The sequence below is a fragment of the Uliginosibacterium sp. 31-12 genome, assembly GCF_030548425.1.
GTDB classification, from domain to species: domain Bacteria; phylum Pseudomonadota; class Gammaproteobacteria; order Burkholderiales; family Rhodocyclaceae; genus Uliginosibacterium; species Uliginosibacterium aquaticum.
In genome coordinates, this window is the sequence record NZ_JAUOOA010000001.1 from 678,858 (window position 1) to 901,878 (window position 223,021).

219 protein-coding genes, 2 pseudogenes and 1 riboswitch (2 of these 222 only partly in view) are annotated in these 223,021 nt (G+C 60.9%); of the genes and pseudogenes, 98 read left to right on the plus strand and 123 right to left on the minus strand.

Features of this window, described 5'->3' with window-relative positions; genetic code table 11:
* The 14 genes from Q3Y64_RS03160 to Q3Y64_RS03230 all read left to right on the plus strand — a co-directional run.
* On the plus strand, window positions 1-880 hold the 3' portion of the coding sequence (locus tag Q3Y64_RS03160; protein ID WP_303560085.1) for a DUF2806 domain-containing protein. The gene continues 101 nt to the left of window position 1, outside the view; only the last 880 of its 981 coding nucleotides appear in the window; its start codon lies off the left edge, out of view; the stop codon is at window positions 878-880.
* 544 nt (window positions 881-1,424) lie between these two features.
* Window positions 1,425-3,557, plus strand: coding sequence for a TonB-dependent siderophore receptor (locus tag Q3Y64_RS03165; RefSeq protein WP_303560086.1), 2,133 nt, complete (start codon window positions 1,425-1,427; stop codon window positions 3,555-3,557).
* Between the two features lies 1 nt (window position 3,558).
* On the plus strand, window positions 3,559-5,976 hold the full coding sequence (locus Q3Y64_RS03170; RefSeq protein ID WP_303560087.1) for a sulfite reductase flavoprotein subunit alpha: 2,418 nt from the start codon (window positions 3,559-3,561) through the stop codon (window positions 5,974-5,976).
* Between the two features lie 136 nt (window positions 5,977-6,112).
* Window positions 6,113-6,370: riboswitch (cobalamin riboswitch) on the plus strand.
* 186 nt (window positions 6,371-6,556) lie between these two features.
* Window positions 6,557-7,222 carry an energy-coupling factor ABC transporter permease gene (locus Q3Y64_RS03175; protein ID WP_303560088.1) on the plus strand — a complete coding sequence of 222 codons (666 nt, stop codon included), beginning with the start codon at window positions 6,557-6,559 and terminating at the stop codon, window positions 7,220-7,222.
* Between the two features lie 2 nt (window positions 7,223-7,224).
* The gene (gene cobM, locus Q3Y64_RS03180; RefSeq protein WP_303560089.1) at window positions 7,225-8,034 is read left to right on the plus strand and encodes a precorrin-4 C(11)-methyltransferase; all 810 of its coding nucleotides are present in this window, start codon (window positions 7,225-7,227) and stop codon (window positions 8,032-8,034) included.
* A complete protein-coding gene (locus Q3Y64_RS03185; RefSeq protein ID WP_303560090.1) occupies window positions 8,031-8,939 on the plus strand; it encodes a sirohydrochlorin chelatase in 909 nt (302 codons plus the stop codon). The genes cobM and Q3Y64_RS03185 overlap by 4 nt, the downstream gene beginning before the upstream one ends.
* Window positions 8,936-9,613: a precorrin-8X methylmutase gene (locus Q3Y64_RS03190; RefSeq protein WP_303560091.1), complete on the plus strand. Its 678-nt coding sequence runs from the start codon at window positions 8,936-8,938 to the stop codon at window positions 9,611-9,613. The genes Q3Y64_RS03185 and Q3Y64_RS03190 overlap by 4 nt, the downstream gene beginning before the upstream one ends.
* Window positions 9,610-10,836 (plus strand): cobalt-precorrin-5B (C(1))-methyltransferase, encoded by a 1,227-nt coding sequence (locus Q3Y64_RS03195; RefSeq protein WP_303560092.1) that lies wholly within the window; start codon window positions 9,610-9,612, stop codon window positions 10,834-10,836. Before Q3Y64_RS03190 ends, Q3Y64_RS03195 begins: the two co-directional genes overlap by 4 nt.
* A gap of 4 nt (window positions 10,837-10,840) precedes the next feature.
* A complete protein-coding gene (gene cbiE / locus Q3Y64_RS03200) occupies window positions 10,841-12,184 on the plus strand; it encodes a precorrin-6y C5,15-methyltransferase (decarboxylating) subunit CbiE (protein WP_303560093.1) in 1,344 nt (447 codons plus the stop codon).
* Window positions 12,174-12,986 carry a precorrin-2 C(20)-methyltransferase gene (gene cobI, locus Q3Y64_RS03205; protein ID WP_303560094.1) on the plus strand — a complete coding sequence of 271 codons (813 nt, stop codon included), beginning with the start codon at window positions 12,174-12,176 and terminating at the stop codon, window positions 12,984-12,986. The genes cbiE and cobI overlap by 11 nt, the downstream gene beginning before the upstream one ends.
* A complete protein-coding gene (locus tag Q3Y64_RS03210; RefSeq protein WP_303560095.1) occupies window positions 12,983-13,744 on the plus strand; it encodes a cobalamin biosynthesis central domain-containing protein in 762 nt (253 codons plus the stop codon). Before cobI ends, Q3Y64_RS03210 begins: the two co-directional genes overlap by 4 nt.
* Window positions 13,741-14,835 carry a 5,6-dimethylbenzimidazole synthase gene (bluB, locus tag Q3Y64_RS03220; RefSeq protein ID WP_368506638.1) on the plus strand — a complete coding sequence of 365 codons (1,095 nt, stop codon included), beginning with the start codon at window positions 13,741-13,743 and terminating at the stop codon, window positions 14,833-14,835. The genes Q3Y64_RS03210 and bluB overlap by 4 nt, the downstream gene beginning before the upstream one ends.
* A 2-nt stretch (window positions 14,836-14,837) precedes the next feature.
* The gene (gene cobJ / locus Q3Y64_RS03225; protein WP_303560096.1) at window positions 14,838-15,842 is read left to right on the plus strand and encodes a precorrin-3B C(17)-methyltransferase; all 1,005 of its coding nucleotides are present in this window, start codon (window positions 14,838-14,840) and stop codon (window positions 15,840-15,842) included.
* On the plus strand, window positions 15,839-16,225 hold the full coding sequence (locus Q3Y64_RS03230; RefSeq protein ID WP_303560097.1) for a ferredoxin: 387 nt from the start codon (window positions 15,839-15,841) through the stop codon (window positions 16,223-16,225). Before cobJ ends, Q3Y64_RS03230 begins: the two co-directional genes overlap by 4 nt.
* A 69-nt stretch (window positions 16,226-16,294) precedes the next feature.
* Here the strand turns inward: Q3Y64_RS03230 and Q3Y64_RS03235 are convergent, their stop codons facing one another.
* From Q3Y64_RS03235 to Q3Y64_RS03255, 5 genes are all read right to left on the minus strand, one after another.
* On the minus strand, window positions 16,295-17,440 hold the full coding sequence (locus tag Q3Y64_RS03235) for an MBL fold metallo-hydrolase (protein WP_303560098.1): 1,146 nt from the start codon (window positions 17,438-17,440) through the stop codon (window positions 16,295-16,297).
* A gap of 64 nt (window positions 17,441-17,504) precedes the next feature.
* On the minus strand, window positions 17,505-18,173 hold the full coding sequence (locus Q3Y64_RS03240; RefSeq protein WP_303560099.1) for an oxidoreductase: 669 nt from the start codon (window positions 18,171-18,173) through the stop codon (window positions 17,505-17,507).
* A 22-nt stretch (window positions 18,174-18,195) separates the two neighbouring features.
* Window positions 18,196-19,587, minus strand: a complete 1,392-nt coding sequence (locus tag Q3Y64_RS03245) for an MFS transporter (protein ID WP_303560100.1) — start codon at window positions 19,585-19,587, stop codon at window positions 18,196-18,198.
* Window positions 19,584-19,994 carry a cupin domain-containing protein gene (locus Q3Y64_RS03250; RefSeq protein ID WP_303560101.1) on the minus strand — a complete coding sequence of 137 codons (411 nt, stop codon included), beginning with the start codon at window positions 19,992-19,994 and terminating at the stop codon, window positions 19,584-19,586. Before Q3Y64_RS03250 ends, Q3Y64_RS03245 begins: the two co-directional genes overlap by 4 nt.
* 77 nt (window positions 19,995-20,071) lie before the next feature.
* Window positions 20,072-21,220, minus strand: a complete 1,149-nt coding sequence (locus Q3Y64_RS03255) for an iron-containing alcohol dehydrogenase (protein ID WP_303560102.1) — start codon at window positions 21,218-21,220, stop codon at window positions 20,072-20,074.
* A 129-nt stretch (window positions 21,221-21,349) separates the two neighbouring features.
* On the opposite strand from Q3Y64_RS03255, the gene Q3Y64_RS03260 reads away from it, so the two are divergent.
* Both Q3Y64_RS03260 and Q3Y64_RS03265 read left to right on the plus strand, forming a co-directional pair.
* A complete protein-coding gene (locus Q3Y64_RS03260) occupies window positions 21,350-22,309 on the plus strand; it encodes a LysR family transcriptional regulator (protein ID WP_303560103.1) in 960 nt (319 codons plus the stop codon).
* A gap of 444 nt (window positions 22,310-22,753) precedes the next feature.
* A complete protein-coding gene (locus Q3Y64_RS03265) occupies window positions 22,754-24,958 on the plus strand; it encodes an OsmC domain/YcaO domain-containing protein (RefSeq protein WP_303560104.1) in 2,205 nt (734 codons plus the stop codon).
* 347 nt (window positions 24,959-25,305) lie between these two features.
* Here Q3Y64_RS03265 and Q3Y64_RS03270 read toward each other — a convergent pair whose 3' ends face one another.
* From Q3Y64_RS03270 to Q3Y64_RS03280, 3 genes are all read right to left on the minus strand, one after another.
* Entirely contained in the window at window positions 25,306-26,250 is a 945-nt protein-coding gene (locus Q3Y64_RS03270; RefSeq protein WP_303560105.1) for a LysR family transcriptional regulator, read from the minus strand.
* Between the two features lie 103 nt (window positions 26,251-26,353).
* Complete coding sequence (locus Q3Y64_RS03275; RefSeq protein WP_101943564.1) at window positions 26,354-26,764, minus strand: DoxX family protein; 411 nt, start codon at window positions 26,762-26,764, stop codon at window positions 26,354-26,356.
* A 40-nt stretch (window positions 26,765-26,804) separates the two neighbouring features.
* Entirely contained in the window at window positions 26,805-27,506 is a 702-nt protein-coding gene (locus Q3Y64_RS03280; RefSeq protein WP_303560106.1) for a pirin family protein, read from the minus strand.
* Window positions 27,507-27,679: 173 nt separating this feature from the next.
* Here Q3Y64_RS03280 and Q3Y64_RS03285 point away from each other — a divergent pair, with 173 nt between their 5' ends.
* The gene (locus Q3Y64_RS03285) at window positions 27,680-28,588 is read left to right on the plus strand and encodes a pirin family protein (RefSeq protein WP_303560107.1); all 909 of its coding nucleotides are present in this window, start codon (window positions 27,680-27,682) and stop codon (window positions 28,586-28,588) included.
* A gap of 412 nt (window positions 28,589-29,000) precedes the next feature.
* Here the strand turns inward: Q3Y64_RS03285 and Q3Y64_RS03290 are convergent, their stop codons facing one another.
* From Q3Y64_RS03290 to Q3Y64_RS03315, 6 genes are all read right to left on the minus strand, one after another.
* Window positions 29,001-30,002: an NADP-dependent oxidoreductase gene (locus Q3Y64_RS03290; protein WP_303560108.1), complete on the minus strand. Its 1,002-nt coding sequence runs from the start codon at window positions 30,000-30,002 to the stop codon at window positions 29,001-29,003.
* Window positions 30,003-30,163: 161 nt separating this feature from the next.
* Window positions 30,164-31,150, minus strand: a complete 987-nt coding sequence (locus tag Q3Y64_RS03295; protein WP_303560109.1) for an MDR family oxidoreductase — start codon at window positions 31,148-31,150, stop codon at window positions 30,164-30,166.
* 72 nt (window positions 31,151-31,222) lie between these two features.
* Window positions 31,223-32,035 carry an oxidoreductase gene (locus Q3Y64_RS03300; RefSeq protein WP_303560110.1) on the minus strand — a complete coding sequence of 271 codons (813 nt, stop codon included), beginning with the start codon at window positions 32,033-32,035 and terminating at the stop codon, window positions 31,223-31,225.
* A 41-nt stretch (window positions 32,036-32,076) separates the two neighbouring features.
* Window positions 32,077-33,153, minus strand: a complete 1,077-nt coding sequence (locus Q3Y64_RS03305; protein WP_303560111.1) for an alkene reductase — start codon at window positions 33,151-33,153, stop codon at window positions 32,077-32,079.
* Window positions 33,154-33,218: 65 nt separating this feature from the next.
* Window positions 33,219-34,019 carry an SDR family oxidoreductase gene (locus Q3Y64_RS03310; protein WP_303560112.1) on the minus strand — a complete coding sequence of 267 codons (801 nt, stop codon included), beginning with the start codon at window positions 34,017-34,019 and terminating at the stop codon, window positions 33,219-33,221.
* Window positions 34,020-34,226: 207 nt separating this feature from the next.
* Entirely contained in the window at window positions 34,227-35,015 is a 789-nt protein-coding gene (locus tag Q3Y64_RS03315) for an SDR family oxidoreductase (RefSeq protein ID WP_303560113.1), read from the minus strand.
* 166 nt (window positions 35,016-35,181) lie between these two features.
* On the opposite strand from Q3Y64_RS03315, the gene Q3Y64_RS03320 reads away from it, so the two are divergent.
* Both Q3Y64_RS03320 and Q3Y64_RS03325 read left to right on the plus strand, forming a co-directional pair.
* Window positions 35,182-35,787 carry a TetR/AcrR family transcriptional regulator gene (locus tag Q3Y64_RS03320; RefSeq protein WP_303560114.1) on the plus strand — a complete coding sequence of 202 codons (606 nt, stop codon included), beginning with the start codon at window positions 35,182-35,184 and terminating at the stop codon, window positions 35,785-35,787.
* A 58-nt stretch (window positions 35,788-35,845) separates the two neighbouring features.
* Entirely contained in the window at window positions 35,846-36,853 is a 1,008-nt protein-coding gene (locus tag Q3Y64_RS03325) for an aldo/keto reductase (protein ID WP_303560115.1), read from the plus strand.
* A gap of 86 nt (window positions 36,854-36,939) precedes the next feature.
* Here the strand turns inward: Q3Y64_RS03325 and Q3Y64_RS03330 are convergent, their stop codons facing one another.
* The 18 genes from Q3Y64_RS03330 to Q3Y64_RS03415 all read right to left on the minus strand — a co-directional run bounded on the left by Q3Y64_RS03330 (window position 36,940) and on the right by Q3Y64_RS03415 (window position 48,692).
* Complete coding sequence (locus tag Q3Y64_RS03330; protein ID WP_303560116.1) at window positions 36,940-37,290, minus strand: hypothetical protein; 351 nt, start codon at window positions 37,288-37,290, stop codon at window positions 36,940-36,942.
* 17 nt (window positions 37,291-37,307) lie between these two features.
* A complete protein-coding gene (locus Q3Y64_RS03335; RefSeq protein WP_101943587.1) occupies window positions 37,308-37,682 on the minus strand; it encodes a hypothetical protein in 375 nt (124 codons plus the stop codon).
* Window positions 37,683-37,844: 162 nt separating this feature from the next.
* Window positions 37,845-38,087: a hypothetical protein gene (locus tag Q3Y64_RS03340; RefSeq protein WP_101943589.1), complete on the minus strand. Its 243-nt coding sequence runs from the start codon at window positions 38,085-38,087 to the stop codon at window positions 37,845-37,847.
* A gap of 132 nt (window positions 38,088-38,219) precedes the next feature.
* The gene (locus Q3Y64_RS03345) at window positions 38,220-38,516 is read right to left on the minus strand and encodes a 2Fe-2S iron-sulfur cluster-binding protein (protein ID WP_101943590.1); all 297 of its coding nucleotides are present in this window, start codon (window positions 38,514-38,516) and stop codon (window positions 38,220-38,222) included.
* An 18-nt stretch (window positions 38,517-38,534) separates the two neighbouring features.
* Window positions 38,535-39,371 (minus strand): SIR2 family protein, encoded by an 837-nt coding sequence (locus Q3Y64_RS03350; protein ID WP_101943592.1) that lies wholly within the window; start codon window positions 39,369-39,371, stop codon window positions 38,535-38,537.
* Between the two features lie 33 nt (window positions 39,372-39,404).
* Window positions 39,405-40,553 (minus strand): DegT/DnrJ/EryC1/StrS aminotransferase family protein, encoded by a 1,149-nt coding sequence (locus Q3Y64_RS03355; protein ID WP_303560117.1) that lies wholly within the window; start codon window positions 40,551-40,553, stop codon window positions 39,405-39,407.
* Window positions 40,554-40,570: 17 nt separating this feature from the next.
* A complete protein-coding gene (locus tag Q3Y64_RS03360; protein ID WP_216821767.1) occupies window positions 40,571-40,837 on the minus strand; it encodes a hypothetical protein in 267 nt (88 codons plus the stop codon).
* Window positions 40,834-41,049, minus strand: coding sequence for a putative nitrogen fixation protein NifT (gene nifT, locus Q3Y64_RS03365; RefSeq protein WP_101943597.1), 216 nt, complete (start codon window positions 41,047-41,049; stop codon window positions 40,834-40,836). The genes Q3Y64_RS03360 and nifT overlap by 4 nt, the downstream gene beginning before the upstream one ends.
* Window positions 41,050-41,075: 26 nt before the next feature.
* The gene (locus tag Q3Y64_RS03370) at window positions 41,076-42,215 is read right to left on the minus strand and encodes a cysteine desulfurase family protein (protein WP_303560118.1); all 1,140 of its coding nucleotides are present in this window, start codon (window positions 42,213-42,215) and stop codon (window positions 41,076-41,078) included.
* Entirely contained in the window at window positions 42,212-42,571 is a 360-nt protein-coding gene (locus tag Q3Y64_RS03375; RefSeq protein WP_101943600.1) for a hypothetical protein, read from the minus strand. The genes Q3Y64_RS03370 and Q3Y64_RS03375 overlap by 4 nt, the downstream gene beginning before the upstream one ends.
* Window positions 42,572-42,587: 16 nt before the next feature.
* Window positions 42,588-42,845: a nitrogen fixation protein NifZ gene (locus tag Q3Y64_RS03380; RefSeq protein ID WP_101943602.1), complete on the minus strand. Its 258-nt coding sequence runs from the start codon at window positions 42,843-42,845 to the stop codon at window positions 42,588-42,590.
* Complete coding sequence (locus tag Q3Y64_RS03385; protein ID WP_101943604.1) at window positions 42,829-43,236, minus strand: nitrogen fixation protein NifZ; 408 nt, start codon at window positions 43,234-43,236, stop codon at window positions 42,829-42,831. The genes Q3Y64_RS03380 and Q3Y64_RS03385 overlap by 17 nt, the downstream gene beginning before the upstream one ends.
* On the minus strand, window positions 43,229-44,020 hold the full coding sequence (locus Q3Y64_RS03390) for a 4Fe4S-binding leucine-rich repeat protein (RefSeq protein WP_216821768.1): 792 nt from the start codon (window positions 44,018-44,020) through the stop codon (window positions 43,229-43,231). Before Q3Y64_RS03390 ends, Q3Y64_RS03385 begins: the two co-directional genes overlap by 8 nt.
* The gene (locus Q3Y64_RS03395) at window positions 44,017-44,589 is read right to left on the minus strand and encodes a hypothetical protein (RefSeq protein ID WP_101943605.1); all 573 of its coding nucleotides are present in this window, start codon (window positions 44,587-44,589) and stop codon (window positions 44,017-44,019) included. Before Q3Y64_RS03395 ends, Q3Y64_RS03390 begins: the two co-directional genes overlap by 4 nt.
* 17 nt (window positions 44,590-44,606) lie before the next feature.
* Window positions 44,607-45,014: an iron-sulfur cluster assembly accessory protein gene (locus Q3Y64_RS03400; protein WP_101943606.1), complete on the minus strand. Its 408-nt coding sequence runs from the start codon at window positions 45,012-45,014 to the stop codon at window positions 44,607-44,609.
* Window positions 45,015-45,021: 7 nt separating this feature from the next.
* Window positions 45,022-45,225: a 4Fe-4S binding protein gene (locus tag Q3Y64_RS03405; protein ID WP_101943608.1), complete on the minus strand. Its 204-nt coding sequence runs from the start codon at window positions 45,223-45,225 to the stop codon at window positions 45,022-45,024.
* 51 nt (window positions 45,226-45,276) lie between these two features.
* Window positions 45,277-46,902, minus strand: coding sequence for a nitrogenase cofactor biosynthesis protein NifB (nifB, locus tag Q3Y64_RS03410; protein ID WP_303560119.1), 1,626 nt, complete (start codon window positions 46,900-46,902; stop codon window positions 45,277-45,279).
* Between the two features lie 206 nt (window positions 46,903-47,108).
* Complete coding sequence (locus Q3Y64_RS03415) at window positions 47,109-48,692, minus strand: FAD-dependent oxidoreductase (protein WP_303560120.1); 1,584 nt, start codon at window positions 48,690-48,692, stop codon at window positions 47,109-47,111.
* A 288-nt stretch (window positions 48,693-48,980) separates the two neighbouring features.
* Between Q3Y64_RS03415 and Q3Y64_RS03420 the strand changes: the two genes are divergently transcribed.
* From Q3Y64_RS03420 to Q3Y64_RS03445, 6 genes are all read left to right on the plus strand, one after another.
* Entirely contained in the window at window positions 48,981-49,415 is a 435-nt protein-coding gene (locus tag Q3Y64_RS03420) for an Ohr family peroxiredoxin (RefSeq protein ID WP_101943611.1), read from the plus strand.
* 1 nt (window position 49,416) lies between these two features.
* Window positions 49,417-51,996 (plus strand): SagB family peptide dehydrogenase, encoded by a 2,580-nt coding sequence (locus tag Q3Y64_RS03425; RefSeq protein WP_303560121.1) that lies wholly within the window; start codon window positions 49,417-49,419, stop codon window positions 51,994-51,996.
* A 26-nt stretch (window positions 51,997-52,022) separates the two neighbouring features.
* On the plus strand, window positions 52,023-52,469 hold the full coding sequence (locus tag Q3Y64_RS03430; RefSeq protein WP_303560122.1) for a hypothetical protein: 447 nt from the start codon (window positions 52,023-52,025) through the stop codon (window positions 52,467-52,469).
* Between the two features lie 18 nt (window positions 52,470-52,487).
* A complete protein-coding gene (locus Q3Y64_RS03435; protein WP_303560123.1) occupies window positions 52,488-53,054 on the plus strand; it encodes a flavodoxin in 567 nt (188 codons plus the stop codon).
* 629 nt (window positions 53,055-53,683) lie between these two features.
* On the plus strand, window positions 53,684-55,261 hold the full coding sequence (locus Q3Y64_RS03440; protein ID WP_303560124.1) for a DUF262 domain-containing protein: 1,578 nt from the start codon (window positions 53,684-53,686) through the stop codon (window positions 55,259-55,261).
* A gap of 7 nt (window positions 55,262-55,268) precedes the next feature.
* Complete coding sequence (locus tag Q3Y64_RS03445; RefSeq protein WP_303560125.1) at window positions 55,269-56,108, plus strand: PIN-like domain-containing protein; 840 nt, start codon at window positions 55,269-55,271, stop codon at window positions 56,106-56,108.
* Between the two features lie 308 nt (window positions 56,109-56,416).
* Here Q3Y64_RS03445 and Q3Y64_RS03450 read toward each other — a convergent pair whose 3' ends face one another.
* The 4 genes from Q3Y64_RS03450 to nifA form a co-directional block, all read right to left on the minus strand.
* A complete protein-coding gene (locus tag Q3Y64_RS03450) occupies window positions 56,417-56,923 on the minus strand; it encodes a hypothetical protein (protein ID WP_303560126.1) in 507 nt (168 codons plus the stop codon).
* A 70-nt stretch (window positions 56,924-56,993) separates the two neighbouring features.
* Window positions 56,994-57,587 carry a DUF938 domain-containing protein gene (locus tag Q3Y64_RS03455; RefSeq protein WP_303560127.1) on the minus strand — a complete coding sequence of 198 codons (594 nt, stop codon included), beginning with the start codon at window positions 57,585-57,587 and terminating at the stop codon, window positions 56,994-56,996.
* Window positions 57,529-58,155 carry a GNAT family N-acetyltransferase gene (locus Q3Y64_RS03460; RefSeq protein ID WP_303560128.1) on the minus strand — a complete coding sequence of 209 codons (627 nt, stop codon included), beginning with the start codon at window positions 58,153-58,155 and terminating at the stop codon, window positions 57,529-57,531. The genes Q3Y64_RS03455 and Q3Y64_RS03460 overlap by 59 nt, the downstream gene beginning before the upstream one ends.
* Window positions 58,156-58,200: 45 nt before the next feature.
* On the minus strand, window positions 58,201-59,844 hold the full coding sequence (gene nifA / locus Q3Y64_RS03465) for a nif-specific transcriptional activator NifA (protein WP_170021382.1): 1,644 nt from the start codon (window positions 59,842-59,844) through the stop codon (window positions 58,201-58,203).
* A 438-nt stretch (window positions 59,845-60,282) separates the two neighbouring features.
* Here nifA and Q3Y64_RS03470 point away from each other — a divergent pair, with 438 nt between their 5' ends.
* Entirely contained in the window at window positions 60,283-60,714 is a 432-nt protein-coding gene (locus Q3Y64_RS03470) for a SoxR reducing system RseC family protein (RefSeq protein WP_158239256.1), read from the plus strand.
* A 182-nt stretch (window positions 60,715-60,896) separates the two neighbouring features.
* Here Q3Y64_RS03470 and fdx (Q3Y64_RS03475) read toward each other — a convergent pair whose 3' ends face one another.
* The 6 genes from fdx (Q3Y64_RS03475) to Q3Y64_RS03500 form a co-directional block, all read right to left on the minus strand.
* The gene (gene fdx / locus Q3Y64_RS03475) at window positions 60,897-61,229 is read right to left on the minus strand and encodes an ISC system 2Fe-2S type ferredoxin (RefSeq protein WP_303560129.1); all 333 of its coding nucleotides are present in this window, start codon (window positions 61,227-61,229) and stop codon (window positions 60,897-60,899) included.
* Window positions 61,226-63,103 carry a Fe-S protein assembly chaperone HscA gene (gene hscA, locus Q3Y64_RS03480; RefSeq protein ID WP_303560130.1) on the minus strand — a complete coding sequence of 626 codons (1,878 nt, stop codon included), beginning with the start codon at window positions 63,101-63,103 and terminating at the stop codon, window positions 61,226-61,228. Before hscA (Q3Y64_RS03480) ends, fdx (Q3Y64_RS03475) begins: the two co-directional genes overlap by 4 nt.
* 86 nt (window positions 63,104-63,189) lie before the next feature.
* Window positions 63,190-63,510 carry an iron-sulfur cluster assembly protein IscA gene (iscA, locus tag Q3Y64_RS03485; protein ID WP_101943635.1) on the minus strand — a complete coding sequence of 107 codons (321 nt, stop codon included), beginning with the start codon at window positions 63,508-63,510 and terminating at the stop codon, window positions 63,190-63,192.
* A 111-nt stretch (window positions 63,511-63,621) separates the two neighbouring features.
* Window positions 63,622-63,972 carry an iron-sulfur cluster insertion protein ErpA gene (gene erpA / locus Q3Y64_RS03490; RefSeq protein WP_101943637.1) on the minus strand — a complete coding sequence of 117 codons (351 nt, stop codon included), beginning with the start codon at window positions 63,970-63,972 and terminating at the stop codon, window positions 63,622-63,624.
* An 11-nt stretch (window positions 63,973-63,983) separates the two neighbouring features.
* Entirely contained in the window at window positions 63,984-64,424 is a 441-nt protein-coding gene (gene iscU, locus Q3Y64_RS03495) for a Fe-S cluster assembly scaffold IscU (protein ID WP_101943638.1), read from the minus strand.
* Between the two features lie 71 nt (window positions 64,425-64,495).
* The gene (locus Q3Y64_RS03500; RefSeq protein WP_170021976.1) at window positions 64,496-65,704 is read right to left on the minus strand and encodes an IscS subfamily cysteine desulfurase; all 1,209 of its coding nucleotides are present in this window, start codon (window positions 65,702-65,704) and stop codon (window positions 64,496-64,498) included.
* A gap of 344 nt (window positions 65,705-66,048) precedes the next feature.
* Between Q3Y64_RS03500 and rsxA the strand changes: the two genes are divergently transcribed.
* Genes rsxA through Q3Y64_RS03540 form a run of 8 tightly spaced genes read left to right on the plus strand, consistent with a single transcriptional unit; the run spans window position 66,049 to window position 71,800 of the window.
* A complete protein-coding gene (gene rsxA, locus Q3Y64_RS03505) occupies window positions 66,049-66,636 on the plus strand; it encodes an electron transport complex subunit RsxA (RefSeq protein ID WP_101943641.1) in 588 nt (195 codons plus the stop codon).
* 10 nt (window positions 66,637-66,646) lie between these two features.
* On the plus strand, window positions 66,647-67,171 hold the full coding sequence (locus tag Q3Y64_RS03510) for an RnfABCDGE type electron transport complex subunit B (protein ID WP_101943643.1): 525 nt from the start codon (window positions 66,647-66,649) through the stop codon (window positions 67,169-67,171).
* Window positions 67,172-67,182: 11 nt separating this feature from the next.
* Window positions 67,183-68,703: an electron transport complex subunit RsxC gene (rsxC, locus tag Q3Y64_RS03515; RefSeq protein ID WP_303560131.1), complete on the plus strand. Its 1,521-nt coding sequence runs from the start codon at window positions 67,183-67,185 to the stop codon at window positions 68,701-68,703.
* Window positions 68,700-69,767, plus strand: a complete 1,068-nt coding sequence (locus Q3Y64_RS03520) for an RnfABCDGE type electron transport complex subunit D (protein ID WP_303560132.1) — start codon at window positions 68,700-68,702, stop codon at window positions 69,765-69,767. Before rsxC ends, Q3Y64_RS03520 begins: the two co-directional genes overlap by 4 nt.
* Window positions 69,764-70,420 (plus strand): electron transport complex subunit RsxG, encoded by a 657-nt coding sequence (gene rsxG, locus Q3Y64_RS03525; RefSeq protein ID WP_303560133.1) that lies wholly within the window; start codon window positions 69,764-69,766, stop codon window positions 70,418-70,420. The genes Q3Y64_RS03520 and rsxG overlap by 4 nt, the downstream gene beginning before the upstream one ends.
* Window positions 70,413-71,114 carry an electron transport complex subunit E gene (locus Q3Y64_RS03530; protein ID WP_303560134.1) on the plus strand — a complete coding sequence of 234 codons (702 nt, stop codon included), beginning with the start codon at window positions 70,413-70,415 and terminating at the stop codon, window positions 71,112-71,114. The genes rsxG and Q3Y64_RS03530 overlap by 8 nt, the downstream gene beginning before the upstream one ends.
* 11 nt (window positions 71,115-71,125) lie before the next feature.
* Window positions 71,126-71,407 (plus strand): RnfH family protein, encoded by a 282-nt coding sequence (locus Q3Y64_RS03535; protein ID WP_101943652.1) that lies wholly within the window; start codon window positions 71,126-71,128, stop codon window positions 71,405-71,407.
* 24 nt (window positions 71,408-71,431) lie between these two features.
* The gene (locus tag Q3Y64_RS03540) at window positions 71,432-71,800 is read left to right on the plus strand and encodes a Rieske 2Fe-2S domain-containing protein (protein ID WP_303560135.1); all 369 of its coding nucleotides are present in this window, start codon (window positions 71,432-71,434) and stop codon (window positions 71,798-71,800) included.
* Between the two features lie 261 nt (window positions 71,801-72,061).
* Here Q3Y64_RS03540 and Q3Y64_RS03545 read toward each other — a convergent pair whose 3' ends face one another.
* From Q3Y64_RS03545 to Q3Y64_RS03555, 3 genes are read right to left on the minus strand one after another with little or no spacing between them, the layout of a single operon-like run.
* Window positions 72,062-72,610: a flavodoxin gene (locus Q3Y64_RS03545; protein ID WP_101943654.1), complete on the minus strand. Its 549-nt coding sequence runs from the start codon at window positions 72,608-72,610 to the stop codon at window positions 72,062-72,064.
* 45 nt (window positions 72,611-72,655) lie between these two features.
* Window positions 72,656-74,443: an ATP-binding protein gene (locus tag Q3Y64_RS03550; RefSeq protein ID WP_303560136.1), complete on the minus strand. Its 1,788-nt coding sequence runs from the start codon at window positions 74,441-74,443 to the stop codon at window positions 72,656-72,658.
* A gap of 8 nt (window positions 74,444-74,451) precedes the next feature.
* Complete coding sequence (locus Q3Y64_RS03555) at window positions 74,452-74,877, minus strand: response regulator (protein ID WP_303560137.1); 426 nt, start codon at window positions 74,875-74,877, stop codon at window positions 74,452-74,454.
* A gap of 277 nt (window positions 74,878-75,154) precedes the next feature.
* Between Q3Y64_RS03555 and Q3Y64_RS03560 the strand changes: the two genes are divergently transcribed.
* From Q3Y64_RS03560 to fdxB, 7 genes are all read left to right on the plus strand, one after another.
* Window positions 75,155-75,472 carry a hypothetical protein gene (locus tag Q3Y64_RS03560; protein ID WP_101943657.1) on the plus strand — a complete coding sequence of 106 codons (318 nt, stop codon included), beginning with the start codon at window positions 75,155-75,157 and terminating at the stop codon, window positions 75,470-75,472.
* A gap of 253 nt (window positions 75,473-75,725) precedes the next feature.
* Window positions 75,726-77,126, plus strand: coding sequence for a nitrogenase iron-molybdenum cofactor biosynthesis protein NifE (gene nifE / locus Q3Y64_RS03565; protein ID WP_303560138.1), 1,401 nt, complete (start codon window positions 75,726-75,728; stop codon window positions 77,124-77,126).
* Between the two features lie 225 nt (window positions 77,127-77,351).
* Complete coding sequence (gene nifN, locus Q3Y64_RS03570) at window positions 77,352-78,812, plus strand: nitrogenase iron-molybdenum cofactor biosynthesis protein NifN (RefSeq protein WP_303560139.1); 1,461 nt, start codon at window positions 77,352-77,354, stop codon at window positions 78,810-78,812.
* On the plus strand, window positions 78,809-79,210 hold the full coding sequence (nifX, locus tag Q3Y64_RS03575) for a nitrogen fixation protein NifX (RefSeq protein ID WP_303560140.1): 402 nt from the start codon (window positions 78,809-78,811) through the stop codon (window positions 79,208-79,210). The genes nifN and nifX overlap by 4 nt, the downstream gene beginning before the upstream one ends.
* A 2-nt stretch (window positions 79,211-79,212) precedes the next feature.
* Window positions 79,213-79,689, plus strand: a complete 477-nt coding sequence (locus tag Q3Y64_RS03580) for a NifX-associated nitrogen fixation protein (RefSeq protein ID WP_303560141.1) — start codon at window positions 79,213-79,215, stop codon at window positions 79,687-79,689.
* A gap of 44 nt (window positions 79,690-79,733) precedes the next feature.
* A complete protein-coding gene (locus Q3Y64_RS03585; RefSeq protein ID WP_101943667.1) occupies window positions 79,734-79,931 on the plus strand; it encodes a CCE_0567 family metalloprotein in 198 nt (65 codons plus the stop codon).
* A gap of 57 nt (window positions 79,932-79,988) precedes the next feature.
* Entirely contained in the window at window positions 79,989-80,297 is a 309-nt protein-coding gene (fdxB, locus tag Q3Y64_RS03590) for a ferredoxin III, nif-specific (RefSeq protein ID WP_101943718.1), read from the plus strand.
* 36 nt (window positions 80,298-80,333) lie between these two features.
* Here fdxB and Q3Y64_RS03595 read toward each other — a convergent pair whose 3' ends face one another.
* The 8 genes from Q3Y64_RS03595 to nifV form a co-directional block, all read right to left on the minus strand.
* On the minus strand, window positions 80,334-80,966 hold the full coding sequence (locus tag Q3Y64_RS03595; RefSeq protein ID WP_303560142.1) for a glutathione S-transferase: 633 nt from the start codon (window positions 80,964-80,966) through the stop codon (window positions 80,334-80,336).
* A 286-nt stretch (window positions 80,967-81,252) separates the two neighbouring features.
* Entirely contained in the window at window positions 81,253-81,495 is a 243-nt protein-coding gene (locus Q3Y64_RS03600) for a zinc ribbon domain-containing protein (RefSeq protein WP_101943671.1), read from the minus strand.
* An 11-nt stretch (window positions 81,496-81,506) separates the two neighbouring features.
* Window positions 81,507-82,004 (minus strand): hypothetical protein, encoded by a 498-nt coding sequence (locus Q3Y64_RS03605; RefSeq protein ID WP_101943673.1) that lies wholly within the window; start codon window positions 82,002-82,004, stop codon window positions 81,507-81,509.
* Window positions 82,001-82,324, minus strand: a complete 324-nt coding sequence (locus tag Q3Y64_RS03610; protein ID WP_101943675.1) for a ferredoxin — start codon at window positions 82,322-82,324, stop codon at window positions 82,001-82,003. The genes Q3Y64_RS03605 and Q3Y64_RS03610 overlap by 4 nt, the downstream gene beginning before the upstream one ends.
* Window positions 82,325-82,343: 19 nt before the next feature.
* Window positions 82,344-82,799: a hypothetical protein gene (locus tag Q3Y64_RS03615; protein WP_303560143.1), complete on the minus strand. Its 456-nt coding sequence runs from the start codon at window positions 82,797-82,799 to the stop codon at window positions 82,344-82,346.
* A gap of 6 nt (window positions 82,800-82,805) precedes the next feature.
* Window positions 82,806-83,141, minus strand: a complete 336-nt coding sequence (nifW, locus tag Q3Y64_RS03620) for a nitrogenase stabilizing/protective protein NifW (protein ID WP_101943678.1) — start codon at window positions 83,139-83,141, stop codon at window positions 82,806-82,808.
* Entirely contained in the window at window positions 83,134-83,949 is an 816-nt protein-coding gene (gene cysE, locus Q3Y64_RS03625; protein WP_303560144.1) for a serine O-acetyltransferase, read from the minus strand. The genes nifW and cysE (Q3Y64_RS03625) overlap by 8 nt, the downstream gene beginning before the upstream one ends.
* Complete coding sequence (nifV, locus tag Q3Y64_RS03630; protein ID WP_101943681.1) at window positions 83,946-85,085, minus strand: homocitrate synthase; 1,140 nt, start codon at window positions 85,083-85,085, stop codon at window positions 83,946-83,948. The genes cysE (Q3Y64_RS03625) and nifV overlap by 4 nt, the downstream gene beginning before the upstream one ends.
* 328 nt (window positions 85,086-85,413) lie before the next feature.
* Here nifV and Q3Y64_RS03635 point away from each other — a divergent pair, with 328 nt between their 5' ends.
* Window positions 85,414-85,950: a nitrogen fixation protein NifQ gene (locus Q3Y64_RS03635; RefSeq protein WP_303560145.1), complete on the plus strand. Its 537-nt coding sequence runs from the start codon at window positions 85,414-85,416 to the stop codon at window positions 85,948-85,950.
* Window positions 85,951-86,214: 264 nt separating this feature from the next.
* Here Q3Y64_RS03635 and Q3Y64_RS03640 read toward each other — a convergent pair whose 3' ends face one another.
* Window positions 86,215-86,916, minus strand: a complete 702-nt coding sequence (locus Q3Y64_RS03640; protein ID WP_303560146.1) for a 5'-methylthioadenosine/adenosylhomocysteine nucleosidase — start codon at window positions 86,914-86,916, stop codon at window positions 86,215-86,217.
* A 231-nt stretch (window positions 86,917-87,147) separates the two neighbouring features.
* Here Q3Y64_RS03640 and Q3Y64_RS03645 point away from each other — a divergent pair, with 231 nt between their 5' ends.
* Complete coding sequence (locus Q3Y64_RS03645) at window positions 87,148-87,906, plus strand: SDR family oxidoreductase (protein ID WP_303560147.1); 759 nt, start codon at window positions 87,148-87,150, stop codon at window positions 87,904-87,906.
* Window positions 87,907-88,085: 179 nt separating this feature from the next.
* On the opposite strand, the gene Q3Y64_RS03650 is transcribed toward Q3Y64_RS03645, so the two are convergent.
* Window positions 88,086-88,970, minus strand: a complete 885-nt coding sequence (locus Q3Y64_RS03650) for a LysR family transcriptional regulator (protein ID WP_101944527.1) — start codon at window positions 88,968-88,970, stop codon at window positions 88,086-88,088.
* A 125-nt stretch (window positions 88,971-89,095) separates the two neighbouring features.
* On the opposite strand from Q3Y64_RS03650, the gene Q3Y64_RS03655 reads away from it, so the two are divergent.
* The 15 genes from Q3Y64_RS03655 (at window position 89,096) to Q3Y64_RS03725 (ending at window position 101,828) form a co-directional block, all read left to right on the plus strand.
* Entirely contained in the window at window positions 89,096-89,521 is a 426-nt protein-coding gene (locus Q3Y64_RS03655; RefSeq protein ID WP_101944528.1) for an organic hydroperoxide resistance protein, read from the plus strand.
* 49 nt (window positions 89,522-89,570) lie between these two features.
* Window positions 89,571-90,989 carry a coniferyl aldehyde dehydrogenase gene (locus Q3Y64_RS03660; RefSeq protein WP_303560148.1) on the plus strand — a complete coding sequence of 473 codons (1,419 nt, stop codon included), beginning with the start codon at window positions 89,571-89,573 and terminating at the stop codon, window positions 90,987-90,989.
* Window positions 90,990-91,014: 25 nt separating this feature from the next.
* On the plus strand, window positions 91,015-91,692 hold the full coding sequence (locus Q3Y64_RS03665) for a type 1 glutamine amidotransferase domain-containing protein (protein WP_101944530.1): 678 nt from the start codon (window positions 91,015-91,017) through the stop codon (window positions 91,690-91,692).
* 71 nt (window positions 91,693-91,763) lie between these two features.
* Window positions 91,764-92,261, plus strand: coding sequence for a bacterioferritin (locus Q3Y64_RS03670; RefSeq protein ID WP_303560149.1), 498 nt, complete (start codon window positions 91,764-91,766; stop codon window positions 92,259-92,261).
* 44 nt (window positions 92,262-92,305) lie between these two features.
* Window positions 92,306-92,635 (plus strand): DUF1330 domain-containing protein, encoded by a 330-nt coding sequence (locus Q3Y64_RS03675; RefSeq protein ID WP_303560150.1) that lies wholly within the window; start codon window positions 92,306-92,308, stop codon window positions 92,633-92,635.
* On the plus strand, window positions 92,632-93,255 hold the full coding sequence (locus Q3Y64_RS03680) for a glutathione S-transferase family protein (RefSeq protein ID WP_303560151.1): 624 nt from the start codon (window positions 92,632-92,634) through the stop codon (window positions 93,253-93,255). Before Q3Y64_RS03675 ends, Q3Y64_RS03680 begins: the two co-directional genes overlap by 4 nt.
* Before the next feature lie 45 nt (window positions 93,256-93,300).
* Window positions 93,301-94,809 carry an MFS transporter gene (locus tag Q3Y64_RS03685; protein ID WP_303560152.1) on the plus strand — a complete coding sequence of 503 codons (1,509 nt, stop codon included), beginning with the start codon at window positions 93,301-93,303 and terminating at the stop codon, window positions 94,807-94,809.
* 40 nt (window positions 94,810-94,849) lie between these two features.
* A complete protein-coding gene (locus Q3Y64_RS03690; RefSeq protein ID WP_216821805.1) occupies window positions 94,850-95,254 on the plus strand; it encodes a hypothetical protein in 405 nt (134 codons plus the stop codon).
* Between the two features lie 199 nt (window positions 95,255-95,453).
* Window positions 95,454-96,428, plus strand: coding sequence for an AraC family transcriptional regulator (locus tag Q3Y64_RS03695; RefSeq protein ID WP_303560153.1), 975 nt, complete (start codon window positions 95,454-95,456; stop codon window positions 96,426-96,428).
* A 129-nt stretch (window positions 96,429-96,557) separates the two neighbouring features.
* Window positions 96,558-96,950 carry a nuclear transport factor 2 family protein gene (locus Q3Y64_RS03700; RefSeq protein WP_101944537.1) on the plus strand — a complete coding sequence of 131 codons (393 nt, stop codon included), beginning with the start codon at window positions 96,558-96,560 and terminating at the stop codon, window positions 96,948-96,950.
* A 129-nt stretch (window positions 96,951-97,079) separates the two neighbouring features.
* Complete coding sequence (locus Q3Y64_RS03705) at window positions 97,080-97,538, plus strand: (2Fe-2S)-binding protein (protein ID WP_303560154.1); 459 nt, start codon at window positions 97,080-97,082, stop codon at window positions 97,536-97,538.
* A gap of 13 nt (window positions 97,539-97,551) precedes the next feature.
* Entirely contained in the window at window positions 97,552-99,756 is a 2,205-nt protein-coding gene (locus tag Q3Y64_RS03710; protein ID WP_303560155.1) for a xanthine dehydrogenase family protein molybdopterin-binding subunit, read from the plus strand.
* A complete protein-coding gene (locus Q3Y64_RS03715) occupies window positions 99,756-100,763 on the plus strand; it encodes an XdhC family protein (RefSeq protein ID WP_303560156.1) in 1,008 nt (335 codons plus the stop codon). The genes Q3Y64_RS03710 and Q3Y64_RS03715 overlap by 1 nt, the downstream gene beginning before the upstream one ends.
* A gap of 4 nt (window positions 100,764-100,767) precedes the next feature.
* Entirely contained in the window at window positions 100,768-101,361 is a 594-nt protein-coding gene (locus Q3Y64_RS03720) for an NTP transferase domain-containing protein (protein WP_101944474.1), read from the plus strand.
* The gene (locus Q3Y64_RS03725) at window positions 101,358-101,828 is read left to right on the plus strand and encodes a cyclophilin-like fold protein (RefSeq protein WP_303560157.1); all 471 of its coding nucleotides are present in this window, start codon (window positions 101,358-101,360) and stop codon (window positions 101,826-101,828) included. The genes Q3Y64_RS03720 and Q3Y64_RS03725 overlap by 4 nt, the downstream gene beginning before the upstream one ends.
* A gap of 111 nt (window positions 101,829-101,939) precedes the next feature.
* Here Q3Y64_RS03725 and Q3Y64_RS03730 read toward each other — a convergent pair whose 3' ends face one another.
* From Q3Y64_RS03730 to Q3Y64_RS03745, 4 genes are all read right to left on the minus strand, one after another.
* Entirely contained in the window at window positions 101,940-103,562 is a 1,623-nt protein-coding gene (locus tag Q3Y64_RS03730) for a methyl-accepting chemotaxis protein (protein WP_303560158.1), read from the minus strand.
* Window positions 103,563-103,622: 60 nt separating this feature from the next.
* Window positions 103,623-104,711, minus strand: coding sequence for a beta-propeller fold lactonase family protein (locus Q3Y64_RS03735; RefSeq protein ID WP_101944476.1), 1,089 nt, complete (start codon window positions 104,709-104,711; stop codon window positions 103,623-103,625).
* Window positions 104,712-104,890: 179 nt separating this feature from the next.
* Window positions 104,891-105,364, minus strand: coding sequence for a hypothetical protein (locus Q3Y64_RS03740; RefSeq protein ID WP_303560159.1), 474 nt, complete (start codon window positions 105,362-105,364; stop codon window positions 104,891-104,893).
* 104 nt (window positions 105,365-105,468) lie between these two features.
* Entirely contained in the window at window positions 105,469-106,377 is a 909-nt protein-coding gene (locus Q3Y64_RS03745; protein ID WP_158239296.1) for a LysR family transcriptional regulator, read from the minus strand.
* Between the two features lie 102 nt (window positions 106,378-106,479).
* Here Q3Y64_RS03745 and Q3Y64_RS03750 point away from each other — a divergent pair, with 102 nt between their 5' ends.
* The 4 genes and pseudogenes from Q3Y64_RS03750 to Q3Y64_RS03765 form a co-directional block, all read left to right on the plus strand.
* Window positions 106,480-106,920: a DoxX family protein gene (locus Q3Y64_RS03750; RefSeq protein WP_303560160.1), complete on the plus strand. Its 441-nt coding sequence runs from the start codon at window positions 106,480-106,482 to the stop codon at window positions 106,918-106,920.
* A gap of 38 nt (window positions 106,921-106,958) precedes the next feature.
* Window positions 106,959-107,849, plus strand: coding sequence for a class III extradiol ring-cleavage dioxygenase (locus Q3Y64_RS03755; RefSeq protein WP_303560161.1), 891 nt, complete (start codon window positions 106,959-106,961; stop codon window positions 107,847-107,849).
* Between the two features lie 40 nt (window positions 107,850-107,889).
* The gene (locus Q3Y64_RS03760; RefSeq protein ID WP_303560162.1) at window positions 107,890-108,168 is read left to right on the plus strand and encodes a 4Fe-4S binding protein; all 279 of its coding nucleotides are present in this window, start codon (window positions 107,890-107,892) and stop codon (window positions 108,166-108,168) included.
* Between the two features lie 450 nt (window positions 108,169-108,618).
* Window positions 108,619-108,825 (plus strand): annotated as a pseudogene (locus Q3Y64_RS03765) (VF530 family DNA-binding protein); the annotation flags it as partial.
* Between the two features lie 490 nt (window positions 108,826-109,315).
* Here Q3Y64_RS03765 and Q3Y64_RS03770 read toward each other — a convergent pair.
* Together Q3Y64_RS03770 and Q3Y64_RS03775 are read right to left on the minus strand one after the other, a co-directional pair.
* On the minus strand, window positions 109,316-111,316 hold the full coding sequence (locus tag Q3Y64_RS03770) for an ATP-binding protein (protein WP_303560163.1): 2,001 nt from the start codon (window positions 111,314-111,316) through the stop codon (window positions 109,316-109,318).
* Between the two features lie 241 nt (window positions 111,317-111,557).
* A complete protein-coding gene (locus Q3Y64_RS03775) occupies window positions 111,558-112,958 on the minus strand; it encodes a DUF2130 domain-containing protein (RefSeq protein WP_303560164.1) in 1,401 nt (466 codons plus the stop codon).
* Window positions 112,959-113,130: 172 nt separating this feature from the next.
* Here Q3Y64_RS03775 and Q3Y64_RS03780 point away from each other — a divergent pair, with 172 nt between their 5' ends.
* Together Q3Y64_RS03780 and Q3Y64_RS03785 are read left to right on the plus strand one after the other, a co-directional pair.
* Complete coding sequence (locus Q3Y64_RS03780) at window positions 113,131-113,292, plus strand: hypothetical protein (RefSeq protein ID WP_303560165.1); 162 nt, start codon at window positions 113,131-113,133, stop codon at window positions 113,290-113,292.
* Window positions 113,293-113,587: 295 nt separating this feature from the next.
* Window positions 113,588-114,553 carry an alpha/beta hydrolase gene (locus Q3Y64_RS03785; protein WP_303560166.1) on the plus strand — a complete coding sequence of 322 codons (966 nt, stop codon included), beginning with the start codon at window positions 113,588-113,590 and terminating at the stop codon, window positions 114,551-114,553.
* Window positions 114,554-114,746: 193 nt separating this feature from the next.
* Here the strand turns inward: Q3Y64_RS03785 and Q3Y64_RS03790 are convergent, their stop codons facing one another.
* From Q3Y64_RS03790 to Q3Y64_RS03815, 6 genes are all read right to left on the minus strand, one after another.
* Window positions 114,747-116,465, minus strand: a complete 1,719-nt coding sequence (locus Q3Y64_RS03790; RefSeq protein WP_303560167.1) for an ABC transporter ATP-binding protein/permease — start codon at window positions 116,463-116,465, stop codon at window positions 114,747-114,749.
* Complete coding sequence (locus Q3Y64_RS03795; protein WP_303560168.1) at window positions 116,462-119,284, minus strand: M16 family metallopeptidase; 2,823 nt, start codon at window positions 119,282-119,284, stop codon at window positions 116,462-116,464. Before Q3Y64_RS03795 ends, Q3Y64_RS03790 begins: the two co-directional genes overlap by 4 nt.
* A gap of 56 nt (window positions 119,285-119,340) precedes the next feature.
* The gene (locus Q3Y64_RS03800) at window positions 119,341-122,196 is read right to left on the minus strand and encodes a TonB-dependent siderophore receptor (RefSeq protein WP_303560169.1); all 2,856 of its coding nucleotides are present in this window, start codon (window positions 122,194-122,196) and stop codon (window positions 119,341-119,343) included.
* Between the two features lie 205 nt (window positions 122,197-122,401).
* A complete protein-coding gene (locus Q3Y64_RS03805; RefSeq protein WP_303560170.1) occupies window positions 122,402-123,385 on the minus strand; it encodes a FecR domain-containing protein in 984 nt (327 codons plus the stop codon).
* On the minus strand, window positions 123,367-123,858 hold the full coding sequence (locus Q3Y64_RS03810) for a sigma-70 family RNA polymerase sigma factor (RefSeq protein ID WP_303560171.1): 492 nt from the start codon (window positions 123,856-123,858) through the stop codon (window positions 123,367-123,369). Before Q3Y64_RS03810 ends, Q3Y64_RS03805 begins: the two co-directional genes overlap by 19 nt.
* Window positions 123,859-124,047: 189 nt before the next feature.
* Complete coding sequence (locus tag Q3Y64_RS03815; RefSeq protein WP_101944491.1) at window positions 124,048-125,055, minus strand: LysR family transcriptional regulator; 1,008 nt, start codon at window positions 125,053-125,055, stop codon at window positions 124,048-124,050.
* A 134-nt stretch (window positions 125,056-125,189) separates the two neighbouring features.
* On the opposite strand from Q3Y64_RS03815, the gene Q3Y64_RS03820 reads away from it, so the two are divergent.
* From Q3Y64_RS03820 to Q3Y64_RS03835, 4 genes are read left to right on the plus strand one after another with little or no spacing between them, the layout of a single operon-like run.
* A complete protein-coding gene (locus Q3Y64_RS03820; protein ID WP_303560172.1) occupies window positions 125,190-126,065 on the plus strand; it encodes an alpha/beta hydrolase in 876 nt (291 codons plus the stop codon).
* 39 nt (window positions 126,066-126,104) lie between these two features.
* Window positions 126,105-127,265 (plus strand): efflux RND transporter periplasmic adaptor subunit, encoded by a 1,161-nt coding sequence (locus Q3Y64_RS03825; protein ID WP_303560173.1) that lies wholly within the window; start codon window positions 126,105-126,107, stop codon window positions 127,263-127,265.
* 12 nt (window positions 127,266-127,277) lie between these two features.
* Window positions 127,278-130,478 carry an efflux RND transporter permease subunit gene (locus Q3Y64_RS03830; protein ID WP_303560174.1) on the plus strand — a complete coding sequence of 1,067 codons (3,201 nt, stop codon included), beginning with the start codon at window positions 127,278-127,280 and terminating at the stop codon, window positions 130,476-130,478.
* Between the two features lie 18 nt (window positions 130,479-130,496).
* On the plus strand, window positions 130,497-132,005 hold the full coding sequence (locus Q3Y64_RS03835; protein WP_101944511.1) for an efflux transporter outer membrane subunit: 1,509 nt from the start codon (window positions 130,497-130,499) through the stop codon (window positions 132,003-132,005).
* A gap of 175 nt (window positions 132,006-132,180) precedes the next feature.
* Here the strand turns inward: Q3Y64_RS03835 and ribA are convergent, their stop codons facing one another.
* The 9 genes from ribA to trxC all read right to left on the minus strand — a co-directional run bounded on the left by ribA (window position 132,181) and on the right by trxC (window position 140,782).
* Window positions 132,181-132,825, minus strand: coding sequence for a GTP cyclohydrolase II (ribA, locus tag Q3Y64_RS03840; protein ID WP_303560175.1), 645 nt, complete (start codon window positions 132,823-132,825; stop codon window positions 132,181-132,183).
* Between the two features lie 395 nt (window positions 132,826-133,220).
* A complete protein-coding gene (locus tag Q3Y64_RS03845) occupies window positions 133,221-134,504 on the minus strand; it encodes a hypothetical protein (protein ID WP_303560176.1) in 1,284 nt (427 codons plus the stop codon).
* Entirely contained in the window at window positions 134,501-135,244 is a 744-nt protein-coding gene (locus Q3Y64_RS03850) for an outer membrane lipoprotein-sorting protein (RefSeq protein WP_303560177.1), read from the minus strand. Before Q3Y64_RS03850 ends, Q3Y64_RS03845 begins: the two co-directional genes overlap by 4 nt.
* 97 nt (window positions 135,245-135,341) lie before the next feature.
* Window positions 135,342-136,586 (minus strand): FtsX-like permease family protein, encoded by a 1,245-nt coding sequence (locus Q3Y64_RS03855; protein WP_303560178.1) that lies wholly within the window; start codon window positions 136,584-136,586, stop codon window positions 135,342-135,344.
* Window positions 136,583-137,272: an ABC transporter ATP-binding protein gene (locus Q3Y64_RS03860; RefSeq protein WP_303560179.1), complete on the minus strand. Its 690-nt coding sequence runs from the start codon at window positions 137,270-137,272 to the stop codon at window positions 136,583-136,585. Before Q3Y64_RS03860 ends, Q3Y64_RS03855 begins: the two co-directional genes overlap by 4 nt.
* A gap of 100 nt (window positions 137,273-137,372) precedes the next feature.
* Window positions 137,373-138,077 (minus strand): hypothetical protein, encoded by a 705-nt coding sequence (locus Q3Y64_RS03865; protein WP_303560180.1) that lies wholly within the window; start codon window positions 138,075-138,077, stop codon window positions 137,373-137,375.
* 137 nt (window positions 138,078-138,214) lie between these two features.
* Entirely contained in the window at window positions 138,215-139,882 is a 1,668-nt protein-coding gene (locus tag Q3Y64_RS03870) for an FAD-dependent oxidoreductase (protein ID WP_303560181.1), read from the minus strand.
* Between the two features lie 38 nt (window positions 139,883-139,920).
* Window positions 139,921-140,349 (minus strand): DUF2141 domain-containing protein, encoded by a 429-nt coding sequence (locus Q3Y64_RS03875; protein WP_101944502.1) that lies wholly within the window; start codon window positions 140,347-140,349, stop codon window positions 139,921-139,923.
* 7 nt (window positions 140,350-140,356) lie between these two features.
* Window positions 140,357-140,782, minus strand: coding sequence for a thioredoxin TrxC (gene trxC, locus Q3Y64_RS03880; RefSeq protein WP_303560182.1), 426 nt, complete (start codon window positions 140,780-140,782; stop codon window positions 140,357-140,359).
* Window positions 140,783-141,418: 636 nt separating this feature from the next.
* On the opposite strand from trxC, the gene Q3Y64_RS03885 reads away from it, so the two are divergent.
* Window positions 141,419-142,426: a sulfate ABC transporter substrate-binding protein gene (locus tag Q3Y64_RS03885; protein ID WP_303560183.1), complete on the plus strand. Its 1,008-nt coding sequence runs from the start codon at window positions 141,419-141,421 to the stop codon at window positions 142,424-142,426.
* Window positions 142,427-142,496: 70 nt separating this feature from the next.
* Window positions 142,497-143,159, plus strand: a complete 663-nt coding sequence (locus Q3Y64_RS03890; RefSeq protein ID WP_303560184.1) for an alpha/beta hydrolase — start codon at window positions 142,497-142,499, stop codon at window positions 143,157-143,159.
* Here the strand turns inward: Q3Y64_RS03890 and Q3Y64_RS03895 are convergent.
* Window positions 143,132-143,479, minus strand: a complete 348-nt coding sequence (locus tag Q3Y64_RS03895) for a hypothetical protein (protein ID WP_303560185.1) — start codon at window positions 143,477-143,479, stop codon at window positions 143,132-143,134. The two genes, Q3Y64_RS03890 and Q3Y64_RS03895, sit on opposite strands and share 28 nt — an antisense overlap.
* Window positions 143,480-143,689: 210 nt before the next feature.
* On the opposite strand from Q3Y64_RS03895, the gene Q3Y64_RS03900 reads away from it, so the two are divergent.
* A complete protein-coding gene (locus tag Q3Y64_RS03900; protein WP_368506639.1) occupies window positions 143,690-144,841 on the plus strand; it encodes a methionine aminotransferase in 1,152 nt (383 codons plus the stop codon).
* Window positions 144,842-144,893: 52 nt separating this feature from the next.
* On the opposite strand, the gene Q3Y64_RS03905 is transcribed toward Q3Y64_RS03900, so the two are convergent.
* Entirely contained in the window at window positions 144,894-145,199 is a 306-nt protein-coding gene (locus tag Q3Y64_RS03905; RefSeq protein ID WP_101943721.1) for a DUF2325 domain-containing protein, read from the minus strand.
* A gap of 157 nt (window positions 145,200-145,356) precedes the next feature.
* Here Q3Y64_RS03905 and Q3Y64_RS03910 point away from each other — a divergent pair.
* The 7 genes and pseudogenes from Q3Y64_RS03910 to kdpE all read left to right on the plus strand — a co-directional run.
* Window positions 145,357-145,592, plus strand: a pseudogene (locus Q3Y64_RS03910) (transposase); the annotation flags it as partial.
* A gap of 376 nt (window positions 145,593-145,968) precedes the next feature.
* On the plus strand, window positions 145,969-146,061 hold the full coding sequence (gene kdpF, locus Q3Y64_RS03915; protein ID WP_101943722.1) for a K(+)-transporting ATPase subunit F: 93 nt from the start codon (window positions 145,969-145,971) through the stop codon (window positions 146,059-146,061).
* The gene (gene kdpA, locus Q3Y64_RS03920; protein WP_303560186.1) at window positions 146,058-147,842 is read left to right on the plus strand and encodes a potassium-transporting ATPase subunit KdpA; all 1,785 of its coding nucleotides are present in this window, start codon (window positions 146,058-146,060) and stop codon (window positions 147,840-147,842) included. Before kdpF ends, kdpA begins: the two co-directional genes overlap by 4 nt.
* Window positions 147,843-147,855: 13 nt before the next feature.
* Window positions 147,856-149,943: a potassium-transporting ATPase subunit KdpB gene (gene kdpB / locus Q3Y64_RS03925; protein WP_303560187.1), complete on the plus strand. Its 2,088-nt coding sequence runs from the start codon at window positions 147,856-147,858 to the stop codon at window positions 149,941-149,943.
* Window positions 149,943-150,554, plus strand: a complete 612-nt coding sequence (gene kdpC, locus Q3Y64_RS03930; protein ID WP_303560188.1) for a potassium-transporting ATPase subunit KdpC — start codon at window positions 149,943-149,945, stop codon at window positions 150,552-150,554. Before kdpB ends, kdpC begins: the two co-directional genes overlap by 1 nt.
* Window positions 150,551-153,223 (plus strand): sensor histidine kinase KdpD, encoded by a 2,673-nt coding sequence (locus Q3Y64_RS03935; RefSeq protein ID WP_303560189.1) that lies wholly within the window; start codon window positions 150,551-150,553, stop codon window positions 153,221-153,223. The genes kdpC and Q3Y64_RS03935 overlap by 4 nt, the downstream gene beginning before the upstream one ends.
* On the plus strand, window positions 153,220-153,903 hold the full coding sequence (kdpE, locus tag Q3Y64_RS03940) for a two-component system response regulator KdpE (RefSeq protein WP_101943730.1): 684 nt from the start codon (window positions 153,220-153,222) through the stop codon (window positions 153,901-153,903). Before Q3Y64_RS03935 ends, kdpE begins: the two co-directional genes overlap by 4 nt.
* A 284-nt stretch (window positions 153,904-154,187) precedes the next feature.
* Here kdpE and Q3Y64_RS03945 read toward each other — a convergent pair whose 3' ends face one another.
* The 7 genes from Q3Y64_RS03945 to Q3Y64_RS03975 form a co-directional block, all read right to left on the minus strand.
* The gene (locus Q3Y64_RS03945) at window positions 154,188-154,580 is read right to left on the minus strand and encodes a transcriptional regulator (RefSeq protein WP_101943732.1); all 393 of its coding nucleotides are present in this window, start codon (window positions 154,578-154,580) and stop codon (window positions 154,188-154,190) included.
* 23 nt (window positions 154,581-154,603) lie between these two features.
* Window positions 154,604-155,209 (minus strand): glutathione S-transferase family protein, encoded by a 606-nt coding sequence (locus tag Q3Y64_RS03950; protein ID WP_303560190.1) that lies wholly within the window; start codon window positions 155,207-155,209, stop codon window positions 154,604-154,606.
* A complete protein-coding gene (locus Q3Y64_RS03955) occupies window positions 155,206-155,481 on the minus strand; it encodes a DUF6156 family protein (protein WP_303560191.1) in 276 nt (91 codons plus the stop codon). Before Q3Y64_RS03955 ends, Q3Y64_RS03950 begins: the two co-directional genes overlap by 4 nt.
* Window positions 155,478-155,897, minus strand: coding sequence for an ArsC/Spx/MgsR family protein (locus tag Q3Y64_RS03960; RefSeq protein ID WP_303560192.1), 420 nt, complete (start codon window positions 155,895-155,897; stop codon window positions 155,478-155,480). The genes Q3Y64_RS03955 and Q3Y64_RS03960 overlap by 4 nt, the downstream gene beginning before the upstream one ends.
* A complete protein-coding gene (gene draG, locus Q3Y64_RS03965; protein ID WP_303560193.1) occupies window positions 155,897-156,832 on the minus strand; it encodes an ADP-ribosyl-[dinitrogen reductase] hydrolase in 936 nt (311 codons plus the stop codon). The genes Q3Y64_RS03960 and draG overlap by 1 nt, the downstream gene beginning before the upstream one ends.
* Before the next feature lie 146 nt (window positions 156,833-156,978).
* A complete protein-coding gene (locus tag Q3Y64_RS03970) occupies window positions 156,979-157,575 on the minus strand; it encodes a hypothetical protein (protein WP_101943740.1) in 597 nt (198 codons plus the stop codon).
* The gene (locus Q3Y64_RS03975; RefSeq protein WP_303560194.1) at window positions 157,559-158,011 is read right to left on the minus strand and encodes a group II truncated hemoglobin; all 453 of its coding nucleotides are present in this window, start codon (window positions 158,009-158,011) and stop codon (window positions 157,559-157,561) included. Before Q3Y64_RS03975 ends, Q3Y64_RS03970 begins: the two co-directional genes overlap by 17 nt.
* Window positions 158,012-158,459: 448 nt before the next feature.
* Between Q3Y64_RS03975 and nifH the strand changes: the two genes are divergently transcribed.
* The 3 genes from nifH to nifK all read left to right on the plus strand — a co-directional run bounded on the left by nifH (window position 158,460) and on the right by nifK (window position 162,567).
* Window positions 158,460-159,341: a nitrogenase iron protein gene (nifH, locus tag Q3Y64_RS03980; protein WP_101943745.1), complete on the plus strand. Its 882-nt coding sequence runs from the start codon at window positions 158,460-158,462 to the stop codon at window positions 159,339-159,341.
* 110 nt (window positions 159,342-159,451) lie between these two features.
* Window positions 159,452-160,909: a nitrogenase molybdenum-iron protein alpha chain gene (gene nifD, locus Q3Y64_RS03985; protein ID WP_101943747.1), complete on the plus strand. Its 1,458-nt coding sequence runs from the start codon at window positions 159,452-159,454 to the stop codon at window positions 160,907-160,909.
* A 101-nt stretch (window positions 160,910-161,010) separates the two neighbouring features.
* A complete protein-coding gene (nifK, locus tag Q3Y64_RS03990) occupies window positions 161,011-162,567 on the plus strand; it encodes a nitrogenase molybdenum-iron protein subunit beta (protein WP_170023139.1) in 1,557 nt (518 codons plus the stop codon).
* Window positions 162,568-162,714: 147 nt separating this feature from the next.
* Here the strand turns inward: nifK and Q3Y64_RS03995 are convergent, their stop codons facing one another.
* Window positions 162,715-164,583, minus strand: a complete 1,869-nt coding sequence (locus Q3Y64_RS03995) for a hypothetical protein (protein ID WP_303560195.1) — start codon at window positions 164,581-164,583, stop codon at window positions 162,715-162,717.
* Here Q3Y64_RS03995 and Q3Y64_RS04000 point away from each other — a divergent pair.
* Window positions 164,576-164,821 (plus strand): hypothetical protein, encoded by a 246-nt coding sequence (locus Q3Y64_RS04000; RefSeq protein ID WP_303560196.1) that lies wholly within the window; start codon window positions 164,576-164,578, stop codon window positions 164,819-164,821. The two genes, Q3Y64_RS03995 and Q3Y64_RS04000, sit on opposite strands and share 8 nt — an antisense overlap.
* A gap of 75 nt (window positions 164,822-164,896) precedes the next feature.
* On the opposite strand, the gene Q3Y64_RS04005 is transcribed toward Q3Y64_RS04000, so the two are convergent.
* From Q3Y64_RS04005 to smc, 4 genes are all read right to left on the minus strand, one after another.
* Window positions 164,897-165,667: a DUF6250 domain-containing protein gene (locus tag Q3Y64_RS04005; protein ID WP_303560197.1), complete on the minus strand. Its 771-nt coding sequence runs from the start codon at window positions 165,665-165,667 to the stop codon at window positions 164,897-164,899.
* A gap of 502 nt (window positions 165,668-166,169) precedes the next feature.
* Window positions 166,170-168,542, minus strand: coding sequence for an NAD-dependent DNA ligase LigA (gene ligA, locus Q3Y64_RS04010; RefSeq protein ID WP_303560198.1), 2,373 nt, complete (start codon window positions 168,540-168,542; stop codon window positions 166,170-166,172).
* Between the two features lie 9 nt (window positions 168,543-168,551).
* Window positions 168,552-169,676: a cell division protein ZipA C-terminal FtsZ-binding domain-containing protein gene (locus tag Q3Y64_RS04015; RefSeq protein ID WP_101943754.1), complete on the minus strand. Its 1,125-nt coding sequence runs from the start codon at window positions 169,674-169,676 to the stop codon at window positions 168,552-168,554.
* A 45-nt stretch (window positions 169,677-169,721) separates the two neighbouring features.
* Window positions 169,722-173,243 (minus strand): chromosome segregation protein SMC, encoded by a 3,522-nt coding sequence (gene smc / locus Q3Y64_RS04020; protein ID WP_303560199.1) that lies wholly within the window; start codon window positions 173,241-173,243, stop codon window positions 169,722-169,724.
* Between the two features lie 133 nt (window positions 173,244-173,376).
* Between smc and dapC the strand changes: the two genes are divergently transcribed.
* The 4 genes from dapC to prmB all read left to right on the plus strand — a co-directional run bounded on the left by dapC (window position 173,377) and on the right by prmB (window position 177,682).
* Window positions 173,377-174,561, plus strand: a complete 1,185-nt coding sequence (dapC, locus tag Q3Y64_RS04025) for a succinyldiaminopimelate transaminase (RefSeq protein ID WP_303560200.1) — start codon at window positions 173,377-173,379, stop codon at window positions 174,559-174,561.
* Between the two features lie 38 nt (window positions 174,562-174,599).
* A complete protein-coding gene (dapD, locus tag Q3Y64_RS04030) occupies window positions 174,600-175,427 on the plus strand; it encodes a 2,3,4,5-tetrahydropyridine-2,6-dicarboxylate N-succinyltransferase (RefSeq protein ID WP_303560201.1) in 828 nt (275 codons plus the stop codon).
* A 57-nt stretch (window positions 175,428-175,484) separates the two neighbouring features.
* Window positions 175,485-176,663, plus strand: a complete 1,179-nt coding sequence (locus Q3Y64_RS04035; protein WP_101943761.1) for a PilT/PilU family type 4a pilus ATPase — start codon at window positions 175,485-175,487, stop codon at window positions 176,661-176,663.
* A 62-nt stretch (window positions 176,664-176,725) separates the two neighbouring features.
* Window positions 176,726-177,682 (plus strand): 50S ribosomal protein L3 N(5)-glutamine methyltransferase, encoded by a 957-nt coding sequence (gene prmB / locus Q3Y64_RS04040; RefSeq protein ID WP_101943763.1) that lies wholly within the window; start codon window positions 176,726-176,728, stop codon window positions 177,680-177,682.
* A 58-nt stretch (window positions 177,683-177,740) separates the two neighbouring features.
* On the opposite strand, the gene Q3Y64_RS04045 is transcribed toward prmB, so the two are convergent.
* Entirely contained in the window at window positions 177,741-178,055 is a 315-nt protein-coding gene (locus tag Q3Y64_RS04045; protein ID WP_303560378.1) for a hypothetical protein, read from the minus strand.
* On the opposite strand from Q3Y64_RS04045, the gene Q3Y64_RS04050 reads away from it, so the two are divergent.
* A complete protein-coding gene (locus Q3Y64_RS04050; RefSeq protein WP_254048280.1) occupies window positions 177,960-178,349 on the plus strand; it encodes a response regulator in 390 nt (129 codons plus the stop codon). The two genes, Q3Y64_RS04045 and Q3Y64_RS04050, sit on opposite strands and share 96 nt — an antisense overlap.
* A gap of 38 nt (window positions 178,350-178,387) precedes the next feature.
* On the opposite strand, the gene Q3Y64_RS04055 is transcribed toward Q3Y64_RS04050, so the two are convergent.
* The 5 genes from Q3Y64_RS04055 to Q3Y64_RS04075 form a co-directional block, all read right to left on the minus strand.
* Entirely contained in the window at window positions 178,388-180,319 is a 1,932-nt protein-coding gene (locus Q3Y64_RS04055) for a C13 family peptidase (RefSeq protein ID WP_303560202.1), read from the minus strand.
* Between the two features lie 64 nt (window positions 180,320-180,383).
* Window positions 180,384-184,676, minus strand: coding sequence for an ATP-dependent RNA helicase HrpA (hrpA, locus tag Q3Y64_RS04060; protein WP_303560203.1), 4,293 nt, complete (start codon window positions 184,674-184,676; stop codon window positions 180,384-180,386).
* A gap of 235 nt (window positions 184,677-184,911) precedes the next feature.
* Window positions 184,912-185,172: a translation initiation factor IF-1 gene (gene infA, locus Q3Y64_RS04065; protein ID WP_101943769.1), complete on the minus strand. Its 261-nt coding sequence runs from the start codon at window positions 185,170-185,172 to the stop codon at window positions 184,912-184,914.
* A 101-nt stretch (window positions 185,173-185,273) separates the two neighbouring features.
* Window positions 185,274-185,477: a cold-shock protein gene (locus Q3Y64_RS04070; RefSeq protein WP_101943770.1), complete on the minus strand. Its 204-nt coding sequence runs from the start codon at window positions 185,475-185,477 to the stop codon at window positions 185,274-185,276.
* Window positions 185,478-185,756: 279 nt separating this feature from the next.
* Window positions 185,757-186,653, minus strand: coding sequence for a LysR family transcriptional regulator ArgP (locus tag Q3Y64_RS04075; protein ID WP_303560204.1), 897 nt, complete (start codon window positions 186,651-186,653; stop codon window positions 185,757-185,759).
* Window positions 186,654-186,762: 109 nt separating this feature from the next.
* On the opposite strand from Q3Y64_RS04075, the gene Q3Y64_RS04080 reads away from it, so the two are divergent.
* Window positions 186,763-187,362: a LysE/ArgO family amino acid transporter gene (locus Q3Y64_RS04080; protein WP_303560205.1), complete on the plus strand. Its 600-nt coding sequence runs from the start codon at window positions 186,763-186,765 to the stop codon at window positions 187,360-187,362.
* A gap of 342 nt (window positions 187,363-187,704) precedes the next feature.
* Entirely contained in the window at window positions 187,705-188,547 is an 843-nt protein-coding gene (locus Q3Y64_RS04085; protein ID WP_303560206.1) for an SAM-dependent methyltransferase, read from the plus strand.
* Window positions 188,548-188,551: 4 nt separating this feature from the next.
* Here the strand turns inward: Q3Y64_RS04085 and cysE (Q3Y64_RS04090) are convergent, their stop codons facing one another.
* Both cysE (Q3Y64_RS04090) and Q3Y64_RS04095 read right to left on the minus strand, forming a co-directional pair.
* Window positions 188,552-189,289, minus strand: a complete 738-nt coding sequence (gene cysE, locus Q3Y64_RS04090) for a serine O-acetyltransferase (protein WP_101943777.1) — start codon at window positions 189,287-189,289, stop codon at window positions 188,552-188,554.
* A gap of 46 nt (window positions 189,290-189,335) precedes the next feature.
* Window positions 189,336-190,082 carry an RNA methyltransferase gene (locus Q3Y64_RS04095; RefSeq protein ID WP_303560207.1) on the minus strand — a complete coding sequence of 249 codons (747 nt, stop codon included), beginning with the start codon at window positions 190,080-190,082 and terminating at the stop codon, window positions 189,336-189,338.
* Between the two features lie 69 nt (window positions 190,083-190,151).
* Here Q3Y64_RS04095 and Q3Y64_RS04100 point away from each other — a divergent pair, with 69 nt between their 5' ends.
* Window positions 190,152-190,952 carry an inositol monophosphatase family protein gene (locus Q3Y64_RS04100; RefSeq protein ID WP_170023122.1) on the plus strand — a complete coding sequence of 267 codons (801 nt, stop codon included), beginning with the start codon at window positions 190,152-190,154 and terminating at the stop codon, window positions 190,950-190,952.
* A 44-nt stretch (window positions 190,953-190,996) separates the two neighbouring features.
* On the opposite strand, the gene Q3Y64_RS04105 is transcribed toward Q3Y64_RS04100, so the two are convergent.
* From Q3Y64_RS04105 to Q3Y64_RS04145, 9 genes are all read right to left on the minus strand, one after another.
* A complete protein-coding gene (locus Q3Y64_RS04105) occupies window positions 190,997-191,767 on the minus strand; it encodes a TatD family hydrolase (RefSeq protein WP_303560208.1) in 771 nt (256 codons plus the stop codon).
* Between the two features lie 63 nt (window positions 191,768-191,830).
* Complete coding sequence (locus tag Q3Y64_RS04110; RefSeq protein ID WP_101943784.1) at window positions 191,831-192,193, minus strand: PilZ domain-containing protein; 363 nt, start codon at window positions 192,191-192,193, stop codon at window positions 191,831-191,833.
* Between the two features lie 118 nt (window positions 192,194-192,311).
* Window positions 192,312-194,741, minus strand: coding sequence for an endopeptidase La (gene lon / locus Q3Y64_RS04115; protein ID WP_303560209.1), 2,430 nt, complete (start codon window positions 194,739-194,741; stop codon window positions 192,312-192,314).
* 81 nt (window positions 194,742-194,822) lie between these two features.
* Entirely contained in the window at window positions 194,823-196,091 is a 1,269-nt protein-coding gene (clpX, locus tag Q3Y64_RS04120) for an ATP-dependent Clp protease ATP-binding subunit ClpX (protein WP_101943788.1), read from the minus strand.
* A gap of 33 nt (window positions 196,092-196,124) precedes the next feature.
* Entirely contained in the window at window positions 196,125-196,709 is a 585-nt protein-coding gene (clpP, locus tag Q3Y64_RS04125) for an ATP-dependent Clp endopeptidase proteolytic subunit ClpP (protein ID WP_303560376.1), read from the minus strand.
* A 120-nt stretch (window positions 196,710-196,829) separates the two neighbouring features.
* Complete coding sequence (gene tig / locus Q3Y64_RS04130) at window positions 196,830-198,140, minus strand: trigger factor (RefSeq protein ID WP_303560210.1); 1,311 nt, start codon at window positions 198,138-198,140, stop codon at window positions 196,830-196,832.
* A gap of 219 nt (window positions 198,141-198,359) precedes the next feature.
* A complete protein-coding gene (locus Q3Y64_RS04135) occupies window positions 198,360-198,662 on the minus strand; it encodes an HU family DNA-binding protein (protein ID WP_101943790.1) in 303 nt (100 codons plus the stop codon).
* Between the two features lie 151 nt (window positions 198,663-198,813).
* A complete protein-coding gene (locus Q3Y64_RS04140) occupies window positions 198,814-199,782 on the minus strand; it encodes a TIGR01212 family radical SAM protein (protein ID WP_303560211.1) in 969 nt (322 codons plus the stop codon).
* Between the two features lie 3 nt (window positions 199,783-199,785).
* A complete protein-coding gene (locus Q3Y64_RS04145) occupies window positions 199,786-201,759 on the minus strand; it encodes a DNA topoisomerase IV subunit B (protein WP_101943794.1) in 1,974 nt (657 codons plus the stop codon).
* Window positions 201,760-201,889: 130 nt separating this feature from the next.
* Between Q3Y64_RS04145 and Q3Y64_RS04150 the strand changes: the two genes are divergently transcribed.
* A complete protein-coding gene (locus Q3Y64_RS04150) occupies window positions 201,890-202,996 on the plus strand; it encodes an HD-GYP domain-containing protein (protein ID WP_101943796.1) in 1,107 nt (368 codons plus the stop codon).
* Here Q3Y64_RS04150 and dnaQ read toward each other — a convergent pair whose 3' ends face one another.
* The 5 genes from dnaQ to Q3Y64_RS04175 form a co-directional block, all read right to left on the minus strand.
* Window positions 202,997-203,710 carry a DNA polymerase III subunit epsilon gene (gene dnaQ, locus Q3Y64_RS04155; protein ID WP_303560212.1) on the minus strand — a complete coding sequence of 238 codons (714 nt, stop codon included), beginning with the start codon at window positions 203,708-203,710 and terminating at the stop codon, window positions 202,997-202,999.
* Window positions 203,707-204,480, minus strand: a complete 774-nt coding sequence (gene tpiA, locus Q3Y64_RS04160) for a triose-phosphate isomerase (RefSeq protein ID WP_101943799.1) — start codon at window positions 204,478-204,480, stop codon at window positions 203,707-203,709. Before tpiA ends, dnaQ begins: the two co-directional genes overlap by 4 nt.
* Before the next feature lie 75 nt (window positions 204,481-204,555).
* Window positions 204,556-205,917 carry a DNA repair protein RadA gene (gene radA / locus Q3Y64_RS04165; RefSeq protein WP_303560213.1) on the minus strand — a complete coding sequence of 454 codons (1,362 nt, stop codon included), beginning with the start codon at window positions 205,915-205,917 and terminating at the stop codon, window positions 204,556-204,558.
* Window positions 205,917-206,984, minus strand: a complete 1,068-nt coding sequence (alr, locus tag Q3Y64_RS04170; protein WP_303560214.1) for an alanine racemase — start codon at window positions 206,982-206,984, stop codon at window positions 205,917-205,919. Before alr ends, radA begins: the two co-directional genes overlap by 1 nt.
* The gene (locus tag Q3Y64_RS04175) at window positions 206,981-207,937 is read right to left on the minus strand and encodes a LysR family transcriptional regulator (protein WP_101943804.1); all 957 of its coding nucleotides are present in this window, start codon (window positions 207,935-207,937) and stop codon (window positions 206,981-206,983) included. Before Q3Y64_RS04175 ends, alr begins: the two co-directional genes overlap by 4 nt.
* Before the next feature lie 172 nt (window positions 207,938-208,109).
* On the opposite strand from Q3Y64_RS04175, the gene lplT reads away from it, so the two are divergent.
* Entirely contained in the window at window positions 208,110-209,372 is a 1,263-nt protein-coding gene (lplT, locus tag Q3Y64_RS04180) for a lysophospholipid transporter LplT (protein ID WP_101943806.1), read from the plus strand.
* A gap of 6 nt (window positions 209,373-209,378) precedes the next feature.
* Here the strand turns inward: lplT and Q3Y64_RS04185 are convergent, their stop codons facing one another.
* From Q3Y64_RS04185 to Q3Y64_RS04200, 4 genes are read right to left on the minus strand one after another with little or no spacing between them, the layout of a single operon-like run.
* On the minus strand, window positions 209,379-210,164 hold the full coding sequence (locus Q3Y64_RS04185; RefSeq protein WP_303560215.1) for a uracil-DNA glycosylase family protein: 786 nt from the start codon (window positions 210,162-210,164) through the stop codon (window positions 209,379-209,381).
* Window positions 210,161-210,619 carry a ribosomal protein S18-alanine N-acetyltransferase gene (gene rimI, locus Q3Y64_RS04190; protein WP_170023109.1) on the minus strand — a complete coding sequence of 153 codons (459 nt, stop codon included), beginning with the start codon at window positions 210,617-210,619 and terminating at the stop codon, window positions 210,161-210,163. The genes Q3Y64_RS04185 and rimI overlap by 4 nt, the downstream gene beginning before the upstream one ends.
* Window positions 210,616-211,293: a tRNA (adenosine(37)-N6)-threonylcarbamoyltransferase complex dimerization subunit type 1 TsaB gene (gene tsaB, locus Q3Y64_RS04195; protein ID WP_303560216.1), complete on the minus strand. Its 678-nt coding sequence runs from the start codon at window positions 211,291-211,293 to the stop codon at window positions 210,616-210,618. The genes rimI and tsaB overlap by 4 nt, the downstream gene beginning before the upstream one ends.
* 36 nt (window positions 211,294-211,329) lie before the next feature.
* The gene (locus tag Q3Y64_RS04200; RefSeq protein WP_143707446.1) at window positions 211,330-211,635 is read right to left on the minus strand and encodes a hypothetical protein; all 306 of its coding nucleotides are present in this window, start codon (window positions 211,633-211,635) and stop codon (window positions 211,330-211,332) included.
* Between the two features lie 265 nt (window positions 211,636-211,900).
* Between Q3Y64_RS04200 and ompR the strand changes: the two genes are divergently transcribed.
* From ompR to fabI, 6 genes are all read left to right on the plus strand, one after another.
* Complete coding sequence (gene ompR, locus Q3Y64_RS04205) at window positions 211,901-212,635, plus strand: two-component system response regulator OmpR (RefSeq protein WP_303560217.1); 735 nt, start codon at window positions 211,901-211,903, stop codon at window positions 212,633-212,635.
* On the plus strand, window positions 212,635-213,954 hold the full coding sequence (locus Q3Y64_RS04210; protein WP_303560218.1) for an ATP-binding protein: 1,320 nt from the start codon (window positions 212,635-212,637) through the stop codon (window positions 213,952-213,954). The genes ompR and Q3Y64_RS04210 overlap by 1 nt, the downstream gene beginning before the upstream one ends.
* Before the next feature lie 56 nt (window positions 213,955-214,010).
* Window positions 214,011-214,649, plus strand: a complete 639-nt coding sequence (locus Q3Y64_RS04215) for a septation protein A (RefSeq protein WP_303560219.1) — start codon at window positions 214,011-214,013, stop codon at window positions 214,647-214,649.
* 5 nt (window positions 214,650-214,654) lie between these two features.
* Entirely contained in the window at window positions 214,655-214,927 is a 273-nt protein-coding gene (locus tag Q3Y64_RS04220) for a BolA family transcriptional regulator (protein ID WP_303560220.1), read from the plus strand.
* Window positions 214,928-214,969: 42 nt separating this feature from the next.
* Window positions 214,970-215,752 (plus strand): peptidyl-prolyl cis-trans isomerase, encoded by a 783-nt coding sequence (locus tag Q3Y64_RS04225; protein ID WP_101943820.1) that lies wholly within the window; start codon window positions 214,970-214,972, stop codon window positions 215,750-215,752.
* A gap of 150 nt (window positions 215,753-215,902) precedes the next feature.
* Window positions 215,903-216,694, plus strand: coding sequence for an enoyl-ACP reductase FabI (gene fabI / locus Q3Y64_RS04230; RefSeq protein WP_101943822.1), 792 nt, complete (start codon window positions 215,903-215,905; stop codon window positions 216,692-216,694).
* Between the two features lie 9 nt (window positions 216,695-216,703).
* Here fabI and Q3Y64_RS04235 read toward each other — a convergent pair whose 3' ends face one another.
* From Q3Y64_RS04235 to hscB, 7 genes are all read right to left on the minus strand, one after another.
* Complete coding sequence (locus Q3Y64_RS04235) at window positions 216,704-217,138, minus strand: hypothetical protein (RefSeq protein ID WP_101943824.1); 435 nt, start codon at window positions 217,136-217,138, stop codon at window positions 216,704-216,706.
* 9 nt (window positions 217,139-217,147) lie between these two features.
* Window positions 217,148-218,362, minus strand: coding sequence for a flagellar hook-associated protein FlgL (gene flgL, locus Q3Y64_RS04240; RefSeq protein ID WP_101943826.1), 1,215 nt, complete (start codon window positions 218,360-218,362; stop codon window positions 217,148-217,150).
* A 5-nt stretch (window positions 218,363-218,367) separates the two neighbouring features.
* A complete protein-coding gene (gene flgK, locus Q3Y64_RS04245; protein WP_303560221.1) occupies window positions 218,368-220,305 on the minus strand; it encodes a flagellar hook-associated protein FlgK in 1,938 nt (645 codons plus the stop codon).
* Between the two features lie 200 nt (window positions 220,306-220,505).
* Window positions 220,506-220,700 (minus strand): Fe-S cluster assembly protein IscX, encoded by a 195-nt coding sequence (gene iscX, locus Q3Y64_RS04250; RefSeq protein WP_101943829.1) that lies wholly within the window; start codon window positions 220,698-220,700, stop codon window positions 220,506-220,508.
* Window positions 220,697-221,041: an ISC system 2Fe-2S type ferredoxin gene (gene fdx, locus Q3Y64_RS04255; protein ID WP_170023098.1), complete on the minus strand. Its 345-nt coding sequence runs from the start codon at window positions 221,039-221,041 to the stop codon at window positions 220,697-220,699. The genes iscX and fdx (Q3Y64_RS04255) overlap by 4 nt, the downstream gene beginning before the upstream one ends.
* 12 nt (window positions 221,042-221,053) lie before the next feature.
* Window positions 221,054-222,922: a Fe-S protein assembly chaperone HscA gene (hscA, locus tag Q3Y64_RS04260; RefSeq protein WP_303560222.1), complete on the minus strand. Its 1,869-nt coding sequence runs from the start codon at window positions 222,920-222,922 to the stop codon at window positions 221,054-221,056.
* Window positions 222,922-223,021, minus strand: the 3' end of a protein-coding gene (hscB, locus tag Q3Y64_RS04265) for a Fe-S protein assembly co-chaperone HscB (RefSeq protein ID WP_101943835.1). Its footprint extends 413 nt past the window's final position; the window shows 100 of its 513 coding nt (coding positions 414-513); its start codon lies off the right edge, out of view — the gene reads right to left on this strand; its stop codon occupies window positions 222,922-222,924. Before hscB ends, hscA (Q3Y64_RS04260) begins: the two co-directional genes overlap by 1 nt.

Below are 223,021 nucleotides of genomic sequence, written 5' to 3' on the forward strand. Positions count from 1 at the left end.
CATTGGCGTGCGGAGAGAAGCGGATGCTGAGGCCTATAAGATTCGTGCGTTAGCCGCTGCCAAAGCCGATGCCCTCAAAATCACCTCAGAGGGAAAGGCTGCTGCCGAGAATGCGTACAAACTCGAAAAGCTCACTGATGAGGAAATCTCACTGCACGAGCGCGCTCGATTGCGTCTCATCGCAAAGGAAATCGAGGGGCAAAAGAACATTGAAGCAATCGTCGATGCAGCATTTACAGCATTGCCCTCCAGCGTGTCGGATCAGGATGTTTCGGATGACTGGCGCCGGAAGTTTTTTCAAGAGGCAGAAAACATCTGCGATGAGGATTTACAGATTTTCTGGGCAAAGCTTCTTGCCGGAGAGGTGGCTTCACCCGGTTCGTTTAGTCTGCGCACTCTAGATGTGCTGAAGCAACTATCGCAGGACGAAGCGGCTTCGTTTGTAAAACTCTGCAGATTGGCGATGTCGGATGGCACCATACCGCTGTGTGGTCGCGGCCTGGATACCGCCTACAAAGCGTGGGGTGTGTCTTATGAAGATATTCTGAGCCTTCGTGATGCAGGGCTCTTGCTCCACGAGGCTAACTTGCACAATACGTTTTACCCGCTTGACGGTGTCGCTCCAACAGCTTCGCAGCGAGGCCGTTTTGGATATAACGGGTACATCCTTGAGATCGAAAAACCGTATCTTGGGGAAATGAAATGGGAAATATTAGGATTTACTCGAGCGGGTCGCGAGCTTCAAAATCTTGTTCCGGTAGATCCTGACGAGACATTTTTAAGGGCATTTGCTGCCCATCTGAGAGTGTTGGGTGTGACATTGAGCCGAGTATTGGCCATTAACGCAGAAGGTAACGACACCCTCAGCCCACCGTACTAGTCCTGTTTTTGACTAATTTTTCTGTGGTAGTTCTGTGGTACATTGTTTAGTACACACAGCCTGAAGCCCAGTATTCATGAGGGTTTTGGAGGGGTTCGATAGTTCGATCATGCCCTTCCTGGGCACCACTAGGTTTTCAAGTCTTGCGGTGGGTTATTCATTACCTGCCGATGTGCTGGGGACTTTTCGGAAACCGAATAGGTTCAGCATCTTTCTCAGAAAACAAATCCCAAGCTTCTGATTTGTTGCTGTTTCTTATTTTCCTGTTTGCTCTGTCTGGCGTGAGTTGATGGTGCCGTCAAAACCGGAGCCTGTCTGCCCACTTTGAAGGGCGAGTCTCGCGCGCACATGTTCACGCGAACTGCGTGTGATTGTTCCTAGGGTGCAGTGCGACTTAGTTGTGGCCTCCTTTGCCGGTGTGCTCTTCTACGACGAAAGTTATAGTTCTTGACTTGAGTGCAGATGCGTATCATTCTCATTATTCGCATGCCGCGAACGATGCGGTGTCCGTGCCGTCCTCCACTCCAGCAGGAAACCTCTTTTCATGAACAGCCTGTCTGTCCTGCCCGCATGCCGAAAACAGCATGCGGCCGTACTCCTTGCACTCTTCTCCCTGGCAGCGCGCGCCGTTGAACCTACCGCCAGCGCCTCAGCTCCGATCAGCGAACTGGGCGTGATCACCGTCACTGGCCAGAGTGCCCGTGGTCTGCGTGCCGATACGGTGGAGGCAGGCAGCTTCCGCGGTTCGGATGTGATGGATGTGCCTTCCACGGTAAATGTGGTGACACGCGAAGCACTTGATCAGCAGGCTGCCAGCGGCCTGTATGACGCCGTGCGCAACACCGCCGGCGTGACGCGCCAGCAAAATGGCGGAGAAACTTGGGATCAGCTGGTTATCCGTGGCATCGCGGTGGAGAACCGCACCAATTACCGGCTGAACGGTTCATTGCCGATCATGAACTTCGGGCAGGCCATGCTTGAGGACAAGGAGCGTGTTGAGGTTCTCAAGGGCGCGTCCGCGCTCTACTACGGCTTTGCTGCGCCGGCGGGCATCGTGAATTATGTGACCAAGCGGCCGACCGCAAAGCCCCTGACTAGCGTATCGATGAACCTTGATCAGTATGGCACCGCGATACTGGCCACGGATATGAGTCGTCGCTATGGCGAGAATGACCAGTATGGGCTGCGGCTGAATGCGGGTGGTGGCGCAGTGGGCAGCTATCTCGACGGAGTGGATTCCGGCAATCGCCGATTTGCCGCGGCCGCCTTCGACTGGAAGGTGTCGAACCGCCTGCGCTTGAAAACGGACCTCGAATACGATCACCGCAAGACCACCGAGCAGGTCGGCGTTACGCTGCCGACAGCAGTCAATGGCGTGATTACGCTGCCGCATCCGGTTGACCCGAAGAAGAGCGTCGGTCCGAGCGACTCGAAGTTCGAGACGGATGCAGTGAACGCCTTGCTCCGAGCCGATTACGCGCTGGACGACAACTGGACGCTGACCTTCGAAGGTGGCCATGCGCAGACCTCGCGCGATCGCAATCTGGCTACCTTCCGTTTCACTAGCGCGGCCACGGTGGCGACTGGCGCTGGCCGCATCCAGGGCACGAGCCAGCATTCGCTGGTGAAGTCCGATCTAGTGAAGAGCGAGCTTTTCGGCACGGTTGACGCGTTTGGCCGGCGTCACGAGTTGACCTTTGGGCTCTCGCAGACGGACAAGTCGCAAGACGCGATTTACAGCACCACCTACACCGTGGCTTCACAGAATCTTTACAGTCCGGTTTCGATCGGTTCTGTCGTGTGGGCTGCCACGCCAACCAGCCCGACCACGGCCGAGCTCAATACCACCGATACCGGCTTCTACGCGATGGACCGCATTGCGCTGTCTGATCACTGGCAAATCATCGGTGGTTTGCGGCATTCGCTGTATCGAAGCGACCAGGCCGACAACCACTATGACGTCAGCAAAACTACGCCGATGCTTGCCGCGGTGTATCGTCCGCTCACTTCGCTCTCGCTCTACGCCTCTTATGCGCGAGGGTTGGAGGAGGGTGACACAGCCCCGACCGGAGCGCTCAACGTGGGTGAGCGGATGGCGCCTGGCGTGAGCAAGCAGTACGAACTGGGCTCGCGCTGGCAGGTGCTGGGGGATACGTTGCTTTCTGCGGCAATCTTCCAGATCGACCGGCCCGGTGCCTACACCGGCACCGATGGCTACTACGTGGCCGATGGCGAGCAACGCTATCGCGGCCTCGAACTCTCGACTCAGGGCAAGATCACACGGGATCTGGGCTGGCTCACCTCGGCACAATGGCTGGATCCGCGTTTCCGCAAGAGCGCGGCGGCCTACGTTGGCAAGCTGCCCGAAAATGCTGCCCGCCGGACGGCGAGCGCCTTCCTGACGCTGGATGTGGCCTGGGTGCCGGGCCTTACACTCAATGGGGGCAGCTACTACACAGGGCGTCGTCCCGTTGATGATCTGAACCAGGCATGGTTACCGTCGGTGACGCTCTACGCTGCTGGCGCGCGTTATGCGACTCACATCTTCTCTAGGGCAGTAAGCTGGCAGCTCAACATCGAGAATCTGACTGACAAAGAATACTGGGCTGGTGCCGGTACCCGACTTGCGGCCGGGGCGCCGCGCACGGTCAAGCTCGGCGTGAAGATCGATCTCTGAGATGAGCAGGTCTGCCGGCGGGGTGAGCGCAATCCTGCGCTGGAGCTTCTTCCAGCTGCATTGGCTGATCGGCATCACCGCCGGCAGCCTCCTGATGCTGATCGGGCTTTCCGGGGCGATGATGTCGTTCGAGGAGGAGATCCTCGATATGCTGAATCCGGGTCTGCGCAGCGTGCCGGTGCAATCGGTGCCCATGCTCGCACCGCCGCTGCTTCTGGCTGTAGTGGTGCCGCTGCCCAGCGGCGAGCGAATCGCCACCGCTATTTTTTCTGCCGAAGCGGGGCGCAGCGTGCAACTGCTGCTGCAGACGCCTCCTGGGGCGAGCAAGCTGCTGCCGCTCTATGTCCATCCCTATACCGGCCAACTGCTTGGCGAAGCGCGTGGCCAGGCTTTCTTTGAATGGATCGAGCGCCTGCACCGCTTTTTTCTGCTGCCACGTGAGCCGGGGCGAGTCGTCGCCGGCATTTTGTCGAGTAGCTTGTTGCTGCTGATCGCGTCGGGCCTTTACCTGCGCTGGCCCCGCAGGCCTCTGGACTTGCGCACCTGGCTTGGCTTCAACCCACGCCTGAAGGGTAGGCCCTTCCTTTGGAGCCTACATGCGGTGCTGGCAACCTGGGCTCTGCCGGCCTGGTTGCTGCTTACAGCTACCGGAATCTACTGGTCCTTCGATAGCGTGCGCAGCTCTGTCGACAGCTGGGCCGGTATTGAACGCGCCCCCCGCGTGAAGAAGGAGATGCCGCCAAAGGCCGATCTTAATGGAGCCGTGCCGGACATTTCGCTCGCCTGGCAGCGCTTTTCCGACAAGGTGCCGGCCTGGCGCGAGTTGCGCGTACGGCCGCCGGAAACCGCGTCGGCTGCGCTCGAAATCCTGTGGCTGCTGCCGGATGCCGCGCATCAGCGCGAGCGCAACCGTATGCTCATTGCGCTCGATGGCAAGCTGAAGAAGGACGAGCGCTTTGCCGACCAGAGCACGGGCAAGCGTGTACTGGCGATGATTCATCCGCTGCATATGGGGCGCGACTTCGGTCTCGCCGTGCAACTCTTTATGATGCTTTCGGGATTGGCACTGCCGGTGCTGGGGGTGACTGGCTGGCTGCTCTATCTTTCGCGGCGGCGTGGCGCGCGCGAGGCTGAGCGTCAGCGCAAGGCGCTTTTGCCGGTCGTAGGCGTAGCGGCGGAAGAGTCCATCCTGGTGGCCTGGGCGAGTCAGACCGGCCGCGCCGAGTCGCTCGCGCTGCGCACTGCCGCCGCGCTGCAGGCCGCTGGCCGCGCTGTGGTGCTGAGGCCACTTGCCAGTCTTCAGCCGGCAGAGCTGGCGGGCTTTCCGCAGGCGCTGTTCGTGGTCAGTACCTTCGGCGAAGGTGAGGCGCCTGATACGGCTCGCGGCTTTGCTCGAGCATTGGGTTTGGCCGATCTGGAACTCGAACGTTTGCGTTTTGCAGTGCTCGCACTGGGAAACCGGCAGTACCGTCAGTTCTGCGGTTTCGGCCACAGCTTGCAGGCCGCCTTGCTGCGTTTCGGGGCTCAAGCCTGGCAGCCGCTTACGCCTGCCTGTGAAACCGAGCCGGCGGCTGTCGAGCACTGGTTTGCAGGGCTGAAGCGCTTTGGTGTGAGGGATGACAGCCTGAGCGCTTCAGCCCAAGCCGCGCCTGCCTGGGAGCCGTGGCGCCTTGCGCAGCGCACGCTGCTCAACCCTGGCAGCAGTGGCTCGCCACTGTTCGAACTCACGCTGCTGCCAGCCAAAGGGGAGCTGCCACACTGGACTCCCGGCGCACTGGTAGAGATCCTTCCCTGTCCCCATTCATGTTCCGTTGAGCCGGATCTACCGGCGCCACGTCGCTACTCGATTGCCTCGATCCCGGAAGATGGGTGTCTTCAGTTAATCGTACGCCAGCATCATCATGCCCTGGGCATCGGGCTGGCTTCGGGTTTCCTGACCCTGAATTGCCCGCTCGATGGCGAACTGGCGCTGCGGCTGCGGGCAAATCCGAGCTTCACTCTCGCTGAGGACGATAGCCCCAGCATTTTCATCGGCAATGGCTCCGGTATTGCCGGCCTGCGTGGCTTGCTGCGCGAACGTGTGCGACGCGGCATCGGGCGAAACTGGCTGGTCTTCGGGGAGCGCCATCGTGCCACCGATAGCGTGTGCGAAACCGAGTTCGGAGTCTGGGTGCAGGCGGGCTTGCTGGAGGTGGATCGTGTCTTCTCGCGCGAGCCGGGCGGCTGCCATGTGCAGGACTTTCTGCGTGGCGAGTCCGCACGCCTCATGCGCTGGCTGGGTGAAGGCGCAGTGATTCATGTCTGCGGTAGTTTGCAGGGCATGGCGGGGGGCGTGGATGCCATGCTTGAAGCCTTGCTAGGGCGTGAAGGGCTGGACTTGCTGATCGCTCAAAAGCGCTACCGGCGCGACGTGTACTGAGCACACCAACGCCCCGAGCGACATTCGCTTGCATAAATTGTCTCCAGGCGTGGAAACATGCTTTTCTGAGGCGATCGCCAGGGTCGAGAGATCCTCTACAACATCGGGCGCTTTCAGAAAGCAGCGCTTTGTCGTTACACTTATCGCAGCTTCAGGTTCCTGCTCTGCGTCATGCACGTGCAGGTGAAATGGGAAGCCGGTGCGTGCAGCCTTCGGGTTGCGACAATTCCGGCGCTGCCCCCGCAACGGTAAGCGAGTCAAGAATGAACCGGTCAGCACGCTGCTGCTGATCTGGCCACTGTATCCAGTCGGGTATGGGAAGGCGGTTCATTCCGGTGTGCCTTGAGGCCACCACTCGCAAGCCCGGAGACCTGCCTGATGCATTGACGCAGGCCGTTGCGGTGGGCGATGGGGTGCATGTCATGAGGGGCCTCATTGCGTCCCTGCCTGTGCCCATCCGGTGTCCCTCACCACGGGCTGCAGCTCATGATGTTCATCCCTTCTTTCTCTCCTGGCCGTTCCGGCCTGCGTCGTTTCATCCACTACGCAGCGCCCGGTGGGGGCGCAAAGGAGAGTCGCAATGCATATCGAACCGGGCCAACTGGCCGCTTCCACAATTCTCGGCGCCAATGTCGTCGCCAGCGCGCTACTGGTCAGCCAGTTGCCGGGCCTGCTGCTGCGCCCGGCGCTGTGGCTGCGCACCCTGCTGGCAGCAGGTTTTTTCTCGCTGTTCATGCAGATGTATCACCTGCCGGTGGGACCGTCTGAACTGCATTTTGTTGGCGCCATGCCGATCTACCTGTTGTTCGGTTTCCTGCCAACGCTATTCGGCTTCGCCCTGGGGCTGCTGGCGCAGGGGCTGATATTCGAACCGCAGGATCTGCTGCATCTGGGCGTCAATGCGCTCTCACTGATGCTGCCGCTGCTGGCAGTGCACTTCAGCGTAGGCCGCCGCCTGGCCGAGGCAGCCCGTAATGGCGAGATCGCGTCCCTGCTCAAGCTGGATGGTTTCTATTACTCAGGCGTCACCTTGATGGTGGGTTTCTGGCTCAGCCAGGGATTGGTGGCGACGCCACTCGTGGAGTGGGCTCACTTCGCTGCGAGCTATGTGACGCTGGTGCTCTTGGAACCGGTCTTTACCTGGGGCATCGTCAGCCTGCTGACGCGAGCTTCCGGGCAGACTGCCACGCCGGCCTGGGCGCGTCTGTGCCTGGATGAGAAGCTGGTTCAGCGCAGCGCGGCCTGACGATGTCTGTTGTCGCAAAGACGCCTGCCGGCCAGTCCGGCACGGTCTGGTTCGTCGGTGCCGGCCCGGGCGATCCTGAGCTCATCACGGTCAAGGGCCGTAGCCTGATCGAAGTGGCCGGCGCGATCCTGTTCGCCGGCTCGCTGGTCAGCGAGGCCGCTACGCGCTGGGCGCCATCAGCGTGTGTGATCACCGACAGCAAGGACATGACGCTGGAGCAGATGTCCGAGTGGCTCGTCGAACAGAGCTCACGCCATGCTGTAGTCGTGCGTCTGCAGACTGGAGATCCGGCGCTCTACGGCACGCTGATCGAGATGGTGCGGCCACTGGATGCGCTGGGTATTCCGGTGGGCGTGGTGCCCGGTGTGTCCTCGGCAATGGCCTCGGCGGCGGCGGCGGTGGAAAGCTTCACCCTGCCCGAGATCACCCAGACGACCATTTTCACGCGCATCGAAGGGCGCACGCCGATGCCTCCCGGTGAGGACCTCGCCGCGCTGGCGGCGCATCGCTGCACGCTGTGTATCTTCCTGTCCATCACCCTGATGCACAAGCTCGAAGCGGGCTTGCGCGCAGCGGGCTGGGCGGAGGATGCGCCGATTCTCGTCGTGCACAAGGCGAGCTGGCCGGGTGAGGAAATCATCCTGCGCGGCACGCTCGCCACCATCAAACAACAGTGTCGTGAAGCGCGCATCGTGAGCCAGGCTATGGTGATCGCAAGCCCCACCCTGGGCGCACGCGAATGGCCCGAACTCGCACGCTCCAAGCTTTACGACCCGCGCTTTACCCATCGATTCAGAAAGGCCAGCGCATGAACACCACGACTATCCTCCTCGTCGGCCACGGCTCGCGCGAGGAGTCCGGTAACGCCGAAATCCGCGATTTCGTTACGCAGTGGCGCAGCCGCCAGCCGGCATGGCGGATCGAGGTCTGCTTCATCGAGTTCGCTCCGCCATCGCTGCATGATGGCTTGCTCGCGGCGGCTGCGCAGAGCCGGCGTGTCTTCGTGCTGCCGCTGATTCTGAATGCAGCCGGGCATGTGAAGATGGAAATCCCGGAAGCCATCGAGCATGCACGCGAACATTACCCGGGGGTCGAATTCCTGTATGGCCCCCATCTGAGCGCTTGCGATCCGATCCTGGATATCCTCAAGAATCGTCTGCGCGCTGGCATGCAGCAGCTGGACGTGCCGGACCCGACCACCACCGGCATCATCCTGCTCGGCCGTGGCTCGTCGGATCGCGCCGCCAATGGCGACATGGCCAAGATGGCGCGCTGGTTGCAGGAGGAAGGCGATCACGAGCTGGTGGATCTGGCTTTCACCGGCATCACCTGGCCCCGCCTGGAGCGGGTGGTGCAGCGTCAGGCCTTGCTGGGCATGACCCAGATCGTGGTGCTGCCTTATTACCTCTACACCGGCACGCTGATGCAGCGCATCCATCGCCAGGTGGCGCATCTGCGCAGCCAGTATCCGCAGATCCGGTTTGCCTGTGGCGAGCATTTCGGATTCGAGCCCGAAATTTTTGCCCTGCTTGAGCAGCGGGTGCAGGATCTCCAAGCGGGGCGCGCCGAGAGCACTTTGCCTTGCGATGGCTGCAGCTATCGTGAGCTGGCGCATGACATGGGCCATGGCCACTCGCATGAGCATACCCATGCGCCGCAGCCGCTGAGTTTCGTGCCCCCCACTGCGCAGCCACTGCATGCGGAGCACGCCGGATGAGCAGTGTGAATACCGTCACCGAGCAGCTCACGCGTGCTGGTCAGCTCATCGAGCACGATAGCTTCGCGATCATCGATGCAGAGGTCGGCACGCATGCCTACAGCGCCGAGCAGTGGCCCATCGTGCGCCGCATGATTCACGCCAATGCCGATTTCGAGTTCAACGGTCTGACGGCTTTCCATCCGCAGGCGGTGGAGGCGGGCATCGCTGCAATGCTGGGCGGTGCTGCCGCGATGGTGGCGGATGTCGAGATGATCTGCTCTGGCCTCTCGCGGCCGCGTCTCGCGCACTTTGGCATTCAGGCGCATCACTTCATCAGCGATCCGGATGTGATCGCCGCCGCCCAGGTGGCGGATACGACGCGGGCCGTGCAGGCCATGCGCAAGGCGCAGCGCCTGGGTTTGCTGGAGGGGGCCATTGTCGGCATCGGTAATGCGCCCACGGCGCTGATCGAGCTGGTGCGCCTGATCCGCGAAGAAGGCGTGCGTCCCGCGCTGGTCATCGGCATGCCGGTGGGCTTTGTGGCCGCCGCAGAGTCCAAGGCCTTGATGGCGGAAATCGATGCCGTGCCGTGGATCGTGATCCGGGGCCGCAAAGGCGGCTCCACACTGGTGGTGGCGGCACTGCATGCCTTGCTGGCCCTAGCCGAGGCCAGGCAGAAAGCGCCCGCATGAGTGATGCCACGGGCGCCTCGCCCAAACCGCGCGGCACGCGTACCGGTTTCACGACCGGTGCCTGCTCTGCCGCAGCGGCGCGGGCGGCGGTTCATGGGCTGATGCTGGGGGTGATCCCCGCGCGCATCGAGTCGCAATTGCCGAATGCGCAGCGCGTGGAGTTCGCCGTTTGCGAACCTTATTGCCAGCCGCCCGGTGAGGATGGCCACGTCATGCTGGCGCGAGCGGTCGTCGTGAAGTTTGCAGGCGATGACCCGGACTGTACCGATGGCGCCCGGCTCACGGCCGAGCTGCAGCGCCTGCCTGGGCGTGCCGGCTGGATCGAGATTACCGGTGGAGCAGGGGTGGGTGTGGTGAGCCTGCCCGGGCTGGGGCTGCCGGTGGGGGAAGCCGCGATCAACCCCAAGCCGCGCGCCAATATCGAGGCCAATCTGCGGGAGGTGGCGGGCAGCCTGCTGGCACAGGACGGGTTGCGCGTGATCATCTCGGTGCCTGGCGGCGAAGAGATGGCGCGCAAGACACACAACGCGCGTCTGGGCATTCTCGGCGGCATCTCGATTCTCGGTACCACCGGCATCGTCAAGCCTTACAGCACTGCAGCCTGGCGCGCGAGCGTGGTTCAGGGCGTGCAACTGGCGGCCAGCCTCGGCCAGCGAAACGCGCGTTCGATTGTGGTACTGACGACTGGCGGGCGCACCGAGCAGTTCGCGATGCGTGAATACGCCGATCTAGCGCCGGGTGCCTTTGTGCAGATGGGGGACTTCCTGCGCTATGCGCTGGACGAAGCCGCTATGCGCGGCATCCGCCAGGTGGTGATCGCCGCCATGGTCGGCAAGCTGACCAAGATCGCCCAGGGTGAAACCATCACCCATGCCAACCGGGCCGAGGTGGACACCCGCCTGCTGGCCGAGCTGGCCGCCGGGATTGGCGCCAGTGCCGAGGATTGCACGGAGATCGAAGCCAATCCGACCGCGCGTTTTGCGGCCGAGCGCATGGCCGAGCGCGGGTTGCATCTTGCCTTTCACCAGGCGCTGGCCGAACGCACCGTGCATACCTTGTGTGACCCCCAGGTGGGGCGCTACGCCGGCCGCTTCGCGCTGCAGGTACTGGTGTGTGATTTCGATGGCCAGAAAATCTGCGCAGCGCACTCCGCCGCCGCCGATCCGCAGCGGGCCAATCTGCCGCTGCAGCCAGTAGTGGCCGATGACGAGGAGCAGGACTGAAACCATGAATGATGTGTTGTGTAATACCGTGGCGCGCGATCCCATGCCGTGCCGCGTGATCGGTGTGCTGGATGATGGCGCGGCCAGCCTGGCGTCTCCCGCACTGGCCCACCTGCGCGCAGCGCAGCTGGTGATTGGCGCACCGCGAACCCTGGGCTTGTTCGAGGACGAAATCGCGCCCGATGCCGAGCGCCATGTGCTGGGCGCCTTGCCCGAGCTTGTGGAGCGCATCCGCTTGGCACGCGAGGCGAATCAGGCGGTGGTCCTGCTCGCCACCGGGGATCCGCTGTGTCACGGCATCGCGGCTTACCTGGCGGCGCAGCTGTGTCTGCAGGCCATCGAGGTGCTGCCCAATGTATCCACCCTGCAGCTGGCCTGCGCACGTGTCGGTCTGCCCTGGGCCGATGCGCGCATCGTATCCATCCATGCCCGGGATGCCGGCGAATGGCAGTGCGGCGCAGCGCCCGGGCATGGTTTGTATGAACTGGCGCAGGCCTTGCGTCGACATGACCGGCTGCTGGTGCTGACCAGCCCGGCCAATACGCCGGACCGGGTTGCCCGGCTGCTGATGGCGGAGGGGCTGGCAGAGGATTTCGAGTTGGCCGTGGCCGAGCGCCTGAATCAGGCCGGCGAGCGGGTGCTGGCGGATCTGCGCCCGGCCGATGCAGCCAGCATGCAGTTTGCCGACCCCAATGTGCTGCTGCTGTGGCGGGTGCGCGAGCGTCGCCAGCCGGTGCGTTTCGGCTTGATGGATGCCACCTATGCCCAGCGCCAGCCGGAGAAGGGCCTGATCACCAAGCAGGAGGTGCGGGCCGTGTCCCTCGCGCGGATGCAGCTGCGTGCAGATAGTCGCGTCTGGGATATCGGCGCGGGCAGCGGCTCGGTGGGGCTCGAGGCGGCGCGTTTGTGTCCGCAAGGCCACGTCTGGGCAATCGAAAAAAATGCCGATGATTTCGCGATTGCCGGGCGAAACCGCGCGGCTTTCGGCTTGAGCAATCACACCCTCGTTCATGGCAAGGCGCCGGAGGGGCTTGATTTGTGGCCGGATCCGGATGCGGTCTTTATTGGTGGCTCCGGGGGTGAGCTGGCCGGATTGATCAAGCTTTGCCTGAAGCGTTTGCGCACCGAGGGCTGGCTGGTGATGAATTTCGTGACCCTGGAAAACCTTGCCACGGCAACCGCTGCACTCGAAGAGGCCGGCGCGCAGTGGGATGTACTGCAACTGCAGGCGGCGCGCAGCAAGCCGATTCTCGCCATGCACCGGATGGCGGCGGAGAACCCGGTGTGGATCGTGTGTGCCCGGCAGGGTGAGGTGCAAATGAACAAGGAACTGACGGATGGTGAATGAAGCTTCACGCATGGGCACGCTGTACGGGCTCAGCCTGGGCCCGGGTGACCCGGGCCTGATCACCCGGCGGGCCTGGGCTCTGCTTGAGCGGCGCGATGCGCTATGGGTCTATCCCACGCGCAGCAGCAAGTCGCCCAGCTATGCTTACGACATTGTTGGGCGGGCTGGCCTGCTGCCGCCGGCTGAGCATCAGGCACTGCTGTTTCCGATGACGCATGATGCCGAGAAGCTGGTGCGCAGCTGGGAACGTGCGGCTGACTACGTGCTGCCGCGTCTGCAGGCCGGGCAGGATGTGATGTTCCTGGTGGAGGGGGACGCCAGTACCTATGCGACCTTCGGCCATCTGGTGCGCAGTTTGCGGGCGCGCGAGGACGGTCTGGCGGTGGAGGTGGTGGCGGGCGTGAATTCCTTCAGCGCCGCCAGTGCGGCACTGGCCCGCCCCTTGTGCGAGCAGGACGATACGGTGGCCATCGTGCCCGCGGCCTATGGCGTGAGCGCGATCGACCGCCTGCTGGAGGATTTCGATTCGCTGGTGCTGCTCAAGGTCAAACCCTTGATCGAAGATCTCCTCGACTGGCTGGAGGCGCGTGAGCTGCTCGCGGGTGCCAGCCTTATCGAACGTTGCGGCGCGCCCGACGAACGCATCCTGCGTGGTGAGGAGATGCTTGCTTTGCGTGGCAGCACGGTCAGCTATCTGTCGCTGATGCTGGTGCATAGCCCGCACCGGATTCGTGGCGAGCGGATCCGGGGCTGCCTGAAGAAAAGCACGAGCCAGGCGCAAGCCGCTTCGGAGCCGGCATGAGCACGACGGATTCCGTGTCACCGGTATTGCCGCGGCTGGTGCTGGTGGCGATCACCCGCCATGGTGCGGCGCAGGCTGCCAGGCTCGCGGCAGCCCTGCCGCTGGCCGAGCTGTGCGTAGCGGCAAAGTTCGGTGAAGCGCTGGAAGGTTTGCCGAATCACGTGCACAGCTACACCGGCGCGTTTCGCGACGAAATCGCGGCGCTGTTTGCGGGTTACGACCAGATCGTTTTCTTTGTTTCGCTCGGCGCGGTGGTGCGCCTGATCGCCCCGCACCTCAAGAACAAGGATGAAGACCCTGGCGTGCTGGTGATCGATGACGCTGGCCAGTTCGTGATTCCGGTGCTCTCGGGCCATGTGGGCGGCGCCAACGCGATGGCCGAGACCCTCGCCGCTTTGCTGGGCGCAGCGCCGGTGCTGACCACCGCTTCCGACGTGGGCAAGACCATTCCGGTCGACATCCTCGGTCGCGAGCTCGGCTGGCGCGTTGAGGCGCCGAAAATCAATATCACCCGGGCGTCCGCCGCGGTAGTCAACGAAGAAGCGGTGGCCTTCGTGCAGGAGGCAGGCTCCCCACACTGGTGGACCCGGCCCACGCCGTTGCCGCCCAACATCCATCTGTATGCGCGTTTTGACGAGGTGCCGCTGGAACGTTATGCCGCCGTGCTGTGGGTGACTCATGCCGAGATCGCGCCCGCGCAGTGGGAAGCCCTCCGCGAGCGCCTGGTGGTCTATCGCCCGCCGCTGGGGGGCGCATGAAAATCGCTATTGGTCTGGGCTGTGATCGCGGCACGCCGCAGGCAACGCTTGAACGTGCAGTGGATGAGGCCCTTGAGATGGCCGGCGCCGTGGCCAGCGAAGTCGTGGCACTGGCCAGCATCACGCTCAAGGCTGACGAAGCCGGGCTGCTGGCTTTGGCACAGGCGCGTGGCTGGCCCTTGTGCTTCTATCCGCCGGCGCTGCTGGCCGAAGTGGCGGTGCCCAATCCTTCGGAAACGGTGCGGCATTACACCGGCACCCCCTCGGTGAGCGAAGCGGCGGCCTTGCTCGCGGCGCAGGCTACCGATGCGCGGGCCCTGCGGGTCGAAAAGCATCGCGTAAAGGGAGCGGACGGGCGGAACGCCACGGTTTCGGTGGCCGCTGTAGATGCCGAGCGCATTCTGTTCGACCAGCAGGCCCGCCAGTCGGCACATGCGCTGCTGGCCGCGCGGCGCGACATGCGTCATTTCCAGAGCGGCTGCAGCATCGATGCGGCAACCCGCGAGCGCCTGGCCGCAGCCTTGATGCAGGCGCCCTCGGTTGGCCTGATGCAGCCCTGGCGCGTGCTGCGCATCAGCGATACCGGGCTGCGCGCACGCCTGGCCGACTGCGTGAGCGCAGAGTGCGAGCGTACGGCGCAGGCCTTGGGATCACGGGAAGAGGCCTTCCGCGCGCTCAAGGTGGAGGGTGTGCGCGAGTGCGCCGAGCTGTGGGTAGTGCTGCTGGCCCCGGATGACGGCACCGTGTTCGGCCGCCGCACGATGGCGCAGGAAATGGCCTGGTGTTCGGTTGGCGCGGCGGTGCAGAACCTGTGGCTCGCCGCCCGCGCCGAGAACCTGGGCTTGGGCTGGGTGTCGCTGTTCGAGCCGGCGGAGCTGGCCGTGTTGTTGCAGTTGCCGCCGGGCGCCCAGGCTCTGGGCCTGCTGTGCATCGGCCCGGTGGCGAGTTTTTATCCGGCACCGATGCTGAGCATCACCGACTGGCGCCAGCCACGCGCACCCGCCGCATTATTCGGCGAGAACCGCTGGGCATTTTCCGAAGATTCCGCGGCGGATGCCTGTGCATCTGCCGGGCCCTTGAAGCAGGAGTAGTGATGCAGTCTGCAATTCAAACCGAGGGCGCTACGGGCGCCGGCAAGATCATGCTGGTGGGCATCGGCCCTGGCAGCGTGGAGCATATGACTGGCCGCGCCCGCGCGGCGATTGCCGAGGCCGATACGATCATTGGATACGTCACCTACATCAAGCTGGTGGCCGATCTGATCGAAGGCAAGGAAGTCATCCGCAAGAGCATGACCGAAGAGCTCGATCGTGCCATCGAGGCACTGGAGCGTGCGCGCGCTGGTAAGAAAGTGGCGCTGGTGTCCTCGGGAGACGCCGGCGTCTACGGCATGGCCGGGCCCACCTACGAGGTGTTATTCCAGGCCGGATGGACGCCGGACTCGGGTATCGAGGTCGAGATCGTGCCGGGAGCCTCGGCGATCAACAGCTGCGCCGCCCGGGTGGGGGCGCCGCTGACCCATGATTTCTGCGCCATCTCCCTGTCGGACCTGCTCACCCCCTGGCCGGTCATCGCGCGACGCCTAGATGCCGCTGCCGCGGCTGATTTCGTGGTGGCTTTGTACAACCCCCGCAGCGGCCGACGCACACGTCAGATCATCGAGGCGCAGCGCCTGTTCCTGCGTCATCGCCGCCCCGATACGCCGGTGGCCATCGTCAAGAGTGCCTATCGGCGTCGCGAAAACATCGTGTTCACGACCCTGGCGCAGATGGTCGAGGCTGACATCGGCATGCTCAGCACGGTGCTGATCGGCAACAGCAGTACCTTCGTGCGGCATGGCTGCATGGTCACCCCGCGCGGCTATGCCAACAAATACGATCTTGCAGAAGGCAGCACGCACGAAGGAGAGAAGGCCGGGCGTTCGTTGTCGAGCGGGCTACTCGGCTGGCTGCAGAACCTGCAGGCGGATGTGGCAGACGGAATCGCCCTGGAGGAGCTGGCCAGGCGCCATCGCCTGCCACTCGAATACCTGCGCGACACGCTCGCCGAGCCGCTACCGGAGACGCTTGAAGCCGTGTCAGAGGAGGGCGGCGAATGAGTAGCCAGGAGAAGGATATGGCCGTGGTGAAACCGCGCATTGCTGACTATGGACGCCACCTGCTGGTGTGCACCGGCCCGCGCTGTGCGCAGGATGGCGCAGCACAAGCCTTGTTCGACAGCCTGGGCGAGAAACTCAAGGCTGCCGGGCTCGATACCGGGCCGCTGCGCGTCAAGCGCAGCCGGGTCAGCTGCTTTGCGGCCTGCAAAGGCGGGCCGATCATGTGTGTGCAGCCAGATGGCACCTGGTATTACCAGGTCACGCCGGAAAACATGGATCGCATCATCGCCGAGCATCTCGCGGGTGGCCGCTCCGTCAGCGAACTGGTGTTCCACCAAGGCCCTTGCTCCTCGCCTGCCGGTGGTGGTGAGGGCATGGAGTAATCGGCTGTTTGGCTTCAGTCTGGAACCATGGACGTATCTTGTGGCTGCGTATTGCGGTGAGCGTCGAGCTCAGTCGGCATGCCGAAGACTCGCCAGACCAGCGGGGCCAGTCTGGCTGACGGGCTGTTCGCCTCTTGCGCGTCCTTGAGCAGTTGCAGCACCGGTGTGCCGAGTTCCGCCTTCGTGCTGGTGCCACCATGCATCTGTGCTGTTGCCGGCGTGGATATCCAGCCGCTCGCCGAATCGTGGCGTGCTCAGGGCAATGCCGCCTTGTTCGGCCAGCGCAGTGATGCGCTCCAGTGGTTCGGTCCAGGCGTGCAGGGCGAGATCAAATGTCCCGTTGTGAATCGGCACCAGTCGCTGGCCCTTCAAGTCAATGTGTGCCTGAATGCTCTGCTCGGGCTGCATGTGCACATCGGCCCAGGCTTCGTTGTAGGCTCCGTTTTCAATCAGCGTGAGATCGAAAGGGCCAAACCTGTCGCCGATCTCCCGGAAGCCGGCGAAGTAGCCGCTGTCGCCACTGAAAAACACGCGGCTTTGCGGCGTGATCAGCACCCAGGAGGCCCACAGGGTGCGGTTGCGGTCACTCAGGCTACGCCCTGAGAAATGCTGTGCGGGGGTGGCGATCAGGCGTAAGGCGCCGACCTGTGTTTCTTCCCACCAGTCGAGCTGCTGGATCTTTGTGGCCGCAATCCCCCAGCCGATCAGCCGTTCGCCAACGCCCAAGGGCGTGACAAACATGCCTACCTTGTCTGCGATGGCGAGAATACTTTCCCGGTCAAGATGGTCGTAGTGGTCGTGCGAAAGGATGACGGCTTCGATGGGAGGCAGATCTTCGCGGGCTATCGGAGCCGCGTGAAAGCGCTTCGGCCCGGCAAAGGAAAAAGGCGAGGCACGCTCGGCGAAAACCGGGTCCGTCAGCCAGAACTTGCCTTCTAGTTTGAGCAGGACGGTGGAATGCCCCAGGCGCCACAGGCTTTGGTCCGGGGCCTGCTGCAGATCAGCGGGAGTCAGGGGCGCGACTTCAAGTGCAGCGCCGGGGCTCGCATCGGGTGATTTTCCCGTCAGGTAGCGCCAGACTCCATTCAGGCTGTCGGCGAAATTAAGCCCCCGCTCCTGTGCGAGATTGTGGAACTGGCCATTGGCATAGTGGCTGGCGCTTGGCCGCTCGCGTTGGATGTCCGGTGCGGCTTCAAAGATCGATGAGTAGGCCATGATGCTTGTTCCAAGTAATAAAGGCAGGAGTAGCCAACGAGGCTTGAGGCGGAAGTGCGGCATCTCAGGCACCCGTCTGGATCTGCGCGGAGCTCAGTACGGATCTGCCCCGCGCGGAGGGCAGGCTTGAAGTCAGCGCCTGGGCAACGCGCTGCGCCGTAACAGGACGCAGGCCGAGCGGGATTGCGCGTCCGAGCAGCCTGAATGCGGCTGCAGTCACTTTCTCGGCCAGGCGAGGCTTCTGCCCTATGACCGCCCGATCACCCAGCAGCAGCGAAGGGCGGGCGATGAGCAGCGCATCGGTATCGAGTTCAGCCAGCACGTGTTCGAGCTCGCCTTTCACGCGGTTGTAGAACATGCGGGAGCCGGCATTTGCACCTGCAGCACTGACTAGAGCAATGCGCCTTGCGCCTGCCGCAAGGGCGGCGTGCGCGACGGCCAGGTTGGCCTCGAAATCCACCGCGCGGAAGGCGGCCTGACTGCCTGCGTCCCCGATTGTGGTGCCGAGCGCCAGATAGACCTCGTCCACTGGCGGAAGAGGGGGCAGGGCTTTGAAATCGACCCGATGCACAATCAGCTTCGGGTGTTTGATGGCCAGGCCCCGCCGGCCCAGCGCATGTACTTCGCTCACCGTTTCATCTGCCAGCAGCGTTTGCAGGATGTGTTGCCCGACCAGCCCGGAGGTGCCTGCGATGGCTACGCGCCGTGCTCTGATGTGGCTTGAATCTGTCATTTCCAGCTCCTGAATGAATTTGTTACTTGGTATGAACTTGCGGCGCGCGCGCAAAGAGAAAACGGGCCGAGATCAGCAGGCTCAGGAAGACCAGTAGCGCGCTCACTTCCAGCGTGCGGCCAGTGCGTTGGGCCAGATCGGCCGCGTCGTGACTGATCTGGCCGCCACTGGCGAAGACCACCACCAGCACCGCCAGCCCCAATGAACCGCCAAACTGGTGGGCCACGTTCACGAGGCCGGAAGCTGCGCCGGCATCACGCGCTTCCACCCCGGCCACGCCGGCCATGGTGAGCGGTGCCAGCACCCAGCCCTGGCCCAGGCCGATCAGGATCATCGGCAGAAGCAGGCCGGCAAGGTAGGAAAGCTGTGGCGCGGCAAGCCCCTGCCAGATCAGTCCCAGCACACACAAGGCCAGGCCGGTGAACAACACGCTGCGTGGCCCGAAGCGACGCATCAGACGCGGTACGGAAAACGAGGAGAACAGCTGCGGAATCGTCACCGGCACGAAGGCCAGGCCGGCCAGCATCGGACTGAAACCCAGCACGCGCTGCAGGTATTGCGCGGTGAAAAACCAGAAACCTACCATGCCGGCCAGGAACAGCAGGCGCGCCGCGTAGGCCGCGTTGCGGCTGCGGTCGGCAAACAGGCGCAGCGGCAGCACCGGCTGGCTGGCTCCGCTTTGTTCCCAGAGGAAAAACGTCAGTAGCAGCACACCGACAGCCATCGCAGAGTGAGACCAGGGAGAATGCCAGCCGACTTCGGCGGCTTCGACGATGCCGAAGACCAGCGCGCTCATGCCCAGCGTGGAGCTGATCGCGCCCGCCAGATCGAACTGGCCGGCATGGCGTGGTGTTTCCTCGATGTAGCGCAGGCTCCCCAGAATCAGCAGCAGGCCGATCGGCAGGTTGATGAAGAAGCCGGCACGCCAGGAGATCAGGTCGGCCAGCAAACCGCCCAGCACCAGTCCCACCGTGGCGCCCATGCCCGCAGCGGCGGCATACCAGGAGAGTGCCCGGGTGCGCTCATGACCTTCGGGGAAATAGACTGAAATCAGCGCCAGCGTGGAAGGTGCCAGCACGGCCGCCCCGAAGCCTTGCACCGCGCGGAATGTCAGCATCCAGGCCGGCGAAGTCGCGGCGCCGATGGCCAGCGAGGCCAGCGTGAAAATCGCCAGACCGGTAATGAACATGCGCCGGCGGCCGAGGATGTCGCCCGCCCGCGCCCCCAGCAGCAGGAAGCCGCCGAAGGCCAGGGTGTAGGCGTTCTGCACCCAGGAGAGGCTGGCCGGCGTGAAGCCCAGCGAGCTCTGGATGCGCGGCAGGCCGGTGAGCACGATCGAGATGTCGATCACGATCATCAGGTAGCTGGCCATGATGATGGCGAGCACCATGCCCGGGTGAGTGACGCGCTTCATTCTTTGGCTCGCCCGGCCAGATACTGCGCATCGCTGACCTGCTCCTGCCAGTCCGCCGCGCTGCCGTCGAGCTGTTCCTGAATCGCGATATGTGTCATCGCGGTAGTGGTGCTCGCGCCATGCCAATGCTTTTCGCCCGCAGCGATCGACACGACGTCTCCAGGGTGGATTTCCTGGACCGGTCCGCCCCAAAGCTGAACCTGGCCGCAGCCTGCGGTCACGATCAGGGTCTGGCCGAGCGGATGGCTGTGCCATGCCGTGCGCGCGCCCGGCTCGAAAGTCACCGCGGCGCCGGAGGTGCGCGCCGGCGCTTCGGGCAGGAAGAGGTAGTCGACGCGCACTGCGCCGGTGAAATAGTCGGCAGGGCCCTGCGTGGAGGGCTGCGATCCGCTGCGCGTGATATGCATGAGGGTTTCCTTTCGATCCGGCTCATGGTCGAGTAAATCAGACGGTCGCTTGAGCTGACCGTCTGATGCCGGGGGGCTTACAGGGCGCTCTTGAGAATGCGGCTCACCACATCGCGGGTGTAGATCTCGGCGATGCCGAACCATTTGGCATTACCGAGCACGTTGTCGATGGTCGCCGGCAGGTCGGCCTCGGTGATGCCCAGTTGCGACAGGCGGGTCGGCGTGCCGATCTTGTCGAACCATTTCTCCAGCGCGGCGATGCCTTGCTCGGCGGTTTCCAGTCCGAAGATTTCCTTGGCGAAACGCTGGAACTGCTCCGGATTGCGGCTGTGATACCACTTCATCCAGGCCGGCATGATCACCGACAGGCCCGCGCCGTGCGGCACGTTGAAGAGCGCCGAGAGCGAGTGCTCGATCATGTGGTTCGGGTAGCTGAAGCCGGCCGTGCCGGCATAGGTCAGGCCGTTGAGCGCCTGCGTGGAGGCCCAGGCGAACTGGGCGCGGGCATCGTAATCGGCTGGATCAACCAGCAGGGTCTCGGTGGTCTCGATCACCGTGTTGATGACGGCTTCGACCAGGCGCGACTGGAAGCGCGGCTGCACCTTGGCGGTGAAGTAGCCCTCAATGGAGTGGGCGATGATGTCGGCCGCCGAATACACGAGGTAATCGCGCGACACGGTCTGCATCAGCGCCGGATTGACGATCGACACCTTGGGGAAGGTGTGCGGCGAGCCGATGGCGAACTTCTCCTTGGTGTCCTCGTTGGTGACGACCGCACCGTTGTTCATCTCGCTGCCGGTGGCGGCCAGGGTCAGCACACTGAAGATTGGCAGTGCAGCCTGGATGGAAGCTTCGCGGGAGAAGAGTTCCCACACATCGCCCTCATGCAGCACGCCGGCGGCAATCGCCTTGGAGCTGTCCAGCACCGAACCGCCGCCCACGGCGAGCAGGGCCTCGACCTGATGGGTGCGGGCCAGCGCAATCGCCTCGCGCACCGTGGAAATCACCGGATTGCTGACGATGCCACCGAATTCGACGAAGGCGATGCCCTGTGCCGCGAGGCCCTTGGTGACGGTGGCAAAGAGGCCATCGCGCTTGATGCGCTCGCTGCCATAAGTCAGCAGCACTTTCTTGATGCCGTGCGCCGCCAGATGCTGGCCGATCTGCTGTTCCTTGTCGGTGCCGAAATCGATGGTGGTCGGGTTGAAGAAGGTGAAGTTGTCCATGTGTCGCTCCTGAGGGATGGAAGGATTGGTTTGATGGACTGCACTTTAGGCCCTGCACAAACATCAAACTAGACAGATATGGATTGAATGATTTACAACCAAAAGATGTAAATAACGCTTCTGGCTGCCATGTCGATCAATGAGCTGCGCTCCATCACCACCTTCATCCGCACCGCCGAACTGGGCAGTCTGAGCAAAGCTGCAGAGGCGCAGCAGATCACGCCACAGGCCGCCAGCAAGGCGCTGGGGCAATTAGAGCAGTACCTCGGAGTACGCCTGTTTCACCGCACGACACGCAGCATGTCGCTGACAGAGGAGGGCCAGCGCTTTCTTGAAGCAGCACAGCCCTCCTTGCTTGGCTTGCAGCAGGCGCTGTTGTCGGTGCGCCAGACGCGCGAAGACTTTGCCGGGCCATTGCGCATCGTTGGCCCGCGCTCGGTGCTGCAGCCCGTCATCAGCCCGGTACTGGACGAATATCTTCGCCTCTATCCCGAAGTTCAGCCGGACGTGCAACTCGACGACCGCATTGGAAACTGGGTGGAAAATCGCGTCGACGTGGGTTTCCGCATCGGCGCCTCGCCGCAGGAAGGGCTGATCGCCCGTCGTCTGTTTCCGATGCAACTGGTCATCTGCGCCGCCCCCAGCTATTTGCGCAAGTACGGCGTACCGGAAAACCGTCATGCCCTCAACCAGCATCGCTGCAGCGTATTCCGTCATCCCGGTAACGGTTGTCTTGTGCCCTGGCATCTCAAGATCGGAGATAGCCTGGAGGAGTGGCCGGTGGCCCCGGTCTTCTGTACCAATGACGAGATGCTGGAGTTGCAGACCGTGCTCGCCGGCGAGGTGATTGGCCAGCTTGCTGCGCCGACTGCAGCCCCCTACATCCGCGCTGGCAGGCTGGTGCCCGTGCTGGTCGAGCATGTGGCGGACAACTACAGCCTCTATGTTTACTACGGCAGCCGTACTGCCATCCCATCACGGGTGAGGCGCTTCATCGATCTGGCCGTTGACCGGCTTAGCGACAGCAAGGACTTTGTTCTAAGCGCCGAGGAGCTCGCGAGTAGCCGCGCAAGGCCTGCCGAAGCATGACTTGTCCGGTCTTGGCCACAGCGTTCGCTTTCCTGACTTAGCGACCCGCACTCAGGCCTTCTGCACGCTATGAGCGAGAGCCAGCAGGGCCTAAGAAATGCATGGTGTCGAGGTCTGTTTCTTGTCCTGTTGAATAGACCTGTATGTGCGATAGCGAACGCATTGCGGGCTGCTTTGCGATCGGTAGGCGCCGGATAGTTTTCGCGCCTCGGCGCAGGACAAACCACCGCACTGGGATGAACATATGGAGCCATGACTGGGCCTGTCAGCACAGCGGGTGAGATCGCTGGAAACACAACCCGACTCTGCACCGGCCCGCAGTACCGAGCTATGCACGCAAGCGCTCGGTGACTGCGCTTGAACGCTTGCGAAGCGCGGTATTTCTTCAGTGAAACCCCGATAATGGCGGCCAATTCGTTTTGAACGCTACGTCAGGATTCCCACATGGAAATCAAGGTCAATTTTCTCGACAAGCTTCGCCTTGAGGCCAAGTTTGATGACTTCACCGTTATCGCCGATCAGCCTATCCGCTATAAGGGCGATGGCTCCGCGCCGGGGCCCTTCGACTATTTTCTGGCCTCATCGGCCCTTTGTGCGGCCTACTTTGTGAAGCTGTATTGCGACACGCGCGATATCCCGACCGAAAACATCCGCCTCTCGCATAACAACATTGTTGATCCGGACGACCGCTACAAACAGATTTTCAAGATCCAGATCGAGCTGCCGACGGACATCTCCGCCAAGGATCGCCAGGGCATCCTGCGCTCGATCGAGCGCTGCACCGTGAAACGGGTAGTGCAGACTGGCCCCGACTTCGTGATTGAAGAGGTGGAAAATCTGGATGCCGATGCGCAGGCGCTGCTTACGCTGAAGCCGGACTCCGAAGCACGTACTTTTATTCCGGGCAAGGATCTGCCACTCGAAGAAACCATCTCCAACATGTCGGCCTTCCTTGCTGGCCTGGGCATCAAAATCGAGATCGCCTCCTGGCGAAATCTGGTGCCGAACGTTTGGTCACTGCATATCCGCGATGCGCACTCTCCGATGTGCTTCACCAATGGCAAGGGCGCGACCAAGGAGAGTGCCCTGGCCTCGGCGCTGGGTGAATACATCGAGCGCGCGAGCTGCAATCACTTCTACAACGACCAGTTCTGGGGCGAAGACATCGCCAATGCAGCCTTTGTGCATTACCCGGAAGAGCGCTGGTTCAAGCCGGGGCGCCGCGATGCGCTGCCAAAAGGCATGCTCGATGACTACAGCCTCGCAATTTACAACGCCGATGGCGAGCTACGTGCATCGCATCTCTTCGACACCAACTCCGGCAATACCGAACGTGGCATCTGCTGTCTTCCCTATGTGAGGCAAAGCGATGGTGAGGTGGTGTATTTTCCCACCAACCTGATCGACAACCTCTTCCTCAGCAATGGCATGAGTGCTGGCAATACGCTGGTCGAGGCGCAGGTGCAATGCCTATCGGAAATCTTCGAGCGGGCGGTGAAGCGCGAAATTCTCGAAGGCGAAATCGCGCTGCCGGATGTCCCCCAAGAGGTACTGGCGAAGTACCCCGGCATCGTCGCCGGCATCGAAGCACTGGAGAAGCAGGGTTTCCCGGTGTTAGTGAAGGATGCCTCGCTGGGCGGAGAGTTTCCGGTGATGTGCGTCACCCTGATGAACCCACGCACGGGGGGAGTCTTCGCGTCTTTTGGCGCCCACCCGAGTTTCGAAGTGGCGCTGGAACGCAGCCTCACTGAGCTGCTACAGGGCCGCAGCTTTGAGGGCCTGAACGATCTGCCCAAACCCACTTTCGAGAGCAATGCGGTGACCGAGCCTAACAACTTCGTCGAACACTTCATCGATTCCAGCGGCGTGGTCTCTTGGCGCTTCTTCAGCGCCAAGGCCGATCATGAATTCGTCGAGTGGGATTTCTCCGGCCACGGTGAAAGTTCCAACGCCGATGAAGCCACGACCCTTTTTGGGATTCTCGAGAACATGGGCAAGGAGGTGTATGTCGCGGTGTACGACCAGCTCGGCGCCAAGGCCTGCCGTATCCTGGTGCCGGGCTATTCCGAGATTTACCCGGTCGAGGACCTGATCTGGGACAACACCAACAAAGCGCTGGCGTTCCGCGCCGACATCCTGAACCTGCATCGCCTGGACGACGCCAGCCTGGAAGCGCTGCTGGAACGGCTGGAAGACAGCGAACTGGATGATTACACCGACATCATCACCCTGATCGGCGTCGAGTTCGACGAGAACACGGACTGGGGGCAGCTCACGATTCTGGAGCTGAAGCTGCTGATTCGTCTCGCCTTGCAGCAGTTCGACGAAGCGAAAGAGCTGGTGGAAGCCTGGCTGCAGTACAACGAAAACACGGTCGAGCGCGGCTTGTTTTATCAGGCTCTGAACGTGGTGCTGGAGGTCGTTCTGGACGACGAGCTGGAACTTGCCGACTACGAGCAGAATTTCCGGCGCATGTTTGGCGATGCGCGTATGAATGCAGCTTTGGGCTCGGTGGACGGCAGCGTGCGCTTCTTCGGTTTGACGCCCACGAGCATGAAGCTGGAAGGCCTTGATCGACACCAGCGCCTGATCGACAGCTACAAGAAGCTGCACTCGGCGCGAGCTCGTAGCGCGGCTTTACCCGGTTAGGATCGAGAGACCATAGCCTTCCGCCTGGCATAAGTCCGTTTGGGACTAGGGGGCGACCTTGCTTCGCGCTCTGACAGGGCAGGGCAGTTGTAGCAAAAAGCAGGTTCATCACCTGCTTTCCGACGAAATGCGCCGTACGGATTCGTAGAAAGTGATGTGCTCCGGCTTTAGAGGGGGCACGATCTACGCAGTAAGACCATGAATAGCCTCTAGGTTCATGGTCTTACTGTAAAACCGCATGGCCCGATCGCTGGCACTGCCTTTGAAGCCACAGCGCGGCTGAACTATTAATTCTGGCGTTTGCCCTGGTGCGTATCTGACTTGCTCAAAACGCCCGCAGCGGGCGATCAGACCCGCCTGCTGCGTACCCCGAGCAGCGCGGCCCGCGTCAGTGGCGCCTGGAGTTGTTCGAGCCACCATTGCAAGGCGCGCCCTTGTTCTGCCTGGCCAGCCTTGCGCCAGGCGTAGCTGGACTGGATCTGCTGCTCCGCCCGCTCCACGCGCTTGACGACCAGCCGGCCGGTGTCGATGTAGTTCTGCGCTAGGCAGGTCGGCAGGAACCCTACGCCCAGGCCACGGATCTGCGCGTCCACCTTGGCAGGCAAGTCGGCTACCGTGAAGACATCCTGACCGGTGAGCAGGCCGATGCTCAGGCTGTCTCCGTGCTGGATGGAGTCCGCGATCGCGACGGCCCGGTGCTGGCGGATGATGTCGTCGGAAAGAGGTTCTGGAACCTGTGCCAGAGGGTGGTGCGGGGCGACCGCAAACACGAAGCGCACGACGCCCAGTGACTCGCGTAACAGGCCGGGGCGTGGTTGCTGATCCATTACCACGCCGAGGGCCAGGTCAGCTTGCCCGGAACTCAGTGCGGCCAGCGTGCCGGACAGGGTTTCAGCGCGCAGCTTGAGCCGGGTAGGAGGATTCAGGCTCAGGAAGCCTGAACACAATTCCATCACCGTGCTCCGATCAATGATGCTGTCCACCGCGATGGTCAGCTGGGGCTCCCAGCCGGTGGCGACGCGTTTGACGCGATTGGCCACTGCGTCGATGCCGGCCAGGAGGCTTGCGCCTTCACGCAGCAGTTCGGCGCCTGCCGGGGTGAGCCGGGCCTGGCGGGAGCTGCGATCAAACAGCAGCACATCCAGCGCGTCCTCGATCTGGCGGACCCGATAGGTGAGGGCGCTGGGCACCATGTCGCTGGCACGGGCGGCAGCGGCGAAACTCCCGGTGTCGGCAATCAACTGCAGCAGGTGGAGCGATGCGGGTGTCAGCACATCACGAGGAGTTGGCATAAGGTTTTCAAACGCTCAATTTTTTTGAATGCTGCCATTACGGGGTGCGCTGCTGCAAGCGATGAAGCCCTCCGGCAAGCCGGAGGGCTGGTTGTTGCACCGATCAGGCTTCGCGGCGTGCGTCCAGGCTCCAGCCACCAGCGCCCCAGGCCGCTACGCTCAGCAGACCACCGACCACGGCGATGTTCTTGAAGAACAACAATTGCACTACGAGTTGCTGGTCTGCCGGAACTGCCCAGTAAGCGTGAAAGAAGAACGAGGCCACCAGGGTAAAAGCCGCCAGCACCAGTGCTGCGATGCGGGTGCCGAAGCCGGCGATCAGGGCCAGGCTGCCGACGATTTCGACGACCAGGGCGAGCGCTGCGCCCACGGCTGGCAGCGGCAGACCGACGGAGGCGATATAGCCGACGGTGCCGGCAAAGCCGGTGAGCTTGCCGATGCCTGCGGGCAGGAAAAGCGCTGCCAGCAGAAGACGGGAGGCGAAGGAGAGCGGGTTTTGCAGAGTCTTGAACATGATGGTTTCCTTTTTGAGTGAAGACGAGAGCGGCACGCCTTCAGGCGGCCAGATCAAACACGAGTACTTCGGCATCCTGGCCTGCGGACAGGACGATCAGACTTTCAGCTTCGAGGCGGGCCGCATCACCGGCGTTCAGGCGTACGCCGTTGACCGTGAGGCTACCGCGGACCAGATGAACATAAGCCTTGCGAGCGGGGTCGAGTGCCAGCTCCGCCCGTTCCTCTGCGTCGAAAAAGCCTGCCCTTAGCGTGGCATCGGCATGAATCGTGACCGAGCCTTCAGCACCATCCGATGAGGCGATCAGGCGCAGGCGGCCGCGCTTTTCGTCGGAGGCGAAATGCTTCTGTTCATAGCCGGGGGTAATGCCTTTCTCGTTGGGCTGGATCCAGATCTGCAGGAAGTGCGTGGTGGCATCGGCGGCATGGTTGAACTCGCTGTGGCGCACGCCGCTGCCGGCGCTCATGCGCTGGACTTCGTCGGGCAGGATGGCCGTGCCGTTGCCCATGCTGTCCTTGTGCGCCAGGGCTCCGGAGATCACATAGCTGATGATTTCCATGTCGCGGTGGCCGTGGGTGCCGAAACCAGTGCCGGGGGCGATGCGGTCTTCATTGATGACCAGCAGATTGCCCCAGCCCATGTGGGCCGGATCGTAGTAGTCGGCAAAAGAGAAGGAGTGTTGGCTTTTGAGCCAGCCGTGATCGGCGTGGCCGCGGTCCTGGGATTTGCGAAGGGTCAGCATGTCTGTCTCCTGAGTGATGCAGTGGCGATGGAGTGACTTTAATCCTCAATTACTCTGACTGGATGCAATGATTTTGTTGCCATCATTCAGAATAATTGAATGATTGATTTTCCGGCGCGCAGCTCGCCAGCGTCTTGCGCTAGGCTTCGTGAAAGCTTGCCAAGGAGCGTCGTATGTCTGAATCGCACGCAAATCAGGATTCGCCTTCACCGATCACCCGTATCGCCCTGCGCAGTGCCGAACTGGGCGCGGGTTTGAGCATCCGGCGTGCACTGCCGACACGCGAGCAGCGCATGGTGGGAGCCTGGTGTTTCCTCGATCACATCGGCCCGGTGCACTTTGGCAAGGAGGAGGGGCTGCACGTTGGCGCTCACCCGCATACGGCCCTGCAAACCTTTACCTGGATGATGGAGGGCGAAATCCTGCACCGCGATAGCCTGGGCTCGGAGCAGATCATCCGCCCGGGGCAGGTGAATCTGATGACTGCTGGGCGTGGCATTTCCCACACCGAAGACTCTGTGCTGGGTGCCAGCACGCTGCATGCGGCGCAACTGTGGATTGCCTTGCCGCCAGAGCAGATCGATATCGTGCCGGCCTTCGAGCATTACCCCGATCTGCCCGGCTGGCTGGAGCAGGGCCTGGGCCTGACCCTGCTGGTGGGCGATTTTGGCGGCCGCTCGGCACCGGTCAGGGTGCATTCGCCCTTGCTCGGAGTGGACATCCGGAGCGAAGGGCATGCCCACGCTGTGCTGCCCCTGCGCAGTGATTTCGAGTACGCCTTGCTGCCCCTTGAAGGTGAGCTGAGGCTGGCCGGGCAAAGCTTCAGCGCTGGCGAATTTGCGTATATGGGGAAAGGTCTGAATCAGCTCGAGCTGGAGATGGCCGCGGGATCACGAGCGTTGCTGCTGGGAGGGGAACCGCTCGAAACACCGATCACCATGTGGTGGAATTTCGTTGGCTACTCCAAGCCTTATGTTGCCCAGGCCCAGGCCGATTGGGAGGCGGGAGCTGCACGTTTTGGCGAGGTCGAAGGAGGGGAGGGGCGGCGCATCGCACCACCGAAAATTCCTTGGGCGCAATGAGGCAAGCCATGCCGTAGCAGGATGGGTGCGGAAGGCATTGACTTAGAAGCTGTTCACGATCTTTTCAGCAGCAAGGTTTGGAATGATATTTGCATTATCTGGAGACCGGTATTGAGCTGACGCTCCGTGTTTTTCGAGAATCGGCTGTATCTGCTCAAACGCCTCTTTGCTGATGCCGCTCGGGTATCTTTTCCTCATCCAGCCAGTCTAGGATTTCCAAAAGATCGTGAGCAGCGCTGTTAGCGCGTTTGGCTTCTTTGCTTGGATACTTGCCGTTCTGGGCACAACACTTGGTAGATGAACAGGCCGCTACGATTGCATACCGGCTCTCAGCGATCGCCAGTCAGGCCGCTAGAGCGGCCCGACTTTAAATAATCGCCTTTGATGAGCGAGAGGCCGATTCATCAACCATTCATTTCAGTCGCACCACGATCTTGCCCTTGGCGCGACCTTGGGCCAGGTATTCGAGCGCCTCTTTGGCCTCGGCAAACGGAAACACCTTGTCGATCACCGGCCGAATGCGTTCCGCGCCGAGCAAGGCGCCGATTTCGGACAACTGCCCGCCATCGGGGCGCACGAACAGGAAGGAATAGGAAGCCTCCCGCTTGGCCGCAAGCCGCATGATCTTGCGGCTCATCAGGCCGAAGACGAACTTCAGCACGAAGTTCAGGCCGCGGGCGCGGGCGAAGGCCGCATCGAGCGGCCCAACAAGCGAAACGATCTTGCCGCCGGGCTTGAGCGTGTCGATGGCTTTTTCGAGTTCTTCATCCCGGAGCGTACCCAGCACCATGTCGTAGCCGCGCAGCACTTTCTCGAACTGCTGCTTCTTGTAATCAATCACCTCGTCTGCGCCGAGACTGTTGACCAGCTGCACATTGCCAGTGCTGGTCGTGCTGCCGACCTTGGCGCCGAAGTGCTTGGCCAACTGGATCGCGAAGCTGCCGATCCCGCCGGCGCCGGCCGGGATGAACACTTTCTGCCCTTTCTGAACGCGCGCGCGCTCTTTCAAGGCTTGCCAAGAGGTCAGCCCGACCATCGGAATCGAGGCCGCCTGCACGAAGTCCAGATTCTCCGGCTTCAGTGCCGCCACGCGCTCCGGCACCACGGCGAATTCTGCGAGCGAGCCGAGCCCCAGATCGAAGAGGCTGGCAAAAACGGCGTCGCCTTTCTTGAAGCGCGTCACCCGGCTGCCGACTTCGACCACCACGCCGGCGAGATCGCTGCCGACGGTGGCTGGCAACTGGAACTTCAGCACCGGCTTGAACATGCCGGTGGGGATCATGTTGTCGATCGGGTTCAGGCCGGCAGCATGCACCTCGACCAGCATTTCGTCGGGCTTGAGCGTGGGGCGGGGAAGTTCGATGAAGCCGATTTCGGGAGACTTGCCGTAGCGTTTGAAGGTGAGTGCTTTCATGTTGTGCTCTTTTCGATGTGGATTGGGTCGCTCGCGCGGCAGGGCTGAAAACAGCCCGGCGCAAGGCGTGGGTGATCGGTTGATTCAGGATAGTTGCGTGCCGCGAATCCGCTTGCTCATCCTGCCCCAGGCAGGCGTTTTCGCCTCCTTGGGCAGGTCGGTCATGCGTTGACGTCCACGACCGTGCGGCCGCGCACCTGGCCGAGCAGCACGGGGGTTACAAGCTTAGGCACTTCAGCCAGGCCAACGATCTGCGTCGCGCGGGCGAGCTTGCCCGGCTCCAGATCTTGGGCCAGACGCGCCCAGGCCTGCACGCGCACGTCTTGCGGCGCATTGACCGAATCGATGCCGGCCAGGGTTACGTTGCGCAGGATGAAGGGCAGCACCGAACCGGGCAGATCCGCGCCCTGGGCGAGCCCGAAAGCCGCCACGGCGCCGCGATAACGGGTCTGCGCGAGCACGTTGGCCAGGGTGTGGCTACCCACCGAATCGATCGCGCCGGCCCAGCGCTCCTTGCCGATCGGTGCATTCGGTTCGGACAGGCTGCGGCGGTCGATGACCTCGGCCGCGCCCAGTTCGCGCAGGTAGTCCGCTTCGTCCAGGCGCCCGGTCGACGCGACCACCCGATAACCCAGTCTGGACAACAAGGCGATGGCAATGGAACCGGCGCCGCCGCTGGCACCCGTGACAAGCACATCGCCTTGCTCCGGCGTGACGCCTGCATGCTCCAGCGCGAGTACTGACAGCATCGCGGTGTAGCCCGCCGTGCCGATGGCCATGGCGTCGCGGGTTGAAAAAACCTCGGGCACTTTGACCAGCCAGTCGCCGCTGACGCGCGCCTTCTGGGCAAAGCCGCCGTGATGCGTCTGGCTCAGGCCCCAGCCATTGGCCAGCACGCGGTCGCCCACTGCAAAGCCCGGATGCGCGGAGCTTTCCACGACACCGGCAAAGTCGATGCCGGGGATCAGCGGAAACTGGCGGATCACCGGCGCGCGGCCACTCAGCGCCATCGCATCCTTGTAGTTCACCGTCGAATAGTCGACCGCGACGGTGACGTCGCCGGGCATCAGCTCGGCCTCGTCGAAGTCGACCAGGGCGGTGGAAATCGTGTCGCCGACCTTGCTGGCCAGTAGCGCTTTGAAACTCATGATCGTTTTTCCTGTGTGCGTGGAACCATGCGGGTCAGGCGAATGCCGGTGTTCAGTGAAGCCCGGGGTGGCTTAGCCCAAACCAAATTGCTTGTGCAGCACCTTGTCGAAGAAACCGCGCGGCAGGAAGCGGCGAGCGAACGCGCCCTGGCGTGCGACCTTGCCGGAGGGGTAGCGCAGCAGCGGCGTCTGGCGATTGGCGGCCAGCACGATGGTGTCGGCTACGCTCTCGGCGCTGTCCGCAGCGCGCATTGCGCTCTCAAAGGCGACGAGATACTTCTCACGGCTGGCTTCGTAGGCGGCCAGCGGTCGATCGGAAGGGGTCACGCTGGCATCGAATGCGGTGCGGGTCACGCCCGGTTGAATGACCGCGACGCGCACGCCGAAGCCGCGCACTTCGTGATCGAGCGATTCGGAATAGCCTTCGAGGGCATGCTTGGTGGCTGCGTAATGGGCGTTGAAGGGGGCCGGGATGATCCCCAGCCCGGAGCCTACGTTTAGGATGCGGCCGCTGCCCTGCTTGCGCATGGTGGGCAAGACCGCATTACTGACCCGCACCACACCAAACACATTCGTTTCGAACAGCGCCCGCACCTGATCAATCGAGCTTTCCTCCGCTGCCGCCGGCCCAAGACCGAAGCCGGCATTGTTGACCAGCAGATCGATGCGCCCCTCCAGCCGCAGCAGTTCGTCGATGGCGGCCTTGACCGAAGCGTCGTCGGTCACATCCAGCGCCAGCATCGGAAAGGCGCGCTGGCCCGCCTGGGCACCGCGCCGGCTGGTGCCGTACACCTTGTAGCCGGCAGCAATGAGCTTGAGGGCGGCGGCTTCGCCGATGCCCGAGGAAGCGCCCGTGACGAGGGCGACGCGTTTGTTTGTCTGCATGGAAAAGCTCCTGAGTGTTTTCTGCCAGTAATCTTTGAGGTTCAAGCCGCCAGCGTCGGATAGTCCGTATAGCCCTTGGCGCCGGGCGTGTAGAACGTGTCCGGCATCGGCGCATTCAAGGCTGCGTCCTGGCGCATGCGCTCGACCAGATCGGGGTTGGCGATGAAGGGCCTGCCCATGGCTGTCAGATCGGCGAGGCCGTCGCTCAAGGCCTGTTCGGCACTGGCTTTGTCGAGCCCACCGGCGAGGATGAAGGGGCCGTCGAACGCAGCCCGCAGATCGGCCTTCAGCTTCGCCGGAACCGGCGGGGTACCCATCGCGGAATGGTCCAGAACGTGGACATACATGAGGCCCAGTGCCGAGAGCTGCTTCACCAGCGCCAGGTACTGTTCATCCACGCCGTCGAATGCGCCGGCGCTGTTGACCACGCCGTGGGGCGACAGGCGGATGCCGACGCGCTCGGCACCGATCTCTTTCACTGCAGCGCGGGCGACTTCGAGCACCAGGCGGTTGCGCCCTTCAGCCGTGCCGCCATAACCATCGGTGCGGCGGTTGATGTTGGCGTTGAGGAACTGTTCGAGAAAGTAACCGTTGGCGGCATGCAACTCGATGCCGTCAAAACCCGCCTGGATGGCAAGGCGCGCGGCGGTGGCGTATTCGCCAATGACGGCTTGGATGTCGGACTCGGTCATGGGGCGCGGCGGCGTATGCGGCTGGCTGCCTTGCGTATCGGTCCACATCTCGCCAGGGCAGGTTTCGGGCGAAGGCCCCAGCACCTCGGCACCGGCAGGCAGGTTGGCCTGGTGAGACACCCGGCCGGTATGCATCAGTTGTACGACGATCTTGCCGCCCTTGGCATGTACCGCGTCGGTCACCAACTTCCAACCTTGTACCTGAGCGTCATTGAACAGACCCGGTATCCGGGCATAGCCCAAGCCATTGGGTGACGGCGAGGTGCCTTCCGTGATGATGAGACCGGCGCTCGCGCGTTGGGCGTAGTAGGCGGCCATCAGGCTGGTCGGGATGTTGTCTTCACTCGCGCGGCTGCGCGTGAGTGGCGCCATCACGATGCGATTGCTGAGCGGCGTGGAACGAAGTTGGAAGGCATCGAAAAGCATGGTGTGTCCTTGGAAAAATGGAATAGGAGAAGAAGCTAAGCGCAGCAACAGTCAGTTCGCTGGAATCAAGCAATGTTGTAACGAGGGGCCGGCTTGCCCGCTTGGGTGCTTGCGAACAGTGCGGCGCGCGCGGCGTCGTACTTGTCCCACAGGCTGGCATCGGCCACCGATGGCCAGGTGATGGTTTCGCCTTGATCCAGACCCGCGAGTGCCGCGTCGACCATGTCTTCGGTCGTCATCAGGGTGTCTTTGTTGAGGGCTGCCAACGGAACGCCCGACAAGTCCCAGAGTTCGGTGGCGGTGGACGCGGGCAAAACCAGTTGAACCTTTACCCCGGTTTCGGCCAATTCCTGCTGCAGGCCTCGGCTGTATTGCAGGACATAGGCCTTGGTGCCGCTGTAGATGGCGCTGATGGGCAGCGAGTGGACCGCCAGGACGGACGCGATGTTGATGATCAGCCCCTGCTTCCTTGCGACGAAGGCCGGCACGGCTGCTTGCGTCAGGCGTGTCAGGGCGGTGATGTTGAGGGCGATCTGGCTCAGCGCGTCATTCGCAGAGGTCTGGGCCGCAGGCGCCAAGCGCGCAATGCCGGCGTTATTGACCAGCACTTGCACATCCTCACGGCTGGCCAGCAGCGTTTCGATGCGCGCCAGATCCTGATCCTTGGTCAAATCGGCCGCAACGGGCTCGGCTTTGATGCCGTGCGTTTTTGTGAGCTGCGCACAGAGGGCCTCCAGGCGGTCAGCGCGGCGGGCGACAAGAATGAGGTCATATCCACGCGCTGCGAGGCGATCTGCGTAGACGGCGCCGATGCCGGAAGAGGCTCCCGTAATCAGGGCAGTTTTTGAGGTGTTGGGGTTTGTCATGGATGACTTTCTAGTTAAGTGGGCTTGGTGAGTGATCTGCGAAATGTTCGTGTCTGACTTGCTGGGCAGGTAATGCAAGCGTGATTGGCGCGGAGCCGGCATGAAGTTGGGATATCCGCCATGGCACGCATCGAAATAAAGGATGCGGATCGGCTGTCTGCCCAAAGACAGGTCTGTGGGCAGCGCGGCCTCACAGGTGCTCGCGGCTCATGCCCGCAGTTGGTAGCGTTCAGCGGCATGTGCCTGGCGGATATCTCCCAGCAAGCCCTGGCGGGCGCCTTCCAGTGCATCCCAGCGTTCCGCCACATGTAGCGGCGGAATCGTGACCAGCTCGCGACGGTCAAAGCCCACCAGCGCTGCATCGACCAGCTCGCCCACCTCCATCACCTCGGGCAGGGTGTTGACGTCGATGCCGGCGCGCTCCCAGATCTCGGTACGGGTCGCCGCCGGCAGCACCGCTTGCACATAGACGCCCTGGGGCGAGAGCTCCAGATGCAGGCCTTGCGACAGGAACAGCACGAAGGCCTTGGTCGCGCCGTAGATCGACATGCCGAACTCGGGCGCCAAACCCACCACCGAGCCGATATTGACTATTGCGCCACTGCCAGACCGCGCAAAGCGCGCAGCAACCGCAGCGGCGAGCCGCGTCGGCGCCGTGGTGTTGAGTGCGATCAGGTTCTCGATACTCTCTGGGCTCTGTTGCACGAAGCCGCCCGACTGAGCCATGCCTGCGTTGTTGATCAGGATGCCGATGCTTTCGTCATCACGCAGGCGGGTTTCGAGCGTGGCGAGATCAGCGGGCTGGGTCAGATCGGCTTGCAGCACATTGACGGCGACACCGCAGTCCTCATGTAGACGCGCGGCCAGCGCGTTCAGACGCGTTTCGTCGCGAGCGACGAGCACGAGGTCGTGACCACGGCGGGCAAAGCGCTCGGCGTAGGTGGCGCCGATGCCGCTGGAGGCGCCGGTGATGAGGACTGTCGGAAGCTTGTTCATGGGTTCTTTCCTTGGGATGAGTCGTTGGGGGCAGGCCGTTCGCCGGATGCAGGCTTTGGGCATGCATCAATGATGATGATCATAATCTTAAATGTCAATGCTTTGATTACGAACATCATCAATGTATATTGACGTTCATGCAGACAGGCATTCACATGGAACGGACATGAAAGTCACCAAGGCACAGGCGCAAGCCAACCGGGCGCGCGTGGTTGAAACGGCCGCCACCCTGTTTCGGGAGCGCGGTTACGACGGCGTCGGCGTAGCCGATCTGATGGCCGCCGCCGGCCTCACCCACGGCGGCTTCTACAAGAACTTTGGCTCCAAGACCGATCTGATGGCAGAGTCGGCGGCTTGCAGCTTCGCCCAGAGCGCCTTGTCGGTTGGGGCAGACATCGCGGAGTTTGTGCAGACTTATCTCTCACGCGAGCACCGTGATGCCCATGCCACCGGCTGTACGATCGCAGCCTTGAGTGGGGACGCCGCGCGTCAGCCAGAAGCAGTTCGGGCCGCTTTTGTGACCGGCATCGAGCGCCAGCTGGCGGTGCTGAACGCCGGGCCTTCTTTGCCGAATGCGGCAGGCACGAGCGCGGAGCGGGCACGGCATCTAGCTATTCTGGCCCAAGTGGTAGGCGCCGTCGTCATATCGCGTGCCTGCCCGGACGACGCGCCACTGGCCGACGAAATCCTCGCGGTGTGCCGCGACCGGATCCTCGCCTCACTGAATACGCCGAGCGCAGAAAACGCGCCGGGGCACGAGCCTGACGCTTGAAGACTGCGGCAGCCGCCGCAGTCGATCCTGAACACCTCTTTCAGCAAGGAATCAGCACATGAAATACACCGCTTTCGGCAAGACCGGCCTGCGCGTGTCGCAAGTCGCATTGGGCACCGGCAACTTCGGTACCGGCTGGGGCCACGGGGCAGACCCGGATGTCGCGGAGGCCGTCTTCAACGCCTACGTCGAGGCAGGCGGCAACTTCATCGACACGGCGGACGCCTACCAGTTCGGCCAGTCTGAAGAACTGCTCGGCAAGCTCCTGCAAGGGCGACGCGAGGATTTCGTGCTCGCCACCAAATTCACCAATGGCGCCGCGCCCGATGCCAACCGCCTGGTGACCGGCAACAGCCGCAAGGCAATGGTCGCGTCCGTGGAGGCCAGCCTCAAGCGCCTCAAGACCGACCGGATCGACATTTACTGGGCGCATCATCCAGATGGCATCACGCCGATCGAAGAGATCGTCCGCGGTTTCGAGGATCTGGCCCGCGCAGGCAAGATTCTCTATGCGGGTTTGTCGAACTTTCCCGCCTGGCGCCTGGCTCGCGCCGTCACCCTGGCCGAACTGAGCCGCGCAGTGCCCATTGCAGCCGCGCAGTTCGAACACAGCCTGGTCCATCGCGAACCGGAGGCCGATCTGTTCCCGGCTTCGCACGCACTGGATCTGGGCATCGTGACCTGGTCGCCGCTGGGCGGCGGCATGCTGACCGGAAAGTACCGGCAAGGTGAAAAAGGGCGCGCCGAAGGCTTCGGCGGCCGGGTCTTCCAGGCAGAGAACTCCGCGCAACGCACGCAGATTCTCGACACCGTATTGGCCATTGCGGGCGAACTGAACGCCAGCCCCGGCCAGGTCGCCATTGCCTGGGCCGGCACCCACGGCGCGGTGCCGATCCTCGGGCCGCGTTCGCTGGCGCAGCTCAGCGACAACCTCGGCGCGCTGACGCTCAACCTGTCGGCCGAGCAGATTGCTCGCCTCGATGCGGTGAGCAGCCTGCAGTCTTCAGCGCCAGCAAGAAGCCCCATTCCCTGGGCCGAGGCGGCTGCCGAACGCGCTGTGGCCTGAGTTTGCGCGTTCAGGCATGTCCTGAGTGGCCTGGTTTCAATTGGCCCAGGTGGTGTAATTCAGGCTGCAAGCAAGTGCAGCTTGAATTACATCTCGTCCAGCAATTCGAGCACGCGGCTGTGGAGCGTCGCGGCGCTTAGGGGCGCGCCGGAGCCGAGGCAGATTTCGGCTTCACTGAGCTTTTGCAGGGCTGAGGCGACCATCAGCGCGGCGCAGTGCTCGCGCGGATCGCCTGTCCAGCGCAGGCTGAGGCCATCACCTTCCTGGGTCACCGAGAAACCGGCATCTTCACCATCGAGCACGCAGCCCTGGAAGCCGCTGGCACTGGCAAGGTCCAGGCCTTCGAGATTCAGCTTGTAGCCAAGTGCTTTCAGGCCGCTCTGCAGCTCGGCAGGGGTGGGCACGCTAGCGAGACGGATGCGGCAGGTGCGGGACATCGGGAGACTCCGGAATCTCAGGCGGCGAAGCTGAACAGCTCCGGCTGGTTGTGGCGATAGGTACGCAGCCACATCAGGGTGGCCGGGACCAGCGAGAGCACGGCAAACCACAGCGCTTCGTCGCAAGGCTGGCCGGTTTGTCGCAATTGGCGGGCGGTGCTGCGCCAGCCATCCCAGGCCAGCTCCGGCATGGCCTCATGCAGTTCGGGGGGCAGTTGCGCGAGGCATTCCGCCAGCACCTGCAGCAGGCGCGTGGCTTCGACGCGGGTGATGCGCGAGTGGAGCAGCTCTTCCTTCTCCAGCCCTTCAGCCAGAATCAGCACAGAGCTACCGGCCTCTTCGATGTTGGCGAGGGTGGCGGCATTGAAGAGGGCATTGGCGGGGGCGTTCATGATCCGGGTTCCGGGTGTGAGGTGATCCTGCCGAGGCTCGACCGCCGTTGTGGCCTCAGGCGGCAATACCTCTTTGACGTGCGGGCTCTGCCGGCTGAAAGCGCTTCTGATCGAGTTCAAGGGCCGGCCCTGCGCAAGCATGAGGCCAGACCTTCAAGCCCTTCAGGCACCGATGCGATTGACGAAATTCAGCGGGCCTTCCTTCTGGTTGAGGGCGCCGCATTTCGTGCACTTCCAGTTCACATCAAAAGCCTGTTCGGAACAGCCTTCAACATAAGTCTGGCGGCAGCCGGTGGTGGAGCAGGCGGTGCAGCGATACAGCTGGCCGTTGCACTTTGCAGCCTGGCCGCCTTTGCGGTAGCCAGTGCACAGTTGGCGATCGGCCTTGATAGCGTCGTAGCTCATGATGGGTTCTCTCTGTCGGGGTTGGTATTTTTGTTTTCAGCCGGGGCAGAACGCGTCCGGGAAGCGCAGACGAACATGCGTTGAGCAGCACTCAATCAGGATTGAGTCGCGCAGTAGCTTCCCGGATATGTTTCACATGAAGCTGAGAATTTCGATCGTTACATCCTCTTCGCCCATCTTGGCCTGACAGGCCAGACGCGATTTGGAGCTGACACCGACCAGGCCATCGAGGGTGGCGTGCTCGGGGCGTTCGGCCTTGGAGAGGCTCTTGCGCCCTTCGAGCACGAAGACGTGGCTGGCTTCGCAGCCGCCAGTGCCACCACAGGTACAGCCGAGCTTTTCACCGCTGGCAAGGATGGTGGAGAGCAGGACGGTGCCGGAGGGGACTTCGGCGGTCTTGCCGGAGGGCATGAGGGTCAGAACGGGCATGACAGGGCTCCTTGAGGGTTAGGCAGCTTGAAGTTCAGCCGTGCTCGCCGTGAGTTGGGCGACGAACTCGGCAAGGGGAAGCGGAATACGGGTGATGTTCTGCTCGGCGATGAAGAGTTTCTCCATGCGGGTGAGCTCTTCGGGCATCACGGCCCAGTGCTGACCCGAGGAGCGCTTCATGATTTGGCGCGCGAAGCTGCGGGTGAGCTGATCGTTGAAACGGCAGCCAACGAAGAGGAAATTCTTGCCTGTGCGCAGCCCCTGGATTTCGGCCGGGATCGGGGTCTGGATATCGATCTCGGTGAGTACTTCAACGTAATCGGTATCGGAGACGAGGTAGTTGGCCGCCGGGCTGCTGCTGCCGATGGGCTTGTAGAGCAGGGTTTTCCATTCCGGCGCGCGTTCGGGTACGGCATTGCCGTTGCCGTCGTACCAGCCGGTCCAGGTGCCGAAGTGTTCGGACTGCGACAGGCCCTGGACTTCGCCCCATTTCACCCCCTTGTCCTGCAGTGCGCGGGCCATGGCTTCGTCATACCAGGTATCGACGATCAGCGGGAAGCCCTGGGCGGCGAGCCAGTGATGAAAGGGTGAGGGCACCGGCTCGGCAAGGAAGGCGGCGTTCATCTGGTCGATCAGGGTCTTGCGATGCTTGAAGTTTTCGATGAACTGGGCGGACTGAGTGAGCCGGGTGCGGATCTTGTGTGGCACCGAAACCTTGGCAGTGAGAAGCGCCACCAGGGCTTCCGGGGTGTTGGGTACGGCGTAGTCCGGCGCGAGCGAGAGCACGTCTGGCCCGAGGTAGGGAATCAGGGTGCCGGCGCGCAGGCTGGCTTCGAGTTCGGTAGGGAGCGTCATGGCTGTGTCCTCGGGAGAATGGAAGGGCGGATCTCAATAGATCGGCACGCCAGCGCCGACGTTGGTGGCAGCATCCTTGAGGGTGCCGACGACGAAACGGATTTCGTCCTCGTCCAGGAAGCTGTGAAAGGGCAGGGCCAGGGAACGATCGGCGATGCGCTCGGTGTTGGAAAGCTGGCCCTTGGCGTAGCCGTAGCTGGCGTAGTGGAACTGCTGGTGCAGGGGCCGGCTGTAGGCGGCCACTTCCACCGCCTCGTCGTCCAGATCCTCGATGAGTTGGGTACGCGCGCTGGCCGTGAAGCGCTTGCCCAGGTGCACCACGTAGAGCATCCAGTGCACTTCGGTGACGCCCTCAGCGATGTAGGGCGGCTTGATGCCTTCGAAGGTCTGCATGATCTGGTGATAGAGGGTTTCGACCTGCTTGCGCCGCGCCAGAATCTCGTAGATGCGCTCGAGCTGGGCGATGCCGACGGCAGCCGCGATATCGCTCAGGCAGGCCTGTAGCGGCACGCGGCTGCCCACCGAGACGGACATCCGGTCGGCCAGCGAGTGCGAGCGCAAATAGCGCAGCTCGGAAGCCAGGCGGGCATCGTCGGTGAGCACCATGCCGCCTTCGCCGCAGGAAATCGCCAGCGGTTGTGAGAGATCGAAGATCGAAATGTCGCCGAAGCTACCGACCATGTCGTCGTAATAGCGCGAGGCGATGGCCTCGGAGGAGTCCTCGATCAGGCTCAGACCGTGCTGATCGGCCAGGGCGCGGAATTCGTTCCACGCCGCCGGATGCCCGTTGCAGTTGTTGACCAGGATGGCGCGGGTTTTCGGGCCGATCTTTTCGGCGGCCTTGGTGGGCGAGAGGCAACCAGACCAGTAGTCGATATCCGCCAGCACCGGGGTCGCGCCGACGTGGACGATTGCGTGCGCAAGGTGATGCCAGCTGTAGGCGCTGGCAATGACTTCGTCGCCAGGTCCGATCCCCAGTGCCCGCAGCGCCATCCAGGCGCCCGCCATGCCGCTGGAGACCGCTACCGCATACTTGCGCTCGTGAAAATCGGCAAACACTGATTCGAAGGCTTCAACCATGCTGCCACTGGACAGATGGCCCGAGAGCAGGGCGTGCTGCACCAGCTGCGTTTCGCGCTCGGCGGTGTCGGCTACCGAGAGGGGGATCCAGTCGCTGTCCATGCTCAGACTCCTCTGGCTTACATTTTCTGGGTGAGGACGATGCCGGCCGCGAGCGCCGGATCGCGCGTTACCGACCAGCAGTGGCCATCGCTTTCCATCAGGAACAGGGCGCGCTCGCCGATGTTCAGCGCGGGCTCTTCATGCTTCATGTCCATGGCATCGACCGATGAAACGCGCAGGCCTGGCAGTGTGGTGCGCACTGCACTCACGGCGGCGCCGAGGCTTTCGGCGGCGAGGGTGAGGCGGGCGACCTGGGTGAGTTGTTCGGCAGTGATGGCCATCATGCTTCTCCCGACAGACGCTTGGCCTCCACCGTGATCGGCAGGCGGGTGTCTGCAGCCATCTCAGGCAGAGCCATTTCCCAGCCATTGCCGAGGGTGACCATGCCGCCCCACATTTCTGGGCGTTCCATCGACACGATGGGCTCTTCGAGGTCCTTCTTGGGGACGTAGAGGGAGAGTTCGCCCTTGGCGTTCTTGCGGATCATGACTTTCATGGTGGCGTGCTCCCGTGGTGAGTGTGTTAGCCGAGGGCGGCTGCCGGCATGGGCTGTGAATGGCACATGCCCTGCAGTACTTCGGCAAGGCGTGAAAGCTGGTGGGCTTCGGTATCGCTGCCCAGTGAAAGGCGCACCGCACCGAGCGCCAGTGCGGGTTCAACGCCCATCGCCAGCAGCACATGCGAGGGGTCTGAGCCGCCCGAGGAGCAGGCGGCGCCGGAGGATGCACAGATGCCGGCACGGGCGAGTTCGCCGAGGATCTTGTCGGCGGACAGGCCGGCGATGCTGAGGCTGGTGGTGTTAGGCAGGCGGCGTGCGGCGCGGCCATGGATCACGCAGCCGGGAATCCTTGCCAGCACCGATTCAAGGCCTTCGCGCAGGCTGGCGAGGCGAGCAGCTTCGGCCACCTGGCTGGCCATGGCGTGGCGCGCGGCCGCTGCGAAGCCGGCGATACCAGGCAGGTTTTCGGTGCCGCCCCGGCGAGCCCGCTCCTGCTGGCCACCCAGCAGCACCGGCCAGCTGAGGCCTTTGCGGATCAGCAGGGCGCCCACACCCTTGGGGCCATGAAACTTGTGCGCCGAGAAAGACACCAGGTCCACATGCCAGCGCGAGAAACTCAGGGGCAGCTTGCCCACCATCTGGGTGGCATCCACATGCACTGGCACGCCGCGGCCGCGTGCCAGCTCGGCCAGGGTTTCAACCGGCTGGAGCACCCCGGTTTCGTTGTTGGCGGCCATCACCGAAACCAGCGCAGCATCTTCATGCAGCGCGTGCTGGAGGGCTTCGGGGCGGATCCGGCCGGCGCCATCCACATCCAGCAACACCACCTCCACGCCTTGCTGGCGCAGTTGCAGGGCGGACTTCAGGTAGCCCGAGTGCTCGATGGCCGAGAGAATCACGCGTTGAGGCGCACCCGGGCGGCGCAGTGCGCCGAGCAGGGCATGGTGATTGGATTCGCTGGCGCCGCTGGTGAAAATCAGCTCCACCGGCTGGGCATCGACCAGTGCGGCCACCTGGGCGCGGGCGCCGGCGAGGAGGCGCTTGGCCTCTTCGCCGAGGGTGTGCTTGGAGGAGGGGTTGCCCCAGCAGGCCAGCGCGGCGGTCATGGCGTCCACGACTTCGGGCAGCGGGCGGGTGGTGGCGTTGTTGTCGAGATAAATCATGGCCAGAACACCCTTTCCTCGTCTTCACACAGGATCTTCAGCAATGCCTCGAGCCGGGTGGCGGTGGCGTGGATGAGCCAGCCACTGCGGCTTGCATCCCGCGCCAGCAGGCTCCATTCACCCTCATGCCGGCTGAGGCGGGCGATATCGATTACGCCACCGTCCGGATCCACATTGCGCGAGCAACAGGGGCTGGTGATCAGCCAGCCTTCCTCAGTGGTGGTGACAGCGGGTTTCACGTAGCGGTAGCGCTTGCGCTCACCCAGCGCACGGGCGATGCGCCGGCGCGTGAGCTCCCGTTCGCTGACGAGTGGATTCGCCGGCTTGAGGAGGCTGGGCAAGCGGGCCACGGCCATGTGCCTGACTCGCGCCTCACAGAGGCGCGATCTCCTCTTCAAGCACCCCGATCACGCAGGGGCGATTACCCGGCGTGTGGCCGCTGAACTCAACCATGTAGACCGGAATGTTGGCCTCTTCGTGATGGCCGATCTGAACGATTTCGCCCTCAGTGCCGAGGCCAACCAGCAGCGCCTCGGCTTCCACCTCGGGGTAGGAACCATCATTGAAGATCTCGACCTGCGCAGTAACACGCTGGCCCCACTGGAATTTCGCTTCACGCAGCTCGAACATGATCGCGCGCTCCTTCTACAGAAAGGTTCTCTTCATCGGCCGCCTCCACGCCGGGGCGCAGATTCTTGAGGCGGGCGATCTTCTCTTCGCCGAGCGCTTCCATGACGTGCTCCGGCAGCTTGTCGATCGACACCAGCTCGCGTCCGCGCATGCCAACGCGATTGCCGGTTTCGATGAACTCGACGGCGTAGATGTAGTACTGCTGCAGGAAATTGCCGATGCTCGTCACGAAGCCAACATCGCCCTTCTTGGCAAGGACTTCACCGATGTCCTTGCCGCAGTAAGTACCGTCATTGCGGATCGTGTAGCGCGTAACCACGCGCTCGCCATAACTGAATTCGGGCGGTGCGGTGAGTTCCACCGTATCGCTGTCGCGGCTGATATCACCCATGGCAGGCTCCTTCGTGAATGCCCAGTTCCTCAAGGCGCGCACAGGCTGCGTGGCGCACCTCTTCTTCGTGATCGAGCGCGAGGCGGCGGGCCAGTGCCACACCGGCGCGCTGCGCCAGCTCCCAGCGCACTTCCCAGGCCGGATCGCCGGCCATGCGCTCCAGGAAACTCTCAGGCAGGCGCTGCACCACCTCGCGCCGGATCGCCAGTTCGCGGTCGTCGCACAGGCGCAGCAGCTCGGGCATTTCGAGGCGCTTGACCGCTTCCAGCCGAACCTCCCATTCGGAGTCCCGCAGCATGCGCGGCAGCAGGGCCTTGGGTAGGCGACGGGCAACGAGCTTGCGCACGTAGTAGTCCTCGTCATCGGCCATGGCCAGGAGCTCGCTGCCTTCCAGGCGCATCGCCACCCGGATGCGGACCTCGCGGTGTGGATCGCGGCGCAGGCGCACCACCTGGTTCAGTGGCAGACGCACCGCCACCGACAGGCGCACGGTCTCATCCTCATCCCCGATCAGGTGCTGCAGGCGGAACACATCGGCATGGCGGCAGGCAATCGCACGCACTTCGAAGTAGGGATGGTCGAGGTAGTCGTTGCCAAGGCCCGGATTCCACTTGAAGAAGCGGTCGATGCGTTTGGCGTAACGATCATGCACACAAGCGTGGCCACGCTCGCAGCGCGCGGTGGATTCCGCTACCGGGCAGCTTGCGCAATCGAGTTCGCCACCTTCCCAGTCGAGCACCGGGATGTCCGGGTCGTCCGCATGCCATTCGCCATTGATCATCATGCGATCACCTCGCTGCGTTCGTCCTCATCCTCGTAATCGGCATCTTCACGGCCGATACGGGCGATCACGCCAGCTAGCACTTCGTGCCCCACCTTGTTGCGCGGATCGAGCTCGGCGAGCTTGGCGACCATTGCGCGGCCAGCCTCGATCTCGCCCAGACGCAGGGAGAGATAGGCAAGGCCCTTGAGGCTGAAGAGGTAGAAGCGCGGCAAGGCTTCGAGTGCGGTGAAGCGCGGGTCAGGCTGAACCGCGCTCCATTCGCGTGCGACGCCCAGTGCCGCGCTGGCCATGTCCAGCGCCCGCAGGGCAATTGCGCGCGCCTCGGCGATACGGTTGCCGTAGAAGTGGAAGCGGTACAACGCGATCAGGGTGGCCGGGTGCTGCGGTGCCAGTTGATGGGCGCCTTCGAGTAGAGCCTGGGCTTCCGCCACCTGATGGCGAATCATGCCGGCCTGGGCGATCAGGAACTCAGCTTGCGCCGGCAGCCCGGCGCCCAGTACGGCGGCATCCAGCCCGCCGAAATCCAGGTCGTCGCCAGGCAGTTCGTGATTCACCGGGGTGCCGGACATGGTTTCGTCTCCCTGACTCAGCTGCGCCGGATCGAGGCGATGGACACGGTCGCCACCGCCGGTGCCGAGGCGCCATGGCTGTGGCCATGCGCGTGATCGCTCGGGCCGCTGCTGCTGCAGGCGCAGGGCGCCTGGTTCGGGTTGATGAAGCTCAGCCCGCTTTTAGTCGGCGTATCCGTGAAGTCGATCGTCACCCCTTCCAGCAGGAGGCGCGAGGCCGAGGTGAAGAACATCTTCACGCCAGCGACTTCGACGATCGAGTCGCCCGCCTGCGGTGCGGCTTCGACGCTGAATTCGGCATTGAAGCCGGAGCAGCCGCCTTCCGTGACGTGCAGACGGAAGCCGGCGCCTTCAGGCTGGCCGGAGAAGCGCACCATGCGCGAGATGAACTTGTTTGCTGCAGGGGTGAGCGTGACGTTGGTCATGATTTCCTCAGGCGGTTACCAGTGGCAGGATGCATTCATCGACCGGGCAAACCGCCAGGCACTGCGGGGTGTCGTAATCCCCTTCGCACTCGGTGCATTTATCCGGATCGATGATGAAATAGTTTTTCAGCTCGCTGATGGCTTCGTTGGGGCATTCCGGCTCGCAAGCCGAACAACCGGTACACAACTCGGCGATGATCTTGAGTGACATGGCGATCTCTCCTTTTCGGGGGGCGACGAGGGGGAGGGAGGGTGTGCTGGCTCAGGCTGCGGCGGTATAAGCGCCCTGGCGGATCGAGGCATCGCCTCGCGCCTGGTGCTCGATCTCGCCGCTGGCGATGCGCTTCCTGTAATCGGCGAACCAGGACAAAGCGGCCTTCTCGATGAACTCATCGACGTAGGCATCCACCGGTTCGATACCGGCGCCCTTGAGTTCGTCACGCGGGCAGGCGCCGATCTTGGCCACCAGCACGGCGTGGCAATCGTTGATTGCGCGCACCACCGAGGGCAGTTGCTCGTCCTCACCAAAGCCGCCCTGGCAGTACTGATCGACCCGGCGATGGCCCACGAACAGCGCTTCCGCTGCGGAAACTTCGAAGACCTGGAATTCGGTGACGTGACCGAAGTGCTCATTCACGCGGCCGCCGCCCTTGGTAGCCACCGCCACCAGCACCTTGATGCTGTCATCAACTTCCAGCTCGCCTTGCGAAGCCAGTGCTTCGACCTTGGCGGCGTGCTGGGCCTGGCGTTCGGTTTCGACCTTGTCCTGATAGCTGCGGCGACGATCAAGGTCATACACCACTTCCATCTCCTCGATCTTGTCGAGGGTGAATTCTTCGCTGCGGTCCTCGCCCAGCAGGCCAACGGCATCCGCGCGGCACTGACGGCAGTGACGCATCAGGTTGGCGCCGCCCATGCAGGCGTCCTGCACGGCCTTGAGCTCTTGTGCGCTCGGGCCACGCTGGCCGTTGAGACCGAAGTAGGTGCCGTGTTCCGGCTCGGAGATCAGCGGCATGATGTTGTGCAGGAAGGCGCCACGGGCCTTCACTGCCTTGTTCACCTCGATCATGTGCTCGTCATTCACGCCAGGGATCAGCACCGAGTTGATCTTGGTGAGCACGCCGCGTGCGGTGAGCATTTCGAGGCCTTTCATCTGCTGCTCGTGCAGGATGCGGGCGGCCTCGACGCCGGTGACGCGCTTGTGGTCCCAGAAAATCCACGGATAGATCTTGGCGCCGATCTCGGGGTCGACCATGTTGATGGTGATGGTCACGTGATCGATGTTGTATTTGCAGATCTCGTCGACCAGATCAGGCAGGGCCAGGCCGTTGGTGGAGAGGCACAGCTTGATGTCCGGCGCCTGCTCCTGAAGCATGCGGAAGGTTTCAAAGGTTTTCTTCGGGCTGGCCAGCGAATCACCCGGGCCGGCGATGCCGAGCACCGTCATCTGCGGGATCTCGCTGGCGACGGCCAGCACCTTCTTCACCGCCTGCTCGGGGGTGAGCTTCTGGCTCACCACGCCCGGACGCGACTCGTTGGAACAGTCGTACTTGCGGTTGCAGTAGTTGCACTGGATGTTGCAGGCCGGTGCCACCGCCACATGCATGCGGGCGTAATGGTGGTGAGCTTCTTCGGAGTAGCAGGGATGGTTCTTGACCTTGTCCCAGATCTCCTGCGGCATGTCATCCGGGCCGCCGGAGGTGCCGCAGCTGGCTTTGCCTTCACCGCCATGGGTGCCACAACCACCGCCGGTGGCGGGCAGATCTGCGGGAGCTGCCAGGGCATTGCCACTGGACTTCAGGTCGGCGATGTTGATGTAACTGGCGGCAGCTTGCATGGCGGACTCCTTGATCTTCTTGACGCGGGCATTGGGGCGGGTGATTCCCACATAGCCAGTTCCGTGCCACGCCGTTTATTTGCTTTAAATCAAACACTTGAGAGGTTTTGTCGGAATTGCGCAGGCGCGACAAAACAGGCAATCGCGACGACAAAGCGAACAGGGCTGACAGGCATGCGTCAGCTTTGGCCGATCTGCGCCGCAGCAGAAATGAGAAGGCCGCCCGAAGGCGGCCTCGCGTATTGCGGCATCTGATTTCAGATCGGCTGGCTGGCAGCTTCCATGCGTTGCAACAAGTCCTCGTTCAGCGCCAGCGCGAATTCGCGCCACAGCGCTGCCAGATCTCGGCGAATCGCTTGTACATAAGCGTGGTTCAGCGTCTGTTCCAGGGGAAAACCGGAGATGGCGCAGGAGCTGGCGTTATGCGTCTGGGCCTGGCTCAGCAGATCGGTCGAAAAGCCCATGAATGGCGCCAACAAGGCGGGCGTGAGACTTGCACGGCCATTTTCAACAACGGCTTCGGCGAGTTCCAGCGGCAGCGTGTGCAGGTATTCCAGGGCCTGTTTGTAGGTGCCCGCAACCACCTCGGTCAGCACCAGTTGCGTGATGTCTTCACGCTGCTGCCGGATCAATGCCTGCTTGAAACCGAAGACATATTTGTCGATCGACTCCTCGCGCAACAAGGCCACCATACGCGCAAATTTTTCAAGCCCGAGATGGTTGTCCCGCAGGTCGGCGCGCGAGGAGTGGCGCAGGGCGGTGGGCGCCGAGAGTTGCTGCCAGATGCGTGCGGCGGCATCCAGCGCACCTTCGAGATAGCCGGCCGATTGCCCGGCGGTTTCGCTGCCCCCAAAGATCAGTTTGTCGCCCCACTGGGGCGCGGCCAATTCGGCCACGCCATCCTGGGGATGGGCGGCAGGCTCGGCGATATCCAGCGCCGAGCAGGTAAAAGGCTCCTGAGCCCAGTCGCGCATGAACAACTCGCCCTCGGCGGCGGCCGGGCCGAAGAGCTGGGCGAACTGGCTGAAGACCATCAGCTCATGTACCCGGCTGACGGCGATGCGTACCGCTGGGGGCAGGGCCGAGATGCCGCCCAGCGCGGCCGGGCTGCCGTTCTCGCCGCAGGCATCGAAGACTTCGCCCAGCACGGCCTGGGCGTGGGTCACGAAGGCGTTGCCGGCTAGCCCGCTGCTGCGCCAGAACGGCAGCGGATAACGGGCCACGGCCTTGCACTGCGCGGCCATCCAGGTGGGTGTGGCGTGCAGTGTGGTGTGCAGGGTCGAGGCCAACTCAGGTGCGAAAGCGATGCGGGTGCTTGCAAGGCGTGGCGGCAGGGCCAGCACCACATGGCGCGCGGTGATGCGCAGCGCTTCAGTGCCGTTCCAGCACTCCGCCTCGATGTGATCCGGGTACGCCTGCAGCTTCTTCACTTCCAGCCCAAGGCGCACACGCTCGGGTGCCAGGCGCTGGGCCAGGGCCTGAACCAGCGTGCCCATACCGCCGCCAAGGCGCCGTGCCTGGATGTGCACACTGCTCTGTGGCAGCGGCTCGGGGCTGCCGTCCCCCTTGGAGAGATGCAGGATGGTGCCGCTGTCATGCTGTGGGAAGCTGGAGAGCCCCAGCTCGGCGACCAGGCGCGTGATGCGCGGCTGGGTGGCGGGCCAGAACCAGGTCGGGCCGAGATCGGCCGCTGCCGCCGTGGCGGTTTCAGGCACGCTCTCGATACGCCCGCCAAGGCGCTGGCGCGCATCGATCAGCAGATAGTCATGCCCGGCAGACTGCAGTTTTCCGGCCAGGCTCAGCCCACAGAGCCCGGCACCAACGACAAGCGTATCCAGCATGATTCTGCTCCCCGTGTGAAGTTCATCAGGCGGTTACTTGCAAGCTTGATGCCATGCCGGTGATTCCGGTTTGGCGTGTCGCGGTGGCGTGCACAGGGTGTTGCCGCGTCACTTTTGTCACTTTCGGCTGAGCGCCCTGGAACATATCTTTCAGACAAGCTGGGCGCGCCTGAACGAAACCCCAGGCCCAGCCTGTTTTACTGCAAGGAGGGGCCTTGCGTACGAGTCTTGCTAGGAGAGCTGCGAGCCGCGTTTATCCAACCCCCTGTTTGCCTCCAAGGAGCTGTCATGGATCTCGTCTACAAAACCCGTGTATTCAGCCAGGGTGGCCGCAATGGCCGCGTGCAGAGTGAAGACGGCCTGCTCAAGGTGGATCTGGCCCAACCCGCCGAAATGGGTGGCAAGAAGCCGGGGGCCAACCCCGAGCAGCTGTTTGCTGCGGCCTATGCCGCCTGCTTCGAGAATTCGGTGCGCCACATCATCCGTGCCGACCGCCTGCCGGTGAAGGGCTGCATGGTCGAAGCAGAAGTGTCGCTGTACAAGAATTTCGAGGATGCCTACCGCTTCTCGCTGTCCTTCGCCACCATCCTGCACGGCATTGATCAGGTGACGGCCGATTCGCTGGTCGAGCGGGCGTTGAAGGTCTGCCCCTACACCGATGCCACCAAGAACAACATCACCGTGAAGGCGGTGGCTGTACTTGAAGCCCCCGCAACCGCCTGAGATGCAGGACACACCGCCCGCCGAACTCCCGCCCGACCTGCCGCCACCCAGCGTGGCGGATCTCGTGCGAGCCTATCATCGCCGCACCAAGCATCGCTTCGAGCGTTATGCCGCCGGCCCGGAAACGCTGGATTGGGACGATCAGCCGGCTGCTTTCCGCCATTTCGAGGGCGTCCGGAGCATTCCCTTGCCGCTCGCTGAGCCGACGCAGCAGGGCGCGCTTGGCGAAGCCTTGCGGCGGCCTTTTGCAGCGCCCGTGACGCAGCATGTTCCGTTTGATCTGGCCAGCCTGGGGGCTTGCCTGCATCTGGCGCTGGGCATCACGGCCTGGAAGCGCTATGGCCCGGATCGCTGGGCGGTGCGCGCCAATCCTTCCAGTGGCAACCTGCATCCGGTGGAGGCCTACCTGATCGCCTGCGAGGTGCCGGGCCTCGCCAATGGTCTCTATCACTACGAACCCGAACAGCATGCGCTGGAGTGCCGCGCCCGCCATCTTTCGACTGGCTCCCTGCCACCCGGTCTGCATATTGCGCTGAGCTCGGTGATGTGGCGGGAAGCCTGGAAATACGGTGAGCGCGCCTTCCGCTATTGCCAGCTCGATACCGGCCACGCCATGGCGGCACTGCGCTATGCCTGCGCTGCCATGGGCTGGAGCCTCACCGCGCAGCCTCAGCTCGATAATCACCTGCTGGCCAGCGTGCTGGGCCTCGATCGGCTGGCTGACTTTCCCGCCCGCCGTGCGCAAGCGACCGAGCTGGAGGAAGCCGAAGTACTGCTCAGCCTCGGCTTGGATAACTCGCCCGCCCCAGTGCCCACGGCCCGTGCCCTGCGTGCAGCCAGCAGTTCAGCGGTTTGGATGGGAACGGCCAGCAGCATCGATCGCCACCCGATGTATCACTGGCCAGTGATCGCGGAAGTGGCAGCGCTGACCCGCGAAGCCCTGTGCACCACGGCACGCCAGAGCAGCCTGGCCTTGCCGCCAGGGCAGGGCGGTGAGCACGAAAATGCGGCCTCAGGGGAGGGCCCGGGCTTTGCCGAAGTGGTGCTTGGGCGGCGTAGCGCGCAGCACTTCGATCCGGCTTTCCGCATGCCACGCACCGCCTTCATGCACCTGATGAGTCGCCTCATGGCGCAACCGGCGGCCCCCTGGGATGTGCTGCCAGCCGTATGGGAAATGCATCTGCTGCTTTTCGTGCACCGGGTTGAAGACTTGCCCTGCGGTGCTTATCTGCTCACCCGGGGGAAGGCCGGCAATGCCTTGCAGCAGCGCCTGAACCAGCACTACACCCTGAGTCCCGTCGCAGGCCTGCCGCCCGGCCTTGATCTGCAACTCATCGCAGCCATGGAGGCGCCCGCTTTACAGCGCCTCGCGCGCAGCCTGCATTGCCATCAGGACATCGCCGCCCACGCCAGCTTCGCGCTGGGCATGCTGTGCGAATTCGATCCGGCGCTGGAAGCCAGCCCCGCAAGCTACCGGGAGCTCTTCCGCCAGGCGGGTCTGCTCGGCCAGGTGCTGTATCTCGAAGCAGAGGCCATGGGCCTGCGTGGCACCGGAATCGGCTGCTATTTCGACGATGCGGTGCACGAGATGCTGGGCCTTGAAGACACGCATTACCAATCCCTCTACCACTTCACTGTCGGCAAGCCACGGCTGGACGAGCGCATCGAGACACTCGCCGCCTATGCCGACAGGGAAACGGCCGTTTCAACCGCCCCCAACGTCACAGCAGAGCCCATCATGAGCACCACGGAAGAAGCCTCTCCGGAAATGTCCCCCCGATTTCAGCGCATCAGCGCCCAGCGCGCTGCCGAGCTGATCCAGCGCCATCGCCAGGCCAGCCCACCGACCCTGGCGCTGTTCGATACACGTGATCGCATGAGCTTCGACGCGGGTCATATTGCCGGCGCCCAGTTTCTCAGTGACGCCAGCTTTGGCCAGATCATGGCCGGCCTGCCGCGCAGCACACCGATCATGCTGTACTGCTTCCGCGGCAATGCCAGCCAGACCTGGGCCGGCATGTTCGCGGACTTCCGCTACACCGAGGTGTATAGCGTCGATGGCGGCCACGATGCGCTGGCAGCGGCGCTGGCGCAGCCCGCAGCGCCCGTACCTGCTGGCCCGCCCGGTGAGCCCAGCACACCATTGCGCAATTTTCTCAGTGCCCGAGGTTTCACACTGGAGAAGCTCAATGAAGCCCGCGAACATGGGCTCACGCCACTGATGCATGCCGCCTGGCGCGGGGAGGTGGCCTTGCTCCGCGAGCTGATCGCGCTGGGCGCCGACGTGCAGTGCCGTAATGCCGATGGCAACAACGCTGTCTGGCTGGCCTGTGTGACGGCGAGCGAAGAGGCTGTGCGCGCATTGGCCGAAGCCGGCGCACAGCTCGATAGCCGTAACGACACCGGTGCCACCGCGCTGATGTACTGCGCCTCCAGTGCCAAGCCCGCGATGCTGGCGCTGCTGCTCGAGCTTGGCGCTGATCCAATGGTGACGAACTTTGACGATGCGCGTGCCGTGGATCTGTGTGCCAGCCTCGAATGCCTGAATCTGCTGCGCCATACCGCCGATTTGCCCACCTGATACGCAGTACCGCAAGGAGAAGCACCATGAGTGACTTGCTGCAAACCAACCGCGTGATCCTGGCGCATTTCGATTCCTACAGCGCCGCCTTGCTGTTCGCACGCTGGGAGCATGGCCTGCTGGGCCCGGCCGCACTGCCAGCCACGGCAACGCCGGCAGCGGCTCCCGCACAGATTGCGCCTGAGCATGAAGGCGCGGCGGTGCTCCAAGCCGCAATCGCTCATTACGGGCTGAATCCGGCTGAAGTCACCCGCATGGAGGATTTCGATGCCTGGTATCAGGAAGAGGGCCAGCTGATCCGTGTGCATGTGCTGCGTTTTACCGGCTTCGAAGCGCCGGCGGAGCTAATCGCAGAGCAGGGCGGAGTCATGCGCGCCATCAGTGCCCTGCGCGGTGCCGCGATGAGCGAGCTGCTCTTGCTGCGCGAGGTTTTCAATATCCTGGTCGGCGGCGCCCAGCGCGCCACGACCTAATCAGCAAGGGGCTGGACCATGAGCAGAATCGGCATTTTCTTCGGCACCGAAACCGGCACGACGCGCCTGATTGCCAAGAAACTTCACAAACTGCTGGGCGACGAGATCGCCGACAAACCGCTCAATGTCAATCGGATAGCGCCTGCGCAGATGCTGGCGTACGACTGTTTGCTGCTTGGCACACCCAGCTATGGCGTGGGGCAGATTCCCGGGCGCAGCGCGGGCTGCCTCGAATCGAGCTGGGAGGAGTTTCTCGCCGAGCTGCCGGAGGACCTTAGCCTCGCCGGCAAGCGGATCGCCTTCTTCGCGCTCGGCGCCCAGGAACGCTATGCCGAGCGTTTCGCGAGTTCGCTGCGACTCGTGCATGACGCATTCAAGAAGCGGGGTGCCGAAATCGTCGGCCAATGGAGCACCGAAGGCTATGTGTTCGAGCATTCGGCTTCAGTGGAAGATGGAAAATTTCTCGGCCTGATTCTTGATCAGCGTACCCAGAGCCAGCTCACCGATACGCGCCTCGCGGCCTGGCTAGAAGAGGTGAGGCCCTTGCTGCTGGAGAAGATTGCGCTTGAGGGTGTGGCGAGCTAGCGCGTATTTTTCCAGCCAAGAGAAGCCAAGGTGCGTTCAAGCCCGCAGTAAGGGCCTTGATGCGCCATCAATTGATGGTTGGATCATCCGTTCTGAAATGACATGCTTACGCTGCTGTTGATATGATTTCAGCGTATTGGTTGCCATGCTCAGTCGGCGGCAATCGGCCATGTGCGGCCTGTCGCCTTCTCCATGAAGCGGTCATTCAGATGACCGCTTCACTTGGAAACCAGCCAGACAGCCTACACGTGCAAGTCGGCCAATCCGGCCGTACAGCCTGCGTCGAATATGTGACTGATGTCCGAAGGTTAAATGACGTTGGCGCTGGCGCGGCATAGAAGGGAAGATTCCCAATCCGGCAAACTCACGCACTCGACCATTCGCATCACCAGCTGCGTATTTTTTCCTTTAGCGGAAGGCAAAACACCAACAAAAGGCGTCGAGGGGCTGCGTGGTGAACTTCAAACGGCGAGTTCTTCTAGATTTCCGACATTAGTCAGACTCTTTGGTATTTCTCGTACGGCATGGAGCATCCTCAGCTGATATCCTTCGGCTTCCGACCTACCGATCACAAGGTGATTGCCGTGTCTACGCCCCTAAACGCATCCGCTACTCCAGCTGGCGCCCTCATGTCCAGCTCAATGTTTGAGGTTCCACCGTATCAGCGTGAGTATGCATGGCAAGAAGATGAAGTTTCAGAGTTCTGGAGCGATCTTCGGGACGCCTTGCCGTTAGACACATACTTTCTCGGCCTGGTAATTCTTACCGATGAAGATGGACCCCGCAGGCATGTAGTCGATGGCCAGCAACGGCTCCTCACGTTAACCCTTCTGGCCGCCGCCCTGTATCACGAAGCCATGCATTCCGGCAGAAATGCGTTGGCCGATCGCCTGAAAAGTGATTTCCTTTTTTCTATCGACTACGCGACTGACGAAATTTTGCCTCGCGTCAGGCTGACTGACACCGGGGATAACGAGACCCTCCAAGAAATATTGACTTCGGGCTCAGAGAAACTTCAGAAGGGCCTTATTGACGAAGTTTCTGTGTCACAGCGGCTGGGAGAGTCGTTCGCTTTCATACGAAAGAAGCTACGCGAAGACTTGGCTCGAGACCCTTTTCAGAGGCTCGGTCTTTGGACGGAGTTCATTACAAACCGGTTGTACTTTGCGGTCTTCATTCATCCTGACGCCGCCGCCGCGTATCGCGTTTTTGAAGTCATCAACACGCGCGGTCGCGAACTCACCACGGCAGATTTACTAAAAAACTATGTATTGAGCCAGACCGCTCCAGATCAGCGTGAATCCCGTTATCACGAGTGGCAGCGTATTGCCAAACCATTTTCCCAGTATGGATCGAATACATTCGTTCAATTCATACGCCACATCGTCACGGTACAGGCTGGTCATGTTCTTCCCAAGGATCTATATGCTTTTCTTGCTCAACGCACGCAACATGCGGACAGGGAGCCGCCTTCTATCGATAGGTTGATGAATCAGTTATGGGATAGCTTGCCCCTTTACGCGCAGATGATGGATCCTTCGCTAGACGGTCCCGCCGACACCGAAGCTCTGAGAGTGTTCTCCGCACTTGAGAACCTCGGCGTCATCGCCGTTAGGCCGATTCTTCTTGCGATATCCGGAACGCCGGACGCAATCGCTGGAATGCAATACATTCTAAAGCTAGTAGTAAGACGAATCGTTGTCGGGAACCTCGGCACGGGCAACGTTGAGCGGCGGTTTGGTGAGGCCGCGAGGCAAGTATTCTTGAATAGTGATTGGCACGCAGCGGAACGGGAACTAGCCGAACTCAATCCGAGTCGCGACGAATTTCTTGCGCGAGTAGGAAGCCGTTCGTTCAACAAGGGCACGCTTTCTTTCCTTCGTCGTTCAGTAGTGCAAGAGACCATAACGCCGACTCAAGATGGGACGCTGCAATCCATCATGCCCCGCCAGCAAGAAATATGGCGTGGATTCACCGAAGAGGATGCCGCTTTTTGGAGTAGCACGTTAGCAAACACCTTCCTTTCTACTCAAGAACGCCGCCCCAAAGAGGCTTTGGACTGGCAAGGTTTCAAGACAAGCCTTCTCCCGACAGGAGTCGAAGGAGAATGGAAGCAGCAACTAGGGGAGCTAAATGAATGGAATTCAGAGGTTCTTCAGTCTCTTAATGAAGAGTTGGCAAAAGCTGCAAGCGATATTTGGTACTAGCCCAGCAATGGATAAGCTCAATAGCCTCGAAGAGTTGCTCGATCGATGCACGCCGATTCGCGCTGTCGAAGCGCTTCACCAGAGTATCGCTCGCGCAGCTTCATCGGAAAGATCATTTGAGAATACAGCCGTTGGCCTCGATGCTAGTGTTTTCTTGAGACTTGCCTCACATCCAAAGCGAGATGATATTGTTGATTATCTCGACGCTAGGCTAGTCGGTCCGTTAATCCTGCCCGGACAAGCCATCCAAGAGTTCTGGAACAACCAACTCGCAGTAGTTTCGACCGTAGCGGATGGGCTTAAGAAAAAGTTTGATGCACTACGAGTCGAAGTGGAAAAGCTCGATTCGAAATTCGTCGCGTACGCAGACAAAATGGATCATTTGTTGAACGAATTCTCGGACGAATATGGATTTGCATACGACCCAGCGACTCTCCGTTCAATGAGCACAGTTCTTCAGGTCCTCGAACGGAAGGCTTTCGTCCCGTTTGTACCTAGAGTTCGCTTTCATGAGATTGCCATCACAAGGAAGCGCACCAAGACACCTCCCGGCTTTAAGGATGATGGTGATGGAGACTTCTATACGTGGGCAGATTTTCTGCTTGGCTTGCTTGAGGCTAGAGAGAAAAACTATCGCTTTGATCATGTAATTATTGTCACCCAAGACCGGAAGATCGATTGGAGCAGGGACGGAGCAGCACATCCGATATTGAGGGCAGAAATTTACCAACTATTCGGGGTAAATTTCGAACTCTGGACCATCGATCAGCTTGCCAAAGCAGTCGGTGGCCAGACTCCAGCTCTATCGACAAAATCGGTTGACCAAAAAATGGAGCCTACGTCGTAGCGGCCAGCTTTCACGATTCCAAAGGTTGACCTGCATATAGCCGCCTTTCGTCGAGTCCTTGGCCAACAGCCGTTGTGGCCGAACAGGAGTAGTCCGCCTCAAGTCATGAATGACCGCTATGCTCAAATCACCTGCCGCCGACAGCGCATTAGGCTGACCGTCCGCACCGGGTCGAAAGCTGCTCAGCGGAGTGGGCGGATACCGTGAGCGCGTTCATCCAGTGAGCCCGGCAGGCGCTCGCGAATGACCCGATTTCGCACTAGGGTAATGAAGCCGCCGTTGCACCGGGTCTGGGATCGTTCGGCGTTTCAGATGAGCTGACAGCCTGCTTCGAGCAGACGCGGGATGGCGTGAATCTCGCAGTCCAGGCCAACTTCGTCGAGCACCTGTTCGGCGGCGACCGGGCTGGAAAAAACGTATTGCCAGATGCTGCCTTCCCCGGCGTGCTCGAACCAGTTGCCCTCGGGCTGCCGGTGGAGCAGGCCCAGCACATAGCCTGCGCCTGCGAGGCGCAGGCCGGCGCGCCCCATGTCGGCCTCGAAGGCGGTGTATTGCCCGCCCTCGAGCTCGGCGATGATTTCCCAGGCGTGTGCTTCGTCGGTGAGCTGCTGGTAATCCTGTACCGGATCACTGGCTGCGCGGCCGAGCGTTTCGCCACGCCCGGCGAGGCAGGCCTGCATCAGTGCCGCCAGGGAGGCCGCTGCCTGTGCCTGAAGGCCGTCGATGGCCTGTACACAATTGTCATCCTGGTCAAAAGCGTAGAGATGCACGCCGGTGGCGTTTTCGATGGCCTGTACGGTGGCGATGCTGGGCATGGTGCGGCTCCTGTGAGAGATGCCTTCTTCTAGCAAGATCCGAACCGCATCAGGCTGCAGCACTGGCGGCTCAGAAGGTCCACACCAGACAGCGATTGTTGGCCGGCATGGCCCGATCTTCAATGAGCGTGAGACCCTGTGCCTCCGCCAGGGCGCAGACGGCTTCGAAATCACGGATGCCCCGATGCGCACCGCCAGCCTTGAGCCACTGGTCGAACTCGGCATTGCTGGGGCTGCTGTACTGCCCGCCGTAGTTGAACGGACCGTAGATCACGAGGCGAGCAGGGCGCTCCAGCGCGTCCGGCAGGCGGGCGAAGAACTGCTCCACTTCATGCCAGGCCATGATGTGGAGCGTGTTGGATGAAAACACTGCGTCATAGCCGCTCGCCGGCCAGGGTTCGCTCACGTCCAGTTGTAGCGGTGGCAAAGTGTTAGGCAGAGCGGCACTGGCCAGCCAGGCTTCGATGCCGGGCAGGGCTTCGGTTCGTTCGCTGCATTGCCAAGCCAGATGCGGCAGGGCGGCGGCGAAGTGGATGGCATGCTGGCCGGTGCCACTGCCAATCTCGAGTACCTTGCGGCACCCGGCGAAGTGTTCGCGCAGCACCTCAAGAATGGGCTCGCGGTTGCGGGCGACCGAGGGCGCGTCGGGTCTGGAATGATTCATCTTCGGATGTGAAAAGGGGTGGGTCGCCATTGTCGCTGCGGGTGATCGCGTACAGAAGCATGTCGCGTGGCCGACTCGAAATATTGGGGTGCAGGGTGTGGCATGCGAGGCGCCCTTCTTGGCGCAGGCTGGCTTTCTCGAGCATGCGCGCCGAGGCGAGATTATCCACATCACACAGCGCCTCGATGCGTTGCAAGGAGGGCTGAGTGAAGGCCGTGGCGAGCAGGGCGCGCAAGGCGTCGCTCATCAGACCGCGCCCCCAGTGAGTGGGGGTGAGCATGCAGCCCAGGCGCAGCAGGTGGGGCTCGATTCGGGTGAGCTGGAGCAGACCGATGACGGAGCCATCTTCTTCGATGAGCCAGGTCCAGCCGGCCCCACGATCCCAGCGCAGCAGATCGAGGCTGATCAGCTGGCGGGTCTGGCGTAGCTCGGCGTGTGGCGCCCAGCCCAGGTAGCGGGTGACCTGTGTTTCGCCTGAGAGGCGCGCGAAGACGGCTTCTGCGTCGGACGGCAGGGGTTTGCGTAGCAGCAGGCGCGGCGTACGCAGTTCGGCTGGTGGCCAGTTCATCCTGAAACCGAGCCTGCCTGACGCGCAAGGCTTGCCGGCAGCCGCTCAGAAGCGCGGCACGTTGATGTCGTATTTCTTCAGCGCGTAGCCCATCTGGCGGCCGGTGATGTTGAGCAGGCGCGCGGCCTTGGCGCGCACGCCGCGGGCTTGCTCCATGGCCCAGATCAGGCGCTCGCGCTCGCCCTCGGGCTTGCCGTCGCCGACGGCCGGCTCGGCGGGCCGCGCGCCTGCCTGGCCGGGCGCTTGCGGTGCTTCGTAGCTAATCATCTCGGTTTCCGCCGGGGCGACAGCGTCATCCTTCTTCACGAAGTGCAGGACCTGCGTCAGGCAGCGGTTGTGGGTGCAGGGGAAATCCTGCATGTCGACCCTATCGTTGCGGGTCATGGTGGCCACGCGCTCGATACAGTTTTCGAGCTCGCGCACATTGCCCGGCCAGTAACAGTGCTGCAGCACGGATTGCGCCGAGTCCGTGAGCGCGATGTGGCGATCATTCTCGGCATTGAAGCGTTGAATGAAGTGACTGGCCAGCGCAGGAATGTCGTTCGGGCGCTCACGCAGGGCCGGCAGGAAGATGCTGATCACGTTGATGCGGAAATACAGGTCGGAGCGGAAGGTGCCGGCGCTGACCATTTTTTCCAGGTTGCGGTTGGTGGCGCAGATCAGGCGCACATCGACCTTGATCGGTTTGCTGCCGCCCACCCGCTCGAACTCGCGTTCCTGCAGCACACGCAGCAGCTTGGTCTGGAACGCTGCGGAGATGTCGCCGATCTCGTCCATGAACAGGGTACCGCCATCGGCCATCTCGAAGCGCCCCTTGCGCACGCCGGCGGCACCGGTGAACGCGCCTTTCTCGTGGCCGAAGAGTTCGGATTCGAGCAGGGTTTCGGAGAGCGCCGCGCAGTTGACCTTGATGAAGGGCTGATCCTTGCGGGGGGAGAGCTCGTGGATCGCGCGGGCGATCACTTCCTTGCCGGTGCCGCTCTCGCCGCGCAGCAGCACGGTGGAGCGTGAAGGTGCAACCAGGTGGGCTTCGGCAAAAACCTGCTGCATGCGATCGGAAGCGCCCACTACATTGTCGAGCGTGAAGCCGGCAGGGCGGGCGTCTCGCTCCTGCTCGGTTTTCAGCACCAGGCGCTCGCGCTCTTCGGTGACGATGCGGCGCAGGGCAACGGCCTGACCAACCAGATTGGCCACCATGCTGAGCAGGCGCACATCGCGGCCGAAACCGCCGTTACCGTCTTCGTCCTTGCGGTCGATCGTGAGCACGCCGATCACATTGGTGGTGGCGCGGATCGGCACGCCAATGAAGGCTGTCGGCACCACATCGGTTTCGCTGAGCGATTGGGTGCGGTTCAGGAACAGGGGCTCCTGTGAAATATCCGGGATCACATTGGGCGAGCCAAGCGAGTAGATCCGCCCGATGACTCCTTCGCCGGGGCGATAGCGCGCAGCCTGCGCCTCGGCCACAGTGAGGCCGACCGAGACCGCCAGCTCCAGATCTTCGGCCTCGTCATCCTTGAGCAGCACCATGCTGCGGCGAAACCCGAGCAGGGACTGGAGCACGTTGAGGGATTCACGCAAGGTCCGGCTGACATCCAGGGATGAACTGAGGATCTTGCTGATCTCGTAGATGGTGACCAGCTCGAGCGAGGCTCGTTTGTCCACCAGGTTTCCTGTCGTCGCAATCATGGGGGAGATCCTCTGCTAGGCGAGACAGCTGGGGGCTGGCGCTGTCTCTTTTCCGGTGCAGGTCTGGAAGAAAACGTGCCTGGATCCGGTGACTGATCTCTAGCAAATGATGTGCCGAAAGGGCTGGAAAATGACCTTATAAATCCTAAGGCCTTGTGTGATGGGCTTCACGCCGGATACACGCGTTTCGCGTCAGCGGCGCAGCCGGGCAGGGCTATGCATCAGAGCGGGGCAACACGCACCGGGATGGTCCTCGTCCTCTGTTCTTGAACAGGCCAAACGCTTGTCTGGTAACCCAAAAGTGACATTGTGGACACAACAATCTGGCACGGACTCAACAGACCATCGGCTTACATGCCCGAAGACCGCCTCACGGGGGGCAAGCACGGTCTGGCACAAGGCTTGCGCTGAGGCAGGCAGATTCAGGTGGAGAACATCATGGCTTCCCAGCAAGTTCGCATTCTGGCCATTCGCGGCAACACCCTCTTGGTGGAGAGCAGCGCGGCTTCGGCCTGCGGCAGTTGCCATAGCAAGCAGCAGTGCGGGCAGGACGCCGGCACGCCGCATGAAATCCGGGTGGCTCCGGAGCAGATGGCTTCGCTGAGAGTGCTGGACACGATCAGCGTGAGCCTGCCTTCCGGCCAGTTGCTGCGCATGGCTATGAGCGCTTATCTGCCATCGCTGGCGGGTTTGCTGGCGGGACTGTTGATTGGTAGTGCCAGCGGCAGTGATGGCCTGACTGCGCTGAGCGGGGCGATCGGGTTCTGTACAGGCCTGGGCCTGACCCGCCTGCTCGGGCACAAAGCACGCACCGTTCTCCACGAAGTGCGAGCGGTGCAAGGTGCTGCGCGCACTGGCTGTGCAGGTTGAGGGGATTGTCTTCCCAGAGTCAGGCCTGAAAGGGGGATGGGGCCTGTGCGGCTGAATCTGCAGCCCGAGGGCTCATTCTGAGTACATGAATTCTGTAGGGCCGGCTTCAGCCGGCCGGGCCCAAAAGCTCACGGGCACCCATGCGGCCCGGGCTGCAGTTGCCCGAGCCGACTTCGGAAGCTTTACTCGCGGGCGTGATTGCGCGTATGCACTGGCAATTCCACGGTGAGATCGCTGTCGCCCAGCTTTACGCAACAGGCCAGACGCGAGCTCGCTTCCAGCCCCCAGGCGTCGTCAAGCTGGTCCTCTTCTTCATCACTCGGGGCTGCAAGGCTGGCACCACCGGCGCGCACATACACATGGCAGGTGGCGCAGGCGGCGACTTTCTCGCAGGCATGCTCGATTTCGATACCGGCGCCGAGCAAGGCATCACACAGGCTGCTGCCATGACGGGCTTCGATACGGGCGCCCGTTGGGCACAGTTCCGGATGTGGCAGCAGGGTGATGGTGCTCATGCGGATAGCTCCGTCAGCAAGGTGCCGGCGAGTGCGCTGCGGATGCTGGCATCCATGCGTCGCTCGGCAAAGGTGGTCGAGGCTGCGTTGAGGCCTTCGGTGACGCGCTTGAGGGCGGCCGTATCGTTTTCGCTCTCAAGCGCTTCGGCCAGTGCGTACAGCGCTTGCTGCACCCTGGCGTACTCGTCGTGACTGAGCAGGGCGTGGCCGTTTTCGGCCAGCGCTGCCTCGGTGGCGTCGAGCAGGCGGCGTGCATCCACCTGGGCTTCGCGCAGCATGCGGGTGGCCATGTCGGTATCGGCCTTGCCGAAGGCATCCATCAACATGCCGGCCACCTGTTCATCGCTGAGGCCGTAAGAGGGCTTGACCTGGATCTGCGCCTCGACGCCGGAGATCATCTCGCGCGCCGCCACCGACAGCAGGCCATCCGCGTCGATCTGGAAGGTGACGCGGATGCGTGCTGCGCCCGCCACCATGGGCGGTATGCCGCGCAGATCGAAGCGCGCCAGCGAGCGGCAGTCCGCCACCAGCTCGCGCTCGCCCTGCAGCACATGAATGGCCATGGCGGTCTGGCCATCCTTGAAGGTGGTGAATTCCTGTGCGCGCGCCGTGGGGATGGTGGAATTGCGCGGAATGATCTTCTCGACCAGCCCGCCCATGGTCTCCAGGCCCAGCGACAGCGGGCACACGTCGAGCAGCAGCCAGTCATCTCCGGTGCCGCGATTGCCGGCGAGGATATTGGCCTGCACGGCAGCGCCAAGGGCCACCACTTCGTCCGGATTGAGGTTGTTAAGCGGCGCGCGGCCGAACAGCTTCGCCACGGCTTCCTGCACCTGCGGCATGCGCGTGGAGCCTCCCACCATCACCACGCCATCAACGTCTTCGGCCGTCACGCCCGCATCGCGCAGGGCCTTGCGCACCGGCGCGAGACTGCGTCCGATCAGATCGTGGGTCATGCTTTCAAACTGCACTCTGGCGAGCTCCAGCGAGAAGGCGCGGCCATCGGCTAGCTCGCCACGAATGACGGTGCTGGCAGCATTCGAAAGCGACTCCTTGGCGCGCCGTGCCAGCGCCATCAGCAGCCGGGTATCCTGCGGGGTCTGTGTCTCCAGACCGATTTCGGCGCGCATCCAGTCAGCGATGCGATGATCGAAATCGTCGCCACCGAGGGCAGCGTCGCCCGAGGTGGCGAGCACTTCAAACACGCCGCGGGTGAGTTTGAGAATGGAGATATCGAAGGTGCCGCCGCCCAGATCGTAGATCGCGAACGTGCCTTCGGATGCGTTGTCCAGCCCATAGGCAATCGCCGCCGCAGTAGGCTCGTTGAGCAGACGCAATACGTTCAGGCCGGCGAGCTTCGCTGCATCCTTGGTGGCCTGACGCTGGGCATCATCGAAATAGGCGGGCACCGTGATCACCGCCCCGACCAGTTCGCCCCCCAGCGAGGCCTCGGCACGGCTGCGCAGGGCTCTCAATATCTCGGCTGAGACTTCGACCGGGCTCTTGGCCCCGGCACGCGTATTCAGACTCAGCATGCCCGGCGTGTCCAGCAGCTCGTAGGGTGTGCTGCCGGAGGCTGTGAGGTCTGCCAGCTGGCGGCCCATGAAGCGCTTCACCGAAACGATGGTATTGCGCGGATCGGTCACCTGTTCGGCCTGGGCCGCATAGCCCACTGTGATGCCACCGGCCTCCTCGCCGTAGCGCACCACCGAGGGCAGGAGCATCTTGCCGGCCTCGTCAGGCATGACCGTAGTCACCCCACTGATCACGCTGGCAACCAGCGAATTGGTCGTACCAAGATCAATGCCTACAGCCAGACGATGCTGGTGCGGGGCAGCGCTCAGGCCGGGTTCGGCAATTTGCAGCAAGGCCATGATTCATCTCCATCGAGGCGCCTTTGGCGCGACGCTTCCAGCGCTGCCGTCATGCCTGCATGTGCGGGCATGACGGCAGCTTTCACTCAAACCGCGAAACTCTCACCGCAGCCGCAGGCCGCCTTGGCGTTCGGGTTGTTGAACTTGAAGCCTTCGTTGAGTCCTTCGCGTACGAAGTCCAGCTCGGTGCCATCAAGGAAGACGTGGCTCTTCGGATCGATCACGATGGTCACGCCATTGCTCTCGAAGAGCTGGTCTTCCGCTTCGGGCTGATCCACAAACTCCAGGGAATAGGCGAGGCCCGAGCAACCGCTGGTCTTGACGGCCAGACGCAGGCCGATGCCGCCACCACGTTTGGCGAGGCTCTTCTGCACATGGCGGGCGGCTTTTTCGCTGACGGTGATCATGGTCTTGTCCTCACTACACAGATGAAATTGCACAAAAAATGAAACGCAGTGTTCTGGCCGCACGGGGCGAAGCGCTGCCACCACAAGGCCAGAAGCGTTCTCGCCGCGGCCTCAAACCGAGAAGGAGCTTCCGCAGCCACAGGTGGAGGTGGCATTTGGATTACGGATGATGAAGCGCGAGCCTTCAAGGCTGTCCTCGTAGTCGATCTCGGCGCCCATCAGGTATTGCATGCTGATGCCGTCGATGACCAGCTTCACCCCCCCTTTTTCGATGGCCAGATCGTCTTCCTTGTCTTCTTCCTCGAAGGCGAAGCCGTACTGAAAACCGGAGCAGCCACCACCATTCACATACACGCGCAGCTTAAGTGCGGGATTGCCTTCATCGGCAATCAGCTCGGCCACCTTGGCCGCGGCCGCGTCGGAGAAGAAAACAGGGGAGGGGATTTCGGTTGGTGCATTCATGATGAGTCCTTTCAGGCGGCGGCTTTTTCGACGACGACGGCCGGGCAGGCGCCGCTTTCAGTTTCTTCAACAACGCCCTGCTTGGCGCGGTAGTCAGCCACGGCGGCTTTGATGGCATCCTCGGCGAGGATCGAGCAGTGGATCTTCACCGGCGGCAGGGCCAGTTCTTCGGCGATCGCGGTGTTCTTGATTTCGAGCGCTTCAGCCAGGCTCTTGCCCTTCACCCATTCGGTGACCAGCGAAGAGGAGGCGATGGCCGAGCCACAGCCATAAGTCTTGAACTTGGCGTCCTCGATAATGCCTTCAGCATTGACCTTGATCTGCAGCTTCATCACATCGCCGCAGGCCGGTGCGCCGACCATGCCAGTGCCGACGTCGTCATCGCCGGCCGACATCGAGCCGACGTTCCGAGGGTTGTCGTAGTGGTCCAGAACCTTGTCGCTGTATGCCATGGTGATTCTCCGTTGTGTGGGTTGGGGGCTGTCGTGGGGGCTTCAGCCTGGGGTTTGTTCCGTTTGCGGGCTCAGTGAGCGGCCCACTGCACGGTGGAGAGATCGATGCCGTCGCGGTGCATATCCCACAAGGGTGAGAGCTCGCGCAGCTTGCTGACCGAGGCGCTGATCTTCTCGATCACCGCATCGATCTCGTCCTGGGTGGTGAAGCGGCCGATCGAGAAGCGGATCGAGCTGTGTGCCAGTTCGTCCGAGCGGCCCAGTGCGCGCAGCACGTAGGAGGGCTCAAGGCTGGCCGAGGTGCAGGCCGAGCCTGAGGAGACAGCGACATCCTTGATGCCCATCAGCAGCGACTCGCCTTCGACGAAATTGAAGGACAGGTTCAGGTTGTGTGGCACGCGCTGATCCATGTCGCCATTCACGAACACCTGGTCGAGTTTCATCAGGCCTTGCATCAGTCGATCGCGCAGCCAGCGGGCGCGTTCGTTGTCGGCCCCCATGTTTTCGCGGGCGATCCAGTAGGCCTCCCCCATGCCGACGATCTGGTGGGTGGGCAGGGTGCCCGAGCGCATGCCGCGCTCGTGGCCGCCGCCATGGATCAGTGCATCGATCCGCACGCGCGGCTTGCGGCTGACATACAGAGCGCCGATGCCTTTGGGGCCGTAAGTCTTGTGCGCTGAGAGCGACATCATGTCTACCGGCAGGCTGGCCAGATCGATGGCCACCTTGCCAGTGGCCTGGGCGGCATCCACATGGAAGATCACCCCTTTCTCGCGACACAGCGTGCCGAGCCGGGCGATATCCTGAATCACGCCAATCTCGTTATTCACCAGCATCACCGAAGCGAGAATGGTGTCCGGGCGGATCGCGGCAGCAAACACGTCGAAATCGATCAGGCCGTTTTCCTGCACATCCAGCCAGGTGATCTCGAAGCCATCGCGCTCCAGTTCGCGGCAGGTATCCAGCACCGATTTGTGTTCGGTCTTCACCGTGATCAGATGCTTGCCGCGCGCGGAGTGAAAGCGCGCAGCTCCCTTGATCGCAAGGTTGTTGGATTCGGTGGCGCCGGAGGTCCACACAATCTCGCGCGGGTCTGCCCCGATCAGCGAGGCCACCTGCTCACGGGCAATCTCCACCGCTTCCTCTGCCGCCCAGCCATAGGCATGCGAGCGGCTGGCCGGATTGCCGAAATTTTCGGAGAGCCAGGGAATCATTTTTGCAAGCACTCGCGGATCGACCGGCGTGGTCGCGGAGTAATCCAGATATATGGGGCGGGGCATCATGCTGCTTCTCCTGCGTCTGGCTTGTGGGGGCTTGCAGGAGCTACAGCAAATATCGAACCAGTTTTTGAATGCCCCGCCAGATCGGCGTTTGCGGCTAGCTTGCGGTGATCGGTCGGTGTGCAGCTGTCAGAAATGTTGAAGCAAATGTAGCAACTGTCAGAGTTGTGTTCGGACCCTGGCGGCGCGGGCCGCACCGGCCGTTGTGTACATTCCGGCACTTCAAGAATGACAAAAGCGACCTCCCGCGAAATTCCGTGAATTGAGCCAAAGCGCTTGCCACAAGGTCTTTCCAGCCGATGGCACGAAGCATGCAACGGCGTGGCCAGACAGGAGACCGTGCCATGCGTGAAATGCTTTTGACCATCGTTGCCATCGTGCTCGTGAATAACGTAGTGCTGGTGAAGTTCCTCGGCTTGTGTCCCTTCATGGGCGTGTCAACCAAGGTCGACAGCGCTGTGGGAATGGGGCTGGCCACCACCTTCGTCATGACTTTGTCTTGCGCCGCGGCGTGGGCCATCGAACATCTGTTGCTGCAGGCTTTCGATCTGGGCTACCTGCGCATCCTGACCTACATCGTGGTGATTGCCGCTGTGGTTCAGTTTGTCGAAATGGTGATCAAGAAAAGCTCTCCGGAGCTGCATCGCGTACTGGGGATCTATCTGCCGCTGATCACCACAAACTGTGCCGTGCTGGGCATTCCGCTGCTTAACGCGCAGGGCAACGCAGGCCTCGTCATGAGTGTGGTGCAGGGCTTTGCGTCGGGCCTCGGGTTCATCATGGTGATGGTGATTTTTGCCGGCCTGCGCGAGCGCCTGGCGCTGGTTCGAGTGCCGGCGACATTCAGTGGCGCCCCGATTGCCTACATCACGGCCAGTTTGCTGGCGCTGGCTTTCATGGGCTTCGCCGGCCTGGTTCCGGCCGCGCATTAGGAGAGGAAAGATGCTTACCGCCGTCATCAGTCTCGCCGCCATCAGTTCAGGTCTGGGCCTCGCGCTGGGGCTGGCTTCACGCAAGTTCCATGTCGAAGGCAACAGCCTTGTTGCAGAGGTGCAAGCCATGCTGCCGGCTGCCAATTGCGGGCAATGCGGTTTCCCGGGTTGCGCCGGCGCGGCTGAGGCCATCGTTGACGGCAGCGCCGCACCGACCTGCTGCCCACCCGGCGGCAAGGTGGTAGCCCAGGCCATTGCTGATCACCTGGGCATCACGCTGGCGGCAGGAGAGGACATCCGCCCGACCATCGCCCTGATCCAGGATCACCTGTGCATCGGCTGCACCAAGTGCATCAAGAACTGTCCTTCGGACGCCATCATCGGCGCCACCAAGCAGCTTCACATCGTGATGGACGAGGCCTGCACCGGTTGCAACCAGTGTGCCGAGAAGTGTCCGACCGGCGCCATCGAGATGCTGGAATTGCCGCAGAGCATCCATAACTGGGTGATGCCGCAGCCGGCTCGTTACTCCTGAGGACTCGAGAGATGCCTACCATCGTCATCCCGCCGCTGCGCCGCCTGCTCCAACGCTGGGGCGTGCATCCGGACAGCCACAAGTACCCGGCTGCCGGGCTCGATATAGAAGACGCCGGCCTGCCGGACATGCTGCGCCTGCCGCTGTCGCAACACGTTGGCGCTCCGGCCAAGGTGATCGTGGAAGTGGGCGAGCGCGTACTGCGCGGGCAGCTGATCGCGTCCACCGGCGGCAAGATCTCGGCGCCTTTGCATGCGCCAACTTCCGGCACCATCGTGGCCATCGACGAAGCCGTGGTGCCGCATCCGGCCGCGCTGACCGATGTAGCCATCCATCTGCGCCCGGACGGGCTCGACGAATGGATCCCGCTCAAGAGCGAGCTTTACCCGATCAACCTCAGCGAACGCGAGATTTCGGATCGCGTGGAGGATGCCGGCATCGTCGGCATGGGCGGCGCAAGCTTCCCTTCAGCGGTAAAGCTTTCACTGGGCCATCGCAGCAAGGTCACCACCCTGATCCTCAACGGCAGCGAGTGTGAGCCTTATCTTTCCTGCGACGACCGGCTGATGCAGGAAAACGCCCACGCCATCATCGAAGGGGCACGCCTGATTCTCAAGGCAACCGGCGCCACGCGGGTGCTGGCGGGGATTGAAGACAACAAGCCCGAAGCCATCCTGGCCATGAAGCTCGCGGCCAAGCCTTTCCCTGAAGTGCACATCGTAAAAATTCCGAGCCGCTATCCGATGGGAGCGGATCGCCAGCTGATCAAGATGCTCACCGGCATTGAAGCACCTGCCGACGGACGTGCCGCGGATGTGGGCGTGCTGGTGCATAACGTGGGCACTGCCTATGCGGTCTATCGCGCGTTGCGCTACGGCGAGCCACTCACTGAGCGGGTCGTGACCGTCGCGGGGGGCGCCGTGAGCGCGCCGCGCAATCTGCGGGTCCGCATGGGAACGCCTATGGCATATCTGTTCGAGCGCTGCGGAGGTCTGCGCGTGCCGCCAGCGCGCGTAGTGAGCGGTGGCCCGATGATGGGGATCGGCGTACAGAACCTCGATACGCCCGTGGTGAAGGGCACCAGCGGCGTGCTGGCGCTCGCAGCAGCGGAGGTAGGCGAGCGCGAGGCCAGTGCCTGCATCCGCTGCGGCAGCTGCGTGGAGGCTTGCCCGGTAGGGTTGTTGCCACTGGAAATGGCCGCTCGCATTCATGCCAATGCACTGGGCGAAGCCGAGGAGATCGGTCTCGACGATTGCCTTACCTGCGGCGCCTGCGGCTTCATCTGTCCGTCGCGGATTCCGTTGGTGCAGTACTTCCAGCACGCCAAAGGGGAGCTCGCCTCGCGCGGCCGGGAGCAGAAGCGGCTCGACACAATCAAGGAACTCACTGAGGCCAAGGCCGCGCGCATCGAGCGTGAAGCGCGTGAGAAGGCCGAGATTCACGCCCGGCGCAAAGCCGAACGCGAGCGCGCCCAAGCTGCAGAAGCGGCCGCCAAAGCCGCCAGGGCTGCTGAAAAGGAGACCGAAGCATGATCCACGCATCCCCCCACGCAGTGACCAGTCGCACCACTGGCCAGATCATGGGCCTTGTTCTGCTTGCACTCGCCCCGGCGGTGCTGGCTGGATTCTGGCAGTTTGGCTGGCCCGCCTTCATCCTGTGGCTGGTGTGTGTTGTGAGCTGCCTCGCTTGTGAAGCGGCCTGTCTCCACTGGAGCGGCAAGCCGGTGCTGCCCGTGTTGTGGGATGGCTCAGCAGTGCTCACCGCCACACTGCTCGCCATGTCGCTGCCGCCTTATCTCCCGGCCTGGCTGGCGATGCTCGGCAGCGTGTGTGCCATCGTGCTGGCCAAGCAGGTTTTCGGCGGGCTCGGTTGCAACCTCTTCAATCCGGCCATGGTGGGGCGCACCATTCTGCTGGTGTCTTTCCCGGTGCACATGACACAGTGGATCAATCCGCATGCGCTGACGAACGCGATGAGCTTCAGTGAGGCCCTGGCCATCAGTTTCCAGGGCCTGCCGATACCGGATGCACTGACCAGTGCCTCGCTGCTCGGGCATGTGAAAACCGAAATCGGGCGCGGCATCGACCTGCTCGATTCGCTGCAGCCCTTTACCAATGATTCGGCCTGGAGTGGTGCGCGCGCCGGCAGTCTCGGTGAAACCTCGGCGCTGCTGATTCTCGCCGGCGGCTTGTTTCTCGCCGCCAAGCGCATCATCGGTCTGCGCATCCCGCTAGGCTTTCTGCTCGGCTTGGCAGTACCCGCCATGATCGCGCACGGACTTGCGCCGCAGACTTATCTTCCGGCCGCTACTCATCTGCTCTCGGGCGGAGTAATGCTGGGCGCCTTCTTCATTGCTACCGATTACGTCACTTCTCCCAGTTCGCCGGCCGGGCAATGGATCTTTGCCCTCGGCGCTGGCTTCCTGAGCTGGCTGATCCGCACCTGGGGCGGTTATCCAGAGGGCGTGGGGTTTGCCATCCTGCTCATGAATGCCATCGCACCGCTGCTGGACCTGTGGCTGCGCCCGCGCATCTTTGGCCGCAGCCTCACCGGCAAATCACTGCCCGCGCGGCGCGTAGAGGAGGGCTTGTCATGAGCACACATGCCGAACGCCTGAATGCTGTGTGGTACCAAGGGGTTTCACTGGGCGTCATCGTGGTGGGCATCACCATCGCACTGGCCGCGGCCTACACCAGCACCCGTGAAAAGGTGGCCGCTGCGGTGGAGAGCGATACACGCCAGACCCTGGAGCAAGTGCTGCCGCCGGGCTATGCCGATAACAATCTGCTCAAGGACAGCCTCGAACTCACGGATGCCGAGGGACAGGCTGTCACCGTGTATCGCGCCCGCAAGAGCGGCGTCGTGCGCGCTGTGCTCTTTGAGCAACGCGGCAAGGGCTATAGCGGCGTGATCAAGCTGATCATGGCGGTGGATGCCGAAGGGGTGGTGCAGGGGGTGCGCGTGACAACCCACACCGAGACACCAGGCCTTGGCGACAAAATCGAAGCAGCCAAGAATGACTGGATCCATGCCTTCGAAGGCAAGTCGCTGGTCGCGCCAGGTGAAAAAGCCTGGGCGGTGAAAAAGGATGGCGGCGTGTTCGACCAGTTCGCCGGTGCCACCATCACGCCGCGTGCGGTGGTAGCTACCGTCAAGCGTGGTCTGGAGTTCTTCGCCAGCCATCGTGCCCAACTTCTCGATAACCCGGCCACTTCAGCCGGAAAAGCCAAGGAGCCCAGCCATGAGTGACAGCAAGGACAAAGGGCCGGACACCCGGGCCATCGTGCGTGACGGCCTGTGGGACAACAATGTGGTGCTGGGCCAGATGCTCGGGATGTGCCCGGTGATGGCGGTCACTAGCAGTGCCACCAACGGCCTCGGCATGGGGCTGGCGACCATGGCAGTGCTGGTCTTATCGAACACCATGATTGCCAGCATCAGAAACTGGGTCAGTGATACCGTGCGCATCCCGGTTTTCATCGCCCTCATTGCGGGCCTCGTGACTCTGGTCGATATTTGCCTGAATGCCTGGCTACATGAGCTCTACAAGGTGCTGGGCATTTACATCGCGCTGATCGTGGTGAACTGTGCGGTTCTGGGGCGTGCAGAAGCCTTTGCTTCACGCAATACGGTTGCGGCCTCGGCGCTGGACGGTATCGCGATGGGCCTGGGCTTTACGCTGGCACTGGTGGTGATGGGGGGCATCCGTGAAATTCTCGGTGCAGGCACCCTCTTTGCGAATGCCCACATCCTGCTCGGTGCGCATTTCGCCTTTCTGGAAATGCGCATCCTGCCCGAAGCGGCCAGCACCCTGTTCATGATCCTGCCACCCGGGGGCTTCCTGACTCTCGGCCTGCTGATCGCCGCCCGCCGCCGCATCCAGGAAGGGTTGGAGGCGCGAGCCGCAGCCAGTGCCGCCACGTCCGCCGTACTCGCCAACTGAGGAGAAATGCCATGCAGATTGCTGTGGCCTATGCGAACACATTCAAGAAATACTGGCTGCGTCTTGAGGTGCCGGACACCTGCACGGTAGCTGAAGGCCTTGAGCGCTCGGGCATCCTCGCCATCTGCCCGGATATCAAGCTCGAGAACCAGAAGGTCGGTGTTTTCGGCAAGGTGGTGAAGCTCGATGCCGGCCTCCATCCGGGCGACCGGATCGAGATCTATCGCCCCATCGTCTGCGACCCGGCCAAGGTGCCACGCAAGAATGCCGCAGACGACGATGATGATGAGTAGCCGCAAAATCAGCGCTGCTCCGGTATGGAGCAGAACGAATCGCTCATCCAGGAGGGCAGGGGCGTGAGCTACCAGACACTCTGCAAGAAAAGCATGTTGTTCCCAGGCGAAATGCTGCCTTGCAAGCTGGGTTCGACGGAAATCGTTGTGCTCTGGCCCGAACGTGGACGGCCGCGGGCATTCGATGCGCGCTGCCCGCATGAGGATGTGTCTTTGCTGCAGGGCGTGTTCGAAGGCAATACGCTGATCTGCAGTGCGCACGGCTGGGTGTTTGACAGCCATAGCGGCGAAGGTTTGTCGCCCACGGGCTGTGAGCTTCGCGAGTACCCGATCCGGGTGGCCGGCGAGCATATCGAAGTCGACCTGGATGATGAGGATGAGCTCCAGGTGTAGAGGTTCGCCTGAGTCCATGCGTTCCGGATCGCCACAGCCCGCGTCACACTCAAGAGCGAGAATCACATCTCCTTCAGGCGGCCCCGAAGAAACTCATGGGCAGCAGAACCAGCATCCCGCAGCCCACTTATTGATTGGGCCCGCAAACAGTGAGAAGTGCGGGCTTAGGGCCGACTTCAGTCGGCCTTTCCACTGAGGCTGTGCGACTGAAGTCGGCCCTAGGTTTCAAGCTCAAATCGGGCCGAATCAATAAACAATCGCTCAGGCCGCCACGGTCAGCCCGAACTCGGGAGCGATCAGCGCCAGCCAGCCATCAAGACGCTCGGCGTTGAGGTCCGGCTGGGTGTCGTTGTCGAGTGCGAGGCCAACGAACTTGTCGTCGATCACCGATTGCGAAGCGCTGAAGCTGTAGCCCTCAGTCGGCCAGTAACCCACCATCTTGGCGCCCGCATCCTGGAAAAAATCGTGCAGCAGGATCAGGCCATCGACGAACTCGTGGCCGTAGGTTTCCTGATCGCCGAGGCCGAACAGGGCGATGGTCTTGCCGGCGAAACTCACGCCCTGGAGCTTGTCCAGCGCCTCGGCCCAGCTCTCTTCATCGCACTCGGCTTCGATGCCGGGCAGCAGGCCATCACCCAGAGTCGGCGTGCCGAGGATCAGGTAGTCATAGGCAAGCAGGCTCTCGGCGCTGGCCTTGTTGATGTTGACCGGGTCGGCCATGGTGTCGTCGTCGAAGCGTTTCTTGATCTGCTTGGCGATCTTGCGGGTGCTGCCGCTATTGGTGCCGAAGAAGATGCCGATGCGTGCCATGATTGTTTCCTTTGTCGGGTGTTGAGGTTGGGTGGGGAGACGGCTTTAGCCGGGAAGCAGCTGGATATCCATGCCGCGAAAGATCGCGCAGCGTGAGAAAACCTCGGTACTCGGGGCGAGCTGTTTGTGGCGACAGAATTTCGCCGCGAGTTTGGCGAGGCCCTTGATATCTCGCCCGGTCGCGCTCGGGAACTGGTCGGTCAGCTGATCGAGCATCGCGTCATCGAGCGCCAGGCCAAACTGGCCTGACATCACCTGCCAGATGCGGCGGCGAGCCAGCGCATCGGGCGGGGCGTACTTGATCAGCGCGATGCAGCGCGAAATGATCGCCTCGTCGATATCGTCCATGCGATTGGTGGTGAGAAAGAGCAGGCCGTTGAAGTACTCCAGCACGCGCAGGAAAACGCCCACCACCGCGTTGGCGGTCATGTCGTTATCGCGCCGCTTGATATACACGTCCGCTTCATCGATCAGCACCACCGCCCCCCAGCGCTGGGCGCGGGTGAGTACATCCTTGAGGGCGTTTTCCATGGTGGCCACGCTGAGCCCGAGCTGGCCCGAGTGCACGCGGTAGAGCGGGCGGCCGATGATCTCGGAATAGACCTCGGCGGTAAGCGTCTTGCCCACACCGGCCGGGCCGGCACACAGCACCGTGGTGCCGCCGGACTTGCCGGCCACGATATCGTCCATCAGCACATCCATCTCGGCGGTGAGCAGATCGATCAGCTCGGTCTGTTCACCCGGCAGCACCAGCTTTTCCTTGAGCTCGGGCTGGTAGGCGTAGGGCTGGATATCCGCCACGTGCACCCACAGGTAGTGATGCAACTCGAGGTGGAACATCAGGATGTAGGGATGGATCGGCAATTGCGAGAACAGATCCGGCGGCAGGGCTGCGCGCTCGCGTTCGGTTTCGTCACCCGCCTCGTACTTATCGCTGCGCGCCGCGCGCCGCAAGTAAGGGCCCAGAATGTCGCCGGGCGCATCCAGCGTCAGGGTGCGCGTGGTGATGATGCCTTCATCATTGACGAGGCGAGCCTGGCCACCGCTGCTGGAGAGCACCACAACATCCTTGCGCGCCCAGTCGGTATCGCGGCGGGCGGCATTCGGGTCGTCGGCATAGAAGCCGGTGCCCTGGCCGGAGAACTGCTCGCCATAGCGTCCACGCCAGTCGTAGTAGGTGTTGACGGTGCGGTCGTACTGCTCGATCAGCCCCGGCGTCTCCTTGATGAAGCCCTTGCTGGCGAAGATCTCGGCCACCGTTTTGCCGGCTACGTCGCTGGCGTAGAGACGGATAGTCTGAATGCTGACCGTGCCCTTGGCATTGGCCTTGATTTCGATCATCACCTTGGCGATGTCTTCATTGCTCTGCGGCGTGTAATCCAGGCGCGTGATCACATAGGGCAGGGCATGCCGGCTCAGTGAAATAGCAAACAGCCAGCCACGAATTGCGTTCTTCGCGATGTAGCGAGCGATTGCCGGAACAGCCGATTCAAGGGCGCCATCCTCAAGGCGAGGGCCGTCGTCGGCCAGCGTATCGCGCAAGGTGGACAGGCGCAGGGCGTGTTCGCGCGTCGCAGCGCCGCCCTGGGCGTAGAGCTCAGCCAAACTATCTAGCGCCTCGCTGGAGAGCTGGCCCAGCCCGATCTCGACACGCTCGGCCAGGCGCAGCTGGTCTTTCAGCGCAGCGAGCGGCGGGAAGCGAGCAATCAGAATCTCCGCGTACTTGCGCTCGATCGTGATCTTCACGGACGAAGCCTTTTCGACCGGCGGCAAGGGAGCCTTGCTGGTGCGCGGCAGGGGTGTTTCGAGCATGGCTGAGCAGGAGGATGACATCGGGAACCTCAGCGCACGACAACCGGAATTTCGAGCGCCGTGCGCCGGCCAAGCTGGGCGTCCACCTTGCGGCGCACGTTCTCCAGCTTGAGCGGACGCAGCAGGGTGCTGGCGGCGCCAAGCGCCAGGGCTTCCTTCACCATCGCATCTTCGGCATCGAAACACACCACCAGAATGCGCAATTGCGGCAGTGCTTCACGCAGCTTGCTGATCACGGCAGCGCCTTCCTGCTCAAGCAGCGCTGCGCCCACGATGGCCAGCTCCGGCGGCCAACTCCTGGCCTTGGCGAGCGCTTCTGCGCTGCTCGCGAAAACATGGGTTTCCATCTCGTCAGCCAGCATGAACTGCAGGCCGGCACTGACGACATCGTCACTATCGATGACGAACACACGCCGGTTTTCAACCGCACGCTGGGTATCTACGCCGATCTGCATGGGGAACCTCGCAAAGCCTGGTCGAAAGAAAGTCTTCAGGCCTGCTCAGCAAACTTCGTTCCTGCCCGCCAAACGCGCCCCAAGTGCGGCTCAGGGTGGGTTTGACTGTCCGCTTTGTCGCGCGTGCTGTCCGGAATGTCCGGGCGGCTGTCGATTTCGACGCCCCGGCCGGGTGCCTTGCGCGCAGCGCTGGTTGCTGCAGCAAGCGGAACTGTGAAGCGGCACGCAAGCTGCTAAGTCAGCTCACCCAACCCCGTCTTATTGCCAGGAGAAGAACATGACCGGCACATTGATCCGCATCACCTCGGATGGCCGCCGCATCGAAGTCATCGACGGTGCCGTCTGCCTTGACGGCCGTGTGGAAGCACGCGAGCTGGTGGCTCTGATTGAACACCCGAATCGCCAGGCCATCCTGCGCGTGCTGCCACGCGCCACGCACATGGCCGGGCGGCTCGCGCTGACCATGGAGGAGGCGAACCAGGTACAGGATCTGCTGGCTGAATCGCGGCGCGAGCTGGATCTCTCGCCCGCCGCGCTGCACCGGCGCATGCAGGACGTGATGATGCACCGGGCCAAGATGGAAGGCGTCGAATAGGGAAGGCCCGGAATGCCGCTTGCGGCGTTGCCGAGACATTTTCAGGTCCTACCGCTGTGCTTGCTTTTGCGTCTGATGAAGCAGTCTGCCAATCCGGACAAAACGGAACACGACAAAGCATTCAAAGCACGCAGCAACTCCCGCTCATGACAGCGGCCGAAATCCGGAAAAGTCCGCCCAGCGGGCCTTGCAAGCGAATGGCATCAATCCTGCTGAGAGCAGTTCAGCCAGCAGGCGCAAAGAGAGGTGCAGCATGGATGCGCGAGTGTCAGCCAAGATTCAGGACGTGTTCGAAGAACCGGCCTGCGAGCACAACCAGAACAAGTCCGCCAAGGAAAAGAAGAAGGGCTGCACCAAGCAGCTCTCGCCCGGCGCGGCCGCGGGGGGCTGTGCTTTTGACGGTGCCAAGATTGCCTTGCAGCCCATCGTAGATGTAGCGCACCTGGTGCACGGCCCGATCGCCTGCGAAGGTAATTCCTGGGATAACCGCACATCGTTCTCGAGCGGCTCGAAGCTCTATCGCACCGGTTTTACGACCGACATCAACGAGCTGGACGTGATCTACGGTGGCGAGAAGCGCCTGTTCAAATCGGTGAAGGAAATCATCGAGAAATACGATCCCCCGGCCGTGTTCGTGTATCAGACCTGCGTCACCGCCCTGATTGGGGATGACATCGAGGCGGTGTGCAAGAAGGCCAGCGAGAAGTTCGGCAAGCCGGTGATTCCGGTGAACGCGCCGGGCTTCGTCGGCCCCAAGAACCTTGGTAACAAGCTCGGCGCCGAAGCGCTACTCGATTACGTGATCGGCACCGAAGAGCCGGACTACACCACGCCCTACGACATCAACATCATCGGCGAGTACAACCTCTCCGGCGAGCTGTGGCAGATCAAGCCGCTGCTCGATGCCTTGGGCGTGCGCATCCTTTCCTGCATTTCGGGTGACGGGCGCTACAAGGAGGTGGCCTATAGCCATCGAGCCCGCGCAGCGATGATGGTGTGCTCGAAGTCGATGATCAACATCGCGCGCAAGATGGAAGAGCGCTACGACATCCCCTTCTTCGAAGGCAGCTTCTACGGCATCGGCGACATGAGCGAGACCCTGCGCGAGATCGCCCGCCTGCTCGTCGAGCGCGGCGCACCGGAGGACTTGCGTGATCGCACTGAGGCGCTGATCGCCATCGAGGAGAAGCGTGCCTTCGAACGCATCGCCGCCTACCGGCCGCGCCTCGAAGGCAAGAAGGTGCTCTTGATCACTGGTGGCGTGAAGAGCTGGTCGGTGGTGGCCGCGCTGCAGGAGGCCGGGCTTGAAGTGGTGGGCACCAGCGTCAAGAAATCGACCAAGGAAGACAAGGAAAAGATCCTCGAGATCATGGGGCAGGACGCCCACATGATCGACGACATGACCCCGCGCGAGATGTACAAGATGCTCAAGGATGCGCAGGCGGACATCATGCTTTCAGGCGGGCGAAGCCAGTTCATCGCGCTGAAAGCCAAGATGCCCTGGCTGGACATCAATCAGGAGCGGCATCACGCCTATGCCGGGTATGAAGGCATGGTCGAACTGGTGCAGGAAATCGACAAGGCGCTCTACAACCCGATCTGGGAACAGGTGCGCAAACCGGCTCCGTGGGAACTTGCCACGGCCAGCATCTGAGAAGCCGGCCATGAATGAGCCTGTCTCCCTGCTCTTTGCTGCCTTGCTGCTTGCAGGCAGTGCCGGTCTGCCCGGCCTGCGCGTGATCGTGATGGAGAGAGAGGTGCTCGTCATCCGCCGCGCTGCGGGTTGGGTACAGCCGGGCGGGAGTCCGGTGGCGGCGATGGCCGCGGAGAGACGCCGGACTCCCGCTGTCGCGGGTCGCATGCAAAGGGGAGGGGCATCATGGCAAGCGTGAGCGAATCGAAGAAGGCCTGTACCGTCAATCCGCTCAAGATGAGCCAGCCTCTGGGCGCCTGCTTTGCTTTCATGGGCATGGACAACTGCATGCCCATGATGCACGGCTCACAGGGCTGCACTTCCTTTGGCCTGGTGCTGCTGGTGCGCCATTTCAAGGAAGCCATTCCGCTGCAGACCACGGCCATGAACGAGGTCAGCACCATCCTGGGCGGCCTGGAGAATATCGAGCAGGCGGTGCTTAACATCAAGAAGCGCGCAAACCCCTCCTTCATCGCCATTGCCTCCACCGGGCTGACCGAAACCAAGGGCGATGATGTGGATGGCTATCTCAAGCTGATCCACCGCAAGCATGGTGAAACACTGGCAGGCACCCGGATCGTCTATGTTTCCACGCCCGATTACGTGGGCGCTTTCGAGGATGGCTGGGCGAAAGCCGTGACCTGTGTCGTTGATGCCTTTGCTGAACCCTGCGAGGCACGTGACCCACAGCAGATCAACCTGCTGCCCGGTTGCCATCTCACCGCGGCAGATATCGACGAGCTGCGCGAGATCATCGCTTCCTTCGGCCTGAAGGCCATCGTGCTGCCGGACATCTCGGGCTCACTTGACGGCCACATCCCCGAAAACTTCACACCGACCACGCTGGGTGGCACCACGCTGGCGGAAATGCAGCGCATGGGCGCCTCGGTCGCTACGCTGGCCATTGGCAGCCACATGAGTGCGGCGGCCATGGCGCTGGAAGAGCGCAGCGGCGTGCCTTACCGCGTCTTTGAGCGACTCACCGGTCTTGGCGCGGTGGACGAGCTGATGGGCTACCTGAGCGAGCTCTCGGGCCAGCCGGTCGCCGCCAAATACCGTCGTCAGCGCGGCCAGCTGCAGGATGCAATGCTCGACGCGCACTTCTGGATCGGCAGCCGCAAGTTCGCCATCGGTGCGGAACCGGACCTGCTCGCCGCGCTCACCTGGACGGCCTACGAAATGGGCGGTGAGGTGTTGGCCGCGGTGACCACCACCCCGTCCCCCGTCCTCGCCGGCCTGCCGTGTGCAGAAGTGCTGATCGGCGATCTGGAAGACCTCGAAACTCGCGCCAGGGCCAGCGGCTGCGAGATCCTGCTGACCCATTCGCATGGTCGCCAGGCTGCCGAGCGCCTTGCCATTCCGCTGCTGCGTACCGGCCTGCCGATGTTCGATCGCCTGGGCGCCTCACATGTACTGATGGTGGGCTATCGCGGCACCCGCGAACTGATCACGCACTGGGCCAACAGCCTGCTGGAGGCCGAACATCAGGCCAAACCGGAAGACTGGCCGCTCAACGCCGAAAGCCTGGCTGCCGCCCGGGGCATGAGCCCACCCGCCAGCAGTTGTGGCAGTGGCGGCTGCGGCTGCGCTGCCAGCCCCTCCAACGAGCAATCCGAGACTCACCTTTCACAGGAGCTCCAGCCATGAAAGTCGCCTTTGCAACGCAAGACAAACAGCGTGTGGACGCCCACTTCGGCTGGGCCAAGCACATCGCCATCTACGAAGTCGGCAAGGAGGGCTCGAGCTACATCGAGACCTTCGATTTCGGCGGCAAGCTCGACGAGGATGGCGATGAAGACAAGCTCGCGCCCAAGCTCGAAGCCATCCATGACGTAGCGATTGTGTACGTGGCAGCCATCGGTGGCTCGGCCGCCGCCCGCGTGGTGGCCAGCAAGATCCATCCGATCAAGGTGAGCCAGCCGGAACCGATCATGGACATTCTCGAAAAGCTGCAGGATGTGCTCAACGGCACGCCGCCCCCCTGGTTGCGCAAGGTCATGACCAAGGACCAGACGCGCGAGTTCGATTTTGAAGACGAGGCCTGAAAATGACTGAAACTCTGGATAGCACTGCCGAAGATGCAGCCGCCCTGGCAACACCCTACCTGATCCAGCTCGCCAAGCAGTTTCGCGCGCAGGACACCCACGGCGTATGGGATGGCAAGAGCGACGCAACCCTGCTCGAGCCCTTCATCCTGACCGCCGAAGCGCGTCGCGCACTGCCCATCATGGGCGACCCGGACCCGGAAACCCTCTGGCGCGTGGAGCAGTTCTTCAGCGCCGTGGGCCTGTGCATCGAGCGCCGCACCAAGGCCATGGTCACACCAATGATGAAGATGTCGCACGAAGGCTTTGGCCGTCAGGTGCTCATCGCTGGGCGTCTGGTGGTGGTGAACAAGCAATTGCGCGATGTGCATCGCTTCGGTTTTCCCTCACTCGCCAAGCTGGCTGAAGCCGGCACCAAGCATGTCGAGGATGGGGTGGCGATGATCGAGAAATTCCGTGAAGTGGCGGACTGGGGCTGAGCGCCGCGTCCACCACTCTGTATACCGAAACCAAGGAGATAGCCATGGATGACCTGGATACGCTCAAGGCCCGGGTAAAGAAGCTCAACGCTCAAGCCACCCAGGCCAAGATGGATCTGCATGACCTCTCGGAAGACCTTCCCACCAACTGGGAGAAGATCCTTGAAGTGGCGCAGATCGCTTACGACGCCCATCAATCGCTGATCGCCGCGCGCCAGGCGCTGGCCAGCGCCACCGCCTGAACCCGGAGTACGCAGCGCGCCGGCGATGAGTTGTTCGCGCTGCGTCTGGAGCCTGACATGAGTACCTATTCGATCACCTTGCCCAGCGGCGCGGTATGGACCCCGCACTTCGTCGCCGAACTCGATCAGAACAAATGCATTGGTTGCGCACGCTGTGTGAAGGTGTGCGCCAACAATGTGCTGGCGCTGGCCGGCATGACTGAAGACGGCGATATCGTGCTGGTCGATCCGGAGAACGAGGACGACGACGATGAGTTCGAGCGCAAGGTCATGACCATCGCCACTCAGGCCAATTGCATAGGCTGTCAGGCCTGTTCCAAGGTCTGTCCGAAGAAGTGCTACACGCACGCTCCGGCTGAAGTCTGAGCGGTGGCGCAAGTGGCCGCCTTCGGCTGCCAGCCCTCACTCCGCCTGATGAAAAGTGCCATCGCCGTGCGGCGCCGCCTTGAAGGCCGGCAGGGCTTCGGCCGCAGCCGAGAAAGCCACGAGTTGCGGATAGTGCTCGGCGGGCAGTAGCCCGGGCAGCATTTGCTGGCTGAAATGCCAGACCACGGCCAGCGTCACGCCTGCCTGGCTCAGGGCCTCGCCGGAAGCGAGCGGCTGGCGTGCCAGATCGGCTTCGAGCAGCCCATAGGCAGTGCGCATTTGCCCGCTCACGCGTTCGAGCCAGGGCTCGTAAAGCTTCTCCGGCGGGCGCAATTCGCGTTCATACACGATCTGCACACTCTTCTCGCATGCGGCCAGCGCCAGCCCGATCAAGTGCAGTTCGCGTTGCAGGCCTTTCAGCCCACTGGGCATCAGGCTGCGCGGCTGCGCCAAGGCCTCGGCATACGCCAGGATCAGGGTCGAATCCATCAACAGTTCGCCGTCGTCACACACCAGCGTAGGCGCCTTGACCACCGGATTGATCTGGTGGAAGTCTTTGAAAGTGCGGAAGACGGAGAGGGACTGGTGCTCGAAGTGCAGGCCGAGCAACTGTAGTGAGATCGCAACGCGCCGGACATAGGGCGAATCGAGCATGCCGATGAGCTTCATGGCGTCTCCTGAGGGCTGATGAGTGCAAGAGTCGCAATCCTAGCCTGGATGCAGCACGGTGTGCCTGTGTCGCACAGGAGCAACCCAGTACCCCAGTAGGTGCGGCTTCAGCCGCATCGACCCAATCTGAGAGTCAGGCCCCGCCGGCTGAAGCCGGCCCTAGAAGCCCTTGCGGTGCCGGCCGGATACCCCTCGTAGGTGCGGCTTTAGCCGCATCCACCCCATCTGAGGTTCGCCCCCTGGCTGAAGCCGGCCCTACATACCCAGTGCATTACCGGCAGGTGCGCTACTTCAGCAGGCTGGCCCGCTCGCTTGCCGAGCAGTTGCTGAAGTGGCCTTCCTTGTTGGCCTGGGCACGCTGGCGCGCAAGAAAACCCTTAATTTTGCCCGGTGCGCTGGGCAGGGACAGCAGCTTGCTGAGTTGGCTGCTGCCGCATTTCGGACAAGCCGGGGCGCAGGCATCACTGGCGCGCACCATGAGTTCGCTGGTGGCGTCACAGGCTTCGCAGTGAAAGTCGTAGAGCGGCATGACAAGCTCCTTCAGGTGGGAGGACGGGTGGTATTTGAGCCCTCGAGCAAGGCGGCGATGACTTCGCCGCCCAGCCCGTGGCCGGGATCAAGCTCAGCGAGCTTGGCGATCAATTCGCGTGAGGCTTCGTGGCGGTTTGATCGCAGATAGATGAAGGCCAGCGCCTTGAGACTGAAGAGCCAGAAGCGGGCAGGGCCGGTGGCAGCAAAATCGGCATCGCTGACCACCACCTCACGCCAGTTCTTCGCCAGTCCGGCCTGGGCACCGGCAGTCGCAATCCCTTTCAGGGCAGCCTGCTCAGCCTGCGGATACTGGCGCAGGCGGGCGTGAAACTTGTAGAGCAGGTAATACACCGGCAGGCATTCCGGCGAGCAGATCTGCGCGGTCCATAGCAGGGACTCCATCTGGCGCGGCGGCGCGCTACGGGCTTCGTCGAGCAGACGCCGAACCTGCGGCGGCACTTCGCCGCCGAAGAATTCGTCCGAGGATGAGCCGGTGAAGAGATTCACCAGATCTCTCCCGGGGTGCGCAGGCGTGCCACCGGGATGCCACCAAGCAAATGCGAATCAAATATTTCGCTGACGTCCGCCGGGGTTACCTGGCTGTACATCACGCCTTCCGGATAGACCAGTACATTCGTGCCGCGATCACAGGGGCCGAGGCAGCCGGAGTAAGTGATGGCCACCTTGTCCCAGCAGTTGCGGTTCTGCAGTTCGCCCCAGAAAGCTTGCAGCACATCGCTGCCGCCCTTGTGCTGGCAGGCACCGCGCGGGTGGCCGGCGGGGCGGTTCTGGGAACATACGAAAACATGGCGGGCAGGTTTGCTCATGGTGACTTCTCTCTGTTGTTCAAGTGGTCAAACGATTGATCCAGTGTTCCATCGCGCCAATGTGGGCGCTGTGTTCGCGCTCGAAGCCTGCAGCACGCTGGCGCAGCTCCGCATCCTCGGCCATCACCGCAATGCTGGCGTAGTAGGCGTGGCTGCGCCGCACCAGGCTCAATGCGCAGGCCATCGCGCAGTGCACGCCTAGCAGTGCGGCATGGCCACTGCGTGGCTGGCGGCCGGGCAGACTCAGCAGGCACTCACTGATCGGCCGCACTTCCAGTGTGGCGTGGCGGCGCTCAGCCCCCTCGGCAAGCGCATCGGCGATATCCAGATGCGCGCTTTCCACCACACTCAGGAAGAAGGCCTCCAGTTCCTCGTCACCAGCCGCCAGCGCTACATCCGCCAGGCGCTTGCAATGCCTGGCCGTTTCCTCTTCCAGCAGGATCATGTTGGCGAGGAAACGGACATGCTCGCTCATGAGCACTCAAGCCGCAGAGGGCAGGGTGGCGCGCAGGCTGTCGAGGGTGACGCTTTGCTTGCCGTCGCTGTCCTGGAACACCTTGAAGACCTTTTCCTGGGCCGGTGTGGAGTTCACGAAATCCTCATAGGCTTGGACCAGCAGGGCACGGTAGCGGGCATACAGCGCACCTTCGCCCAGCCCGCCGGAGATCTCGGTATCGCGCCGAAGGTACTGGTAGAAGCGCTTGAGAATGTGCAGGCGACTCACATTCACAACGCTCTGCTCGTACGGTACCGAGAAGAAGTCCAGGAAGTCTTCGGCCGAAGAAAGGCTGGCCAGCCTTTGGGTGAGTTCATCCATTTTTTGCTCCTTGTTTGGGCTCTTTCGGGCCGCTATCGAATTCAGGTTGGGAACAGCTGTCGTCACAGGCGCGACAGGCCGCTTGCTCGGGCAGAGGATCGCCCTTGAGGCGCTGCACTTCACGCTCCAGATCAGCAATGCGTTCGAGCAGACAGCTGATGGCCTTGCCGACCGGGTCAGGAATCTGGTGGTGATCAAGATCGATGCCGATCCCGCCCGGCATCACACGGCGCTGCTCCTTGGGCAACACGGCACGCCCCGGGATACCGACCACCGTGACCCCGGGCTTTACGTCGTCAATCACCACCGAGTTGGCCGCGACCCGCACGCGATCCCCCACGCTGATCGCTCCCAGAATCTTGGCGCCCGCACCGACCACCACACCGTTACCGAGCGTGGGGTGGCGTTTGCCGGCGCGCCAGGTCGTGCCGCCGAGGGTCACTCCGTGATAGAGCGTGACGTCTTCGCCAACTTCGGCGGTTTCACCGATCACCACTCCCGCGCCGTGATCGATGAAAAAACGCCGGCCGAGGGTGGCGCCGGGATGGATATCGATATTGGTCAGGAGCCGACTCAGAAAGGACAGCAGCCGGGGCAGGTAACGCCAGCCCCGGCGCCACAACACATGTGCAAAACGATGCAATACGAGGGCTTGGATGCCGGGATAGATGGTCAGCAATTCAAGCGTGCTGCGCGCAGCCGGATCGCGCTGGAACACACAGGCCACATCTTCTCGCAGCATCGCCAGGAGGCCCGGCGCCTGGGCAGGGGAAGCAAGCTGGCGAAGGAGTTCGGCTTCAGCCTTCATCCTGCTTCTCCAACGGGCAGTGCCGTTTCAAGATAGAAGCGGGTGAGCTCATCCGAACCGGGCTCGCGCTTGGTTGCCATGGCGAAATCACGGATGCGCTCGATGATCTGTGCCATCTGCCGCGGTGTGGGGCTCAGCCCCAGGCGCCCGCAAGCCATCTGCACGGCATGCGAGCCGGAATGTTTGCCCAATACGAGCTGATGCACGCGCCCCAGCTCATCCGGGTCGAAGCCTTGATAGTTGCGCTGATCCTTCAGCAAGCCATCCACATGTATGCCGGATTCATGCGTAAACACCGCTTCGCCGACGATGCTCTTGTTTGCTGCGACGGGACGCTGTGAAGCCCGCGCCACCAGGCGTGAGATATCCAGCAGGGCATGCGTATCCACGCCGAGATCGGCGCCGTGGGTATGGCGCATGGCCATCACCACCTCTTCCAGCGGCGCATTGCCGGCACGCTCCCCCAGGCCATTCACCGTGGTGTTGGCATGAGTGGCGCCGGCGCGAAAAGCGGCTAGGGTATTGGCAGTAGCGAGGCCCAGATCATCATGGGCATGGATCTCGATTTCGATATCCACGGCTGGGCGCAGACGGCTGATCACTTCGAAAGTGGCAAAGGGATCCAGAATGCCCAGAGTGTCCGCAAAGCGGATACGGCGTGCGCCGGCCGCTTGTGCCACCTCAGCGACACGGCACAGGAATGCCGGATCGGCCCGGGATGCGTCCTCCATTCCGACGCTGACCTCCATGCCAGCCTCAAGGGCCAAGGTCACCACGGGCTGGATCTGCGCCAGCACCCATTCCCGGTCGCGGCGCAGCTTGGCGTCGATGTGAATATCCGAAACCGGAATCGAGAGGTGCGCAATGTCTGCATGGCAGCGCTTGGCTGCCTCTACATCGGCCGCCACCATGCGCCCCCACACCATCGTGCGGGCAGATAGGCCCAGCATGGCGATGGCATTGATGGCTGCGATCTCTGAAGCGCCCATGGCCGGAATACCGATCTCGAGCTCTGCCACCCCGGCAGCGGCCAAGGCAGCTGCGATGCTGCACTTTTCCTCGACGGTAAAGGCGACTCCGGCGGTCTGTTCGCCGTCGCGCAGAGTGGTGTCATTGATCGTAAAAGCGGTTTGCATGGCGTAACGCTCCTCTCGGAACGAGCTCAGCAATTACCGTGCCGAATTGGTTTTCTATTTGGTTTCATGCACATAGAGAGGATCTCATAGCAATCCGTTGCGCTATCCACCTGGCCGAGCTGTGAGCAATGTGCACTTTGTCGTGTCCATCTTGGCGTCTTCGGCGTCGGGATCGCTGGCATGCAGCGCTAAAAGAAGGTCGATGAAAACCGCGAAATGCCTATGTTTGCGAGCATCCGGTGAGGGTCCGGTGCATCCACGCCAGCGCATCTCCAGGCGGCTTCAAACTGGCCTGTTCCTTGCGACGAAAAATGCGGAGGACCGAACCATGAATGCACCTGAGCTGATTGCGCCCGAACTTGCCTTACTGGAACCGCTCGACGCACTGGATCTGCTTGTCATTCGCTGTGGCTTGGCTGAGTCTCAGCGCATTGGAGCTCAACCGCTGATTCGCGGCCTTGGCCCAACATCTTTCGAGGGCTTACGTGCACTGTGTGCACCTGAGCAGGATTTAGAGAACGGCGCGGCAGCGGATCGCTTTGATGAATTCGAAGAGCTGTTCGAACTTCTCCTAGATCACGCCGCGCCGCTGGACCAGATGGGGATCTGGCTTGCTGCCACAATTGCCACAGCGGCCCAGCGTGACAATCATTTGTGGCAGGACATGGGCCTGCCGTCACGCCGCGAACTCAGTGCCGTCCTGCGTCAGCGTTTCCCGACCCTGGCTACACTGAACGTCGGCGACATGAAGTGGAAGAAATTCTTCTACCGCCAGCTTTGCGGGCGGGCCGGTGTTCCAATCTGCAAATCGCCTAATTGCGCCGATTGCATCGATCACGCGATCTGCTTCGGTCCGGAAGAGTAAGGCTCGCCAGTGCATCAACGGACGGGGAAGACCAACCACAGGCAAAAAAGAAGCCTGCACGCGGCAGGCTTCGATGTTGAGGCGGTGAGGTTGTACTGCCTATATCTGGCACAGCCCCGGAAGGCGGAACGCTTGTTTAAGTGTGCGCAGTACCTTGCCCAGGGCCGTTTTGAGTTTGCGCCATATTGACATAATAAAAATTATGCGCATTTTAGGTGGTTCTACAACGGTTGCGTCAAACCACCAGCAGCGAAGATCTGGTTGTCAGGGCGCAGGATCTATTCCTGTCAGCACATGGCGTACGAAAGCCAAGCTGTTCTGGCTGGCGCGCGGCAGGATCTCTTCAAAATTCGAGACGGCATCTTCGTCAGCCATGTCAGAGATTGTGCGCACCACCAGATACGGAACCTGGTTAAGCGAGCACACCAGCGCCACGGCCGCACCTTCCATCTCTACTGCATCACCGGCCAGTTCGCTGTGCAGATAAGCGTGGCTCTTCATTTCGCGGTGAGTGATGAACTGATCGCCCGTACAGATACGCCCCGTATGAACTTGGCCTTCGGCCGGACGATAGGTTTGCCCCAGCGCCAATAAGTTCGGGTCGGGCGTCAGGAAGCGGATATCCGAAAACGGAATCTGCCCGCGAGGCAGTCCCAGCACGACGCTTTCCAGGTCGTGCTGAACAAGGTCTCGGCCAATCACGGTGTCGCCGATCCGGATATCCAGCTTCAGGCTCCCCGCCAACCCCGTGAATAGCAGCGCGCATGGCGCAGCCTTGTCGATGAAGTGTTGAGTACGCATGGCGGCCATAGCCTTACCGACCCCGGTCTTACTAACCAGCACGCGATGCCCATCGATCAGCCCACGATGTTCTTCAATGCCTTGCCAGACCGAAGTCTCGCGTGCTTCCATCACCGACAGAAATTCGGCGATCTCGGCATCCATGGCCCCAAGAATGACGATCAAGATGTTCTCCCCAATAAGCTATAGCCAGCAAAGACACTTGCCGTGCCGCCCCCATAAGCCAAGGCTATAACAGATGTCAGCGGCCAGGCTTGATCTACGTTGGGCGTCAAGAACGGGTGTCCTTCGTTCCTTGCAAAGGCCAAAATGACGCTCGCCCTTGTGATTCCGGTCTAGACGCTGCACAAGCACCTACTAACGCCCTCCCCCCTATTTAACTACAGGAGTATTTCGATGATCGTTTTTGTAACCGGTGCCACCGCTGGTTTTGGTGCCGCGATTACCCGCCGCTATCTGCGCGAAGGCCACAAGGTAATTGCCGTCGGCCGCCGCGCCGAGCGCTTGCAAGCCTTGAAGGATGAGTGCTTCGGCCTGCCGCTGCATACCGCCGTGCTGGATGTCTGCGACAAGCAGGCGGTACTCGATGTGATCGCGGCGCTGCCGGCTGATTTTGCGCAGGTCGACGTCCTGATCAACAACGCCGGTCTGGCGCTCGGTGTCAGCCCCGCCTATCAGGCTTCGCTGGATGACTGGGAGCGCATGATTGATACCAATGTGAAGGGGCTGATCTATGTTACCCACGCCCTGCTGCCGGGCATGGTGGAACGAGGCAACGGCCACATCGTCAATCTCGGTTCTGTGGCCGGCCACTACCCCTATCCGGGCGGCAATGTGTATGGCGGCACCAAGGCCTTCGTGCGCCAGTTCAGCCTGAATCTGCGCGCCGATCTGGCTGGCACTGGCGTGCGGGCCACCGACATCGCACCCGGTTTGTGTGGCGGAACCGAATTCTCGACCGTGCGCTTTCACGGAGATCAGGCCAAGGCCGATGGTGTTTATGCCAATACGGATTTCTTGACGGCAGAGGACATTGCCGAAACGGTTTACTGGAGCACCAGCCTGCCACGCCATGTGAACATCAACTTCATCGAGCTGATGCCCGGCAGCCAGGCCAGCGGGCCTTTCAATATCGTGCGTAATAAACAGGCCTGAGCGCCGGTCAAGGGTCGGGAGGCAGCACAAAGCTCCGGCTTAATGTCCTTCGCCGCAGCGCTGGCATCTGTGCATATGCTGGCGCTGCGGAAAGATCATCTCAATCCTGTTGCCAAAACGGGGTTCAGTGACGGCCCAAAAGCTGTGCGTCTTGCGAGATCACGCGCAGCTCGTTCAAATCAAGCCTTCAGATGCCAGAGCAAGGCTTGCCGGGCGTGCGCAACGCGTGCTTGCCTGAGTGCGCTCGGGGTCCAGACCAGGTAATAGTTGAGTGCGCCCGCCCCCGTTGATGCGGGTACTTCTTTTAGCTCACCACGCTGAAGATGATCCAGACACAAATACTCGGGCAGCACGGTCCAGCCAAAGCCACGGCACAACAAGCTCCGCAGTGCGCGTAAGTCCTGACCGATCAACGCGGGTACAAGCGGCCCCAGATTCAGCTTGTTTTTCGCTGCCCAGGAATCAATCAACGGGATCTCAAGGTTGTATGCCAACAAGGGTTCTTGAGCGAGCGCTTTCTCCAGTGAAGCGGCTTGAGTCATCCGGTCTGCAACGCTGGGCGCAGCCACCGCAAGCACACGCTCACTGCGGATCAACTCGCAATGCAGGCGTTTGTCACTGGTAGGAAAGGCTGTAATACCGAGGTCGCAGTGTCCCTCGATCACCATCTGATTGACGAAGTCACTGCTCCCCGTCTGCATGCGCACACGGATCCCCACTTCCAGCAAAGGAAGTAAATGGGGTGAAACCACTTCGGCCAGAAAGTCCGCATGGCCGATGATCTGCAAAGCACCCGCCAGCTCCATCGAGCGCGCACGGGCCGAAGACATGGCGGCCTCGACGGCATCGAGCTTGTCTCCTATATCCGCGGCCAATTCATCCGCAGCCGTAGTCGGCGTTACCCCTCGCACCTGCCGTTCAAACAAAGGGCGTCCGATCGCCACCTCCAGCCCGGCAATGTGCTGTGAGACGGCTGGCTGGGTCAGATTGAGGTTGCGGGCAGCTCCACTGATGGAGCGCTGGCGATAGACCTCGACGAAGGTCCGCAAACGGATAAGCGACATCTGCCAACCATAACATTATTTATGGCAGACCCAAACTAGCCTAGTTGGCGGGCGATCAGCTGCCTAACCTAAGATGCACAGGCCATGCAGCGTTACCGCTTCAGCCCTCACAACAGGAGAACAACATGCCTACAAAGATTCTTTATCAAACAGAAGCCACAGCAACAGGGGGGCGGGACGGCCGTGCTCGCACCGCAAATGGCTCGCTGAATGTCTGGCTCGGCATGCCTAAAGAGTTGGGCGGCAACGGCTTCGGCAACAACCCCGAGGAACTATTCGCCGCCGGCTACGCAGCCTGTTTCCTCAGCGCCATGAAGAATGTGGCTCGCAGCGGCGAACACCCGCGCATCCCGGAGAACGCCACGGTTACCGCAAAAGTCGGTGTCGGCCCCAAGGACGAGCGTCGTTTTGGCCTGGCGATCACCTTGAGCATCCAGCTTCCTGGCATCGAACGCCACGCCGCTGAAGCCCTCGTGGCAGACGCCCATGAAGTCTGCCCTTATTCGAACGCAGTACGTGGCAACGTCGAAGTCGCACTCGAAATCATCTGAACCCACTCACAGCACGCCGGATCCGGCGGCGCCACGAAAAGAGAACAACATGCACTCCCACCCACAGACAGAAGACCTTCGCTCCATTCTCAAAGCCATGCAACAGCGGCACATTGCAACAGGGCCGGCCGATGGCGCACTACGCCGGGACCGCCTTCTCCGCGCGGCGCGCCTGTTGCGCGAGCATCGCAATGAGTTGGCTCACGCGATGAGTGCAGACTTCGGCCACCGCAGCATTTACCAGTCACTGGCGGCGGATATCGCGACAACGCAGGGGATGCTCCACTACGCAGCCCAGCATGTGCAGGAATGGATGCAGGCGGAAACACTTCCCGCTCCCGCGCCGGGCATGACAGCACGGATCGAGCGCCAGCCGCTGGGCGTTGTAGGCATCATCAGCCCCTGGAATTTTCCGATCAATCTCGCCTTCGGCCCTCTTTCGGGCGTTCTGGCTGCGGGCAACGCCGCACTCCTGAAGCCGTCCGAGCTGACACCGCACACCTCTGAATTGCTCGCCGAATTGATCGCACGCTATTTCGATCCGATGGAGTTGGGCGTGGTGCTTGGCGACGCCGGCGTAGGCGCCGCCTTTAGCGGTCTGCCCTTCGATCACCTGATCTTCACCGGCAGTACCACAGTCGGCCGGCATGTGATGCGCGCCGCGGCGGAAAACCTTGTACCGGTCACGCTTGAGCTGGGCGGGAAGTCACCTGTGGTCGTGAGTGCAGACGCTGACATCGGGCTCGCGACGGCCCGCACACTGACGGTAAAGACTTTCAACGCGGGGCAGATCTGTCTTGCCCCAGATTACATGATCGTTCCGCCAGGACAGCAGGCGGGACTGGAGCAAGCCGCACGGGCCTTCATGGCAGAGGCTTACCCCTCACTCCAGACCAACCCTGACTACACCTCCATCATCACGCAGAAACACTACGAGCGTCTGCTCGGTCTGCTTGAAGACGCGGCCCAGAAAGGGGCGCGCATTGTCAGCTTGGCGCCGTCTGACGAAGCTGCTCACGACCCGGTCTCCCGCAAGATTGCTCCGCATCTGGTGTTCGACGTAACGGATGACATGAAGATCATGCAAGAAGAAATCTTCGGGCCGCTCTTGCCCGTCATGGTCTGCGCCAGTGCTGAGGAAGCCGTTGCGTATATCAATGCCCATCCGCGCCCCTTGGCGGCCTACTACTTCGGCGATACGCAAGAGGGGCAGGCATATTTTGCGTCCCGCACAACCTCCGGCGCACTGGTAATCAACGACATCATGAGCCACGTGTCTATCGAAACTCTGCCGTTTGGTGGCGTTGGTGCTTCAGGTATCGGTGCCTACCACGGCATCCACGGCTTCATGCGCTTTACCCACAACAAGGCTGTTGTTCTGCAAAGCCCGGATGGCGCTTCCAATCTGCGCCTGCGTGCCCCCTACGCCAGCAAGCTGGCTGCACTTGAATCTGCTTTATCCGCGTAATTACACACCTCAAAAGGAGAGAAACATGAAAGTTCTGATGGTACTGACCTCGCACGATCAACTCGGCAATACAGGCAAGAAGACCGGCTTCTGGCTGGAAGAGTTTGCCGCGCCCTACTACACCTTCATGGATGCAAACGCCGAGATCGTGCTTGCTTCACCGGCAGGTGGGCAGCCTCCGCTCGACCCCAAGAGTGACCTGCCTGAATTCCAGACCGAACTGACCCATCGTTTCAAGGCAGATCCTGCCGCACAGGAACGCCTGGCCAACACGGTCAAGCTCGATACCGTCAAAGCCGAAGACTTTGACACCGTCTTCTACCCCGGTGGTCATGGGCCGATGTGGGACTTGGCCGAATCAGCCGTGTCGATTGCGTTGATCGAAAACTTTGAACGTGCTGGCAAGCCTATCGGTTTCGTGTGCCACGCCCCCGCCGCACTGCGCCATGTGAAGGCCGCCAATGGTGAGCCGCTGATCAAGGGCCGCCGGGTCACCGGCTTTACCAACGGAGAAGAAGATGCGGTTGAGCTCAGCGATGTCGTGCCTTTCCTGATCGAGGATGAATTCAAGGCACTGGGCGGCCTCTATGAGAAAGGCCCGGATTGGGCGCCTTACATCGTGAGCGACAGAACGCTCGTGACCGGACAGAACCCCGCAAGCTCCGAAGGTGTCGCACACGCCTTGATCAAACTGCTCGCCTGAGCACAGGGCTGCAGATGCAGTGCGCCTAGCCTGCATCTGCCTCTCTTTAAACAACAGACAGAAAGCGCCTCATGACTGAAAAGAATACTGGCGGTAGCCCGCTGGCTCCTGCCCATCAGTTACTCAACGAACTCATCGGAGCCTTCTGGAGTGCAAGCATCCAGCATCAGACACATCTCGCTTTGATCAGCGCGCTGGGCCTGACAAATCTGAGCAATCAAATGCAGGCGCATATCAGCGATGAGCCGCTGACGCTGAAAACACTGACCGATCGTTTGCTCGACATCGGCGGGACGCCAGATTTCACCATTGCTCAGCCACGCATCGGGCACACGCTCAGAAGCATTCTGGAGGCGGATCTTCAGGTTCAGGAGGCGGGCTTGCCGGTACTCAATCAAGCCATTGAAACCTTGGTGGCACTGCGCGACGCCACAACTCGCAGACTGATTGAGGACGTGCTTGTGGGTGAAGAGGCACATCTTTCCTGGCTTAAAAATGAACTGAGTTTGCTTGATCGCATGGGTGAATCGCTTTACCTGTCGGTGCGCGTTAGCGCTACTGCTGCTTGACCATCCTTCGGGATCTCTACGCGTCCCGATTTCAGGAGAAAAACATGAGTGCTTACGTAATCCTCATCAGGCATCACACACTCAAGCCCGACGAGCTTGATACCTATGCCTCGCTCGCCAAACTGGCACGAGCTGGCCATAACCCGAAGCCAATCGCGTATTACGGCGAAATCGAAGTTCTGGAGGGTCAGCCTGAGGAAAGCGTGGCAGTCCTTGAATTTCCGGATATGGCTGCGGCGCGCAACTGGTATGAAAGCCCCGCGTACCAGAAGGCCAAGCCTCATCGCAATGCGGGTGCCGATTATTCCGTTCTGTTGGTTAACGGGGTCGCAAGCGCTGCGATTTCCCACGAACAAGAGGCTAGCAAGCCATGAGCATCGTCATTCACCACCTCAACAAAAGCCGCTCGCAACGCATCGTGTGGCTGCTCGAAGAGCTGGGCCTGAGCTATCGCGTTCAGCACTATCAGCGCGACCTTACGACCAATCTGGCGCCGCCTGAACTCAAGAAGATTCACCCGCTAGGGAAATCGCCCTTGCTTGAAGACGATGGCATCCTGATCCAGGAGTCGGGCGCCATCGTGCAATACCTCTGCGAACGCTATGGTCAAGGGCGCTTCCTGCCTCTCGCAGGCTCGCAAGATGCGCTGCGCCACCTTCAGCTCATGCACTTCGCCGAGGGCTCCGCCATGACACCGGTACTGCTCAGGCTCTACGTTGCAACGCTGGGCGAAGCCGGCCAGCCGCTACACCCGCGGATCAATGAGCAGCTCATCGCGCATTTCGATTATCTGGAAAACGAGCTTCAGCCTTCAGGTCACTTCGTGGGCAATGACTGGACCGGCGCCGATGTGATGCTGAGCTTCCCTGCAACGCTCGCCACTCTGCAGCCTGAGGCCGAACGCTGGCCCAAGCTGCAGAATTTCGTCCAGCGCATCCATTCCCGTGAAGCATGGAAAATAGCAGTTCAGGCCACGAATGAGCATTCGGGGTAATGAGAGATTCACCCCAACTCGCTCGCGCGCAATACAAAAACTGACATGAAATCCCCCGCCACATCACCCGTTCAGCAGGCAACACCACTCTCGCATCAGCCCTTGCCACGTGAGCATTTACCGCGTGCGCTGGGTTACGTGCTGGGGCTGGTGACCGCCGTGGACTTCTGGTCCTCTCTGAGCGTGCTGCTGTCTGCAGAGGAGATTCAAGCCGGCATGCAGGCAAGCCCGAGTGAGTTTCTCTGGATCATCACCCTCTACGCGGGCTCCGGCATTGCTACCCTGCCCCTGATCGAGCGCGCCAGCCGCCGCTGGCATTACAGGAATCTCATCGCAAGCGGCATTGCACTCTATCTCGCAGGCGCCCTGCTGGCAGCCATGAGCAGCTCGCTCTGGCTGATGATTCCCGCGCGCATCCTGCAAGGCATTGGTGGCGGGGGCTTGTTCACGATGTCCCGCGTTTATCTGCAACTGGTCACACCACAATCCGAACGCCCGGCCCAACTCAGGGCCTACATCATTGGCTTGCTGGGCGGCGTAGCCCCATTGCCCTGGCTTACAGCTGCGCTCGTCCAGGCCTGGGGATGGCGTGCGACCTTCCTGTTGCAGGCGGCTTTCGCCCTGCTGATGCTGATCACCGTGCTTTTGAAGCTTCGCGCAGAACGCCACACCCCTCGCTCTCTGGGCTCACTCGACTGGCTGACGAGCCTGAGCTTCGCGCTCGGCATGATGCTCTTGCTCCACGGTCTGGAGGGCCTTGAGCTGGCTCGCTTCGGGGCTGGCCAACTCTCCGTGCTCAGTCTGGCAATGGCCTGCCTTGGTTTTACGATCTGGCGCTCTCGGCAGCACCCCGATCCACTCTTGCGCCTGAATGTACTTAACGGGCGGCGCTATCTCGTCGGCCTCGGGTTTTACGGTCTGTATTACCTCGTCAATGGCGCCACCAGCTATCTCTACCCTCGTCTGTTCGATCAAGCGCTGGGTCTGGGGCTGAGCGCAACGGGCGCTTTACAGTCATTTTCTGCAATCGTGACCGTCGTTTGCCTGCCGCTCTATTTTCGCTTCGCTTCCAGACTCGGAGATCGCAGACGCTTGATCGCCTGGGGCTTCGCCTGTGCGGGGGCGGGAATGCTCTGGCTGTGCTTCGCAGTAGGCCACGAGGCCTCCTGGCCAGGCCTGCTTGGGCCCATGGCGCTCAAGGCGCTTTTCCCGATCCTGGGAGTTATTCAGATCGCAGGACTCACCTACACAGAAGTTCCGCATGAAGACTTCTCACATGCCTATGCGCTCAAGAACATCGTGCGTCTGATCGCCAGTGCGTTCTCCGCAGGCCTGATCAGTCAGTATTGGCTGATCAATGTCAGCCGATGCAGGGAAGCGCTCCTGCAGTGCACACACATCAGCAAGCAGATGCCATTCGCCTCCGTTTTCGGTTCCGGTACATCGGATCACACGCCGATCACGATCCAGGTAGGGCAAGAAATTCTTATTGTTTTGGCATTTGTTTGTGTGCTGGGCGCAGCCTTCGTTCTCATTCAGAAACGCTTGCGCTAAGTTTCAAAACAGTCACCCCCTGAAAACACCCGAATAAAAAATGAAACTCCGTACATTAAGCATGGAAACCAGGATTTATTTGGCAGCCGCCAGCATGAACATTGGCGGAGTGCTGATTTTTTCCAGACTTTTCACAAATACAGCAATCAACGCGGCAGATCCCGTAGTGATGTCAAACTTCGGCCTACTGATGATCGTCGTGTGGGGATTGGCTTACATCGGCGCAGCAGCAAGCATCAAGTCGAAATGGATCGCAGGTGCTTTTGCGATTGAAAAATCCGTTTATGCAGTGGTTTGGCTGGACTGGATGTCCAAACACAGCGTCGCAAACGTATATGCCGAAGATGCCATGGCCGGCATTTTTTTCAGCATTTACGGCGTGAACGACATCCTGTTCATGATCCTGTTTCTGATCCTGTTCTTCAAACGAAGAGCCCAGGAGTAGAAAACACGGGGCTTTACTGCAATCGGGTCCCCAGTGCCTGCACTCCCCTCCCCTTGATCAAGTGATTACCCCGGAGCAGCGGAGAAATCATGCTCATTCCGATGTTTTTCTTGCCTGATCCTGCGGCCAGATAGTCTGCGGCAAGCCGCGGCTGGATTGATCCGGCTACAGTTCAAAGCAGAACCCTCTGGAGAACGGCATGACTTCCCAGCAGACTCACGCCCCTGCACTGAAAACACAGATCAGCACGCTGCAAACCGCACTAGCTCACGCTATCGCAAGCAGGACAAGTGGCGACGAGGACCGATGCACAGAAATTCCCGATCTGCTCTTTTTCCGGAGAGAGAAACTTACAGAGCCCTGTGCCTGCATGGTTGAGCCCAGCGTTGTTTTTGTAGCTCAGGGCGCCAAACAGATGCTCGTGGGGGACGAAGCTTTCCCGTACGACCCGAGACACTTCCTGATCAACTCGATTGATCTACCGGCGAGCTCCCAGGTGATTGAAGCCAGCCCTGAAAAACCTTGCGTCGGACTGGTCCTGAAACTGGATCTGAGCATCCTCGCAGCACTGATCGCGCAAGGTGGCCTTACGCCGCCCACAGAACGCCCCGCAGACAGGGGGCTAGCCCGGGGAAGCCTGTCACCGCAATTGCTGGCGCCATTCCAGCGTCTGCTGGCCCTGCTGGATGAGCCCGCCTCCATACCGGTGCTTGCCCCGCTGATCCTGCGCGAGATTCATTACCGTCTGCTGATGAGCGATCAGGCTGCACGCTTGTGGCAGATCGTTTCGCTGGGCAGCCAAAGCCAGCGGATCGCCAAAGCCATCGACTGGCTGAAAACAAACTACACCGAGCCTCTGCGCATCGAAGATCTGGCCTCGCGCATCCAGATGAGTACTTCCAGCCTGCACTTCCATTTCCGTCAGCTGACCGCGATGAGCCCCCTTCAGTATCAGAAGTGGCTGCGCCTGAACGAAGCGCGACGCCTGATGCTCAACGAACATCTGGATGCAGCAAGCGCGGCCTTTCAGGTTGGCTATGAAAGTCCGTCTCAGTTCAGTCGTGAGTACAGCCGACTGTTCGGTGCGCCCCCCAAGCGCGACATCGAGGACTTGCGCCAAGGGCGCGCCGGAGCACGAAAGAGGTCCGAGACCACAAGCAGTATTCCGGCCTGAACACGCAGTTCGACGGTCTGGAAATCACTGGGTGACAGACGCAGCCTTCCGCCAGTGCTCGCCCCCTTTATCACGCCATGCAGCAAGGCATAGCCACTCTTTCCTGCGTCAATCCAAAGCGAGTAAAAAATGCAAACCGAATCACTCTGCAAGGCGTACCTCACAGCACTTAACGAGAGCAATCTGGACGGAGTCCTCTCCCTATTCGCTCCCGAAGCCACGGTGATCTCGCCTCTGTATGGCGTCATCGAAGCAAACAGCTTCTACCGGGCACTGTTCTCGGACACCCAACGTTCCGAAACTCGCCTTCTGAACATTTTCCTACCCAGCGGTGAAGCCTCGTCTGTGGCATTGCACTTCGAGTACATCTGGACGCTCAGCAATAGCAAACAGGTTCAGTTTGAATGTGTCGATGTGTTTGAGCTAACGCCGGACGGTCAGCAGTTCACGAAACTCACGATCATCTATGACACAGCCCCTATCCGCAGCGATTTCGACGGCCGTAGCGCGGCGCATGCCTGAAGCACCTTCGGGGTCTTCATTTCCCGCCCTGGAGAATCAGGCAAGAACTTCGGGGTAATGATCTAGCGCATGGAGTCTTTGCTTCCCAGAATGCAAAAGCGCTGATCTGCGCCCCCAACGGAGACTCGAATGATCACATTGAACATCAATGGAAAATCCACACGTGTGGACGTGGCACCCGACACACCGCTGCTCTGGGTTCTGCGCGACAGCCTTCAGCTGACCGGCACCAAGTTCGGCTGCGGCATGGCGCTCTGTGGTGCCTGCACCGTGCATATGGACGGCCAACCCATCCGCTCCTGTACCACGCCGGTATCCGTAGCCGTCGGCAAGAAAATTGTCACCATCGAAGGTGTAGATCGCCTGAAGGTAGCGCAGGCCGTGCAGGAAGCCTGGAAGCGCCTGGACGTGGTGCAGTGCGGTTACTGCCAGTCCGGCCAGATCATGAGCGCCGTCGCGCTGCTGACTGAGAACCGCAAGCCGAGCGATGCGGACATTGATTCCGCCATGTCCGGCAACGTCTGCCGTTGCGCGACCTACGTGCGCATCCGCGCCGCAATTCATGAAGCAGCCAAGGCTCTGGCCTGAGGGAGAACATGAAATGAGCCACATACCCCACATTGAGAACGAGAGCCGCCGCCGTTTCCTGCACGGTGCGGCAGGGCTGAGCCTGGCGATCTATCTTCCCAGCACGCTTGGCGCGACCGGCCCCGGTCTCCCGCCCGACGCTACTGCGGTGGCGCAGAATTTCGAGCCCAACGCCTTTGTGCGTATCGGTGCAGACAACGTCGTCACCGTCATCTCGAAGCACATCGAAATGGGCCAGGGCACCTACACCGGCATCGCCACCATCATTGCCGAGGAACTCGATGCAGCATGGTCGCAGGTCCGCGTGGAAGGCGCGCCAGCCGATGCCAAACGCTACGCCAATACACTCTGGGGGCCGTTTCAGGGCACCGGCGGCAGTAGCGCAATGGCCAATTCCTGGATGCAGATGCGTCAGGCCGGCGCAGCGGCACGCGCCATGCTGACGGCTGCCGCAGCCAAGCAATGGCAGGTGCCGGTGGCGGAAATATCCGTCAGCGAAGGCTTGATCAGTCACACCGCATCCGGCCGCTCGGGCAAGTTCGGTGAGTTCGTACAGTTGGCTGCCGACCAGAGTGTGCCGGCCGACATCAAGCTCAAAGACCCCAAGGATTTCAAGCTGGTGGGCAAGCACGCGCCACGTAAGGACTCAGCGGACAAGATCAATGGCAAAGCGGTCTACACGCAGGACATCCACCTGCCCGGCATGCTGACCGCCGTGGTGGCCCACCCGCCGCGCTTTGGAGCCAAGGTGAAGTCTTTCAATGCATCGAAGGCCAAGGCCATCAAGGGCGTAGTCGAAGTCGTACAGATCCCGAACGGTGTCGCCGTGCTGGCAAAGGACACTTGGTCCGCCAAGAAGGGGCGCGATGCGCTGCGCATCCAGTGGGACGAATCCAGCGCTTTCAAGCTTGGCAGCGAGCAGATCTTTGCGCGCTACCATGAGCTGGCCAAGCAGCCAGGCGCCGTGGCACGCAAAACGGGTGATGCCGATGCGGCCTTCGCGCAGGCCGCAAAAGTGATGCGTGCCAGCTACGACTTCCCCTTCCTCGCACATGCCGCCATGGAGCCGCTCAACTGTGTAGTACGGCTCGGCAAGGATGAATGCGAGTTGTGGAACGGCGAGCAAATGCAGACCGGCGATCAGATGGCGATTGCCGCGCTGCTCGGCATCAAGGTCGAACAGGTCAAGATCAACATGCTCTACGCAGGCGGCAGCTTCGGCCGACGCGGCAGCAAGGACTCTGACTACACGCTGGAAGCCGTCACCATCGCCCAGGCCATCAAGGGGCGCGCGCCGGTGAAGATGGTTTGGTTCCGTGAAGACGATATGAAGGCCGGCTACTACCGCCCGGCCTTCCACCACGTCATCGAAGCCGCGCTGGATGCACAAGGCCGCGCTACCGCCTGGCGCCATCGTCTGGTCGGCCAGTCCATCCTGACCGGTTCACCTTTCGCCGGCATGGTGCAGAACGGCATCGATCCAGTGTCGGTCGAGGGCGCTTCGAACCTGCCCTACGCCATCCCTGCCATCCAGGTAGATCTGCACACACCCAGCGACATCCAAGTGCCGGTGCACTGGTGGCGTTCGGTAGGCTCCACACATACCGCCTACTCCACCGAAACCTTCATTGACGAACTGGCCGTGGCAGCCGGTCAGGATCCGGTGGCCTACCGCCTTGATCTGCTGAAAAACCACCCGCGCCATACCGGCGTGCTGAAGCTGGCGGCCGACAAAGCCGGATGGGGCACGCCCCTCACTCCGGGCGAAAAAGGCGATCGCCGGGCACGCGGCGTGGCCGTGCATGAATCCTTCGGCAGCTTCGTGGCCGAGGTCGCCGAGCTCACCATCAAGCCCGATGGCAGCCTGCGCGTGGATCGCGTCGTGTGCGGGGTCGACTGCGGCATCGCGATCAATCCGGACATCATCCGCGCACAGGTCGAAGGATCGATCGGTTACGCCCTGTCTGCCGCGCTGTATGGCGCGATCACCTTCAAGGATGGCGTGGTCGAGCAATCGAACTTTCACGACTATCCGCCGATCCGCATCAACGAAATGCCGAAAGTCGAAGTGCATATCGTCGCGTCCGGCGAGAAACCCACCGGGATTGGTGAGCCTGCCGTACCACCGCTGGCACCGGCCCTGGCCAACGCCATTGCGGCGGCTACCGGCAAGCGCCTGCGCGATCTGCCTTTCAAGACCGAAGGGCTGAAAGCCTGATGGACAGCATCGACCTTCAGGTGCTCTCCAGTGCACAGCGCTGGGCCCGCGAGGGCCGGCGCTTTGCCTGGGTTACGGTCGCCCACACCTGGGGCTCGGCGCCCCGCCCGCCGGGCGCCTGGCTGGTCGTTCGTGAGGACGGTCTGGTCGAAGGCTCGGTGTCTGGTGGTTGCATCGAGGACGACCTCATCGCACGCATGCGCGAGGGGCGCCTCGGTGTGGAGCGCCCTTTCCCGCTGGTTTATGGCGTCACCAAGGAAGAGGCCGAGCGCGTCGGCCTGCCCTGCGGTGGCAAGCTGGAAGTGGTCATCGAGCCCTGCCCGGACCCGGTGATGCTCGATGAACTCGCCGCACGCTTGGCCGCACGGCAGCTGGTCGTCAAGCATGTGGACCTCATCAGCGGCCGCGCCACGCTGAGCGAAGCACAACGCGGCGATGCCCTGCGCTGGAATGGCGAACGCCTCACCACCGTGCACGGCCCGCAATGGCGACTCCTGATCGTTGGCGCCGGGCAGATCTCGCGTTATCTCGCACAGATGGCCCTGGCCCTCGATTACGCCATCACCGTGTGCGATCCGCGCGAGGAATACAGCCCCGGCTGGGAAGTGCCCGGCACGAAACTTGTCACCGCCATGCCCGACGATTGCTTGCTGGAGATGAAGCCAGACGCGCACTGCGCTGTCGTCGCCCTCACTCACGACCCCAAACTCGATGACATGGTGCTGCTCGAAGCCCTGCGCTCGCCCGCCTTCTACGTCGGTGCCGTGGGCTCGCGGTTCAACAACGAAAAACGTCGCGAACGCCTGATGAGCCACTTCGATTTTTCGCCAGAGGAACTGCAGCGCCTGCACGGACCGGTCGGCCTGCCGATCGGCAGCCATACACCGCCCGAGATCGCAGTTTCCATCCTGGCCGAAATGATCGCCGTGCGAAACGGCATCTCCCTGCCGCGATGGAGCGCCGCCCCCGCAGCAGCTTCCGATGCCCTCGCTTGCAGCATCGCCTGATCATATGAACAAGATCGTAGGCCTTCTCCTGGCGGCGGGCAGCGCCCGGCGCTTTGGCGGCAACAAACTGCTGCAGCGCTTGCCCGATGGCGAACTGATCATCGCCGCCAGCGCACGCACGCTGGCCACCAGCACAGACCGCTGCATCGCCTTGATCCGCCCCGATCAGCCCCAGCTACGCCACACGCTCACAAACCTCGGTATCGAATGCATCGAAGTCATCCATGCAGACGAAGGCATGGGCGTTACGCTCGCTAGCGGCGTGCAAGCCACGCACGAGGCTGCCGGCTGGCTGGTGGCGCTCGGCGACATGCCCTGCATCAAGCCGGACACCGTTCGTGCCGTCGCAAAGGCTATCCGTCTGGGGGCCGATATTGCCGCGCCATTCCATGAAGGCCAGCGTGGCCACCCGGTTGGCTTCGCCGCCCGCTGGGGCGAAGCACTTAGCGTGCTGACTGGCGATACCGGCGCGCGCAACATCCTGCGCGAGCAGGCCAATGCAATCGTACGCGTGCCGGTGAATGACTCCGGCTGCCTGCTGGATATCGACACGCCTGCCGATCTGCAGGCGTTGTCATCCACTCAAGGGTTCGCATGACGTACGCCTCTGCACGCCAGCGCCTGCACATCCTGGCGCTCACTACCGCACTGTTTGCAGCCCCGCTTATCGCCTGCGCTCAGTCAGTCGCCGCACCAGGCAAGGACACCCAACCGATGAAAATACGTCTGCTCATCCATGGCCAAGTCATCCCCGCCACGCTCTACGACAATTCCAGCGCCCGCGACTTCTACACCATGCTGCCGCTCACGCTGGCGCTTGAAGACTACGCTGCCACAGAGAAAATCGGCTACCCGCCACGCAAGCTCGACACCACCGCTGCGCCCGAGGGCCACGCCCCCGCAGTGGGCGACATCACCTACTACGCGCCCTGGGGCAACCTCGCGCTGTTTCACAAGGGCTTTCGCTATTCCAGCGGGCTGGTGAGTCTGGGAAAGATCGAATCAGGTGTTGAGCTGCTCAGGCTGCCGGGGAAAGTTGCCGTGGTGGTAGAGCGGGTGGAGTAAGAAGCGGTTTACCGTCTTTCGGTGAGGCCGTGATCGGGGCTCACGCGCTGCTCGGAAATGACCAAACGCAGAAGGGGCGCCTGGCGCCCCTTCCTGCTGATCAGCCCCCACTCACAATACGTAGGCCGAAACTTCGCTCTGCATCTTCCGCGCGAGTTCATCGAGCTCGCGTGCAGCCCCTGCACCGGAGCGGGCTGCCCGAGTGCTTTGCTCCGTCATCTGAGCGATGCGTTCCACGGCCTGGGCCACTGAGGTGCTGGCGGCGCCCTGCTCACGGATCGAATCGCTGATCTCGTTCACCAGATGCACGGAGGCTTGGGCGCTGCTGCTGATTTCGCGAATGGCTTCGCTGGCCTGGCTAGCGCGTTGCACGCTGCCGCCCACTTCCGTTACCGCGTTGCGCATGCTCTGAGAGGCGTTTTGTGCCTGACTGCGCATGGTGTTGATGGTCTCGGTGATCTCGTGCGTGGAGCTGGCCGTGCGCTCAGCCAGCTTGCGAACTTCATCGGCCACCACGGCAAAGCCCCGGCCTTGCTCCCCTGCCCGCGCCGCTTCGATCGCTGCATTCAGGGCCAGCAGATTGGTCTGGTCGGCCACTTCGCGAATCACGCTGATGACCTGGGCGATTTTGGTGCTCTGAGTTTCGAGTTGCTCGATCAGGCCGGCCGAATCATCCACAAGCGAGGCTATCTTCTGGATATCCGCCACGGTTTGTTGAACGATGCGCTCGCCATTCATGGCCAGCTTGCCGGATTGGCTGACCTGCTCGCTGGTCTGGGTGGCGTGATCACCGATATGGCTAACGCTCACCGTCAGCTCCTCGATGCTCGCGGCAATGCTGGTCGCTGAACTGCTCTGATCTTCAGCCGCACTGGCAACCTGCCTGGAGTATTCGGCGGTATTGACCGAAGCCGCCGTCACCTGATGCACCGAGCCGGAAACCGATTTGAAGCTGTTATGCAGCCGTTCAAGCAAGCGGTTAAAGGATTTTGCCATCCGCCCCAGCTCATCTTCACTCTGGTAATTGACACGGCGCGTGAGATCCAGGCGTTGCTCGATATGCTCCACGGTACTTTCCAGCGTACTGATGCCCAGTGTGATCGAACGAACGATCCACCAGCCAAGCATGGCCACCAGCGCAACGCTGGCAATGATGATGACGGTGTTGGTCGTCACGCCATTCTTGATGACTTGCTCAGCGTGGTTATTGACGGCATCGACCTGCTCATCATTGAACTTGACGTGTGGCGTCACACCTTGCTGATTGACGCGGACCGCTACTTCACGCAGCTTTTTCAGCTCCGCTTTGGAAGCTTCGGCATTGTTGGCATTGGAGGCGGCGAGCACCTTCTCTGCCTGGTCCAGGTACTCCTTGAAAAGCTCTCGATCCTTGGCAAGCATCTGCTTGTCCATATCATTGGTAACCAAGGTTTTTTCGTAGTCGTCCGCCAGCTCCATCAGCTGAGTTTTGAGCTCGGCAAAGCGCTTGTCCTGATCTGCTTTGTCTTTGGCCGAATCACTGGTGGCGTGCGTCAGCACGGCAAGCCGGATGTTGATGATGGCGCGCGTCATCTGGTTGAGCTTATAGACGCTCGGAAACAGATCCTGACGGATGTTATCCAGATCACCCTTCACGTTTGACGCGGTATAAAGCCCCGCAGCCCCCACGAAGATCACCGCAGCGACAGCCAGGGCAACGACGGACCAGAGCCTTTGAACAATACTGAGCTTCATTGTGTTCCCTTATAGCGAAAGTCTTTCGGCCCGAGCTTCAGCTTCGGGCGATGGCGTTAATCAAGGTAGCTCGATGATTTCGACCCAGTTCGGATTCTTGCCCATGGCATATTGCGCAAGCAGCGTCAGCTCGCCGCTCTGCGAGTCGATGCGATAGAGACTGAGCTGATGGGACTTCTGCCCCACGGCCAGCAGGAAGTTTCCGTCTGGCGAAAGGTTGAAGCCACGCGGCTGCGTTTCGGTCGGCCAGCTGCCGATCAAGCTCAACTCACCGCTCTTGGCATCCACACGGAAGCCACTAAGGGTGTTTGAGCCACGTTCGGAGGCATACAGAAAACGGCTATCTGGTGTCAGATGCAGATCCGCCGCAGCCGGTGTGCCGGTAAATTGCGCGGGAATGACGCTGGTGGTCTGCAGCAACTTCAGTTGCGGCGTATTGCTCGCGCGCTGCAACACATGCAGGCGGCCATCGAGTTCATCCAGCAGGTAGATGAAACGGTTGTCCTTGGAAAAAACAAAGTGCCGAGGGCCGGACTTGGCAGGCAAGCTCAACGCCGGTTCGCTGCTCGGTGTCAGCGCTCCCTTCACCGGATCAAAGCTGAAGCTCAGCAACTGATCCCCACCGAGCGAACTGGCATACACGATCTTGTTATCGGGCTGCGCCGTAATCTGGTGTGCCATCGGTGGCGTAGGCAGGATCTGGGTGGCGGCCAGCGGCACCCTGTTTTCATCCAGCGGACTCACACTGACCTGATTACCGCCATAGGAAGCGGCAAACAGGAATTTTCCACTGCGATCCAGCGAAATATTGGCCATGCTCTCGGGCAGCGGCGCCGAGCCATGCTCGCTGAGCTGGCCGCTCTTGGGATCAATCCGCAAGGCCACAACGCTGTAGGGCTTTGAGCGCAGGGCCGCATACAGCAACGCCTTGTCCGCCGAGATCGCCATCGGCATTACGGTGCCGCCCACCGGCATCGTCTGCAGGGCAACGAGCTGGCCATCACGGTTCAGGGAAAAAACCGAGATGTCCTTGGACTCCGCATTGGCGACATACACCACGGTCGCTGCCTGTGCTGCGCTGGCAGAAAAGACCAGCAAGCTGACAATCAATTTTCTGAACAGACCTGGATTGTGTGTGCGTGCGCGCATCGTGACGTCCCCGAGAGATTAGGCAGAAAGTGGTACGAACACCCCTAATACGGCAGAGGCGCTGCTTTCTTGAGATCACACGTGTGCTTTTTACACAGATGCGAGCGGGAGGTTCTGCCTGTGCCCATCCCTCGCACGGCAGATCCCGAAGAGTGCCCGACGAGACATTTCTGAACGGCTCAAGGCGCTGTGGAAGGCGGTACTCGAGCGGGCGCCTTGCGCTCCCGGCGGCACAGTGCCTCCAGGGTCTCGCCGACACCCGCCTCCAACCCGGCAAACACGCCGCATGGCCAGGCCGAGCTGTCGTACTGCTCCAGATACCAATAAGGTGGCTCTGAAGCACAAATCTCCATGTGCTTCACTTGCCAGTCGCCTTGCGACTTGCGCAGCACCACCCAGAACATCTTGTCGAGCTCAGCGTTGCAATCGTCGGCCTTCGCCCAATCGATCCTTTTGCCCGGCGGACCAACAAGCTCCCCGACCAGCATCGCCCAGCCCGAGTCGATGTTGAGCGTGTCGACCCTGATGCGTACCGCCTGCCCCGCTTTCTCAGCTGCCATTGGGCGCGCAGCGTCGAGAATCGCCGCCCGCTCAGCCAGCCCATTGCCCCACGCGCCGCCGGCGAACAGCCCCCCGACAACCCACAACGCCATTACCCATCGACCCGCAATGCGCACCCTCAACCCTCCAATTCAATGAAGTAATAGCAGCCTGCCGGGAGCACTCAGCGAGGCATACGGCTCACCACCTCAGCGCCTCACTTCGGCGCACCGCCCTTGGCCAGCAAGGCATCGACGAGATGGCGAGCCGCCGGACCGGGCACGCCCTTCTTGAGGCGAATGACGAAGCTCGAAACGCTGGGCATGCGATCACGTCCTTCCCAGCTCTCCATGTCGAGCACGCACAGTCGGCCAGCCGCCAGATCCTCCTGCACCATGTGGGCGGGCAAGCTGCCCCAGCCAACGCCAGCACGCAGCATGTGCAGCTTGGCGTTGAGGTCGGTCACGTGCCAGGCGTCGAGCGCGTGCACGCCCAAATCGGTGCTGTCGGTCACCGTGATATTGCGCGTCCACACGATCTGCATCTGACCGCGCAACTGCCCTAATCCGATGGGGCCACGGATGGCGGCCAGCGGATGGCTGGGCGCTGCGACCGCGACCAGCGCCTGATCGACCAGCTGACGAGCCTCGAACTCATTGCCCAGCGACGAGATGGCAGCGACCACACCCAGCGTAGCCTGCCCGGCACGCACCATTTCGATGTCGTCGCCGAACGGCTTGACGGCCATGCGCACGCGTACCGAGGGATAGGCACGACGAAGGCTGTCGAGCGCGCCAATGACCAGCCCCTGATCGACAAACTCATTGACCACCAGCGAGACGGCCGCCTCAACCCCGTGAGCGAAACCCTCGGCATGGCGGTGAAAGTCGTCCAGGTCTTCCACCAGCAGTCGCGCGCGTGGCAACAGGCCGCGCCCGGCATCGGTCAGCTGGGGCCGGTAGTGCGCGCGGTCGAACAACACAAGGCCGGTTTGCTCTTCCAGCGCGCGAACAGCGTAGGTAATGGCCGACTGCGCACGCCCCAGCTTGCGGGCCGCTGCAGCGAAGCCGCCGCAATCGACAACAGCGATGAAAACCAGAAACTGATCCAGGGTATAGGCGCTCACTCTATCTACCAATCCGATCAACTAGATCAGGATTATAGAGTTCTCATTCATTTTTTCAGATGTAAAGATGCGTCCACCCCAACCCATTACAGGAATCACACCATGGCATCAAACATTCAACCCACCGCCTCCAAAGGCATGCGCTTCGGCCTCTGGTTTTCGCAACTGCTGCTGGCGCTCGTTTACGTGCCCGCCGGCCTGATGAAGCTGAGCTCGCCGGTTGCGCAGGTGGCAACGCAGATTCCCTGGGCGGCCGACGTGCCCGAAATGTTCCTGCGCTTCATCGGCCTGATCGATCTATCAGCCGGCCTAGGCCTGCTCCTGCCCGCCCTGACCCGCATCGCACCGCGCCTGACGGTATTCGCTGCGTATGGCTCGATTACGCTGCAACTGTGCGCCTTTTTCTTCCACGTCAGCCGCGGCGAGTACTTCGTTCTCCCGATGAATCTGGTGCTCATCGCCCTTGCCCTGTTCGTAGCCTGGGGACGCACGAAGAAAGCTCCGATTGCCTCGCGCCGCGCCACGGCTATCGCAGCCTCTTGAGCCGCTGCGACACCTCCACCCCTGCAGCGGAGCCATTCATGCTCAACAAGGTCATCCCTCTCCAGACCGGCCCCGATACACGCATGCCGGTGTACTACCTGTCACACGGCGGTGGCCCCTGGCCTTTCATGGAAGGGCCATTCCGGGCGATGTTTACGCAGCTAGAGCGCTCCCTGCAGGACATTCCCCGGCAACTGCCCGCACCGCCACGCGCGCTGCTGGTCATCAGCGGGCACTGGGAAGAAGCGCAATTCACGGTCTCCACCGCGCCACAGCCCGGCATGATCTACGACTACGCAGGCTTTCCAGAATCCATGTACCAGATTCGCTACCCGGCGCCCGGCTCGCCCGAACTGGCCGCGCAGGTGGCCGCGTTGCTGGAAAAATCCGGTTGGCCGGTCGGTATCGATCCTGTGCGCGGCTTCGATCACGGCACCTACAGCCTGCTTAAGCCGCTTTATCCGGATGCCAGGATCCCCGTCGTGCAGCTCTCGCTGCGCTCGCCGCTCGATCCGGCTGAACACATCAACGTTGGGCGCGCGCTGACGCCCTTGCGCGATCAAGGTGTGCTGATCCTTGGCAGCGGCCAGAGCTTTCACACTATGCACATCCGTGGCACGCAGGCCCGGCAGGTCTCGGAAACGTTTGACGCCTGGCTGCGGCACAGCGTGCAGGCCGAACCCGATGCGCGCGCCGCCGCGCTCATCGAATGGGAGTTCGCCCCCAATGCACGCATCGCGCACCCGCACGCCGACCACCTGATGCCTCTGCACGTGGCTGTCGGCGCCGCCGGGAACGATCTGGCGAGCTGCGTGTTCAGCGACTACATCGCCGATCTCGCCACCTCAGCCTACCGATTTGGCAAGCATATCGAGGACTCGACATTCGATACCCTGAGCCTGCATGAAAGACATCTGCACCACCGCTAGGCACCACAAGCATGGCAACCATGCACCGGAGGATTTCCCCATGAACACATGCAAACAGGCGCCCGGCGCTTTCATCCCCGTGATTGATCGCAACCGTTGCGAAGGCAAGGGCCCCTGCATCGGCGTGTGCCCCTACCAAGTGTTCGAGATGTTCACGCTGCCACCCGAGGCGCGCGCAACACTGAGCCTGAAAGGAAAAATCAAGGGCTTCGTGCACCGCTGGCAGCAGGCCAACGTAGTGTTGGCCGAGCGCTGCATGGCCTGCGGGCTGTGCGTGTCCGCCTGCCCCGAGCAAGCGATCACGCTGGCCCGAAGCTGAAAGACCGCAATGCGGGTTTTACGATTCAGGAAGAAGCGATCAATCTTCCGCTGGGGTTTGCACCCCACCCTTGAATCGGGGACCCCATCATTACCCCCGTACGCGGTGAAGTCAGTTGAATACCGTTGCGCAGGGCGTAGTTCGGGTGACGCACAGCGGAATCCGGGGCCGGCTCGGCACACCAAACAATGGCCCCGGATTACGGCGATGCCTTCATCCGGGCTATTTGCTACTTGCTTCGCGAACCCACCCAAATGCCCTTCATACAGGCTTGTTTTCGGATGGCAAAAGTAGGGTGCGCATTGCGCACCCTCTCGCCGGATCAACCACAACAAGGGCCGCTCAAGAAGCAGGGTGCGCGGATGGTCGTGGGGTCCGCGTGCGCGGTGCCCTACAAGACTTCGTTTCTGGCTAAAATGCTTAAATTCAAGACCTGACCCTGGGCTTGACATGGCCGATATCAACTATAAAACCAACCCCTTGCACGGGCTGAGCTTAACAAATCTTTTAAACGAAATAGTGAGCCATTATGGATTTGAAATCCTGTACGCCTATCTCAATATCAATTGTTTTAAGAACAATCCAAGCATTGAGTCGAGTGAAAAATTTTTGAAGAAAACCGACTGGGCGAGAGAAAAAGTAGAAAACTTTTACTTGTATCAATATAAAAACTTACCCAAGGCTTCAGCCGAAGAATTCGAGCGACCACCCAGAGATCGCATCGTTCCTGAGGGTGATTTACCCGGAGAACCGGCAGAATTAAATTTAGAAGATGCCGCGCGCTTACAAGAAAAACGCGATCTAAAAACAGCGAATTTCGGTCGCAATAGAAGGCGCTAACGCAAATGCCGGGATCACCCTTGGGTCACGCCGAGGGCGGGTTCGGAGCGTAGCGACAACCCACCGCGTGCCCCACGAACCCACCTTACGCGTTGGGTGGTTTTGACTTCCCAGTCTGGCACAACGATGCCGTTCAGGAGGGAGGAGTCCATCCCATTGGGTTACGGCCTTTCCGTGGGTGCTTGCGGGATAGCCCGCTGGGCTCAACCGCCGGATGCGGAAAACCGCATGTCCGGTGGTGTGGAGGGCTGACGGGCGATATCCCGTCAGCTCGACCCGATTGGACCTCAAGCGAAGCGTACAGAAATCAATTCGCGCAAGACAGCTTTTGGGCGCGTTGGATTACTTGATCCGCTGTTTTTACTGTGCATTCTTCCATTGCCAATTGTTCGCGCTGCACCTGTAAACGATCATTCAGGAATTTATGGCGGAGTTCTACATCTGTTATCAATTCACTCCAGCGTTTTGCAAAGATTTTGTGGTTTTTTGCCTTGTATATTAACGAAGTAATGCCATGCGGCTTTGCATTTTCAAGCATGCCTTCAATGTATCCGCTGGAGCTGAAGTTATTCCCAATTAGATAATACGACCATTCCATGTTGGAGGCATTAAATCTCGGGTCAGAAAGAATTACTTCAAAATATGTCATTACCTGGTCGACAAATTTTTTTCCAAGTTTTTTATTGGGGTGTTTTAGCTCCAGTACTACGTTGTGTATCTTGTCGTGATACTGATCTTGTCTAACTAAGAGAATATCCATTTCCTTGTTCTTGTCGGCATGATCAATTTCATTATCGCTGGATCTTAGTCCTACTTTGTCATACAGAGCTCGGAGAGCTTGTTCAAAGTCTTTTTCCGCTGCGACCACTAGTGAATACTCCTCCCCGATTATCCAGAAATGCCTTTCCATGAATTCCTGAATGTGGGGTACTTCCTTTGCAACTAAGCTCTTGTCCCAATTTAAACGCTTGATCTGCTCAAGAGCCCGGTAGCGGTCTTGAATCAGCTTCGCAGTTTTGATCACCGCCCTCAAACGTGATGACTTGAGTACATCGAGCAGTTCTGTCTTTTCTTCTTGGTCAAGATCCAGCACCTGACCAATGATCTGGTAGAGAGTCTCGGCTTCCGACGAATCAAGTAGTTGGTCGATGAGTCGGACAAATATTTTCTTCTGCTCTATTGATCCGCTGGAGAAAAGATTCGGCTGAAAGTTGTGAAGCTTTCCAATGGTTTCCGCGAGATGGGTGTGTTTCAAAACCTCCCATTGGTTTCTCTCGTTGTGTGTTGGAAAAATGTCCTTTTGTTCAAATTGTGTGATGAGTTTGTCTGTAAAGTCCCGGAGAAAATCCTTACGTGCCGAACGGAGAAAAGAGTCGGTAGCATTAAGCATGCTTTTAAACCAATCGCTCTTTTGGGAGTTTTCGTCGAGTGCAAGTTCAGCTTGCTCGTTCGGTCCTGTTCCTAAAGAAAAGGTGTCGAAGAATGGGCTTTGAACGTAGACGCTGTGATGAAACTGATCCCCTTTTTTGTTGAGTGACGTGAAATTGGTCCACTTTTCTTTCCGCGTTGAATCGAGAAAATAGTAACGGGAATACTCTCTATGAAGCTTATGCTTCCATCGCACGAAGTGGACTGTGGGCACGGGACCAGAAATACCAAGCGGGCAGAATAGTGCTTGGTCATCGATGTTTTCGTCCGCTGCAATCAGGTTTCCGTTGAGCTTTATCTTAAGCTCTTTGTCAAGGAGCAAGCGCCAACAAAATTCCGACACTAGGAACTTCCTGAGTTCTGCATCTTCAGGGTGAAGTTTATGTGAACTCATGTTATAGAAATGTGCAACGGTACCCGTCGGGGTTACGGCATCAACTTCCCTGGGATTTTCTGACGGATAGCTCACTAAGTCAGTGGCAGAGACTTTGATCGTGTAGCGATATTTCCTCCCCTCCTGCTCGTAGACTGTCACCCACTCGGCATCCTGCGCAAACACGCAAAAGGTAAGGCGCCCGATACCGTCTTTGCCGTGAGTTTCGGATGAAGTCCTCTTCGTCTGGCTACGGTGGATGATCTTCTCTGAATCCATGAAGACGCCGAACTTTTGTTCGAGCAATTCGAACGGTATTCCGTGGCCGTTGTCGCTGACATGCATTGCAGCAATACCACCCGCTGGATTGAGCTCGAAGCACACCTCAATCGATGAAGCCTTTGCATCAAGCCCGTTCCAGACGTATTCGGCAAGGGCCTGTTCTGGAGTTGTATTGGAGAGGTGTTTCTTAATCCCCTCGGTGGTTAATTGAACTTTCTTTTGCATTCACATTTCTCCCGAGTTCAGCATGTTAAGAGCTTTGCTCTATTGATTAAGCCAAAAAGAGGGGGGCACATACCCCTAGGTGTTCGTAGGGCGGAGCGCAGCCGTTCCGCGGATTTAATATCCGCGAAGTCCGATGCAAGCAGTCAGTTACCTTTCGGCGGTTGGCGGAACCTCCTGCGAAGTTCCGCTGTACCACGTAGAGTTCAGTAACCAAACCACGCGGAAACGATCTCTTCACCATTCATTCCCCATCCCCCTTCTTCACCTCCCCAAACTTCCCCGCCATCGTCGGGTTCCCGCGCGTCAGTCTCTTGATCGTCACATCCTGCGCCTTGTCGTTCGCCAGGCGCAGATTGCGATCCGTCCCCAGCAGGGCTTCCTTGGTTTTCTGCAGGTGGTCGATGGACTTGTCGATCTCGTCAATCGCGGTCTGAAAGCGGCGTGAGGCGAGGTCGTAGTTTTTGGCGAAGGCGGATTTGAAGCTTTCGAGTTCGTTTTCGAAGTTGGTGATGTCGATGTTCTGGGCGCGGACCAGGGCGAGCTCGGCTTTGTACTTGACTGCATTCATCGCGGCGTTGCGCAGCAGGGTGATGATGGGGATGAAGAACTGCGGGCGGATGACGTACATCTTGGGGTAGCGGTGAAAGACGTCGACGATGCCGGTGTTGTAGAGCTCGCTCTCGGGTTCGAGCAGTGAGACGAGCACGGCGTATTCGCAGCCTTTCTCGGTGCGGTCTTTGTCGAGTTCCTTGAGGAAGTCTTCGTTGCGCTGTTTGGTGGCGGTGGTGTCGTTCTCATTCTTCATCTCGAACATGATGGAGACGATCTCGGTGTCGGCTTCGTCCTTGTCGCGGAAGATGTAGTCGCCCTTGCTGCCGCTGCGGGCGTCGTTGTCTTTCTCGAAGTAGGCGCGCGGGAAGGCGGTGGCGCGGATGCGGTTGAATTCGGTTTCGCAGTGCTGTTCCAGCGTTTCGCCGACCATCTTGGTGGAGAGGCGGGCTTTCATGTCGCGCAGGCGTTCGATGGCCTCGTCGCGATCCTTGAGCTGGGTTTCGTATTTGTCCTTGAGCGATTGCTCGGCGAGTTGTTTTTCGAGCGCGGCGCGTTCCAGGCTGCTCTTGAGTTCGTCGCGCTCTTTCTCGACCGTGCCGAGTGCGTCTGCCAGCGCGAGTTTCTGGTTGAGCGCGCTGGTGTCGAGCTGGGCCTTGAGGGCCTGGATCTCTGCGTCTTTGCTGGCAGCACTTTTCTGCAGCTCGGCGAGCAACTTGGCCTCGGCGAGTTTTTCGGCCGCCTCTTTTGCCTGCCGCGCCTGCGCCAGCTCGCCCGCCAGTGCGTCGCGTTCTTTCTCGATGCCGCTTAGTGCCTGGTTCACAGCGAGCTGGCGCTGCACTTCGCCGGCATCGAGCCGAGCCTTGAGCGCCTGAATCTCGGTGTCTTTGGCGGCGGCGGCTTTCTGTTGCTCTCCCGCGAGCCGGGCTTCTGCCAGCTCGATAGCCCGGAGCTTGTCCTGCTCGGCGAGCAGGAGGCGCTCGTGAATTTGTTTCTCGAAATCGGCATCACGCACCTGCTTGAGGATGTCGGCGTAGCCGGCTTCGTCAATCGTGAACGCGGTGTTGCAATGCGGGCAGATGATGTCGTGCATGTTTTCCTGTCCGAGAGTTTCAGCAGAAAGCGTCACCGCTCTGCTGGATTAAGCACATCTGCATGCCATCTTACTCGCGCTCAGCGCGAAGAAAGACTCGATGACTGCGTGAAATTCATGACAACCGGGACTTTGTTCACACCTCGAATTTCCGCAGCGCAGACACCGGCACATGCTGTTCTTCGCGCTGGTGCGCCGGCCTGAAGGTGGCGCCGCCCTAGCAGAAGTGCGCAAGGCACCGGGCGAGCGCATTCTTCAGGAATTCGCCGGCATCGAGCCGAAGCCTCCTGTGCATTGCAATGCTGGGGCTTGCATCGCTCGATCCGGCCAGTAGCCGAATGCTGCTCACGTGAGGCAATGCGTGTTTGCAGAATCAGGCAAGAAAACCACCGGTCTGTGATACCGCCTCGAACTCGCATATTTCTAGACTTTCCCTATCGTCAGCCACGCATAGATCGGTTCGCGGGGTGTTCGACTACAGCCTTACCCAATTCACGGAGATCGTAAAAATGGGCATTCACATCTCACGAAAGAAATTCATCCAGAGTGCGCTTGTTGGCTGCGCTGCCTTGATGGCGCTTGCGCATCCCGCACTGGCCGCTCAAGCGGAAACCGAAAAGGGAAACACCATGCAATTGACGCAGGAATGGGACAAGACCTTCCCCAAGAGCAGCAAGGTCGATCATCAGAAGGTCAGCTTCAAGAACCGCTATGGCATCACGCTGGCGGCGGATCTCTACCTGCCCAAGGATCGCGGCAACAAGCGATTGCCTGCATTGGCCGTAGGTGGCCCCTTCGGCGCGGTGAAGGAACAGTCTTCGGGCCTTTATGCGCAGACCATGGCCGAGCGTGGCTTTGCGGCGCTGGCCTTTGATGCCTCATACACCGGCGAGAGTGGCGGCGAGCCGCGCAACGTGGCCTCTCCCGACATCAATACCGAAGACTTCAGCGCCGCCGTGGATTACCTCGGCCTGCATCCTGCGGTGGATCGCGAGCGCATCGGCATCATCGGCATTTGCGGCTGGGGCGGCATGGCTCTCAATGCCACGGCGGTGGACAAACGCATCAAGGCAGTGGTGACCAGCACCATGTACGACATGACCCGTGTGATGTCCAAAGGTTATTTCGACAGCATGACCCCGGAGCAGCGCACGCAGGCACTGGAGCAGATGAGCCGCCAGCGCTGGGTAGATGCCGAGAAAGGCAGCCCCGCCTACCAGCCTGCTTACAACAGCCAGCCGGCCGGCGACGCGCCACAGTTCGTGAAGGATTACTACGACTACTACGGCACACCGCGTGGCTACCACAAGCGTGCGGTTAACTCCGGCAATGCCTGGACGCAGACCACGCCGCTATCGTTCATGAACATGCCGATCCTCAGCTACATCAAGGAAATCTCGCCGCGCCCGGTACTCTTCATTCACGGCGAGAACGCGCACTCGCGCTACTTTAGCGAAACCGCCTATGCGGCCGCTGCGGAGCCGAAGGAGCTGCTGATCGTGAAGGGTGCCTCGCACATTGATCTCTACGACAACAAGGCAGGCAAGATTCCTTACGACCGCATCGCAGACTTTTTCAGCAAGCATCTGAAGTAATGCCCGGGGCCGAGCTGGCGCGCCTGGATGGCAAGCCGGCTCACAGGCCTCACGCCCTGAAGTGAGAATTTTGTCATTCAAAATGCTTGAGGCTTGCCTCCACGCTTGAGAGGGATTCCATGCCTGCACCTGACGAGCACTCTGGCCGAATGCGTCCGCCGATTTGGCCGGGGCTCGTCCGTACAGGCCTGGTTCAAGTCGCATAGCAGGGGCTTAACCCCGATTCCTGCCCGTGAGGCTGGACAAACTTCGGCTCGCTCCCCTGCCCCAGTTGAATCGCGTGATCGAACAGGTTCGCAAGCCGGCTCTGGTGGCTCACGCTGACCAGGGTCATGCCCGGCAATTCACGCCGCAGCATCTCGTGCAATGCCACTGCCGCGCTTTCATCGAGCTGGCTGGTGGCTTCGTCCATGAACACGCAATCCGGCCGCTGCAACAGCACCCGGGCGATCGAGAGACGTTGCTGCTCACCACCGGAGAGCACGCGCGACCATTCCGCTTCCTCCGCCAGACGTGTCTGCAAGGCCCCCAGCCCGCTCAACACGAGGGCCTGCTGCATGGCGGCCTCCGGCAGTGGATGGACTGCGGGATAGGAGAGGATGTCGGCCAGACTGGCTGTGGCGAGATAGGGATGCTGCGGCAGGAACAGGCTGCGCCCCCGCTGCAGCCGCAACTCGCCCTCGAAGTAAGGCCACAGCCCTGCGAGGCAGCGCAGCAGGCTCGACTTGCCCAGCCCGCTCCGCCCGGCCAGGCGCACCCAGCTGCCGGGTTCCACACAGAAGCTCACCTGCTGCAGCAAGGCGCGGCCATCCGGCAGATTCACATTCATGTCCAGCGCTGCCAGGCGCTCGGCCTGATCGAAGCTGCGAACGCTCACCCGGGTATTTTCAATCGCCAGCCGGAACTGGGTCAGGCGTGCCACAGTGGCCTTCCACTTGGCGATCTCGTCATACGCCTGGATGAACCAGCTGAGCGCTGAAGCCGTCTGGGTAAAGGCGGTGCTGATCTGCATCAGGCCACCCAGCGTGATGGACTTGGCCATGAAAGAGGGCAAGGCAGCGAAGATGGGTACCAGTCCATTGATCCGGTTGTAACTGACCGAGAAAAACCCCAGCGCCCGCTCGCGATTCATCAGGGCGCGCCAGTTCCCGGCGATCTCGCCGAAGCGTTGCATCAGCCGGCGATGCTCATGCGCACCGCCACCATAGAAAGCAATCTGCTCGGCATGATCGCGCCGGCGCAAGAGCTCAGCGCGCAGATCGGCCTCGCGCCGCTGTTGTTCGTAGTTGAGCGATTGCAACACATGGCCGATGCGCTCGGCCACGAAGCTGCCGAAGATCGCGTAGCCCAGCGCAAACCAGACGAGGTAGCCCGGAATGCGCACCGACTGGTCCACGAAAGGCAGCACCAGATCGCTGGAGAGCCCCCACAACATGCCGGCGAAAGACACGATTCGCGTCACCGCGCTGATGAAGGAGCGCAGGATGTCGAGGCTGTCGGTCACCAGCAGGTTCACGTCTTCAGCGATGCGCTGGTCGGGGTTGTCCGGCTCGCCGGCAAGGCCGAGGCGGTAGAAGGCGTTGTCGCGCAGCCAGTCCGCCATCAGCTGCTCGGTCATGAAGGCCCGCCACTTGAGGATCAGCAGCTTGCGCAGCCAGTCGAGATACACCGCCATCACCACCGCGGCTGCGACCAGCAAGCAATACTTGCCCAGAAGCGGATAGATGCGGGCGGTATCGACCACCGCCAGCGCATCGTAGAAATCCTTGTTCCAGTAGCTGAACCACACGTTGAGCTGCACCAGCAACACACCAATGCCGATCACGCTCGCCAGCAGCAGCCAGGCGAGGCGGCTGTGCCGCGTGCCCCAGAACGGGCGCGCCAGCGCCCAGAAATCCCGCAGCACGCTCATTGGCCGGCCCCCTTGCCTTCCACCGCCGGCAGCAGGATTACGCTGGCCATGTCCCGCGTGAGGGCGAGCTCGGCAGCGAGCGCGCGCAGGGTCCGCACATTCATGCCGTCGAGCAGGTGCTGGCTGTATGCCAGATAGCGGGCATCCCCCCAGCGCGCATAGCTCAGCTGGAGGCGAGCGAAGCGTGACCCGGCATCCTCGCGCCGCCGTCCTTCGGCGGCCTTCATGTTCCGGATCTCGGCCTCGAGCAGGGCATCGTCGAGCCGCGCTGGTAGTGTGGCCAGCACCTTGTGTGCGTGGCCCCAGAGCTCATCGATGCGTGCCGGGTCGGTGGTGAAATACAGCTCGCTGCCCAGACGCCCGCTCGCGGGGTCGAGCGTCATCGTGAAGTTCAGGCGGTAGATGCCGTTCTGCGCTTCCCGAAGCTCGCTGCGCAACACGCGGTAAGCCACGCGGGAGAGGATGGCAACGCCCACCGCGCGCTCGGGTGACCAGTTCATGGACTGACTGCCGATGGCGCGCACGCTGGCCTGCGGCTCAATGCCGATGGCCAGCCGCGACTCATGTCGGCCCGCGCGCTGCAGCAAGGGCTCGGCGGCCACCGATGCCGGGTCGCGCGGAATGCCTGCAAGATGCCGGCCCAGCAACCCACGCAGCACCTCAGGCTCGATCTCGCCGGCCAGGAAGTAGCGCACCGGCGCGGCAGACAGCTGCCTTGCCAAGTCCTCGATACGCGCCTGCCCCGCCTCACCCTCCAGCGCCAGCAGCGCTTCGGCGGTGGGGGAAGCGTCGAGCTCGGCAGCGGCGAAACGCAGTACGGCCATTTCGCGAGCCAGCGCGGCGCTGACACTGGCCGGCTGGCGTGCGATCTGGCGTGCAAGCTGGCGCAGGCTGCCACTCAAGGCCTGCGGATCGATACGGCTGGCCGTCTGCCGCGCCGCATAAAGCCGCAGAAGATCTTCCAGCTGGGCCGCTGTGCTTTGCCCGCTGTAGCTCAGGCTATCGTCCTTCTGCTCCTGATTGAGGTTCAACTTCTGCTCGCTCGCCCAGCGGCTCAAACTGCCCGGCGGCTGGGTGGCGGGATCGGCCTCGCGTGCGAGCTGGGCCGCGATCTGCCACTGCCAGGCCGGAGCTCCCGACTGGCGATAGCCGGCTGCCGAGCGGGCGGCAAAGCGGAGCTGCGGGTCCTGCGTGCGATGCCAGATGAATTCATCGCCGTTGGAAAGCTTCCAGCGGATGACATGGTTCTTTTCATCCATCTCCTCGGCCATGAGCCGACCGACCGGGCCCGGCTCCGGCGCCCGCGCTACCACCTTGGCAGGCGCCGCCTGAGGAACCGGCAAGGGCTCGGACGCAATGCGTGCGCGCAGGGCCTCCACCTCGGCCTGGCTAGGCAGGCGTAGCGGGCTCAGACCGGGTGCCAGCATGAACAGCAGCTGATCCGGGCTGGCGAGCCATTCGCGCACGCGTGCCTCCACATCCGCCGCCGTGATGCTGGCCATGATGGCCTTCACCTCGGCCTGCTTCTGTTGTGGGTCCTGCAGGATTCGCCTCTCCACGAGGGCCTCCCCCAACAATTGCTGCCAGGTGCTGATGTCACGCCTGGCATGACCCTCCAGCGATTTGTCATTGAGCCGGTGGACCTCCGCTATCTCCTCGGCCAAGGCCTTGCGATCCACGCCTTCACGCCGTAACTGCTCCTGAGCCAGCAGGATCTGGCGTAGCCCTTCCTGATGGCCTCCGAGCGCCACACTTGCCGCGAAACCGAGCGAAGCCACGTTCCCGCCCAACTCGCCCCGGCTGCTGGTGAGAGACTCCACCGCAGATGGCAGTGCGCCAGCCCGCTGGCGCACTGTATGGCGCACCAAACGTTCGGCCAGGCGATCAATCAGGCGATTGCGAAAACCGGCCCGGTTCTGCTCCGGGTCACGCTTAAAACGAAACACCCAACCCACCTGGCTCGTACCACTCTCGGCATCCTGTACACGCGCAATACGCAGCTGGGTGCCCAACACCGGATCAGCTGGATTGCGGGCAGGTAGCTCCGCCGGTTCAAGCCCGGAAAAGCGAGCACGGATCTTCAGCTCCATTTCGGCGGGATCGACATCTCCGACGATCAGCAAAGCCATATTGCCCGGCCGGTACCAGTCAGCATAGAAGCGGCGCAAGGCACTGGCCGGCTGAGTACGGATGCTGGCCTCGCTGCCGATGGTGGGGCGGGCCGGATAAAGCGAACCGGCACGCAGCAGCGCACGGCGCTGGCGCTCCATGCGCTCGGTGAGGCCCAGCTTGGTCCGCCACTCCTCAAGGATAATTTTGCGTTCGCTCTCCAGACCAGCATCCGGGATCTGTGCGCCGCCGGCGATTTCTGCCAGCACGTCGAGCGCGGCCATCATCCGCTCTGGGCGCTTTTCCGGTGACAGCATGTAGAGCGTGCGCTCGAAGTTGGTCTGCGCGTTGTAGTGCCTGCCGACTTGCCAACCCAGGCTGGTCATGTAGTCCCGCAAGCCTTCGGGATGTTTCTGCGACGCATGGAAAACCATGTGCTCGACCATGTGGGCGACCCCGGACTGGTCATCGCGTTCCTCCAGCGAGCCGACGCGCACCACCAGCTGCATCGAGACCTGGGCCGAGCCATCCTTCACTGACACGATGTAGTAGGGAAAGCCATTGGCCAGCTCTCCGCGCACGACACGAGGATCCCACAGGAATGCACCGGGCTCCGGTGCTGCACTGGCCAGCAGCGGCAGCGCGCAAGCAACCAGTAGGAATAGGGCCCGCAGCCAGGCGGCTGAACAGAAACGAGAGATGAACGGCATGAAGACTCCTGCTGCACCCGGAGAGGGCGCGGCGAGACGGGTGATGACGGGGGCGGTCAGAACGAGTAGCCGAGTTCGAGTGCGAAGCTGCGACCACGCTCGTAGGTGGCATAGGTGGAACTGGCGGAAGTCTTGTTCTTCTGATCGGTGATGTTTTCGATCGTGAGCTTCACTTCGAGACTCTGGTTGGCATGGATGCGCGGCGTCCAGCTGATCACCGTATCCAGTGCGATCGAGCGCGGCAGCGAGGTTTGCTCCCACACATCCACCGTCGTGCCTTCGTAGGTGGTTTCACCGTTCTGCAGCATCTGGCGATAGCCATCGCGGATGCGCAGGATGTTGGTGAAGCTCAGCTGCTGTGCCGGCAGGCTGCTCATGGCACCGATGCGCAGCGTCCAGGGCCGGTTGTAGTTGTCAGCCGGCATCTCCGAATAACGGATGAACTTGCCGTCGTACTGGATGATTTCGTCATTGGCGAGTGCCGTGCCATAGACATCCGCGTAAGTCGAGTAATTGGATTTCACATCACTCTTGTTCACGGCAAACCAGAAGCGGGTGGCAACCGGGCCGGACTTGAAGGCCTTGTTGCTGTTCCAGCTGAGCGTCAGATCCTTGCTCAGGCTGCCACCTTCATTGGTGTAGACGTAGCACTGGTTGCTGTTGCAATCGGTCTGCTTGGTCACCAAGCGCTTGACGATCTGATCCTTCCCGTCACGGCGGGTGAAACGCAGGCTCAGGGGCCCGTTGAGCCAGTCGCTGTCGTAGTTCAGGCCGGCAGTCAGCTCATCGTCATACGGGCTGCGCATATCCTCGAGGCGATTGCTGGGTTTGGTCTGGGTCGCGCTGCTCCAGGCCAGGGTGCCGCTGCGAGTCTGGGTGTAGATGAGCGAGCTGATTTTCTCCTGCATCGCATAAGCGAACAGGTTGCGGCCGTAATAGCGGTTGGCACCGATATTTAAGGACAGCGGCTCACTGGCTTGCCAGGTGAGGCTCGAACGCGGTGAAAGATTGGTGTCTGCCGTCAGCGAATCGCGATCCACACGACCGCCCAGACGCAGCTTGAGATTGCGCCAGCTTGCCTCGTCTTCCAGGTAGGCCGCCCAGGTGTTGGCATCCACATCAAAACTGCCCGCCTTGTAGGTCATCAAGCGGCGGAAGTACTGCCCCACCGTCTTGCCCTTCGTCGGCGTGGTGGAGCAGGCTTCGCTATCGAGTGCACCGGTACTGGTCTGGCAGCGCGAGATCGCACCGGAAGTTGGTAGATCGGCCACCGTCAGGTAATAGCGCGTGTCTTTCAGGCGGGTGTACTCGGCATGCTTTTGCTGGTACTCGAGGCCGCTGCTGACGCGGTGCCGGGTGTCGCCCAGCGAGAGTTCGTGGAAAGCGGACTTGAGCTTGTAGCCCAGGTTCTGCATCTTCTGGTCGATGTCGCCGAAAGCACCCTCGCCGCTGCTGGCATTGCTCTGGCTGGCATCGCCCCAGTTCTTGTCCGCCGACCAGCGCCAGTTGCGGTAGTAATCGGCATCGCTGCGGCGCGACTGGTCGGTTTCGGAAAACGAGATCTGCTGGCTGAGCGTGGCGGGCGCCAGTCTCGACTCCAGATGCCCCGCAAGATTGAGACCGCCGGATTTGATCGTGTAATCGCTGTTGCGATAGTCCTCGATGAAGTAGCTGTTCTCCGTCGGTGCATAGACGAGCGAAACATCCCCCTTGTGGGCGCTGCCGGCGGGGGCAAAGTCAGTCTTGATCACCAGCGTGTCTTGGATCCGCTGCTGGGTGACTTCGTGGCTCTCGGTGGTGCCCGCATTGGTGGTCGAAAAGCGGTTGAGTGGAATGTCGGATTGCTTGCGAACCACGCTCATCAGAAGGCCCCAGGAGGGATCCGGGCGGGTTTCAAGGGTGGTCTTGTAGGTCCACTTCTTGAAGCGGGGCTGATTGTCCGCTGTGGAGGAGTTTTCAAATTCCTCCTGTTTCGCCGGATCGATGAAGAGGTGAGTCCAGTCCGATGAGGTGTAGCCAATCGCGAGGCTGCCGCCAAAGCGTTTGCGTGCCGAGCAGATCTTGGCGTCCACCACACCGCCGGTGAAGCGCCCGTATTCCGCGGACACGTTGGAATCCTTGACCTCCACATCGCACAGGATGCTGCTGTCGATCGCCAGCGCCTGGGCATTGCCCGGGATGTATTCGGGATTGGTGGTAACAATCTTGTTGCCGGGGTCAAGATCATTCGCAATCGACACGCCATCCAGCAGGATTTCGTTCTGATACGGTTTGGCGCCGTGAATGCTGATCTCCGCCGGTGCTATCTCGCCAGCCGTCTGCGAAGAGAGCTGGGCTTCGCTGTACTGGATGTTCGGATTGAGCTTGAGCTGACTGGTGAGATCCCCGTTAATCGCCGGCATGTTGCGGATCATCTGGCGATCGAGCTTATCCACCCCGGCCAGATGACGGGCAACGACCTTGACCTCGGCAAGCTCCGGTGCCTCGCTAGCATTTTCCGTGGCGGCCTTGCGGGCGGGTGCCGATGCGGGCGCGCGGCGCAACACGAAGCTGCCCGAGGCCGTCTGTGCAGCCTCGAAACCACTGCCCGCGAGCAGCGCCGCAAACCCCGCAGCCGTGCCGAAACGGCCCTGCACGCCCTTGGACTCTAGCCCCTTGAGCTGGGCTGCATCAAAAGCCAGCACCACGCCGGCCTCGGCCGCAAAGCGGTTCAAGGCCTCGGCGAGCGGCCCGGCGGCAATTGCATACTGACGCTGTGGGCTGGAGGCTGGCGTTGCCTGAGCATGAGCACCGGTCTGCAGACCAATGAGCAGACTGGCTGCCATCAGGGCCATGACAAGCGGCTGCGGACGCGCCGGGCAAGCCGCCGTGGCGAGGGGGGAAAACGGGCTGCGCGGGGGAAGTAAAAACATGTTGTAGCCTGCGAATGAGAAGTGTTTCATTCGGTAGGCCGAACGAGCGCACAAAAAGGACACTCTCCGCAGCAAATTATTTTGCGCACAGTGCGGAGTCCGCCCTGGCCTGCCCTGAGTGAAAGCCAATCCTTGGTCAGATTGCGCAGCTGATGAGCAACACGCTCCGGATTTCGGCCCGCTCGCCTGTGGCTAGCCAGCCGAATCAGTCGCGCCGGGGCAAGAGACGCAAGGCGCCGGCTGCTGTGGTCTCGACACGCAATCCGTGCAGAGCGGCAACGCTCTCCAGTGAGTGGGCGGGCTGATCGACCAGATAGCTGCCGGACACGCGCAGGCCGGCAATCCGCGCATCGCATTCGATGGCTTTGCCGGACTGGTGTGCGAGCGCAGTCGTGAAACGCGCCAGCGGCATGTCCAACACCACTAGCAAACCTCGCGTCCAGGCATCATCAGCCGCCGATGACGCTACCGGCACACCGACGGCGCCGGCCGAGAAACGCACGGCCTGCCCGGCCGCGATACGCAGCGGCGAGGCTTCCCGCTGCGGCTGGGTTAGCTCGACCGCATGCTCCTGCACCGCCAGTGTCGTGCCGGACTCGTCTTGTTGCAGGGTGAAGCGGGTTCCCAGCGGCCTGACCTGCCCGTCCCGCGCCACCACTAGGAGTGGTCTGGGAGAAGTACCCGCCGCCGGATCGTGGCCGCTCTGCACCTGCAACTCCCCGTCTTTCAGACGCAGCTCGCGTCGCCGGGCATCAAAGGAGATGCCGACGGTGGTCGCTGAGCCCAACAGCAGCCGGCTACCGTCCGAGAGTTTCACTACGCGGCGCTCCCCCTGTGCGGTGGCCAGCCATTCGACGGGCGCCTCCGGCGAGGCACGCATCAACAGAAAGGCCAGGCCACACGCCAGCATGAGCCCGGCACAGGCTGCAAGGCGCCGGCGCTTGCCTGACGCCGCTGCATCCAGCGCACGGCGCGTCTGGGAGGGGGCCTGGGTCAGCAGACCCTGCAAGCGTTCAACGCGCGACCAAGCCTCACGGCACTCGGGGGAACTGTCGTGCCAGCGCTGCCAGGCGGCGTGGTCCGTAGCATTCGCCTCACCGGAGCACAGACGTACATACCAGGCTGCCGCCGCCTCCAGATGCACGGCAACACCGCCGCTCTGCTCTGCCTTCACAGACACTGGAGGCATTGCAGCACCGCTTTCTGCATGTACTTCTTCACGCTGCTGACCGACACGCCGAGTTCGGTCGCGATCTCGGCATAGCTCCAGCCATCCAGTTGCGACAGCAGGAAGGCCCGCTTGGCCTTGGTACCCAGACCATCCAGCATGCGATCAATCTCGAGCAGGGTTTCGAGCAGGATGGCCCGCTCCTCAAGCGACGGCTGGGCGGCCTCCGGCAAGCTGGCCAGCTCGGCAAGATAGGCACGCTCCAAGTCCTGACGACGGAAATGATCGACCAGCAAACCACGCGCGATGGTGGCCAGGTACTGTCGCGGCAGTTCCAGCTCGGGCGGCCGCTCACCCGCCTGCAGGATGCGCAGGAAAGTCTCCTGAGCGAAGTCGGCAGCCCGATCCGAGCAATATCCCAAACGCCCGCGCAACCATCCCGTGAGCCAGGAGTGGTGCTCGCGGTAGAGGCCTTCGTGAGTCAGGGCAAGCATTGTGTGTCAGGGGAAGCATTATGTATTTATGAGAATGATTATCATTTATACAGATGCTTCGCACAAGAGCCATCACATCGCCCGACTTCGCTCAGGCCTTGCGAACGCCTCCATCCGGCCGGTGCAGCGCCACTCTATTCAAGGGCCTGTGCCGCAGGTATTGCAGCCTGGGCCCGACGAGCGCCACGCCTAACCCGTCTGCTCAAGTACGTTCTGAAACGCAATCTCGTTCCGCAGCGTGTTGTACCCGGCGTCACCGGCATAACTGCACTCGCCGCTCCCGCTATCCACCCCACCTAACAGAGGACAGGCGCCGAACAGCTCAGCCACCCAGTCGACAAATGCACGCACTTTCGGTGACAGATGACGGTTCTGCATGTAGGCCACCGAAATCTGCATTGGTGCTGGCGCCAGTTCGGGCAAGACCTCGACCAGCGCCCCCGATTCAAGCAAGGGCAAAACGGTAAAGCGGGCCGGCTGGATCATGCCGAACCCCTGCAAGGCACAGGCAATGTAGGCATCCATGTCATTGACTGAAACGCTGCCCTGCATCTTCAAGGGTGTCGTCTGACCATCAACAATGAAATCCCAGTCGAAGTTGCGGCCCGTACGATGCGAAAAATAATGCACGGCAACATGCTGCTTCAGGTCATCGAGGCTATGCGGCACGCCATAGCGTTCGAGGTAATCGGGTGTCGCGCAGGTAATCATCTTGATCGCACCGATTCGCCGGGCCACCAGGGTTGAATCCTGCAAATCACCGGCCCGGATGACGCAATCCACCGCTTCACGTACCAGATCAACCAGACGGTCCCCCATGCCGATGACCAGCTCGACATCTGGGTAGCGCGCGCGGAATTCGCACAGACGCGGGATCAGCACGAGGCGACCAATAGGCGAAGGCACATCGACACGCAGGCGCCCCTTGGGCCCCTGCCCCACATCCCGAAACGACGCCTCAGTCTCCTCGACCTCGCCAAGGATGCGGGCGCAATGCTCATAGTAGGCGGCCCCGTCCGGCGTCAGGCTGATGCGCCGCGTGGTCCGGTTGAGCAAGCGTACCCGCAGCAGGGCCTCGAGATTCTGAATGATGGTGGTCACGGTTGCCCGTGGCAGGCCAAGCATGTCTGCCGCACGGGTAAAGCTGTTGGCGTCTACCACCCGGGTAAACACCTGCATGGCCTGGAAACGGTCCATCCTGCGATCTCCTGAGATCTTTGATTGTTTGCTGCTGATGAATAGTATTGTTTAAAACGACGTATTTATCCAACCAGAAACAACACAGAAAATGGCTCCATCCCAATTTCTGGCAGTCCCCTGCCCTGGATGCGATGCAAGCCACCACCCCGCAGCCGCCGCAAGACCTGAGCATTCCCGGCCCAGCCGGCCCGCTCGCTCTGCGCGTGTACCGCCCCGGCACCGCCCGGGCGGGCTTGCCCATCGTGCTCTATTTCCATGGTGGTGGCTTCATCGGCGGCAGCCTGGATGATGCCCATGCCGCAGCAGCGTTTATCGCTGAGCACACGCCGGCCTTGGTCATTGCCGTCGATTACGCCCTGGCCCCGGCCAAGCCCTTCCCAGCGGCCCCCGAGGATGCCTATGCCGCTGCGCGGTGGGCCGTTGAGCACGCCGCCGAACTAGGCGGCGCTCCTGAGCGGCTGGCGGTCGCCGGCGACGATGCCGGCGGCAACCTGGCGGCAGCCCTGAGCCTGATCGCCCGTGATCGCAATGGCCCGGCCATCCTGGCCCAGGTGCTGGTCGGACCAATGCTCGACCCGAGCATGACCCGCCTTGGTGACGGCGCCCGCCTGAACTCGGATCTCAGCGCCGCGACCTGTGCCGACTGCTATCGCCAGTATCTGCCCCAGCCGCGCCAGCGCCTGCACCCCTACGCGTCGCCGCTGGTTTCGGTACGCCAGGCAGGCTTGCCGCCGGCATTGATCATCACGGCGGAATGCGACGTGCTGCACAAGGAAGCCGAGACCTATGCCGAAGCCTTGATCGCCGCCGGCGTTGCCACTCAGGTCGTGCGCCTGGCCGGCCTCAAGCACGCTGCACTGTCCAGCCACCGCCCGGCACTGGCTGAAATTGCCCATTTCCTGCGCCGTCGTCTTGGCGAGCAAGAGATTCCGGCAGACCCGCCCGACGCGCTGGATCAGCGCAATGAACACCAAAGCCCCCCCAGATCCTCGTCAGAAACCCGATAAGCCCCGCTCCCATTATTCAAACCCCCCAGAGGAATCATCATGCCCCTACGCCAAAAAAGCTTCGTTCTCGCCGCCGCCCTGGCCGGCCTCTTCAGTCTCGGTGCTGGTCTCGCCGTTTATCACGGCCAGGCCGGTGCAGCCCCCAACGCTGCACCGGCTGCGGCCACGGTGGATGTCGCCGAAGTCATCGGCCGCGCAGTCACCGAATGGCAGCAATACTCCGGCCGCCTCGAAGCAGTGGAGCGGGTCGAGATCCATCCTCAGGTCTCCGGCATCCTGACTGCCGTGCATTTCAAGGACGGCAGCCTGGTCAAGAAGGGTGAGCTGCTGTTCACCATCGACCCGCGCCCCTTCGCCGCCGAGGTGGCCCGTGCCGAAGCCCAGCTCGCTGCGATGGACGCTCGCGTCGCCTACACCGCCAGTGATCTGGCGCGCGGCGAACGACTGCTGGCCGAAAACGCCATCGCCCGCCGGGATTTCGACGAGAAGCAGAACGCCGCCCGCGAAGCCAAAGCCAACCTGCAGGCGGCCAAGGCTGCGCTCAATGTTGCCCAGCTCAATCTCGAATACACCCGCATCACCGCGCCGATCACCGGCCGCGTCTCGCGTGCAGAAGTCACCGTCGGCAATCTGGTCGCTCCCGGCAACGGCCCGGCGCTGACTTCGCTGGTCTCCGCCGATCGCATCTATGCCGCCTTCGATGTCGACGAGCAGAGCTACCTGAAAGTGGTCAGTGGCAGCCAGGGTAAGGCACTGCCCATCCATCTGGGCCTCGCCAACGACGAGGGCTACTCGCTTCAGGGGCGGCTGAGCTCGGTGGACAACCGCCTCGACAGCAGCTCCGGCACCATCCGCCTGCGGGCCTTGGTCGACAACCCGGACGGCAAGCTGCTACCCGGCCTCTATGCCCGCATCCGGCTTGGCGCATCCGGCCAGCGTGATGCCGTGCTGATCGATGAAAAAGCGGTCGGCACGGACCAAGCCAGGCGCTTCGTACTGGTGGTCGGCGAAGGCAACCAGACCGCTTACCGGGAAGTCCGCCTGGGCAGTCTGCAAGACGGCCTGCGCGTCGTCGAAAGCGGCCTCAAGGCCGGCGAACGCATCGTGGTCAACGGTCTGCAACGGGTACGCCCGGGCGACCCGGTGACCCCCAACATCGTCCCGATGGGCGCTGCCGTGCCGGCTGCCGCCAAGGGCTGAGGACTCACCGTCATGAACATCTCAAAATTCTTTATCGACCGGCCGATCTTCGCCGGCGTGCTCTCCATCCTGCTTCTGCTCGCGGGCGTGCTGGCAGTGTTCCAGCTGCCGATCTCGGAGTATCCCGAAGTCGTGCCGCCTTCGGTCGTCGTGCGTGCCCAATATCCCGGCGCCAACCCCAAGGTGATTGCTGAAACGGTGGCCTCGCCACTGGAGGAGTCGATCAACGGCGTCGAAAACATGCTCTACATGCAGTCGCAGGCCAACAGCGACGGCAATCTGACGGTGACGGTCAATTTCAAGCTCGGCGTCGATCCTGACAAAGCCCAGCAACTGGTCCAGAACCGCGTCTCGCAAGCCTTGCCACGCCTGCCCGAGGATGTACAGCGCCTGGGGGTGACGACGGTGAAAAGCTCGCCGACGCTGACCCTGGTGGTGCACCTGATCTCGCCGGACGACAAGTACGACGCCACCTATCTGCGCAATTACGCCGTGCTCAACGTCAAGGACCGGCTGGCCCGCATCTCCGGGGTCGGCGAAGTCTCGGTATGGGGCGCCGGCAACTATGCCATGCGCGTCTGGCTTGATCCGCAGAAAGTTGCCCAGCGCGGCCTGACTGCCAGTGAAGTGGTGGGCGCCATCCGCGAGCAGAACGTACAAGTTGCAGCCGGCGTGATCGGTGCATCGCCGAGCGCGCCGGACACGCCGATGCAGTTTTCGGTCAATGCCCAGGGCCGCCTGCAAAGCGAGGAAGAGTTCCGCGACATCGTGCTCAAGACCTCTACCGATGGCAGCGTTACCCGCCTGGCTGACGTCGCCCGCGTCGAGCTCGATGCAGCGGAATACGGCCTGCGCTCACTGCTCAACAACAAACCCGCCATCGGCATGGGCATCATGCAATCGCCCGGCGCCAACGCCCTCGAGGTTTCCTCCCAGGTGCGCGCAGCGATGGCCGATCTGGCAAAAGACTTCCCGGCCTCGGTGGAATACCGCATCGAATACGACCCGACCCAGTTCGTGCGCTCCAGCATCAAGGCCGTGGTGCACACCCTGCTCGAAGCCATTCTGCTGGTCGTGCTGGTCGTGATCGTTTTCCTGCAGACCTGGCGCGCCTCGATCATCCCGCTACTCGCCGTGCCGGTCTCCATCGTCGGCACCTTCTCGCTGATGCTCGGTTTCGGTTACTCGATCAATGCCCTGTCGCTGTTCGGCATGGTGCTGGCCATCGGTATCGTGGTCGATGACGCGATCGTGGTGGTTGAAAACGTCGAGCGCAACATCGAGGCCGGGCTGACGCCTCGCGACGCCACCTACCGGGCAATGCGCGAAGTCAGCGGGCCGATCATCGCCATCGCGCTGACTCTGGTTGCCGTGTTCGTGCCGCTCGCCTTCATGACCGGCCTCACCGGCCAGTTCTACAAGCAGTTCGCGATGACCATCGCCATCTCGACGGTGATCTCGGCCTTCAACTCGCTGACCCTGTCCCCGGCCCTGGCCGCCATGCTGCTCAAGGGCCACGGCGAAACACCGGACTGGCTGACGCGGCAGATGAACCGCTGGTTCGGCGGCTTCTTTGCAGCCTTCAACCGCTTCTTCGGTCGCGCTTCCGAGAGCTACGGCCGCGGCGTCACCGGCGTCATCGGTCGCAAGGCCTCGGCGATGGGCGTGTATGCCGTGCTACTGGGGCTGACAGTGGGCATCTCCTATCTGGTGCCCGGCGGCTTCGTGCCGGCCCAGGACAAGCAGTACCTGATCGGCTTCACGCAATTGCCGAACGGCGCCTCGCTCGACCGCACCGAAGCGGTGATCCGCAAGATGGGTGAAATCGCGCTGGCACAACCGGGCGTTGAAAGCACCATTGCCTTCCCCGGCCTGTCGATCAACGGCTTCACCAACAGCTCCAGCGCTGGCATCGTGTTCGTGACCCTGAAACCCTTTGATGAACGCCATGGGCCGGAACTCTCGGCAGGCGCCATCGCCGGCGCGCTGAACCAGAAATACGCCGCGATCCAGGAATCCTTCATCGCCGTCTTCCCACCACCACCGGTGATGGGCCTGGGCACGGTGGGCGGCTTCAAGATGCAGATCGAGGACCGCGGCGCCATCGGCTACGCCGAGCTGAATGCGGCCGCCAATGCCTTCATGGCTGCAGCATCCAAAGCGCCGGAACTGGGGCCGATGTTCTCCAGCTACCAGATCAACGTGCCCCAGCTCGATGTAGATCTCGATCGCGTCAAGGCCAAGCAACAAGGGGTTTCGGTGACCGACGTGTTCGACACCATGCAGATCTACCTCGGCTCGCTGTACGTGAACGACTTCAACCGCTTCGGCCGCACTTACCAGGTACGCGCCCAGGCCGATGCACCGTTCCGCGCCCATCCGGAGGATATCCTGCAACTGAAGACGCGCAACAATCAGGGCGAAATGGTGCCGCTCTCCTCGCTGGTCAAGGTGCACTCCACCTTCGGCCCGGAAATGGTCGTGCGCTACAACGGCTATACCGCCGCCGATATCAACGGCGGCCCGGCACCCGGCTATTCGTCGGCCCAGGCCGAGGCAGCCGTCGAGCGCATCGCCGCAGAAACTCTGCCGCGGGGCGTGCGTTTCGAGTGGACCGATCTGACCTACCAGAAGATTCTCGCAGGCAACGCCGGCATCTGGGTCTTCCCGATCAGTCTGTTGCTGGTCTTCCTGGTACTCGCGGCACAGTACGAAAGCCTGACCCTGCCGCTGGCAGTGATCATGATCGTGCCGATGAGCATCCTGGCCGCGCTCACGGGCGTCTGGCTGACCGGTGGTGACAACAACATCTTCACCCAGATCGGGCTGATGGTGCTGGTGGGCCTGGCGTGCAAGAACGCCATCCTGATCGTCGAATTCGCCCGCGAACTGGAACTGCAGGGCGCGACCCCGATCGATGCGGCCATCGACGCAAGCCGCCTGCGCCTGCGCCCGATCCTGATGACGTCCATCGCCTTCATCATGGGCGTCATCCCGCTCGTGATCTCAAGTGGTGCCGGCTCCGAAATGCGCCATGCCATGGGGATTGCCGTCTTCTTCGGCATGCTCGGCGTGACCTTCTTCGGGTTGTTCCTGACCCCGGTTTTCTATGTGCTGCTGCGCACCCTCGATAAGCGCCACAAGCTGCACACCGCAGCGCCGCATGAGGCTCCGATCACCCCGGCTCACACCGCCCCTCAGCGTGCGGTTTGACCCCCAGGAGAAATGAACATGAAACATCTCACTTCGCCCGCCCTCCATGCCGCCCCGGCGGCGGTCAGGCCCCGCAGCCGGGGTACGGCCACCCGGCTGTTCCCGCTGCTGGCGGCACTGCTGACGCTGGCCGGCTGCTCGCTGGCCCCGGCCTATCAGCCACCGCAGGTCGAGACGCCGGCCGCCTTCAAGGAGGCACCCACTGCGGCGCAATGGAAGACCGCCGAACCCGCCGAAAACGCCCCGCGCGGTGAATGGTGGAAAGCCTTTGCCGATTCGACGCTCAACGAACTGGAAAGCCGTGCTGCAGCGGCCAACCAGGATCTCAAGGCCGGCGCTGCCCGTCTGAGCCAGGCCCGTGCCCTGCAACAGAACGCCCGTTCGGCGCTCTTCCCGCAGATCGGTATCGGCGCCGGAGCCACCCGCCAGCGTCCCTCGCCAGCCTCGCAAGGGCTAGCTGCAGACGCCGACACCGATATCTCGACGTTGTGGCGGGCGCAAGGCACCGTTGCCTACGAAGCCGACCTGTTCGGCCGGGTGAGCAGCAGCGTCGATGCCGCAGCGGCCACCAGTGCACAGCGCGAAGCCCTGTTCCACTCACTGCAACTGGCCATCCAGGCCGATGTCGCAAATGCCTACTTCTCCTTGCGCGAACTCGACGCCCTGGCCGCGCTGTATGCAGACACCGTCACGCTGCGCGAGCAAAGCACCCGCCTCTTCCAGCGCCGTTTCGATGAAGGAGACATCAGCGAGCTGGAGCTAGCCACCGCCCGAACCGAACTCGCCTCGGCCCGCTCGGAAGCCATCGGCATCGCCCGCCAGCGTGCCGTGGCCGAACACAGCCTGGCCATCCTGCTCGGCGAGGCGCCGGCCGCCTTCGCCCTGCCCCCTCAGCCGCTCGACCGGGTTGAGCTGAAAGTGCCGGCCGGGCTACCGTCCACCTTGCTCGAAAGACGTCCGGACATCGCCGCCGCCGAACGCGCGATGGCCGCCGCCAATGCTCGCATCGGCACGGCGCGGGCCGCCTTCTTCCCGCGCCTCTCGCTGACCGGGGCACTGGGTTACGAGTCAGCCGAGCTGGGCGATCTTTTCAAATGGAGCAGCCGCACCTTCCTGCTGGGTCCGATGGTCGGCACGCTGCTTTCGCTGCCGGTCTTCGATGGTGGCGCTCGTCAGGCGGGGGTGGATCAGGCACGTGCCGCCTACCTCGAAGAGGCTGCCAACTACCAGCAGACGGTGCTGCGCGCGTTCAAGGAAGTAGAGGACAACCTGGCCCATCTGCGTCTGCTCGAAAGCCAGACACAGGCTCAGGACGAAGCCGTCAGCTCGGCCCGGCGGGCCGCCCGGCTATCTCAGGTCCAATATCGTGAAGGCTCGGTCAGCCACCTGAATGTGATCGATGCCGATCGCAGCGTGCTGCTGCAACAGCGCGTAGCCGTTCAGCTCGAGGCTGAACAGGCGCGGGCTACGGTCAGCCTGATCCGCGCCATTGGCGGTGGGTGGCAGGCACAGGCCGCCGTCAATTGACCCGTAAGCAGTGAAAACACCTGTGTGAGCAGGCGGGGCCAAGCCCGCCCTCACACGGGCCCCGCATTCATGATGCGGAGGCTTGCCGGGCAGAACAGTCGTCACATAAGTGAAATTCGCCCAAGCCCCAATTGCCGCGCGCTGAAGGGCATCCTCCGGTGCGGGCAACCCTGCGTCACTGCGCGTCGGCCTGCTCCGGCTCCGAGGGCTGGGCTTCTGGGCTATCGGGCAAACGCAGCACATGTCCCATCCGCTGCCGTTTGGTCTGCATGTAACGGCGGTTGTCCGGATTGGAGGGCACTTCGTGTGATAGCGACTCCAGTACCTTCACGCCCTCGCGCTCCAGCGCCTGTCGCTTGGTCGGGTTGTTGCTCATCAGCCTGATGCTGACAACACCCAGATGGCGCAGTATTTCTGCCGGCGCCGCGTAGCTGCGACGATCGGCCGGTTGCCCAAGCGCCAGATTCGCCTCGACGGTATCCAGGCCCTCATCCTGCTTGGCGTAGGCCGCAATCTTCTGCTGCAGGCCGATGCCGCGCCCTTCGTGGCCCCGCACATAAATACAGACCCCGGTGCCCGCAGCCGCAATGCGTTGCAGGGCAAGCTCCAGTTGCTCACCGCAATCACAGCGCCGCGAACCGAAAACGTCTCCGGTCAGGCATTCGGAATGCACGCGGACGAGCACCCCCGTCTTCCCCTCGACAACACCGCGCACGAGTGCAAGATGCTCCACACCACCATGCTCACGGAAGGCATGGACACGGAACTCGCCATGCGCTGTCGGCAGGACGGACTGAGAAATCTGATCAAAGATGGACATGAACTGACAAACCTGACTGCTCGAAGGCTGTTCGACAGCCGCGCTCTGAGGTGGTTCGAAAACTCCGGAGCATCCCACCCCGAGGCTCAAGGGATAGTGATCGCGACCCACTGGCGATGTACGCCGCGCTTCCGGAGGAATCCGCTATTTTGCCCGGCCTTGTGCCCAAGCCCAAAGCACTATCTCGTCTATGCATTGCGCCAAAATCCATCGCCAGGTGATGAATTGAGTGATCCGCCCTGGTTTGGGACCATGCAGCCCCCTTACATTGGGCCTGCCACACCGGAACGCGCCAGCTCGCTGTACCCAAACAAAGGGGCGGATCGGCCATGGCGATCTGCTCAACACTTACCGTGAAATAAAGAGCGCGGCGTCTCTGCACAGCGCGCAGGCATTCAGAAGAACCAGCGCGCATAGGCTTCCAGCCGCCAGTTCGAAGTCTTGGTAGTGAACTCAGCGTCTTCCGGCCCACCGAGCAAAATCGCCCGACTGCGCAGTTCGAGATTCGAGAAGCCGGTATAGCTGACTTCGGGCTGGATCTGCCAGCTGCCGTCACCGATATTGGCCATGGTGGTCAGCGCCACGCTGCCATAAAGCCAGCCAAAGGGCTCAGCCTTGCTAGCCTTCAGATAGAGATAGTCCTGCCCGGGATTGGCTTTGGCATAGCCGGACTGAGCCACCGTGCGCGCCTTGCTGCTCAAGCTGGCTGAGGCCCCCTGAACCGTAGCGCGGTCCATGAAGGCGTAGTAATCGTCCAGCTCATCTGCCGTATAGCCACCACCATTGTAGTAGTACTCACCTATCAGGGTGATCTCGCCAAGAGTCAGGTAGCGAAGGCCAATCAGAAATGCGTTGTAATCGAGTGGCGTGCTGCTGGAGACGCCACTTTCGCTGACCGTAGTACGCGTCGCATCCAGGGTGCGCGCCCACTCGCCATGCACTTCAAGCGCAGGACTCAGGTTGCGCGAGAAGTCGGCACCGAAGCTCTGCGGACGCGCGCCCTCTCCCCGCCACATCAGATCTACATCGGTATCCCAGGCGAGCAAATAAAGTTTCGCAGCCGGATTAGGGTTCTGCTGCTTGCCAAAATCATTATTCAGATTGTCGTTTGTGGGTACGACGAGCCCTGTCAGACCAAGGGCGCTCACCGGCCCGGCAAGGCTGCGGTTCCACTCTACGCCAGCCATCACAAAGCCCTCCCGGCTGGCAGTAGGATCGACCGGATCCTTGGGGCGTTCCACAAACCCCACTGGGTTCCAGGCATAGCCCTTGCCCCAGCGCTGCACGCGCTTGCCAAGGTCCACTGTCAATGCAGGCCCCGCGCTCCAGCGTAAGCCACCGTCCATCAAGGCCCCATAGCTCACGCGTTCGAGCAGGGTGTCCGCCGCATAACTAGCCTGGGCTCGTGCATCGGCTGTAAAGCCGCGCCAGCTGGTCTTACCGGAAAGCTCCAGGGTGGTCGTGGTGCGATTGAGCCAGTCGCGCGGTGCTTCACCCGGGTACGCAATACGGTAAGCCGAGCTGTCGCCGCGCAGACTGAGGGTTTCGAACTTCTGCTCGAGGTAGCCGCCGAACTCGTAAGGTTTTTTCTCGAATTCGCTGGCATCGAATACAAACTCCTCTGCCTGCGCAGCCATGCTAGAGAGTATCCAGAGCATGGCCACAGCACATGCTTTCATTTACGCAACTCCTCCAGGCGTGACATGAAACCCTGCGTGAACACTTCATCGCTGACCACGCGCTTCTTCAGACCGGAGTAGAGCATCACCGACTTGTAACCCTTGTACAGCGGGCTGTCCGTCTCGACCGTGGCGGGGCGCTTGATGCCGCCGCCGAAGTCCTTGATGTCCTTGAATCTCAAGGTCTTGATCAGCATGCCGCTGGACGCAAACGCCTCGATTTCGAGCGGCAGCACGGTCTTCTTGTCGACCACCATCTTGAGCTGGTCGTAGGCGACTTCGGCCGTCTTGGCTTTCAGCTTGAGCAGGTAGGTTTCACCTTGATCTTCAGTGCTGGCGACGCTGTATTCCTCGGTGTAATCCACACGCAGGATGTCGGCATTGCTGAACACGCCGCCGGTGATTGATTGCTGGCTGGTGATGCGCATGGGCTTGCCGACGCTGGGCACGTAGAGCCACATGTTGTCGCCATCGCGCAAGGTGCTGCGGCCCTTGTCGCTGGCTGGTGCGAGGAAGAGTGCGGCAACCTTGTCCTTACCCTTCTTCACTGAGAACAGCACGAATTCCTTCTTCGTCCCGTCCGGTTCGATGTTGATGAGCTTGCGATACATCTCGTAGCTCTCCGGTTCCAGATTGCGGTCGACCTTCTGCAAGATGGCGATGCCATCAATGGCGGACTGGCTGAGCGAGGTGGCGAAGATGGCCACAGCAGCCAGTGAAAGTGCGATGAGTTTCTTCATGGTGAGTCTCCATTTAATTCAGGGACATCGGGTTCTGTAAGGCCGACTTCAGTCGGCTATCTACATCGGGTGTGTGGCTCAAGCCGCACCTACCCAGTTACACGTGTTTCAGCGCCTGAATCGGGTCCATATTCGCTGCACGCCAAGCCGGCTGCAGACTGGCCAAGCCGGACACCAGCACCGCCAGACACAGCACCAGCAGCACTTCGCCCGTCGCCAGATCCGGCACCAACGAGAGCTGGCTGCGGCCGTAGGTGAATTCGATGGGCCAGGCATGGAACACGGCGACCAGCGCGTAACTGATGGCCACCCCCACCACCGCACCAGCCAGCCCGAGCAGCAGGCCTTCACCGAGGAACAGGCCCATGATCCTGCCGGGCCGGGTGCCGATGGCCGCCAGCGTGCCGATTTCGCGGATGCGCTCATACACGGCCATCAGCATCACGTTCATCACGCTCACCAGCACGATGGCAATCAGCATCACGCGGATGAAGAGCGTCATCAGGTCGATCATCTTCACGATCGTGGCGAAGGGAGACAGTTCCTTCCAGGTATGCAGTTCGGTGGCCGGTTTGTCTTCCTTGTTGCGGATCGTGTCGAGCTGGCTGGCAAGGCGTTGTTGCACTTTCTCCAGCCCGTCCAGGCTCTTGATGCGCACGGCAATCTCCATGACTTCGGGCTTGTCCATGCGCAGCAGCTCGCGGGCATCCTTGATGTGGATGTAGCCATCGCGCCCGCCGGGGCCGGTGACCTGGTCGAGAATACCGCGCACCGTGAAGGGCCGTGCGTTCACCGAGCCGGAGGCGTTGGTCACGACCAGCACCACCGAGTCACCGACCTTCACCTTGAGCCCCCTGGCCAGCAGCGTGGGCAGCAGAAGCTCGCCTTCCTTGACCAGCGGGCCAGTCTTGTCGCCATCGCTGATGCGCCGGCGCAACGCCGGCACCGTGGCGTCTTCCGCCTCGGGCTCGATACCGTTGAGGCGGATCGCGCTGGTTTCGGCGTAGTTGGAGAACATTGCCCCCATCTTCACGCGTTTGGAATACGCCACCACATCCGGGTCGGCCTTGAGAAACTCCTCGATCTTGTCGATCGCCTTGGGCTGCAGATTCATGTTCAGCGGCGAATTGTCGGTCGCCGCCTGATAGCCCTTGCGATGAACCTGCAGGTGACCGAGCATCGAATCGGTGATTTCACCGACCATGGTCTGCTTGAAGGCGCCTGCCGTGGCCACGAAAACCAGCAGGGCGACTACGCCCAGAGTGATGAGGCCGGCGGTGAGCAGGGTGCGGCGCTGATAACGCATCAGATTGCGCGCTGAAAGCTTGAGGGTGGCGATCATGCTGCACCTCCTTGCTGGTGAAGTTTTCCGTCTTCAAGGATGAAGGTCAGCTCGGCCTCGCTCATGATTTTCGGATCGTGCGTCGAGAACACGAAGCTGGTGCCGAAGTCGTCGCGCATCTTCTTCATCAGATTGAGGATGCGGTAAGCGGTGTCGTGGTCAAGGTTGGCGGTGGGCTCATCGGCCAGCACCAGCTTCGGCTCGCCCACCAGCGCGCGGGCCACAGCGATGCGCTGCTTCTGCCCGCCGGAAATCTGATCGGGGCGCTTGTTTGCCTGCTCGGTCATGCCGACCGCTTCAAGCATCTGCATCACGCGCTCACGGCGCTTGGCTTCAGACCAGCCACGCACCATCAGCAGCGGGTATTCGACGTTTTCATAGCAGTTGAGCACCGGCACCAGATTGAAGTCCTGGAATACGAAGCCAAGATGTTGGCCGCGAAATGCGGCAGCGGCTTTGCGTGACAAGGTTGAAATGTCTTTGCCATACACCTTCATCGTTCCGCTGCTAGGGTGATCAAGGCAGCCGATCAGGTTCAGCAGGGTCGACTTGCCGCTGCCGGAAGGGCCGACGAACGCGGCAAAGGCGCCTTCGCCGATCTCGAAATTCACGTCTTTCAGTGCCGGGTATTCGATGTCGCCCACCCGGTAGGTTTTCTTGATGTGTATCGCCTGGATCAATGACATGGTTTGTCTCCCGTGTTGATTCCTGATGCCGGATCTAGGGCGGACTTCAGTCCGCCTCCAAGCTTGGCGTGCGACTGAAGTCGCACCTACGAAAACCTGCTTAGCCGAACTTGATGAACATCTTGGAATAAGGGGCTTTGATTTTTCCCAGTGCTTCTTTGACCTTAGCCTTGTCCTGCGAGAACAGGGCAGCCTTGAGGTCTGTCACCGACTTCTGAAGGGCTGCATACGAAGCCTTGAACTCTTCATTGCCGCGAAAATCTGCCGAGGCTTCGCTGACGAGTTTGTTGGCGAGCATTTCCAGCGCACCTGCCTGGGCGGTGAGCTCCAGAAAACCGTTAGCACCGTCGAGGATCTTCGGGCCTTCGATCAGCACATGCTCCATCTGTGCGTGATAGGCATTCATGTGGTCGCTGAACACGATCACGTTGTTGCGAGCGCGCAGCTGGGCCATTACATCACGGGCTTCTTCCAGCGTTTCGTGCGCTTCAATTAACTGCCCCTGGTCGATTTCGGCAGCTGCTTTGTCATATACCTTGCTGACCTCGGCGAGCGAATCGGCAAACTGGGTGTCGCGGTCGTAAGGAGGCGGCGCCTTGACCATGAATTGCTTGAGGATGCTGGCCCAGGTTGTGCGTGCCTGAGCAATCGCTTGTTGTGCGTCAGGCTGTGAGGCCTGGTTGGTCTTGAAGAGCGCTGCGCGGTAAGGCGCATAGGCCTTCTGCATGGCGTCGGTAAAGGGGTCAGAAGCGTTGGCTATCCCAGTCGCAAGCAGAAAGCTGAAGATCAGGGCGGGCTTGAACATGATGTTTCTCCGGTCAGCAGTAGATAACTGAAGTGTGGCTTCCCCCCGGTAGAAAACTGTTAGCAGTTTGTCCTGCTTTGTAAGCAGATGTTGCCAACGGGAACTTTGGCAACATCTGCATGCACATCACGCCGATTTCATGGTGTAGGCATTTTGGCGGGTGAGCGTGGATCAACATTAGCCTTGAGGCCACCGCTGAAGCTCTTCACATCAAAACCTTCCTGTATCAGCAGGCGAGCCGCGAAGTAGCTCATTTTTCCGAAAGCACAGACGGTAAGGACCGGACGCGTGCGATCCAGCTTGGCAAGATTGGCTCGCAGGGTTGGAAACGGAATGTTGATCACGTTTGCGGGCGCCGGGAAGGCTTCAGCCAGGGGCTGGGGGCGCACATCAACGATCTGCACCTGTGGATCGGTGGGCAATTCTGTAATGTGGCGCACCAGTCCGTCACGACGATTGCAGGCGGTGAACCCGGCGAGGTTGATCACATCCTTGGCCGAGCCGAAAGGCGGTGCATAGGCCAGTTCCAGATGACACAGATCGTCAATCGTCATGCCGCCGAGAATCGCGGTGGCCATCACGTCCAGCCGCTTGTCTATGCCTTCAAAGCCGGTGGCCTGGGCACCTAGCACACGACCACTGTCAGGCTCCCACAAGATCTTGAAGCTGAGCGGTTTGGCGCCGGGATAGTAGCCAGCATGATGCTGGTCATTCACAGTGACCGTTGCATAGGGTTTGCCTGCTGCTTGCAGACGTTTTTCGCTCCAGCCAGTAATGCCGGCAGCCACCTCGAAACCACGCACGATGGCCGTACCCAGCGACCCGGGATAGGGGCGCGCTTTGTCCGCCATGAAGATGTGATCCGCAGCCACCCTGCCCTGACGATTGGCCGGCCCGCCCATGGGCACGTTGACCGGGCTGTCGATCACGCGATCGCGGGTCTGCACCGCATCACCGGCGGCGTAGATCGACGGGTCGGAAGTCTGCATGAAATCATTCACTACGATGTGGCCGCGCGGGCCAAGCTCCAGCCCAGCATCGTGTGCGAGTTCAGTATCGGGTTTGACACCGATGGAGAGAATCACCAGATCGGCGTCCAGCACCTTGCCCGAGTTCAGGTGGCAGCGCAGATGACTTTCTTTAGGCTCAAAACGTGCCACGCCATCGCCCAACGTAATCCCTATGTTGTGACGACGCAGTTCGGATTCGAGTAGTGCCGTCATCGGTGCATCAAGCTGCGGGAAAATCTGCGTCTGCAATTCCACCAACTCAACCGAGAGGCCTTTGTGGCGCAGTTGCTCAGCCATCTCGATACCGATGAAACCAGCGCCGATCACCACTGCACGCATGCCTTCATCCGTGGCAGAGACGATGCGGTCCATGTCCTGCAGATTGCGCAGCGTGAACACGCGATGATCGTCTATGCCAGGCAGCGCCGGGCGCAGTGGTGAAGCGCCGGGGGCCAGCATCAGCTTGTCGTAGCTAATCCATTCGCTGCGACCATCGGCGAGATACTTCACCTCCACGCGCTTGCCGGCTCGGTCAATCTTCACGGCCTCGCAACCGGTACGCACATCAAGCTTCAGCAAGCTCTTGAGACTGGCTGGAGTCTGTACAGCAAGAGCCGTGCGATCGCAGATCTCTCCGCCTACGTAATAAGGCAAGCCACAGTTGGCAAAGGACACGTCCGGCCCGCGCTCGATCATGATGATTTCGGCATGCTCATCAAGACGGCGCGCACGCGCAGCACAGGAGGCCCCAGCGGCTACGCCGCCAATAATCAGCAATCGGTTTGAAGTGCTCATGGCAGATCCTTTCGGCGAGTGAGTGGAAGTTTTGCCGTTCAGTACTTCAACTGGACACTTATCCGGCTGCCTGTGGCAGGCAGATCAAAGGCGCTATCGGCAAAGGCGGGTGGGCCGAAGACAGCAGGATTGTTGGAGAGGCCATAGCCTTCAAGCGGGAACATCCCCAGGCGCAAATCCAATTTGCCACTGGCATTTTCATCGTGATAGGCCATCAACGCGTAAGACCCGGGCGGAACATCCTCAAATCGCAGCAAGGCTTTACCGCTCTGTGCCGGCACGACCAGCACACGAAAGGCCTGCGCCTCCTTGCGGAATGCGTCTTGCGGACGATAAAGGCTTGCCCGCAAGCTGCCACTGGCATTGCGCACACCGGCCACTTCGACCTCCAGCGAGCCACTGGTTGGGGTTTGCGCCTGCACCGTGAGCGCACAGAACAGAAAGAAAACAGAGAAGAGGCGATTCATCGTGCACTCATCCTAGAAAAGGGGAAGCCCAGCGCACGATATCCTGCGCCGGACGGGCACCTGCTTCGCGTGCCACTTCGTTGCCGGCCTTGAAGAGGGCTAAGGTGGGAATACTGCGGATACCGAAACGTGCGGCGATCGCCGGTTGGGCTTCGGTATCCAGCTTGGCTAGCAAAGCACGGCCATGCAGCAAGCGCGCCGCCTCAGCATACATCGGCGCCATGCTCCGGCAGGGACCACACCAGGGCGCCCAGAAATCCACCAACACCGGCAGGCCATTACGCGCAATCACGGCATCAAAACTGTCTGCTGTGAGCACGACTGGCTCAGCCGGAAGAATCGGCTGCTTGCAGGCTCCGCAGATCGGGCCATCCTGAAGACGCCCGGCTGGCACGCGGTTGATGGCCTTGCAGTGGATACACACGATCTCCATCACGTTTCTCCGGTAGACAAACCAAGACGATATTATTCTACTATTTGGTTATATAGCAATTTTAAAACTCAAAAGCTAGTAGCACTTACCGGCACCATGACATATGCAAGTTCGGTCAGTGTAAAGAGTTCGCGATGGCATGGAGTCTGGCTACACAAGTGAAAGTCGCCGATCGTGTATACGGTTCAAGCGCTGGCATGCCCAGGAAAATCAGGATTTCACCGAGCAAGATGAAGAGCTCCTGTTTCACGCCATCAAGCAGACAGCACAGCTGGAGGTCTGCGCCGACAAAGTCGCACCCCTGAATCAGCAAGATCTAGTCAATGAACAGTCAAGCTTGAGGCTGCGAGTACACGATGCCTGGCATAGGGCCAGGCCACGGTGGTCACGCACATCCTCTCGCTTCCGCAAGGTGTTTCAGGCGGCCTTCACGAAGGATAAAGCGGGCCCTGATGTGGGGGCATCGCTCACCGCATTCGGCGTGAGTCAATGGGTGCGCAGGGCTGCCGCGAACAAAAGCGATCATTGCTTATGCATGATTTTGTTATTAGCAATGCGATTTTTATTCGTTCTCTTGATAAGCGGTGTTTCATAAAGTGTCCATGTCGCCTCACTCAACAATGAAAGGACACCCCGATGAAGTTCTCCCCGCGCAAGAAAGTGCTCGCAGCCGCCCTCTTCAGCCTGCTCGGCGCAGCGCAGGCACTGGCTGACGTCACCCTGCTGAACGTTTCCTACGATCCGACCCGCGAACTCTACGAAGACTTCAACAAGGCCTTCGCGGCGGACTGGAAAGCCAAGACCGGCGAGACCGTCACCATCAAGCAATCGCACGGTGGTTCGGGCAAGCAGGCTCGTGCCGTGATCGATGGCCTTGAAGCCGACGTCACCACTCTGGCCCTGGCTTACGACATCGACGAGATTGCCAGCATCGCCAAGACTCTTCCCGCAGACTGGCAGAAGCGCCTGCCCCACAACGCTTCGCCCTACACCTCGACCATCGTTTTTCTGGTCCGCAAGGGCAACCCGAAAGCCATCAAGGACTGGAATGACCTGACCCGCAAGGGCGTCGACATCATTACGCCGAACCCCAAGACTTCGGGCGGTGCGCGCTGGAACTATCTTGCAGCCTGGGCCTATGCCCTGCAGCAACCGGGCGGCAATGATGTCAAGGCCAAGGATTTCGTGAAGAACATCTTCAGCAATGTGAAGGTACTCGATTCCGGCGCCCGCGGTGCCACCACCACCTTTGTCGAACGTGGCATCGGTGACGTGCTGCTGGCCTGGGAAAACGAAGCCTATCTGGCAGTGAAGGAACTCGGTCCGGACAAGTTCGACATCGTGGTGCCCTCGATTTCCATCCTGGCTGAGCCGCCGGTTTCCGTGGTGGACAAGGTCGTCGATCGTCGCGGCACTCGCAAGGTGGCCGAAGCCTACCTGAAGTATCTCTACTCGCCGGTCGGCCAGGAAATCGCAGCGCAGAACTACTATCGTCCGATCGATCCGACCATTGCCAAAAAGTATGAAAAGCAATTTACCAAGGTGAAGCTGGTCACCATCGACGAAGTCTTCGGCGGCTGGCAGAAAGCCCAGAAGACCCACTTCGCTGACGGCGGCGTCTTCGACCAGATCAGCATTCGCTGACAGCACGCGCTGTTCCAAGCCAGGCGAGGCTGCGTGCAGCCTCGCTCTTTCCTGCGGAGGGCCTTACGCCATGTCAAAAATCCTGATCGTTCCGGGCCTGCATGGCAGCAGCCCCGAGCATTGGCAGAGCTGGCTGGAAACAAAGCTCCCGGGCACCCAGCGCATCGAACAGGATGACTGGGCCACGCCCCATCTGCCGCGCTGGGCTGGCGCCATCCGGCATGAACTGGACCGCGCCAAGGGGCATGTCTGGATCATCGCCCACAGCTACGGCTGCCTCGCAACAGCACTGGCCACCACAGGCTATCAGAACAAGGTTGCGGGCATCATGTTTGTGGCGCCTGCGGACCCGGACAAATTCGATGTGGCCAGCTATCTCGCCCACGAAAAACTCGCGTTCCCGAGCGTCGTCGTGGCTTCCAGCAATGACCCATGGATGCGCCTGACGAAGGCCGCCTACTGGGCAGACCTGTGGGGCGCACGCCTGATCAATCTCGGCAATGCCGGGCATATCAACGTGGATTCAGGCTTTGGCGCATGGCAGGAAGGACTCGATATCTTCGAGCAGTTGCGCAAGACGCAGTCCGATCTGCCGCTGGGTACGCTGGACCCTGATTTCCGCTTCGATGCAGGGAAGAAAACGCCGGCCACCCGGAAGTCCCGTCAGTTCAATCAGCGCCTGCAAGCGAACTGGCACCGCTGGCTCTATGGCGACGAAAAACCCGTCGTGTGAAGGCCACCGCCCTCCTCATCCACGGGCGTGTGCGCCACCTCATAACCATTCTTCTCGAGCAAACGCCGGGCTTTGACGAGGCGCTCCTGCAAGCGACAGAAGCGCAGGCTGCTGCGATAGTCATCCGGGCTGTTGGCCAGATCCAGGCCATTGGCGGCTAGCCAGCCACGAATGATGTTCAGACTCTTGCCACCGATTCCCGGCATGCGTGACAGCGTGTGATAGTCCAGCAGCGCGACATCTTCGGGCGTGAAATCACGCCGCTCCAGCAAGGCACGCAATGCGTTGATCTGACGGGTGTTCAATACACCTTCTGGCATGGCGGGAAGAGCTCCTGATGGCAAAGAGGGGTGGAGGGTTTCCTTGATAGTAAACAGGCACACAAGCTGAGCCGAACGAATAAATCACGATGTACTTATTCAACTTTCAGCCCCCTGCCCGCTGAACACCGCACGGCGAATCAGCATCTGCCCAGCCCCCGGCCACGACCGGTATAAACTTTCCTCCTCTCACCACGCCTCATCCGCAGCATGCCCATCCAGTCCAAACTCCCCGCCGTCGGCACCACCATCTTCAGCGTGATGAGCGCACTCGCCGCCGAGCATGGCGCGATCAACCTGTCGCAAGGCTTTCCGGATTACCCCTGCGACCCGGCCCTGCTCGATGCCCTCGCCGCTGCCGCACATGCCGGCCACAACCAGTACGCACCGATGGCAGGCCTACCTGCCCTGCGTGCTGTGATCGCCGCCAAACTCCAGCTACAGCATGGCATTGCAGTCGATGCCGACAGCGAAATCACTGTCACCGCCGGCGCTACCCAGGCATTGTTCACGGCCATTGCATGCGTGCTGCAGGCGGGCGACGAAGCCATCCTGCTCGATCCCTCCTACGACAGCTATGCCCCAAGCATTCTCGCGCAAGGCGCGAAACCGGTGCATATCGCACTCATGGCACCGGACTTCAAGGTGGACTGGGAACAAGTGGAGCACGCGGTGACGCCGCGAACCCGACTCATCCTGATCAACAATCCGAACAACCCGGCGACCTCGGTGTTTTCTGCGGCCGATCTGGATGCGCTGGCCGCGATAGCCGAGCGCCATGATCTGCTCGTGCTGGCCGATGAAGTCTATGAACACCTCATCTACGACGGTGCGATCCATCAGAGCGTGCTGACTCATCCAGCCCTGCGTGCACGCAGCTTCGCGGTGTATTCCTTCGGCAAGACCTTTCACGCCACCGGCTGGAAGATCGGCTACTGCGTCGCCCCGCCAGCGCTCAGCGCCGAGTTCCGCAAGATCCACCAGTTCCTCGTCTTCGCCGTGAACACCCCGGCCCAGCATGCCTTGGCCGCTCACCTTGCAGATCCTGCATGCTGGCAAGGTCTCTCCGCCTTCTTTGCCGAGCGGCGCGCCTTGCTCGCTCCCGGGCTGAAGTCAGCGGGCTTCAAGCTCCTGCCTAGTCAGGGCACCTACTTCCAGCTCGCCGACTACTCGGCAATCCGGCCGGATCTGGAAGATGTGGCCTTTTCCCGCTGGCTGACCCTCGAGCATGGCGTGGCAAGTATTCCGATCTCGGTGTTCTACCAGCAACCACCGGCACAGAAAATCGTGCGCTTCTGTTTTGCCAAGCAAACGCAAACCCTGCAGGCTGCCAGCGCACGCCTAGCCAGGCTGGGAGCCTGAGAAGCGGCTCCCGATCTGCGTCAGCAGGGTGAAGGGCAGCATAGGAGTCTGCTCAATGCCCACCCCCCAGCACCAGGTCGGCCAGTTTTTCGCGGATTTCAATCAGGGAGTGGCGCGCATAAAGCAGCGGCAGCTCGCGGCGCTTGGCCTGATCTCGCACATTGCGCAGGAGCTGGTGATTGATGCGATCGCAGATCACCACCACCAGACCCGTGCCGCTGGGAATCTTGCGGCGCTCGTCGCCAACCTTTCGGCCAGTCCAGTGTTCCGTCACCGTGAAACCTCTCAGATGAGGATTCTGTTCCAGCTCCTGCCTGATCGGATCCACATGATCCGCGCCGACGATCAATGCCTTCATCACACTCTCCCCAAGCCAAGTCGATGGAACCCAGCTTAGGGATAATCTGCAGCGGGCAGAACCATGAATTTATTAGCTGCTTATGCCAATACCTGGCCTATGAAGCTGTTCGCGATCTTTTGAAAGCCTTGGCCTGGCTGGATGAGGAAAAGATAGTTACAACGGGGCTCCGTTTGCCAACGCCGTACAGGAGAAATTGGGGCGACCGTCGAGGTGGCAAAGCGCAATCAATTGCACACCTTTGCGGTTAGGCCTCAGCGCTGGATCGTGGAGCGCTCGTTTGCGCGGCTTGAGCAGTCTCGCCGACGCTCGAAAACCGCGGAGCGTCAGCTCAATACCAGCCTCCAGTTCATACGCCTAGCATTCTTGAGCGTGCTGCTGAAAAGATCCTGAGCAGTCTCCCTGGGCGGAAACTGAATAAGTGCAGCTCGGCCACTGCGGTCATTGGTATGACTCCCCGAGACAGGCTGCATTGCAGGACTAAGCTGTCGATCAACATAGATGGCCGCGGCCGGGTCGGTTCTGTATGCGCGTGAATGGCATGCAGCTTCGAGTCGCGCGTCTTTACGCGATCTTTACGCTCGCCCGTTCGGTATCAACACAAGCTTTATTCAGGGCTATCTAGAGTTCAGGGCAAGAGAGAACGCGGGTTCTCTCCCTTGCCGGAGAACTCTTTCATGTCTGAATTCCTATGTCTCGCATTGCTGGCAGGCGCGTTCGCCTGCGTGGCATTGCTGATTGCGGGCTGCCACAAGCTGGAGGGGCTGAAATGAGCGCCCTTTACTGGATCGCTGGCGGCGTCGCGTTGCTGCTCTTCATCTACCTGCTGGTCGCGCTGTTCCGCGCCGAGGAGATGTCATGAACCACTCATCCGTCTTGCAGGTGGGGCTGTACCTGCTGATCCTGTTTCTGCTCGCCTGGCCGCTGGGCCGCTATCTGGCCGATCTGTTCGAAGGCCGGGTGGCCGAGCGCTGTCCGCGTCTGGCGGCAGTCGCCGGGCGTTTCTATCGTCTGTGCGGCGTCCGTGCCGAACAGGATATGAGCTGGTGGCGCTACGCCCTGGCCTTGCTGGTCTTTAATGCCATCGGCGTGCTTGTGGTGTATGCGCTGCAACGTCTGCAGGTCTGGCTGCCGCTCAATCCGGCCGGCATGGCCGCGGTGGAGCCAGGCTCGGCTTTCAACACGGCCATCAGTTTTGTCACCAACACCAACTGGCAGGGCTACAGTGGCGAGGCGACGATGAGTCACCTCACCCAGATGCTCGGTCTGGCGGTACAGAACTTCCTCTCTGCGGCCACTGGTCTGGCGGTGGCGATTGCCTTGGTACGTGGCTTCGCGCGTCGCTCGGTAGCGGGCATCGGCAATGCGTGGGTGGACCTGACGCGGGCCACCGTCGGTGTGCTGCTGCCGTTGTCCACCGTGATGGCGGTCTTCCTCGTGGCGCAGGGCGTCGTGCAGAACTTTTCCGGCCCGACCGAAGTCATGCTGCTGCAGCCAGTCGAATACAGCCAGCCCAAACTCGGCGCAGATGGTCAGCCACTCAAGGATGCCGCGGGCCAGGTCGTGACCGAAACAGTTACTGCCAAGGCCCAGTCGCTTCCCATGGGCCCGGTTGCTTCACAGGAAGCGATCAAGATGGTCGGCACCAATGGTGGTGGCTTCTTCAATGCCAACTCCGCCCATCCTTACGAGAACCCGACCCCGCTCGCCAACCTCGTGCAGATCCTGGCGATCTTCCTGATCCCGGCCGCACTGTGCTTCACGCTCGGCCACATGGTCGGTGATATCCGTCAAGGCCTGGCGATTCTCGGTGCAATGACGCTGGTTTTTCTGGTCATGGTGGCCATCACTATCTGGGCCGAGGGGCACGCCAATCCCTTGCTCACCGCGCTAGGCATGGATGGCAGCGGGGGCAACCTCGAAGGCAAGGACGTACGCTTCGGCAGCCTGCAATCGGCGCTGTTCGCGGTGATCACCACGGCCGCCTCCTGTGGCGCGGTGAATGCCATGCACGACAGCTTCATGCCGCTGGGTGGGCTGGTGCCGATGTGGCTGATCCAGCTGGGCGAAGTGGTGTTCGGTGGCGTGGGTGCAGGCCTCTACGGCATGCTGGTTTTCGCCATCGAAGCGGTATTCCTGGCTGGCCTGATGATCGGACGCACGCCGGAATATCTGGGCAAGAAGATCGAGTCTTACGAGATGAAGATGGTGGCGGTCGTGATTCTCGCCACGCCTCTGCTGATTCTCGGCGGTACGGCCATCTCGGTGCTGGCAACGGCCGGCGTCTCCAGCATGGCCAACCCGGGCGCGCACGGCTTCTCCGAGGTGCTCTACGCTTTCTCCTCAGCAGCCAACAACAATGGCTCCGCCTTCGCCGGTCTGTCAGCCAACACGCCCTTCTACAACCTGATGCTGGGGCTGGTGATGTGGTTCGGTCGATTTACCGTGATCGTTCCGGTGCTGGCGATTGCTGGGCGGCTCGCCGCCAAACCGCGTCTGGTGGTCACGGCCGGTACGCTGCCCACGCATGGCCCGCTCTTCATTGTGCTGTTGATCGGCACGGTCGTCCTCGTCGGCGCGCTGACCTATCTGCCCGCTCTGGCGCTCGGCCCGATTGTCGAACATCTCAATCTCTTTCACTGAAAGGAAGCATGACATGAGCAAAAAAATTACGCTTCCGCTGCTAGACCCTGCGTTGATTCGTCCGGCCATGCTGCAAGCCTTATACAAGCTTTCACCACGCGCGCAACTGCGCAACCCGGTGATGTTCGTGGTGTGGATAGGCAGTGCGCTGACCACCTTCCTGGCCGTGCAGGCCAGCTCCGGCCAAGGCGATGCACCGGCCGGTTTCGTCTGGGCTATCGCCATCTGGCTGTGGTTCACCGTGCTCTTTGCCAACTTTGCCGAAGCCATGGCCGAAGGACGCGGGCGGGCACAAGCCGAAGCCTTGCGCGGTCTGCGTCGTACCACCTGGGCCAAGGTTTTGAATGAACCACGTTACGGCGCACAGTGGCAGTTGCGTGAGTCCAGGGATTTGCGCAGCGGTGATGTGGTTGTCGTCTCGGCGGGCGAAACCATCCCCGGCGATGGGGAAGTTATCGAAGGCGTAGCTTCGGTGGATGAATCCGCCATCACCGGAGAATCTGCACCAGTGATTCGCGAGGCCGGTGGCGACTTCTGTTCCGTTACAGGGAGCACCCGAGTGCTGTCGGACTGGCTGGTGATCCGCGTCACGGCCAATCCGGGCGACGCCTTCCTCGACCGCATGATCGCCATGGTGGAAGGCGCCAAGCGCGGCAAGACACCTAACGAGATTGCACTGACCATCCTGCTCGTGGCGATGACCCTAATCTTCCTGTTCGCCTGCGTGAGCCTCTTGCCCTTCTCGCTCTACAGCGTGGCGAGCACGGGCCTGGGCACGCCGATCAGCGTAACGGCGCTGGTCGCCTTGCTGGTGTGCCTGATTCCAACCACCATCGCCGGTTTGCTCTCGGCTATTGGCGTGGCTGGCATGAGCCGCATGATGCAGGCCAATGTCATCGCCACCTCGGGCCGTGCGGTCGAGGCGGCAGGCGACGTGGATGTGCTGTTGCTCGACAAGACTGGCACCATCACGCTCGGCAACCGCCAGGCCAGCGCCTTTCTGCCTGCGCCGGGTGTGAGCGAAAAAGCTCTGGCCGATGCGGCGCACCTCGCTTCGCTGGCCGATGAGACCCCGGAAGGACGCAGCATCGTCGTGCTGGCCAAGGACAAGTTCAACCTGCGTGGCCGCGATTTGCATGAAGCGCACTTTGTTCCTTTCACCGCGCAAACCCGCATGAGCGGGGTCGACATCGACGGGCAGGACGCTCAGCAGCATGACATGCGCCACATCCGCAAGGGTGCCGCCGAGTCAGTACACGCCTGGGTGGAGGAACAGGGCGGCGCTTTTCCCGCGCCCGTACAGCACAGCGTCGAAGAGGTCGCCAAGCGTGGCGGCACCCCGTTGGTGGTTGCGGATGGTCGCGAAGTGCTGGGCGTGATCGAACTGAAAGACATCGTCAAGGGCGGCATCCGCGAGCGCTTCGCCGAGCTGCGCAAGATGGGCATCAAGACAGTGATGATCACCGGCGACAACAAGCTCACGGCTGCCGCCATCGCGGCCGAAGCGGGGGTCGATGATTACCTCGCCGAGGCCCGCCCGGAAGACAAGCTCAAGCTGATCCGCGACTATCAGGCCGAAGGGCGGCTGGTGGCCATGACCGGCGACGGCACCAATGACGCGCCCGCACTGGCGCAAGCCGATGTGGCCGTCGCGATGAATTCCGGTACGCAAGCCGCCAAGGAAGCCGGCAACATGGTCGATCTGGACTCCAACCCGACCAAGCTGATCGAGATTGTCGAAACCGGCAAGCAGATGCTGATGACGCGCGGCTCGCTGACCACCTTCTCGGTGGCCAATGACGTCGCCAAGTACTTCGCGATTCTGCCCGCCGTTTTCGTCGGCACCTATCCGCAGCTGGCGCGCCTGGACATCATGCATTTGGCCAGCCCGGCTACTGCCATCTTGTCTGCCGTGATCTTCAATGCCTTGATCATTGTCGCCTTGATTCCGCTGGCCTTGCGCGGCGTGCGCTATCGCCCACTCGGCGCGGCCATTCTGCTGCGCCGCAATCTGCTGATCTATGGTCTGGGTGGCGTGTTGCTGCCTTTTCCCTGCATCAAGTTGATCGACTTGTTCCTGTCTTCCATGGGAGTCGCATGATGAACGCCACAACTCAATCCCAATCCATCTGGCACACGCTGCTGGCCGAATTGCGCCCTGCCGCCAGCCTGTTTCTGGCCCTGACCCTGATCACCGGCGCCGCCTATCCATTGCTGATCACGGGCATTGCCCAGGGCCTTTTCCCGCACGAGGCCAACGGCAGCCTGATTCTGAAAGACGGCAAGACTGTCGGGTCGGAGTTGATCGGCCAGCCCTTCAGCGATGCGAAATACCTGTGGGGCCGGCCTTCGGCGACCGGGCCGCAGCCCTATAACGCACTGGCCTCCAGCGGCAGCAATCTCGGTCCGCTGAATCCGGCGCTTGTCGACACGGTCAAGGCTCGTATTGCCGAGGAGCGTACAGCCAACCCGGCGCAGACCGGACTGGTACCGCAGGAGCTGGTTACCGCCTCGGCCTCCGGCCTCGACCCGCACATTTCTCCCGGAGCAGCCCGCTGGCAAGTTGCCCGTATTGCTCAGGTTCGCGGCCTGCCTGCTGAGCGAGTGCAGGCTATCATCGAGGCATGCTCTGAGCAGCCTGCCTTCGGCCTGTTCGGTGAAGCGCGCGTGAATGTGTTGCAGGTGAACCTCGCACTGGATGCCCTGAAGTGACCGACCAAAGGCCCGACCCCGACCGGCTGCTTGCCGCACTGGAACGCGAAAGCGAGCAGGCTGCGCGTGGACGTCTGAAGATTTTCTTCGGCGCCTGCGCCGGGGTGGGCAAGACCTACGCCATGCTCAACGCAGCCCGGCAGAAGCTTGCCGAGGGCGCGGACGTGCTGATCGGCGTGGTGGAAACCCACGGCCGCAGCGAAACGTCTGCGCTGCTCGAAGGCTTGCCGCTGTTGCCACGGCGCGAGGTGGCCTATCGCGGGCGAACGCTTGCCGAATTCGATCTGGACGCTGCCCTGGCCCGCAAGCCGGCGCTGATCGTGGTCGATGAACTGGCGCATACCAACATCGAAGGCAGCCGTCACCGCAAACGTTGGCAAGATGTGGAAGAACTGCTGGCCGCCGGGATCGATGTGTGGACGGCACTCAACGTCCAGCACCTGGAAAGCCTCAACGATGTGGTCGGCAGCATCACCGGGATACGCGTGCATGAAACGGTGCCCGATCAAGTCTATGAGCGTGCAGATGAAGTCTCGCTGATCGACTTGCCGCCCGAAGAATTGCAGAGTCGCCTCAAGGCGGGCAAGGTTTATCTGGGTGATGCTGCGGAGCGCGCCGCCGACAACTTCTTCCGCACCGGCAACCTGATCGCCCTGCGCGAACTGGCCCTGCGTCGCACGGCAGACCGCGTGGATGCGCAAATGCGCGCCTACCGCGCCGACCGTGCAATTGATCGTGTGTGGCAGACGCGTGATCGCCTGATCGTCTGCATCGGCCCCGGAACGGGCGGCGAAACGCTGGTTAGAAATGCCGCACGCATGGCCAGTCATACGCAGGCCGAGTGGATTGCGGTCAGCGTGGAAACGCCCGACATGGCCGGCGAATCCGAATCGCATCGCGGGCGCCGGCGCAACGCGCTGAAGCTGGCGGCCTCGCTGGGGGCCGAGGTGTGCAGCCTGAGCGCCGTGAACGCAGCAGACGCACTGGTGCGTTTCGCCATCAACCGGAACGCAGGCAAGCTGGTACTCGGACGCGCACGACGCGGCGTCTGGCAACGGCTGCTGCACCCCTCTCTGCTGGATCGGCTGGCCCTGCTCGAACATGAGCTGGAAATCGTCGTGGTTGGCCTACCGCATCACGAAAACCGCAAAGAGGCGCCTGAGCGTCGCCTGCCCGTGAACTGGCGCGGCTACGTCTGGGCCATCGTCATCTGTGCCACCACCACTGCCTTTGCCGCCTTGCTCCTGTCGGTGTTCGACCTGGCGAACGTGGTGATGGTCTTCCTGCTCGCCGTGGTGGGCGTGGCCTTGCGCTTCGGGCGCGGGCCCGGCGCGCTGGCCGCCTGCCTCAGCGTAGCGTCTTTCGATTTCTTCTTCGTGCCGCCACGCCTGACCTTTACGGTCAATGACACCCAGTACGTATTCACCTTCCTGCTCATGCTGGTGGTGGCCCTGGTGATCGGTCAGCTCGCGGCCAAGTTGAAGTTTGAGGCTGTGATGGCTGCCGAGCGCGAGCACCGTTCGGCGCAGCTGGCCGAACTATCACGTGCTCTTTCCGCCGCGCTTTCCACCGAGCAGATCGTTGATGTCGCCCTGCAGAACCTGGCGGGTATTTTTCAGGCGCGCGTTTCCATTCTGCTGCCGGACGCGGAAGCCAAGGTCCGACCAGCGCATGCGCCCGACAGCGATTTCGTCGATCTCGCGGTGGCGCAATGGGTCTTCGAGCATGAGCAGGAGGCTGGTCGTGGCACGGCCACCCTGCCGGCGGCCAAGGCGCGCTACTTGCCGCTGCGCGCACCGATGCGGGTACGCGGCGTACTGGGCTTGCTTCCCGGACATGGCCTGGTACTGGACGAACCGGCCATCACCCGTCAGCTGGAAACCTGCATCAGTCAGATCGCCCAGGCGCTGGAGCGTGTGCATTACGTTGAGGTCGCACAGGAGGCGCTGGTCAGTATGGAGTCCGAGCGCCTGCGCAACTCACTGCTGGCCGCTGTATCGCACGATCTGCGCACCCCCCTGACCGGCTTGGTCGGCATGGCTGATACGCTGGCAGCTCGGCCATCGCGGCCACCAGAAGAGCAGGAAATGATTCAAGGCATGCGCGACACAGCCCATCGCCTGACCGCATTGGTTTCCAATCTGCTGGACATGGCACGCCTGCAGACCGGTCGCATCGAAGTAAAGCGCGACTGGTGTGCGATTGAAGAGGTGATCGAAACAGCCAGTCGCCAATTTAGCGTACAACTGGCATCGCATCAGCTCGAAACCCGTATCGAGCCCGATTTGCCCCTATGCGAATTTGATCCGGTACTGATCGAGCGCGTACTGGTGAACTTGCTCGACAACGCCATTAAATACACGCCGGCAGCCAGCCACATCCGCATCTCAGCCGAATTGGCGGGGCGGATGCTACAGGTCAGCGTGGACGATGACGGCCCGGGCTTGCCGACAGGCCCCACTGAACGCCTGTTTGCAAAATTCGAGCGAGGTGATACCGAGTCCGCACAACCCGGTGTTGGCCTTGGCTTGGCCATCTGTCGCGCCATCGTGAGTGCGCATGGCGGCCACATTGAAGCGCACAATCGGGCCAATGGCGGGGCTAGTTTCAGCTTCAGCCTGCCGCTGGGCGAGCCCCCCGAGGCTGCCAACCTGGAGAAGGATGCATGAGCAGCCGAGTACTGATTATTGAAGACGACCCGGTGATCCGGCGCTTCGTACGCGCCTCACTGGAAACAGAAGGTTGTGAAGTCTTCGAAGCGGATTGCGCAGAGCGTGGCTTGATCGAAGCCGGTACGCGACAACCCGAGCTACTGATTCTCGATCTAGGCCTGCCTGATCGCGACGGGCTCGACGTCATCCGCGACGTGCGCACTTGGTCGCGCATACCCATCATTGTGCTGTCGGCACGCACCCAGGAAAGTGAAAAGGTCGCGGCTCTGGACGCTGGTGCCGATGACTATCTGGTCAAACCCTTTGGTGTCCCCGAATTACTGGCGCGTGTTCGAGCGCAAGTGCGCCGCCAGGCCAGTATGGCCGTCGGTGAGCAAGCCGTATTCGGTTTTGGAGATGTGACGGTAGACATGATCCAGCGCCGTGTAACCCGCGCTGGAGAAGAAGTGCATCTCACACCCATCGAATATCGCCTGCTGACCGTGCTCATGCGTGGCCACGGCCGCGTGCTGACGCATAGACAGTTGATGATGGATGCCTGGGGGCCAGGCTACGCCGAGCGTACCCACTACCTGCGGATCTACATGAAGCAGTTACGCGAGAAGCTGGAGCACAGCCCGGCACAACCGGAATACCTGTTGACCGAAACCGGTGTCGGCTATCGCTTGAAAAATTGAACGTACTGCGACAGCAACCAAGTGGATAGCCGCCGCTAGGCGAGAACAATCCCAATGACCGCTTCGGCCGGGCAGCACGCATAGGCTTTGCGGCCGGTTTCAAAGTGAAGCGGTCATCTGAATGACGGGTTCATGGATAAAGCGACAGACCGAACCTGTCCGATACCTGCCTTGAAGTCCATCAGCGTGATGTCATGGCTCGCGCAAAGCGCTCAAGGTCACCCGTGGAGTTTTGGACGACCAAGTCCAACAGATGCTCCACCCACCCTGAAATGTAGAGCAGCTTAGCCCTGCTCTCCCATGAACGCCTCCGCCCAGCGCCCCACGCGCGGCAGGCAGGCGCGCATGGCGGCTTGCTGTTCGGGTATTTCGAAGTAGCCGGCTTCGTGCAGGTAGGGAAAGCGCATGCGGCCGACGTCCTGCGCGTCGTGACCAAGATCGACTAGGCGGCCGGCGATGCGGTTGTACTGGTGTTCGTAATGCCCTTCGATGCTGCCGCCGAAGACGATGCGCATGAACTGGGAGCCGTACTTGCAGGCGCCGGAGAGGTCTTCCGGGCGCAGGGCCTGGCGCTCGCTGGCGAAGGCGCACCACTGGCGGAAGACGAACTCCTTGGCATGGGCGAAGTGCTGATAGTCGTAGGCCAGCAGTCCACAGTGTTCGTCGATGAGGCTCATGGCGTTTTCGCTCGGGCGCGCATTCAGCGGTAGCCTTCTTCGCGCAGTACTTGCTGCACGACAGGACGGCTGCGCATCAGGGTGTAATGCGCGGAAAGCCTGAGGGGCAAGGGGATGTCCAGTTTGTCAGCCCAGAACTCAACATAGAACAAGGCCGGGTCGGCAATCGAGAACTCGCCGGCCGCGTAAGGCCCGATAAGCTGGGTGTCGAGAATGGCAAAGGCCTTGTCGACAATCGCCCGACCCTGCTCCTGGAGGGCTTCCTTGCCGCTGCCTGCAAAACCCTCAGCATTGAAGAGGCGTGCAAAGCCCTGACCGTGTACGGTGCCCACTACATAGGCAAGGACTTCCATGACCCGTGCGGCAGCCAGCGTATCTTCAGGCATGAGCCGGGCACGGGGATGACGGCGTGCGAGCCAGTAGGAGATGGCGATGTAATCGGTGAGGGACTGCCCATCGTCCAGCACCAGCGTCGGGATGCTGCCCTTGGGATTGAGCGCCAAATAATCGGGGTGCAGATGCTGGCCGGCCGGGATGCTGATGATCCACGCTTCGAAGGGCAGCCCCAGCTCCTCAAGCAGGATGTGGATACCGGTGGTGCAGGACCCGGGCGCCATGTAGAGCTTCATGCGGAGGCCTCGCTGAAGCGCATGATCTGTGGCTCTTCATCGGCAAAGGTAACAATGGCTTCCTGCAGCCTCAGCTCACTGTCGTATGTGTAACGATGCGTCATTTCTACTTCGCCATAGACGATTTTTTCGACCCGTATCAGGGCGCCCTGTGCATCATATTCGGCGCGGAACCAGGTGTTGCGGTTGCGCAGGGCCGCTTCCGGCAACTCTTCAACGAGTTGCAGTGGCAGGCGTACGCCTGAGTAGGAAAGGAAGAAGCGCGGGCTCATGTTGCCGTTCCACAAGGGCTCACCCGCGCGGCACAGCCTTCTGCAGGCGCGGGGGCTGTTGGTGTGCCGATCAGATGGCCGCGCTGCCATGTTTCATCGAAGCCCACCAGGCAGCAGCCATCTTCCAGGCTAAGCAGTGGGCGACGGATCAGGAGTGGTTGGGCCAGCAATGCGGCAAGGGCCTGTTCGGCCGAGAGCTGCTCCGGCTGGATCAGTCCATCACGCACCGCGGGCGCCGCGCGATTGAACCAGTCGGCTACCGGCAATGGCGCCAGAAAGGCCAGCAGGCGCTCGGGCGTCCAGGCCCAGTGCAGCAGATCACGCACTTCAAGCGTGTGACCGGCAGCCGTCAGCCAGGCTTTCTGTTTTGCATTGCCGCCGCAGCCCGGCTTTTCGTAGAAGACGATGTGGGCCATCAGCTTCTCCCGCCGATGGGCGTGTGCAGAGAGAGCAATTGTCGCGTTTGTACTTCGATGCGATGGCGCACGTCAGGATCGATGCGGCGGATCCATTGGCGCGGAAACGCCCGGGTGCCATAACGGGCGCCCGCCAGCATGCCAACGAGGGCGCCAGTGGTATCAGCGTCATCCCCGCGATTGACCACGGCGATCAGGCTGTTCTCGAAGTCTTCGTGATTGAAGAAGTGGTAGAGCACGGTCTGCACGGTGTCCACCACATAGCCGGTGGCACGGCCGCGATAGGCCTGGATGGAGAAACGTGGCTCGAGGGTAAAGAACTCATCGGCGATGGCCTGCACGACGGCCATGCCCTCACCGCGCAGGAGGGCGGCCGTCATGCGTGCAAGGGCCACATTGGCCAGATCGGACAAAGGATGGCCGTGGGTGATACGCCCCTGCGCGAGGCTGTAATCGATCAGGGCCTGCTCGTTGTTCAGGAAACCCAGCACCACCGGCAGATTGCGCATGACCGCGCCGTTGCCCGCATCACCTTCGTTGAAGGCGGCCACGAGGCTGCCCTCCTGCATGTAGCGGCGGATACCGCGCCGGCAGGTGTTGCCACAATCCACCGGCTTGCTGCGCAGCCAGCCCACAAAGTGCTCGGCCACCTCAGTGAGATCCCAGCCGCGTGCCGTCACAATGGCATCCCCAAGCGCAAGCGCCATGGTGGTGTCGTCCGTCACCTGACCGGGCCTCAGGCGCAGCCAGCCACCGCCAATGATCTCGCGGTGGGTGCCGTACTTGGACATGATCTCGCGTGGCGTCATGAATTCCACCGTGGCGCCCAGCGCGTCACCGATGGCCAGGCCCAGATAGGCGCCGAGCGCACGATCGAGCAGGGACAGCGGTGGCGCACCGGCGGCGGCAGATTGATCCAGCAAGGCTTCAGCCATTCATGACTCCTGACTCATGGGGCTGACACATGCGAAGCAAGCATAGCGAGCGGTTCAAGGTCGAAGCGAGGAGCAGAAACGTAGTGGGTACGCTGATCACCGGAGCTTCGAGATTGAGCCGCGCAGGAGCTTGATTCGCGTGTGTCCTAGACGGGACGGTTTTCGTAGGGATTGCGCACCGGCCCCATGGTGGCCACCAGCTCGTCATACGTGCTCTTGATGAATTTGCGGTCGCCCACGAACTTCACGCCCGCATTGACCACTGCATCGAGCTTGCCGCCGGTGTCCATCTTCTTGAGCTCATTCTTCTCCAGGTAGAGCAGCTCGAGCGTTTCGTTGTACACCGTGGCTTCGTCGATCGGCAGGATGTAGAAGGTGGCGCCGGCATAGTCGATAACGTACTTCTTCGACAGATCGATGTTGTCGCAGAAGAGGATGTACTTGCCTGCGGGCGACAACGCTTCGCCCAGCACTTCGGCAAGCAGCTTGAGGTAGCCGAAGGAGAGCAGGAAGCCGGCAAGAAAGATGAAATGCGGCTCGCCTTCGTTGGCGGCAGCCATGACCTGCTCGCAGCACTTCTCAGGCGGGCGCTTCTCATCGGCCATCTTGGGCTGAAACTCAATGGCGATGTCGCCACGGAAGCCGAAGCGTCCGGGGACGGCCGTAGCGCCCTTGAACACGCCATTGAGCAGGCGTTCCTCGGCTTCGAGCACGCCGAACGCGGTCTTATCGATCGTTGTCATGGTGATTCTCCTGTTGGTTGCGAATGAAATCCGCGGTTTTGAAAAAGGCTGCTTCGAGTTGCGTCCTGAGCTCTGCATCGGTCACGACTTCATTCAGGGCGGCGCGCATGCAGTTCATCCAGGCATCGCGTGCCGCCACTCCGAGCGGGAATTCCATGTGGCGCATGCGCAGGCGCGGATGGCCGCGCATGGCCGAATAGTCTTTGCTGCCGCCCATCCATTCGACGAGGAACAGCTCCAGCACTTTCCTCACCGGAGTTAGATCGGCCGGGTGCATGGCGCGGATGGCAGCCGCCTCGGGCTGCGTATCCATGTGGTGATAGAAGCGCTCAGCCAGCAGGGCGATCGGTTCGGCTCCACCGATACGCTCGAAATGCGTCGCCCGCGCGTTGCCGGTGACCGCTACGGGCTGGATCAGTGAAGGCTGGGCGTGCATTTGGGTTTCCTCTCGACCTGGCTATGCCCTGCCCTCAGCAAGTGTCATACCCGCAGGGCTCAATGCCTGAGTGCGTGCGGCGCGCGTGCGAAACGGAGCACTTCAGATACGACACACAGCGAAATGACACTCCTTTCATTCGAGCGGTGTGGCGGCGTGAATGTCAGCTTTGTCGATATCCGGAAATGACTTCGCCGGCACCACGAAGAACTTCCGAAACGACCATTTGGCAAGCTTTTCAAGAAATCCGTGAAAACTTGGCACGCCAGTTGCTGAATGGTCCTCGCACCGACCATGTCTCGCCAACAAGTCGCTTACTTTGAAGAGCAAAAAAGGCGCGAGGGGCTGCATCCGGGGCACGGTAGATCGACTGCTTGTCCGACGTTCCCAACAGAGGACATTTTTCGATTGCAGCAACATCACTGCTCAACGATTCAGGAGAAACAACATGTCAGACCTTCGTCAGATTGCCTTCTACGGCAAAGGTGGGATCGGCAAATCCACCACCTCGCAAAACACGCTGGCCGCGCTTGCGCAAATGGGCCAGAAAATCCTCATCGTCGGCTGCGACCCCAAGGCCGACTCCACCCGCCTGATCCTGCACGCCAAGGCACAGGACACCATCTTGTCGCTGGCCGCGGAAGCCGGTTCCGTGGAAGACCTGGAACTGGAAGATGTCATGAAGGTGGGTTATCGCGACATCCGCTGCGTTGAATCCGGTGGCCCGGAGCCGGGCGTGGGCTGCGCCGGCCGCGGTGTAATCACCTCGATCAACTTCCTCGAGGAAAACGGCGCTTACGACGGCATGGATTACGTGTCGTACGACGTGCTGGGTGACGTGGTGTGTGGCGGCTTCGCCATGCCGATCCGCGAAAACAAGGCGCAGGAAATCTACATCGTCATGTCTGGCGAAATGATGGCCATGTACGCCGCCAACAACATCTCCAAGGGTGTTCTGAAGTACGCCAACTCCGGTGGCGTGCGTCTGGGTGGCCTGATCTGCAACGAGCGTCAGACCGACAAGGAACTGGAACTGGCCGAAGCACTGGCCGGCAAGCTGGGCACCCGCCTGATCCACTTCGTGCCGCGCGACAACATCGTTCAGCACGCCGAGCTGCGCCGCATGACCGTGATGGAGTTCGCTCCGGATTCCAAGCAGGCAGGCGAATACCGCACGCTCGCCGAGAAGGTTCATGCCAACAAGGGCAACGGCATCATCCCGACGCCGATCACCATGGACGAGCTCGAAGACCTGCTGATGGCCCACGGCATCATGAAGCAGATCGACGAATCGCAAGTGGGCAAGACGGCTGCCGATCTGGCCGCCTGAGGACCGAGAGTCGAGGGTCGGGAGCCTTGCCGCAGGCGGGCTCCCGGCTTCCGCCGGCGTAACAAGGTTCTCTTCCCTCTACTCTCGCATTGCGCACAGGAGATGATGAAATGAGCATGACAATCGACGAAAAGAAGGCCCAAAACGCAGCCCTCATTGACGAGGTGCTGAAGGCCTATCCGGAAAAAACCGCCAAGAAGCGCGCCAAGCACCTTAACGTGCATGAAGAAGGCAAGCCGGACTGCGGCGTGAAATCGAACATCAAGTCCCTGCCGGGCGTGATGACCATCCGCGGCTGCGCGTATGCCGGCTCCAAGGGTGTGGTGTGGGGTCCGATCAAGGACATGATCCACATCTCGCACGGCCCGGTCGGCTGTGGCCAGTACTCCTGGGCCGCCCGCCGCAACTACTACATCGGCGTGACCGGCGTGGACACCTTCGTGACCATGCAATTCACCTCCGACTTCCAGGAAAAGGACATCGTCTTCGGCGGTGACAAGAAGCTGGAAGTCATCATGGACGAGATCCAGCAACTCTTCCCGCTCAACAAGGGCATCTCGGTACAGTCGGAATGTCCGATCGGCCTGATCGGTGACGACATCGAGGCCGTATCGAAGAAGAAGAGCAAGGAATACAACGGCCACACCATCGTGCCGGTGCGCTGTGAAGGCTTCCGTGGCGTATCCCAGTCCCTGGGTCACCACATTGCCAACGACGCGATCCGCGACTGGGTGTTCGACAAGGCCGATCCGGACAAGCGCCCGGACTTCGTTTCCACTCCGTATGACGTAGCCATTATCGGCGATTACAACATCGGTGGCGACGCCTGGTCCTCACGCATCCTGCTCGAAGAAATGGGCCTGCGCGTGATCGCCCAATGGTCGGGCGACGGCACCATCGCCGAGTTGGAAAACACCCCCAAGGCCAAGCTCAACGTTCTTCACTGCTACCGCTCGATGAACTACATCAGCCGTCACATGGAAGAAAAGTATGGTGTGCCATGGGTTGAGTACAACTTCTTCGGCCCGACCAAGATCGAAGAGTCGCTGCGCGAAATCGCCAGCCACTTCGACGACACCATCAAGGCCAATGCCGAGAAGGTGATCGCCAAGTACAAGCCGCTGATGCAGGCAGTGATCGACAAGTACCGCCCGCGCCTGGAAGGCAAGAAGGTCATGCTCTTCGTGGGTGGTCTGCGCCCGCGTCACGTGATTGGCGCCTACGAAGATCTGGGCATGGAAGTGGTCGGCACCGGCTACGAATTCGGCCACAACGATGACTATCAGCGCACCACGCACTACGTCAAGGATGGCACGCTGATCTATGACGATGTCACTGGCTACGAGTTCGAAAAGTTCGTCGAGAAGGTCAAGCCTGATCTGGTCGGCTCGGGCATCAAGGAAAAGTACGTGTTCCAGAAGATGGGCGTGCCTTTCCGCCAGATGCACAGCTGGGACTACTCCGGTCCGTATCACGGCTACGACGGCTTTGCCATCTTCGCTCGTGACATGGACATGGCGATCAGCTCGCCGATCTGGGGCCTGTCGAAGGCGCCCTGGAAGAAGTAAGCCCGTGTGAGGAGTGAGGGGAGAGGAGCGGGATAGAGTCCGCGCAACGCCCCTCCTCACTCCCGCCCCCAACTCCTCACTAAATTTTCAGGAGAACTACCATGCCCCAATCAGCCGACAAGGTCATTGACCACGAGAACCTCTTCCGCGAGCCTGAGTATCAGGACATGCTCGCCAACAAGAAGGCCTTCGAGTTCAACCACTCGGACGCCAAGATCCAGGAAATCGTCCAATGGACGAAGACCGAGGACTACAAGCAGAAGAACTTTGCCCGCGAAGGCCTCACGGTCAACCCGGCCAAGGCTTGCCAGCCGCTGGGGGCCGTGTATGTTGCCAACGGCTTCCACAAGACGCTGTCCTTCGTGCATGGCTCGCAAGGCTGCGTGGCGTACTACCGCTCGCACTTCTCGCGCCACTTCAAGGAACCGACCTCCTGCGTGTCTTCGTCGATGACTGAAGATGCAGCCGTGTTCGGTGGGCTCAACAACATGATCGATGGCCTCGCCAACACCTACAACCTTTACCAGCCGGACATGATCGCCGTGTCCACCACCTGCATGGCCGAGGTGATCGGTGACGATCTGAACGCATTCATCAAGACCGCCAAGGAAAAGGGCAGCGTGCCGCAGGAGTTCGACGTGCCCTTCGCCCACACCCCGGCCTTCGTTGGCAGCCATATCACTGGCTACGACAATGCGCTCTTGGGCGTGCTCAAGCACTTCTGGGATGGCAAGGCCGACACCGCACCGAAACTGACCCGCGTGCCGGGCGAAGCCATCAACTTCATCGGCGGCTTCGATGGCTTCGTGGTCGGCAACATGAAAGAGATCAAGCGCATCATGGATCTCTTCGGGGTCGAGTACAACGTCATCTGTGATCCGTCGGAAGTGTGGAACACCCCCACCGATGGTGAGTTCCGGATGTACGAAGGCGGCACCACCAAGGAAACCGTCGAGCGTGCGCTCAACGCCAAGGCAACGATCATCTTCCAGGAATTCTCCTGCGAGAAGACGGCCAAGTTCATCGGTGAGCATGGCCAGGAAGTCGTAGTGCTGAACAGCCCGATCGGCGTTGCCGGCACCGACCGTTTCCTGATGGAGATCTCGCGCCTCACCGGCAAGCCGATCCCGGCCCAGCTGGAAAAGGAACGCGGTCTGCTGGTCGATGCAATGGCTGATAGTCAGGCTCACCTGCACGGCAAGCGCTACGCCCTGTACGGTGATCCGGACTTCCTGCTGGGCCTCTCCGAGTTCCTGCTCGAACTCGGTGCCGAGCCCGCGCATGTGGTGGCGACCAATGGTGAGAAGGACTGGGAAGCCAAGATGAACACCCTGTTCGCCAGTTCGCAATACGGTGCCGCCTGCAAGGCCTACCCGAAGCGCGATCTGTGGCACCTGCGCTCCCTGCTCTTCACCGAGCCGGTGGACTTCCTGATCGGCAACACCTATGGCAAGTACCTTGAGCGCGATACCGGCACCCCGCTGATCCGCATGGTCTTCCCGATCTTCGATCGTCACCACTACCACGTGCGTCCGATCTGGGGTTACGAAGGCGGCATGCGCGTGCTGGTGGATCTGCTCGACGAGTACTTCGAAACGCTGGATGCCAACACCATCGTCGCCGGCAAGACCGACTACTCCTACGACATCATCCGCTGATCACAAGCGGCGCAAAGCGCCGTTTGCCTGAAGCGTTAAAAGCGGGCTATCCATCCGGATAGCCCGCTTTATTTATGGCCTGACGCCTATGCAAGACAGTCTTCATTGAGCAAGACTTTGCCAGCGCCCTGCCCTCATCGCATGGGCTCAGCGTGCGATCCGGATCGCCGGCTGGGGCGGCTGCGTCATGCCGTAGCCCAGGTAGTAATCCACGAAGGTGGATTGCAGGTAGCCCCGCACGGTAAGGCTCAGCCGGTACTCCGGGTTGTGCGCCAGAGTGTAGAAGCGCTTACTGCTCGGCGTGGGGGTGCTGTAGAGCCGCAAGGCGGTGCGATCACTGGTTTCGAGCAGGATCTCTTCGCGCCAGTCGCCCAGCACATCGCCATAGAAGGGCGGAGCCGCTCGCCAGGAGAGGATCACACCGGTCGGGTCGAACAGATGTTGCACCGATTCCGTGGCCGGATCCCACTTGCCGACGTAAGCCGCGCCCTGCTGCGCGCCATCGAGCAGCTCCGAGCCTTCATCACCATCCCACCAGATTCGGAAGTTTGCGCCCGGGGCCTTGTAGGTCAGGCGCTCGCCTTTCACGTTGAAGAGACCGGACGATGGCAGTGTGCTGTCGGTAAGGCTGGTCCAGAATTCATAGCCCGGATGATTCGGATCGATGTCTGCTGCGGAACCACGCGCCACGTCATAGGCAAGCTCGGCCACATAGGGCGGATGCTGGCCCGTGATCAGACGGGTGCCGGACGAAGCATCGTAGAAGTACCACGGGAACTTGCTCCAGATGCCCAGCTCGGATTGCTGGATGCCGAAGCCTTCCAGCCCCGCGTGTGAGGGATCGAAATCGCCGATCTGGAAGCGATCGCCGTGACCCACGCCGTCAACAACGTAACGCAGTGTGCCGTCGCTGTTGAGCGCGTAATTGCCTCCGATGAACTCATCCTTGCCGTCACCATCAAGATCGACCACACGGATCTGGTGAAAGCGCTCCGGTACGGTGGTGACGGTTTTCTCGTTATCCGCAAACCATTTCCAGCGACTGCTCAGTGTCTTGCCATCAAAATCCCACGCCGCGACCATGAAGTGGAAGATCCCCTTCTTGGCCGGCAGGCCACGCGTGGTCAGCTGGGTGACCAGACTCGGATGGACTCCGTCCAGATAGGCAATACCGAATTGCCCGCCGGCCGGACCGTGCTCCAGCAGATCGGTGACCGGCGTGCGCGTGATTTCGGTACCGCTGCTGCCACGGATGACCGAGATGAACTGGTCACTGGCTGCAGTGGAGGTGATCGTACTGCCGTCGGCATAGGTCGTACCGGTAGCGGTACGCACCAGCACTTCTGCTTTGCCATCGCCATCCAGATCGAACACGGTCAGCATGTCATCGTTGCGGTAGCCGGCGATATTTCCAAAGCCACTGATCGAGGCTGGCGGCGAATCATTGGCACCGATGCCGGCCGCCTGGGTATAGGAATTCCCCCCCATATCCACCCGCCACAGGAAACCATTTTCCAGCGAGTAGGCCTCGACATAGCAAGGTAGCCCTGACTTGTCGTTATAAGGCAGACGCGCCACGACAAACTCATAGCGCCCGTCCCCATCCAGATCCGCCGGCCACGCGTGCTGCACGTAATAATCGGCCGGCACTCCGGTCGGTACAGCCTTGAGCGGAATGTTCAGATAGCCGTTCTCGAGCTTGAGGGCGGGCTTGCTAGCTGCCAGCACGCGACGCAAATCAAAGATCGCCCGTACGCTGTAGTTCCCTTCGCCAGCAGTTTCATCCAGGAAGTTGGTGCGGTCCGTAATCGGAGCGGAGTTCAGGCGCTGGCCGTTCTTGTAGACGTTGAAAGCCACATCAGCGCCGTACTCCGTGCCAAGCAAACGCCACGAAAGCTGCCATCCGGTGCCGGAGCGAACCGCTATCAGGCCGCGATCAAGTTTCTCCACCAGACGCGAGCTGGCGCGCTGATAGATCGCGCCCGTGGTTTCGCTCTCAACGCTGTCGTTGTACACCAGCGCGGCCGATGAAGCGCTGCTGGAAGAGATTTCTGAAGCACCGGAAGAGGATGTGGCGGCGCTTGAAGAAGAAGCCGTCGAGCTGCCGGAGGCGGCTGCTGAAGTGGCGGCGGAAGTGCTGGCAGCTTCTCCGCTGGTTTTGTCTGTAGTGCCCCCACCGCAAGCGGCCAGCAATGACGAGAACAAGACGGAAACAAGGAGAGGTCGGGAGAGTGGATGCAGGCTCATTGTATGAATCTCAGGGCAAATAAAGTCCCGGGCAGCCTGGCGAACCAGGCTGCCGGAATGGATACAGCGGGGGTTGGTGCGTCTAGCGGGCGACGACCGAGAAGCCGGACAGCTTCCAGTGACTCACGGTGGTGCGGAAACCGAACCAGCCGGAGAGGAAGGGCGTGGCGTCTGCGTAGCTGAACACGAGCTTGTCATTGGCATACCACTTGAGGGTTGCCGGATCGCTGGCAGTGGCGGCACGCGACACCACACGCACCTGGACCGGGGTATTGGCGACCAGGCTGGTGGCGGCTGTCATGTCACCAGCAGTGTCGTCGGCGGTTCGGCTGGCAGCCGTGGCATAGCCGGTGATCTGCGGTCGGGTGGCGGTTCCGTCATAGCGGCGCAAACGCGTGGTGGTATTGCTGTTGGCGCCGAAACCAACGTAATACAGCGTCAGCGGGTTATAGGAAGCCAGCTTGCCATCCAGCGTCAGATGGGTCGGGTCCGGATCACTACCGGTGGGCACAACCGCGTTCCAGAACATGTTCAGATCGGAAATGCGCTCCGTGTAGGTTTTGCCATTCACCGTCACCGTGTAAGGAATCGGCGTGGCCGTAAAGCGGATCTCATAGTCACCCGAGAATTTCTGTTTGAACCACAGCGTGGCTCCGGCAGGCTGGACAATATCAAGCACGCCATTGGCGGCGGTCACCGTACCGGTAGCGTCCTCCTGCTCCACCTTCCACAGGCTCAGGCCCTGGGTGAAATCATCCGAGGCCAGCACGCTCACCGAGCTGCTGGAGGAGGATAGACCGCTCGAAACTGCGGCGCTGCTGGCGGCTGAAGAAGACTTGCTGCTAGACGCCACGGATGCGCTGCTGGCAGCCAGACTTGAAGAGGATGACGACACTGCTTCCGGACTCCTTTCATCACTGCCGCCACCGCACGCTACAACGCTCAGGCAGAGAGAGGAAATCATCAGAATTTTTGCAAGGAATACAGACTCCCTGGATAAGGACATTACCAACCTTTCGAAGATTTAATAGTCAGAAACAAAATCAAATTGAATCGACATTTAAACCCACGAAAAAGCCAGCACTAAATACTTAAAGAATTGAAAGATATTCAATCCATGGGAGCTTTATCCATATTCGAATAAGCATTTATCCATTTACATGGATAAGCGTGATTCAGGAGTGAATATTCAAGAAAAGAAACTCCAGCCAGTTTTGAAAGCGTGGTGCCCGAGCGGGAGGTCGGAGATGTGTACAGGGACAGGAACGAAACCAGAATCCATAACCCGCCCATTGCAAGCCGTGTTGATACGCAGCCAATGCGCAGGCACGGCATCCAGGCCGGTCGCCGAAAGTTCAGGGCGCTGGCACGCCCAGCAGCGTCAGCAGTCCGTTCTGATCAAGAATGGAAACACCCAGCTCCTGAGCCTTGGCGAGTTTGGAGCCCGCTTCGGCGCCGGCCACAACGTAGCTGGTCTTCTTCGATACCGAGCCACTGACTTTGCCGCCCTGCGCTTCGATCAGCGCCGTGGCCTGCTCACGGCTCAGCGTGGGTAAGGTGCCGGTCAGTACGAAGGTCTTGCCGGCCATGGGCGCTACGCCTGCATCCTGTTGTGGCGCTGCCGCTAACATCCGGCTGCAATAAGCCTCAAGCGCACGCAACTCATCGGGCTTGCCGGGCATGGCCAGCCATTCGGCGAGCGCTGCGAGTACATCAGCCGGCAAATCCAGCGCAGAGAGCTCGATAGGCGTCAAAGCAGCCAGCGCAGAGAGGCTGCTGACCTGGGCTGCGAGCTGCTGGGCGCGCACCGGGGTCAGACGGCGGATATCGAGACGCGTCAGCAACTCGATCATCGTTAATTGCTGAGCCAGGCGCGCCGAGGGCGGGTGTTCATCAACCGGTGTTACGCCAGCACGCACCAGCTCGTCCAGCACGCGTTCGTTATTGGGCTCGGCAAAGAACTCATGCAGGGAATCCGCCACCACCCCGCCAATGTCCGGCAGGCAGGCAAATACCGCACGTGGCGCACGGCGTACGTTCTCCAGCGACCCCAGCCACTCAGCCAGAGTCTTCGCAGTGGACTCTCCGACATGCCGGATACCCAGCGCGAATAGCAGGCGCGCCAAGGGCGGACGCTTGCTGGCGGCAATCGCATCAATCAGGTTTTCGGCCCACTTCGTGGCAACCTTGCCCTGCTGCACGGTTTCTGGTGTCACGCCATCGCGCTCGTCCGCGCGGCGTTTCATCTCAAGCAGATTGTCGAGGGTCAGGGCATAAAGGTCGGCAATCCGCTCGATATAGCCCAACTCGACCAGGGACTCGATGTAGCGCTCACCCAAGCCGTCGATATCCATCATGCGGCGACCGGCAAAATGCATGATGGCCTGGGCACGCTGGGCGCGGCAGGCCAAGCCGCCGGTACAACGCGCGATGGCTTCGCCTTCTTCGCGCACCACATGGCTGCCGCAGACCGGGCAATTCGTCGGCATGATGAACTCGCGCTCGGCGCCGCTGCGACGCTCGGCGACGGACATGACCACTTCAGGGATGACGTCCCCTGCCCTGCGCACGATGACCCAGTCACCGATCTTCAGATCCTTGCGCCGCAACTCGTCTTCGTTGTGCAGCGTGGCATTAGTGACGGTCACCCCGCCCACGAACACCGGCTTGAGGCGGGCGACCGGCGTGATCGCGCCGGTACGGCCAACCTGCACCTCGATATCCAGCAGCTCGGTAAGCTCTTCCTGCGCCGGGTACTTGTGGGCCACAGCCCAGTGAGGCTCGCGATTGCGAAAACCCAGTTCGCGCTGCAAGGTCAGGCTGTTGACCTTGTAGACGATACCGTCGATGTCGAAGGGCAGGCTGTTGCGTAGTGCTGCGATGCGGGCGTGAAAAGCCACCAGACCTGCCGCGCCACTTGCCACACAGCGATGTTCACACACAGGCAGGCCAAAGCTAGCTAGCGTATCGATGAGTGCGGCATGCGTCAGCGGTGCATCCTGCCAGCCTTCAATCGCGCCCACGCCATAGGCAAAAAAAGATAAGGGGCGCTGTGCGGCAACATACGGATCCAGCTGCCGCACCGCACCAGCGGCGGTGTTTCTCGGATTGACGAAGGTTTTTTCACCCAGCTCGCGCTGGCGAGTATTCAGGCGCTCAAAGTCGTCACGCCGCATGTAGACCTCGCCGCGCACTTCCAGCAAGGCGGGCGGCCGCCCCTGCAGGCGCAGTGGAATACAGCCTACCGTGCGGATGTTGTGGGTCACGTCTTCACCGACCTCCCCATCCCCACGCGTGGCAGCCTGTACCAGCACACCATGCTCATAACGCAGGTTGATCGCCAGCCCATCAAACTTCAGCTCGGCGGCGTATTCGATCGCAGCCTCATGCGCTTCAAGCCCCAGCTTGCGCCGCACACGACCGTCGAACGCCTCGGCGCCTGCCGGAGTGGTGTCGGTTTCCGTTTCGATGGAAAGCATCGGCACGGCGTGGCGAACAGGGGTGAGTTCCTTCAGTACCGGACCACCCACGCGCTGGGTGGGCGAGTCGGGCGTACGCAGTTCGGGCTGTGCACGCTCGAGCGATTGAAGCTCACGGAACAGGCGGTCGTACTCGGCATCCGGCACCAACGGCGCATCGAGTACGTAGTAGGCATGGGCGTAGCGGTTGAGCTGATCGCGTAATTCGGCTGCGCGCGCCGCGTCGTCAGCCTGCGAGAACAGGTCCATCGAAACGCCTCAGGAAAACAGGCGCAGGGCGATCAGGCTGCCAGCCGGCATGGACTGGCGCTCCATCTGCAGCTCGAACTGGCCGATCTGGCTGCGGATCAGCTGAATCGAGCGTTCGGTAAGCGGATTGCGGTTGTCATCGACCAGCACACCACCAAGGGAATCCGCCAGATGCTGGGCAAGACGCACCATGCGCTCGAAAGTGGATGCTGGGTTCAGGGCGCGCGGCACGTCCAGCACAAGAGTCAGACCCGGTGTTTGCAGATGCTTCAATTGCTCCACCGAGAACAGCGTGTTTTCCTGGTTGGCCAGTACGAACTGCCCGAGGCCTGCATCATCAAGGGCGTGATAGCACCCATCGTTGCCCAGTTGCAGACCAGCAGCTTCGGCCAGACCGCGAATCTTGGTGCCGGCAAAGGGGGCTGCCGCGCTGACCACATTCACCGCGATCTGGATATCTACTTCGGAGCTGAACTGGTCGATTTCATGAGCGCGGGCCAGTGTGTCGGCCTTAGCCGGCAGGCGTGGCACGGCCAGGAACTGATCGCAGACACGCGCCAGGCGTTCATTGAAACGATCCAGCTCTTTTTCCGTCAGCGCGCCGCGGCGGTCCGCCAGTTGCAGGGTGACGCAGGCGCGATTGATGCTGCCTGGCGTGCGCGCGTCGATCTCGAACCATTCGTTGTCGTTGTCATTCCAGCCGAACCAGGCCAAGTTGCGCTGGTTGCCGGAGAGCGCTTCCTGTTGAGCGGTATACAAGGCAGAGGCGGAAACTCCCGCGGGCGCCTCTATGCTCACGGCGCAGTCAATGGCCTGCAGTTCCCAGGGCAGCGAAGGCTCTTGCTGACGCGGCAGTACCGATGCTCGGGCTGCCATGGCGGGTGTATCACTGCCGCGGCTGGCCGCGCTGGGAATATCTCTCTGCAGACCGGGTTCCATACGCCCCCCGGGCGCCGGTGGAATCACGGCTTCAGCATCACCGTCGAGCAGCACATCGTGATGGGTCGAGCGGAAGGCCTGCTCGGCAGTCTTGCGGGCGCGGCGCTCCTGCCACAGGTTGTAGATCACCAGGGCAAGAATGGCGATTACGCTGAGACCGATCAAACCGTATTGCAGTTCGTTTCCAGACATCATGAAGGCTTGGCTGTTGGTTTGTGCAATAAGGGCGGCATTATCGCATCAAGCGGCCGCAGGCTGGGCAAGCTTGAGCGCCTCTTCCATGTCCACTTCGACCACCCGGGAAACGCCCTGCTCCTGCATCGTGACCCCGACAAGCTGCTGGGCACGCTCCATGGTGATCTTGCTGTGGCTGATGAAGATGAACTGCGTAACGGAAGACATGTGCCGCACCATCTCGCAATACCGTTCGGTATTGGTATCGTCCAGAGGGGCATCCACCTCATCGAGCATGCAGAACGGAGCCGGATTGAGCTGGAACATTGCAAACACCAGCGCAATCGCGGTGAGCGCCTTTTCTCCGCCGGAGAGCAGGTGGATGGATGTGTTTTTCTTGCCGGGTGGCTGGGCCACGATCTGCACGCCAGCGTCGAGAATTTCATCGCCGGTCATCACCAGTTGAGCCTGCCCACCACCGAAAAGGCGCGGGAAAAGTTCGCTGAAGTGCTTGTTGACCGTGTGGAAGGTGGCTTGCAGCTGCTCGCGGGTGTCGCGGTCGATGCGGCGGATGGCGTCCTCCAGCGTACCGATGGCGCGCATCAGATCGTCGTACTGCAGATCAAGAAAGTGCTTGCGTTCGCGTGAGGACTCCAGCTCGGCCAGCGCAGCGAGATTCACTGCGCCCATCTCGGCAATTTCGCGCCCGAGCCGGCTCACTTCGCGGCTCAGCGCGACTTCCTTGATGTCAGCCATGACGGTTTCTTCCAGTGGCAGGATTTCGGCGCCCAACTCCCCGAGGCGCTCTGCCGCCTGGGTGGAACCCAGCTCAGCCGCCTGGTGCTTCAGACGCAAGTCGGCCAGCTGTTCTCGCAGCGGCCCCAGCGCCTGTTCGCAGCGCACGCGAATTTCGTCCAGCTGCTTGATGTGCTGCCCGGCACGCTCCAGCTCCTCACGGCGCAGCGCAAGCGTAGCTTCGCGCTGGCGGCGGAGGTCCAGCGCGGTCTGCAGCGATAATTGCAAGGCTGCGTCATCAAGGTTTTCCTGCTCGGAACTCAATTGCAACCGTTCCTCAGCCAGCTTTTCAAGCTGCGCCAGAGCCAGCTCGGCATTGCGGCGCTGCTCATCGAGACGGGCGTTGCTGTCGCGCGCGGCAAACTCGGCTTCATGCCGCAGGCGCTGCGAAGCGGCAAGCTGCTCGCGTGCGACGCGCAAAGCAGCCTCCGCTAGGCTGCTGCGGGCCGTCGCCTCCTGCTGCGAATCCTGCTGGGCAAGCAAGCGTTCCTCGGCCGAGGCACTGGCAAGCTCAGCCTCTTCCAGATGGCTATGCTCGATACCTTCCTGTTTGAGCAGTTCGGCCGCCTCGAGCGCCAGCTTTTCCATGCGTTCGGTATGTCGTGCCTGTTCCTGCTGAGCCTTGACGAAGGCCAGCTGGCGCTCATGCAGACGCGATTGCAGACTCTGAACGGTGCGACGTCCCTCACTCAACGCCTGCTGCAGCGCCTGCAAACGCACTTCTGCCGCCTGCTGTGCAGCACGAGCAGCCTCTTGCGCGGCTTCGGCGGGCTCAAGCTCCGCCTCCAGCAACTCGATTTCGCGCTGACGTTCAATGGCACCATGGGTCCGCGCATCCGGCGCAAACAGGCTCAGGCTACTGCTGGAAAGCATCTGCCCAGCAGGAGTCACCAGGGTCACCCCCGCCGGCAGCACAGAGCCGGCAGCCAGCCACGTATCGAGTGCCGGCACGGCATAGGCACCATCCAGCCAGTGCGAGAGCAGCGCTGCAAGCTCCGGGCGCTGGCAGCGCAGCTTCTCTTCCAGCAAAGGGGCATCGAACAACGGTGCACGCGGTGCAGGGGCTTGGCCAGCCGCCCGCAATAGGGTTACCGGCGCAGGCGCCGGGGGGCTGAGCAGGCGACAAAAGTCCAGATCAAGCGGCCCGATCGCGCCAATACGCTCACGCAGAACAGCTTCAACAGCCAGCTCCCAGCCCGGCTCCACTTGGAGGGATTGCCACAAGGGGGCCGCATCGGCAAGCCCTGCTTCGCGCAGCCAGCCCGCCAGGTCACCTTGATCACGCAGGCTCGACTGCAGGCCGCGCAGCGCATCCAGTCTGGCCCGCTTTTCCGTCAGGCTGCGGCTGATGCCTTGCAATGCATGGCGACTCGCCTGAACGGCGTTTTCAGCGTCACCCTGCTGAGTCTGCACCTCTCCCTGCTGCAGTTCGGCTTCCTGTTGCTGCGCTATCAGCTCGACTACCTCTGCTTCAAGGGCGTTCAGCGCGGCCGCATCTTCGGGCTGCAAAGCGCCGCGTTCGGCCTCCATGCGCGCCCGACGCTGGGCAAGGGATTCCAGCGCACGCTGGCTTGCCAGGCGCCGGGTCTCTTCCACGCGCAGTTGCTGCTCAATCAGGCTCAGATCGCGGCGCACGGCATCCTGGGCGGCAAGCGCTTCACGCCAGCCTTCCTCCGCTTCGGGCAAACGCTCCTCGGCCTCGGCTACCTGCAAAAGTGCCAGCTCCAGCCTCTCCTGCGCGAGCACGCCTTGTTCGGTGAGAACTTCCTGCTGCGTCTGGGCCTGCTGCTGACGGCTGCGCCACAAACTTTCATCCTGCAGCAACTGGCTACCACGCTGCGAGAGGCGGGTATGTGTGTCGCGCAGATTCTTCAGCTCGGCTTCAATACGGCTAACTTCCGCCGTGATGGCAAAAAGCTCAGCCTGCGCCGAACTCACCGCCTCGCTCGTCACCACATGCGCTTCACGAGCGAGGGTGATGCGAGTCTCGGTTTCGACCAGCTTGTGCTGAGCCTCTTCAATGGAACTTTGAGCCTGAGCAATCGTTTCGGCCAGACGGAACTGCTCGACCTGGGCAGTCGTGTGCTTGTAGCGCCAAAGCAGAACCTGTTTCTGGGCCAACTGGGAAGTCAGCTCCTTGTAACGCCGAGCCACTTCAGCCTGCACTTCAAGGCGGTCGATCTGCTGGCCGAGTTCGGCCCGGATGTCTTCCACCCGGGCCAGGTTGTCACGTGCATCGGAGAGCCGGCCTTCGGTTTCGCGGCGGCGCTCCTTGTACTTCGTGACGCCCGCGGCCTCTTCCAGGAAGGCACGAACCTCCTCAGGGCGCGCCTCGATCACCCGCGAAATCATGCCCTGCTCGATGATGGCGTAGGCACGCGGGCCCAAGCCGGTACCGAGGAAGAGATCAATCACGTCCTTGCGGCGCACCGCGACGTTATTGATGAAGTAGTCCGAACCGCCATTGCGGTCCACCTGGCGCTTGACCGAAATCTCGGCGTACTGGGACCACTGGCCTGCAGCCTTGCCATCGGCATTGTCGAAAATCATCTCGACGCTGGCGCGCGACACGGGCTTACGCGAGGTAGATCCGTTGAAAATCACATCCTGCATGGACTCACCCCGCAGGGCCGAGGCCCGCGTCTCGCCCAGCACCCAGCGCACCGCGTCAATCACATTGGATTTTCCACAGCCATTGGGACCGACGATCCCGACCAGCTGACCCGGCGTCAGGATGGTTGTCGGATCGACGAAGGACTTGAAACCGGCGAGCTTGAGCTTGGAGAGGCGCACTTTAGGGAGCGTAACGGAAGGCTAAGGACGGATTCAGGGCAGAACGGCGGGCTATAATAGCACCCGCTCAAGGCTCGCCCGCCTCCAGCCGGCCGGCCTCTCCATCAGACCAAGACCCACTGGCGAAACAATCTTGAACCCCCTGCTCGACCTGCTCCAGCCCTACCCTTTCGAGAAACTGCGCGCCTTGTTCAATGGCGTGAAACCAGTCGATCTACCGGCAATCCGACTATCCATCGGCGAGCCGCAGCATGCCACACCGGATCTGATCTTCAAGGCCATGAGCGACGCTTTCTCAGGGCTGGCGGTATATCCCACAACGGCGGGCACGGACGCTTTGCGTCAGACAATTGCAGACTGGACCATGCGCCGCTATCGACTGCCGGCGCTGGACTGGGCAACGCAGGTTCTGCCGGTCAATGGATCGCGCGAAGCCCTGTTCAGCTTTGCCCAGGCCGTGGTCGATGCCAGCAAGCCTGCAGCGTTGGTGGTGTGCCCGAACCCGTTCTATCAGATCTATGAAGGCGCCGCCCTGCTTGCCGGCGCCCAGCCGGTGTTCCTGAATCAAACACCGGAAAACAATTTTGGCTTCGATCTGGATGCGCTTTCGGCTGACGAATGGGCGCGTGTGCAGCTCTTCTATGTGTGTTCGCCGGGCAATCCGACGGGGCGTGTGCTATCGCTCGATGAATGGAAAGCGCTGTTCGAGCTGTCGGATAAATACGGTTTCGTGATCGCTGCCGACGAGTGCTATTCCGAAATCTACTTCGACGAAGCCCTTCCTCCGCTGGGCGCGCTCGAAGCGGCCAATAAGCTCGGGCGCAGCGGTTTTCCGCGTCTGGTGGTGTTCTCCAGCCTCTCCAAGCGCTCCAACGTGCCGGGCCTGCGCTCTGGTTTCGTGGCGGGCGACGCCAAGGTTCTGGCCGGTTTTCTCAAGTACCGCACCTACCACGGCTGCGCCATGAGCACGACCGTGCAGGCAGCCAGCATCGCCGCCTGGAAGGACGAGGAGCATGTCCGCGCCAATCGCATGATGTACCGCGAGAAGTTTGATGCGCTGGTCCCCCTGCTTTCTCCTGTGCTGGAAGTCAGCCGTCCGGATGCCGGCTTCTATCTGTGGGCGCGCACGGCGGGAGACGATGCCGAATTCGCGCGCGACCTGCTCGCCGCCACCAATGTCACGGTCCTTCCGGGACAATATCTTGCAAGGCAGGCACATGGCCGCAACCCCGGCCAGGGCTTCATCCGCATCGCATTGGTTGCCACCGGGCAGGAATGCCTGACCGCTGCGCAGCGCATCGTGGATCACCTCAAGTAATTTCGTTTACATACACCCTTCACCATCAGGAAAACGCAATGTCCCAACATCCGCTGCAGCCCCTCATCGAAGAAGCCTTCGAACGTCGTGCCGAAATCACCCCGACCGCCTGTGATCCCGTGCTTGCCAAGGCCATCGAGGAAGTGATTGCCGAGCTGGACGCTGGCCGCCTGCGTGTCGCCGAGAAGATCAACGGCGACTGGGTGACTCATCAATGGCTCAAGAAGGCCGTGCTGCTCTACTTCCGCACCCATGACAACGCGGTGATGGACGGTGGCGATGCCGTGCGTTATTTCGACAAGGTGCCGACCAAATTTGCCGGCTATTCTGAGGCTGATTTCCGTGCCGGCGGTTTCCGCGTGGTGCCGAATGCCGTGGCCCGTAAAGGCAGCTACATCGGCAAGAACGTGGTGCTGATGCCGTCCTACGTGAACATCGGCGCCTATGTGGATGACGGTGCGATGGTCGACACCTGGGCCACCGTCGGCTCCTGCGCCCAGATCGGCAAGAACGTGCACCTCTCCGGCGGCGTCGGCATTGGTGGTGTGCTTGAGCCCTTGCAGGCCAACCCGACCATCATCGGCGACAACTGCTTTGTCGGCGCCCGCTCTGAAGTGGTGGAAGGTGTAATTGTTGAAGACAACTGCGTCATCTCGATGGGCGTATATATCGGCAAGAGCACCAAGATCTACGATCGCGCCACCGGCGAAGTCACTTATGGCCGTATCCCGGAAGGCTCGGTTGTTGTCTCCGGCAACCTGCCTTCGGCTGATGGCAAGTACTCGCTTTACTGTGCTGTGATCGTCAAGCGTGTGGATGCTCAGACCCGCTCCAAGACTTCGATCAATGAGCTGCTTCGCGACTAAAATGCTATAAAAAGCGGGAGGCCCGGCGGGCCTCCCGGTCTATCCGGGAGAGGCTTCATGATCTTCGACAAGCTGTTCCAGCTGATGGCCGAGCGCCATGCTTCCGATATCTTCGTATCGGCCGGCGCCCCCATCCATATCAAGATTGACGGGGTTGTCATCCCGATCAATCAGCAGCACATGGAGCCAGCGGTCATCCAGCGCATGGCTTACGAGATCATGAACCCGGAGCAGATCGCGATCTTTGAGCGAGACCGGGAACTCAACATCTCCTTCTCGCGCCGTGGGCTCGGAAATTTCCGCATCAATTTCTTCTGGCAGCGCAACAGCGTTTCAATCGTGGTGCGTTTCATCCAAGGTGAAATCCCCGCCCTGGAAAGCCTCAACCTGCCGCCAGTTCTCTACGACATCATCATGGAGAAACGCGGACTGGTACTGGTGGTTGGTGCAACCGGCTCCGGCAAGTCGACCACCATCGCGTCGATGCTGGACTATCGCAACACCCACGTTTCGGGGCATATCCTGACCGTGGAAGACCCGATTGAATATCTCTTCCGCCACAAGAAATCCGTAGTGAATCAGCGTGAGGTCGGTTTCGACACGCATAGCTGGAATGATGCGCTGAAAAACGCCATGCGACAGGCGCCGGACTGCATCCTGATCGGTGAAATCCGCGATCTGGAAACCATGAAAGCGGCCATCTCCTATGCCCAGTCAGGGCATCTGGTGCTGGCTACCCTGCATGCCAACAACGCTCACCATGCACTGAACCGCATCACCAGCTTCTTCCCGCTTGAAAACCGGCCCCTGCTCTTCCTGGATCTTGCCGTCTCCCTGCGCAGCGTGGTGTCGCAACGTCTCGTCAAGAAGCCGGATGGTTCCCGCGTCCCGGCCGCTGAAATCCTCATGAATACGCGCCACATTGCTGAGCTCATCGAGCGCGGTGAGTTTGGTGACGTGCGCGAGGCCATGGAAAAATCCCTGGCGCCCGGTTCACAGACTTTTGAACAAGATCTCTATCGTCTCTATCGCTCAGAGGTCATTACCCTCGAAGAGGCGCTGGCCAACTCGGATTCTCCGACCAACTTCTCCTGGCTCGTGAATAATGCGCCAACGGAAGAGGAAGCCGCCAAGAAGCCGCTCATGCAACTCGACAGCATTGTTGAATTCGAGCCTGCCGAAGACGATGGCGCCTCCTTCAGTTCGTTTACCCTGCACATGGACGAAACGAGCTGAGTCTCGCCCCACCCGAAACCTTGCGGCGCCCCGGGGCGCCGCACGCATTTTGAAAGTACCTCATGCAAGAGCACGACTGCGGCGATCACTGCGATCATCACGACCACGAAGAGCATGACCACCACCACCATGGCCCGCTGGAGGAGTTGGTGACCGTCCGCGATTTGATCCGCTACGCCACCAGCCACTTCAATCGCGCCGGTCTCTTCTTCGGTCACGGCAGCGTAGATGCCTATGATGAGGCGGTGTACCTCGTGCTGCGCACGCTGCATCTACCCATCGATCGCCTGGAACCCTTTCTGGATGCATGCATCCCGACCGCGGAGCGTGCGGAGGTGTTGGATATTCTCCAGCGCCGGGTTGAGGAACGCATCCCTGCAGCCTATCTGACCCACGAAGCCTGGCTGGGCGACTTCCGATTCTATGTGGACGAACGCGTGATCGTGCCGCGCTCTTTCTGCTTCGAGCTCCTGCGTGAGGGCTTTTCACCCTGGCTTCAGGAAACAGAATCAGTCTCGCGTGTACTGGATTTATGCACGGGTAGCGGTTGCCTGGCCATCCTGATGGCCCATCATTTCCCCAATGCAGCAGTGGATGCCATTGATTTATCAAGCGATGCGCTCGACGTTGCACAGCAGAACGTAGTGGATTACGGCCTGCAGGATGTAGTGCGCTTGATCAAATCGGACGTTTTCGACGCCCTGGCTGACGAACGCTATGATCTGATCCTGAGCAACCCGCCTTATGTTACCGAAGAATCCATGCAGGCCTTGCCCGGAGAGTATCTGCACGAGCCGCGTATGGCGCTGGCCGCGGGCGAAGACGGCATGGACATCGTACGCCGCATCATTGCCGGTGCTCGCCGCCATCTGACGGATGAAGGTATCCTCGTAGTCGAGGTTGGTCACAATCGTGATTTGGTTGAGGCTGCTTTCCCGGCACTTGAGTTTGTCTGGCTGAGCAGTGCCAGCGAAGAAGAAAAGGTCTTCCTTCTGCGCGCTGATCAGCTTCCTGCCTGACTCTTGAGCCGGGAGCAAACCACGATCACCCCGGCCCCTTTACAGAGAAATAAGCGCTTCACCCCGGACTGCCCGAAAGTCGCCGCACTGGATCAGATGAATCAGGCAAACCGAATTGCTTCAAGCATTGCATTCTGCTGCCGCTAGTAATCGCAGCATTTCCGCAAACCGCAGCAACTGATCCGGTACCGGCACCTGTGTGCCGCCGGGAGGCACGATGGCGACAGATCGACCAATCCTCCTCGTAGAGGACAATCCAGACGATGAAGCGCTCACCCTGAGGGCCTTCAACAAAAACAAGATAAGCAATCAGGTTATCGTTGCCAGAGATGGTGTCGATGCCGTTGATTATCTCTTCGGCATGGGCCGACATGCCGGGCGAGACACCTCTGTCATGCCCGCAGTAGTCTTTCTGGATCTGAAGCTACCACGCATTGACGGGCTGGAGGTGTTGCGCCGTATCAGGGCGGACTCACGCGCCAACCTCCTGCCAGTCGTTGTGCTGACCACCTCCCGCGAAGCAGACGACATTCAGGAAGCCTATCGTCTTGGCGCCAACAGCTATATCCGCAAACCCGTCGATTTCGAACGCTTCCTGACCATCGTAGGCCAATTGGGCCTCTACTGGCTGGAATACAACGAGTTGGCCGAGTCTCGTGCCGATTGAGCCAGCCAAGCTGAGGCTAGACGCTCTTAGCCACGCATTTACAGACCTCTGGCGCCAGTCTTCTCAAGCGTATTCAGCAGAGGCTGAATTGCTGAGCCAACAGAGATCTGTGGCTCCGAGGCCTCTAAGCCCTCTTCTTTCTCCCGTCGTTCAACACTCTGGCGCGCTTGCTCAAAGGCCGCAGTGAAAGAGTGGCTCTGCCGCAATGCCTCGTCAAAATAGGCCTTGCCAAAAAAGGTCCAGTCAGCCGCATGACTGCAGCCATGTGAATTGCGATCAGCGCGTGATGCAGTCATGACCAGCGTATGTGCGTCCTGCAAGGGTTCAACGAAGCCGCCGGAATAGCAGGCCGAGACAACAATCACCCGGTTCTGGATTCCCGCCTCGTCAAGCGCTGCGCGCAGGCTTTGTGGCGTTAACTCTCCGAAGCGGAATGGCCACAGATCAAGCGAAAAATGATGGTCAGCCGCGCCATGTGAAGTCATGAAGAGGAACAAAACATCTTCCTCGCGATTCATCTTGCGACCGATATCACTCAGCGTCCGCTGCAGGGCGATTGTGCTGGCTACGGGCCGCTCCTGAACGGTCGCAGGATTGTTCAGTAACACCACACTTCGACCCTGCGTGTTGAAACGCTCTGCAAACAGGGCTTCGACGCTCTCAACCTCACGCCGGAAAACATCCTGTGCGCCATAACCACCAAGCGCCAGCAAATAGAGTTCAGGCACCCCGGCACGTCCGGGGCGAATGGCCGCCAGAGCCCGCTCCAGCAATGCGGGTTGAGCGTAGAGTACTCCCTCATCAGTAGTAGCCTCCCAGCGATTGGTGGCGTTGGCATTTTCCTGTCTGGAATAGTCTGGCACCCACAGACGAACCTGCCCCAGATTCAAGCTCAAGGCCACGACGTACATGAAGCTCACCCCGAGCACTGCCCCCATGCGCTGGTCGGCAGACAATTCCAGAGTGCGTACCAGTGCCACGATGCTGACCAATGCCATCCACACTAAGACGATTCCGTTTAGCGCCTCCAGATACTGTGCCGCGGGGGTACTCTGCAATAACGCGAAAGCGAGCAGCATAGGAGCTTGAATGACTAACCCGGAAGCAAGCAAGGCCAGAACAGCCGCCGAAATCCTGCCTTGCAGGGTGCTGCAGTTCGATACAGCCCAGGCACACAGCAATACGCAGAGCACGCTAAAGGACTGATAAGGCAGCGCATAGGCGTTCAAGCTCCCATCAAGTCCAACCATATAAAGGTCGTAAACCAGGCCTATCAACAAGCCCAGGGCCTGTAGCAGCACAATCTGCAGGATCGAGACGCGCAGACTGGCCACAGCCTTGCTATGAAAAAGAGCGAACAGGAGGCCCGCCTTAAGGTTCTGAGCCAGATCTTCCAGCGCGCGCAAACCGCGCTTTTCCGGCAATGACAGTGGCAAAGGAGGTGATGCGCTGGCCTTGAGGCCACTAGAGGACTCCACACTGCGCAACCAGGCTGAAAAATCTGCATCGTCCGCAAAGCTGCGCCGAGGCACAAAAAATGCGCGATAACCCTTCTGGTAGATCAGCGCTCCTCCGCTATTACACTCGATTCCCTGGAGCGCGGACCAAGGGATATGGCTATAGCCAAGCTGCGTGTCGATGACGACGCCCTCTTCCTCCAGCGCCAGACTAAAAGTCGCTGGCAAATCTGCCGCCAGCCGCTTCATCTTCAGACGCATCACCAGAAACTGCAGCCCACATATCAGCAGGGCGAAGATAGTCAAGACCTGGCCATTCACTCCGGCGAGCAATCCCTCTTCATCAAAGAGCCATCCCAGAAGCACCCCCAACGCGAGCCACACAGGCAGTAGAACCCAAGGGCGACTGCGTGTCGTTCGCTGCAGACGCACTGTACAGGCACCCACAAGCTGCATGCGTTCAGCGGAGTTGTTCTCTACCCTGATCCAGTCAGGGGAAGTCGTATCACTCATTGGCATCAGATCCGGTTATTCCGCATGCATGATGCGGGCTTTCGAGCTGCCCGGCAAGTCAAGCTCAACGCGGCCTTGATTCCCAGATCTTCTGTAGGCGCTTTACGCTGACCGGCATCGGCGTCTTCAGCTCTTGCGCATAGAGCCCCACGCGCAGCTCCTCCAGCAGCCAGCGGAATTCTTCCAGCTGCGGATCGATCAAGCCGCCACGTTGCGTGGCGATCCATTCGCGCTCCCACGGCCCGGCCAGCGATTTCCACTCAGCCATCAGCTGCACATCGCGCGCGGGGTTGTTGCGCATTTTTTCGATGCGCACGTCGATGGCCTTCAGGTAGCGCGGGAAGAGCGCGAGCTTCTCGAAGGGATAGGCGATCAGGAAGTTCTTGGGCAGCAGCTTGCCGATCTGCCCTTGCACGTCGGCCAACAAGTCAGGGAAGCCCTTGAGGTTGGCGAAGCGCTTCTGCAGCGAGGCGTGCTCCGTGAGCAGCGTTTGCACGAGGCGCATCAGTTCCTGCGCGACCAGGCTGACGCGGGTCTTGGCCTCCAGCACGCGCTGGTTGAAGTCGGTGGGATTCACCGGCAGTGGCGCCATCAGGCAAGTACGGATCAACGTGGCTTCGATGAGCTGGGCTTTCAGCTCGGCCTCAGTGCCGAAGGGTATGAATTGCAAGGACAGCGGGCGCAGGCCGGGCAAACGCTCGACCGCCTTGACCTGATCCTTAAGGTTCAGCGCAAAGAGGCGCACCAAGCCTTTGCGATGCACGCGGGCGGCTTCCTCTTCGGTATCGAAAGGCCGCAAGCTGACCGAATCGCCATCGTCATGCAGGGCCGGAAAGCCGATCAGGTTGCGCTTGCCGATCTTCACTTCCAGCAATTCCGGCAGCGGGCCGAAGCTCCAACTGGTGATGCCGGAGAAGGCCGTGTGCTGGCCGTCTTCGTCGAGCATTTCATTTGTAGGGTGCGCATTGCGCACCGCCGTTTGCCCCGGCGCATCCGCGTGCGCAGTGCGCACCCTACTTTCGTCATCTTGCGCAGGCTTGCCCTGCACATTCAGAGCAGCCAGCTGCGCCCCCATCGAACCCTCGATCTGCGCGGCGCGGAAGGCAGCGGCGGCCGTGTCCTTGAGCTTCAGCCGCAGCTCGGCGAGATCGCGCGACTGGTCGAGCACGCGGCCGTGCTGGTCGATCACGCGGAAATTCATGAAGCAGTGCGGGTTCAGGTTCTCAAAGCGGAAGCTGGCCATATCCAGCTTGTAACTCACCCGCTCCTCGACAAAGCGCTGCAGCGCGCGCACCAGCGGCTCGTCTGGCTTGTACTCACCCGCCTCGATGGCATCGAGAAAGGCGCGTGTGCTCTCGCCAATCGGCTGCAGGCGGTGGCGATGGCGCTGCGGCACTGTTTTCAACAGCGCGGTGACTTTCTCCTCCAGCATGCCCGGCACCAGCCATTCGCAGCGATTCGCCGGCACTTGATTGAGCATGGCGACCGGCACGGTCAGCGTGACGCCATCGTCATTGGCGCGCGGCTCGTGCACATATGTGAGCTTGAGGCGCTGACCCATCACTTCGAGCTCAGCCGGGAACTTGTCGCTGCTCGCGCCTGCGGCTTCGTGGCGCATCAGCTGCTCGCGTTCCAGATGCAAGCACTTCGGATTCGCCCGCTCGGCCTGCTTGCGCCAGGCTTCGAACATGCGCAGATCGGTCACTTCGGCCGGGATCTGCGCGTCGTAAAAGGATTCGATCAGCGCGTCATCGACCAGCAGATCGGGGCGGCGCATCTTCTGTTCCAGGCGCTCGATCTCGGCAATCAGGCGCCGGTTGTGCTGGAAGAAAGGCATATTGCGCGCCGCCGCTTCATCGATCTCGCCCGCCACCAGACCATCACGGATCAGCAGCTCACGGCATAGCGCCGGATCTTCCTTGTCAAACCCGCAAGGCCGGCGCGGATAGAGGGTGATGCCATGGAGCACGCCGCGCTCCCAGGCGCGCACGGCGCCCTTGGCTTTTTCCCAGTGCGGCTCGTAGACGCTCTTCCTCACCAGATGCGCGCCGACATCCTCCAGCCATTCAGGTTCGATTTTGGCGATGCAGCGCGCGAAGAGTTTGCTGGTGTCGATCAGCTCGGCCGCCATCAGCCACTTACCCACGCGTTTCGACATGAAGGAACCCGGATGCGGCCAGAACTTGATGCCGCGTGCGCCGTTGAAAGCCCCCACCCAAGGCCCGCTCGCATCCTCGATCTTCACCCCGATATGCCCGAGAAGCCCGGCCAGCAAGGATTTGTGGATGGCCTCGTAGGACGCGCCCTGCCCGCCTGGTTTGGCAGGCTTCTCCAGTGCAGGCTCAGCTTGCTGAATCTGACCTTTGAGCTTGTCGAAGGACTTACTGCGCAACGCAGGCGCAGCGGACTTGGCTTCGGGCTTGCTCTTGGCCGGCACAGTCGCCTCGGCGGCTTCGCCCTTTGGCGTCTTGTGAATCCAGCCATGCTCCGCGCACAACTCGTGCAGCTGGGTATGGATGTCCCGCCACTCACGCATGCGCAGCCAGGAGAGGAAGTTCGTCTTGCACCAGGCTTTCTGCTTGCTGGAGCCTTCGTGGCGCCAGACCTCGTCGGCGGCCTGCCACAGGTTCCAGTACCAGAGGAATTCGCTCTTCGGCTCGGCCTTATCATCCGGCGCAACACGGAAGCGCGCATGCGCCTGATCGGCCGTGCCGGGTTGCTCGGGCGGACGCTCACGCGGGTCCTGCACCGACAGCGCGGCGGCGATAACCAGCACCTCGCGCAAGGCGCCACGATCCCGCGCGGCGAGAATCATGCGACCGATTTTCGGGTCCAGCGGCATCTTGGCCAGCTCGCGGCCGATCGGCGTCAGCTCATTGTCATCATCCACCGCACCCAGCTCATTGAGCAGCTGGTAGCCATCGGCAATCATCTTGCCGCTGGGCTTGTCGATAAAGGGAAAGTCTTCCACCGCGCCGAGGCGTAGCGACTTCATGCGCAGGATCGCACCGGCCAGTGAGCAGCGCAGCACTTCCGGCTCAGTGTGCGCGAGGCGGCGATTGAAATCGTCCTCGCTGTACAGGCGGATGCAGATACCGTCCTGCACCCGGCCGCAACGCCCCGCGCGCTGCTTGGCGGCACTCTGCGCGATCTTCTCGATCTGTAGCAGCTCGACCTTGTTGCGGTGGGAATAACGGTTCAGCCGCGCCAGCCCCGCATCCACCACATAGCGAATGCCTGGTACGGTCAGCGAGGTTTCGGCCACATTGGTCGAGAGCACCACGCGACGTCCGTTCGAGCGCGAGAACACACGCGCCTGCTCGGCCGCGGACTGGCGCGCAAACAGTGGCAGGATTTCGGTGCTCGGCAGGTGATCCTTGCGTAGCGCCTCCGCGGCTTCGCGGATTTCACGCTCGCCCGGCAGAAAGACCAGCACGTCTCCCGGCCCCTCGCGCTGCAGCTCGCTCACAGCCTCGACAATCCCCTCGTACAGATCGCGATTCGGATTACGGTTTTTCGGCGCGGTCGTGCGCACACCGGCGCGCAGCAAGGGCTTGGAGGTAATCTCCTCTTCGTCCTCAATCGGGCGATAGCGCACTTCGATGGGATACAGACGCCCAGACACTTCCAGCACCGGCGCGAGCTTGTCGCCCTGCGCGAAGTGCTTGGCGAAGCGCTCGGCATCCAGCGTGGCAGAGGTGACGATCACTTTCAGGTCCGGCCGGCGCGGCAGAAGCTGGCGGATATAGCCGAGCAGGAAGTCGATGTTGAGGCTGCGCTCATGCGCCTCGTCGATGATCAGCGTGTCGTAATGCGACAACAGCGGATCACCCTGCGTCTCGGCGAGCAGGATGCCGTCAGTCATCAGCTTAATGTAGCTGTCGGCGCTGGTGTGGTCGGTAAAACGCACCTTGAAGCCAACGGTGCTGCCCAGCTCGCTCTGCAGCTCTTCGGCAATCCGCGCGGCTGTCGCGCGCGCAGCCAGACGACGCGGCTGCGTATGGCCGATCAGGCCGGCTTCACCGCGCCCGAGCTCAAGGCAGATCTTGGGAAGCTGGGTCGTCTTGCCGGAGCCGGTCTCGCCACAGATGATGACGACCTGATGCTCGCGGATCGCCTTGGCGATCTCGTCGCGACGCTGATTGACCGGTAGCTCAGCGGGAAAGCTTGGTTTGGGCAGTTTCTCGCGACGGATAGCGCGCGTTGCGATGGATCTCTCTACACGCTCACGCAAAGAGTCAGGAAGATCGGCAACCTTTGACGCACGAACTTTCAGCTCCCGCAGTTGGCGACGCAGGGCCGGCCGGTCACGGGTAAGAACGAGATTGAGCAGATCGGGCAATTCCGGGAAAGACATCAAGGCACGCCAGCAGGCCAAAGGGCTGCTATTTTAACCGCTGCACACTTATCGGCCGGACTACTTGTAGATGCTAGAGAAATGCCCGGCAGGATCCGGTCAAAACGGATCACCGCCGATCACGCAAGCAATACAGCGCGTGTTTCGCCTGGATACGCCAAGCAGAACGACCTATACCGCCAAGGCAGTACGCAACTGTTTGCAGTTCGCCCACGCAGGACGAAGCTGGATCTGATTAGCGGCGACGCTGAGGTGCCGGGCCACCAGGGCCACGACCTTCGATATGACGGAAGGTAATACGGCCCTTGGACAGATCATAGGGCGAAAGCTCCAGCGAAACCTTGTCACCCGCCAGAATGCGGATGTGGTGCTTGCGCATCTTGCCCGAGGTGTAAGCCACGAGTTGGTGTCCGTTTTCAAGCGTAACGCGATAGCGCGAATCCGGCAGCACTTCGTCGACCGCACCATTCATTTCGATGAGTTCTTCTTTTGCCAAAGGGAGTCTCCTGAAAATATCGGGAAAAAGAAAAAGCCCGGCACAGGCCGGGCTCTTCCGGTGGAGCCTTGCAGCGCACATGGCGCTACATCGGCCCCTGCTTATTCAGCGCGAATGTTCGAGGCTTGCTCGCCCTTCGGGCCGGTGATGATGTCGAAGCTCACGCGCTGGTTTTCCTGCAGCGACTTGAAGCCACCGCCTTGGATAGCGGAAAAGTGAGCAAACAGATCCTTGCCACCACCATCGGGGGTGATGAAGCCGAAACCCTTGGAATCATTGAACCACTTCACGGTACCAGTTGCCATCTCTTGAATCTCCTGAAAAAAATTAAAAATAAGGGGATGCCCCCAGAGCGCGGTTAAAAACCAGGTGCTCTGCGAAGCTCAAGACAGCGGGGGTCATGAAGGGAGGAACTACCGGAGAACCGGGGATTACGCCTGACAAAACTGAGCATTACTTGAAAATCGCGTGACTACTGTGCCTGTTTATTCCCGCTTTGGCAAATGTTTTCTTCACCCCTGCCCAATAGTTTGCAGTATCTGTCGCGCAGAGAGCGTTAGTGACAAGGCCATTCAGCCTTCGGACTAAGGCAGAGCATCCAGGGCTAATGCCGCACCTGCTACCAACGCCCGGCCGAGACTGCCAATCAATTCGGATTCGAGTTGCCACGTGTGCCAGTAAAGCGGAACCGCCACCGGCATCTGCGGGGTGACATTCACCAGAAGCCCATCCTTCAGTGCGGCGCGACATTGAGCCAGCGGTGACATACCGTAGCCATAACCAAGAATCGCAGCTTCCAGATAGGCCTCGTAAGCTGGCACAAAGTGATGCGGAAAGCGTGGCTCAGCCCAATCCAGACAGCGCGCCAAATGATCAGCTTGGAGAGCATCCCGGCGGTTAAATACCAGAGCGGGAGCACGCTGCGCAGCAGCAATCGTCAAGCCACGCGGGAAATAACGTTGCGCAAACTCGGGTGAAGCGACGCACACATAAGGCATCTGACCCAGCGGCACAACCAAAAATCCCTTTGTCGCTCTCCCCTCAGAACCAATAGAGCCCAGCACCTCACCATTACGTAAACGCGCCTGAGTCTGAGTCTGATCGTCTACCACAAATTCCAGAGTCAGCTCCGGATGGGCGTGCACCCAATCCTTCAGCGCTGGCAACACCCAAGTTCCAAGGCTGTCGCCATTGACGGCAATTCGCAATTGCCCCTGGGTTGCAGCCGCTTTCATCTCCGGCCACACCTCCATAGCCAACAAGCGGGTTTGTCTCGCAAAGCGCAGCAGCGGCTGAGCGGCCGGCGTAGGCCGCACCGGTCGGGTGCGAAACAACAATGGGGTTCCCACCTGAGACTCAAGTGCACGAATGCGCTGCGACACCGCTGACTGAGTAATTGCCAGCGTCGTTGCGGCCTTGTCGAAGCTGCCCTCGGTAGCAACAGCCTCCAGACACTCCAGCAGCGAGAAATCCAGGTTCATTAGAAATCCTTATGAAACATGATTATTATTCAAGATGCTAATACAAAACGCTATCTCACCTTTAGATTCCTGCTTGGCCGCCAAGAGGGACGGCTCTGGGAGAACACAAATGAACAGCTTCATGCAGGGATTCACAATCAGCGGCGGTTTGATCCTCGCCATCGGGGCCCAGAATGCGCATGTTCTCAGAATGGGCCTTACCCGCCAGCATGTAATGCCAACAGTGTTGATTTGCGCTATTTCAGACGCTTTGTTGATCGGTTTGGGAATAGCAGGCATGGGCGCATTGCTGGATAAATGGCCGCATGCTGTCCAACTGGCAACCTGGGCTGGCGCAGCATTTCTGGCTTGGTACGCGATGAATTCACTTCGTGCAGCCTTTTCACGCCGTCACATGAATGTGGCCTCAAAAGGGGAGCCGATCACTCTGCTGCGCGCGGTCATGTTGATACTTGCTTTCACTTATCTCAATCCCCATGCCTGGCTGGACACGGTGGTGCTGATCGGCTCAATCGGGGCACATCTGGCCGGTGGCGAGCGCTGGATATTCTGGCTCGGCTGCATCACTGCGTCGGCTACCTGGTTCACCTTGCTGGGCTTCGGCGCAGCCCGCCTGACGCCATTGTTTGCCAAACCAACCTCCTGGCGCATACTCGACGCCGTCGTCGGAGTGGGTATGGGGGCCCTGGCCTTCAGCTTAGTGCATTGAAATCACGGGTGGGACGCGAAGTTTGGAAAGGTATCCAAACCGATGCGCTAACTGGGCACAAAAAGCGTGCAGGTGGGTATGTGGCTCAACATAAGGATCGGGCTGCCAGAGCGGGCGCTCGTTCATCACTTGCTCGTGCGCGAGGGGCGGTAATCCCCAGGCTGCATTTGCCATCACTCTTTGTCGACAACGTGTACCTTGCGGGACAGGTTGTTGCCCCCACAGGGCATACATCACCTCTTCGACGGAATTCCGGAGCCCAGGGACAGAATTCCCCCACGAGGCAGAAAAGGTCCGTTCTACACTGCGATGTAGAATGCGCGACCCTTGCGAGCCCACATCATGAACACCAAGACCTACGACATCCGCCCTGGCCAGTCCGTTGAACTACTCAAAGCGCTGCACATCCTCACACGTGACGGCAAGATGAATCAGGACAGCCGGCGCAAACTCAAACAGGTCTATCACCTCTTCCAGTTCATCGAACCCCTCCTGCAGGACGCTCTCAATCACGGTCACGATCTGACCTTGGTAGATCACGGAGCCGGCAAGAGCTACCTAGGGTTCATCCTGTTCGATCTGTTCTTCAAGGAACACGCGCCTCAAGGCCGGATCTGGGGTATCGAAACGCGCGATGAGCTGGTCACAAGCTCGCGCGAGCTGGCTAAACACCTGGGTTTCGGTGGTATGGAGTTTCTGAATCTGTCTGTTGCGGACTCGATCAACTCCGCTGCCCTGCCTGCGCGAATCGATGTAGTGACTGCCCTACATGCCTGCAACACCGCCACGGACGACGCAATCCGCTTTGCGCTGGCACGTGGCGCCCGCCACATTGTGCTGGTTCCATGCTGCCAGGCCGAGGTCGCTGCCACGCTGCGCAAGAACAAGGGGCAGATGCTGGGGAAATCCGCACTCACCGAACTGTGGCGCCACCCGATCCACACCCGCGAATTCGGTAGCCAACTCACCAATGTGTTGCGTTGCCTGCAACTCGAAGCGCACGGCTATCAGCTAAACGTGACCGAACTCGTAGGCTGGGAACACTCAATGAAAAACGAACTGATCATCGCCAGCCATACCGGCCACGGCAAACGTGCGTCAGCAACCCGATTGGGCGAAATTCTGGCGACGACCGGACTGGAAGAGTTACGCGAACGCTTCTTCGTACCGGACGCCACACACTGAACGATTAATCCACGATGCGGTTCAGATAGTCCAGGTCGAGTGGTTTCTGGCAGTCTGCCTCGTCCGCGCACAAGCCTGCTTCCTTCATGCGGGAGGCCATCGCCGCGAGGCGCTTATCCTGGTCAGCCACATGGTCAAGCAAGGCGTGCAGAGCCTTGGAGACTGGATCATCCATATTGCGTGTCACGCCGTAGGCGGAAAAATCGGGTTTATCGCCACGTTCATCTTTCGGCTCCAGAACATGGGCCGGATTTCCCACGGCCGTCGCCCCCGCCGGTATCGGCTTAACCACCACTGCGTTCGAGCCGATCTTGGCTCCCGCGCCAACCGTAAAGCCCCCCAGCACCTTGGCTCCAGCCCCTACTACCACGCCAGCCTCCAGTGTTGGATGACGCTTCACACCCCGATACAAGGAGGTACCCCCCAGCGTCACACCTTGGTAGATGGTGCAGTCATCACCTACTTCAGCGGTTTCCCCTATCACAACACCAAAACCATGATCGATGAACACGCGTCTGCCCAAGCTTGCTCCAGGATGGATCTCGATCCCTGTCAGCACGCGTGCGATATGCGACACACAGCGCGCCAACAGAAAGAGCTTTAGCTGCCAGAAGCGATGCGCCAGTCGATGCAGGAAGAGCGCATGCACGCCCGGGTAGCACAGCATGACCTCCAACCCGCTGCGGGCGGCAGGATCGCGCTGGAGAACACTGGCAATATCTTCTCGGAGATGAGCAAACATGGGCAGTCAGGAAAACACTTGGAGGTTGATGGTAAGCCAGTGCGACTTAATCAGGTTTGCGGAAACGCTCCGGAAACTGAAAACTGTTCAGCATGCCGCGAAAAATGTTGACTTCGTCGCGCTCGAGGCGAATGCGCCCGAACATGCGGCGCAAACGCGGCAACAAACGCTTGGGGTTATCCGGATTGAAAAAGCCACTGGCCGTCATGGTTTGCTGGAAATGGCCGATCATCTGCTCGACTTCATCCACCGTCGCCAGCTCGCCAAAACTTGCCGGCGCTTCGCCCGGCGCCACCACAGCCATGCGCAATTCGTAGCACATTAGCTGCACCGCCGCCCCCAGATTCAACGAACTGTATTCGGGATTGGCAGGAATCATTACGGGCAATTGACAGATCGCCAGCTCTTCGTTGGAAAGGCCATATGTCTCATTGCCGAACACCAGCGCGACGTCTCCGCCTTGATTAGCGGCTTCGCACAAGGTACCCGCGGCCTCTCGAGCCCACTGCATGGGCAACGACAATTCGCGGCGCCTTGCGGTAAAGGCAGCGGCCATGCTTACCCCGGTCAGCGCCTCTTCGAGAGAGTTGCAGACCGTTGCGTTGGCAAGCACATCCACGGCGCCCGAGGCACGCGACTCAGCTTCGGGGTGAGGAAAGTGCTTGGGATTGACCAGATAAAGGCGCGACAAGCCCATGGTCTTGAGCGCCCGTGCAGCCGCGCCGATATTCCCCGGAATGCCGGGTCGTGACAAAACCACACGAAATCGATTCAAAGAGAGGGCTTCAGCCATATATAATGTGCGGTTTCCTTTAGCGCACGCAGCGTGCCACCTGGCTTGCTGCAACGAGACCCGACGCACATGCATCCAATCCTGAATATCGCCGTCAAGGCTGCCCGCCGAGCCGGCACCGTCATCAACCGCGCCTCGATGGAGCTCGATAAGATCGAAGTCCGCTCCAAGCAGCCGAATGATTTCGTGACCGAGGTGGATCGTGCGGCCGAACAGGCCATCATCGAAGTCATCAGCGATGCCTATCCGGAGCACGCGATTCTAGCAGAGGAGTCCGGTGACACCGGAGGTGAGAGTGACTTCCAATGGATCATCGACCCGCTGGATGGCACCACCAATTTCATTCATGGTTTCCCGCAGTATGCCGTGTCCATCGCCCTGGCCGAGCGTGGCATCGTGCAACAGGCTGTGGTCTATGACCCGGCCCGAAACGAATTATTTACAGCCAGCCGTGGTCGTGGTGCCTTTCTGAACGATCGCCGCATCCGCGTAGCCAAGCGCACCAAGCTACAGGAGAGCCTGATTGGAACAGGCTTCCCCTTCAAGCACATGGACAATGTCGATGCCTACCTTGCCATGTTCAAGGATCTGGCCGGTAAGACTGCCGGCCTGCGCCGCCCAGGCTCAGCCGCACTGGATCTCGCCTGGCTGGCCTGTGGTCGCACGGATGGTTTCTTCGAGATGGGTCTGATGCCCTGGGATATGGCTGGCGGCGTACTGCTAGTGACGGAAGCTGGAGGACTCGCCAGCGATTTCGGCGGCGAAGGCGACTATCTCAAGACGGGCAATCTGGTGGCTGGCTCACCTAAAATCTTTACCCAGTTGCTGCAAGTGGTGCAATCGCACCGAACTGAAGCACTGATGGCCTAATTTCTGGCGAAACAACAAAAGGCGACCGATTGGTCGCCTTTTTTTCATGCCTGTGCGCGCTGAAACAATCGGAAAAAATTGTCGGTACTGGCATTCGCTACTTCGTCGATGCTCAGGTTACGCAAGCGCGCCACCTCAGTGGCTACATGCGGAACAAAGGATGGTTCATTGAGTTTGCCGCGATGAGGGACGGGAGCGAGATAGGGCGAATCCGTCTCGATGAGAAGACGCTCAAGCGGAATGCTGGCAGCAACCTCCTTGATCTGACTGGCATTCTTGAAGGTCAGGATGCCGGAAAAGGAAATATAGAAGCCCAGAGCAATAGCAGCTTCGGCTACTACGAGGTTTTCTGTGAAGCAGTGCATCACTCCACCCACTTCCTGCGCCCCCTCCTCCGCAAGAATGTGCAGAACATCCTCTGCCGAATCGCGGGTATGAATCACCAAGGGCAAACCGGTCTTCCGCGCCGCCCGGATATGCACGCGAAAGCGCTCACGCTGCCATTCTGGACGATCTTTGTGCCAGTAGTAATCCAATCCCGTTTCACCAATAGCGACCACCTTCGGATGCGCAGCTAGCAATTGCAGGCGTTCCAGATCAGGCTCCTCACCTTCCGTATTCTCCGGATGCACCCCAACACTAGCAAAGACGTTTGCACGAGACTCCGCCAAAGCCAGTACGCGCGGCAGATTCTCGAGCGTCACGCCAATACATACGGCATGACTGACCTTAGCGCTGGCCATACGCTCGAATAAGGCTTCGCCCTGAACCGCAAGATCTTCAAAGTCGATATGGCAATGTGAGTCCACGAACATATTTGGCCTACCGTTAAACTGAAACCGGGCTTACGCCCGGTCAGAAAATAAAATGTCGAGTACTTACAAGGTATGCGTCGGGCGACTGGACCCTATCGCACCGCCAAGAATCTGTTCAATCTTGATCTTCACCGCAGTACCGCCTTCATCCGGTGCGAACTGCACTCCCACCCCCTGAGTCTTGTTGTTCTGGGCGTTGGCAGGCGTCACCCATACAACCCTACCCTTCACAGCTAGACGCTGCGGATCATCCATAAGCTGCAGCAACATGAAAACTTCATCACCCGCCACATAAGCCCGGTTGGTCGGAATAAAGAGGCCGCCACCCTTTACGAAGGGCATATAGGCGGCATACAAAGCGGACTTGGAGTTGATGTTAAGGGAGAGAACCCCAGCCCGAACGCTCGCCTGTTGCTTGGCTTCCATGAAGAATCCTGAAAATAGTCTGAGACAATGGTATCAACAAGCCAGCATCCATCGCCAGCCCGGGCGACGACTGCGCCCCATGCGAAGAGGCCCGGTCACTAGACCGGGCCTCTCATCATCAGTGCGTGATCAAACCATTACCTGACAAATCCTCATCAGGCTCCACCGGCACTGCTGCCACAGGAGCAGCTACTTCGGCAGTTTCCGGCAAAGGCTCTGGAAGACGCTCAAGGGTCTGCTCCAGCACCTGATCAAACCACTTCACAGGCACGATCTCGATGCGATCCTTGATATCGCCTTGAATGTCCGCCAAATCTTTCACGTTTTCCTGTGGAATCAGGGCCTTGCGAATTCCACCACGCACCGCCGCAAGCAGCTTTTCCTTGAGACCGCCAATCGGTAGCACTTCGCCGCGCAGCGTGATCTCACCGGTCATGGCTACATCGGCACGCACCGGGATACCTGTCAGCACCGAAACCAGTGCCGATGCAATAGCGATGCCCGCAGAAGGTCCGTCCTTCGGCGTAGCTCCTTCCGGTAAGTGAATGTGGATATCACTCTTGGAGTGAAAGTCTTCCGGAATACCGAGCTGGCGAGCACGCTTGCGTACGACAGACAACGCTGCCTGAATCGACTCCTGCATCACTTCACCAAGCTTGCCGGTGGTAATGATCTTGCCCTTGCCCGGCAGATTCACAGCCTCGATGGTCAGCAGTTCGCCCCCCACTTCGGTCCATGCCAAACCCGTGACCTGACCAACCTGGTTGTCTTTCTCGGCCATACCAAAGGAATAGCGACGCACGCCCAGATACTTGTCGAGATTTTTGGCGTTGACGACGACCTTTGATTCACGCTTCTTCAGCACCAGCGCCTTAACGACCTTGCGGCAGATACGCGAGACTTCACGCTCCAGACTACGTACACCGGCTTCACGGGTGTAGTAACGGATGATGTCGCGAACAGCCTCTTCAGTGACCGTAAGCTCATTGGGCTTCACACCATTGTTCTTCATCTGCTTGGGAAGCAGATAACGCTGGGCAATGTTTACTTTTTCATCCTCGGTGTAACCCGAAAGACGGATGATTTCCATCCGGTCCAGCAAGGGGGCAGGAATATTGAAGGAGTTGGCAGTCGCTACAAACATCACTTCAGAGAGGTCGTACTCCACCTCGATGTAGTGATCGACGAAAGTCGAGTTCTGCTCCGGATCAAGGACCTCCAGCAGTGCCGAAGACGGATCGCCGCGGAAATCAGCGCCCATCTTGTCGACTTCGTCGAGCAGGAAGAGCGGGTTACGCACCGCCACCTTGGTCATGTTCTGCAGGATCTTGCCTGGCATGGAACCGATATAGGTGCGACGATGGCCACGGATCTCGGCTTCATCCCGGACGCCACCCAGCGACATACGCACGAACTTGCGATTGGTGGCCTTGGCAATCGACTGGCCGAGCGAGGTTTTGCCCACACCAGGAGGGCCAACCAGACACAGGATCGGCGCCTTGAGCTTGTCCACGCGTTGCTGCACGGCCAGATATTCCAGGATGCGTTCCTTGACCTTGTCGAGACCGAAGTGATCCGTATCAAGGACTTTCTGGGCTTCAGCCAGATCCTTGCTGATGCGGGACTTTTTCTTCCACGGTAGGCCGGTGAGCGTTTCGATGAAGTTGCGCACAACCGTGGCTTCTGCCGACATAGGCGACATCAGCTTGAGTTTTTTCAGCTCGCTTTGCGCCTTGGCCAACGCTTCCTTGGAGAGGCCAGCCGTCTTGATCTTCTTTTCAAGCTCTTCTAGATCGGCCCCTTCTTCGCCCTCGCCGAGCTCCTTCTGGATCGCCTTAACCTGCTCGTTCAGGTAATACTCACGCTGACTCTTCTCCATCTGGCGCTTGACACGGCCGCGGATGCGCTTTTCCACCTGAAGGATGTCCAACTCGGTTTCCAGCTGTCCTAGCAGGCGCTCAAGACGCTCACCGACATTGAAAAGTTCCAGCACAGCCTGTTTCTGCTCAAGCTTGAGCGGCAGGTGCGCGGCAATGGTATCTGCCAGACGGCCAGCCTCTTCAATGCCTGCCAGTGAAGTCAGGATCTCAGGAGGGATCTTCTTATTCAGTTTTACGTACTGATCGAACTGACTGATGATCGCGCGACGCATCGCCTCAACTTCATGCGAGCCGCGCTCATCGTTGCTGATCGGACTCACTTCAGCCACAAACAGCGCCTTCTGCTCTTCGACACGCTCAAGACGAGCGCGCTGCGTACCTTCGACTAGGACCTTAACAGTCCCGTCCGGCAGTTTGAGCATCTGTAGGATATTGGCAATACAACCGATGTCGTAGAGATCGTCAGCCGAAGGCTCGTCCTTGGCCGCAGACTTCTGGGCCACTAGCAGGATGCTCTTGCCTGCTTCCATGGCAAGTTCGAGAGCCTTGATGGACTTAGGGCGCCCCACAAAGAGCGGGATCACCATGTGCGGGAAGACCACCACGTCACGCAGTGGCAGCAAAGGGAGTTCAATGACTTCGGGGGGGAGTTCGGGCTTGTTCGACATGTTGTTTTCCTGAGGACCGCACTCAAACTACATTGGGGCTGTCTGGCGGGATTCAAGCCTTGAAGGCAAGAATCCCGGCTTTCAGTTGGAGCCTGAAACCTTGGCCTGCTCCGAATAAATCAGGAGCGGCTGTGCGCCAGTATCGATGGTGTTCTCATCGACCACCACTTTCTCAACATTCTCCATGCCCGGCAGCTCGTACATGATTTCGAGCAAGACGGATTCCAGGATGGAACGCAAACCACGGGCACCCGCGCGGCGCTTGATCGCGCGACGTGCAATTGCTTGCAGCGCTGCAGGCCGCACCTCAAGCTCCACGCCTTCCATTGAGAAAAGCTTGGCGTACTGCTTGACCAAAGCATTCTTTGGCTCGATCAGAATCTGAATCAGGGCTTCTTCATCCAATTCCTGAAGGGTAGCCACGACCGGAAGGCGCCCAATGAACTCAGGGATCAGACCAAACTTGATCAGATCTTCCGGCTCACACTGACGCAGGGTCTCAGAAACCTTGCTGTCATTCTTGCTGCGCACTTCCGCACCGAAACCGATACCGACAGTCTCGGTACGATTACGAATAACCTTTTCCAGTCCATCGAAAGCTCCACCGCAGATGAACAGGATATTGGCCGTGTCGACCTGAACAAAATCCTGATTCGGGTGCTTCCGCCCCCCCTGGGGAGGAACCGAAGCCACCGTACCTTCAATCAGCTTGAGCAGCGCTTGCTGCACGCCTTCGCCAGAAACGTCGCGCGTGATCGAAGGATTGTCGGATTTGCGCGAAATCTTGTCGATTTCGTCGATGTAGACAATGCCTTGTTGGGCCTTCTCGACATCGTAATCGCACTTCTGCAGCAGTTTCTGGATGATGTTCTCGACATCCTCCCCGACATAGCCCGCTTCAGTCAGTGTGGTGGCATCAGCCATTACGAAAGGAACATTCAGCAGACGGGCAAGCGTCTGAGCGAGCAAAGTCTTGCCCGATCCGGTCGGCCCAATCAGCAAGATGTTGCTCTTGGCCAATTCCACGTCATCAGCCGTACGCGATTGATGACGCAGCCGTTTGTAATGGTTATACACCGCTACTGCCAAAATGCGCTTCGCGGCACGCTGCCCGATCACATACTGATCGAGAATCGTGGCTATTTCTTTCGGCGTAGGCAGATCGCCCTTGTCGACGCGGGCAGATGCATCGCTGCCGATTTCATCGCGAATGATGTCATTGCACAGGTCAATGCACTCATCGCAAATGAATACGGAGGGCCCTGCGATCAGCTTGCGGACTTCGTGCTGACTTTTACCGCAGAACGAACAGTAGAGCAGCTTCTCGCTGCCAGACTTTTTGTCCGTCATATTCAGCCTTCCTTCAAGAATAAGTGTGTGTGATCAAGCCGCCGCTACATCTGAGCGGCTGGTGAGCACCTTATCGACCAGACCATAGGCTTGCGCCTCGGCAGCCGACATGAAGTTGTCGCGATCCGTATCCTTCTCGATCCGGTCCACCGACTGACCCGTGTGATGTGCCAGCATGTCATTAAGCTTGGCACGCAGGGCCAGAATTTCCCGGGCATGGATCTCGATATCTGAGGCCTGCCCCTGAAAACCACCCAGAGGCTGGTGAATCATGATCCGCGAATTGGGCAGCGAAAAACGCTTACCATTTTCTCCTGCAGCCAGAAGAAACGCGCCCATGCTCGCTGCCTGCCCGATGCACAGAGTGCTTACATTGGGCTTGATGAACTGCATCGTGTCGTAAATCGACATGCCTGCGGTAACCGAGCCACCTGGCGAGTTGATGTAGAAATAGATGTCCTTGTCCGGATTTTCGGACTCCAGGAACAGAAGCTGCGCCACGATCAGGTTGGCAGTCACATCGTTGACCGGCCCAACCAGAAACACGACACGCTCCTTGAGCAGGCGCGAGTAGATGTCGTAAGAGCGCTCGCCACGACCGCTTTGTTCCACCACCATCGGCACCAGGCCGAGGCCAACCGGATCCCAATCAGAATGCTGCGTGCTTGAGAATTTCAAAGCCGTCTCTCCATCTTCATCATCAAAAAGTGCCGGCGAGGGTCGCCGGCACCGCCATCATCAGGCCTGCTGAGCTTGCTCCATCAACTCTTCAAAAGTAAAGCCTTTGTCGCTCACCTTCGCTTGGCCCAGCACCCATTCGACCACGTTATCTTCGACCACGGCATCTTCGATGTCACGCAGATGCTCGGGCTTGGAGTAATACCAGCGCACCACGTCTTCCGGCTTTTCGTAGGTCTGCGCAAGATCGTCAACGCGCGCACGAATCTGTTCCGGTTTGGCGTTCAGGCTGTTCTTGCCCACAACCTCAGCAACAATCAGGCCAAGCTTGACGCGGTTCGATGCTTGCTCGGTAAACCAGTCCTTGCTCACCGGCACATTCTTCACATCCACACCACGCTGAACCAGATCACGCTTGGCTGCTTCAACCATGCGGCCAGCTTCGCCATCGACAAGAGCCTTCGGTACATCGAAGGCACACGCCTTGGAGAGAACTTCAAGGGCTTGATCACGTACGCGGGCACGAATGCGGCGAGCAACTTCACGCTCAAGGTTTGCCTTGATCTCTTCGCGCATCTTGGCAGTATCGCCGTTAGGCACACCCAAAGCCTGAGCAAAAGTTGCGTCGACCTCTGGCAATACCGGAGCTTCAACAGCCTTCAGGGTGATTTCGAACTGCACGGTTTGACCAGCCAAGTTTGCGGCGTGATATTCGGCCGGGAAGGTCAGGTCGAAAGTCTTACTGTCGCCCACATTCAGACCACGCAGTGCGGCGTCGAAATCAGGCAACATTTGCCCGCCACCGACCACTACGGGGAAGTCGTTGGCCTGACCGCCTTCAAAGACCTCACCATCCTTGCGGCCGGTGAAATCGATCGTCACGCGATCTCCCTCCTGCGAGGCGCGCTCAGCCTTGACAAAGGTAGTGCGCTGTTTACGCAGCACTTCAATCGTACGATCCACTTCAGCATCGCCAACAGCAAGGCTCGGGCGCTCAATCTCGCTAGCAGCCAGATCACCCACAGCCACTTCCGGAAAAACTTCAAAGGTCGCCACGAATTCCATCTTGCCTTCAACCGAAGTTTCCTTCGGTACGATGTTCGGATAACCCGCAACACGCAAGTTCTGTTCCTGGACGGTCTTGCTGAAGGCCGCTTCCACGGCATCGCCGAGCACCTCGTTGCGCACTTGCGGGCCGTAGGACTGCTCGACCATCTTCAGGGGCACTTTGCCCGGGCGGAAACCGGCCATTTTCACGGTACGGCCCAGATTCTTCAGACGAGCAGCCACCTGAGCTTCGACTTCAGCCAGATTGACAACCAAGTCGATACGGCGCTCCAGCGCGCCCAGCGTCACTTCATTCGTTTGCATGCAGAATTTCCTTGGAACAGAACGGAGGGGCGCGCTGCAGCGATGCCTGTAAATCCGACGCGAAGTCGGCCAGACCTTTTTGTTGCGGCAGCGCCCGGCTAGACAACCAACAAACCCGCGATCCTATCACACTCGCCACTGCCTCCGAGCCTTGCGGGAGGCGCAAAAACAGACAGGGCGCCCGCAGGCGCCCTGTCTGTGCATTCGCGGAAAGCCTGATTACTTCTTGGCGGCCTTCTTGACCTTGCTGGTAGCAACCTTGGCCTTGAAGCCAGCGCCAGCGGAGAAACGCGGCACGGTGGTCGCGGCGATCTTGATCTTCTCGCCGGTCTTCGGGTTCTTGCCTTCACGAGCGGCGCGGGCAGCAGCCTTGAAAGTGCCGAAGCCAACCAGGGTCACAGAATCGCCAGAAGCAACTGTTTCTTCGATCACGGCAACAGCGGCATCCAGGAACTCGCCCGTGGCAACCTTGGACTGATTGGTCTTCTCAGCAATCGCTGCGATCAGATCGGTCTTGTTCATGCGTTATCTCCGGTTAAATTTGGGTGTGCATTTCTGCAGGGCCGAGTATAGAGCCAAGTTTGCTGCTGTGTAGCCCCTCTGGCCTACAAACGGCATTTTTTTGTCCGATTCCCGCACTGTTTGGGTTTTTCGCCCACAACGCTTTGCCCAATCAGGCATCTAGGGGCTTCGAAAACAACCGCCCCTGCCAAGTCTCACGCTCCGCCAAGCGCACATCCAGGCGCTTTGGAAAGGCAGATAGACGCATCCCCCAGTCCGGCGACAGGCGCAACCGGGGCGGCACTTCGCTCCCAAGGCGCTGCACCTTGATTGAGGACGGCAGCAGTTCCAGCATATCGATGACACGATCCAAATAAAGTCCGGGCTCAAGCAGGGGGACACTCTCAGGCGCACGCTGGTACTGAATCGCCAAGCGCGTATGACGAACGATCTGCAACTGATGGAATTTCAACGCATCGAGTGGCAAACGCGACAATTGACGGGCTCCCGTCAGTAGACTCTCGCGCGTTTCACCTGGCAAACCAAGGAGCAGGTGACCGGTGAGGAACAAACCGCGCGTTGCGGCGCGACGAATGGCATCCTGGGTACAGGCAAAATCGTGACCACGCAGGCATTCGGCGAGCACGGCGTCCGAACAAGACTCTATGCCGATTTCCAGCTCAATGGTTTTGCTTCGGGCCAGCGACGCCAGATAATCAAGCACCTCATCAGGAAGACAGTCCGGCCGGGTACCAATGACCAAGCCTCCTATTTCAGGATGATTCAAGGCTTCGGCATAAATCGCCTTGAGGTGATCAAGATCGCCGTAAGTATTTGAATAAGCCTGGAAGTAGGCAAGAAACTGCTTGGTTTCCGGATAGCGCCGGCGCATGAAGCTTAGGCCGGTATCAATCTGATCAGCCAAGAGAACTTGCTCGCGCAAATAGGAGGGCGTGAAACCTTCGTTGTTGCAGAAACTACAGCCTCCCTGCCCCAACGCTCCATCGCGATTGGGGCAAGTAAAACCTGCGTCGATACTGATTTTCTGCAGACGACCGCCGTGCGTGCGCTTCACCCAGTCGTTGTACGCATGGTAACGACGGCCTGCATATTCAGCCGGAATGGCTTTTAGCGCAGACACGAATTACAGATCCGCCTCGACAAGGTTGCCCTTGAGCTCCATCCAGGCTCGACGTCCCGAGGCTTCGCCCTTACCCATTAACAGATCGAAGAGCTTTGAGGTCGCAGCCGTAGCCCCAGCATCGAGGGTGACAGGCAGAACGCGTCGAGTAGCTGGCTCCATGGCCGTTTCCTTGAGCTGGGCCGGCTGCATTTCACCCAAGCCCTTGAACCGACCGACCTCCAATTGATCGGCGCGATACCCCTCCTTGGCAAGGCGATCGCGGATAGAAACCAGTTCATGTTCGTCCAGCGCATAAAAACGACGCGCCGGACGCTTTTTACCTTGTGCTGGCACATCAATCCGATACAAAGGTGGCAGGGCGATGTAAACATGCCCTGCCTCAACCAGCTTGGGAAAGTGGCGCAGAAAAAGCGTGAGCAACAGTGTCTGGATGTGCGAGCCATCGACGTCAGCATCAGCCATGATGATGACCTTACCGTAGCGCAGATTGGTCAGCACTGAAGCTGCGGCTTCGGGCGTATGCGGATCAACACCGATAGCGACGGATACATCGTGGATCTCTGCATTCGCGAAGAGACGATTCGGATCAATTTCCCAAGCATTCTGAACCTTGCCACGCAGCGGCAAGATGGCCTGAGTTTCGCGGTCGCGAGCGAGTTTGGCGGAGCCACCGGCAGAGTCGCCTTCGACCAGATACAGTTCGTTGTCGACGATGTTCTCAGACTCGCAATCGGCGAGCTTGCCGGGCAGCACGGCCACACCGCTACTCTTGCGTTTCTCGACCTTCTGCGCGTCTTTAAGGCGCGACTGAGCCTGCTTGATCGCCACCTCGGCAATCGCCTTGCCATGCTCGACATTCTGGTTCAGCCAGGCTTCGAAGGGATGCAGCAGCATGCTGGAAACCAGCTTCACGGCTTCGCGTGAATTGAGCTTCTCCTTCACTTGCCCCTGAAACTGAGGGTCGAGGATGCGTGCCGAAAGCACGTAGCTCATCTTGCCGCAGACATCTTCCTGCTGCAGTTTGACACCTTTAGGCAGCAGGCTGTGGTGCTCGATGAAACTCTTCACCGCTTCAAACACCCCGGCACGCAAGCCGGATTCGTGAGTGCCGCCAGCCACGGTGGGAATCAAGTTGACGTAGCTTTCGCCCAATTGCTGGCCGTCAAACCAACCAAAGGCCCAGGCAGCGCCTTCGCCCACGGCGAAGTCTTCGTCCTCGCCGGCGTATTTCTCAGCCGAGTAGATCGGTGCAACCGATTCAGCCCCAACCATCATCTCGCGCAGGTAGCCCGGCAGACCTTCCTGATAGCGCCAATCCTGTTTGATGAAAGAGCCGTCAGCCTGCTCGATCTCCAGATAGACACGCACACCCGGCAAGAGCACAGCCTTGGAGCGCAAGAGACGCTCCAGCTCATTCATCGGCACCTTGGGGGAGTCGAAGTACTTGCCATCAGGCCAGACCTTGACGCGAGTGCCGGTCTGGCGACCACAGCTACCGGCTTCGACAATCTGGCCAATGTCACGACCACCGTCAGCAAAAGCGATCTGATAGATCTTGCCTTCACGGCGCACTTCGACTTCCACACGCAGTGACAAGGCGGTAGTCACTGCCACACCCACTCCGTGCAGGCCGCCTGAGAAAGCATAGGCGGAATTGCCGGACTTCTTGTCGAACTTCCCCCCCGCGTGGAGCGCCGTATAAGCCAGCACCACGACCGGGACTTTCTCCTCCGGATGAAGGCCTACCGGGATACCGCGGCCGTCATCGGTCACGGTGATCGAGCCATCGCGTAGCATCAACACATGAATGTTCTTGGCAAAACCACCCAGCGCCTCATCAGCCGCGTTGTCGATGACCTCCTGGATCATGTGGCAGGGCGAATCGGTGCGGGTGTACATGCCGGGACGCTCACGCACCGGCTCCAGCCCCTTGAGGACACGGAAGGAAGATTCGTCGTACTGCTTCTGGCTCATGGCGACTTGGCAAGAATGAAACGAGGCACGCATTTTTCCATATCGGGGCGCGCTTCGCTGGGCTTTATACTGGGTTCAAGTTTGCCTTGCAGGATCACGTTAATCCGGTAATAACCGGAATCCGGAAATCATGCCCAAGCACCGCATCCACGCCCGCCAGTTGCTGATCAACGAAGACCTCCCCTGGGATGTCTATGACGAATCAGGGCAACTACTGCTCTGCAAGGGCTTTCGCATCTCCCGCGAATCCCAGCGGGAAGTGCTGATGGCGCGTGGCCTGTACGTGGATGAACTGGTACTGAGTCCGCAGCGCTCCACAGATGACAACAAGGGCTACAACCCCTTCCGCGTCTGGGACAGCATCATTGATGAACTGGAGGTGCTACTGCGTGACATCCGCTTGGAAAAGGATTTTTGCGAGCAGATCTCCGGCTTGGCCAAGCTGATCCAGGAGCTCGCCCGGCGTAGCCCGGACATTGCCCTCGCAGCCATCATCCTGACCAACCAGCGGCGCTATCCGATCATTCACAGCGTGCATGTAGCGGTCCTTAGCGAACTGGTCGCAGCGCGCTTGGAGTGGCTGCCGGACCGGCGAATAAGCCTGATCTGTGCCGCCCTCACCCAGAATCTGGCCATGATTGAGCTGCAGATGAAGCTGTGTCATCAGCGCATCGCCCCCTCTACAGCTCAGCGCCAGGAAATTCAGCGCCACCCCAAACTGGCCCACGAAATGCTGCAGTCAGCAGGCGTCAAGGATCCGATCTGGTTGCATGCGGTTCTGGAGCACCACGAACTCAATGGCGGTGGCGGCTACCCCTTCGGGATCGTGGCGCCCTGCGAAGAAGCGCTGCTGATCCAGACCACGGATATATTTTCTGCCAAGGTCAGTCCGCGCGCAGCGCGCAAACCCGTCACTCCGCAGGAAGCCGCCCGCTCGCTGTACCTGGGCTCAGACAAAGGAACAACGAATCGCTATGTGGCGGTACTAATCAAGGAAATCGGCATCTTCCCGCCTGGCACTTTCGTCACGCTCTCCAATGGCGAGTTGGCGCTGGTCACCCGACGCGGAGCCGGGGCCAACACTCCGGAGGTGTTAAGCCTGATCAGTCCGCAAGGCACGTCCTATATGGATCCGATCCAGCGCAACACCTCGCGCAAGCCTTATGACATCGCAACCGTAATACCGCGCGATCAGGTCAAGGTGCAGATCAATCCAGAGCGGATCTGGCGAATCTGATCAAGCGGAAGGTACGGCCTCCTGCGGTGGCAACCACAGGCAGGGGCCCTTCTTGCCGATATCGGCAAGCACTTTCTCATGCTCAGCCACCTCAAAATCGCTGGCACGCAGCACCCGCAGCGGTCGCCGCTCACCGTCCAGTACCAGACTGCTGGCAGTAGTCGTAGGTGCATCATCCAGACCGATGGTGAGGCTCTCTTGGCCACGCGTCATGGCCAGGTAAACCTCGGCCAGCAACTCCGCGTCAAGCAAGGCGCCGTGCAAGGTACGGTGCGCGTTGTTGATCGCATAACGATCGCACAGCGCATCCAGTGAGGCTTTCTTGCCCGGGAACATTTCCTTGGCGACCTTCACCGTATCGATCACCTGTGGGCACAACACGCTCACCTTGGTACGCTGCAGCCGCTCCTGCTCCATATTCAGGAAGCCGATATCGAAACTGGCGTTATGAATGATCAGTTCTGCGCCAGCTACAAACGCCTCGAATTCAGCAGCGACTGCAGCATAGAGCGGCTTGTCAGCGAGAAAGGCGTCCGACAAGCCGTGAATTCGCTCAGAGTCACCGACATCACGCTCCGGATTCAGATAGACGTGGTAAGTGCGACCAGTCAGGCGCCGGTCTTCCATTTCCACGCAACCGATTTCCACCACCCGATCGGCGCCGCTGCGCCAATCCAGGCCGGTGGTTTCGGTATCGAGGAAAATCTGTCTCATTCGGCGGCAGACACCACGCTCAGCAGCTCGCGGTAAATGCTCACGAACTCTGTGGCATTCAGCGCTGCCGAACCGATCAGACCACCATCCACATCCGGCATCGAGAAGATCGACACAGCATTGGCAGACTTCACGCTGCCACCGTAAATGATCGGCAGACGCGCAGCGAAATCCTTATCGCGAATCGCAACGCGATGGCGCAGAAACTCATGCTCGGCCTGGATGATCTCGGGCGTGGCGGCAATACCGGTACCGATGGCCCAACGAGGTTCGTAAGCCAACACGATCTTGTCATGAGCGGTACGGATGTAGCCAAAGGCAGCATCGAGCTGGCGCGCCAGAACGTCATGAGTGCGGCCCGTGTCACGCTCTTCAGCAGTTTCACCGACGCAGATGACCGGAATCAGACCCGCATCGATAGCCGCCAGTGCCTTGCGGCCCATCAGACCATCATTCTCTCCCTGGTACTGGCGTCGCTCGGAGTGGCCAATGATCGCGAAGCTGCCACCAAGTTCTTTGACCATCAGCGGCGAGGTTTCACCGGTGTAAGCGCCCTGCAGGTGGTCGGAAACGTTCTGCACACCAACACCAATACCGGTGCCGCGCGTCAGCTCAGCCAGCTGATACAGATAGGGGAAGGCCGGGCAGACGACCATTTCGGCGCCTTCGTCCAGCTCGGGCAACTCGGCACGGATGCTCGCGATGAGCGCCTTGTTGGCTGCAAGGTTGCCGTGCATCTTCCAGTTGCCAATCAGCCACTTCTTTTTCATGTTCAGTATTCCCCCGTGTCAATCCGGATATTTCACGCGGCGCGAGCTTACTCGCCGCCTGCATCACAAACAAGTTCAGAGTTCACGCAAAGCGGAAAACGCTTCCTCGATCCGTTCGACCGCAATCACCCGCATGCCAGCTATCGCCTGCTTGGGCGCATTGGCCGCAGGAATAAGGGCTAGCTCGAAGCCCAGCTTGGCGGCTTCCTTGAGCCGTTCCTGGCCCCGTGGCGCAGGTCGGATCTCGCCCGCGAGGCCCACTTCGCCAAACACGATCAAGCGCGGGGGCAGCGCTCGCCCCGTCAGCGAAGAGACAATGGCCAGTGATACCGCCAGATCGGCTGCAGGCTCGGCGATCTTCACGCCGCCCACTGCATTGATGAAGACATCCTGATCTGCACACTGGATACCTGCATGGCGATGCAGCACAGCCAGCAGCATAGCCAAGCGGTTCTGCTCAAGGCCGACAGAGAGCCGGCGCGGATTGCCAAAAGCCGAATCGACCAACGCCTGGATCTCTACCAGCAAAGGTCGGGTACCTTCCTGGGTGACCAGTACGCAAGAGCCTGGCACCGGCTGCGCGTGCTGTGAAAGGAACAGCGCGGAGGGATTGCTGACGCCGCGCAGACCTTTGTCCGTCATGGCGAACACCCCGAGCTCGTTCACCGCGCCAAAGCGATTCTTGATGGCCCGCACGAGACGGAAGCTGGAGTGGGTATCGCCCTCGAAATACAGCACGGTATCAACGATGTGCTCCAGTACACGCGGGCCGGCCAGAGCTCCGTCCTTGGTTACGTGCCCAACCAGCACCATGGCCATGCCGCAGGCCTTGGCGTGGCGCGTCAGTTGGGCAGCACATTCGCGCACCTGCGCTACGGAACCGGGCGCAGATTGCAGCACTTCGGAATACATGGTCTGAATCGAATCGATCACCACCACGTCGGGCTTGGTCTCGCGCAGCGTTGGTAGGATCTTTTCCAGCGAGATTTCCGGCAGAAGTGGCATATCCCCGGCTTCCAGCTGCAGGCGGTGGGCGCGCAGGGCGATCTGCTCGGCAGACTCCTCGCCACTGACATAAAGAACTTTCTGCTTGGGCCCCAGGCTGGCCAGTGCCTGCAACAACAGCGTCGACTTGCCGATACCAGGATCACCACCAATCAGCACCACCATGCCCGGGACCAGCCCACCGCCCAGCACACGATCGAGCTCATCGATGCCGGTGCTCTGGCGCGGCGATTCACGCGGATCAATCTCGGAGAGTTTCTGCAGTTTGCCGGCCCCGACAGCAAGCGCTGCAAAACGCGAGCCAGCCGGCGCGGCTTCTGCCATCCCTTCGACCAGCGTATTCCACTGCCCACAGGCCGGACACTGGCCCTGCCATTTAGGGCTTTGGCCGCCGCACTCGCTACAGATGTAGACCGTTTTGGCCTTGGCCATCAGCCCAGCACCACCGGCACACGCGGGGCAAGTGCGCAGAACAGCTCGTAACTCACGGTGCCGGCGGCGCTGGCCACCTCGTCAGCCGGCAAACCCTCACCCCACAGCGTCACGCTGCTGCCGACGTCAGCGGCCAGATCCGTAAGCTCACAGGCCAGCATGTCCATCGAAACACGGCCGAGCGTACGGCTACGCTGACCATTAACCAGAATCGGCGTACCGCTGGGAGCATGGCGCGGATAGCCATCAGCATAACCACAGGCCACAACACCAACCCGGGTCGGACGCTCCGCACGGAACAGCGAACCATAGCCCACGCTTTCACCGGGCTGAAGGCTCTGCACCCCGATGATGCGGCTGGCCAGACTCATCACCGGGCGCAACCCAAGGGCCGCAGCCGTGTTCAGGTCGGGCATCGGTGAGCCCCCATAAAGCATGATCCCCGGGCGCACCCAATCGCGCTGCGCTTGCGGAAAACGCAGCAAGGCCGCCGAATTAGCCACGCTGCATGGCAAACCGCTATCCGCGGCAATGCCCTCAAAACAGGCGAGCTGGGCTGCAATGCCCGTGTCGTCGGCATTGGCAAAATGCGTCATCAAGGTGATCTGGCCAACCTTGCCGCTGGTCCGCAAACGTGCCAGCAGTGCCGGCGCCTGCTGCGGCAGGAAGCCTAGCCGATTCATCCCCGTATTGAATTTCAGACCTACGTTCAGCGGACGCTCCAGCTCAAGCAACTCAAGCAGCGCGAGTTGCGCCTGACTGTGGATCACCACGCTGATGTCGTACGCGGCGGCGAGGCGCAGATCATCTTCCGCGAAGAAGCCTTCAAGCATCAGGATCGGCTGCGTAAAACCGGCTGAGCGCAGGCTCAGCGCTTCACTGATCTCTAGCAGTGCGAAACCATCGGCCACATCGCGCACGGCTTCGGCGCAAGGCAAGAGTCCGTGACCATAGGCATTGGCCTTGACGACGGCCCAGGCACGCGCTGCACCAGCGTGGCGTTTCGCCACCAGATAATTATGACGGAATGCGGCCGTATCGATCCGCGCCAGGATCGGCCGGGTCATGAATTCGAGCTGTCTTGACTGCCGGGGATGGCGATGCCAGAAGGCTTGGTATCGCCCCGTTCCATGTTGGTAAACATGCTCACCGCAAACTCGGCAAAGGTCGAGTGCAGCCGCGCGCGGAAGCGATCCTTGGGTACCAATACGTTGAGCGAGGAGTACAGCCGCGGCTCCAGCGAGATGCCGACCAGACCCCGGTTGTTGTAGTCGTTGAGCGCCGCCTTGGCGATGATGGCAAAGCCGAAGCCCTGCTTCACAAGGTGCAAAATGGATGGCAGCGAGCCGAGCTCACCACGCCGGTTAAGCGTCTCGGGCGGCACACCATTGCGGCGGAAGAAATCCTCGGCCAAAGCGCGGATGGCAGCGCCCGGGTCGCGATCCACAAAGGGACGCCCCTGCAGGTCTGCAGCCTTGATCGACGAAGCAGAGGCCAGCTCATGTCCGTGCGCTACGATGACCAGCAACTCATCCTGGCAGGCCAGAGTGCATTCAAGGGTCGGATCTTCGGACTGTTTCTCCACCAGGCCCACATCCAGCTCATGCGCAGCCACTCGGTTTTCGATGTTTTCGGAGTTCGCCACAAACACACGCGGAATCACCCGTGGATGCTTGCGGATGAAGTTTTCCAGCAATCGCGGCAGCCAGTAGCCTGCAATGGTCTGGCTGCAGCCGATGGTCAGCACGCCGGTTAGCTCGTCGGTGAGCTCCGCGATACGGGTTTCCATTTCATCGGAGAGACCCAGAATCCGTTCGGCGTAGGCAAACACGATCTCGCCGGCAGGAGTGAGCGTAACGCGTCCGTGACCACGATCAAGCAGGCGGGTGTTGAACTGCTCCTCCAGTTGCTTGATCTGGAAGGTTACCGCCGGTTGCGTCATGTAAAGCGTTTCCGCGGCCCGCGTAAAAGAGCCGTGTTTGGCAACGGCGTGGAACACCTGCAGTCTGCGATCAGCCATCACATTCCCCAAGATAAATGCGCTTTATCATTCTACGCGCAGAGCCCCTCAGCGTCGATTGCTGTTGCGCAACATTTTCCTCTGTTGTGTGCAACGCAAAGGCAGGTCGGGTGACTGTGGTATAAACGCCGCTCGGCTGCCCGAGCGGTCAGCGGATCTCAGAAGGACTTTCATGGGTTTGGGCTTCTACATTGTCATGGCCGCGCAGTTTTTCTCGGCGCTGGCAGACAACGCATTGCTGATCGCTGCCATCGCGCTGCTGGTCGAAATGAAGGCCCCGGCAGAACAGATCCCCCTGCTGAAGTTCTTCTTCACCCTCTCCTATGTTTTCCTGGCTGCCTTCGTTGGCGCCTTTGCCGACTCAATGCCTAAGTGGCGCGTGATGCTGTTCAGCAACACGATCAAGATTGCGGGCTGCGCCCTGATGTTCCTGGATGTCCACCCACTGCTGGCCTATGCGCTGGTGGGCTTAGGCGCAGCAGCCTACTCTCCGGCCAAGTACGGCATCCTTACCGAGATGCTGCCACCAGCCAAACTGGTTGCGGCAAATGGCTGGATCGAGGGGCTTACCGTAGGAGCCATCATCCTGGGCACCTTGCTGGGCGGCCTCCTGATCCACCCAGCACTGCTGGGCTGGGTCGAAAGTTTTCATATCCCGGCCATAGGCCCAGTCTTCAATACAGCTGTCGACCTCTCGATCTTGCTGATTGGCAGCCTGTATCTGGTTGCAGCCATTTTCAACATGTATGTACCGGACACAGGGGTGGATCACAAACCACTGAGCAACAATCCGCTGTACCTGCTGCATGAGTTCTGGCACTGCAACAGCCTGCTCTGGCGCGACAAACTGGGGCAGATTTCGTTGGCTGTCACCACCCTGTTCTGGGGGGCAGGTGCCACGCTTCAATTCATCGTACTGGACTGGGCGCGCGCCAATCTGGAACTCAAGCTCTCTCAAGCCACCAATATGCAGGGGGTGGTGGCACTCGGCGTGGCGATCGGCTCTGTTTTGGCCGCCAAATTCATCACCTTGCGCCGCTCCCCCCGGGTCATCCCGATGGGCATCGCCATGGCGATCACGATCATGTTCATGGTGTTCATTCACAGCGTACCGCTAGCCATGGTGCTGATGGTGGCAGTGGGCGGTCTGGCCGGCTTCTTCGTCGTGCCGATGAACGCCCTGCTGCAGCATCGTGGCCATGTGCTGATGGGCGCGGGCCATTCGATCGCAGTGCAGAACTTCAACGAGAACCTGAGTATTCTCGCCATGACCGGTCTGTATTCCCTGCTGCTCTACTCCGGGCTGTCGGTCAATATCGTGATCTTGCTCTTTGCGGGATTCGTGGCAGCTTCGATGTATATCGTCAAGCGCAGACACGACGCCAATCAGCGCGCCTATGATTCAGTCGCGCTGCTCGACGACCGCTGCCACTGAGCTATATCAGCGCTGGAGTTCTGCCATGCGGTCCAGCGCAAAACACAGATCTTCCCAGGCGCGCGCCTTATCCGCCGGATTACGTAACAGGTAGGCCGGGTGATAGGTCACCACGACCGGTACGCCTTCTCGCTCAAAAAGCTTGCCTCTTGCAGCACCGATCTTGATGTCCTGCCCCAGCAGCGTTTGTGCGGCTGGGCGGCCGAGTGCCACGATCAGCTTCGGGCGAATCAGCTCGATCTGGCGTGCCAGATAGGGCAGGCAACTCGCCGTTTCACTCGCCTCCGGCGTGCGATTGTTGGGCGGGCGGCATTTCACCGCATTGGCGATATAGGCCTTCTCACCACGCTTCAGTCCGACAGAACCGAGCATTGCATCAAGCAGTTTGCCAGCCTGACCAACAAAAGGCTCACCCTGTTCGTCCTCGTCTGCCCCTGGGCCTTCACCCACGAAGAGCCAGTCAGCCTGACGATCTCCCACCCCCGGCACGGCCTGTTTGCGACGCTCACACAGCGCACAACGGCGACACTCGCGGATGCTGGTTTCAAGCGTATCCCAATCCATTGAGGCGACCGCATCCTGCTGCGCAGCGGGCAGCTCCTCGGCCGCAACAGGATTCGAGATCTGGAGGACTGGCGCGGAACGAGCAGGCTCCTCAAGCGGCGCCACTACTGCGACGACCGGAGCAGGCTCGACCGGCTGGGGCTGTTCCTCCTGAGCCTCCCGGGCTCGCAGGCGCCATTGCGGCTTAATGCCCATTTCAGCCAGCATCTGCTCATTGCGTTGGTTCATAGTTCCAGCCTCATGACCAAAGCGTCTTCGCGCTGCCCGTTCTGTGCCGGATAGTAAGCCTTGCGCCTGCCAATCTCGGCAAACCCGCGCTTGCCATAAAGCGCCAGGGCATGGAGGTTGGATGGGCGCACTTCAAGAAACATTTCGCGCGCCCCCTGCTCCGCCGCGCACAGGCATAGATGATCGAGAAGCTGGCGTCCGAGCCCCATGCCTTGCCAGGCCGGACTGACGCTGATAATCAGCAAGTGAGCCTCATCGAGCACCCGCATCATCACTCCCTGCGCCAGCAAGACTCCGCCTGAGCGCATGACCCAGCAGGAATTGCCAGCGTGCAGGGCATCCCTAAAATTCTGCAAAGACCACGGATGCTCAGTCGCCTCAACCTCACAGTCAGCCACTTCAACCAGATCGGCTTCCTGCATCGGTAGGAACTGCAGGTGCGGATCGGGCCTCATGCCCTGCCCCCGTTTGCCAGCCGCTCGGCCACTGTCTGAGCTACGCGATCACGCACATACAGCGGCGCAACCAGGGCTGGATCCACACCCGGGATCTGACCGGCCAGACGCGCAATGGCGGCGGCATCCGGCACACAGGCCGCGTCCGGCACGCGGACCCGGCTCTGCAGATGTTCCCCCAGGGCAGGATAGGCAGCAAAAGCATTACCAGCACCCAGCCAGCCCCCCTCCGGCACCAGCGGAGCAGCATTTGGCGCTACGCAGCAAGGCGTGATCACTTCCACCCAGCCAGTGGCCTCGCGCCTATACGCAGCGACATAGACTTCGCCCATACGCGCATCCATCGCGCAGTACACCTCACGCGCGTTCATCGCTTCAGCCAGCGCCAGCAGGCTGCATACAGGGTGAACAACAAGATCGGCGCCCAATGCGAGGCCCTGGGCCACGCTGCAAGCCAACCGGACACCAGTAAACGCCCCGGGCCCGATACCGCAGGCAATTCCATCCAGCGCCGTCAGTGCCAGGCCCTGCCCGGCAAGCAGTTGGCGAATCTCGGGCAGAAGGGTGGCGGAATGCGCAGGGGGGCTGCTCAGGCGGGTCTGGATGATCTGGCCATCAAGGCTCAGGGCGATCGAGGCAAGCTCGGTAGAGGTTTCCAAGGCGAGGATTTTCATTGCGCCGCCATTCTAACGCAGCACAGCCTGCCAGCCTCAGGGACGCCGCCGTTCCCGCACAGCTTCACGCATTTCACGGCGCAAGCGCTCCCGCTCTTCAGGCGGCAATTGCCGCAGGCCGCGCCCAGGACCATTACCCACCCCGTCCGCGCGCCCAAAGCCCTGCCCCGGCGGATGATCCATCGTGGGCGCCAGAGCGGGCTTGCCGGCAGCCTCATCCACTTGGCGTTGCTCGATCAAGGCTTGGCGAATCGCCCGCATCCGCTCCCGGCGCAGTAGCCGCTCTTCGGCATTGAAGCCCGGCTGCGACAAGGGGGCTGACTGCCCGGCTACGCGCAGCAACGGCTCTGCCTGCAGCGCCGGCGGGCAGATGCAGATGCAGATGCAGATGCACAGCAGAAAGAGAGTTGGGCAGAAGATTTTCACAATCAGCTCACACTTGCGCAGGCACCGAGTGCGGTACACGTCTGAATTATCGCCGCCTTCCGCCGGGCGATCAGCGCAAGATGTAAGCACATGTTTCAGACAGAGCAAAAACCAACATTTGCTCACGATTGCTGCGACCGGGAAGCTGACAGGCTCACGCCGAGCGCATACGATGCAGGCCATGAATACCGAACGCCACCGCATTCTCGTCGTCGATGACGACGCTCGCCTGCGCAACCTGCTCGAACGCTATCTCGACGAACAGGGCTTCAGCGTCAAGGCAGTAGCGGATGCCCAGCAGATGGACCGAACGCTCGCCCGCGAACATTTCGATTTGCTGGTGCTAGACCTGATGCTACCCGGTGAGGACGGATTATCGATCTGCCGAAGGCTACGCGCCGGTAACGCGTCACAGGGGAACGAGCTACCGATCGTGATGCTTACTGCACGTGGCGACGAGGTTGATCGCATCATCGGCCTAGAACTCGGCGCTGACGACTACCTGCCCAAGCCCTTCAACCCACGCGAACTGGTTGCCCGCATCCACGCGGTACTGCGCCGTCGCCCGCGCACGCTGCCAGGCGCACCGGCCGAGGCGGGCAGCATGGTGCGTTTTGGCCTGATCGAAATTGATCTGAGCACACGCCGCCTGCTGCGTGAAGGCAAGGAAGTGGCCCTGACCACCGGCGAATTCGCCTTGCTCAAAGTACTTCTGCAGCATCCGCGCCAGCCTCTGTCGCGTGATCGCCTGATGGAGCTTGCGCGCGGCCGCGAATACGATGCCTTTGATCGCTCCATCGACGTACAGGTCTCGCGCCTGCGCAAACTACTCGAAGAGGATCCGGCCAAACCGCGCTACCTGCAGACAGTGTGGGGCTTTGGCTATGTTTTCGTGCCGGACGGTGAGGCTAACTGATGCGCCTGCCCTGGCCGCACTCCCTGCTGTGGCGCAGTTTTCTGCTGATTGTGCTACTTCTGGGCGCCTCCTTTGTCATGTGGTTCCAGATCTACCGCGAATACGCGCAGGAACCACGCACGCGCCAGATCGCCCAGCTCGTGGTCAGCGTGATCAACCTCAGCCGCTCCGCCCTGCTGGCGGCGGACAGCAGCCAGCGCCTCGAATTGCTGCGCGAGCTCGAAGCGCGCGAAGGCATGGTCATTCTCCCAGCCGAGACAGACGACCCGCTGCTACCGTTCACCCACGGCCAACAGATGGCAATCGTGCAGGAGCAGGTACGCCAGCGCTTGGGTGAGCACACCCGCTTCACCGGTAATCTGCATGGAGAAAGCGGCTTCTTCGTGAGCTTTCGCCTCGATGACCGGGTGCCGGACGACGAATACTGGCTCAGACTGCCCGCCGAACGCGTTGAGCGCCTGCTGCCGACGCATTGGCTGGCCTGGAGCGCAATCGCCGTTATCGGCTCCTTGCTCGGAGCCTGGTTGCTGGTGGTAGGTATCAACCGGCCGCTGCGTGCCTTGCAGGAAGCCGCTCAGATACTCGGCCGCGGCGAACACCCGCCGCCACTGGATACGCGCGGGCCGCTTGAGCTCGCCGCGCTGGCCACCGCGTTCAATCAGATGTCGCAGGATCTGCAACGCATCGAGTCTGACCGCGCTCTGATCCTCGCCGGCGTCTCCCACGACTTGCGCACACCGCTGGCGCGCCTGCGTCTTGGCCTAGAGCTATCGGGCGCCCAAGCCGAGGATCTCGCTGCGATGAGCTGTGACATTGAAGAAATGGACCGCATCATCAACCAGTTCCTCGATTTCGCCCGCGATCAGCAGGCGGAGAGCCCGCTCTCACAGGACCTCTCCACCCTGCTCGCTGAACTGCTTCAGGCCTGCCGTCTGCGCGGCGTGAAGATCCAGGCCGCTATACAACCAGAGATCGTGCTGCCGCTGCGGCCGCAATCGATCCGCCGCGCGACATCCAACCTGATCGACAATGCCACGCGTTACGCGGGCAACGAATCCCCACTGGATATCAGTCTGCGCCGTGAGGGACGTGAAGTGGTGCTGGAAGTGGCTGACCGCGGCCCCGGCATTCCACCCGCAGAGGTTGAGCGCCTCAAACGCCCCTTCACCCGTCTGGAAGCCGCACGCAGTAATGCTGGCGGCTCCGGCCTTGGGCTGGCCATCGTAGAACGTGTGGCGCGCCTGCACGGCGGCCATCTGGCCTTGCTTCCTCGCCCGGGAGGCGGGCTAAGCGCCAGTCTGCACCTGCCTGCAGACTGAACTTCCAACTGGCGACGGCTTCAAACACCAGTCCCTCGTTTATAATCCAGCGCCACATGAAACTATTTTTTGATTTTTTCCCGGTCGCCCTCTTTTACGCCGCCTTCCAGTACGCCAGAGCCCACAAGGAGCTGGCCGCGCAAAAGGCGACCGAGTGGTTCGGCTTCATGGTTTCCGGTGGAGTGGTCGGGCCGACCGAAGCACCAACCGTGCTGGCCACGGTTGTCGTCGTACTGGCTATTGCCGCACAGATCGGCTGGCTACTGGCGCGACGCCAGACAGTCAGTAAAATCCTGTGGGTCAGCATGGCGGCGGCCATCGTCTTTGGGGGCGCCACGGTATGGTTCCACGATCCGGCCTTCATCAAGTGGAAATTCAGCATCGTGTACTGGTTGATGGGCAGCGGCTTTTTCATCAGTGCCCGCTTCTTCCGCAAGAATCCAATCCAGGCACTCATCGGAGAAGGCATCAGCCTGCATGAACAAGCCTGGCATCGCCTGAACCTCGCCTGGGTGCTGTTCTTCATTGGCATGGGCTGCCTGAATCTGGCGATTGCCTATAACTTCTCCGAGAACGCCTGGTTCAATTTCAAGCTCTTTGGCAGCATGGGCCTGACGCTCCTCTTTGCCCTGGCTCAGGGCCTGTATCTGGCGCGCTTCATCAAGAGCGACCCCAAGGAAGAATCCCAAGCCTGAAACACATGGACCGTATCGAAGAAATCCGCCAGCGCCTTGCTGCACTCGAGCCACTACTGATCGAACTCGAAGACGAGAGTCATCGCCATGCCGGCCACGCCGGCGCACGCAGCGGCGGCGGCCATTTTGAGTTGCGAATCGTCGCTAGCTGCTTTGCCGGCAAACCGACGCTGGCACGTCATCGCTTGATTTATGCTGCTCTGGGCGAGTTGATGCAGACTCGCATCCACGCCCTAAGCATTCTTGCCCAGACCCCGGAAGAAGCCGCGCAAGCCTGAGCTTCGTCCATTTTCAAACCGCAATCCTCACCAGGAAATAACATGTCCGTGAAGCTGAGTTGTGTAGCCCTCTCCCTTCTTCTTGCTGCCGGCGTTGCCCAAGCTCAAGCCCAGAAACCCCTGGCCAAGGTCAATGGGGTCACAATCCCGGCCTCAATCGGTGAGCTGATGATCGCCGAACAGGTAGCCCAGGGCGCGCCCAACAACGAGGAACTGCGCAAAGCCGTTAAGGAAGAACTGATCCGCCGTGAGCTGCTTGCCCAAGAGGCCAAGAAAAGCGGCCTCGACAAGAAACCGGAAGTGATCGCGCGCATGGATGTGGCACGCCAGGGCATCCTGGTCGGCGGCTTCATCAATAACTGGATGAAGGCTAACCCGGTTTCGGATGCTAGCGTGCGCGCCGAGTATGACCGTCGCGTCAAGGAAATGAGCGGTACCGAATACAAGGTCCGCCACATCCAGGTCGAAAAGGAAGAGGCCGCCAAGGCCATTATCGCCAAGCTGCAGAGCGGCGCAAAGTTTGAAGACTTGGCCAAGGAGTCGGTCGATGCGGGCTCCAAGGACAATGGCGGTGATATCGGCTGGGTAGCCCCCGCCGGTCTGCCGCCGGCCATGGGCGAAGCGCTGGCCAAGCTGGAAAAGGGTAAGTTCCACGCCCTGCCGGTGCAGTCCAACTTCGGTTATCACGTAGTGAAGCTGGAGGATTCCCGTCAGGCCGTGCCGCCCAAGTACGAAGAAGTCCAGGGCAATCTGCGCCAGGGCCTCGAGCAACAAGCGCTCTCCAAGTACATCAACAGCCTGATGGCCAAAGCCAAGGTCGAGTAAGTCTGCCTCCGGGCTCCGACCCCTGCCAGCAGGTAAGGGGCGGAGCCCGCGACTTTGCGCGGCGCCCTGCCGCGCACAGCCTGCCCCCAGGAAACCATGCGGGGCGAATGGCTATAATCGCACCACAATCAAAACTACCGGGGAACGGAAATGGGTTTTCTCGCAGGCAAGCGCATCCTCATTTGTGGGTTGCTGAGCAATCGCTCGATTGCATACGGCGTCGCAAAAGCCATGCATCGCGAAGGCGCTGAACTCGCTTTCACTTACCAGCACGAGCGTTTCCTGCATCGCGTGACAGAAATGGCGCGTGAGTTCGACAGCGAACGAGTATTCCTGTGCGATGTGCAGTACGACGAGCAGATCACCGCCCTGTTCGACTCAATCGCCCAACATTGGGACGGGCTGGATGGCATCGTGCACTCGCTGGCCTTTGCACCAGCAGAAGCCCTCAAGGGAGACTTCCTTGAAGGGTTTTCGCGTGAGGCATTCCGTACCGCTCACGAAGTGAGCAGTTACAGCTTCGCGGCGCTCGCCAAAGCCGCTCGTCCGCTGATGAAGGGACGCAATGGTTCGTTGCTGACCCTCTCCTATCTCGGCGCGGTCCGCACCCTGCCCAACTACAACGTGATGGGCCTTGCAAAGGCCAGCCTGGAGGCGTCGGTCCGTTACATGGCCAATGCACTGGGGCCAGAAGGAACCCGTGTGAATGCCATCTCGGCCGGGCCGATCCGTACCCTGGCGGCCTCCGGCATTGGCAACTTTGGCAAACTGCTGACCTTCAATGAACACAATGCGCCGCTGCGTCGCAATGTGACCATCGATGAAGTCGGCAACGCCGCGGCCTTCCTGTGTTCCGATCTGGCCTCGGGCATCTCGGCCGAGATCATGTATGTGGATGCTGGCTTCAATTCGGTCGCCATCGGTACTGACGAGCCGCTGTAAGGCGCTGCGCTATCCGCCTACGGCCTTCACCGGGATCATCCGGATCTCGGCGTAGGCCGTGCGCCGCGGCAGCAGGATACGGTTATCCACGGCTTCCTCAAAGCGCTCGATCCGGTAGTCCGCCATCCCCAATTCGCGCACCAGTGATTCGGCGCGCCGCCGCATGATGTAGCCCGCTTCGCCATCCCCACCCACGCTGAGATACTGCTTGTTCATCTGATAGATCACGCGCTGGTCAGGCAGGCGGGTCTCACTGATTTCCCAGCTTGGTGCCCGCGGATCGGTAATGTAGTAAAGCGTACCGATCAGGACTCCAACCTTCAGAACATCGCCATAGGTCACCGCATACCCCAGCCCATCGGACGGAATCGGCTTACTGAGCGTACTGCAGGCGGCCATCACCAGCCAGGCCGGCAACAGGAGGGTTGGCAGAAGTCGCTTCATGGCGCGCCCTCAAGAAATGAAGTTGAACAGGGACAGCCCTGTGACTTTGGAGAAGGTGCTGCGGGCAGCCTCCAGGTAGGTCTGCTGCTGTTGGAAGTCCGAAATCGCGGTTACGTAATCCAGCCCCACCAGACGATCCAGTCGGTCCGCATACTGGATCTGCATGTCCTCTCCTACGCTCTCCAGCGCCTCGACTTCCAATTGTCGAGAGCCTCCCTGCGCCCGCAGACGCAGCACATTCTCCAGCGCATTGTCGAGCCGGCTGATCGATTCAGCGATCGTTGTCTGGTAATCCGCCCCGGTGGTGTTCTCCAGCCCCACGATCAGCTGCTGCAGACTTGTGAACATGTCAGTGCTGGCTCCAGGCAGGGCATTGAAAGTGTCACCAGCAGAGGGGGTTCCAGAAATCACGATGGCGATTTCCTGGGTCGCAGCATTAGCCGGATCAGGCAAGCCAATGGACTGCCCGGAGACATACGCCCCCGATGTCAAGGGCGCCCCACTCATGGTCGGATCGGCCGCTAAATCGAAAATATCGTAAGTCGTAGGGCTGCTGAAACGGATGCCGTATTGCCCACCAGCGTAAGCCACAGGGCCGGTTACATCGCCATCACTGATGGTGGCGGTGGTAGAGGTGGAATGCGTGGAAAAAGTGCCGTTGCCGGATTCGATATTAAGGAAGAGCTCGCTGCCATTCACACTGACCGGAATCAGGCGGGTACTTGAAACCTGAAGGGTTCGAGTGCCCTGATCCCCTTGGTAACTCACGCCTGAAAGATTGCCGGTGAAAGACTGCGCGTCGCCTTTGTAGCCGGAGAACATGTATTCGCCAGACGAATCCTTGGCGTTGGCAAGGCTCATCAACTCCTCGAACTGCGCCCGCACATCCACCGCGATGGAACGCCGGTCTTCCGCTGAGAGTGCATCATTACCCGCCTGAACCGCACGTTCACGCACATAGGTCAGCAACTCACCGATGGCGCCCAACTGGCTGTCGAGCGCCTTGAGCGAATCGGAAGCCGTCCCCTGGTTCTCCTTTTCGAGATTGATACGACTGACGGACTGGGAGATTTCCAGCGCCCGAGCCGAGGCCACCGGATCATCACTCGGTGCCACCACGCGAGAGCCCGTCGAGAGTTGTTGTTGGGTATGCAGCAGATCCACCTGCTGGCGACCAATGGTAGCAACGTTGGTGTCGTAAATAAGGGAAGTGCTAACTCGCATGATGCTTACCTCATGACCGAGAGGATGTCGTCGAACAGGCTTTGCGCAATGCCAATGCAGCGAGCGCAAGCTTGATAGGCTTGTTGGTAACGCAGGAGGTTGGCGGCCTCTTCATCCAGGTTCACGCCGGAAAGGCCTTGCTGCTCTGCCGTTGCCTGCTCCAGCAGCCCGGCTTGTGCTGTGGCATTGACCTTGGCTTCGCTGGTCTGGGTACCTACATTGCTGACCATCTGCGAATACGCATAACCCAGGGTCGCCGTGCCCCCGAGCAAATCCTTGGCCGAGGCGATCGCGTATAGCGCATTGGCGTTGCGCCCATCCTTGGTGCCGCCAACATTGGTCTCGATGGTGAAGGTATCGCCATTGGCAGGGCGACCTGCAATCGCAAAACTCAGATTGGGATTGGTGAGGGTTACGGTGGTTCCCGCAGCGTTGCTGGCCGGATCGTAGGCAATGGTGGCTGGCACAGCGCCGGTAACGTTGAACTGATTCAGCGCCGAATCGAATGTAAGGGTGATGGGAGTGGCAATGTGAGCGGCGGCGGGCGCAAGAATGCCGGTCAAGCTCTCAGCGACCGGCTGAGTCACGGAACCGGTACCGGTATTGGTACTTGCGGCAACACTACGCACCGGAGAGCCTGCAGCAATCAAGGCGGTATCCTGAATGGCTATCGAGATATCGCGTGCGGCAAAGCGAGTTGGCTGGATCAGCACCCGGTCTCCGGCCGCCATCGTGCCGGAAATACTCAATCCATCTACATTCGTCGGCAGCGTAGCGCCGGAATACACAACGCCACTGTCCGACGTCCGGCTCAACGTATAGGTAGCCCCATCAAAACTCATCACATAGTCATCCGTGGTGAGCCCGCCCACATCCACCACACTAGTCGTGAGGCTCGCGGTTGAAGGGGAGGAGGTGAGCAGATTCGGCAAATTCTGCATGGTCGAGGTGAGCGAGCCGAAAAAATTGCCGCCCATGGTGCCCTGCAAATCCTGCCCAAGCTGATGTTGTGCATTGAAAGTGGTTGCCAGACTCAGCGCGATCCGGCCCAGGGCATTCTGGGCTTCGTCCAGCGATTCACTGCGGTATTTGATCAGGCCACCCAATTCACCGCCACTGAGCAGATTCTCAGGAATCGGCACGATGCCGCCGCTGGGTAGCTGCACCCCCACTGCGACGCGATTCTGGTCTGTCGCAGAAGGCGCTGTGTTGAGCGAAAACACATCGGTATTCATCACCAGCGGCTGCCCACTACCAATGAATACATTGATGGTGCCATCGGTATTGCCGGTGACCGTAACCTTGATCAGGGTATTAAGCTCAGTGACGATGGCGTCACGTGTATCCATCAAGTCATTTGCCGGAACATTGGGGCCGGCCGACTGGGCGGAAACAATCTTGTTGTTGAGATCCGCAACCTTGCTGGCCAAAGTGTTGATCTGCCCCACTACCTGGCTGATCTGGGTTTCGACGCCATCGCGAACTTCCTGAATACGCGCCTGCATGGCCTTGAAACGGGTAGCCAGAGCTTCGGCATTGGACAGCATGGACTGACGCGAAGGCACGCTGGAGGGATCTGCCGCCACTTGTTGGACGCCGCGGAAGAATTCGTCGAGCGCCGGACTCAGACCGGCAGTGGAATCCGCAAGCAGGTTATCGACCTGCTTGATCTGGTTGTAATAGGTTTCAAATTCAGCGCGAGAAGTATCTGCAGCAAGCACCTGCCCGGCCAGAAACTGGCTATAGACGCGTTTGACTGTGCTGACTTCGGTGCCCTGCCCGAAGAATCCCACCCCACTGAACATCGGCTGGGCAGACTCCAGCACGACCTGCTGACGGTTATAACCTGCCAGATTGGCGTTCGAGATGTTATGGCTGGTCGTGTTTAGCGCTGCCTGTGAGGCATTGAGACCGGTAAGAGAAATACTGAGTAGGCCTGACATGGTCGCGCGCTCCGCTGCTGTTACGAGCTTCTAACGCAAATCCGGTGCCAGTTTTTTCATTCGCCTTTAATTACAAGGCAAGCATTTGATTTTATTGGATTAAATACACACCCAAAAACACCTCAAGGAGGAATTGGAGCGCATGAAAAAGGCGGCATAAATTGCCGCCTCGCCGTACGCCAAACCTGCGCATTCCGACTTTATTCGCGCTCTTCGATCCAGGCGCTCTGGATGGCTTCAAGAATGCGCTCACCACACCGATCGCTGGCATCGTCAAAGCCTGGCAGAGCTTTCACCCAGTTCATCAAGTCGACGAAATTGATCCGGGTCGGATCCACATCGGGATATGCATCGGAGAGTGCGATAGCGATTTCAAGTGTGTCGGTCCATTTCATTTGGAGTTTCCTTCACTGACCATGTTAACGGTATAGCGCGGGATCTCCACCACCAGGGGCGTCTCCGCAACCACGGCCTGACATGAGAGGCGCGATTGCGGCTCCAGGCCCCAGGCCTTGTCCAGCATATCCTCTTCAAGTTCGTCAGCCGCTTCGAGCGAGTTGAAGCCTTCCCGCACGATCACATGGCAGGTGGTGCAGGCACAGGACTTCTCACAGGCGTGTTCGATATCGATCTCGTTGGCGAGCAACACATCACAGATGGTTTCGCCAGGAGCGGCTTCCAGAACAGCGCCATCGGGGCACAGTTCGGCATTCGGGAGGACGACGATCTGAGTCATGGTCTTCTCCTTTCAGATAGGTAGGTTATCAACACGGCTGCCAGTGAGCGCCTGGCGAATGGCCTTGTCCATACGCCGCGCCGCGAGCTCGCCAGTTTGTGCCGAGAGGGCATCGATGCCGGTCTTGATCGCAAGGTGATCCGTGCCGGTGGCCAGTTGCTGCAAACGGCTCATGGCCGATTCAACCAGCAGCAGTTCATTCGCTTCGAGCAAGGCAGCATCTTCGTTGAGCGCCTGGCGAGTCGCTTCGAGCAGACGTTCAGCTTCGACCTGCTGCTCGCGCAGGGCACGAGCCTGCATGTCTTCCGACGCATGCTCGAAACCAGACTTGAGCATGCCGGCAATCTCATCGTCAGAAAGCCCGTAGCTGGGTTTCACCGTGACATTGGATTCAACACCCGTAGTCTGCTCACGGGCGCTTACCGACAGCAAACCATCGGCATCGACCTGGAAGGTCACCCGTATCCGGGCACCACCGGCTGGCATAGGGGGAATGCCGCGCAGCTCGAAGCGCGCCAAGGAACGGCAGTCCTGCACCAGTTCGCGCTCGCCCTGCAGCACATGGATTGCCATGGCGCTCTGGCCGTCTTTGTAGGTCGTGAACTCCTGCGCTTTGGCGACCGGGATGGTGGAATTGCGCGGAATGATTTTCTCGGTCAGCCCACCCATCATCTCAAGACCCAGCGACAGCGGGATCACGTCGAGCAGCAGCCAATCCTCACCAGGGCGACGATTCCCGGCCAAAACGTTTGCCTGGATCGCGGCACCAATGGCTACGACTTTCTCCGGATCAATCTCGGTGAAGGGCTCGCGGCCGAAAAGCTGCGCCACGGCCGTACGCACATGCGGCATGCGGGTAGCTCCGCCCACCATCACCACAGCCTGGATTTCATCAACCTTGAGGGCCGCATCACGCAGCGCCTTGCGCACCGGCAGCAGAGTGCGCTCGACCAATTCTTGAGTCAGCTGCTGGAAATCGGCCAGACCGACTTTCAGCTCGCGCAGCCCGTCAGCCGCGACAGGAACGTGAGCGATCACCTCGGGATGCGTCGTGAGTGCTTCCTTGACGCGCCGCGCCTCCACCAGCAGAGCGCGGGATTTGGAGCAATCCAGATCTACACCACTGGCCTGGCGGTGCATCCAATCAGCCAGCGCCTCATCGAAATCATCACCGCCCAACGAGGAGTCCCCACTGGTGGCCATCACTTCGAACACTCCACGTGAAAGACGCAGGATCGAGAAATCGAAAGTGCCGCCCCCCAAGTCATACACCGCGTAAATACCTTCGGCGGCCTCATCGAGACCGTAGGCAATGGCGGCTGCCGTCGGCTCGTTGAGCAGGCGCAACACGTTCAGACCGGCCACGCGCGCAGCGTCCTTAGTGGCCTGGCGCTGAGCGTCATCGAAATAGGCCGGCACAGTGATCACCGCGCCCACCAGCTCATCGCCCAGAGTAGCTTCGGCGCGCTCACGGAGCACACGTAGGATTTCAGAGGAAACTTCAACCGGGGTGCGCGGCCCGGCCACGGTATGGATACGCACCATGCCGCCGGTATCCACCAGATCGTAACGCGCGCGCATGCCGGCATCGGTATCCGCCAGGCCACGTCCCATCAAGCGTTTGACCGACGCGATGGTATTGCGCGGATCAGCCGCCTGAGCCGCCAGTGCATCCTGACCAACGATGGTCTTGCCATCGCGCTGATAACGCACCACGGAAGGCAGGATCACGCCGCAGCCGTCACCTGCCAGGCATTCCGGGATTGAATGGCGCACGGTCGCCACCAAGGAATTGGTCGTGCCGAGATCGATACCGACTGCGAAACGTTGCTGATGCGGATCCGGCGTTTCGCCCGGTTCGGAGAGCTGCAGGAGGGCCATCAGTTATCCAGTTGTGCGAGAGCGTCATCAATTTCATGACGCAGTTTTTCCATGAACATGAGGCGACGCACGAGTTCGGTAGCCACGACCAGATCTTCA

What these genes read in the sequence shown, in the direction of transcription:
- Q3Y64_RS03550 (WP_303560136.1), bottom strand. Translation starts at nt 74,443, where the DNA reads ATGTCATCCTCCTGCTCAGCCATGCTCGAAACACCCCTGCCGCGCACC.
- cysE (WP_303560144.1), bottom strand. Translation starts at nt 83,949, where the DNA reads ATGAAGGCTGAAGCCGAACTCCTTCGCCAGCTTGCTTCCCCTGCCCAG.
- Q3Y64_RS03725 (WP_303560157.1), top strand. Translation starts at nt 101,358, where the DNA reads ATGACGTACGCCTCTGCACGCCAGCGCCTGCACATCCTGGCGCTCACT.
- Q3Y64_RS03355 (WP_303560117.1), bottom strand. Translation starts at nt 40,553, where the DNA reads ATGGACAGCGACTGGATCCCCCTCTCGGTAGCCGACACCGCCGAGCGC.
- Q3Y64_RS03735 (WP_101944476.1), bottom strand. Translation starts at nt 104,711, where the DNA reads ATGCGCGCACGCACACACAATCCAGGTCTGTTCAGAAAATTGATTGTC.
- Q3Y64_RS03750 (WP_303560160.1), top strand. Translation starts at nt 106,480, where the DNA reads ATGGCATCAAACATTCAACCCACCGCCTCCAAAGGCATGCGCTTCGGC.
- nifT (WP_101943597.1), bottom strand. Translation starts at nt 41,049, where the DNA reads ATGAAAGTCATGATCCGCAAGAACGCCAAGGGCGAACTCTCCCTCTAC.
- Q3Y64_RS03530 (WP_303560134.1), top strand. Translation starts at nt 70,413, where the DNA reads ATGAGTGACAGCAAGGACAAAGGGCCGGACACCCGGGCCATCGTGCGT.
- Q3Y64_RS03415 (WP_303560120.1), bottom strand. Translation starts at nt 48,692, where the DNA reads ATGCTGGATACGCTTGTCGTTGGTGCCGGGCTCTGTGGGCTGAGCCTG.
- Q3Y64_RS03825 (WP_303560173.1), top strand. Translation starts at nt 126,105, where the DNA reads ATGCCCCTACGCCAAAAAAGCTTCGTTCTCGCCGCCGCCCTGGCCGGC.
- Q3Y64_RS04150 (WP_101943796.1), top strand. Translation starts at nt 201,890, where the DNA reads ATGCCCAAGCACCGCATCCACGCCCGCCAGTTGCTGATCAACGAAGAC.
- Q3Y64_RS03870 (WP_303560181.1), bottom strand. Translation starts at nt 139,882, where the DNA reads ATGAGCACTTCAAACCGATTGCTGATTATTGGCGGCGTAGCCGCTGGG.
- fdxB (WP_101943718.1), top strand. Translation starts at nt 79,989, where the DNA reads ATGAGTACCTATTCGATCACCTTGCCCAGCGGCGCGGTATGGACCCCG.
- Q3Y64_RS04080 (WP_303560205.1), top strand. Translation starts at nt 186,763, where the DNA reads ATGAACAGCTTCATGCAGGGATTCACAATCAGCGGCGGTTTGATCCTC.
- Q3Y64_RS03405 (WP_101943608.1), bottom strand. Translation starts at nt 45,225, where the DNA reads ATGTCACTCAAGATCATCGCCGAGTTGTGTACCGGTTGTTCGGCTTGC.
- Q3Y64_RS04225 (WP_101943820.1), top strand. Translation starts at nt 214,970, where the DNA reads ATGTCCGTGAAGCTGAGTTGTGTAGCCCTCTCCCTTCTTCTTGCTGCC.
- Q3Y64_RS03610 (WP_101943675.1), bottom strand. Translation starts at nt 82,324, where the DNA reads ATGAGCAAACCTGCCCGCCATGTTTTCGTATGTTCCCAGAACCGCCCC.
- Q3Y64_RS03585 (WP_101943667.1), top strand. Translation starts at nt 79,734, where the DNA reads ATGGATGACCTGGATACGCTCAAGGCCCGGGTAAAGAAGCTCAACGCT.
- Q3Y64_RS03425 (WP_303560121.1), top strand. Translation starts at nt 49,417, where the DNA reads ATGCAGGACACACCGCCCGCCGAACTCCCGCCCGACCTGCCGCCACCC.
- Q3Y64_RS03800 (WP_303560169.1), bottom strand. Translation starts at nt 122,196, where the DNA reads ATGTTTTTACTTCCCCCGCGCAGCCCGTTTTCCCCCCTCGCCACGGCG.
- Q3Y64_RS04175 (WP_101943804.1), bottom strand. Translation starts at nt 207,937, where the DNA reads ATGGCTGATCGCAGACTGCAGGTGTTCCACGCCGTTGCCAAACACGGC.
- Q3Y64_RS03645 (WP_303560147.1), top strand. Translation starts at nt 87,148, where the DNA reads ATGATCGTTTTTGTAACCGGTGCCACCGCTGGTTTTGGTGCCGCGATT.
- Q3Y64_RS03650 (WP_101944527.1), bottom strand. Translation starts at nt 88,970, where the DNA reads ATGTCGCTTATCCGTTTGCGGACCTTCGTCGAGGTCTATCGCCAGCGC.
- Q3Y64_RS03770 (WP_303560163.1), bottom strand. Translation starts at nt 111,316, where the DNA reads ATGCAAAAGAAAGTTCAATTAACCACCGAGGGGATTAAGAAACACCTC.
- Q3Y64_RS04075 (WP_303560204.1), bottom strand. Translation starts at nt 186,653, where the DNA reads ATGAACCTGGATTTCTCGCTGCTGGAGTGTCTGGAGGCTGTTGCTACC.
- Q3Y64_RS03555 (WP_303560137.1), bottom strand. Translation starts at nt 74,877, where the DNA reads ATGCAGATCGGCGTAGATACCCAGCGTGCGGTTGAAAACCGGCGTGTG.
- kdpC (WP_303560188.1), top strand. Translation starts at nt 149,943, where the DNA reads ATGAACGCCACAACTCAATCCCAATCCATCTGGCACACGCTGCTGGCC.
- hscA (WP_303560222.1), bottom strand. Translation starts at nt 222,922, where the DNA reads ATGGCCCTCCTGCAGCTCTCCGAACCGGGCGAAACGCCGGATCCGCAT.
- Q3Y64_RS03230 (WP_303560097.1), top strand. Translation starts at nt 15,839, where the DNA reads ATGAGTAGCCAGGAGAAGGATATGGCCGTGGTGAAACCGCGCATTGCT.
- Q3Y64_RS03390 (WP_216821768.1), bottom strand. Translation starts at nt 44,020, where the DNA reads ATGATGATCAATGGCGAATGGCATGCGGACGACCCGGACATCCCGGTG.
- Q3Y64_RS03255 (WP_303560102.1), bottom strand. Translation starts at nt 21,220, where the DNA reads ATGGACAACTTCACCTTCTTCAACCCGACCACCATCGATTTCGGCACC.
- bluB (WP_368506638.1), top strand. Translation starts at nt 13,741, where the DNA reads ATGAAAATCGCTATTGGTCTGGGCTGTGATCGCGGCACGCCGCAGGCA.
- Q3Y64_RS03315 (WP_303560113.1), bottom strand. Translation starts at nt 35,015, where the DNA reads ATGAACAAGCTTCCGACAGTCCTCATCACCGGCGCCTCCAGCGGCATC.
- Q3Y64_RS03165 (WP_303560086.1), top strand. Translation starts at nt 1,425, where the DNA reads ATGAACAGCCTGTCTGTCCTGCCCGCATGCCGAAAACAGCATGCGGCC.
- Q3Y64_RS03170 (WP_303560087.1), top strand. Translation starts at nt 3,559, where the DNA reads ATGAGCAGGTCTGCCGGCGGGGTGAGCGCAATCCTGCGCTGGAGCTTC.
- nifD (WP_101943747.1), top strand. Translation starts at nt 159,452, where the DNA reads ATGAGCATGACAATCGACGAAAAGAAGGCCCAAAACGCAGCCCTCATT.
- Q3Y64_RS04085 (WP_303560206.1), top strand. Translation starts at nt 187,705, where the DNA reads ATGAACACCAAGACCTACGACATCCGCCCTGGCCAGTCCGTTGAACTA.
- Q3Y64_RS03430 (WP_303560122.1), top strand. Translation starts at nt 52,023, where the DNA reads ATGAGTGACTTGCTGCAAACCAACCGCGTGATCCTGGCGCATTTCGAT.
- Q3Y64_RS04045 (WP_303560378.1), bottom strand. Translation starts at nt 178,055, where the DNA reads ATGTCGGCCCATGCCGAAGAGATAATCAACGGCATCGACACCATCTCT.
- Q3Y64_RS03850 (WP_303560177.1), bottom strand. Translation starts at nt 135,244, where the DNA reads ATGAAGAAACTCATCGCACTTTCACTGGCTGCTGTGGCCATCTTCGCC.
- tpiA (WP_101943799.1), bottom strand. Translation starts at nt 204,480, where the DNA reads ATGAAAAAGAAGTGGCTGATTGGCAACTGGAAGATGCACGGCAACCTT.
- Q3Y64_RS03370 (WP_303560118.1), bottom strand. Translation starts at nt 42,215, where the DNA reads ATGATTTATCTCGACAACAACGCCACCACCCGCCCGCTGCCCGAAGTC.
- Q3Y64_RS03210 (WP_303560095.1), top strand. Translation starts at nt 12,983, where the DNA reads ATGAGCACGACGGATTCCGTGTCACCGGTATTGCCGCGGCTGGTGCTG.
- Q3Y64_RS03905 (WP_101943721.1), bottom strand. Translation starts at nt 145,199, where the DNA reads ATGAAGGCATTGATCGTCGGCGCGGATCATGTGGATCCGATCAGGCAG.
- Q3Y64_RS03470 (WP_158239256.1), top strand. Translation starts at nt 60,283, where the DNA reads ATGGCTTCCCAGCAAGTTCGCATTCTGGCCATTCGCGGCAACACCCTC.
- Q3Y64_RS03345 (WP_101943590.1), bottom strand. Translation starts at nt 38,516, where the DNA reads ATGCCCGTTCTGACCCTCATGCCCTCCGGCAAGACCGCCGAAGTCCCC.
- draG (WP_303560193.1), bottom strand. Translation starts at nt 156,832, where the DNA reads ATGGCTGAAGCCTTGCTGGATCAATCTGCCGCCGCCGGTGCGCCACCG.
- Q3Y64_RS03450 (WP_303560126.1), bottom strand. Translation starts at nt 56,923, where the DNA reads ATGCCCAGCATCGCCACCGTACAGGCCATCGAAAACGCCACCGGCGTG.
- hscA (WP_303560130.1), bottom strand. Translation starts at nt 63,103, where the DNA reads ATGGCCTTGCTGCAAATTGCCGAACCCGGCCTGAGCGCTGCCCCGCAC.
- Q3Y64_RS03385 (WP_101943604.1), bottom strand. Translation starts at nt 43,236, where the DNA reads ATGGGTGATATCAGCCGCGACAGCGATACGGTGGAACTCACCGCACCG.
- Q3Y64_RS04070 (WP_101943770.1), bottom strand. Translation starts at nt 185,477, where the DNA reads ATGGCAACTGGTACCGTGAAGTGGTTCAATGATTCCAAGGGTTTCGGC.
- Q3Y64_RS03460 (WP_303560128.1), bottom strand. Translation starts at nt 58,155, where the DNA reads ATGAACTGGCCACCAGCCGAACTGCGTACGCCGCGCCTGCTGCTACGC.
- clpP (WP_303560376.1), bottom strand. Translation starts at nt 196,709, where the DNA reads ATGGTGGTGGAACAAAGCGGTCGTGGCGAGCGCTCTTACGACATCTAC.
- lon (WP_303560209.1), bottom strand. Translation starts at nt 194,741, where the DNA reads ATGTCGAACAAGCCCGAACTCCCCCCCGAAGTCATTGAACTCCCTTTG.
- nifN (WP_303560139.1), top strand. Translation starts at nt 77,352, where the DNA reads ATGGCAAGCGTGAGCGAATCGAAGAAGGCCTGTACCGTCAATCCGCTC.
- Q3Y64_RS03280 (WP_303560106.1), bottom strand. Translation starts at nt 27,506, where the DNA reads ATGCTGACCCTTCGCAAATCCCAGGACCGCGGCCACGCCGATCACGGC.
- Q3Y64_RS03190 (WP_303560091.1), top strand. Translation starts at nt 8,936, where the DNA reads ATGAGCAGTGTGAATACCGTCACCGAGCAGCTCACGCGTGCTGGTCAG.
- Q3Y64_RS03600 (WP_101943671.1), bottom strand. Translation starts at nt 81,495, where the DNA reads ATGCCGCTCTACGACTTTCACTGCGAAGCCTGTGACGCCACCAGCGAA.
- Q3Y64_RS03865 (WP_303560180.1), bottom strand. Translation starts at nt 138,077, where the DNA reads ATGTTCAAGCCCGCCCTGATCTTCAGCTTTCTGCTTGCGACTGGGATA.
- Q3Y64_RS03380 (WP_101943602.1), bottom strand. Translation starts at nt 42,845, where the DNA reads ATGTTCGAGCTGCGTGAAGCGAAATTCCAGTGGGGCCAGCGTGTTACT.
- Q3Y64_RS03710 (WP_303560155.1), top strand. Translation starts at nt 97,552, where the DNA reads ATGAGCCACATACCCCACATTGAGAACGAGAGCCGCCGCCGTTTCCTG.
- iscA (WP_101943635.1), bottom strand. Translation starts at nt 63,510, where the DNA reads ATGATCACCGTCAGCGAAAAAGCCGCCCGCCATGTGCAGAAGAGCCTC.
- Q3Y64_RS03890 (WP_303560184.1), top strand. Translation starts at nt 142,497, where the DNA reads ATGTCAAAAATCCTGATCGTTCCGGGCCTGCATGGCAGCAGCCCCGAG.
- rsxC (WP_303560131.1), top strand. Translation starts at nt 67,183, where the DNA reads ATGCCTACCATCGTCATCCCGCCGCTGCGCCGCCTGCTCCAACGCTGG.
- ribA (WP_303560175.1), bottom strand. Translation starts at nt 132,825, where the DNA reads ATGTCCATCTTTGATCAGATTTCTCAGTCCGTCCTGCCGACAGCGCAT.
- hrpA (WP_303560203.1), bottom strand. Translation starts at nt 184,676, where the DNA reads ATGTCTTTCCCGGAATTGCCCGATCTGCTCAATCTCGTTCTTACCCGT.
- Q3Y64_RS03755 (WP_303560161.1), top strand. Translation starts at nt 106,959, where the DNA reads ATGCTCAACAAGGTCATCCCTCTCCAGACCGGCCCCGATACACGCATG.
- Q3Y64_RS03685 (WP_303560152.1), top strand. Translation starts at nt 93,301, where the DNA reads ATGAAATCCCCCGCCACATCACCCGTTCAGCAGGCAACACCACTCTCG.
- Q3Y64_RS03895 (WP_303560185.1), bottom strand. Translation starts at nt 143,479, where the DNA reads ATGCCAGAAGGTGTATTGAACACCCGTCAGATCAACGCATTGCGTGCC.
- Q3Y64_RS03330 (WP_303560116.1), bottom strand. Translation starts at nt 37,290, where the DNA reads ATGTCCCGCACCTGCCGCATCCGTCTCGCTAGCGTGCCCACCCCTGCC.
- fdx (WP_170023098.1), bottom strand. Translation starts at nt 221,041, where the DNA reads ATGACTCAGATCGTCGTCCTCCCGAATGCCGAACTGTGCCCCGATGGC.
- Q3Y64_RS04055 (WP_303560202.1), bottom strand. Translation starts at nt 180,319, where the DNA reads ATGAGTGATACGACTTCCCCTGACTGGATCAGGGTAGAGAACAACTCC.
- Q3Y64_RS03635 (WP_303560145.1), top strand. Translation starts at nt 85,414, where the DNA reads ATGAATGCACCTGAGCTGATTGCGCCCGAACTTGCCTTACTGGAACCG.
- Q3Y64_RS03795 (WP_303560168.1), bottom strand. Translation starts at nt 119,284, where the DNA reads ATGCCGTTCATCTCTCGTTTCTGTTCAGCCGCCTGGCTGCGGGCCCTA.
- Q3Y64_RS04210 (WP_303560218.1), top strand. Translation starts at nt 212,635, where the DNA reads ATGCGCCTGCCCTGGCCGCACTCCCTGCTGTGGCGCAGTTTTCTGCTG.
- Q3Y64_RS03760 (WP_303560162.1), top strand. Translation starts at nt 107,890, where the DNA reads ATGAACACATGCAAACAGGCGCCCGGCGCTTTCATCCCCGTGATTGAT.
- dapD (WP_303560201.1), top strand. Translation starts at nt 174,600, where the DNA reads ATGTCCCAACATCCGCTGCAGCCCCTCATCGAAGAAGCCTTCGAACGT.
- nifK (WP_170023139.1), top strand. Translation starts at nt 161,011, where the DNA reads ATGCCCCAATCAGCCGACAAGGTCATTGACCACGAGAACCTCTTCCGC.
- fdx (WP_303560129.1), bottom strand. Translation starts at nt 61,229, where the DNA reads ATGAGCACCATCACCCTGCTGCCACATCCGGAACTGTGCCCAACGGGC.
- nifV (WP_101943681.1), bottom strand. Translation starts at nt 85,085, where the DNA reads ATGCAAACCGCTTTTACGATCAATGACACCACTCTGCGCGACGGCGAA.
- Q3Y64_RS03680 (WP_303560151.1), top strand. Translation starts at nt 92,632, where the DNA reads ATGAGCATCGTCATTCACCACCTCAACAAAAGCCGCTCGCAACGCATC.
- Q3Y64_RS04135 (WP_101943790.1), bottom strand. Translation starts at nt 198,662, where the DNA reads ATGAACAAGACCGATCTGATCGCAGCGATTGCTGAGAAGACCAATCAG.
- Q3Y64_RS04215 (WP_303560219.1), top strand. Translation starts at nt 214,011, where the DNA reads ATGAAACTATTTTTTGATTTTTTCCCGGTCGCCCTCTTTTACGCCGCC.
- rsxA (WP_101943641.1), top strand. Translation starts at nt 66,049, where the DNA reads ATGCGTGAAATGCTTTTGACCATCGTTGCCATCGTGCTCGTGAATAAC.
- dnaQ (WP_303560212.1), bottom strand. Translation starts at nt 203,710, where the DNA reads ATGAGACAGATTTTCCTCGATACCGAAACCACCGGCCTGGATTGGCGC.
- kdpB (WP_303560187.1), top strand. Translation starts at nt 147,856, where the DNA reads ATGAGCAAAAAAATTACGCTTCCGCTGCTAGACCCTGCGTTGATTCGT.
- Q3Y64_RS03805 (WP_303560170.1), bottom strand. Translation starts at nt 123,385, where the DNA reads ATGCCTCCAGTGTCTGTGAAGGCAGAGCAGAGCGGCGGTGTTGCCGTG.
- cobJ (WP_303560096.1), top strand. Translation starts at nt 14,838, where the DNA reads ATGCAGTCTGCAATTCAAACCGAGGGCGCTACGGGCGCCGGCAAGATC.
- Q3Y64_RS03785 (WP_303560166.1), top strand. Translation starts at nt 113,588, where the DNA reads ATGCAATTGACGCAGGAATGGGACAAGACCTTCCCCAAGAGCAGCAAG.
- tig (WP_303560210.1), bottom strand. Translation starts at nt 198,140, where the DNA reads ATGCAAACGAATGAAGTGACGCTGGGCGCGCTGGAGCGCCGTATCGAC.
- lplT (WP_101943806.1), top strand. Translation starts at nt 208,110, where the DNA reads ATGGGTTTGGGCTTCTACATTGTCATGGCCGCGCAGTTTTTCTCGGCG.
- Q3Y64_RS03375 (WP_101943600.1), bottom strand. Translation starts at nt 42,571, where the DNA reads ATGGCCGTGGCCCGCTTGCCCAGCCTCCTCAAGCCGGCGAATCCACTC.
- Q3Y64_RS03240 (WP_303560099.1), bottom strand. Translation starts at nt 18,173, where the DNA reads ATGACAGATTCAAGCCACATCAGAGCACGGCGCGTAGCCATCGCAGGC.
- Q3Y64_RS03185 (WP_303560090.1), top strand. Translation starts at nt 8,031, where the DNA reads ATGAACACCACGACTATCCTCCTCGTCGGCCACGGCTCGCGCGAGGAG.
- Q3Y64_RS03885 (WP_303560183.1), top strand. Translation starts at nt 141,419, where the DNA reads ATGAAGTTCTCCCCGCGCAAGAAAGTGCTCGCAGCCGCCCTCTTCAGC.
- cbiE (WP_303560093.1), top strand. Translation starts at nt 10,841, where the DNA reads ATGAATGATGTGTTGTGTAATACCGTGGCGCGCGATCCCATGCCGTGC.
- Q3Y64_RS03560 (WP_101943657.1), top strand. Translation starts at nt 75,155, where the DNA reads ATGACCGGCACATTGATCCGCATCACCTCGGATGGCCGCCGCATCGAA.
- Q3Y64_RS03305 (WP_303560111.1), bottom strand. Translation starts at nt 33,153, where the DNA reads ATGCTTTTCGATGCCTTCCAACTTCGTTCCACGCCGCTCAGCAATCGC.
- Q3Y64_RS03695 (WP_303560153.1), top strand. Translation starts at nt 95,454, where the DNA reads ATGACTTCCCAGCAGACTCACGCCCCTGCACTGAAAACACAGATCAGC.
- Q3Y64_RS03715 (WP_303560156.1), top strand. Translation starts at nt 99,756, where the DNA reads ATGGACAGCATCGACCTTCAGGTGCTCTCCAGTGCACAGCGCTGGGCC.
- Q3Y64_RS03860 (WP_303560179.1), bottom strand. Translation starts at nt 137,272, where the DNA reads ATGTCATTGATCCAGGCGATACACATCAAGAAAACCTACCGGGTGGGC.
- trxC (WP_303560182.1), bottom strand. Translation starts at nt 140,782, where the DNA reads ATGGAGATCGTGTGTATCCACTGCAAGGCCATCAACCGCGTGCCAGCC.
- Q3Y64_RS03250 (WP_303560101.1), bottom strand. Translation starts at nt 19,994, where the DNA reads ATGCATATCACGCGCAGCGGATCGCAGCCCTCCACGCAGGGCCCTGCC.
- Q3Y64_RS03310 (WP_303560112.1), bottom strand. Translation starts at nt 34,019, where the DNA reads ATGACAAACCCCAACACCTCAAAAACTGCCCTGATTACGGGAGCCTCT.
- Q3Y64_RS03285 (WP_303560107.1), top strand. Translation starts at nt 27,680, where the DNA reads ATGTCTGAATCGCACGCAAATCAGGATTCGCCTTCACCGATCACCCGT.
- Q3Y64_RS04145 (WP_101943794.1), bottom strand. Translation starts at nt 201,759, where the DNA reads ATGAGCCAGAAGCAGTACGACGAATCTTCCTTCCGTGTCCTCAAGGGG.
- Q3Y64_RS03970 (WP_101943740.1), bottom strand. Translation starts at nt 157,575, where the DNA reads ATGACAACGATCGATAAGACCGCGTTCGGCGTGCTCGAAGCCGAGGAA.
- Q3Y64_RS03730 (WP_303560158.1), bottom strand. Translation starts at nt 103,562, where the DNA reads ATGAAGCTCAGTATTGTTCAAAGGCTCTGGTCCGTCGTTGCCCTGGCT.
- Q3Y64_RS03540 (WP_303560135.1), top strand. Translation starts at nt 71,432, where the DNA reads ATGGAGCAGAACGAATCGCTCATCCAGGAGGGCAGGGGCGTGAGCTAC.
- Q3Y64_RS03395 (WP_101943605.1), bottom strand. Translation starts at nt 44,589, where the DNA reads ATGTCCGGCACCCCGGTGAATCACGAACTGCCTGGCGACGACCTGGAT.
- alr (WP_303560214.1), bottom strand. Translation starts at nt 206,984, where the DNA reads ATGACCCGGCCGATCCTGGCGCGGATCGATACGGCCGCATTCCGTCAT.
- Q3Y64_RS03810 (WP_303560171.1), bottom strand. Translation starts at nt 123,858, where the DNA reads ATGCTTGCCCTGACTCACGAAGGCCTCTACCGCGAGCACCACTCCTGG.
- Q3Y64_RS03690 (WP_216821805.1), top strand. Translation starts at nt 94,850, where the DNA reads ATGAAACTCCGTACATTAAGCATGGAAACCAGGATTTATTTGGCAGCC.
- Q3Y64_RS03435 (WP_303560123.1), top strand. Translation starts at nt 52,488, where the DNA reads ATGAGCAGAATCGGCATTTTCTTCGGCACCGAAACCGGCACGACGCGC.
- rimI (WP_170023109.1), bottom strand. Translation starts at nt 210,619, where the DNA reads ATGAGGCCCGATCCGCACCTGCAGTTCCTACCGATGCAGGAAGCCGAT.
- Q3Y64_RS03830 (WP_303560174.1), top strand. Translation starts at nt 127,278, where the DNA reads ATGAACATCTCAAAATTCTTTATCGACCGGCCGATCTTCGCCGGCGTG.
- fabI (WP_101943822.1), top strand. Translation starts at nt 215,903, where the DNA reads ATGGGTTTTCTCGCAGGCAAGCGCATCCTCATTTGTGGGTTGCTGAGC.
- kdpE (WP_101943730.1), top strand. Translation starts at nt 153,220, where the DNA reads ATGAGCAGCCGAGTACTGATTATTGAAGACGACCCGGTGATCCGGCGC.
- Q3Y64_RS03720 (WP_101944474.1), top strand. Translation starts at nt 100,768, where the DNA reads ATGAACAAGATCGTAGGCCTTCTCCTGGCGGCGGGCAGCGCCCGGCGC.
- Q3Y64_RS03335 (WP_101943587.1), bottom strand. Translation starts at nt 37,682, where the DNA reads ATGAACGCCCCCGCCAATGCCCTCTTCAATGCCGCCACCCTCGCCAAC.
- Q3Y64_RS03815 (WP_101944491.1), bottom strand. Translation starts at nt 125,055, where the DNA reads ATGGACCGTTTCCAGGCCATGCAGGTGTTTACCCGGGTGGTAGACGCC.
- cobI (WP_303560094.1), top strand. Translation starts at nt 12,174, where the DNA reads ATGGTGAATGAAGCTTCACGCATGGGCACGCTGTACGGGCTCAGCCTG.
- nifW (WP_101943678.1), bottom strand. Translation starts at nt 83,141, where the DNA reads ATGGATGAACTCACCCAAAGGCTGGCCAGCCTTTCTTCGGCCGAAGAC.
- Q3Y64_RS03260 (WP_303560103.1), top strand. Translation starts at nt 21,350, where the DNA reads ATGTCGATCAATGAGCTGCGCTCCATCACCACCTTCATCCGCACCGCC.
- Q3Y64_RS03950 (WP_303560190.1), bottom strand. Translation starts at nt 155,209, where the DNA reads ATGAAGCTCTACATGGCGCCCGGGTCCTGCACCACCGGTATCCACATC.
- Q3Y64_RS03675 (WP_303560150.1), top strand. Translation starts at nt 92,306, where the DNA reads ATGAGTGCTTACGTAATCCTCATCAGGCATCACACACTCAAGCCCGAC.
- Q3Y64_RS03300 (WP_303560110.1), bottom strand. Translation starts at nt 32,035, where the DNA reads ATGCAGACAAACAAACGCGTCGCCCTCGTCACGGGCGCTTCCTCGGGC.
- Q3Y64_RS03340 (WP_101943589.1), bottom strand. Translation starts at nt 38,087, where the DNA reads ATGAGCTACGACGCTATCAAGGCCGATCGCCAACTGTGCACTGGCTAC.
- Q3Y64_RS03595 (WP_303560142.1), bottom strand. Translation starts at nt 80,966, where the DNA reads ATGAAGCTCATCGGCATGCTCGATTCGCCCTATGTCCGGCGCGTTGCG.
- Q3Y64_RS03660 (WP_303560148.1), top strand. Translation starts at nt 89,571, where the DNA reads ATGCACTCCCACCCACAGACAGAAGACCTTCGCTCCATTCTCAAAGCC.
- nifX (WP_303560140.1), top strand. Translation starts at nt 78,809, where the DNA reads ATGAAAGTCGCCTTTGCAACGCAAGACAAACAGCGTGTGGACGCCCAC.
- Q3Y64_RS04110 (WP_101943784.1), bottom strand. Translation starts at nt 192,193, where the DNA reads ATGGAAGCCAAGCAACAGGCGAGCGTTCGGGCTGGGGTTCTCTCCCTT.
- Q3Y64_RS03975 (WP_303560194.1), bottom strand. Translation starts at nt 158,011, where the DNA reads ATGCACGCCCAGCCTTCACTGATCCAGCCCGTAGCGGTCACCGGCAAC.
- prmB (WP_101943763.1), top strand. Translation starts at nt 176,726, where the DNA reads ATGCAAGAGCACGACTGCGGCGATCACTGCGATCATCACGACCACGAA.
- Q3Y64_RS03855 (WP_303560178.1), bottom strand. Translation starts at nt 136,586, where the DNA reads ATGATCGCCACCCTCAAGCTTTCAGCGCGCAATCTGATGCGTTATCAG.
- Q3Y64_RS03420 (WP_101943611.1), top strand. Translation starts at nt 48,981, where the DNA reads ATGGATCTCGTCTACAAAACCCGTGTATTCAGCCAGGGTGGCCGCAAT.
- Q3Y64_RS03500 (WP_170021976.1), bottom strand. Translation starts at nt 65,704, where the DNA reads ATGCCCCGCCCCATATATCTGGATTACTCCGCGACCACGCCGGTCGAT.
- Q3Y64_RS03700 (WP_101944537.1), top strand. Translation starts at nt 96,558, where the DNA reads ATGCAAACCGAATCACTCTGCAAGGCGTACCTCACAGCACTTAACGAG.
- iscX (WP_101943829.1), bottom strand. Translation starts at nt 220,700, where the DNA reads ATGAAATGGACCGACACACTTGAAATCGCTATCGCACTCTCCGATGCA.
- flgK (WP_303560221.1), bottom strand. Translation starts at nt 220,305, where the DNA reads ATGTCAGGCCTACTCAGTATTTCTCTTACCGGTCTCAATGCCTCACAG.
- Q3Y64_RS03820 (WP_303560172.1), top strand. Translation starts at nt 125,190, where the DNA reads ATGCAAGCCACCACCCCGCAGCCGCCGCAAGACCTGAGCATTCCCGGC.
- Q3Y64_RS03780 (WP_303560165.1), top strand. Translation starts at nt 113,131, where the DNA reads ATGCTGTTCTTCGCGCTGGTGCGCCGGCCTGAAGGTGGCGCCGCCCTA.
- nifE (WP_303560138.1), top strand. Translation starts at nt 75,726, where the DNA reads ATGGATGCGCGAGTGTCAGCCAAGATTCAGGACGTGTTCGAAGAACCG.
- Q3Y64_RS03900 (WP_368506639.1), top strand. Translation starts at nt 143,690, where the DNA reads ATGCCCATCCAGTCCAAACTCCCCGCCGTCGGCACCACCATCTTCAGC.
- kdpA (WP_303560186.1), top strand. Translation starts at nt 146,058, where the DNA reads ATGAACCACTCATCCGTCTTGCAGGTGGGGCTGTACCTGCTGATCCTG.
- Q3Y64_RS03615 (WP_303560143.1), bottom strand. Translation starts at nt 82,799, where the DNA reads ATGAGCGAGCATGTCCGTTTCCTCGCCAACATGATCCTGCTGGAAGAG.
- Q3Y64_RS03275 (WP_101943564.1), bottom strand. Translation starts at nt 26,764, where the DNA reads ATGTTCAAGACTCTGCAAAACCCGCTCTCCTTCGCCTCCCGTCTTCTG.
- Q3Y64_RS04235 (WP_101943824.1), bottom strand. Translation starts at nt 217,138, where the DNA reads ATGAAGCGACTTCTGCCAACCCTCCTGTTGCCGGCCTGGCTGGTGATG.
- ligA (WP_303560198.1), bottom strand. Translation starts at nt 168,542, where the DNA reads ATGGACCTGTTCTCGCAGGCTGACGACGCGGCGCGCGCAGCCGAATTA.
- Q3Y64_RS03290 (WP_303560108.1), bottom strand. Translation starts at nt 30,002, where the DNA reads ATGAAAGCACTCACCTTCAAACGCTACGGCAAGTCTCCCGAAATCGGC.
- Q3Y64_RS03960 (WP_303560192.1), bottom strand. Translation starts at nt 155,897, where the DNA reads ATGGCCCACATCGTCTTCTACGAAAAGCCGGGCTGCGGCGGCAATGCA.
- Q3Y64_RS03455 (WP_303560127.1), bottom strand. Translation starts at nt 57,587, where the DNA reads ATGAATCATTCCAGACCCGACGCGCCCTCGGTCGCCCGCAACCGCGAG.
- Q3Y64_RS04100 (WP_170023122.1), top strand. Translation starts at nt 190,152, where the DNA reads ATGCATCCAATCCTGAATATCGCCGTCAAGGCTGCCCGCCGAGCCGGC.
- Q3Y64_RS03245 (WP_303560100.1), bottom strand. Translation starts at nt 19,587, where the DNA reads ATGAAGCGCGTCACTCACCCGGGCATGGTGCTCGCCATCATCATGGCC.
- Q3Y64_RS03195 (WP_303560092.1), top strand. Translation starts at nt 9,610, where the DNA reads ATGAGTGATGCCACGGGCGCCTCGCCCAAACCGCGCGGCACGCGTACC.
- flgL (WP_101943826.1), bottom strand. Translation starts at nt 218,362, where the DNA reads ATGCGAGTTAGCACTTCCCTTATTTACGACACCAACGTTGCTACCATT.
- ompR (WP_303560217.1), top strand. Translation starts at nt 211,901, where the DNA reads ATGAATACCGAACGCCACCGCATTCTCGTCGTCGATGACGACGCTCGC.
- Q3Y64_RS03545 (WP_101943654.1), bottom strand. Translation starts at nt 72,610, where the DNA reads ATGGCACGCATCGGCATCTTCTTCGGCACCAATAGCGGCAGCACCCGC.
- iscU (WP_101943638.1), bottom strand. Translation starts at nt 64,424, where the DNA reads ATGGCATACAGCGACAAGGTTCTGGACCACTACGACAACCCTCGGAAC.
- nifA (WP_170021382.1), bottom strand. Translation starts at nt 59,844, where the DNA reads ATGATTGCGACGACAGGAAACCTGGTGGACAAACGAGCCTCGCTCGAG.
- Q3Y64_RS03835 (WP_101944511.1), top strand. Translation starts at nt 130,497, where the DNA reads ATGAAACATCTCACTTCGCCCGCCCTCCATGCCGCCCCGGCGGCGGTC.
- Q3Y64_RS04185 (WP_303560215.1), bottom strand. Translation starts at nt 210,164, where the DNA reads ATGAACCAACGCAATGAGCAGATGCTGGCTGAAATGGGCATTAAGCCG.
- Q3Y64_RS03325 (WP_303560115.1), top strand. Translation starts at nt 35,846, where the DNA reads ATGAAATACACCGCTTTCGGCAAGACCGGCCTGCGCGTGTCGCAAGTC.
- Q3Y64_RS03945 (WP_101943732.1), bottom strand. Translation starts at nt 154,580, where the DNA reads ATGAGCCTCATCGACGAACACTGTGGACTGCTGGCCTACGACTATCAG.
- Q3Y64_RS04105 (WP_303560208.1), bottom strand. Translation starts at nt 191,767, where the DNA reads ATGTTCGTGGACTCACATTGCCATATCGACTTTGAAGATCTTGCGGTT.
- nifH (WP_101943745.1), top strand. Translation starts at nt 158,460, where the DNA reads ATGTCAGACCTTCGTCAGATTGCCTTCTACGGCAAAGGTGGGATCGGC.
- Q3Y64_RS04095 (WP_303560207.1), bottom strand. Translation starts at nt 190,082, where the DNA reads ATGGCTGAAGCCCTCTCTTTGAATCGATTTCGTGTGGTTTTGTCACGA.
- clpX (WP_101943788.1), bottom strand. Translation starts at nt 196,091, where the DNA reads ATGACGGACAAAAAGTCTGGCAGCGAGAAGCTGCTCTACTGTTCGTTC.
- Q3Y64_RS03445 (WP_303560125.1), top strand. Translation starts at nt 55,269, where the DNA reads ATGGATAAGCTCAATAGCCTCGAAGAGTTGCTCGATCGATGCACGCCG.
- Q3Y64_RS03320 (WP_303560114.1), top strand. Translation starts at nt 35,182, where the DNA reads ATGAAAGTCACCAAGGCACAGGCGCAAGCCAACCGGGCGCGCGTGGTT.
- Q3Y64_RS03790 (WP_303560167.1), bottom strand. Translation starts at nt 116,465, where the DNA reads ATGAGCGTGCTGCGGGATTTCTGGGCGCTGGCGCGCCCGTTCTGGGGC.
- Q3Y64_RS03235 (WP_303560098.1), bottom strand. Translation starts at nt 17,440, where the DNA reads ATGGCCTACTCATCGATCTTTGAAGCCGCACCGGACATCCAACGCGAG.
- Q3Y64_RS03845 (WP_303560176.1), bottom strand. Translation starts at nt 134,504, where the DNA reads ATGAAAGCATGTGCTGTGGCCATGCTCTGGATACTCTCTAGCATGGCT.
- Q3Y64_RS03520 (WP_303560132.1), top strand. Translation starts at nt 68,700, where the DNA reads ATGATCCACGCATCCCCCCACGCAGTGACCAGTCGCACCACTGGCCAG.
- Q3Y64_RS03440 (WP_303560124.1), top strand. Translation starts at nt 53,684, where the DNA reads ATGTCCAGCTCAATGTTTGAGGTTCCACCGTATCAGCGTGAGTATGCA.
- radA (WP_303560213.1), bottom strand. Translation starts at nt 205,917, where the DNA reads ATGGCCAAGGCCAAAACGGTCTACATCTGTAGCGAGTGCGGCGGCCAA.
- Q3Y64_RS03270 (WP_303560105.1), bottom strand. Translation starts at nt 26,250, where the DNA reads ATGCCAACTCCTCGTGATGTGCTGACACCCGCATCGCTCCACCTGCTG.
- Q3Y64_RS03580 (WP_303560141.1), top strand. Translation starts at nt 79,213, where the DNA reads ATGACTGAAACTCTGGATAGCACTGCCGAAGATGCAGCCGCCCTGGCA.
- Q3Y64_RS03175 (WP_303560088.1), top strand. Translation starts at nt 6,557, where the DNA reads ATGCATATCGAACCGGGCCAACTGGCCGCTTCCACAATTCTCGGCGCC.
- cobM (WP_303560089.1), top strand. Translation starts at nt 7,225, where the DNA reads ATGTCTGTTGTCGCAAAGACGCCTGCCGGCCAGTCCGGCACGGTCTGG.
- Q3Y64_RS03510 (WP_101943643.1), top strand. Translation starts at nt 66,647, where the DNA reads ATGCTTACCGCCGTCATCAGTCTCGCCGCCATCAGTTCAGGTCTGGGC.
- cysE (WP_101943777.1), bottom strand. Translation starts at nt 189,289, where the DNA reads ATGTTTGCTCATCTCCGAGAAGATATTGCCAGTGTTCTCCAGCGCGAT.
- Q3Y64_RS03655 (WP_101944528.1), top strand. Translation starts at nt 89,096, where the DNA reads ATGCCTACAAAGATTCTTTATCAAACAGAAGCCACAGCAACAGGGGGG.
- Q3Y64_RS03670 (WP_303560149.1), top strand. Translation starts at nt 91,764, where the DNA reads ATGACTGAAAAGAATACTGGCGGTAGCCCGCTGGCTCCTGCCCATCAG.
- kdpF (WP_101943722.1), top strand. Translation starts at nt 145,969, where the DNA reads ATGAGCGCCCTTTACTGGATCGCTGGCGGCGTCGCGTTGCTGCTCTTC.
- Q3Y64_RS03955 (WP_303560191.1), bottom strand. Translation starts at nt 155,481, where the DNA reads ATGAGCCCGCGCTTCTTCCTTTCCTACTCAGGCGTACGCCTGCCACTG.
- Q3Y64_RS03350 (WP_101943592.1), bottom strand. Translation starts at nt 39,371, where the DNA reads ATGACGCTCCCTACCGAACTCGAAGCCAGCCTGCGCGCCGGCACCCTG.
- Q3Y64_RS03775 (WP_303560164.1), bottom strand. Translation starts at nt 112,958, where the DNA reads ATGCACGACATCATCTGCCCGCATTGCAACACCGCGTTCACGATTGAC.
- Q3Y64_RS03360 (WP_216821767.1), bottom strand. Translation starts at nt 40,837, where the DNA reads ATGATGGCCATCACTGCCGAACAACTCACCCAGGTCGCCCGCCTCACC.
- rsxG (WP_303560133.1), top strand. Translation starts at nt 69,764, where the DNA reads ATGAGCACACATGCCGAACGCCTGAATGCTGTGTGGTACCAAGGGGTT.
- Q3Y64_RS03535 (WP_101943652.1), top strand. Translation starts at nt 71,126, where the DNA reads ATGCAGATTGCTGTGGCCTATGCGAACACATTCAAGAAATACTGGCTG.
- Q3Y64_RS03295 (WP_303560109.1), bottom strand. Translation starts at nt 31,150, where the DNA reads ATGAGTTTCAAAGCGCTACTGGCCAGCAAGGTCGGCGACACGATTTCC.
- Q3Y64_RS03665 (WP_101944530.1), top strand. Translation starts at nt 91,015, where the DNA reads ATGAAAGTTCTGATGGTACTGACCTCGCACGATCAACTCGGCAATACA.
- Q3Y64_RS04220 (WP_303560220.1), top strand. Translation starts at nt 214,655, where the DNA reads ATGGACCGTATCGAAGAAATCCGCCAGCGCCTTGCTGCACTCGAGCCA.
- Q3Y64_RS03705 (WP_303560154.1), top strand. Translation starts at nt 97,080, where the DNA reads ATGATCACATTGAACATCAATGGAAAATCCACACGTGTGGACGTGGCA.
- erpA (WP_101943637.1), bottom strand. Translation starts at nt 63,972, where the DNA reads ATGAATGCACCAACCGAAATCCCCTCCCCTGTTTTCTTCTCCGACGCG.
- Q3Y64_RS03875 (WP_101944502.1), bottom strand. Translation starts at nt 140,349, where the DNA reads ATGAATCGCCTCTTCTCTGTTTTCTTTCTGTTCTGTGCGCTCACGGTG.
- Q3Y64_RS04035 (WP_101943761.1), top strand. Translation starts at nt 175,485, where the DNA reads ATGATCTTCGACAAGCTGTTCCAGCTGATGGCCGAGCGCCATGCTTCC.
- Q3Y64_RS04015 (WP_101943754.1), bottom strand. Translation starts at nt 169,676, where the DNA reads ATGATGTCTGGAAACGAACTGCAATACGGTTTGATCGGTCTCAGCGTA.
- tsaB (WP_303560216.1), bottom strand. Translation starts at nt 211,293, where the DNA reads ATGAAAATCCTCGCCTTGGAAACCTCTACCGAGCTTGCCTCGATCGCC.
- Q3Y64_RS03265 (WP_303560104.1), top strand. Translation starts at nt 22,754, where the DNA reads ATGGAAATCAAGGTCAATTTTCTCGACAAGCTTCGCCTTGAGGCCAAG.
- Q3Y64_RS03400 (WP_101943606.1), bottom strand. Translation starts at nt 45,014, where the DNA reads ATGACCAACGTCACGCTCACCCCTGCAGCAAACAAGTTCATCTCGCGC.
- Q3Y64_RS03740 (WP_303560159.1), bottom strand. Translation starts at nt 105,364, where the DNA reads ATGGCGTTGTGGGTTGTCGGGGGGCTGTTCGCCGGCGGCGCGTGGGGC.